Source organism: Pseudomonas sp. ICMP 10191, assembly GCF_001467335.1.
Classification (GTDB): Bacteria; Pseudomonadota; Gammaproteobacteria; order Pseudomonadales; family Pseudomonadaceae; genus Aquipseudomonas; species Aquipseudomonas cerasi.
In genome coordinates this window covers 115,344-283,457 of record NZ_LKGW01000124.1, presented here as the reverse complement: position 1 = coordinate 283,457, position 168,114 = coordinate 115,344, and the positions used below count along the sequence as shown (strand labels likewise).

Here is a 168,114-nt window from a genome sequence, read left to right as displayed (position 1 = left end):
GTCATCAATGATACTGAACCCCGCGGATCTAGGGGGGCAATGTGTCAAACTATATTTCGGGCAGCCACCGGCATGATGATCCTCGGCCATGTGGCCGGCAGTTACGACCTGGACCGTGTCCTGGCCTCCGGCGACGCGATTCGTGCGCATGCCCTGTACCCGGTGTTACTGACCCTGATTCTGATCGGCGCGCTAACCAAAAGCGCCCAGTTCCCGTTCCATTTCTGGCTGCCGCACGCGATGGCCGCGCCCACGCCGGTGTCGGCGTATCTGCACTCGGCGACCATGGTCAAGGCCGGGGTCTTCCTCCTGGCGCGTATGTGGCCGGCGCTGTCCGGCACCGAGCAATGGTTCTGGATCGTCAGTGGCGCGGGGGCCTGCACACTGATTCTCGGCGCCTACGCCGCCATCTTCCAGAATGATCTCAAGGGTCTGCTGGCCTACTCGACCATCAGCCATCTGGGCCTGATCACCCTGCTGCTCGGCCTCAACAGCCCGCTGGCTGCGGTGGCTGCGGTGTTCCATATTCTCAACCACGCGACCTTCAAGGCGTCGCTGTTCATGGCCGCCGGTATCATCGACCACGAGAGCGGAACCCGCGATATCCGGCGTCTCAGCGGCCTGGTAAGGCTGCTGCCCTACACCGCGACACTGGCGATGGTCGCCAGCGCGTCGATGGCCGGCGTACCGCTGCTCAACGGCTTCCTGTCCAAGGAAATGTTCTTTGCCGAAACCGTGTTCATTTCCGCCACTGCCTGGGTCGAGATCGCCTTGCCGGTGATCGCGACCATTGCCGGGATCTTCAGCGTTGCCTATTCGCTGCGCTTCACGGTCGATGTGTTTTTCGGTCCGGCGGCCAAGGATCTGCCGCACATGCCGCACGAACCGCCGCGCTGGATGCGTGCACCGGTCGAACTGCTGGTCCTGACGTGTCTGGTGGTGGGGATTTTCCCGGCGCAATCGGTCGCCCCCCTGCTCGCCGCCGCTGCGCGTCCGGTAGTCGGTGGAACATTGCCCGAATACAGCCTGGCGATCTGGCACGGCTGGAACCTGCCAATGGTCATGAGCCTGGTGGCGATGGCCGGCGGTATCATTCTGTATCTGTTGCTGCGCAAGCCGCTCAAGCACGAGCGCATCACCGCCCCGCCACTGGTGGGACGCCTCAACGGCAAGCGCTTTTTCGAGCGCAGTCAGGTTGTGATGATGCACTGGGCGCGCCGTTTCGAACGCAAGGTCAGCACTCGCCGCCTGCAGCCACAACTGTTTCTGCTGGTGCTCGCGGCGGTACTGGGCGGTTTCATTCCGATGTATTTCAGCGGCCTGACCTGGGGCGACCGACCGAAGATTCCGGGCTCCGGGGTGTTTGTCACGCTATGGCTCATCGCGATTGCCTGCGCCATAGGCGCGGCATGGCAGGGTAAATATCACCGTCTGGCAGCACTGGTGATGGTCAGCGTGTGCGGTCTGATGACCTGCATCACCTTCGTCTGGTTCTCGGCGCCTGATCTGGCACTGACGCAACTGGTCGTGGAGGTGGTGACCACGGTGCTGATCCTGCTCGGTCTGCGCTGGCTGCCGCGACGCAACGAAGATGTCGCTCCGCTCAGCGCACGCCTGCGTGCCCGCACCCGGCGCATACGCGACTTCGGCCTGGCGGTGCTCGTGGGGTTGGGCATGGCGATACTCTCCTACGCCATGCTGACCCGCCAGACGCCCAACGCCATCTCGTCCTTCTACCTGAGTCGCGCGTTGCCCCAGGGCGGCGGCACCAATGTGGTCAACGTGATGCTGGTGGATTTTCGCGGCTTCGATACGTTTGGCGAGATCACCGTGCTGGCGGCGGTCGCCATGACAGTGTTCGCCCTGTTGCGACGCTTCCGCCCACCGAAGGAAAGCATTCTGCTGCCCGCCCAGCAGCGCCTGCTGGCCCGTGACGTGGTGACGGATCTGGTCAACCCGCGCAGCGCCAGCGATACCGCGCTCGGTTTCATGATGGTGCCGGCAGCACTGGTTCGATTGCTGCTGCCGATTGCCTTCATTATTTCGATGTACCTGTTCGTCCGCGGTCACAATCAGCCTGGCGGCGGGTTTGTTGCCGGGCTGGTGATGTCGGTGGCGTTCATCCTGCAATACATGGTGGCAGGCACCCAGTGGGTCGAGGCGCAAATGAGCCTGCGACCGTTACGCTGGATGGGCACAGGCCTGCTGTGCGCGGTTCTGACCGGCGCAGGCTCGATGGCGCTGGGTTACCCGTTCATGACCACCCACACCGCCCATGTCGATCTGCCGATCCTGGGTGATATTCACATTGCCAGCGCGCTGTTCTTCGATGTCGGCGTGTACGCCGTGGTGGTCGGCTCGACGCTGTTGATTCTCACCGCACTGGCGCACCAGTCGGTGCGTAGCCATCGGCCGACGCAGTTGCCCAAGCCTGTCGCCAACCCGCAAGGAATCCTCTGATGGAAGAAGTCATTGCAATCGCCATCGGCGTGCTGGCCGCCTCCGGCGTCTGGCTGATCCTCAGGCCACGTACCTTTCAGGTGGTCATGGGGCTGTGCCTGCTGTCGTACGGGGTCAACCTGTTCATCTTCAGTATGGGCAGCCTGTTCATCGGCAGAGAGCCGATCATCAAGGACGGTATTCCTCAGGACCTGCTCAATTACACCGACCCGTTGCCACAGGCACTGGTGCTCACCGCGATTGTCATCAGCTTCGCCATGACCGCGCTGTTTCTGGTGGTCTTGCTCGCCTCCAGAGGCCTGACCGGCACCGACCATGTAGATGGCCGGGAGCCCAAGGCATGAGCGGGATGAACCAACTGATCATCGCGCCCATCCTGCTGCCGCTGCTGACCGCCGGGCTGATGCTCTGGCTGGGCGAAAAGCACCGGCCTCTCAAGGGCCGTATCAATCTGTTTTCCAGCATCTTCGGGCTGGGTATTTCCGTGGTGCTGTTCCTCTGGGTACAACACAGCGGCGGCAGCGGCTCGATCGGTGTCTATCTGCCGGGCAACTGGGGCGTGCCGTTCGGCATCGTACTGGTGGTGGACCACCTGTCAGCAATGATGCTGGTGCTGACCGGGATTGTCGGTGTCTGCGCCCTGCTGTTCGCGCTGGCTCGCTGGGACAGGGCCGGTGCCAGTTTCCATGCGCTGTTCCAGATCCAGCTCATGGGGCTGTACGGTGCGTTCCTGACTGCTGATCTGTTCAACCTGTTCGTATTTTTCGAAGTACTGCTCGCAGCGTCATACGGCCTGATGCTGCACGGCTCCGGCCGAGCACGAGTATCGACGGGCCTGCATTACATTTCGATCAACCTGCTGGCTTCGTCGCTGTTTCTGATCGGTGCTGCGTTGATTTACGGGGTGACCGGCACGCTGAACTTCGCCGATCTGGCCATCAAGATCCCGCAGGTGGCGGAGTCCGATCTGGGCCTGCTGCATGCGGGTGCTGCGATTCTGGCCACGGCGTTCCTGGCCAAGGCCGGCATGTGGCCGCTTAACTTCTGGCTGGTCCCTGCTTACTCGGCAGCCAGCGCGCCGGTGGCGGCGATGTTTGCGATCATGACCAAAGTGGGGATCTACACCCTGCTGCGCCTGTGGACGCTGCTGTTTTCCGGCCAGGCCGGTGCATCGGCATTCTTCGGCGGCGACTGGCTGATCTATGGCGGCATGGCGACGATTTTCACTGCAGCCATCGCCATCATCGCCGCCCAGCGTCTGGAACGCCTCGCCAGCCTGAGCATACTGGTGTCAGCGGGCATTCTGCTGTCTGCCGTGGGTTTCGCCCAGCCAAGCCTGACCTCGGGTGCGCTGTTCTATATGGTCAGTTCGACGCTGGCGTTAAGTGCCATGTTTCTCCTGGGCGAGCTGATCGAACGCTCCCGCTCGGCCAACGAGATCCCTCTGGAATACGATGTGGATCAATTGCCTCGTACCCTGGAGTCTCTGCATCCGCCGCCCGGCACCAACCTGGACGACGAACAGAAGGTCGTGGTCGGTCAGGTCATTCCCATGACCATGGCCTTTCTGGGCCTGAGTTTTATCGTCTGCGCCTTGCTGATCATCGGCATGCCGCCGCTCTCCGGGTTCATCGGCAAGCTGACATTGCTCAGCGCCCTGATGAACCCGCTAGGGCTGGACGTCGCGCAGGACGAATCGCTTTCGACCCAGGCCTGGATGCTGATCGGCCTGCTGATCTTTTCCGGGCTGGCGTCGCTTATCGCTTTCTCGAGGCTCGGCACGCAACGTTTCTGGACGCCACACGAGCGCCCTTCGCCGATGCTGCGCCGCAACGAATGCCTGCCGATCATCATCCTTCTGGGTCTGTGCATCGCGCTGACCTTCAAGGCCGAGCCCTTGCTGCGCTATACCCAGGACACCGCCGCAGCGCTGCATGAGCCCAAACAGTATGTGCAGTCAGTGCTCGCCACACGCCCGATACCCGGCCCCACCAGTCGGGAAGTCGATCCGGAGGGGCAACCATGAAGCGCCTGTTTCCCGCCCCGCTCCTCTCGTTGGCACTCTGGCTGCTGTGGCTGGTATTGAACCTGTCGATCAGCCCCGGTCACTTGCTGCTGGGCGCGGTGCTGGGGTTTCTCGCCCCCGTATTGATGGCCCCGCTGCGCCCGCTGCCGGTACGTATTCGCAAACCAGGTACGATCCTGAAGTTCTTATGGCGGGTGGGACGAGACGTGGTGATCTCCAATGTGCAGGTCGGCCTGAGCGTCTGGCGGCTCGAAAGCCGTCCGCCACGCTCGGCCTTCGTACGCATTCCACTGGACCTGCACGACGCCCACGGCCTGGCCGCGCTGGCGATGGTCACCACGGTAGTACCCGGAACGGTGTGGTCGGAGCTGGCACTGGATCGCAGCGTGCTGCTGATGCATGTCTTCGATCTGGAGGACGAAGCGCAATTCATCGAGCACTTCAAAACCACCTATGAGCGACCGTTGATGGAGATCTTTCAATGAGTGCACTGCTCGACAACGCCATCCTGATCAGCCTGCTGATCTTCGCTCTGGCGATGGTGATCACCCTGCTGCGCCTGCTCAAGGGGCCTTCGGCGCAGGACCGGGTGCTGGCGCTGGATTATCTGTACATCATTGCCATGCTGATGATGCTGGTGCTTGGCATTCGCTACGCCAGTGACACGTATTTCGAAGCGGCCATGCTGATTGCCCTGTTCGGCTTCGTGGGCTCGTTCGCTCTGGCCAAGTTCCTGCTGCGCGGAGAAGTGATCGAATGACCGGACTGCCGAATACAGTGCCCTTCTGGGTGGAAATACTGACCGCCGGGCTGCTGATCGCCAGCAGCCTGTTCGCCTTGACCGGTGCTCTGGGATTGCTGCGCCTCAAGGACTTTTTCCAGCGCATGCACCCGCCCGCCCTGGCATCGACGCTGGGCGCCTGGTGCGTTGCGCTGGCGTCGATCATCTACTTCTCGGCGCTGAAGTCGGAACCGGTGATCCACGCCTGGCTGATCCCGGTATTGCTGGCGATCACGGTACCGGTGACCACCCTGCTGCTGGCGCGCACGGCGCTGTTCCGCAAGCGCATGGCCGGTGACGACGTGCCCGCGGAAGTCAGCAGCGGTGCCGGCAACGGAGAATCGACAGGCGGCTGAACCGACGCCTGGCCAGTGTTACTCGCTGGCCTTGAAGGTCAGCTCGCCCTTGCGCCATTTGGCGGCCTTGCCGACCGCGCCTTTGAGAAGCTTGCTCATGCCGATCTGCAGTTGCTCTTGCGCAGCGAAGACCATGAATACGGTCTGACCTTCCTTGAACACGATACCGTGACCTTCGGGGACGTCGACGAAGGCATATTCGCCCAGCCCGTACACGGTGGTCTTGATTTCACGGAATTTCAATTCTAGCTTGCCGCCCTCGCGACTGGGCAGAACAGAAGCGCGGAAATGGTCGCCCACCTTGAGCTCAAGGCGAGGTTTATCGTCGACTACCAGTGCGGTTTCGGTGTCGATTTCAGCGATATAGATGCCTTCGGCTGATTGTTCGGTGATGTAGACAAAACGGGATTGGAACTGCTTGACCAACTGTGCACGGAGGTCGCCGAGCACGAACAAGGCATGGGTATCCAGATTACTTACAGCCAAAGTACAAACCCTCAAACATGAAATGAGGCTGCCTGATGTCAGGGCAGTCGAGAAAGTGATTCGTCCATAGACCGCTTCATGTGGCCGGAGATTTTCCGGCATGCTGCACGCAGAAGCGCAGACAGCGCCGCCGCAAACCTTGTGCAGGCGGGTGGCGGATTCTACCGGCTCATGGCAGCTACGGGATATATACCTTTTGTACACAGCAGTGTCGCAGCAGCGCTGATGCCCTGAAAATTGCAGTCAGCCCGGGCACGGCGCAAAGGCTGGACGGGTTCCAGCCTGCGTTGGGTGCATCCTGCGATAGCAGAAACATATCATTTATAGCCGTCGCAGAAAAAGCCATCTTTTCTCCACAGCCAAATGCATCGAACTCTTGCCTGTGCCCACCACTCCCATAAGAACTGATGAATACGGGGATATCCCCCGGCGAGGAGATGACATGGAACAGACTACAACTACCATCAACGACCTGTTCGCCCAATTGGCGCTGGATTCCGATGATGAAAGCATCGAAAAGTTTATCGCCAGCCATCCTCTGCCCGACGACGTCAAACTGATCGACGCAGAATTCTGGACGCCGCGTCAGTCTGACTTTCTCAAGGAACAGCTGCACGAAGATGCCGAATGGGCGATGGTGGTCGACGAGCTGAACGTGCGTCTTCACAAAAAGCCCGAGTGAACCACTCGGGCGTTGAGGCCTATTGCGGATAACCGGGCTGGCCGATATTGGGATGCAATATCCGGCCGCCTGGCTGGGGTGCGTGGACGAAAACAGCGTCGCCTAACGTACCTACTCTGCCGACCACTGCATTCCAGTGCGCGGACTGATGGATGTAGCGCCAGCGCAGTAATGCCTCTTCATGACTGTCCAGCAGGTAAGGCCCGCCTCGCGCATAGTCGATCAACCGGGTAGAGATGTTCTCGAGTTCGGGAGGCAGCTGGAATTCAGGTGTCAGTGGCACCGGATTGAAAGGCACGCCCTCATCACACGCCAGTGTGTGCATGACCAGCAACGATACCCTCGACAGGTGGCCAAACACCTGGCGGCTCATGCCTACCGCAGCAACGACCGTACTCATGCCATTCAAGCTTTTCCTGCACGGATAGCACTTGCTCTCGCATGCCTGGACCCTCAGCCAGGCCTGGCTGTCGAGCGGGTCGATCCAGTGATCGCGGTTCATCCGGTTTAACTCAGCCTGTGCCTCCTTCCAGCTCGGTGCCGCCTCGCAGGAACTGTCACGGCTGACCACGCTGCTACGGGGGCGCGTTAGCAGTACGCTTTCTTCCATCTGTGGAGGATAACCCCCACCGATATCGGAATGTGCACCGGGCAGAACGATTTCTCTGGGCCACACGGGCAGGACGCTGTTCAACGCAAAGTTGCGCCGTGACTCATCGCGAGCCACCAGATGCAACACCTGCTGCGCACACCCCGGAGGCAGGTACAGATTGACCCTCCTGTTGCTCGCATCGCGGGTATTGCCCATGTCCTTGAAGCTGCCTATGGCCGCCACGGTGTCGAACAGACCGATAACCTTGAGCCGTACGCTGCCGTTGCTCCAGCTGAAACTGTCGCTCAACCTGACCTTGCGGCTTTCGAGTATCGGCTCGAGCATGCCCGAACGCTGCTTGAGGATTTCATTGACCAGATGCCTGGCCGACGCTGCACCTCGGCTGAAGCCGAACACGTCCAGTTCCAGCGCATCCAGCACACAATCGGGGTTGTCGCGGGGGAACGCCTTCAATACCGATTCCAGCTTTTTGAATGCGTTTTCCACCTTGGATATCACGCCGGTGGCCCCGCGGCCAAAACTCTGCCCCGGCCATACCGAATCACGGCCACCGGAAGTAGTGCCGGCGCCACTTATATAGATCGGGTAATACACCTTCAGGCCTTCACCGTCATTTTCGGCAACAGGTTGCAGGCGGTAGATATCGACCAGTCTGGCTATATTGCTCGGATCATTACTGTAACTACTGCCAGGCTGAACATGACGACCCGCACACGCTTTAATGTGCTGCCCCGCATTGATCTCCATCAATGCCTGGCAGTCGGCACCGATCTGACTGTTGACCCGGTTATTTCCCGTCCCATCGAAAAAAATGCCTACCCGCGCCGTGACGCGGCGTGTCACCACATCTGAAAGGGCTGCTGACTGTTGGAAACTCCATTTATCGCTCATAACTTTTCCGTCCCTAGAGGCAAGCCAGGAAAAGGCCGCACTTAAATCAAAACGTAAATAACGTTGATTTAAACAGCTTGCTTAAAGACAGTGAGCAGTCAAGCCATGTTGCGCCTTTTCAGACCTTTCCTACGACTTCTATAGTCATGACTTTATTACTTATAAATAAAACCCTACACACACGCACTGATAACTTTCTGATGCACTCTTTCAATGAAAACCAACTAACAGGCCAGCCCCGTTGCCAACCCGAATGATCGGTTACGCGTATCAACGGCCTTGCGGCCTGTACCCCAGGCGCAGACCACCCCAGTGTCGTCCGTTGACCATGATCGGCACGGACAGGTCGTGCATCAGTTCGCCGGTGTCTCGCGTGTAGGTTTGCAGCAGGACCGGCTGTTGGTGGCTGCCACAGCGAATGCCGGTACGGTCATCGAACTTGCGCTTGCTTCGATTACGCGCGTTATCCACCGTCGCATCACCCGTCAAAGGCTGGCTGAAGGCGTTGTTGTGCGTCGGCACATAGCCCTGTTGCGTACAGGCGATGGCAAATACCAGACCTTCATGGCGCGACAGCAGCGGTTCCTGCAGTGCGGGCAATACCTGATCGGTGTAACGGTCGAAACGCGTTGTAAAGCGGGTGGGCGAAGTATTGGCAACGGGTTTGTAATTGCGATCGAACAGGTCATCAAGGCTGACCCGCCCCTGTTCGATATCGGCCTCGAACTTTTCGCTGATCATGCGTGCGCCTTCACGAGCCAGGTCGTAAATGCGCTGGTGGTATTCATCCAGACCGACCTGCGCCAGGCGCTGGCTGATGGTCTCGGCCTGCCCCTCCATCTGCACTGCGGCCTTGGCCAGTTGCCGGGTCTGCTCATCGCTGACGGCAAGATCACTGCGCATATGCTCGACAGCGTCGAACAGGCTTGCCAATTGATCCTGATTGCTCCTCGCGCCCTGCGCGATTTCGCCGACCTGGCTTTCCAGCTCGACCGCAAGCCGGGCGATATTGCCCAGGTGCTCGCCGGTCAGCTCGACCTGCTCGACACCCACGTCCAGATCGGCCGACAGCTCGCGAATTTGCTCCACGACTTGTGCGGTGCGCTGCTGGATATCCGCCACCATCTGCCCGACCTCGCCCGTGGCACTGGCAGTGCGGCCGGCCAGACCACGGACTTCGTCGGCAACCACCGCGAAACCGCGTCCGTGCTCGCCAGCCCGCGCCGCTTCGATGGCGGCGTTGAGCGCCAGCAGGTTGGTCTGGCTGGCAATCGACTGAATGACCAGCGTCACACGCTGGATCTCTTCGCTGCGCTGGCTGAGTGCCTCGATCAGCTCACGGCTGCCGACGGCACGCTTGCTCAGGTGGTGCATGCGCTCGATGGACTCATTCAGCACGCTGCTACCCGATTCGCTGCGCTGCCGCGCCTCGCTGGCAGCAACCAATGCCTGCTGGCTCAACTGGGCCGTCTGTTGCTCGGTGGCGATCATCTGCTCGGCACTGCTGACGATCTGTTCGGCAGCCCCCAGTTGCGATTGCACCTTGCCAGCCAGCCGACCAACGGAAAAGGCCACTTGGGCCGCGGACAGCGCGTTATGACTGGTGGTGCGCGACAGGTCGCGAGTCAGCAAGGCGATATCGCTGTCGCCCACCGCGCTGCCTGGCAATACTTGCCTGCTACGCACCAGGCGCGGCAACCAAACCACCAGCAGCGCCAGGGGAACGACGACATACAGCGACAGACCTGCAACGCTCATGGCGGCGAACAGCAGGCACAGGACCACGCTTTGCACCGCCGGCACCCACCACCTCGATGCAGCGTCGGGCGTATCGGCCAGCGGTAATCCGGCGGCCATGGATAGGTTCTCGGCCATGCTGCGTCACCCCGTCTGTCATTGTCGTTATGACGCTATTAAACGCCAGATAACGGCCTTGTGCCATGCGCTGTTGGTCGTAGCGACCGAGCGATGGCGATCAACGCGTTTTCAACAAATCCCGGGCACAACAAAACCGGGAGGCAATTGCTTGCCTCCCGGTCTGGTCACTCAGTCGCTGTTGCCTGCGTATCAGGCCTGGCGCTGGTGCTTGTCGATCTGCTCGTGGCGCTCTTGCGCTTCGATGCAATACTTGGTGGTCGGGCTGATCAGCAGGCGCTTGAGGCCGATTGGCTCGCCGCTGTCGTCGCACCAGCCGAAGGTGTCGTCGGCAATACGCGAAAGGGCCATTTCCAACTGTGGCAGCATGCGCTGGTCGCGATCGATCACGTTGACCAGCCAGTGACGCTCTTCTTCGACCGAAGCGGCGTCAGCCGGGTCGGCAGGCGTGTCCAGGCTCTCGATCGCAATGCGGCTCTGCTCGATACGCTCATGGATCTCGACCTTCATGCCCTGCAACAGCTCGACGAAGAAAGCGTGCTGCTCGGCGTTCATGTAGTCATCGGCCGGCATGGCCAGCAACTTTTCCTTTGTCATTTATTTCTCTATAAAAAAACGTGCATTGAGGAGCGGCCTGACGTTGCCGTTCAAACCAATAATCTCCAAGCGCCACCTGGCACTCAATTTACGAGGGGCGGCAGTCTAAGGCCGGCTAGCGGGCTCGGCAACACAATTGAAGGATTTTTGTACAGCGAATACCGTAAAACCCTTGAAATGCGGGCGAAAGACCTGACCAGCAGGTTGCTTGATGAGGCTCTGACCCACTGACAGCGAATCGGTTCCTGCAAACTCCAACGCACAAAAGGGCCTTGAAAGGCCCTTTGCTGCAGGTGATTGAATCAGCGCTTGGTCTTGCGCTTGTTGCGATATTGATCGATTACCACGGCCACGACAATGATCAAGCCTTTGATAATGTCCTGAACATAGGCGTCCACACCGACAAAGGTGAAACCGCTGGCCATCACGCCGAGGATCAGCGCACCGATCACCGTACCGGTGATCCGCCCGACCCCTCCGGAAAGGCTGGTGCCACCGATGACCGCAGCGGCAATCGCGTCCAGCTCGTAGGACATGCCCATCCCGGCCTGCCCGGTTGCCGCCCGCGCCGAGGCAACCACACCCGCCAGCCCGGCCAGCAGTCCGGCGATGCTGTAGACAATCACCAGATGGCGCTTGACGTTGATGCCCGAAGTACGTGCCGCCTGCATGTTGCCGCCAATGGCGTAGGTGTATTTGCCGTACTTGGTGTAACGCAGGGCAATATGAAAGATGACCGCCACCACCAGAAAGATGATCACCGGCATCGCGCCCTGGCCGATGGCCGTGTACGAGTCGGAGAGCATGCTCACCGGCTGACCTTCGGTATAGAAGCGTGCCAGACCGCGCGCAGAGACCATCATGCCCAGCGTGGCAATGAACGGCGGAATGCCGGTTATGGCAATGATGCTGCCATTGATGGCGCCCGCCAGCAGCCCGACCCCGAGACCGACAACGACCGGAATCCACACCGGCAGGTCGGTCAGCGACGGGAACACCGCCCGGGAGAAGTCGGAGGTTTGTGCCAGGCTCGCGGCAATCATCGCTGAAAGTGCAAGTACCGAGCCCGACGAGAGATCGATGCCTGTAGTGATGATCACCTGAGTCACGCCAATGGCCAGCAAGCCGATGATCGACACCTGCAGGATCATCAGTACCAGACGCTGGGAATTGAGCAGGAAGCTCTGATCACGGACGATCCAGCCGAACAGTTCAAAGATCAGGCCGATGCCGATCAGCACCAGAAAGATGCTCAGTTCGGTGGGCAGCCGCCGTTTGCTTCGGGTCGGCGTCATGGCCGGTTTATTTTGCAGAATCGCGTCGCTCATGTTCGTTTCCTCTTGTTCTTCTTCTACCGAGCCCTGTAGTGCGAACTCAATGAACCTTGTGGCCGGAGGCCAGATGCATGACTTTTTCCTGGGTCGCTTCGCCACGATCGAGGATGCCCATCATTTCGCCTTCGTGCATGACCATGACCCGGTCACTCATGCCAAGCACTTCCGGCAGCTCCGAGGAAATCATGATGACCGCCATGCCTTCACTGGCCAGCAGGGAGATCAGGCGGTAGATTTCCACCTTGGCCCCCACGTCGATACCGCGTGTGGGTTCATCCAGAATCAGCACCCTGGGGTTGGTCATCAGCCAGCGCGCGAGCAGTGCCTTCTGTTGGTTACCACCGGATAATGTGTCGATGCACTGCTCCAGCGACGGCGTCTTGACCCGAAGCTTTTTGCACATGTCTTCGCACAGTGCGCGCAAGGCTTTCTGTTGCACGAAACCGTTACCGGCATAGTTGGCCAGCACAGCCATCTCCATGTTTTCCATCACTGACAGGCATGGAAACAGGCCGGTCAATTTGCGATCCTCCGTGAGCAGCGCAAAACCCAGTTCAATCGCCTGATGCGGATCGCCGATGTGCACCGTCTTGCCATCGAAGCGCACCTCGCCGCTGTCGCTGGGGGTTATGCCGAACAGGGTCTCGGCGACATTGGTGCGCCCGGACCCCATCAGACCGGCAATGCCAAGCACCTCCCCGGCACGCAGGTCGAAGCTCACGTCCTTGAAAATGCCGTTCAGGCTCAGTTGATTGACGGACAGCAGTACGTCGCCTGCCGGTTTTTCCCGCTCGGGGAACAGCTGGGTCAGTTCACGGCCCACCATCATGGTGATCAGGCTGTCACCGTCCATGCTTTCGGCGCGCTGCAGGCCGATATAGGCGCCGTCGCGGAACACCGCCACTTCGTCGGCGATTTCGAAGACTTCGTTCATCTTGTGGGTGATGTAAATGATGCCTTTGCCCTGGGCACGCAGGTCGCTGATGATCGAGAACAGGTGAGCGACTTCGGTTTCGGTGATCGCCGAGGTCGGTTCGTCCATGATCAGCACGTCCGAGTCGTATGACACGGCCTTGGCGATCTCCACCATCTGCCGCTCGGCAATGCTCAGCGTGCCGACCAGCTCCTCGGGATCGAGCTTGATGCGCAGACGCTCCAGCAGTTCGGCAGTGCAGCGGTGCATCTCGCGGTGATCGACCATGTGCAGGCCGTTGAGCTGTTCGCGACCGATCCAGATGTTCTCGGCAATGCTCATGAACGGCATCAGGTTCAGTTCCTGATGGATCATGGCGATACCCGCCTGCAACGCTGACAGAGGCGTATCGAAGCGGACCGGCTTGCCACGCAGGCGGATTTCGCCCGAGTCCGGCTGATAGATGCCCGCAATGATTTTCATCAGGGTCGATTTTCCGGCTCCGTTCTCGCCCATCAGCGCCAGCACGCTGCCAGGGCGAACGCGCAATTGCACATCATTGAGCGCAATGACGCCGGGGAAGCCCTTGCTGACATGGCTGATTTCCAGCAGATACGGGGCCTGGGCATCAGGCGCCCCTCCGCCCCCGTCGCCGGACGGCAGATCGCGTTGCGCGGGCGGATTGGCAGTAGCAGAACCGAACATGATCACAACTCCTCAAGCGGCAGGCTGCGGGAGCGCATTGGCATGCCCTCCCAGGCCTGGCGATCGTTGTTATTTGAAGGTGGCGACGTTTTCAGGGGTGATCAGGCGATAAGGAATGATGATCGCCTGGGGCTCGACCTTCTCCTTCCTGGCCAGTTTCACCGCAGCATCGATCGCCCCGTCGGCCTGTCCTTTCGCGTCCTGATAGACCGATACGGCCAGATCGCCCTTGGTCACGGCGTTGAGCCCGTCCGGTGTACCGTCGACACCGGCAACGAAAACGCTGCCTTTATCCACGCCTGCCTGCTTCAGCGCCATCGCCGCGCCAATGGCCATTTCATCGTTGTTGGCCAGCACCGCGTTGAATTTTCGGCCCTGGGTAAGCCAGTCGTTGGTCAGGTCCATGCCCTTCTGGCGCAGCCAGGTGCCGGTCTGCTCCTGGTCTATCTTGATGTCCGGGTACTTGGCCAACACCTCTTTGACGCCCTTGGTGCGGTTTTGCGTGGAGTTGTTGGCCAGGTCACCCAGAAGAATCATGACGCGGCCCTTGCCCTTCATTTTGTCGGCGATGTATTGCGCCTGAAGTCGGCCGGCCTCCATGTCATCCGACGTCACTGTGGCGACGCCCGCAGGCAGTTTCGGATCGTCGGGGCGGCGGTTGACGTAGACCAGCGGGATACCGGCGGCGACCGCTTCCTTGGTGATCCGCGCAGTAGCGGCAGTGTCGACCGGATTGACGATCAGGGCGTCGACTTTCTTGTTGATCAGGTCCTTGACCTGATCGAGCTGCTTGTTGACGTCCGCGCGGGCATCGACGAACTGCAGGTCCACTTTCTCGGTCGTGGACATGACTTTGGCCTTGGCATTCATGTCGTCACGCAGGTAGGTCAGCCAGGTGTCATCGAACTGCGACATGGCCACACCAATCTTGATATCGGCCAAAGCTGCACCGCTGCCCACCATCAGCGCCATCGCCAATGAGGTCAAAGCAATCTTGGTCTTCATGAGGATCTGTCTCCAAATTATTGTTGTTGTTCGGATGCCGCGAATCAGCGTGACAGGCGGATCCCGGTGGCACCGGGAATGCAGAACAGTTGCGCATCCTTGTGGCGCACGCACAGGCTCAGGGCGACGACGGTGAGAAATCGCTCCAGGGTCCGGATCCAGAATGACGAGGTGGCAGAACGCTTGGCGGTGACGCCAGAGGTAGGGGTTTTCATCGACAGTACCTATCTTTTGTTTTGTTTTTGTCGGGCTTGCTTCTCGTGCTTTGAAAAACCTTCAAAACGCGAGGGATTCGATAGTCGGCAACCTGAAAACGACTCTATTGGAAAATATTTTCCAATTCAACTGATTTTAGAATTTTATTCCATTTCATTTTATTCGGTTACAGAGACAACAAAGCCCGACGCATGGCAAGCGTCAGGCTCTCTTCGATAATGGGCCGCTGGATGCGCTGCAGCGCGCAATGGCTACAGCACCACAACGCGCCCTTCTCTGGCACTCAGGCGCGCGGCATCCATGATTTGCGCCGAGGCTATCGCATCATGCGGATTGACCGGATTACTGCCCTGCTCGTCAACCGCGCTTTGCAACTGGCGGTAGAACTCCAGCCAGCAACCACGCTCCGACGGCACACGCTCGCGATGCTCGCCCTGCTCGAACCAGCCCCAGCGCCGATGCTCCTCGACACCCCAGCGCTCGCCCTCGGACCTTGGCGTAAGCCCGGCAAAGGCGGCCTCTTCCTGACCATCCAGCCCGTCGACGCTGTAACAACCCTTCGCTCCACTGACCCTGAAACGCGGCTTGGCAGTGTTTTGCAGGCAGCTGCCGGACAGGTGCGAGGTCACGCCGCCGGCATGGCGCAGGGAAACGAAGAACGTGTGATCCAGTTCGTCGTGCGGCGCAGCGAATTGCAGTTCCGCATACACCCGTTCGACCGGGCCGAACAGCACCAGCGCCTGATCCACCAGATGACTGCCCAGGTCACGCAGCACGCCACCGCCGCTGGCCTTGCCGACAGACCGTGGCGAATAACGCTCGATGCTGGACTCGAACCGGCTGACCGCGCCCAGTGCCTCGCTGTCGAGCAACTTGCGCACAGTGAGGAAGTCCGAATCCCAGCGGCGGTTCTGATAAACGCTGAGCAGCACGCCACGACGCTCGGCCGCGTCCACCAGCTCGCGCGCCTGGGCTGCATCACTGGCGAAGGGTTTGTCGCTGACGACCCCGACACCCAGCTCTATCGCTTCGAGGATCAACGCTCGTCGCGAGGCCAGCGGTGTGGAAATCACCACCACATCAACCCCGGCAGCGACCAGATCGGCCAGCGTATCGAAGGTCGCCACGCCGGGGAGGTCTTTGGCCACTTCCTGCTTGCGCTCTTCGGAGCGTGTGACGACGCCCACAAACGTGGCACCCGGCAAACTTGAAATCAGCGTCGCATGAAAGTAACGCCCTCCCTTTCCGTAGCCTACCAATCCTGCTCGCATGCATGTCTCCTGTATGTGTCGGGCGTCAGCCGTAGAAAGCCGGACGCATTTCCAGTGTGACAGGGACGATCGCCCCGCTGTTCTGCGCCAGAATACAGGCATCGGCGGCCACGGCGGCTGCATAACCATCCCAGGCGGAAGGCCCGAAGATCGTCCCCGCCTTCACCCCGTCGATGAAATTCTGCAGTTCAACGTCATAGGCAGCGATGAAGCGGTCCTTCCAGTCCATAAGGATTTCGTTCGACAGCTTGGCTTCACTGCGCAGTTGTACCTGTGACGGCTCGGGCAACCTGGCGATGCCGCTCTCGCCCACCACTTCGCACTGGATGTCGTAACCGTACTGACAGTTGACGAAGACCTCAACGTCGATGCGTGTACCGCGTGCCGTTTCCAACATCACGATCTGCGGGTCTTTCATGTGTGCCAGAGCCTTGCTGGTCTTGCGCGGGAAGACTACCTGCACCGACACGTAGTCATCGTTGAGCAGCCAGCGCAGTACATTGAGTTCGTGAATCAGCGTGTCGGTGATAGCCATGTCGGTCTTGTAGTTCTCGCCCACACGCGGGTTGCGGTGCGCACAATGCAGCATCAGCGGCTCACCTATCCGGCCGCTGTCGATCACCGATTTAAGGGCGCGATAGCCCTGATCATAAGGGCGCATGAACCCCACCTGCACCAGACGCCTGCCACTGGCGATCTCGGCTTCGACAATGTGCCGGCAGCCCTCGGCAGTGACTGCCAGCGGCTTTTCGCAGAACACCGGTTTGCCCGCAGCGATGGCAGCCAGCACGAACTCTTCGTGACTGGGCCCCCAGGAGCAGACCAGAACCGCCTCGACGTCCGCCGCGGCGATCAGTGCGTGCCCGTCGGCATACACTTCGGCACCGATGTCCAGCTCGCGCACGACCTTCGCTGCCTGCTCGAGATTGATGTCGGTGACGGCCACCACCTGACTGCCGACCAGCGTCTTGCTGCAACGCCGGATATGATCCTGACCGATTGCGCCTGTGCCGATCACGCCGAGTTTCAATGCCATGTTCATGTTCCTTTTTTTATTAGGTATTCCCGGGAAGGGAGTCATGGAGTCCGAACGAGAAAACGATCAGTACTGACGCGCCTTGGCCAGCTCGCGACTGAGTTTTTCGTACACCTGCGCTGTGGTGCCGGTGGTCGACACTTCGGCAACCCCGACACGCCACCAGGACAGGTAGTTGTGGATCATGGTCTTGGGCAGGACCTTGATGTCGATCAGGGTCGAGACTGTCTGCTGTTGCGCATCGGCCAGTGCATCGCGCAGCTGTTCGGCGGTGCTGACCTTGTAGGTCTTGCAGCCGTACGCGGCAGCGCTCATGGCGAAATCCACCGGCACAAAGTCGCCATCCAGCTTGCCGGTTTGCGGGTTACGGAAACGGAACTCGGTACCGAAGCTGTTCATGCCGTTGCCCATTTGCAGGTTGTTGATGCAGCCGAAGGTCATGTTGTCGAGCAACACCACGTTGATCTTGCGCCGCTCCTGGATAGAGGTCGCCAGCTCCGAATGGAGCATCATGTAAGAGCCATCGCCGACCAGTGCAAAGACTTCGCGGTGCGGCGCTGCGAGTTTCACGCCCAGTGCGGCGTTAACCTCATAGCCCATGCAGGAATAGCCGTATTCGACGTGATAGGTGTCGACCCCGGTGCTGCGCCAGGCGCGCTGCAGGTCACCCGGCAGGCTGCCTGCCGCCGCGACGATCACCGCGTCGTCAGGCACGTTCTGATTGAGGATGCCCAGCACGCCGCTCTGGGTCAGGCACGAGCCGGTCAGCTCGATGAATTCGCGCAACACGGCCGGGTCCAGATGATCGTTGATTTCCGGGACAAAATCCTCGCTCTGGTACTCGACCGCGTACAGGCGATCCACCTCGGCCTCCAGCTCGGCACGCGCGGTCTTTGGCGCATCGCCCCAGGCCGCACGATAGCCGCTGGCTTGAAGGCTTTCGGTCAGCGCCTGCAAAGCCACCTGTGCATCGGCTAGCAACTGCACGCCGTCCAGCTTCTGCACATCGAAAGCACCGACATTGAGGTTGAGAAACTGCACATCCGGGTTCTGGAACAGCCATTTCGACGCAGTGGTGAAGTCGCTATAGCGGGTACCGACACCAATAATCAGGTCCGCCTCTTTTGCCAGCCGATTGGCCGCCAGCGTACCGGTTTCGCCGATGCCGCCCATGTTCAACGGGTGTGCCGAAACGAGGGCACTCTTGCCGGCCTGGGTTTCGGCGAACGGGATATCGAAGCGCTCGGCAAAGGTTTGCAAGGCATCCGCCGCGCCGGAGTAACGCACCCCGCCGCCGCAGATCAGCAACGGCTTGCGCTTGCGTGCCAGCAGGTGCAACGCATCATCGAGCATGGCCTGGCTCGGTGGGCGACGATCGATACGGTGCACACGTTTTTGCAGGAAACTGTCCGGATAATCGTAGGCCTCGGCCTGCACATCCTGAGGCAGCGCCAGCGTGACTGCGCCCGTATCGGCCGGATCGGTCAATACGCGCATGGCATTGAGCGCAGCGCTCATCAACTGCTCGGGACGGTTGATGCGATCCCAGTATTTGCTCACCGCCTTGAACGCATCGTTGGTGCTGATGCTCAGGTCGTGAAACTGCTCGATCTGCTGCAGCACCGGATCGGGCTGGCGGCTGGCGTAGACATCACCCGGCAACAGCAGCAGCGGGATGCGGTTGGCCGAAGCCGTTGCCGCAGCAGTGACCATGTTCGCCGCGCCTGGCCCGACCGAAGAGCTGCACGCGTAGATCTTGCGCCGCAGGTGCTGCTTGGCAAATCCGATGGCGGCGTGGCACATGCCCTGCTCGTTACGGCCCTGATGGACCACCAGGTCGCCGCTGTCCTGCTCCAGCGCCTGACCGAGCCCCAATACGTTGCCATGCCCGAAAATGGTGAAGACACCCGCGACGAATTTGCTTTGCACGCCGTCGACTTCGACGTACTGGTTATCGAGAAACTTCACCAGGGCCTGGGCCATGGTCAGTCGGGTTGTACTCATGCTCACACCTTATTGTTGTTTGAGGTGGAAAGTGTTGCGATGCGTTGCCGCGAATTATTTGGCAGTCGGCATACTGAACTCGGGGCCTTTGGCGATGCTGTCCGGCCAGCGTTGCATGACGCTTTTGTAGCGGCTGTAAAAACGCAGGCCTTCTTCGCCGTAGGCGTGGTGATCGCCAAACAGCGACCGCTTCCAGCCACCAAACGAATGCCAGGCCATGGGCACCGGGATCGGCACGTTGATGCCGACCATGCCGACCTTGATGCTGCGAGCGAATGCGCGCGCCACGCCGCCATCGCTGGTGAAGCACGACACGCCATTGCCGAACTCGTGAGCGTTGATCAGCGCCACGGCACTGGCGAAATCCGCGACGTGCACGATACCCAGCACCGGGCCGAAGATTTCTTCCTTGTAGATCTGCATCTGCGGCGTGACGTGATCGAACAGCGTAGCGCCGACGAAAAAGCCCTGCTCGGCACCCGGCACCTTGAAGTTGCGGCCATCGACGATCAGCTTCGCGCCTTCTTTGACGCCCTGATCGATGAAGCCCTCGACCTTGGCCTTGTGCACAGCGGTGACCAGCGGCCCCATGTCCGAATCGGCCTGCATGCCGTTGCCGACCTTGAGCTGGTCGATGCGCGGCAGCAGCTTGTCGATGAGGCGCTGGCCGACATCGCCGACCACCACGGCAATCGAGATCGCCATGCAGCGCTCTCCGGCCGAGCCATAAGCCGCCCCGATCAGGGCGTCGGCGGCCTGATCCAGATCAGCATCGGGCATCACGATCATATGGTTCTTGGCCCCGCCCAGTGCTTGCACGCGCTTGCCATGGGCAGTGCCTTGCTGATGGATGTACTCGGCGATCGGGGTCGAGCCGACGAAGGAAATGGCCTCGATGTCAGGGTGTTGCAGCAACGCATCGACCGCCACCTTGTCACCCTGCACCACATTGAAGACGCCATCGGGCAGACCGGCTTCCTTGAGCAGGCGCGCCATCAGCAGGCTGGCCGATGGATCGCGCTCGGAAGGTTTGAGGATGAAGCAGTTACCGGTCACCAGCGCCATGGGAATCATCCACAAGGGCACCATGACCGGAAAGTTGAACGGCGTAACCCCGGCGCAGACGCCCAGTGGCTGACGCAGGTTCCAGTTATCGATACCACCGCCGATGTTGTCGCTGAAATCGCTCTTCAGAAGACTGGGGGCACCGCAGGCAAATTCGACGATCTCGATACCGCGCACCACCTCTCCGCGCGCGTCGGACAACACTTTGCCGTGCTCGCGGCAAATGATCTGCGCCAATTCGTCATGGTGCTGGTCCAGCAGTTCCTTGAACTTGAACATCACCCGCGCCCGGCGCAGCGAGGACTGCTCGGCCCAGGCCGGAAACGCCGCCTTGGCCGCCGCAACCGCTTCATCCACAGTCTTCACGCTGGCCAGCGCAACACGCGCCTGGACCGTGCCGATTGCCGGGTTGAAGACATCGCTGTAACGCTCACCCTCGCCATTGTTCAGGTGTCCGTTGATGTAGTGGCCGATCACCGGTGACTCGTTCATCTCATGCCTCCAGAACAAAAATGGGAAATCAGAGATCCAGCAGCCAGCTGTGCTGCGGATCGTTGTGGAACTGCCAGGCGCGCGTCGGGCCGGCCATTACGTTCAGGTACCAGGATTCGTAGCCGTAGGGGACGGAGACCGGGTGGTAGCCCTTGGGCACGGTCACCAGGTCATTGTTTTCCACGGCCATGGCCTGATCGATGCTGCGGTCGTCGGTATAAACCCGCTGAAAAACGAAGCCCTGCGGCGGGTTGACCTGGTGGTAATAGGTTTCTTCGAGAAAGCTCTCGTGCGGCAGGTTGTCCCGGTCGTGCTTGTGCGGCGGGTAACTGGAGGAATGCCCGGAAGGTGTACGCACCTCGACCACCAGCAGCGAATGCGCCGCTTCGCTGTCCGGCAATATGTCGCACACATAACGGGTATTGGCGCCCTTGCCGCGTACGCTGCGCTTCATGCTGCCCGGCATGATCAAGCGTGCCGGAAAATGTTTGCCGGCATCGCCCGGCGCCGTGCATACGGCAAGCTGCACCGCGCCGCGTGCGACAAACTGCGCCTGGCTATGCGGCGGCAGGTAGACCGCGAACGGTGATTTTTCTTCGAACACCGATTGCCGGTCGCCGATGTTTTCCCAGCTGAAAGCGCGCTGCCCCGGCGCTTCGCCACTGACGCTGGCGTGCCCGGTCAGCAGGACCACGCACAGCTCGTTTTCTCCTGCGCTCAGCGGCAGGCTTTCTCCGGACTCCAGGCGGTAGGCGGCGAAGTTCACGTATTCCAGCGAACCGGGGGCCAGCGCTACGACGTCGCGGCCAGTGGATTTGCTTTTGGTCAGCAGATTCATGTTGCAGTCCTCCTTATCGTGCATCGGCCAGCAGTTGGCGCAACGTGTCATAGCCCTTTTTGGCGTACACATAGCTGGGCGCTACGGCGGGGTCCTGTTCGGCCTCGACCACCAGCCAGCCGTTGTAACCGGCCTGCCGCAAGACCTTGAGCAGCGCCGAGAAGTCAATATCGCCGTCCCCCGGCACCGTGAAAGTGCCGTTGATGATGCAGTCCGGAAAGCTCCACAGGTTGTTGCGTGCCAGTTGCACCACCGGCTTGCGCACGTCCTTGAAATGCACATGGCAAATACGCTGGATGTGCTTGCTCAACACTTGAAGAGGTTCGCCACCGCCCATGTAGCAATGCCCGGAATCGAACAGCAGCCCGACCTCCTCGCCGGTCAGCGCCATCAGCCGGTCGATATCCTGCGGCGACTCGACGTAAGCGCCCATGTGGTGGTGATACGCCAGGCGCACGCCTCGGGACAGGGTGAAACGTGCCAGCTCGGTCAGTTTTTCGGCGTATTCATGCCAGGCGGCATCGGTGTGAAAACGTGGACGTTCGACCAGCGGGATACGTTGCCCCTGAATCGAGTCGGCCACCTCGCCGTACACCAGCACCGAAGCGCCATTTTCGGCGAGCAGGTGCACATGCGCAGCGATGGCTTCGATTTCCTCGGCCACCGAACGCCGCGCCAGGCGGCTGGAATACCAGCCGGACACCAGCGCCAGGCCATGGGGCCGCAACACATCGCCGACGCCCTTGGCATCTTTCGGAAACTTGCCGTTGAGCTCGAAGCCCTCGTAGCCAATGGCTTTGCCTTCGCTCAGCGCCGTGCTCAGCGGGGTTTCTCCGCCGAGGGCCGGTAAATCATCGTTGCTCCAGGAGATCGGATTGATGCCGATGCGGATTCTGGGTGTGGAAGTCGAAACGGGCATGGCTGCACCTTTTTTGTTGTTATCGCGACGTTGTCGTGGCGTCGAAATCCGGAACGAATCAGGCGCGGCTTTCGCGCCAGGACTCGATCAACCAGTTGAAGGTGCTCTGCACCCGACTGATCAGCGTCGCATCGTCTATTTCTCCGGCCATCCAGGCCCGGCTTGGCTCACGGAATATTGTCCGGCCGACAGCAAAGCCCTGGCAGACGCGGCTGTGGCAAGCTTCGGCAAAGCCGGCAGCGAGCTCTTCGACAGGCGCATTGAGCCCGAGCAGTACCACGCCGCGGCAATACGGATCGCGTTGCTGGATCAGTTCGTCCAGTTGCTGCCAGACCTGCGCACTCTGCGCCTCGATCTTCCACCACGCCGGGTAGATGCCCAGGTTGTACAAGCGCTTCAGCGAGCGAAGCATCACGTCCGGGTGAGGCGACGGGTGATCCTTGGGCGGAATGATTTCCAGCAGCAACTCATGGCCGCTGACTTTCGAAGCGTCGTAGAGCGCCTTGATCTGCGCTTCCTGCTCCAGACGCAACATCGGCTCGTCATCGGGGTGATATTGCACCAGGCACTTGATGATCTGCTCTTGCGGCCAGGCGAGCAAATTGCTGCCGATGGAGCGACCGTGCTCGAAGGCCAGCGGCCTTGAGCCCTGTACTTCCACCGGACGCGCCACCCACCAGCCGCGACCGGTTGCGGCGTTGAGTGAATCCTGACCGAAGCGCTGGTCGGCAAGCAGACCGACATCGGCTTCGATGCCGCGCTTGCGCAGGTCGGCTTCGACCCGCTCGACCGCCTGCACGAACAGCTGCTTGAGCTGGCTGATGCTGCCCAGATCACGCCCGGCCTGTTGCGCCAGCTCGACCAACTGGCCGCGATGATCGAAGGCAAAGATGAACAACTGCCGCCACTGCTTGCGCGGCACGCTGACCTGATGCAGCCGTTGCAGGGCGACATCCTGATCAGGACGGGTGATGGGTTCAGGGCTGTTGAACAGGTAATCGAGTTCGGCCGGGGTCGGCATCGCGGGCGCACAGGCATGCCGCGACACCACCAGCCCGCCACAGGCATTGGCCAGCTGGCAGCAGCGTTCGTCACTGGCTTCCTTGAGCCAGCCGCTGAGAAAACCGGACATGAACGCGTCGCCCGCACCGAGCACGTTGAGTACTTCGACCTGCACGCCGGGGTAGATGGCGCCCTCTTCCAGCCGCGCAGGAATGGCCCCGTGAATCACCGTGCAGCCTTGCGGGCCGAGCTTGACCACCAGCGTTGCGGCCGTCAGTTCACGCACCTTACGCAGGGCCGCGAGCAAATCGGTCGAACCGCCGGCAATCTGGAATTCTTCTTCGGTGCCGACGATCAGGTCGAAACGCGGCAGGATGCGCTGCACATGCTGGCTGACCTTCTGATCGGCAACGAACCGGGTCTCACCATCGGCCTTGCCTGCCAGCCCCCAGAGCACCGGGCGGTAGTCGATATCCAGCACGCGCTTGACGTTGTGCTTCTCGGCATAGTCGAGCGCCTGACTGCTGGCCCTGAACACCTGATCAGTGGAGAAATGCGTGCCGGTGATCAGCAGCGCCTTGCTCGAGGCAATCTGCTGCTCGTCGATGTCCTCGGCGCGCAGGGCCATGTCAGCGCAGTTTTCACGGTAGAACACCAAGGGGAAGGTTTCACGATCCTTCAACCCCAGCAGCACCATCGCCGTCAGACGCTCGGGGTCGCGCTTGATGGCGCTGACATCACAGCCTTCGCGGGCCAGGGAATCGACCAGAAAACGGCCCATGTGGTCGTCGCCGACCCTGCTGAGCATGGCCGACCTGAGACCGAGCCTGGCCGTGCCGAAGGCGATATTGGCCGACGAGCCGCCCAGGTACTTGGCGAAACTGGAAACGTCTTCGAGTCGCGCCCCCACTTGTTGCGCATAAAGGTCGACGCCCAGGCGTCCGAGGCAAATCAGATCCAACTGACGCCCAGTGGCAAAGCGTGTCTGGCCCATGGTGGCTCCTGTTATTTTTATCAGCCTGCAGCGCCTGCATCATGTGTACACGCTGCTTTGTGAATGCAGCGTAAAACGTCAAGACACATCAATCAATATTTTTTCTATAATTATTTTTAGTGGAATATTTTTTCCATACCGCCACTCAAGTGCTGGCACACTGCGCAGGCGGGTAGGATATAGTCGTCGCTCCTGCCCCAAGGCAGCCTCCACCGTCAGGCCCACAACGGTCGTGCTGTGCGCGCCGTTGCCCTGAAGAAGAACAAGCAGAAAGGATTTGAATATGACCAGCGCCGATCAGCCCACTCTGCCCGGGACGAGCGTCGACATGCCGCCGAACAGTGCCGAAGGCTTGTTGCGGCTGATCACTGATGAATACGAGGGCCTGCCGCGTCAGCTCAAGCGGATTGCCAGCTATATGAGCCAGCAGAGCGACCGGATCATGGTTGACCGGATCAGTGACATCGCCCGCGAGTGCGAAGTCCACCCTTCGGCCATCGTGCGATTTTCCCAGCGTTTCGGGTTCAGCGGTTTCAGCGAGATGCAGGCGTTGTTTCGCGAGGCTTATACGCACAAGACCACGCCGGTGCAGAATTACCAGCAGCGTATCCGCAGCCTGATCGCCAACAAGTCACAGAAGGCCAATGCAGGCGATCTGGCACGCGAATGCGTCAGCGCCACCCTCTCCGGCCTGGAACGCCTGAGTGTCGAACTGGATGACGATGAATTCGAGAAAGCCGTGGACCTGGTGGTCAACGCCGACAACATCTATGTGGTGGGCGTGCGCCGCTCATTCGCGGTGGCTGATTATTTGGTCTACAACCTGCAACACACCAACAAGCGCATTCATCTCATCTCCGGCCTGGGGGGCAGCTATCGCGAGCAAATGCGCAGTGTGCGCGCCAATGACCTGGTGATTGCCATCAGCTTCACGCCCTATGGCAAGGAGACCCAGCACTGCCTGCGCATCGCCCAGCACCACCAGGCCAAGACGCTGATCATCACCGACAGCAACCTGTCGCCGCTGGCCAAGCGCGCCAACTCGGTGTTGCTGGTCAACGAGGGCAGCTCGTTCGCCTTCCGCTCGCTGAGCGCCACGCTATGCCTGTGCCAGGCGCTGTTCATTGCCGTGGCCTATCGCCTGGAACTCAAGGTCGATGAAATACACGAGCAGGTCGGGTTTGATGACTGAGGGCTGAGCCCTCAGGATTTGGCTTCCTCGCCCATGCGTTGCTGGTTCTTCTCGCCCATTTTCTTCGCGCGTTTTTCCAGCACCAGATACACCACCAGTGCCAGCAGCAGCGGCAGCAGGAAGTAGATCGCGCGGTAGCCGATCAGCGCTGCGAGCAGGCTGCCCTTGGAGAACTGGTGCGCCAGTAAGGTGATAAACACGGTCTCAAGCACACCGAGGCCCGCTGGAATGTGAGTGATCACACCGGCGATGCTGCTGATCAGCAACACACCGAGAATCGCCGGATAAAACGCCTTGTCCGGCAGCAGGGTGTAAATCACCGCGGCCATCAACGACCAGTTCAGAGCGCCCAGACTGGCCTGCATCAGCGCCTGCTTCATCGACGGCAGATTGAACTCCTGATCACGGATGGTCCATGAGCGTTTTTTCGAAAACCGGCAGGCCAGCAGGTACGCAAAACACACCGCCAACAGTCCGAAGCCGATCAATTGCAGGGTTGTGGTGCCGATCGACCACTCCTTGGGCAACTCCAGAAAGCGCATCGAAAACACAAAACCGGCCAGCAGCATGTAGCCCAGCCAGTTGGTAATCAGGCTCAGGCTGAGAATCCGCGTGATGGTCGAAACATCCAGCCCCAGTCGCGAATACAAGCGGTAACGCAAGGCAATGCCGCCCACCCAGGAACTGAGGTTGAGGTTGAACGCGTAGCAGACAAACGTCACCGGCACGATCTGCTTGATCGACAATGTGTGCCGGGTGTAATAACGCGCCAACACGTCAAAGCCGCAGTAGGTCGCGTAGCTGGCAAAGGCCACAACAGCCGCGATAGCCAGGGTGCTGGCCTTGTAGGACGCCAACGCCTGTTTCACCTCTTGCCAGTCAAGCTTCTTGACCAGCATAAACAGCAGAACCGGGACGGCGATAAAGAAAAACAGATTGAACGCCCGCTTTGCCCATTTCCACTTGGTTCCCTGCGCGCTTTGCGGCGCTGCCTGCGTGGCTTGGGTCATAGGGTTTTCTCCTGGTCCATCGGATGGTTGTTCTGCTGCTGTTCGATCACTTTCGCTTCGGGCACTACATCACCGGCACGCAGGGGCTTGAGGCGCACACCGTGAACCGGGAACAAACCGGCAATGGCCGGAAAACGGCGCAGGAAAAAGAAACTCAAGACGATCATCGGCGCACGCCACCACTGGCCACGCGCCGCGCCCTTGAGGCTCATCTGCTTGCTGTGCGCAGCGGCAAGCTCCATCAGGTGGTTTTGCAGATGATCATTGAGCCCGCGATCACGAATGAACAGATTGGCTTCCAGGTTCAGCGCGAGGCTCAGCGGGTCAAGATTGCTGGAGCCCACGGTGGACCAGTCCTGATCGATCAGCGCGACCTTGCCGTGCAGTGCACGTTGCTTGTACTCATGAATGACCACGCCGTCGCGCAGCAGATAGGTGTACGTCAACCGCGAGCAAACCCGTACGAACGGCATGTCGGGCTGACCTTGCAAAATAAGGGTGACCTTGACGCCCCGCCGTGATGCATTGCGCAGCTCACGCAGAAAGCGATAGCTGGGGTAAAAATACGCATTGGCCAAGGTGATCCGTTGCTTCGCAGCGCGAATCGCCTTCAGGTACTGCTCTTCGATATCGGTACTGTGCTCGTCATTGTCACGCTCGGCGAGCAGCATGCTGGCGTCACCGGCGCGGTCCAGCTTCAGTGCAACGGGCGGCAATTTGTCACGAACGACCTTGCTGAGCATATTCAACGCGCTGTGGTGAATATCGCCAACAATCGGGCCGCGGACCAGAACGGCATAGTCCTGTTTGGCCGTCACCCCCGTGTCAGTCATGTGATCGACGCTGTAATTGATGCCGCCGATAAAGCCCAATTCGCCGTCGATCACCACCACCTTGCGGTGCAGCCGGCGAAACAGGTTGGTGCGCATGCCCATGAACCTTGGGCGCGGATCGAACAGCTGAATCTGGATACCGGCGTCGATCATGGTTTTGACAAACGTCGAACTCAGATCCGAGGTGCCATAGTCATCCACCGTGACGACCACCTTCGCGCCATTCGCAGCGGCTTCGAGCAACGCCTGTTGCAGACCCTCGCCGATTCGGTCTTCAAAAATGATGAAGGTCTCGATCAGCACCTCTTTGCGCGCGGCACGTATGCACTCGAATACCCGGGCGTAGAAATCCTCGCCATTGATCAGCAACTCTACCGAGTTGCCGTCGCGCCACTGCCCTGTCGTATTGCTCATAAGGTCAACTCCACCGCCAGCGGTGCATGATCGGAAAGGTGGGACCACGGTCGGCTGGACAACACTTTCGGCCGGTGGGACGTTGCATTGCGCACATAGATCCGGTCCAGCCGGAGTAATGGCCAACGGGCCGGAAAGCTTTTCGCCGGCGCCCCGAAGCGCTCTACGAAAACCTCGTGCAGCCCGCTGCCCTGCAGCGACGCATCGGCGCGCTGGCGCCAGTCATTGAAGTCACCGGCAACGATCACCGGCTCGCCTTCGGGAATACGCGCCATCAGCTCGTTAAGCAGTTTGAGCTGCTGACGTCGATGGCTTTCACGCAGTCCCAGGTGCACACAGACCGCATGCACCCGGCCCGCGTGTGGCACCTCTAGAATGCAGTGCAACAAGCCGCGCTGCTCGGTGCCATGAATGGAAATGTCGAGGTTTTCATGCTGGATGATCGGGTATTTGGACAGCAACGCGTTGCCATGATCGCCATCCGGATACACCGCGTTGCGGCCGTAGGCAAAATCACTCCACATGCTGTCGGCCAGAAACTCGTACTGCGAAATCGTCGGCCAGTCCTTGACCCTGCGCGCGTGGCTCTGGTGTTCGCCGTGCACTTCCTGAAGAAACACGATATCGGCCGATACAGTGCGCACAGCTTCACGCAGCTCGGGCAGAATGAAGCGGCGATTGAAAATGCCAAAGCCCATGTGCATGTTCATGGTCAGTACATTCAATGAAACACTGGCGGACACAGGTGTCGCTGGGCCGACAGGTGGATTGGCACTGGTCAAGACTTGCTCCCGGGTGAATATTCACGGCATATGAAGCCACCCGTGAGCACAGGTTCCGTCGCGTATCTCACGTGCTGTGTATTTGCCATATGCAGTGGCGCAGAGATACACGTGAAAAAAATCAGGCCAACATGAAACGCAGGCGCCTGATAGACAGCCTAAGCTGTCTATCAGTCCTGCAAAAAAAGAGACAAGGAATCAAACCGTGGATGCATCGACTTCTCAACGCTACACCGCCCGAGCCAGATGGCTGCACTGGGCCATGGCCATTCTGATCGTGCTGGCGTACACCCTGATTCTGAGCCGCACCCAGTTCAGCAAGGGCTCGGAATACCGCTTGCTGGTCGTGCAGAGCCACTACTGGGTCGGCATTCTGATTCTGATCATGGCGTTTTTCCGTGTCGCCGAGCGTCGACGTCATCGTCCGCCCGGGATCACACCGCCGCTTGAAGGAGCGTTGCGCATCGTCGCAACCCTGACCCATTACGCGCTGTATGCGTTCCTGTTTGCCCAGCCGTTACTGGGCCTGCTGACAGTGATGGTGGAAAAAGGCGCGCTGCCCATTCCCCTCACCGATCTGCAGATTCCCTGGCCGCTGGCCACCTCGGACCACCTGGCCGAGACGTTCGAAGACGTGCACAAACTGCTGGGCTCGATCTTCTACTATGTCATCGGTCTGCATGTGATTGCTGCGCTCTGGCACCACCTGGTGCGCAAGGACAATACCCTCAAGCGCATGCTGTAACTCAGGACGCCGACAGGACCCGGGCAAGCGTGGCCTTCACCTTGCCCATCCCCTCACGCAGGGCCTGTTCGATTTCCGCCATGGTAATGACGGTCGTCGACTTGCCCGCTGCCGGATTGACCACCAGCGCCAGGCAGGCGTATTCAAGCTCCAGCTCACGAGCCAGCGCGGCCTCGGGCATGCCAGTCATGCCAACGATGTCGCAGCCATCGCGCTCCAGGCGGATGATTTCGGCAACGGTCTCCAGACGCGGTCCCTGGGTGCAGGCATAGACGCCCCGGTCGGAGAACGCGCATCCCTCGGCAGTCAATGCTGCAATCAGCCGGGCGCGCAGGGGCTCGCTGTATGGATAGCTGAAGTCGATGTGCGTGACCTCTTCCAGATCATCGGCAAAGAACGTGTGCTGGCGACCGCTGGTGTAGTCGACCAGATCATGCGGCACACAGAAATGCCCGGTGCCCATGGCCGGATGAATGCCACCGACTGCGTTGACCGCAAGAATCGCTTCGGCACCCGCCTGCTTCAGTGCCCAGATATTGGCCCGGTAGTTGACCTGATGCGGCGGCAAGCGGTGCGGGTGGCCGTGGCGCGCCAGAAACATCACCTCGCGACCGGCATAGTCGCCGATCTGGATTTCGCTGGAAGGTGCGCCATAAGGGGTGTTCATCGGCAGGGATTGCCGAATGTTCAGGCCCTCGAGCTGGGTCAGGCCGGTGCCGCCAATAATCGCGTAAACAGTCATCGCAAATCCTTAATCGATCAGTTGAGCAGCGCGCAGAGCCTGGAGCGCGGTCTGCCAGCGCGGGTGTTGCCGATAGTCGGTACTGGCCGATGCCTGACCGCGCATGCGCGCGATACGTGGCGAAGGCTTGACCTTCAGACGCTGCGCAGCGCCCAGCGCAAGCTCGGCGGCCGCCCGGTCGTTGCACACCAGGCCCATGTCGCATCCGGCTGTCAGCGCCGCTTCGATACGGCTCGCCGCATCCCCGACCACATGAGCGCCGGCCATCGACAGGTCGTCACTGAAAATAACACCGTCAAATTGCAGTTCGTCGCGCAAAATGTCCTGCAACCAGCGCCTTGAAAAGCCTGCGGGCTGCGAATCGACTTTCGGGTAGATGACATGCGCCGGCATCACTGCAGCCAGTTGCTGACTCAGACGTGCAAACGGCACCAGATCACTGGCGCGGATCTCTTCGAGGCTGCGCTCGTCATTCGGAATAGCCACATGAGAATCGGCTTCAGCCCAGCCGTGGCCGGGAAAATGCTTGCCGGTGGCAGCCATGCCTGCAGCGTTCATCCCACGAATGAACGCCCCTGCCAGCAACGCCGCGCGCTGCGGATCGCCTTCGAACGAACGCGTGCCGACCACGGCGCTGCGCTGGTAGTCGAGGTCCAGCACCGGGGCGAAGCTCAGGTCCAGTCCGACCGCCAGCACTTCGGTCGCCATCAGCCAGCCGCAGTGTTCAGCCAGAAGCTCGGCATCAGGCTTGTCGGCAATGGCACGCATTGGCGGCAAGCGTACGAACCCCTCACGCAGGCGCTGCACCCTGCCGCCCTCCTGGTCGACGGCCAGCAGCAGGTCCGGGCGCACGGCCCGAATTGCGGCGCTCAGCTCACGAACCTGACGGGGATGCTCGATGTTTCGGGCAAAGATGATCAAACCGCCCACTTCGGGCTGACGCAAAAACTGACGGTCTTCGCTGGTCAGCCAGGTGCCGGCGACATCGACCATCAGGGAGCCTTGCAGGCCAGAACTCATAGAAAAACCCTTACACACCAGTGCTCGTTCACAATCCGGGCATGGTGCTTGATCCTGAAGCCCGACGCAATCCGACACGCCGGTGCCGCTTGATTCAGGGCAAGGGCTTCAGGCCTTGGCGACCGCTGGTGTGCCGGTGCTGCTCTTGGTACGCGGCCTGAGCTGCGCGGCGATCATTGCCGGGTCGCTGACGCCGGTGTCGGCGCGCATGCCGGCGGCCAGAAACGGTACCATCAGGCGCATGACCTGCTCGATGGAGGTATTGACGCCGAAATCGGTCTCGGCAATGGCGCGCAGGGCCTTGATGCCGGACATGCTGAACGCGGCAGCACCGAGCATGAAGTGCACGCGCCAGAACAGCTCGATGGGCGGAATGCGCGGGGCCGCTTCGTTGACCAGTGTCATGTAGCGACGGAACACCTTGCCATACATGTCTTCGAGGTAGCGGCGCAGGTGGCCCTGGCTCTGACTGAAGGCAAGCCCCAGCAGGCGCATGAAGATCGACAGGTCGTTACCGCTGCGTGGCTGCACCACAAGCGCCTGCTCGACGAGAATCTCCAGCAGTTCCTCAAGGCTTGGCTTGTGCTCGGGCTTTGCCTGGCGACGTTCCAGTTCGCGATCAAGACTGATGCAGAAGGGTCCCAGAAAACGCGAGAATACGGCCTGGATCAACGCCTTCTTCGAGCCGAAGTGATAGTTCACTGCTGCCAGATTGACCGACGCCTTGCTGGTGATAAGGCGCAAGGACGTTTCGGCAAAGCCTTTCTCTGCAAACAACTGCTCGGCAGCATCAAGAATGCGTTCAACGGTTTCCGACTGGGCCATGGCTCTCTGCCTAACAAACGAACGTTTGAAACATACGTATCAAACGCCTCGGTTGTCAAGCCGGGCCGTTCATTTTGTGGCCGAACAGTCACGGTAATGGATGTTAAATGACAAAACGCAGGTGTTACCGAGGTTTTGGACGAGAAGCGCTACGCGGGTTGACCACCGCCTGGCGGCGAAAATGAAATGGATGATTGCCAACGCGCCTTCACTGTATATAATCCCAGTCACTGTATAAAAAGCCAGAGCGCCCCTCATGATCAAACTGACGCCACGCCAGGCTGAAATCCTGGGTTTCATCAAACGCTGCCTGGAAGACAACGGGTTCCCGCCGACACGTGCGGAAATCGCTCAGGAGCTGGGCTTCAAATCGCCCAACGCGGCGGAAGAGCACCTCAAGGCCCTGGCCCGTAAGGGCGCCATCGAAATGACTCCGGGTGCTTCACGCGGCATTCGAATTCCCGGCTTCGAAGCGCGGCCCGATGACAGCAGCCTGCCGGTCATCGGCCGCGTCGCAGCAGGTGCACCGATCCTGGCTCAGCAACACATCGAAGAGTCCTGCAACATCAACCCGTCCTTCTTCCACCCGAGCGCCAACTACCTGTTGCGCGTTCACGGCATGAGCATGAAGGACGTCGGCATTCTGGATGGCGATCTGCTCGCCGTGCACACCACGCGCGAGGCCCGCAACGGCCAGATCGTGGTTGCCCGGATCGGCGATGAAGTGACCGTCAAGCGCTTCAAGCGCGAAGGCAGCAAGGTCTGGCTGCTGGCGGAAAACCCTGATTTCGCACCCATCGAGGTCGATCTCAAGGATCAGGAACTGGTGATCGAAGGTTTAAGCGTCGGCGTCATTCGCCGCTAAGGAGACGTTATGCAGTTCCATCAAGCACCGCATTCGCAATTGCCGCTGTTCGAGGCGTTTCTGGCCCAGCCCATCGCCCCTCTGCTCACAGATGCAGTCGAAACGCCGTGGAGCAACGACCCAGAGCCCTTCAGTGAACTGTCATTGCGTGGCGCTGCCGGGAACTGCCTCAACCTTCTTGCACCCATCCTTCGGGAATTGAGCGAGGAACTGGATGCGCGCTGGCTGACGCTGATCGCACCGCCATCCAGCCTGACCCAGACATGGCTGCGCGATGCGGGGCTCAACAGGGAGCGAATTCTTCTGCTGCAGCCACGCGGCACGCAAAGCGTACTGGAGCTGACGCGCGAAGCACTTCGACTGGGCCGTAGTCATACGGTGGTGAGCTGGATCAACCCGCTGGGCGCCATAGCGCGTCAGCAATTGATCAGTGCAGCAAAAATCGGGGAGGCACAGAGCCTGAACATTCGGCTGGGCTGAGGCCCAGTCGTCGATCAGTGCAGAACGTGAGGCACATCATCCTTTTCGATTTCGCCTTCAGCCAGGCGGCCAGCCATCTGCACACCCACACTCAACATGGCTTTGGCGACTTCGACATGCTGACCTTGCATGAACGCTTTGGCATCCGCAGAGAAATCAAGCGTTACCAGGGAACCCTCGTCATCGGCACGACGCAGCTCTATACGTCCGTCAGGTAGTTCGACAATTTCCAGGAAAGAGGTAGGCATTGGTACAGTTACTCCGCGATAAGCCGGCATTGTAACAGCCTGCCAGCCCTTACTTCATTGGTTTTCAGCATTCGCTCAGGCCTTCACGAAAACGGATGGCCAACCCTTTGAGTTGTTGACGCCAATTTTCAAGCTCTTCACGTGAGAGTTCAGACTCCGGCTCGGCGTCCAGGTTCACTGCCTGTATCATCGGCTGCGTGACATCACCCTTGAGCTTTTTCGGCGCACGAGGCGGCTCATATAACGCGTTATAGGCCGACAGCAGTTGCGCAAGCCATGTCTGGCGATTCTGGGCAAGCTCTACCAGCTCGGCCATTTCGGGGATGGCGATGGCGTCCAACACTTCCTGCGTCAACAATTCTTCCGCACGACGCGTACCGGCTTGTGGCAGATGGTAGTAGCCTGCGATCTCGTGGCACAGGCCCAGCAGCGCACCGTAGAGATGAAACAGCGCGGACTCGCGCTCTGCCTGCAACAACGCAGGAGAGTTCACCGCCTGCCCCTTCTCCGCCCTGCCCAACGCCTCGAGCGAGAGCCCTGCGAAATAGATTTTCTGGTTGGTACGGGTATAGAGCTCATGGGCCATGGCGACACTCTCCACAACGATGGGATAGAGAACAGCATAGCCTGCGGCGCCTGGACAGGCCGGCGAAACAGGCTGATGCCTATCGAAAACAGCGCCCGGCCCTCTTGAGCCGCGCGCTTGCGATCAACGCTTGTCTTCAACCTTCCAGGCGCTGCCGTCGTAGAACGCACGCCAGCCGGTAGGCTTGCCCTCTACTTCGGTCTGGACGTATTGCTCTTTGGTCTTGCGACTGTAGCGGATCACTGCTGGACGACCGTCCGGATCCTTCTTCGGCGCTTCGCAAAGGAAGTGATACTTGGGATCGATTTCGTCCTTGTGCGGGGCGATTTCGATGACCAGTGGTGCGCGGGTTTCGCGATTCTTCGGGAACTGGCTGGCGGCCAGGAACAGGCCCGAAGCGCCATCACGCAGTATGTAGGTATCGTCAACCTTGTCGCACTTGAGTTCCGGCATCTTTACCGGGTCCATCTTCGGCGGCGCTGCGTCACCGCTTTTCAGCAGTTTGCGGGTGTTCTTGCAGTCCGGGTTGGTGCAGCCGAAGAACTTGCCGAAACGGCCGGTCTTGAGCTGCATCTCGCTGCCACACTTGTCACACTCCAGGCTCGGACCTTCATAGCCTTTGATACGGTAAGTGCCTTCCTCGATCTCGTAACCAGTGCAATCAGGGTTGTTGCCGCAAATATGCAGCTTGTGCTTCTCGTCCAGCAGGTAGGCGTCCATCGCCGTGCTGCAGATCGGGCAGCGATGCTTGCCTCGCAGAACCCGCGATTCGGACTCACCCTCGTCATCGTCGGCAATTTCGTCGCCGGGAGTCAGATTGACGGTCGCCTTGCAGCGCTCCTTGGGTGGCAGGCTGTAGCCGGAGCAACCCAGGAAAACGCCCGTCGAGGCTGTACGGATCTGCATCGGACGGCCGCACACTTTGCACGGGATGTCGGTCATCACCGGCTGGTTGGCGCGCATGCCGCCATCAGCGGCCTCGGCCACGTCGAGCTTTTTACGGAAATCACCGTAGAACTCGTCCAGCACGTTTTTCCAGTCGCGCTCCCCCTGAGCCACGTCGTCGAGGTTTTCTTCCATCCCGGCGGTAAAGCCATAGTCCATCAGGTTGGAAAAGCTTTCGGACAGACGTCCGGTGACGATGTCGCCCATCTTTTCCGAGTAGAAGCGGCGGTTATGCAACGCCACGTAGCCACGGTCCTGGATGGTCGAGATGATCGCTGCGTAGGTCGACGGGCGACCAATGCCCCGCTTTTCCATCTCCTTGACCAGACTCGCTTCCGAGTAACGCGCAGGCGGCTTGGTGAAGTGCTGGCTTGGATCGAGCTTGTTCAGCTTCAGGGTTTCGCCCTGTGCCATGTCCGGCAAAACATCGTCATCGCCCGGCTTGGCCATCTGCGGCAGCGCACGGGTATAACCATCGAATTTCAGGATGCGGCCCTTGGCGCGCAGCTCGAAATCGCTGGCGGCGACCGTGACGGTGGTCGACAGGTATTGCGCAGGCAGCATCTGGCAGGCCACGAACTGGCGCCAGATCAACTCGTAAAGACGCTCGGCGTCACGCTCCATCCCGGTCAGTTTGCTCGGGTGAGTGTTGACGTCGGAAGGTCGAATCGCTTCGTGAGCCTCTTGCGCGCCTTCCTTGCTGCTGTAGACGTTGGGCGACTCCGGCAGGTACTTCTTGCCGAATTCGGTCTGGATGTAGTCACGCGCCATGCTGACTGCATCAGCCGATAGGTTGGTCGAGTCGGTACGCATGTAAGTGATGTAGCCCGCTTCGTACAAGCGCTGGGCCATCATCATGGTCTTCTTTACGCCGAAGCCCAGACGGTTGCTCGCCGCCTGCTGCAGGGTCGAGGTGATGAACGGCGCCGATGGCTTGCTGCTGGTCGGCTTGTCTTCACGCTTGACGATGCTGTAGCTGGACGCCTTGAGCTTTTCAAGAGCGGCCATGGCCTGGGTTTCATTGAGCGGTTTGAACGCTTCGCCGTTTTCACGCGCTACTTCGAAACGCACGTTGGCGCCCTTGGCGGTGCCCAGATCGGCGTGGATCTCCCAGTATTCTTCAGGGTTGAACGCGCGGATTTCACGCTCGCGCTCGACCACCAGCTTCACCGCAACCGACTGCACACGCCCGGCGGACAAGCCACGGGCAACTTTCTGCCAGAGCAGTGGGGAAACCATGTAGCCGACGACGCGGTCGAGGAAGCGACGCGCCTGCTGGGCATTGACCCGGGCAATGTCCAGTTCGCCTGGCTTGGAAAACGCCTCCTGGATGGCTTTCTTGGTGATCTCGTTGAACACCACGCGCTTGTAGCGGCTGTCATCACCACCAATGGCTTCGCGCAGGTGCCAGGCAATGGCTTCCCCTTCGCGGTCCAAGTCCGTCGCGAGATAGATGGTGTCGGCATCCTTGGCGAGCTTGCGCAGCTCTTCGATGACCTTTTCCTTGCCGGGGAGGATCTCGTACTTGGCTTTCCAGCCGTGTTCCGGATCGACTCCCATGCGCGAGACCAGCTGGCGTTGCGCCTTTTCTTTCGGCGTCAGTACCGGGCCTTCGCCCGCAGCGGCCTTGCCACGCTTGGCGGCAGGATCTTTGGCGGCACTCGCCGAACCGCTGGTGGGCAGGTCTCGGATATGGCCGATACTCGACTTCACCACGTACTGGTTGCCCAAATACTTGTTGATGGTCTTGGCCTTAGCCGGGGATTCCACGATGACCAGCGATTTGCCCATGGATCAGAAAATTCCTGAATACTAGATGAAAGACAGTGAGGAGCTTGTAAAGGCCACGCTATATATAGTGGCTACAAGGTGAGGTCAAGCACAGCCTGTTGTGCAATCGCCTCTCACGTTCGGGAAAACAGGCTGGGTTCAGCCTCAATCAGAGCAAAGCGCGGGACGTGCTCGCCGTCAACCTCGACCGACTCCAGAAACATGCTCAAGGGACGTACCCACATGCCGAAATCGCCGTACAAAGCCTGATAGAACACGACTTCCTCTTCGGTTTCGGAATGTTTTGCAACGCTGAAAACCCGGTAGTGCGGGCCCTTGTAATGGCGATAGAGCCCTGGCTGCAATTGCATGTCGCGGTCCTCTTGTAACACGTCCAGAAAATTTGCCTGAAACCATTTTTCCAAAAAACAAAAGCCGGGGCACCAAGCCCCGGCTCGCATCACACTCAGGAATCAGACGCGTTCGAAAACGGTCGCGATGCCCTGACCCAGACCAATACACATGGTCGACACACCGAAGGTGCCGCCATTTTGCTTCATGACATTGAGCAAAGTGCCGGAGATGCGTGCACCGGAACACCCGAAAGGATGCCCCAGAGCGATGGCGCCGCCGTGCAGGTTAACCTTCTCGTTCATCTTGTCGAGCACTTTCAAATCTTTCAACACCGGCAAGGCCTGTGCAGCGAAGGCTTCGTTGAGCTCGAAGAAGTCGATATCGGCAATACTCAGACCAGCGCGCTTGAGCGCTTTCTGAGTGGCCGGAACCGGACCATAACCCATGATTGCGGGGTCGACACCGGCCACCGCCATCGAACGAATCACCGCCATCGGCTGGATGCCGAGGTCCTGGGCACGCTGGGCCGACATGACGATCATGCACGACGCACCGTCGGTGATCTGCGAAGACGTACCGGCAGTCACGGTGCCACCTTTTGGATTGAAGGCAGGCTTGAGTGCCGCCAGACTTTCCAGGGTGGTGTCCGGACGAATAGTCTCATCGTAGTCGAAGACCTTGAGGAAACCGTTCTCGTCATAGCCCTGCATCGGGATGATCTCGTCCTTGAACTTGCCTTCCAGCGTTGCCTTGTGCGCCAGCTGGTGGGAACGCAGGCCGAAAGCGTCCTGCTGCTCGCGGGTGATGCCGTGCATTTTCCCGAGCATTTCAGCGGTCAGGCCCATCATGCCGGAGGCCTTGGCGGCGTGCAGGGACATGTGCGGGTTCGGGTCGACGCCATGCATCATGCTGACATGCCCCATGTGCTCGACACCGCCGATGACGAACACGTCACCGTTGTTGGTCATGATTGCCTGAGCAGCCGTGTGCAGCGCGCTCATGGACGAACCACAAAGACGGCTGACCGTCTGGGCGGCCGAGGTGTGCGGGATCTGGGTCAGCAATGACGCCATACGCGCGATGTTCCAGCCCTGCTCCAGGGTCTGGTTGACGCAGCCCCAGATCACATCCTCGACTTCGGCCGGATCGACCTTGTTATTGCGCTCGAGCAACTTGCTGATCAGGTGCGCGGACATATCTTCAGCGCGGGTGTTGCGGTGCATGCCGCCCTTGGAGCGGCCCATCGGGGTGCGACCGAAGTCGACAATCACGACGTCTCTTGGATTAAGGCTCATTGGTTCATTCCTCGGAAGACGCTTGACCGAAGAAGCTCTGGCCATTGGCGGCCATCTCACGCAGCTTCGCGGTCGGTTGATACAGGGCACCCAGTTCGGCGTATTGGTCAGCCAGGGCAACGAATTCGGCAACACCGATGGAATCGATGTAGCGCAGCGCGCCGCCACGGAACGGAGGGAAACCGATACCGTAGATCAGGCCCATGTCAGCCTCGGCAGCGGTTTCGACAATGCCGTCTTCCAGGCAGCGGACCGTTTCCAGGCACAGCGGGATCATCATCCAGTTGACGATGTCTTCATCGCTGACCTCGCGTTGTTCGTAGACAATCGGCTTGAGCACGTCCAGCACCGCCGGGTCATTGACCTTCTTGGGCTTGCCCTTCTTGTCGGTCTCGTACGCGTAGAAACCCTTGCCATTCTTCTGCCCGAGGCGCTTGGCATCGTACAGAGCGTCGATCGCAGAGCGGCGATCGTCCTTCATGCGATCAGGGAAGCCTTCGGCCATGACATCACGCCCGTGGTGTCCGGTGTCGATACCGACCACGTCCATCAGATAGGCGGGCCCCATCGGCCAGCCGAATTTCTCCATGATCTTGTCGATGCGCACAAAATCCACGCCTGCACTGACCAGTCTGGCGAAACCACCGAAATACGGGAACAGCACGCGGTTCACCAGGAAGCCCGGGCAATCGTTGACCACGATCGGGTTCTTGCCCATTTTCTTGGCGTAGGCAACGGTCGTGGCGACCGCTTCTTCACTGGATTTCTCGCCACGGATCACTTCCACCAGCGGCATCATGTGCACAGGGTTGAAGAAGTGCATGCCGACGAAGTTTTCCGGGCGCTTGAGGGCCTGGGCCAGCAGGCTGATCGAGATGGTCGAGGTGTTGGACGCCAGAATGGTGTTTTCACCCACATTGGCTTCGACTTCGGCCAGTACCGCCTGCTTGACCTTGGGATTCTCGACGACTGCTTCGACGACCAGATCGACGTTACCGAAATCGCCGTAGGACAGCGTAGGACGAATGGCGTTAAGCGCTTCGGCCATCTTCGCAGCGGTCAGACGACCTTTCTCCAGACGACCGCCAAGCAGTTTGGACGCTTCGTTCAGACCCAGTTGAATGGCTTCTTCGCGAATATCCTTCATCAGGATCGGCGTGCCTTTGACTGCCGACTGATAGGCAATACCGCCGCCCATGATCCCGGCGCCCAGTACGGCAGCCTGTTTCACGTCCTTGGCGATTTTGTCGTAACCCTTGGCTTTCTTTTTCAGCTCCTGATCGTTCAGGAACAGGCCGATCAGGCTCTGCGCAGCAGCAGTCTTGGCCATTTTCACGAAACCGGCAGCTTCGATCTCCAGTGCCTTGTCACGACCGAAGTTGGCGGCTTTCTGGATGGTCTTGATGGCTTCTACCGGGGCCGGATAGTTCGGGCCGGCCTGACCTGCGACAAAGCCTTTTGCGGTTTCGAATGCCATCATCTGCTCGATGGCATTGAGCTTGAGTTTGTCCAGCTTCGGCTGACGCTTGGCCTTGTAATCGAACTCGCCGGAAATGGCGCGCTGGATCAAATCAAGGGCGGCAGCCTGCAGCTTGTCGGGCGCAACCACCGCGTCCACGGCACCAACCTTGAGCGCATCTTCTGCGGCGTTTTCCTTGCCCGAGGCGATCCACTCGATCGCGTTGTCAGCGCCGATAATGCGTGGCAGACGCACGGTGCCGCCAAAACCCGGGTACAGGCCGAGCTTGACCTCGGGCAGACCGACGCGAGCGCTGCTGGCGATGACTCGATAATCTGCGGCCAGGCACATTTCCAGACCGCCGCCCAGCGCAATACCGTTGATTGCGACGACAGTCGGCACGTTCAGGTCTTCGAAATCACTGAAAATCCTGTTCGCTTCCAGATTGCCAGCGACCAGTTCAGCTTCCGGCAACTTGAAGTTGTCGACGAATTCGGTGATATCGGCGCCGACAATGAATGAATCTTTGCCACTGGTGACGATCACGCCCTTGACCGATGCGTCGGCCTTGAGCGCGTCGACTGCCTGGCGGAACTCATTGAGGGTGAGACGGTTGAACTTGTTGACGGACTCACCCTTGAGGTCGAAATTCAATTCGACGATGCCACTTTCAAGAGCCTTAACCGTGATGGCTTTACCTTCGTAAATCATCAACTGATCTCCACAATATGGAAGCTGAACAATACCCGCCGGACCTCAATGTCCGACGGGGCTACGACGTCGCCGTCGATGAACACGCCAAATCACACGCTTACCGCCGCGACGTGGTAGTCGGGATTCTGTGAGAGCCCTCTGACGACCAAACGCTCATTTCATACGCCCGTTTGATTTGGGTACGCACACCATCAGGCATAACCACAAGATTGTCAATTCGACAAAACGCCTGAAAATTCGCGTTTTAACAGGAACATGCCGAGGCCCCATAATGCCCGCTGCAACCTAAGATCTTCCATCATTCGCGGTAATGATAGTGCTCACTTGAATGCCCTGCAGTTGCTGGACGCGGAGCGCGGTAATAAGCCGCCACGCCAGGGACGACGGGCCTCTGCATGACAATAATCGCGATGCGTGACAATCGATAAGCGCGGGGAAAATCAGCCAGGAACGCACCGCACGAGGGCACATGCAAAAAATATTTGCAGGAATCGCGACAAAAAGGAGCAAAAGGTCTAGAGTCGCAGCACTGCGCCACAAGAGGCTCGCAATGCAGCTGATTTGCGGGTGCGCAACAGCGAAAGCCGACATGGCAGCGAAAGCCTGTCGGCACGCGACGAATTATCGGCCTGCCTGGCCAACCCCGGCCCGATGTTGTTATCGGGCTTTTTAATGCCTGCGATTCAGGGTCAGGCCAGCGCCCTGAGCACCGCATCAATACGCTGTAACACTTCTGCCTCGCCCCGCTCGGCCCAGTACACCGCAATCAGTTGCCCATCAGCCTCGACCTTGTAGGCATCCACGGGCAACGTTTGCAGGTGGGGCAGCAGCCTCGCGTCCTCGCAAGGCTCGCGCCAGCGGTTAAGCCATACGCCCGGTTCGCTTTGCCAGTACACCCAGGTATCTGCATGCGAGCCCAGACGCGGACGATGGTACTGCGCGCAAGGGCTGGGCGGCTCTTTGCTCAGCCAGTGCGGCCACTCCTGCGGGGTCAGTTGCATACCCATGCCCAGCCGCCGCGCCTGCATGCGCAACGCCATCCTGCCGCTTTGCTGGCGCGAGGGACGTAACCACACCAGCGGACTCAGCATTACACCAATGATTGACAGGACTATCCAGACCGTCATATTTCTTGCCCCCAGCCGATTTCAGGCTCTTTACAACATTCTTGAAAACAATGACTTGCACGGGGGCCTGCCCAGATGCGAACGAAAGAGCCATACTCCCATCATTGCAATTCTCCCGGAGGACACCCTCATGCCATACAAACACGTTCTGGTTGCCATCGACCTCACCGATGAGTGTGAATCGGTCATCCACCGCGCCAGCATGCTGGCAAAAGACAGCGGCGCGAAGCTGTCGATCGTGCACATCGTCGAACCCATGGCAATGGCCTTTGGCGGTGATGTACCCATGGACCTGTCGCAGTTGCAGCAGCAGCAATTCGACCAGGCCAAGGAAAAACTCAAGAAAGTACAGGACTCGCTCAAGCTAAGATTCCCGCTGCTCAACGAAGGCGAAAGCCATCTTGTGTATGGCCAGCCGCGTCAGGAAATCCATCAACTGGCCAAGAACAAGGGTTGCGACGTAATCGTTGTCGGCAGCCACGGCCGCCATGGCCTGGCCCTGCTGCTAGGCTCGACCACCAACGACGTCGTGCATGGCGCGCCCTGTGACGTACTGGCCGTACGCCTCAACAAACAGGAAGACAAGAAGCCTGAATAATCCCGGGCCCGCTATAGCAAAAAGCCCGGTGACCCGGGCTTTTCCTGCAACCTGAGACGCGCCGGACGATCACTCGTCCAGTTCGGCCCAACGCTCCAGCAGCTTGTCCAGTTCGGCCTGCAGGTTTTCCAGCTGCGCCAGCACGGCTGCAGTCTGCTCGGACGAGCGCTGGTAGAAGCCCGGCTCGGCCATTTCCGCGTTCAGCGCGGCCATCTTGCCTTCGACTTCATCGATCTGCGCAGGCAACGCCTCCAGCTCACGCTGAAGCTTGTAGCTGAGCTTCTTCTTCGCCACCGGCATGTCCTGAGCGGCAACCGGTGCGGCCTGCACCACAGCGCTGGCCAGCTCGGCCTTGCCCGACTTGGTGTCGGCGACGCCCAGCAGACGCGGTGACCCGCCCTGACGCAGCCAGTCCTGATAACCACCCACGTACTCGCGAACCTTGCCTTCGCCTTCGAACACCAGCGTACTGGTGACGACGTTGTCGAGGAATGCCCGGTCGTGACTGACCATCAGCACAGTGCCTTTGAAGGTCAGCAGAACCTCTTCGAGCAGCTCCAGGGTTTCGACGTCCAGGTCGTTGGTGGGTTCGTCGAGCACCAGCAGGTTGGCTGGCTTGCTGAACAGCTTGGCCAGCAACAGACGGGCACGCTCGCCACCGGAAAGCGCCTTGACCGGCGTGCGGGCACGCTGCGGGCTGAACAGGAAGTCGCCGAGGTAGCTCAGCACATGACGGCTCTGGCCATCGATATCGATGAAATCACGTCCCTCGGCAACGTTGTCGATTACGGTCTTTTCCAGATCGAGCTGGTGACGCAACTGGTCGAAATAGGCCACATCCAGACGCGTACCGACTTCAACCTTGCCTGCGGTTGGCTGCAGGTTGTCGAGCATCAGCTTGAGCAGCGTGGTCTTGCCGGTACCGTTGGCGCCGAGCAGACCGATACGGTCCTCGCGCTGCAGGACCATGGAGAAATCCTTGATCAGGGTCGGCCCGCCCGGATGGGCGAAGCTGACGTTATCGAGCACCATGACCTGCTTGCCGGACTTCTCGGCAGTGTCGAGCTGAATGTTGGCCTTGCCGGTACGCTCACGACGCTCGCTGCGCTCTACGCGCAGCTCCTTGAGCGCACGCACGCGACCTTCGTTACGGGTGCGACGAGCCTTGATGCCCTGGCGGATCCAGACTTCTTCCTGGGCCAGACGCTTGTCGAACAGCGCGTTGGCGGTTTCTTCGGCAGCCAGCGCAGCTTCCTTGTGGACCAGAAAACTGGCGTAGTCGCCATCCCAGTCGATCAGGCCGCCGCGGTCCAGCTCAAGGATGCGGGTCGCAAGGTTTTGCAGGAATGCCCGGTCGTGCGTGATGAACAGCACTGCACCCTGGAAATCCTTGAGGGCTTCTTCAAGCCAGGCGATGGCGCCGATATCCAGGTGGTTGGTCGGCTCGTCGAGCAACAGCAGGTCCGGCTCGGACACCAACGCCTGGGCCAGCAGAACACGGCGACGCCAGCCACCGGACAGTTCGGCCAGGGTCTTGTCGGCAGGCAACTGCAAGCGGCTGAGAGTGCTCTCGACCAACTGCTGCAGGCGCCAGCCATCACGGGCTTCGAGGTCCTGCTGAACATGCATCAGCTTGTTCAGGTCTTCCTCGGTGACGCAGTTCTGCGCCAGGTGGTGGTACTCGGCCAGCAAGGCACCGACGCCATCCAGACCTTCGGCCACCACGTCGAACACAGTCCGTCCGTCGGCTACCGGCAATTCCTGGGGCAATTCGCCGATCTTGAGGCCGGGCGCGCGCCAGACAGCCCCGTCATCAGGCTTCTGAACGCCTTTTACCAGCTTCAACATGCTGGATTTGCCTGTGCCGTTACGGCCGATGATGCACACCCGCTCGCCACGGGCGATCTGCCAGGACACCTTGTCCAATAACGGCATGGCGCCGAAAGCAAGGGACACATCGCTGAATTTGAGCAGGGTCATGAGCTTCTCCAAAAACCGGGCGCGCATTCTACCTGAGATAGCAGGCAGATGTCGGCATTCATGGCACCGCTGCGCGCCTCGACAAGACTTTATGACCGCCAATTATTTCCATATGAGACAAGCTCGTCGGCAATGCTTTCACCAAGAGCTGGCAAAAGGCTAAGCTAGCAATACTTTTCACCGACTCATCTGCTCGGAAGTCTCATGCGCAGTCGTTTGTTCAGCTTTTTATCGTGCCTGCTCCTCTCCGCCACCGCCGTCCAGACTGCTCATGCGGTAGACCTCAACCAACAACGCAAGTATTACGACGAAGCAAAGCGCGCACTGGCCAAGGGCGATTCCGGCCCCTACCAGATGTACGCCACAGCCCTGGCCGACTATCCGCTGGAGCCTTACCTCGAATACGACGAACTGACGGCGCGCCTGAAAACGGCAAGCAATCCCGAAATCGAGAAGTTCCTTGCCGAGCACGGCGACCTGCCGCAAGCCAACTGGATGAAGCTGCGCTGGTTGCGCTGGCTGGCCGAGCGTGGCGACTGGCAAACCTTCGTCAAGTATTACGACCCGAAGATGAAGTTCGTCGAGCTGGACTGCCTGTACGGGCAGTACCAATTGAACAACAACAAACGCGCCGAAGGCTTCGCCAGTGCTGAAAAGCTCTGGATGACCGGCAAGACATTACCCGCCGCCTGTGACGGTTTCTTTGCCCAGTGGGCGGCCGCCGGCCAGCTGACCGAACAGAAGCGCTGGCAGCGCGCCAAGCTGGCGGCGCAGACGCGTAATTACAGTCTGGCCAGCACGCTGGTGGACAGCCTCAACTCGCTGGCACCGCAAGGACGCCTGCTACTGGCTGTCGCGCAGAAACCGGAGATGGTCAACAACCCGTCGCAATTTGCCCCGGTAGACGAAGCGATGTCCGACGTGGTCGGTCTCGGCCTGCGTCGGCTCGCCAAGCAGGACCCGCAGAAAGCCCTGTCGATGCTCGATGGCTACGCCGTGACCATGCATTTCTCCCGCGAAGAGCAGGTCGAAATTGCCAAGGAAATCGGCCTGACCCTGGCGCGTCGTTATGACGACCGCGCACTGGAGGTCATGACCAAATATGACCCCGAGTTGCGTGACGACACCGTGACCGAATGGCGCCTGCGCCTGTTGCTGCGCCTGGGTCGCTGGGAAGACGCCTATGAGCTCGCGCGCCGGCTGCCCAAGGATCTGGCGGCGACCAATCGCTGGCGTTACTGGGAAGCCCGCTCTCTGGAACTGGCGCAACCCAACAGCCCGCTGATTGCTGCGCTGTACAAGGATGTCGCCAAGGAGCGTGACTTCTACGGCTTTCTGGCTGCCGATCGCACCCAGAGCCCATACCAGCTCAACAATAAGCCGCTGGTGCTGAGCCAGGCGCTGATCAACAAGGTACGCAACACGCCGGGCGTGCGTCGCGCACTGGAGTTTCATGATCGCGGCGAGATCGTCAACGGTCGGCGCGAGTGGTATCACGTGAGCCGCCTGTTCAATCGTGACGAGATGGTTGCCCAGGCCAAGCTGGCCTACGACATGCAGTGGTATTTCCCGGCAATCCGCACCATCAGCCAGGCGCAATACTGGGACGATCTGGATATTCGCTTCCCGATGGCGCACCGCGACACGCTGGTACGCGAAGCCAAGGTGCGCGGCCTGCATTCGAGCTGGGTGTTCGCCATCACGCGTCAGGAAAGCGCCTTCATGGATGATGCCCGCTCGGGCGTCGGTGCCAGCGGGCTGATGCAATTGATGCCTGCCACCGCCAAGGAGACCGCGCGCAAGTACAGCATCCCGCTGGCCTCGCCTCAGCAGGTGCTCGACCCGGACACCAACATCCAGTTGGGCGCCGCCTACCTGAGCTCGGTGCATGCGCAGTTCAACGGCAACCGGGTGCTCGCCTCAGCCGCCTACAACGCTGGCCCGGGGCGCGTGCGCCAATGGCTTAAAGGTGCCAATCATCTGGCCTTCGATGTCTGGGTAGAGAGCATTCCGTTCGATGAAACCCGTCAGTACGTGCAAAACGTATTGTCGTACTCGGTGATCTACGGCCAGAAGCTCAACTCGCCGCAGCCTCTGGTGGACTGGCACGAACGGTTTTTCGACGACCAGTGACCGGTGTCGGCAGGAGTGCCGCGCACAGCACTCCTGCCGGACAATAGCGCTGCCCGCCCCTACTCCAGCACTTCGACGGACATGCCCACTTCAAGCTCGCCCACCCCCTCGTTGACCACGTTCTGACCGAACAGCACGTTGCCTTCAACTTCCCGATAAGTCTTGAGCGTGGCAAACGGTTCGCGATCTGCACTGCGCTCGCCGGTTGCCGGGTCGACAGTGGTCAGGATGCAGCGTGCGCAAGGCGTGAGCAACTGGAACTCGATGTCGCCGATACGGATGCGTTTCCAGCCATCCTCGGCAAAGGCCTCGGCCCCTTCGATCACCAGATTGGGTCTGAAACGCAGCATTTCCATCGGCCTGCCCATGCGCGCTGACAGGTCATCGAGCGATCCCTGGCCGATCAGCAGCAATGGAAAACCATCGGCAAAGCTCACCCGGTCGTTGACCGTCTGGTAGCCGCCAGGGATCCAGCGCGCACGCTCCGCTGGCAGGTAGACCATGCGCGTGGGCTTGCCGATAAACCGGCTGACCCATTCGCCGGCCTCATCACCCGCATCCGGAACCTGCAGCGAGTCACGCCAGACGGTCACGCCACGCAAATTAGAGTCGATATCCAGCGGAATCGCGACGTCCAGAGGCTCGAAGCCAGGTGCCGAAAGGGTTACACCACCGCTGGTGTTCCACAATACCGACAGTCGGGACATGTGCGGCAGGGCGCGCTGAGTGAAGAATCGGCCATTACTGGCGTCGACCAGCATCCAGCGTCGATCGCCCGCCAACCCCAACGCATCGAACGAGGCGCGCTGCATCGGCTCGGCCTTGCAGGATTTGAGGGGGAAACGATAGAGCGAGCTGAGACGTAACATGTGCGCCGATTCCTTTGGGGGCTGGATAAGCTTTGATGCAGACCGCAAAGCTTATCCGAAGCCGGAGCCGGCAGCACTCGCGATGAAGAATCGAGCGCGGTGTCAGACAATCATCAAAAGACGTTCGCGCACGACCTCGACCAGCTTGTCGGGCTGGAACTTGGAGAGGAAGTTGTCACAGCCGACCTTCTTGACCATCGATTCGTTGAAGCTGCCGGACAACGAAGTATGCAGGACGATGTACAGACCGCGCAGGCGTGCATCGTTGCGAATCTCAGTGGTCAGACGGTAGCCGTCCATTTCCGGCATTTCCGCATCGGTGAACACCATCAGCAGCTTCTCGTGCACGTTCTCGCCTGCGTCCGCCCAGGCCTTGAGCATGTTCAGCGCCTTGAGGCCGTCGCTGGCTACATGCAGCTTGAGGCCCAACTGAGACAGCGTATCGCGCAACTGCGCCAGCGCGACCTTGGAATCGTCGACCAGCAACACTTCCCGACCACGGGCATTTTCCAGCACCGGATCTTCGAGCTTCTCGCGGGATACCTTGGCGTTGTAAGGCACGATCTCGGCGAGCACTTTTTCAACGTCGATGATCTCTACGAGTTGATCATCGACCTTGCTGATGGCGGTCAGGTAATGCTGACGACCTGCGCTGACCGGCGGTGGCATGATTGCATCCCAGTTCATGTTGACGATGCGGTCGACACCGCCAACAAGAAAGGCCTGAACCGACCGGTTGTATTCGGTGACGATGATTGTGCTGCCCGGACCCGGTACCAGTGGGCGCATGCCGATGGCCTGGGAGAGGTCGATCACCGGAAGGGTCTGGCCGCGCAGGTTGACCACACCACACACGAACGAATGGCGTTGCGGCATGAGGGTCAGCTTGGGTAGCTGCAATACTTCCTGGACCTTGAACACGTTGATCGCAAACAACTGCCGACCGGCAAGGCGAAACATGAGGATTTCCAGGCGATTCTCGCCCACCAGTTGTGTGCGCTGATCTACTGTGTCGAGAATGCCTGCCATTATTAGCTCCTGAAGCGATGGTCGCGTTGATTCTGTTGAGCCTGTATCGGCTGAAATCTGCCGGACCTTAATGGCGATGAACGGCCACTCTCAAGCATTGATGTCATTTTACCATCATGCTTTACTGATGTCGCTTTCAAGACACACAAATACAGCTTCAAACCCGCGCCGAAAATGCCTCGGCGCCTCTTTGCGCCCAGAGCAAAATCATATATCCGCAAAAAGTCAATCAGGGATAACCTGATATGATCGACATCTAATTGCCACTATTGTGACGGCATTCTCACTACATGAATGGCGTTCGATTTGTGTCCGCGTCCCAATCCCTGCAATCGAGTGGCGCTGGCGACATTCAGAAACGTCCTACATACTTTTGTTTGAAATCGACATTAACTGTCAGCCATTCGCCGCGGGCGGAAGTTCGCTATCCATGATCAGTGGAGACAAAGGATGCTGAGCCACAACGATTGGCAGCACAAGCACGACCAGTTCCTGAGCCTGTCTCAGGCACTTTTGCACAAGTCGGAAGAATGTCTTTCGCACCTGGAGCTGATCCCCAACGACGAGGACGCTACCGGCTGCCTGCTGACAACCCTGCGCAAGCTCGCGCAGGAGGCAGAGGCCGTTCCTGTGCCGTGCATTGCCGATTTTTCCCGCCAGCTGTGCCAGTTGTTGAAAACCGGCAGTCAGACCAACGAGCTTTCCCAGGAAGCCCTGCTGGCCGTCAAGAACTGCCTGACGCTGATGTACTGGCAAGTCGAGCTTCTCGATCCGCTGACCGGCGAATTGACGATGGACGACCACGAACAGCTCGAACTGCTGGAAAAACTGGCCAGCGCCTCCGCGCAATCGGCCTTGCCGAAAGATGCAACCCGCCAATAACGCTCGATCACGCCCGGCCGTTGAGAATCGTATCGCGATGTCATTGAGGCAGCGTTGTCACGCCAGCATTTTCCGTTCATTGTCTTTACTGGTGTTGACATCGTCTTCACGTATGACCAGAGACTGCACACGCGCTTGAGCGGTCCCATTTGCACAAGAAATCACAATGACCTGCAATCTGTTATTGGTCGACGACCACTCCCTTATCAGAGCCGGCGTGCGAGCGCTGGTTGCAGACATGCCCGGATACACCATCGTGGGCGAAACGGCTGACGGCGCGCAATTGGCAAACCTTGCGCAGCAGCTCAGGCCCGACATCATCCTGCTCGACATCTGCATGAAAAGTGTCGACGGCCTGGATGCACTCGAGCACCTGCTGCAGGTGCTACCGCACTGCAAGGTATTGATCCTGTCGATGCAGAATGATCCGGACATGATCATGCGTGCACTCGACATCGGCGCGCATGGTTATCTGCTCAAGGACACTACGGCTGCGGAACTCGAACAGGCACTCGGGGCGCTGCGCAGCAACGAGCGCTACCTGAGCCCGGCCATTGCTCAGATGGTCATCGAGTGCGCATTGCGCGGTACCCCCTCAGACCGGGCTCAGGCGGCGAAGGAGCGTTATCGCCTGACCGCTCGCCAACTTGAAATCCTGCGCCTGATCGTGCGCGGCAAGTCCACACGCGAGATTGCCGATGGCCTGGGACTCAGCGTCAAGACCATCGAGACTCACCGTGCCCAGGTCATGAAGCGCCTGCAGATATTCGACGTGGCCGGGTTGGTGCTGTTCTGCGTTCGCGAACGGATTATCAGTCTGGACGATTGAGTTCAGGTGCGCCGCTCAGTACCGGCGAATCGGTTGGCAGGTGTACCTGAAGTGCCCCCGGCCGGGCCTCGAAACGCAGGTACTCGCCCGACAGCGGCTCACCGTCCAGATTGATATCCAGGTCCTGGGCGGACTTGAGTTCTACCCACGGCAAACGCGCTCGAACGAACATATTGTCGATGCCCAGCCCGCCTTCCAGAAGACTCCTCAGCGTGCCGACCACTTCCTGAGGCGCCGGCAGGATACTGATGTCGAGCAGACCGTCATCGGCCAGCGCGGTCGGGCACAGCTCGTGTCCACCGCCCGCCTGCCGACCATTGCCGATACCCAGTGCAAGCAGGTCGCCGCGCCAGTGAAAATCCGGCCCGGTGAGTTCGCCGTGGGCCGCATGCAGCTCGCTGAATCGGGTCAGGCCGGTAAACAGGTAGGCAGCGCCACCCAGCACCTTCTTCAGGTCTTCGGACGTGCTGGCCGTGACCTGGCTGCCAAACCCACCGGTCGCCATATTGAGGAACAGCTTGCCGCCGACCTCACCCAGATCGACGGCACGCGGAGCCACGTCCATCAGTTGCAGGGCCCTGGAGACTTCCAGAGGCACGCCAGCCGCACGGGCAAAATCGTTGGCAGTCCCCAGCGGCAGAATAGTCAGGCTGGCCTTGGTTTCGGCCATTGCCAAGGCTTCGGCGATATCGCGCAAGGTGCCGTCGCCACCACCTGCGACGATATGCCGATGACCGGCGGCCAGGGCCTCACCGACCAGGCGCTGGGCATCGCCGGCTTCCCAGGTCAGTCGCACGTCCAGTTCCCAACCCTGCTTGCGCTTGTCTGCCACCGCGTCACGCACGTCTTCGTTGAGTGCCTGTTTACCGTGAAGAATGAGCATTGCCCTGCGTTGTGTCATGACACCTCCTCTGCCGAACCCTACGAATTGAAACCTGCGAGCGACGCTCTTGGTGTAATCGGCGCCCGCATACATTTCGCACGACGCATGACTCTGACCCCGGGCAGCCGGAAAAAGCCCATCCGTTGCGGAAATTTTTTTCACCTCTGCAACAGCTCGCTTGCCCCCGCAGGTACTGGGGAGAACCTCGCAACGGGCTGTCCGGATCAACGCCTGCGTCAGGGCTGAAGCACTTTTGTCCTGTCACTATTCGTTTCATGAGCTTTACTGACAGCAGTACCCTCACTTGAGGGAAATTTCCTTCACAAATGATTGAAAAGGCTTAAATAAAATCCGGTAAGGGACGACATATATAAAGTGATATTCACAAAAGACGGTCCGGATTCCTCATCAGCACGACCTGTAACTGGCTACGCTTGGACACAGTCCCCGTAGAAACACCTCTCGGGTCTTACAAAAAATAGAAATACGTCTTGGGTCAGCAGAATTCAGGCGCACACAGGGAGTAAGGGATTTCCATGAGGTTGCAGCCCGTCGACAGCCTTTCGCTGACCCGCACCAGCCTGGTCGAATACTTTCTTTTCGGCATCCGCCTGGCTCACGGCATCGCCTGCATACTGCCGGGCCTTGTGATCATTCTGCTGATCAAGGATGGCGGAGCGGAAACACAGCAGGGTTACCTGACCATGCTGCTGTTTTTCGGCTTTGTCGGGGTGCTGGTGTTCCAGGCCATGGGCGTCTATTCCGAAGCACTGTTCAGCAACGATCTGCGCATGGGCGCGATGGCGCTGGCCTGGACGGCCGCCTTCGGACTGTTGCTGTTCATGCAGCAGGCAATGGGCCTGTTCGGCTACCTCCCACCGGAAGAACTGCTGATCTGGTACCTGACCAGCCTTGCGCTGTTCGGCATCATTCGCCTGCTGCTGCTGATGCTGTTCAAACGTCAGATGCGCAAGGGCGTGTTCCTGCAGCACGCCGTGATTCTTGGCGCGACGGAGAATGGCCAGCGCCTCGCCGAATACCTGCTTGAACATCAGGACATTCGTTCGGGGGTGACCGGCTTTATCGACGACCGTATCGGGCGCATGCCCAAGACCGTAGCCAACCTGCCACTGCTGGGCAATACCAGCGATCTGGAGCGGCTGATCCGCGAAGAGAAAGTGACCCAAGTGCTGGTCGCCCTGCCCTGGACAGCGGAAAACCGCATGGACTACATCATCCGCGAACTGCGCAGGCTACCGGTCAACGTATTGCTGGTGCCGGACATGATCGCCTTTCGGCACACCCACAACCGCATCACCGAAGTCGCCCGGCTGCCGATGTTCAATGCCTCGGATCTGCCGCTCAGTGGCTGGTCGCCGTTCATTAAACGCGCTGAAGACATCGTGCTGTCATCGCTGGCGCTTCTGGCGCTATCACCCTTGATGCTGCTGGTCGCGCTGGCGATCAAGCTCGATTCGCCAGGACCGGTGTTTTTCCGTCAGAAGCGCTACGGGTACAACAATCGCCTGATCGAAGTGTTCAAGTTCCGCTCCATGCATCAGCACCAGGCCGATGCAACGGCCGAACGGCAAACCACCCGCGGTGACGCCAGAATAACGCGGGTCGGTCGCTTCATTCGCAAAACCAGCCTGGATGAACTGCCACAGCTGTTCAACGTGGTGGCGGGCAGCATGTCGATGGTCGGACCGCGTCCGCACGCCACGGCGACCAAGGCAGCCGGGATTCTGTTCGAGCAGGCGGTGAAGGAATACACCTCGCGGCACCGCGTCAAACCAGGCATTACCGGACTGGCGCAGATCAACGGCTATCGGGGCGAAACCGACACCGTTGAAAAAATCGAAAAACGCGTCGAGTTCGACCTTGAGTACATAGAAAACTGGTCCGTCTGGTTCGACCTCTACATCCTTATGCGCACTGTGCCTGCAGTGCTATTCACCCGTGAGGCTTACTGATGAGCACGCTCATTCCCTGCATCATTGCCGGCGGCTCCGGCACCCGTCTTTGGCCGGTTTCCCGTGAAGCGATGCCCAAGCCGTTCATGCGCCTGCCAGACGGCCAAAGCCTGCTGCAGAAGACCTTTCTGCGTGCGGTCGGTCTGCCCGGCGTCGAGCGTCTGCTGACCGTCACCAACCGGGAAGTGTATTTCCGCACGGTGGACGACTACCGCCAGTTGAACAAAGGCAATGCACATCTGGATTTCATCCTCGAACCCTTCGGTCGTAATACAGCAGCTGCCGTTGCCGCCGCGGCATTGCACGTCAGCCAACTGTATGGCGACGAAGCGCAACTGCTGGTGTTGCCTGCCGATCACCTGATCACCGACGTGGCGGAATTCTCCAGAGCAGTGAGCGCTGCACAGAAGCTGGCCGCAGAGGGCTGGCTGGTGACGTTCGGTATCCTGCCGACCGCGCCGGAAACCGGTTTCGGCTACATCGAGAAAGGCCCGGCACTCAATGCCGACACCTGTCAGGTCGCCCGTTTTGTCGAAAAGCCCGACGCGATCACCGCCCAAGGCTATCTGGACAGTGGTCAGCATTTCTGGAATGCCGGCATGTTCTGCATGCGCGCCGACGCCGTGCTGCGCGAGCTGCGCACGCATGCGCCGGACGTCCTGAGCGCCGTCAGCGCGTGCCTGGAATCCAGCCCGCGCAAGGAAGGCAACCGTGAGCTGCAAGTCGAGCTGGACAGTGAGTCGTTTGCCCTGACACCGGACATTTCCATCGATTACGCGCTGATGGAACGCTCCGACAAAGTCGCCGTGGTGCCCTGCCAGCTTGGCTGGAGTGATATCGGCTCGTGGCAGGCGGTGCGTGAACTGTCTCCCGGCGATGCTCAAGGCAACTACTGCAATGGCGAAACCGTGCTGCACGACGTCAGCAACTGCTACATCGACTCTCCCAAACGTCTGGTAGGCGCTATCGGCCTCGACAATCTGATCATCATCGACACCCCCGACGCCTTGCTGATCGCCGACGGTCGACGCAGTCAGGACGTCAAGATCATCGCTCAGGAGCTCAAGCGTCAGGGCCATGATGCCTACCGCCTGCACCGCACGGTCACACGCCCCTGGGGCACTTACACCGTCCTCGAAGAGGGCAAGCGCTTCAAGATCAAGCGCATCGTGGTTCGCCCGCAGGCGTCACTGTCGTTGCAGATGCACCATCACCGCAGCGAACACTGGATCGTGGTCAGCGGCATGGCCCGCGTCACCAACGGCGAGCGCGAGTTCATGCTGGATACCAACGAATCGACCTTCATCAAGCCGGGCCACACGCATCGTCTGGTCAACCCTGGCGTCATCGATCTGGTAATGATCGAGGTGCAGAGCGGCGAGTACCTGGGCGAGGACGACATCGTACGTTTTACCGACATTTATGGACGTGTACCCGACAAGGCCGTGAAGAGCTGATCGGCGCAGCAGCAAGCGCCGCTTGATTCACGCGGCACGCAATTGACAGCACCCGGAATACGCATGACCCGCCAACATGAATTTATTACCCGCAAGGGAGCCGTATTTGTGCATGACAGGAGCTCAGGACCAATGAAAAGCATGATGCTGATCGCCAGCTTATTGCTGTTAAGTGCGTGCAATACCCCTTCCAGGGTGGGCCTGCCCGATGACCGTGCGCAAATCGAGGCCGGTCAGGCGGCGGGGCGCGCGCTGGCAGGCAAGCCGCTGCCACCGGAGCGGATCCGCCCCGGCGACACGCTGCGCATCGTGCGCAACAGTGGCGAGGCGCCGTCGATTTCGGCGTTCACCGCCAACTCCATCTATGAACTGACCCTGTTTCAGGTGCTCAACGACGGCACCTTTTCCTACCCTTACATCGGCACCGTCAAGGCCGCAGGCCTGACCCTCCAGCAACTCAACGACCTGCTGGAAAGCAAGCTGCAGAACGTCTACCGCGAGACCGCGCTGACCATCAACATTTCCCAGTCACCAGGCAATACCGTGTTTGTCGGCGGCGCGGTGCGCAACTCGGTCACTTTGCCGGTCAACGTCGCTACCAACCTTGACCAGGCGATTGTCGGCGCGGGCGGCGTGGCGCTTGACGCCGATGCCGGTCAGGTCGCCCTGCTGCGTCAGGAAGAAAACGGCCTCTACAAGACTTACTTCTTCGATTACAGCAAGTTTCTCTGGGCCGGCGGCGCCGGTGGCCCCAGCGCACCGGTCCTGTTGAAACGCGGCGATATCGTGTTCGTTCCCAAATCGTCGGTCGGCAACAAGGTTGACGGCGTGTCCCTGTATTTCAACCAGTTGATCCCCTTCGCGAAGTCGATCGGCCTGGGCATGAATTACGAGCTGCGCAACAACAATTAATTGTCAGGGAAACAGACATGATCAACATCCGCTCATTCCGCGACCTGCTGCGCCTGCTCTTCATCTTCCAGCGCGAAGTCAGGATTACCGTGCTGGCGACCTTCGTCATCATTCTTCTGGGCGCATTTCTGCTCCCCAACCGCTATGAGTCCACCGCCCTGCTGCTGGTCAAGCCGGGCCGCGACAGCAGCACGGTGCCGATCGAGTTGTCTGATCGTCAGGCCATTGTGATTCCGAGCGGCCTGCGCGATCCGCTGCTCGACGAGGAGCGCATGCTCAGCGGGCGGCCGATCATGCGTGCAGTGTCCGAGAAATACCTCGCCGAACTGTCCATGGTGCCACCTGAAACCGGCGTTCTGGCCTCGGTGAAGAACGGCATCAAGACCGTAGTCGGAGCGCTCGTCAACGGCGTGCGCAACGTTCTGCAGTTCATCGGGCTGGTGGAAAACCGCTCTCAGGTCGAACGTCTGGCCGAGGATCTGGAGAAAAACTTCAAGGTCAGCCATGAACCGGGCTCGTCGGTGATGGAGTTGAGATTTACCTGGAACGACCCGGAAATCGCGCAGACCGTACTCAAGACCTGGATCACCGAGTACCAGACGCAGCGCACCAAAACGCTGGGCCGTGTCAGCCTGTACGCGTTTTACGAAGGGGAAGTGAAGACGACCGGTGCGAACATCATCGAGTACAAGAAGCAAATTCAGAACTACCTGAACCAGTTGAGCGCGGTCAGTATTTCCCAGCGTCTGGCCGACACTTCGCAGGGGCTCAACGATCTGCGCACCGAGCGCAACAACACCACCCGCTCGATTGCCTCGACCAAGGCAGGTCTGGACCTGCTGAAAAAACAACTGGCAGAACAACCCAAGACCGTCTCGGCAGGCCGTGAACTGGCCCTCAACCCCAATCGTCAGGACCTTCAGAACCGCATCAACGGCAAGGAAGTCGAGCGCCAGGAAATGCTTCGCTCGTTCAAGGAAGAGGCGCCACCGATTCGGGCCATCAACGAGGAAATCAATAACCTCAAAAAACTGCTCAAGGAACAGGACGCCACCGTGCAGCGTTCCGAAAGCATCACGCCCAACCCCATCTACAACCGCATGCAGAATGTGTATGCCGACCAGCAGACCAGCTACGCGCGCTTGCAAACCCAGCTTGCCCAACAGAATGCGCAGATTGCCCAGCTGGAAAGCGACCGCCAGCAGGCGCTGAATCTGGAACCGGAACTGTCGCGCCTGCAGAACGAACTCGATGCAGCGGAGAAAAGCTATGCGCTGTACAAGGACAGCCTGGAAAAATCGCGTATCGACCGTGAGCTCGACAACAGCCAGATCAGCAATATCGCGACCGTCGAGGACGCGACTTTCAACCCCAGCCGGGTATTCCCGAAAAGCCTGTTGATGCTGTTTCTGGCATTCCCGCTGAGTATTGTGGTCGGTGCCGTGGCGCTGTACTTCTTCTACCTGCTGGATCAGCGCATTCACGACGGCGACAAGATCGAGAGCAGCTTCGGTGTTCCGGTCTGGACCAGCCTCCCCGACCTGGAACGTGCTCAGGAACGCAGTGCAGCGTTCACCTCGAATCTGCATCGGGTGTACGGCATTCTGCCGCTTGATCAGGTAGAAGAGCGCGGATTGACCATCGGTTTTACCTCGGTCAAGTACGGAGCTGGCGTATCGTTCGTGATCGCGCGGTTAAGCGCGCTGCTGATCGAACAGGGCCATCGGGTGCGTACCGAGGGCCGCGGCCCGGCCAGTCCTGGCGAAATCGTGCTGATCAATGCGTCGGCGCTTTCGGCGAATCAGGACGCCTTCGTGCTCTTGCGCAAGGCTGACCTGATCGTGCTGGTGGTTCGCGCCCAGGACACCACCGTGCCAATGCTGGAAGACACGCTCAACAACCTCAACACCGCGTTCAAGAAAGTCGACGGTATCATCATCAACCGTCGGCGCTTCGAAGTGCCTGAAAAGGTCCTGAATTTCCTCAAGCGGATCGGGAGCCGAGGCTGATGCGAATAGCGTTGCTTGCGCCGCTGCCGCCCGAACAGAACGGCATCGCCGATTACGCCGGACATCTGCGGCATGCGCTTGAAGGCCTGGGTCTGCAGGTCAGTACACCGCTGCAGGGTGTTGGCAACGATCCCCGCGCTGCACAACAGCGGGTGGCCGAAACCGACTGGAGCGGCATCGATCTGGTCCACGCCGAACTGGGCGGCGGTCGACTGGCGGAGTTTCAAGCCCTGCGCGCATTGCGTCGGCGTTTCCCGAGGCTGCCGTTGACCGCGACCGTGCACGATCCCGAGCGCCTGGTCTGGCGACGCGAGAAACTGCCGTGGCCATTATCGATGGTCAGCGGCATGCGCTCGCCGCTGCCGGAAATCGCCACAGTACTGGCCGATCCGCTGTGCCTGCATGAAGAACGGCAGCTGGCGCGGCACATGACCCGGCTGGTGACCCTGACCCAGGCAGGCAGTCAGAGCCTGCGCCAGCGCATGGGGCTGACGGCAGCGCAGATGGCCGTCATCAATCACGGCAACCTCGACATCGCCCCCATGCCGTTACCGCCGTTGAATCCCTTGCGTCTGTTGTATTTCGGTTTCATTTATCGCGGCAAGGGTATCGAGGACCTGCTCGATGCGCTGTCCAGCGTATTCACCGCCCAGCCTGCGCTGCGCTCGACCGTACGCCTGACCCTGGCCGGCGGCAGCGAGCCGGAAATGGCCTTTGGCCCGTCCGGCAGTTATCTGGAACAACTACGACTGCGCATCCGCCAACTGGGTCTTGTCGATCTGATCGACTGGCAACTGGACCTGCCTGCCGAACAGATTGCGCAGGTGATCCAGGCCCACCACGTGATGGTTCTGCCCTATCGCGAGTCGAGCAAACTGAAGATTCTCGGCAAGCTGCGCGGCACCAGTGGCGCGCTGTCCTGGGCGGTAGCCTGCGGACGTGGCGTGATCACTTCGGATGCGCGCTCGTTTGCCGAAGAAGTCTCGCATGGCAACGGCATGATCTACCCGCAAGGCGATGTCGACGGGCTGGCGCAAGCCCTCGCCCGCGCCTGCGCAACACCGGAGCTGGTCAGGCAGTGGGCCGACAACGCCGCGCAGATGGGCAAGGCCCGGGTCTGGAGCCATACCGCAGAACATTTTCAGGATGTATTTCGCCAGGCTTGCCAGGAGAAGTGACATGCAGCGTCCATCCAGATTCGGGCAACTCGTCACCAGCATACTGCTCGGCGCAGCAATGAGCTGCGCCGCCCAGGCGGCAACAGTCCTCAAGGCGCCCCGCGAAGTGGTCTGGGCGGACTTTCTGGGCGTCAACGTACAGTTTCAGTACTTCGCCCCGGACATCTACCAACAGCAGATGAGCCGTCTGGACGAACTGGGCCTGAACTGGGTTAGGCTGACCATTCACTGGCCGGTGATCGAGCCGCAAAAGGACCGCTACGCCCTGACCGAGCTGGACGCCGCCATGACCGCGATCAAGGCGCACAATTACAACACCCTGGCGTACCTGGTCGGGTCAGCGCCTTTCGCCAGCAGCGCGCCGGCCGATGCAAAGAGCCGCGATCAATATCCCCCGACGGATTTCAACGTGTTCGCCGCACGCATGACCGCCCTGGCCCAGCGCTATCCGCAGGTCAACAACTGGCAGGTCTGGAACGAGCCGAACATCGTCTGGCTGCCCAAAGAGGATCCGGCTGCCTATGGCCGCTTGCTGACCACCACCGCCAATGCGATCCGCGCCGTCCTGCCGAACAAGACGATTGTCACGTCAGGCATGGCTTACTACAGTCAGATGCATAGCACCTCTGGCTACATGCTGCAGACGCTGCTCGATAATGGCCTGGGCCAGCAGAATATCGTCGCGGCCTATCACCCCTACTCCGAGTACCCGGAAGGCGATTCCATACCGGATCGCGATTTTCTGGTGCGTGCCAATGCCATGAACCAGTTGTTGCACAGCAATGGCGTCAAGCAGGTGTGGGCCACTGAATGGGGCTGGTCGAGCTATGCAGGCCCGGTGGAGATGCAGCACCTGATTGGCACCTCCGGCCAGGCTGACTACACCCTGCGGCGTCTGGCGCTGATGAGCGCCATGGATTTCCAGCGCATCTTCCTGTTCAACCTCAGCGATCTGGACGAGCGCGCCTCGGCCCGCGATCAGGGTTACGGGCTGCTTGACCTGCAAGCCAGTCCCAAACCGGCCTACACCGCGCTGCAGAACTTTCTGAAAATCACCGGGCCACGTCTGCTGCCCGCCGAACCACCCGCCGTAAGCAGCGTACCGGACGACCTGTATGCCATACCATGGACGCGCGCGGATGGCTCGCACTTGCTGATGTTCTGGAGTGCGGCGGGCACATCGCTGACTTTCCCGGCTATCACCGATGCGGTGGTCCACGACCCATTGACCGGTAGCCGCACCCCGTTGTCCGGCAGCCAGGGGATCACCCTGCTGCTGAAGCCGACTCTGCAAATTCTGGAATGGAAGCCCTAAGCCATGCGAATCCTGTGGACGCTCCCCTATCTGCCCTGGCCCACCACCAGTGGCGGCAAAACCCGGGAATACCATTTGCTGCGCAACCTGGCAGCACGTGGTCATCGCATCACGCTGCTGGTGCAGTCCAAGAACCCGCTGGACGACGATGCCCGCGCGGCACTGGAGCCCTGGCTGGAACGCCTGATCGTGATCGATCGACGCCCGTTGCTCAGCTTGCGTACCCTGCTGGCCGTGGCGTTTGCCCCGCCACCGATGCTGGCCAGCGTGAACGGTTACGCACCGCAACTGGAAAAGGCCTTCGAACAGTTGCTGGAGGAAGACTGGGACATTATTCAGCTGCAGCACACTTATGCCTTTCAGCCCTTCGAGCATGCGCTCAAGCGCTCCGGCAAACCTTTCGTGCTGACCGAGCACAATGTCGAATCGGACCTGGGTGCCGCCAGCTATGACCGTCTGCCACGCTGGGCCAATGCCTTCGCGGTCTATGACCGCTGGCGCTACCGGCGCTGGGAAACCCGCGTGTTTCGCCAGACCGGTGAGCTGATCGCGGTCACCGAGGACGATGCCAAGGCGCTTTCGCGTCTCAGCGGCAGGGCGACGTCCTATGTGGTCAACAGTGTCGACTGCGATTACTACGCCAGCGTCCACGCGGACCGTCACAGCCATCGCCTGCTGTTCATCGGCAACTATGAATACGGCCCCAATGTCGACGCCATCGAATGGGCGCTGGACGAGATCATGCCAAAGGTCTGGGCCCTGGCACCCCATGTGCGTTTTGCCATCGGCGGCTTCGGCATGCCGCCCGCCTGGCGCGAGCGCTGGTCTGACCCGCGCATTGAATGGCTGGGTTATGTAGCTGACCTGCGTGCCTTGCAGGCCACTGCCTCGATGTTCTTCGCACCCCTGCGCCAGGGCGGCGGCTCCAAGCTCAAGACCCTGGAAGCCATGGCCGCCGGCCTGCCAGTGGTGACCACCGCACAGGGTGTTTCCGGACTGGCGGTGCGGCATGGCGAACATTACCTGGGCAGCGAGGATGCGTCAGGGCTGGCGACACTGATCGCCGAATACACCGACAAACCACTGCAGCTTGAGCAGATTGGCGAAGCCGGCCGCATTTATGTTCGCGCCCGGCATGACTGGTCCGTTTCCGCCGCTCAGCTGGAAGTGATTTACACCCGCTTTTCGTTCTCCAAGCAAGGATTGCGCTCATGCGTATAGGACTCGACTACCGCGCCGCAGCCGGTTACCCCACCAGCGGCATCGGACGCCAGAACCTGGCACTGGAACGGGCATTCCGTGAACACCCGGACGTGCAATTGCAGCTGTTCGGCGTGGCCCCCTACGATCATCCGGTACGCCGCCTGATGCATGCCCCGCGCTGGGCTGCCCCATTGAATTCAGTTCATCGGCTGCCGGATCGCCTGCGCTTCGAAGGCCAGTTCCTGCCTGCAGCCCTGCGCGATGCCGGCATTCAGATCTACGTGGCCAATATCAACATGGGCCTGCCGCTGGGGCGCAAGCCGGCCGATATGCGTTACGTACTGCAACTGCACGATCTGTTTCAGCTCACGCAGCACAACAGTCACGGTTCGCGACTGAAAGCCAGGATCTACCGGATGACCGACTACCTGTCGATTGCCTGGTCGCTGAAGGTTGCCGACCAGATCTGGGTGCCTTCGCAATTCACTGCAAACGAGGCTGCACGGATGTTCCCCAGGATCAAAGCCAAGCTGCGCGTCATACCGCTGTTGGTGGAAGCCTTCAAGGGTGAGCCGGCCGACATCGCGCAACTGCGCCTGCCGCTGCGTTACTGGCTGTGCGTGGGCACGCGCGAACCACGCAAGAACATCAAATGGTTCGTGGATGCCTGGCAGACCGCGCGCATGCAATTCGTCGATACCCCGGAACTGGTGCTGGTCGGTGGCGATGATCCGCTGACCGAAGCGCAGCGCCAGTTACCGGGTCTGCATGTGCTCAGCGGCCTGAGCGACGCCGAACTGCACGCCGTCTACAAAAATGCCGAACGGCTCTGGCAACCCTCCAAAAGTGAAGGTTTCGGGCTGCCGGTGATTGAAGCACTGAACAGCGGCACACCGGTTGCAGTGGCCTCGGGCTCCTCGCTGGACGAAGTCGCACCGCCCGACAGTCCACGCTTTTCGCCGGTCGACAGCGGTAACCTGATCAGGTTGATGGGGACCCTGTCGCAGGCGCCTGAAGAGGATCCGGCGATTGCCACAGACTGGACGCAGCGCTACCAGTTGAAAGCCTTTTGCGAACGCGTGCACGTGGCGCTGGAGGAATTGCGCTGATGCCACTGGCCTTGCCCTTGGGGCTGCTGTTCAGCCTGCTGTTCGGCGTAATGATCTGGATGCTGCCGGCGCCCTTCGTGGTGGCGGCGGCAATCGGTATCGTGGCGGTTGCCACGATCATCCGCCGGCCGGTACGCGGGCTGCTGCTGTTCTGCCTGATCGGAACCTTCCTGCCCTACTCGACGATTCAGATCGGCATTCGCACTACGGTCTCCGAAGCGCTGATCATGCTGACCTGGGCCAGCTATCTGCTGCATGCAGTCTTTCAGGAACGCCACCGCGTGCCCCATATGCTGCGCCCCGAACGGCTGCTGGTGGCATTGATGCTGTTCAGTGCGTTTCCGTTTCTGGTCGGCCAGTTGACCGTCATCGCCGAGGGCAACGGCCCGATCAACTGGGTCCGCTGGCTGTTCAACCTGTCGATCCTGTTTCTGGTGCCCCGTCTGCTGACCGACCTCAAAACGCTGGAAAACGCAGTCATCGCGCTGCTCGGCGGGACGCTGTTGTTGCTGGTGCTGTCGATCGGTGTCTACGTCACCAAAGGCTCGGCCACTGCAATCATTCCGATCCTCGGCAGCCTGGGCTACAGCGGTGCCGACGTGTTGAGCGAGAGCCTGCTTTCGTTCGCCAGCCGCATGGGTTCGCCGTGGATGCACCCCAACGTGGCGGGGGGTGCGCTGGCGATGCTACTGCCACTCGCCTTCTGCTTCGGCATGACGCGCAGCGGCACGGCCCGCAGGCTGGGCCTTGCGGTGGCGGCCCTTGGCGTGGTCGGCCTGTTGCTGACCGGCTCACGCGGCGCGCTGTTGAGCCTGATCGCAGTGATGCTGCTGATGGCCCGGCGACGCATTCCGCATCTGGGACGGCTGTTGATGGGTGGCATGGTGGCCGGCATTCTTCTGCTGATGTTCTACCCGCCCCTGCAAGACCGGCTGATGGGGCTGTTCAGCAATGACGATGCCAGTACCGCGATTCGCTTCCTGGAATACAGCCATTTCCCCGACGCAGTGGCCACCTTCCCGTTCGGCATCGGTTTCAAGACCGACCCACCGGTGCTGGGCTACACAGAATTCGGCATTTCCAACCTGTGGCTGAACTTCATCTACAAGATCGGCATACCCGGCATGCTGCTGTTCATCGCTATCACCCTCAGTTGGTGGAAGGAAGTGCGTCCCGGAAGCGGCCGGGTCGTGCTGACTCGCGAAAACGCCATTGCGCTGGGCTGCACCACCGGTGTACTGGCTGCGTTGTTCAGCGGTCTGTTCGACCATTACTTCAGCTTCACCAGTGTGCTGGTTGCGTTGTTCTGGCTCTTGCTCGGCATCAGCCTGCACGAAACCAGACGCCTGCGCGCCAGGCCCGACATGACATCCAGACACCTTGACGCCTCACCCGAGCCGGGAGCCTCCTCATGAAACACCGCATGCTGCATTCTCATAATCTCAGAGAGGCACTGCCCGATTACGCGCGCAAGATGGCGGTGCCGCTCGAAGAGCTGGAAGCCGCCTATCAGTGGATGCTGGACAACGAAGTGTGCTTTGAAACGCGGATCAAGGAACGCACCCTGTCGTTCATCTGCTACCTGAATATCGAGACGAGAATCGAACACCCGCTGGCGCGACGCTTCTACAAGCTGCTGGCCAGCGAAACCAAAGGCGCGCTTATTCCGCTGTACGGGATCAACTGGCCGACCCTGCGCGACCGCATGTTGCGGACCTGGGAGCAGGCTTACAACATCCTCATCTGCAAGATCCCCAGCCACACCCTGCGCCTGCTGTGGTTGCGCATCGGCGGCGCGAAGATCGGCAAGGGCTCGACCGTCTGGCGCAATACCGAGGTGCTCGGCGTCGACAGCCTGCGCATAGGCAATGACAGCACGGTGGGCTGGCACTGCCAACTCGACGCACGCGGTGGGCTGGTGATCGGCGATCACGTCACCATCGCTTCACATGTGCTGATCATCGCCGGTGGACACGATCTCAACGAACCCGAATTCTGGGCGGTAGGCGGACCGGTGTTCATCGGCGACTACGCGTGGATCTGCAGCCGCGCGCTGCTCTCGTTCGGCGCCGACATCGGCGAAGGTGCCGTGGTGGGCGGTAACAGCGTGGTCTCCAAACCGGTTCCGCCCTACGCCATCGTCAGTGGCCCGAACGCAGAGATCAAGGGCGAGCGCGCTCGCGGCCTCAAGTACAAGGTGGGCGGCAAAGGCCTGTTCACCTTGTTTCACTGATCAGAAGCACAGACGATGCTGGGTTCGACACTGTGGCTGACACTGGCCACCCTTACTGGTCTGGCTGCCGGATTTGCCCGCGAATGGCTGCTGGTGGCGGCCTGGGGTGCCGGAGGTCAGAGCGACGCGTTTCTGGTTTCGATGTTCCTGCCCGAGGCGCTGCGCATGTCACTGGCCGCGGGCTTGCTCAGCGCCGCTGCCCTGCCCCTTTATCAGCAGCGCAGCGTTGAACGGCAACAGTGCTGGCTGGGAGGCATGGCACCGCGTCTGTTGCTGACCGGGCTGGCAGTGAGCGTCGTTCTGCTGTTGAGCGCAGAGGGACTGGTGCGGCTGATCGGTCCTGGGCTGGACGCCGATGGCTACACGCAGGCTGCCAGTGGCTTGCGCTGGCTGGCATGGTGCGCTCCGGGCTTCATGCTGCATGCGCTGTTTTGCGTACCGCTACAGGCTCGCTCGCGCTTCGTGCTGGCCGGGCTCGGCTCGCTGCTGTTCAACCTGCCGCCGGTCATTTACCTCGCCACGTTCAGCCATGCCTCGACATCGAGCGGGCTGGCCAGCGCGTGCGTATTGGGTAGCGTGCTGATGCCGGGTGTGCTGTTGCCCGCCTTGTATCGTTCGGGCTGGCGGCCCTGGCAGTGGCAATCGGAAGCGGGCGCAATGCGTGAGCTGTTACAGCGTATCGGCCCGCTGCTGAGCAGCAACCTGGCCAGCCAGGGGCTTGCCCTGCTGGAGCGCATGGTGGCTTCGCTGCTCGGCGAAGGCGCGGTGACCTGGGTCAACCTGGCGCGCAAACTGATCAACCTGCCGTTGATTGCCTTGATGAGCCTGAATCAGGTGCTGCTCGGCCTGATGAGCGGCAGTGCCGGCGATCAGCGCCTGTCGTTGCTCAAGCGCGGGCTGGGCAGCGCGACCTTGCTGACCTTGCCGGCAGTGGCCGGCCTGATCGGTGCAGCCGGGGCGCTGGTGGCCCTGCTGCTGCCCAACCAGACCCAGGGCGGGCCGCTGCCGGAACTGCTCGCCTGGTTTGCCGTGCCGCTGATGTTCGGTGCCTGGAATGCCTTGCTGGCGCGTTATGCCTACGCCGCTGGCGACACGCGCCTGCCGCTCAACTGCGAGCTAGTGGGCAGCCTGTGCAATGCACTGCTGCTCGGCGCACTGCCCTTTGCCTTCGGCCTGACCGGCATTGCCCTCGCCGCGCTGGGCGGCGCGCTGGTCACCGGCGTGCTGCTGATGCGTCGCCAGTCGTTGCTGCATGTCTTGCCGTGGCGCAGCCACTGGTTACTGGCCAGCCTGCTGATGGCTATCGCCGCCCTGTTGCTGCATCCATTGCACGACACCTGGCTGCAACTGGGCCTGAGCTGTGTTTACGGCGCGCTGCTGCTGGTCGGGCTGGCGTTGTGGCTCAAGCCATGGCGCAACGTGTCAGCCTGATCGGCAGCCTGGCGGCAGGCCTCCCTGAAGCGCTCCAGGCTCGGCGAGATGAACTTGTCGCGATGCCTGATCATGAAGAACCGGCGATTGAGCGGCGGCAACGGGCTGGCGAGCGTGCGCAACTGCCCGCTCGCCAGCAGGTCGGCGACCACACGACGGGACAGGCAACTGATGCCAATGCCTTGCGCGAGGGTGCGCATGATCGCTTCCGAACTGCCTACCTGACGCATGTCCTGCAAGTCGTGCAAATGCCTGAGCAGCAAGTGTTCGACCTCTTCGCGCGTCCCCGAACCCTGCTCACGCAGCAGCCACTCCGCGCCCTGCAGATCGCCCAGTGACACGTATTCCTGCCCGGCCAGCGGATGGGCGCAGCCGGCGACGATGACCATTTCATCGACCAGCCACGGCTCGGCGATCAACTCCGGCAGATGACAGGGTGCCTCGATGAGCCCCATGTCTATTTCAAACTGCGCAACCTTGCGCGCGATCAGCGCGCTGTTGCCGATGTCCACATCGATTCGCAGTTGAGGCGTCGAGCTGCGCAATGCTCCGACGATCTGTGGCACGACGTAATTGCCGATGGTGCTGCTACTGCCGATGCGCAGCCGAGCCTTCAACGCCGCGTCGGGCAATAGAAAGCTGTCCTCGATCTGCTGGGCGTTTTCCAGCATTTTCATGGCACGCGGCAGCAACGTCTGGCCGCTGTCATTCAGAACCAGGCGTTTGCCAACCCGGTCGAACAAACGCGTACCCAGCGCGCTTTCAAGCTCGTTTAATGCTGCGCTGGTGGCTGATTGGGACAGTGCTAGAGCGTTGCCTGCGCTGGTGGTGCTGCCACAGCGGGTGATCGCGCAAAAAATCTGTAATTGCCGCAGGTTGATTCTCAAGGCCGTCTCTCTCGCCGGGTAGACCTACCTGAAAAACAGGTAACAATGAGAGAGATTACCCGTTTAGAAGATTGACTGTCGATCCGTAGACTGATGGCACATCCCGAAATCACCCGCAGGAGACTGCCATGAGCAGACTCGCAATCCTCATCAAGGGCAACGCCCCCTTCACAGCGCTGAGCAGCCCGCTGGAGGCGATTCGGCAATTCACCCCCAACTGGTTCGCCGTGACCATGGGCACCGGCATTCTGTCGCTGGCGCTGGCGCAACTGCCGGGTAGCCCTGCCCCGCTGCGTGCGCTGGGCGAAGCGCTGTGGTTCCTGAACATCGCCCTGTTCACGCTGTTCAGCGTGATGTACGCCAGCCGCTGGTTGCTGTTTTTCGATGAGGCGCGTCAGGTCTTCGGGCACTCCACCGTGTCGATGTTCTTCGGCACCATTCCCATGGGCCTGGCCACCCTCATCAATGGCCTGCTGGTGTTCGGCCCGGCGCGCTGGGGCAGTGCCATTGTTCCGGTTGCCGAAGCCTTGTGGTGGCTGGACGTGGCGATGGCCTTGGCGTGTGGGGTGCTGATCCCTTTCATGATGTTCACCCGTCAGGAGCACAGCATCGAGAAGATGACTGCTGTCTGGCTGTTACCGGTGGTGGCGGCCGAAGTTGCAGCGGCCTGTGGGGGATCGCTGACAACGCATCTTGCGACCGCTGACTCGCAGTTCACCGTGCTGATCACCAGCTACGTACTGTGGGCCTACTCGGTGCCCGTGGCGTTGAGCATTCTGGTGATTCTGCTGTTGCGCCTGGCGTTGCACAAACTGCCCCACGAAAGCATGGCCGCCTCCAGCTGGCTGGCACTCGGGCCCATCGGTACAGGCGCACTGGGCATGCTGGTGATGGGCAGCGACGCCCCGGCCATCTTCGCCGCCCACGGCCTCGCATCCATCGGCACGGTAGCAGCAGGCATCGGTGTGGTGGTCGGTATGCTGTTCTGGGGGCTGGGTCTGTGGTGGATGGCGCTGGCCGTGCTGATTACGGCGCGCTACGTGAAACAGGGCATCGGCTTCAACATGGGCTGGTGGGCGTTCACCTTCCCGCTCGGCGTGTATGCAGTGGCGACGCTCAAACTCGGCGCTACCCTGCATCTGGGCTTCTTCGATGTGTTTGGCACGTGGCTCGTTGCGCTGCTGGCACTGATGTGGTCGGTCGTGGCGGTACGTACTCTGGCCGGCGCCTACCGGGGTTACCTGTTCGTCTCGCCGTGCATTGCGGCACAAGAAGGTGTCCGCCGGTAACTTTCCTTGAACTTACTTCTACGACGAGACGCCTGAGAGAAATATCTTCATGACAGAGAGCTCTCATGCCTGACTCAGCAGTGTCCGCCAGCCATTTTTCCGGCAACCATGCCGCTCGCGATGAAAACATCGTCATCAACTCCTACACCACCGTACTGCGCAAGACGGGTGTTCCCCATGAACTGTTCGCGACCTACTGGCGCGACGTTCATGGCCCGCTGTGCGCCAGGCTTGAGGGCCTGGGATGGTATGTTCAGCATCACTTGACGCGCGAAAAGGACGGCCACCTGTGGCCGGTCATCGAGGGCGTCACGGCCTTGCCAGGCTACGTGCTGGATGGTGGTGTGGAGATCGGCTTTCTGTCCGCCGAAGCGCAGAAACAATTCAAGGATGCCAGCGCCCTGCTGTTCTCCGACGAGCAGAATATGTTCGAAGAAACCATCGCCTACGACGTACCGGATGGCTCCAGCACCCTGGTGGATCGCCTGCCTGACCCGATCCCCAACGAAACCGCCACACTGGACAAGATGCATCTGCACTTTCATCTCGCCAGCGATGATCTGCCCGCAGCCCGCAAAGCCATTGAGCAGCTCGCCCGTGACATGGCCGGCTCCGAGGCTGTGCTGAAACTGCGCCTGCACCTTGCGCAACCCTACGATAACGCCAAGCCTGCGCCGCCTGCGCCGGACGTTAATCATGAGGTCGAAGAGTCGCGCCTGAATATCGTCATGATGGAGTTGGTATTCGAATCGGCCTGGACGCGCAGAACCTATTACGCCAGCGAGCATTTCAAGACGATCACCCAAGGCATCAGCCAGCATGTTCGCTACATCACGCCGTTCGGTGTCAGCGGCGTCTACACCTACGTGCGCGATGCGCTGATGACCACTGCAGGTGTGCGCGGCAGCAGGCAGGCCGAACTGATCCGTCAGTTGGGTGCGATCAACCAGACCCGGCCCGAGATCGAAAGCCTGTTTGGTGCGCCGTCGACGTTTTGAAGCGTCTGCTTTAACCGGCACGATTCGGAATCGTGCTTTACTCAGCAAAATGGATTTGAGTGACGCCTGTGAAAGCTCTGACGACTCGTGAGGTGTATCAGCAACTGCGGGATGCTGCGATGGGTACTCGGTCGCTGAAGCTTATCGGCACATCCTCCGGCTTCGGGCTGCAACAGGTCGAGATTGACGGCTGGTTGCTCACGCTGGAAGTCACCGAGGGCAGCCCGACCCGCTGTCGGGCATGTCGCTGTCCGCTGGGTCGGGAAGGCTCGTTCGAAAGCTGGCTGCGCACTGATCCGGTGAGTTTGCTCAGCGGTTGGGAGCATGCGCAGATCGAGAGGTTGCTGGGTGAGGCGGCAGCCGAGCGGCTTGGGCTCGATCAGGTTCGGGGGCAGTCATCTGAATCTCGATGACCGGTGATTAACGTGCCTGGCTATACTCGGCGAGGCACCTCTCGTTCCTCATCGTCCGCGCTCATCGTTATACACAAATCTGCTTTTGATGCTGGCCGGAGGCCGTGGGAGCAAACTTGTTCACGAAGGGGGCTGTGGTATCAGGTGGATTCAGGTTCGACTCGGATTCTCGTTACTCACGCTCCGCGTGGGAATGCAGTTCGTGACGCTCTGCGTCACACAGCAGTTTTTCTTTGTCAGGTGGATTGAGGTTTGACTCAGGTCACCTTTTCGCCCCTCGGCGACTCACTTTGAGGGACCAACATGAGCAACGTCCCCGCTCCTGCTTGCGGCCCGACTTCGTTGGGTTCCTTTGCCCTGTCACTGACGTCGCACCCTGCGTCGTCAGTGCCATCGTGGTTAAAAGCGCTGTGCCTGGACTCTGCCCATTGCTGAATCGTTTAACTCGGCGTTAAATAGCTGTTCAGACGGTATGCAACACCATAATTCCAATAATTACAGAAGGACCATCACCATGAAATCCCTTCCTCTGCTCGTAGGCCTCGGCGCTCTTACAGCCGCTTCCAGTGTGTTTGCCTGGGATTATGTGCTGCTCGACACCGACAAGGCTGCGCAGAATCAGCAGATCACCAGTCAGCAGCTGGGCGTCAAGACCGACAAGCCGTTCACTGTCACGATGCGTACGCTGCATGGCGGTCGTCAGGAAGGCGTGAGCATTATCGATATCGATAATGGCACGATGAAGCTGTCAGTCGTCCCGACCCGTGGCATGAACGTGCTGCAGGCATCAGTCGGCGATGTGCGCATGGGCTGGGATTCTCCGGTCAAGGACGTGGTCAATCCGGCCTTCATCGAGCTCAATGGCCGCGGCGGCCTGGGCTGGCTGGAAGGTTTCAACGAGTTAGTGACCCGCTGCGGCTATGAGTGGGTGGGCCACCCGGGCATGGACAACGGCGAGCTGCTGACCTTGCACGGCCGTGCGGCCAACATTCCGGCGAGCAAGGTGACACTGCAGATCGACGAAAAACCGCCCTACGCGATCCGCCTCAAGGGTGAATTGAAGGAGCAGGCGTTCAAGAAGGTCGACTTCTCGGTGCAGACCGAACTGGTCACCGAGCCAGGCAGCACGAGCTTTTCGCTCAACGATACGCTGACCAACAATGGCGACTATCCGAAAGAATACCAGGCGCTGTACCACAGCAACTTCAGCACGCCGTTCCTCGAGCAGGGGGCGCGTTTCGAAGCGCCGGTCAAGCAGGTCTCGCCGTTCAATGAAAAAGCCAAGGGTGACCTGGGCGACTGGCAGACCTACCGCGCACCGACGCCGGATTACGACGAGACGGTCTACAACATCGTGCCCTACGGCGATGCCAAGGGTGACACGCTGACCGTGCTGCACAACAAGGCTGGCAGCCTGGGCGTGTCGGTCGGTTTCAATACCAAGCAGTTGCCGGTGTTCTCGCTGTGGAAAAACACCGACACCAAAGGCCAGGGCTACGTCACCGGACTGGAACCGGGGACCAGCTTCTCCTACAACCGCCGCTTCCAGCGCCCGCTGAATCTGGTGCCAACCATTGCGCCGAAAGAGCAACGCCAGTTCCAGATCAGCTACAGTCTGCTGGCTGACAAAGGTGCTGTCGACAAAGCCCTTGGGCAGGTCAAGCACATTCAGGACGGTCGCGAGACCGAAGTGCGCAAAGAACCGCTGGTGGATCTGACCAAGGAGCAATGATCCTCATCCGACGTTTTTAAACGCAGCGGTGAAACAGGGCCGGATGTCGACGCACGTCATTGTGTCGACATCCGGCCCTGCTCGTTCCGGTGGTAAAAAATTCTCACAACACTTGAGGTTTTTGCCTGTCTACACCCTCTCACCCCTTCGAAGACGAGCATGCACATGAAAATCCTGATGGTTTTGACATCCCATGACCAACTGGGCGACACCGGCAAGAAAACCGGTTTCTGGCTCGAAGAGTTCGTCGCGCCGTATTACGCGTTCAAAGAGGCCGGTGCCGACGTTACGCTGGTCTCTCCGAAAGGCGGTCAACCACCGCTGGACCCGAAAAGCGATGAGCCTGACGCTCAGACCGACGACACCAAGCGCTTCTCCAGAGATGCCGATGCGCAAAAAGCGCTCGCCAATACGGGCCTTCTGTCTGGCGTCAATGCGGCCGATTTCGATGCCGTGTTCTACCCGGGCGGTCACGGCCCGCTGTGGGACCTGGCTGAAGACAAGGACTCCATCGCGCTGATCGAGGCCTTTGCCAAGGCAGACAAGCCACACGGGATGGTCTGCCACGCACCTGGCGTATTGCGTCACGTAAAGTCGCCGGACGGCCAGCCGCTGGTCAAGGACCGCCGTGTCACAGGCTTCACCAACAGTGAAGAAGAAGCGGTCGGCCTGACCAATGTCGTGCCTTTTCTGGTCGAAGACACGCTCAAGCAACTGGGCGGTGACTATTCCAAGGGCGACGACTGGGGCGTCTACGTGCTGACCGATGGCAAGCTGGTAACTGGCCAGAACCCGGCCAGTTCTGCGCAGGCGGCCAAAGACTTGATCACTCTGTTGAGCTGATTGATGTGCGCGGTTCAGCGTCCGACGCTAACAGCACCGGGCAATGAACCGCGCGTCATTTAAATCGAATCTTGCACCCGCCACACTGACCAATAACCACACCCCCCGACAAAAAGGAATACGGTCATGGCAGATGAATCCAAACGCGAAGACCTCGATCACAAACCGGAAAACGCCGGCAAGGTGGGCGAGAAGAACAAACAGCTCAATCAGCAGGGCGAACAGGCCCGACCTGCCACCTCACCCGACCCGCAGAAAGACAAGTCAGGCAACTGACAACCCGTCAGAGCAAGCCGCGTTCGGCACACACCTTCACGACTTGTTCACGCAGCCAGCCGCTGGCTTCGTCTCGATCCGCCTGGGCGCTCCACAGCATGTCCAGGCTGAAGCCAGGCAGGTCAGGTGGCAGTTCGAATACGGAAATCCACGGTTCATTGCCCAGCAGCGTCTGAATACGCCTTGGCAGAACCAGCATGAAATCGGTGCCTTCCAGCAATTGCAAGGCCGCCCGATAGCTGTTGGCCCGCGCGACAATGTTGCGCTCCAGACCCTGTCGCTGCAGCCAGCCATCCACCATGTTGGTGTCGGACGTCCACGGCGTCGGGTAGACATGACGATGCAGGACGAAGGTTTGAGTGTCGATCAGGGCGCTGAGCGGCGCGAACCTGGAGTCCATGACGCAAACCAGATCATCCTCCATCAACACCTGCGAAATCAGACTGTCCGGGACTCGGTGAAAGCCAGGCCCGAAGCACAGGGCGAGGTCAAAACGACCGTCGTTCAACTGCTCGGCAGGCAACTGCTTCTCAAGTTTTTGCACATTGACCGTCACCGAGAAACCAGCGGCAGCGAAGTCACGCATCAAATGCGGCAATACCAGCAGCTCGAAATACTCCGGCGCACAGACCGTGAAGGTCGTTTGTGTGCGAGTCGGGTCGAACAGATCGAGGCCGTCATGGCACAGATTGACCGAGCGGAGAATCTGCTGCACATGGTCGTGCATGGCCAATGCCTTGCGGGTCGGGCGCATGCCGTTGCGGGTGCAGATGAAAAGGTCGTCCTCGAAGTTCGCCCGCAGCTTTTTCAGGCAGTAACTGACCGTCGACTGGCTGACATGCAACGCTTCCGCGACCAGGGTCAGGTTGCGCTGCTCATACACCGAGACAAAGACCATCAGGTCCTGCATGTCCAGCTTTCTCAGGGCATTACTGTTAAGCATCAAGGTATCTCGCTGGCGCTGTGACCAGGCGGTCAGGTCAACGCGCACAAGATAGCATCAAAATGCGATCATGCCGCCTATCTGCCAGTGATGACAGGTTCGCCGAGTGCGTCGCGCAGATGATCAGCATAACGCCGGGGGTCAAGTCGCACCACCATCAACAGCATGATCGCGACCAACGCCATCAGTGAACACCATGCACCCGCAAAGCTGCCCGTCAGGTCACGAATCACTCCGGCAAGCAGCGGCGACAGGCTGGCGATCAGATAACCCACGCCCTGCACGAATGCCGTCAGGCTGCCCGCCTGCTGTGGGTCATCGAAATGATCCATGGACACGATCAGGCTCATCGGAAAAAGACCGCCAATCCCCAATCCCAGCAGGCATGCCCACAGCAGTCCCAACTGCTGCGGCATCAGAACCAGCCCGGCAAAGCCGGTCATCATCAACAGCAGCAGCACAACCAGCGCCACGCGCTTATCGCGACTGCGGTTGGCCAGAACCGGCACCAGCAGACCCGATACGACCTCCATCAGGGTCAGAAAACCCAGCAGCAGCCCTGCACTCTGCTCACTCCAGCCGTTCTCCAAATAATACGGGGCCAGCCAGGCCAACACGCAGGTATAGGACGCAGTGCCGAGGCCGAAGAAAACTCCCAGCATCCAGGCCCGAGGCGTGTGGAAGAAAGTCTGCCGGAGCCCTGCAGTGGTTGACGCATCGGAGCGCAATACGCGCCGCTGGGCAAACCAGAAGCACATTGCCAGAAGAGCCAGTAGTGACCAGACCGCCAGGCCGAAGCGCCAACTGCCACTGCTACCCATCACCACGGGGCTGAATGAAGCGGCCAGCGCGGCCCCGCCCATAATCGCAGTCACATACAAGCCCATGCACAAGGAGACGTTGGCTTTGAAGCGCGATTTGATCAACGCGGGCATCAGCGCCTGAATCAAGGCAATACCCAGCCCCGCCAACACAGCGCTGAAAATCAGTTCGGCAGCAGAATCCAGAAACAGACGCGCCAGGGTTGCCAGACCGATAAGCGCCAGTGAAAGCATGATGCTGCGATACGACCCCAGGTAGCGAGCGATGCCCATGCCGAAAAACATTGCCAGTCCCATGGCCATGACCGGCAGCATGGTCAGCAACGACGCCGTCCCGAAACCCAGTGGGACGTCCAGCCGAATCGCCACCAACAATGGACCGACAGCGGCCATCGACGGACGCAAGTTGAGCGCCACCAGTATGACACTGATCATTAACCCCATATTCTGAACCACCGAGCCACGCATCTGCATACCTTCACCCTCCCTGTCGAGGGTCACGATTAGGCCGGGCGTGTGCTCAGGTGACAAATCAAAATCTGGGCCCTGTTATTTAAAAATCAGTTCATCGTTACCAGAGTTGGTTTTCAGGCGTTCTGACGACGGCAGTTGCAGGGTTCTGCGCCCTCCGTCTGTGCGGTTTCAGACTCAACCACCTCCTCCACGCCCAACCACCAGGTCAGACCCCGACACGGGTACTGCACATAAAACGGCTGGCCCATCATCGGCGTGGTGATCGAGACATTCTGCTCCCAGGCCAGGGCCAGAATGCGATCGAACGGCTCGTGCCAGGCATGCATCGACAGGTCGAAGGTGCCGTTGTGGATCGGCAGCAACCAGCGACCGCGCAGGTCCAGATGCGCCTGCAGCGTCTGCTCGGGCTGCATGTGCACATCAGGCCACTCGACGTTGTAGGCGCCGGTTTCCATCAGGGTCAGGTCAAACGGCCCATATTGATCGCCGATGGTCTTGAAGCCATCGAAGTAACCGCTGTCGCCACTGAAGAAAATCCGCTGATCGCCATCGATCATCACCCAGGACGCCCACAGCGTGCGGTTGCTGTCGAGCAGCGTACGCCCCGAGAAATGCTGCGAAGGCGTGGCGACGAACTCGATGCCCGCCACTTCGGTGGACTGCCACCAGTCCAGCTGACGCACCTTGTGCGCAGGCACGCCCCATTCGATCAACGTATCACCCACGCCAAGCGGTGCCAGAAAGTGCTCGGTCTTGTCGGTCAGCGCCTTGATAGCCATACGATCCAGGTGGTCGTAATGGTTGTGCGAAAGAATCACCGCCTTGATCGGCGGCAACTCTTCGAGGCTGATCGGCGGCTGATGAAAGCGCTGCGGGCCCGCCCACTGCACGGGCGAGGCACGTTCGGCAAACACGGGGTCGGTAAGCCAGAACTGATCGCGCAGTTTGAGCAGAACGGTCGAATGCCCCAGGCGATACACCGTGTTGTTCGGTGCCGCCAGCAATTGCTGACGCGACAGCGGCTGTACCGGAATTTCGCCTGCCGGGCGTGTGTCCTTGGGTTTGTTGAACGCCTGATCCCAGAAAATACCGAGCGTGCGAAGCAGACTCGACGGCTTCATGGTGGCGTGATTGCGGTATCTCCCTTCGTGACGGGACAAGACAGGCAGTGTAGAAGAGTCCTTTTTCTGATGTGTCGAGGCCATGGTTCGCTGACTCCTGGGGGCAGGTTGAGGCTCCAGCCGTGCATACTTCGTACGTGATCCTATTGCAGGATGTCCGAGGGAAAATATGTAACAGTGTTTTACACTACACGGTGTAGTTTTAAGCTTGCATGATCCTCGGCGACAAGTAAACTGCTGAGTGTAATTTTCTCTAAACGCACGTTTGAAGCGAACCTATGACCGAACCCATGCGCCTCACCGATCAGAAACGCGAATCCATCGTCCAGGCGGCTATCGCCGAATTCGGCGATCGTGGCTTCGAGATCACCAGCATGGACCGGATCGCCGCGCGGGCCGAGGTTTCCAAACGTACGGTGTATAACCACTTCCCCAGCAAGGAAGAACTGTTCGCCGAGATGCTGCAGCGCCTCTGGAGCTGCGCCCCGCCGCAGGCCGAAGTGGTTTTTCATCCGCAGATCGGCTTGCGCGAGCAGTTACGGGAATTGCTCTGGGGCAAGATGCGCAACCTGACCAACAGCCATTTTCTCGACCTGGCCCGCGTGGTGGTCGGCGCGACCATTCACTCCCCCGAGCGGGCTCAGGTGTGGATGGCGCGTATCAATGAACGAGAAGAAACCTTCAGTGCCTGGATTCGCGCCGCGCAGAAGGACGGCCGTCTGAAACCGGTCGACCCGGCCTTTGCCGCGACGCAGATGCATGCATTGCTCAAGTCGTTCGCGTTCTGGCCGCAGGTAACGTTCGGTGCGGCCTTGCTTACCCCCGAGGAGCAGCACACGGTGGTCGAATCGACGCTGGACATGTTTCTTGGCTGGTACGAAATAACCCGCTGACGTTGCAGGAGCCGAGCACGGTATTCTCAGTCGAGCACAACGCCCCGACACTCACCAAAGCCAATCGAGGCATACCCTTCACGATGACAACGGGCACGCAGAAGAACCTCGTCGCCACTTTGCAGGAACATCCGTACTTCGCCGTTGGGTAGGGTCACCGGTTGTTTGCCGCCAGCGGTCATCTCCAGCAGGCTGCCGTACTGACCTTCTCCGGGACCGGACAACGTACCGGTGCCGAGCAGGTCACCCGGCTGCAACCTGCAGCCGTTGACGCTGTGATGCGCGACCATCTGCGCCACTGTCCAGTACATGTTCAGCGAGTTGCTCAGACCCAGCCGGTGAGGCGCCAGCCCGTCGGCTTTCATCCGTGCAGTCAGCAGCAGCACTTCCAGCTCGATATCCAGCGCCCCACCCTGCTGATCGTGGTCATCCAGCAGATAGGCCAACGGTTGCGGATCGCCGTCCGGACGCGGCGGTTGGGCGCGACGAAACGGTTCAAGGGCTTCGGCAGTCACCACCCAGGGCGAAATCGTGGTGGCGAAGCTCTTCGACAGAAATGGCCCCAGTGGCTGGTATTCCCATGCCTGTATGTCACGCGCCGACCAGTCGTTGAGCAGGCAGAACCCGGCAATGTGCTCGGCGGCCCGATCAATCCCGATGGCCTCGCCCTGGACATTTCCCGGCCCGATCCAGACCCCCAGTTCCAGTTCGTAATCGAGGCGTTGGCAGGGACCGAAAACGGGCGACTCCTGACCTGCCGCCAGGGTTTGTCCGCTGGGGCGCCGCACAGCCGTACCCGAGGGACACAAGGTCGACGCTCTGCCGTGATAGCCGATCGGCACGTATTTGTAGTTGGGCAGCAGCGGGTTGTCCGGGCGGAACAGCTTGCCAACATTCAGCGCATGATGAATACCGACGTAGAAGTCCGAGTAATCACCTACCCGAGCGGGCATGTGCAACGTGCACTCGCTCATCGGCAGCAACAAACCGGCCATACCCTGCAGCCTGTCGCGCTGCGGGCTGTCTTCATCGAGCAACTGCAACAAGGCGGTGCGCAATGCCTGACGCGCTGCGGCACCCAGCGCAAGAAAATCATTGAGCTGGTCGCGGCTGGCAACGTCGGCAACGTCGGCGGCCTGTCCCTGAAACACCCCGGATTCTGTTGCCGCGTGCAGATCGAAAATCCTGTCGCCTATCGCCACTCCGCCACGCGGGCCGGTCTGGCCGTGACTGAACACGCCCAATGGCAGGTTCTGCAAAGGGAAATCGGCATGCCCGTTGGCAGATTCGACCCAGCTACGACGCTTGAACGCGGTATTCATCAGCGTGGCTCCCTGGTAAACGTTCTGGCCATGTCCTTCCAGCAGGCATCGTAATCGGTTTGCAGTTGCGGGCAGTCGAGCGCGTGACGACTGGGGCGCAAGACCTTGCCGGTCTCAAACATGAAGGCCATGGTGTTGTCGATCCTGTGCGGTTTCAGCTCGGCGGCAATAGCCTTTTCGGCGGTGACATTATCGGGGCCGTGCGCGCTCATACAGTTGTGCAGCGAAGCGCCACCGGGCATGAAGCCTTCGGCCTTGGCATCGTACGCGCCGTCGATCAGGCCCATGAACTCGTTCATCAGGTTTCGGTGGAACCACGGCGGGCGGAAGGTGTTTTCCGCCACCATCCAGCGCGGCGGAAAGATCACGAAATCGATATTGGCCTGACCGTGAATAGCTCCCGGTGAGGTCAGCACGGTGAAAATCGACGGGTCCGGATGATCGTAGCTGACCGTACCGAGGGTGTTGAAACGCCGCAGATCATACTTGTACGGAACGTTATTGCCGTGCCAGCCGACCACGTCAAACGGTGAGTGCTCCAGTTGCGTCGACCACAGCTCACCGAGGAACTTCTGCACCAGTTGCATTGGCTGGCGACTGTCTTCGAACCAGGCGACCGGGGTCAGAAAATCACGTGCGTTGGCCAGCCCGTTGCTGCCGATCGGACCCAGTTCCGGGAGGCGCAGGGCGCAGCCGTGATTCTCGCAGAGGTATCCGCGGGCGCTGCTATCGAGCAGGTGCACGCTGAACTTCAAACCTCGCGGCAGGACGGCGATTTCCAGGGGTTCGATGTCCAGCAGGCCCAATTCGGTGACGACTCTGAGCCGGCCCTGCTGGGGCACCACCAGCCATTCGCCATCCGCGCTAAAGAAAGCTCGCTGCATGGAGATGTTGGCGGTGTACAGGTAAACGCTGACGCCCTCGGCCTGCTCCGCCGCCGAGGTGCTGGCGAGAGGGATGAGGCCGTCGATGAAATCGGTCGGCTCTGTCGGGATATCGAAGGCATTCCAGCGCAACCGGTTGGGGTTGATCGGCCCCTGCTCCCGACCGGCGATCTGCAGATCCATGCGCTGGTAACGCGGATGGGCTGCCGATGGGCTGATCCGATACAGCCAGGTACGTCGGGCTTCGCTGCGCGCAACCGTGAAAGCGGTGCCCGAGAACTGCTCGGCATACAGGCCCAGCGGATGCTTCTGCGGCGAGTTCTGACCAATCGGCAAGGCACCAGGCAGCGCCTCGCTGCTGAACTGGTTGCCAAAGCCCGACTGATAAAGCAGTGCGTCGGAACTGGAGTGGATAGCCATCTGGACCTCTTGTTGTTGTGGGGTCGGACACAGACACGAGGAAATATCATTTAACGTAAACAGATTACGCATAACGTAATTTGAGTTTGCCAGCCGGTCAAGCTATAAAGCTGCCTTTCCCGATCGGCGCACAGCATCCCATGACCCAGCAAACCGAAAGCCCCGCAGGCGGACGCCAGCAGAAGGTTCAGGCCGCCGAAGTCGGGCTGGGCGTGCTCAAGGCGCTCGCCGAACTCTCCCCTGCCACGTCCCTGTCGAGACTGGCCGAACACTTGGGCATGCCCGCCAGCAAGGTCCATCGTTATTTGCAGGCGCTGATTGCCAGTGGCTTTGCCGAACAGGATGCCGTCAACAATCACTATGGGCTGGGACGCGAGGCGTTGCAGGTCGGGCTTGCCTCGCTCGGCAAGCTGGATGTCCTGAAGGTATCGGCCCCCTGGCTGGCCAGCCTGCGCGACGAGCTGAATCAGACCTGTTTTCTGGCGGTATGGGGCAACAAGGGGCCGACCGTGGTGTATGTCGAGCCCTCGATGGGTGCGGTGACGCTGGTCACGCAGATCGGCTCGGTGCTGCCGCTGCTTGGCTCGTCCACCGGCCTGGTGTTCGACAGCTTTCTGAACGGGCGCGAAACCGCTGCGCTTCGCGAGCAGGAAGTGCCGTTGCTGAGCACCGGCCAGCTGCGTGAGGTCGAGCAGCATGTCGAGCAGATTCGTACCACCGGCGTGCACCAGATTCAGGGCCTGCTGATGCCGGGTATCAATGCAGCCTCGTCACCGCTGTTCGCCATGGGTGACAAGCTGGTGGGGGTGATCACCGTGGTCGGGCCGGGATCGGTGTTGAACGACGAGACGCAGAATCTGGCGGCCAGGCGGCTTTTGCAAACGGCGCAGGCCATCAGCGAGCGTATGGGCGGTAGCCGTCCGTCAGACTGACTCAGGAAGAGGCGGTTGATACCCTGGCGAAATGGCTCGCTCCATGCCAGCCGTGAATCAGCCGACCTTCGACGCGGTTACGCCCTTTGGTTTTGGCCAGGTAAAGCAGCCGATCCGCTTCCGCCAACGCGGCGGTATGTCCATCCTTCTCTGCTGCGTTGATCGACACCACGCCCGAACTGATGGTCAGTTTGCCCAGCGGGCTGGCCGAGTGCTCTATACGAGTGGTTTCAACGGATGATCTGATTTTTTCCGCGATCTTCAGCGCCCCTGCCAGGTCGGTTTCAGGCAGCAGAATGACAAACTCCTCGCCGCCGTAACGTGCCGCGATATCCCCAGCCCGGTCAAGACTGTTGCCTATGAGCCCAGCCACTTGCTTCAGGCAGTCGTCTCCCTGCAGATGACCGTAGGTGTCGTTGTATTGTTTGAACCAGTCAATATCCAGCAGAATGATCGCGATAGTTGCAGTATTCCGGCTCGCCCGCCCCCACTCCTGCTGCAAGGCCGCATCGAAGCAGCGTCGATTGGCCAGGTGCGTGAGGCTGTCCGTGTGAGCGATGATCTCCAGTTCGTTCCTGGCGATGTTCAGTTCACCTTCCGCATTGATCAACTGCTGGATTTGCCGGTACAGCAGGACCCCAAGCAAAACCAGCGCAAGGATAATGATGCCGGTGATGGTCATGGACCGGTGTGCATAGGCCCACCAGGGCGCGAACACATGCTGACAGGAGACGCCTGCAGCGGCGACGATCGGCAACCCGGACACCCGCCGATAGGCGTAGATCCTTTCCACCCCGTCCACCACGGAGTTGATCACCGCGGTGCCGCTGTCGCTGTAGGGCAGATAGCGAGTGAAGATATCGCCCTTGGCGACATTGGTGGTCATCAGTGCGGTTAATGTGGGGCGTCGCGCCAGCAGGTCGCCATTGCTCAGAGCGAGAAAGATTACCCCCTTGTCGTCTACATCCATGCGCTGGAAAAACGCCTGGAAATAAGCCACCGGTACGGTGGCCAGTGCAACGCCAGCAAAACTGCCATCCGCAGCATTGATACGCCGACTGACCGGGATGACCATATCCCCGGTATTACGGCTTTCTACGATAGACCCTACATGAATGGACGGGTCAGGGTTATCGCGATGGTAAATGAAGTAATCGCGGTCTTCGTTGTTCCTGGTGTGCACGCCATTGGCAAAGGAATTGGCGACCCAGTTGCCCTGAGCATCGTAGATGAACAGCCCCTGAAGCCCTTTGACGTTTATCAGGTCTTGAGCCATCAGCCTGGTCAAGCGGCTTTGCTGCTGGCCTGCGACCCCGTCCTGTTCCACACGCTCGACAAGGTCACGCAGCGTATTGTCAGCCTGTTGCAGGGTGTCCTGAGCCTGCTGCTCAGCGGCAAGCACGATATTGGACACCGCAATCCTGGCGGTGGCCGCGCGCTCGAGCTTCGACTGGTTCATCTGCCAGACGGTAGCCAGGGTCAGCGATAGACAGACCAGGGCAATGAAGCCGATCAACGCTTTGCTGAGCGCCGAAGGTGTAAGCCTCGTCGAAATAAAGGAAAGCCGTTTCATAGGGTTGTCATCAAATTGGCAGTGAACCCCGCCATGCAGTTTCCATACCTTAGCGCCACTAACCCGAACACGTTGTTACACCGAGGTCACGCGGGGCTTAGTTGAATGAATGCCCCGCAGGCTAGTTGCTCAAGAAGTCATTACAGGTATTCGGTTTTTTGACGATACAGCTTCTAAGCTGCTAGAGACAGCTACCGATACACTACTGTGAGAGGTGCTGCAATGTATCGAACTTTGCTTTTCCGGCATGGCGCAAGCGCGTGTTGGCAGGGTGTTTTCACCGATGCCGGCACAGCGGCATTGTACATCGATCGCTTCGCGTTTCAGGCGCGATCAGCTTATAGCGATGACCTCAAATGAGTACTTACCCAGTCGGCGATGACGACGAAGAGCGTATTCGGATTTTGAATGCTTTTTCGTTGATGGATACCCCACCTGAGCATGAATACGATCAGATCGTGCAAATGGCATCGCGGATTTTCGACGCGCCCATTGTTCTGATTTCTCTGGTTCATCGCGACCGGCAATTCTTCAAGGCGCGTGTTGGCCTCGATGTCTGCGAAACGGGCCGCGACGTCTCATTCTGTAATTTTGCGCTGATGGGCCGTAACGTTTTTCTGGTGCCTGATGCATTGCAGGATGAGAGGTTCAGCTCAAACGCGCTGGTGGTTGGCGCTCCCTATATTCGCTTTTATGCCGGGGCACCGCTGATAACCGCCAGCGGTCATGTGCTGGGCAGCCTGTGCCTGATCGACAATAAACCTCGGGAGACCTTCTCGGAGCGAGACCAACTGATTCTTCAGGACCTGGCGGTCATGGTCATCGAAAGAATGGAATTGCGTCGGCTCGAGCTCGAGAATGAAGACAGCCACGCCCGCTTCATGAATATCACCTCGACCTCACCCGACGCGATCATCTGCTCGGACAGCAAAAACCGGATCATTTCATGGAACAATTCGGCCGAGCTCATTTTCGGGCATCGATCCGAGGACGCCATGGGAAAGCCTCTCGATATCATTATTCCGCCCGAAATGCGCTCCAGACATCATGCAGGTCTGTCGAGGGTGTCTGCAGGCGGCCCGGCCTCCATTATCGGAAAATCCATCAACCTGACGGCCATCCATCGCGACGGTCATACAATCCCCATCGAGCTCTCGCTCTCACAATGGACGTATGCCGGCGAGCCACAATTCGGAGCGATCATTCGTGACATCACCCAGCGTGTCGAGGCGGACAAATTACTCAAGCATGCGGCTGAATACGATCATCTGACCGGCCTTGCCAACCGATCGACGCTCAAAAGGCGGATCAAGGAAGCGTGCGGCGCACAGCTTTCGGCGGCCATCCTGCTGATCGACCTGGACGGCTTCAAGGACGTCAACGACACGCTGGGCCACGCTGCGGGGGATTTTGTGCTCCAGGTGACCTCTCTTCGTCTTCGCGAAAACGTCCCGGCCAGCCATATGGTCGCGCGTCTGGGCGGCGATGAGTTTGTCGTGTTCCTGTCAGACACGGCAGACCCTGACAACGCGACCAGGCTGGGCCTGGAGCTCATCGCGGTCATCGAGGAACCGATTGAGTTTGAAGACAATTCAATCTACATCGGCGCCAGCATCGGCGTCTCCGTAAGGTCCGGCTGCGACTACGACGAGGAGCAAATGCTCGGCAATGCGGATCTGGCGCTCTACCAGGCCAAGTCTGACGGACGTTCCCTTGTTCGCACCTTCACCTCCGAGCATCGACAGACCGCGTCAAGAAGAGGCGCGCTCAGCTCATCGATGCGTCAGGCGTGGGCTAACAAAGAGTTCGAGCTGTACTATCAGCCTCAGGTACGCCTTGCGGACGGTCGTATTACCGGAGCCGAAGCCCTTATTCGCTGGAACCATCCGACACTGGGTGTGGTGTCCCCGGCGGTTTTTCTACCTGCACTGGAAGCAGGTCTTCTTGCGGTGCCGGTGGGCGAATGGATCCTGCGTTCAGCCTGTGAGCAGGCAGCGCAATGGAGAAATACCGGCTGTGACGAATTCCGCATCGGCGTCAACCTGTTCGCCGCGCAGTTTCGCATGCGTGACTTTGCGGAAATGGTTGAAAGTGCGCTTGAAGACTTTTCCTTGCCAGCACACGCTCTCGAGCTGGAGATCACGGAAAACATCATCCTGCGAAACGAACAGCGCATCATGGAACCGCTGCGCCACCTTCGCTCATTGGGAGTGGGCATTGCATTCGACGATTTCGGTACCGGCTATGCGTCCCTGAGCCTGCTGAAAGACTATCCGGTGACACGGCTGAAAATCGACCGCTCATTCGTAAGTGGCGTTGAGCGCAGCAAAAAAGACGAAGTTATCATCGAGGCCGTTATCAGGCTGGCGAACGGCTTCAATCTCCAGGTCACGGCAGAAGGCATAGAGACCCGCGAGCAGGAAAGTCTGATGCGTCATTATGTGTGCGACGAGGGTCAGGGCTATCTGTATGGTCGTCCCATGCCGGCGCATGAATTTACCGAGCGTTATATCTCGTCTCACAATCGGCAGGCTGACGTGCTCAAGCACAAATGACTCAGAACGAGCCTGAGCAGGCTCATCTGATCGCGCAAGGCGGGCACTTCCGGTTATCGCTCAATCCGGCGTCAGTACACCACGCTGGATCTGGTCGCGTTCGATGGATTCGAACAGCGCCTTGAAGTTGCCTTCGCCAAACCCGTCGTCGCCCTTGCGCTGAATGAATTCGAAAAACACCGGGCCCATCAGCGTGGCGGAGAATATCTGCAACAGCAAGCGACGCTCGCCCCCTTCGGAAGAGCCATCGAGCAGAATGCCGCGTGACTTGAGCTCGGCCTCCGGCTCACCGTGATCGGGCAGGCGGCCTTGCAGCATCTCGTAGTAGGTGTCCGGTGGCGCAGTCATGAAGCGCATGCCGGTTGCTTTCAGCGCGTCCCAGGTCTTGATCAGGTCATCGGTAAAGAACGCTACATGCTGGATGCCTTCGCCATTGAACTGCATCAGGAACTCTTCAATCTGCCCCGCTCCCTTGGACGACTCTTCGTTGAGCGGGATGCGGATCATGCCGTCCGGGGCGGTCATGGCTTTGGAGGTCAGGCCGGTGTATTCGCCCTTGATGTCGAAGTAACGCAGCTCGCGAAAATTGAACAGCTTTTCATAGAAACCGGCCCAATACGCCATGCGCCCGCGGTACACGTTGTGGGTCAGGTGATCGATGAATTTCAGACCGGCACCGACCGGGTGGCGATCGACGCCTTCGATGAAATTGAAATCAATATCGTAAATCGACGTGCCCTCGCCGAAGCGATCAATCAGGTATAACGGCGCGCCACCGATGCCCTTGATCGCGGGCAGGCGCAACTCCATGGGCCCGGTAGCGATTTCCAGCGGTTGTGCACCCAGTTCGAGTGCCCGGTTATAAGCCTTCTGCGCATCTTTCACGCGGAACGCCATGCCGCATACCGAAGGACCATGCTCGGCGGCAAAGTACGATGCCAGGCTGTGCGGCTCGTTGTTGAGGATCAGGTTGATCGCGCCCTGACGAAACAGGGACACGTCCTTGGAGCGGTGCGTTGCGACTTTGGTGAAGCCCATCATCTGAAACACGGGCTCAAGGCTGTTGGGCGTCGGTGACGCGAACTCGATGAATTCAAAGCCCATCAGGCCCATTGGATTTTCGTAAAGATCAGCCATGACTGGCTCCTTGCAGGAAAGTGAGAGTGGGTAACCCTGGCAATCACTGTCCTGCGGGCGGCGCACACGGAATCCCTCGCACGCTGCGTGCGAGAAAATCACCGAATATCAGTTGCAGACCAAGAATCTTCATGAAGGCAGCCTACTCCGGCTTGTCCGATTGTGCATCAGGATGTGCCTGCTGAAAGGCCGGGTGCTGCATGGCCAGATGCTCGACCCGCTGAATACGCGCAAATGCAGTCAGGTCAACGTGGTAACGATGGGCTGCGTACAACTGCGGTAACAGGTAAATATCCGCGAGGCCGGGGCTCGAGCCAAAACAGAAACCCTGGTCCCCGATCAACTGCTCGACGGCCTGCAAGCCTTGGCCGATCCAATGCCTGGTCCAGGCCACGACAGCGGCCTCGTCGTGACCAAGCGTGCGCAACCGGTCAAGCGCCGAAACGTTGTGCAAGGGCTGGATGTCACAGCCGATAAGCGCCGCCACGGCACGCTGTCGAGCCCGCATCACGGCCTCCTGCGCCAGTAACGCAGGTTGCGGATAACGCTCCTCCAGGTATTCGATGATCGCCAGTGACTGAGTGATGACCACTCCATCGTCCAGCCGCAGCGCAGGCACCCTGCCCTGCGGGTTCAAGTCCGTGTAATCAGGTTTGTTTTGCTCGCCGCCCTCAAGCGCCAGGTTGACCGGAACCGCCGTGTAATCCAGCCCCTTGAGGGCCAGCGCAATACGCACACGGTAACTGGAGGTCGAGCGGTAATAAGTGAATAGGTCCACGGGAGTCGCCTGCCTGACGCATGGGTGCGTGTTTTTATTTTCGTAACCGCATTACGTAATGCGTAAATTGCGTGATCAGACCTTCGCTGTCAACTCAAGCTTCGTAGCGAATGAGCTAGGATGCATTAACCCGATAAAAACAACCCAGGGTGGCTTGATGAATATCCTTTACGACGAACGCATCGATGGCGTGCTGCCCGCCGTCGACAAGCAACAACTGTTGCAGGCGCTGCAACAACAGTTGCCCGACCTGGACATCCTGCATCGGCCCGAAGAACTGCGGCCTTACGAGTGCGACGGATTGTCGGCCTATCGCAGCACACCGATGCTGGTGGCATTACCGCGGCATGTGGAAGAAGTACAGACGCTGCTCAGGCTGTGCCACGCACGTCGCGTACCGGTGGTCGCTCGTGGGGCGGGCACCGGGCTGTCGGGTGGCGCGCTGCCGCTGGAAAAAGGCGTGCTGCTGGTCATGGCACGCTTCAATCAGATCCTCGATATCGACCCTTCGGCGCGCCTGGCGCGGGTTCAGCCCGGCGTGCGCAATCTGGCCATTTCTCAGGCGGCAGCGCCCCACGGCCTGTATTACGCGCCGGACCCATCCTCGCAAATTGCATGCTCCATCGGCGGCAATGTGGCGGAAAATGCCGGCGGCGTGCATTGCCTCAAGTACGGGCTGACCGTGCATAACCTGCTCAAGGTCGAGATCCTGACCGTGGAAGGCGAGCCGATGACACTGGGCAGCGACACGCTGGACTCGCCGGGCTTCGACCTGCTGGCACTGTTCACCGGCTCCGAAGGCATGCTCGGCGTCATTACCGAAGTCACGGTCAAGCTGCTACCCAGACCGCAAGTGGCCAAGGTGCTGCTGGCGGCGTTCGATTCAGTGGAAAAGGCCGGACGCGCGGTGGCCGATATCATCGCCGCGGGCATTATCCCCGGCGGACTTGAGATGATGGACAATCTGGCGATTCGTGCCGCCGAGGATTTCATTCACGCAGGTTACCCGGTCGATGCCGAAGCCATTCTGCTCTGTGAACTGGACGGCGTCGAAGCCGACGTGCACGCCGATTGCGAACGGGTCAGCGAGGTATTGACACTGGCGGGCGCTACCGAAGTGCGCCAGGCGAAGGATGAAGCCGAGCGGGTCCGCTTCTGGGCCGGGCGCAAGAACGCTTTCCCGGCCGTGGGTCGCCTGTCGCCGGATTACTACTGCATGGACGGGACCATCCCGCGCCGTGAGTTGCCGGGAGTGTTGCGCAGCATCAGGGAGCTATCCGAGCAATACGGCTTGCGCGTCGCCAACGTGTTTCATGCGGGTGACGGCAACATGCATCCGCTGATCCTGTTCGATGCCAATCAACCGGGTGAGCTGGAGCGCGCCGAGGCACTGGGCGGCAAAATCCTCGAGCTGTGCGTCAAGGTCGGCGGCAGCATTACTGGCGAGCACGGTGTCGGTCGCGAGAAGATCAATCAGATGTGTGCCCAGTTCAATAGCGACGAGCTGACCTTCTTCCATGCCATCAAGGCGGCGTTCGACGCCAGCGGTCTGCTCAACCCTGGCAAAAACATCCCGACGCTGCATCGCTGCGCGGAATTTGGCGCCATGCACATACATGCCGGGCAATTGCCGTTCCCCGACCTGGAGCGCTTCTGATGAGCACGATGGACAACGACGTCAGCCAGGCACTGCTCCAGCGGGTCGATCAGGCGCTCCGCGACAACCGGCCGTTACGTATTCAGGGCGGCAACAGCAAGGCTTCTCTCGGTCGTGAAACGGCTGGCGAAATACTCGATACCCGCGAGCACCGAGGCATCGTCAGTTATGACCCGACAGAACTGGTGATCACGGCGCGCGCCGGTACGCCATTGAACGAGCTGATACAGACGCTGGATGCCGCAGGCCAGATGCTGCCTTGCGAACCGCCCGACTTCGGCGCGGCAACGCTCGGCGGCATGGTCGCTGCAGGGCTCTCGGGACCGCGCCGTCCGTGGAGTGGGTCGGTGCGTGATTTCGTGCTGGGCACACGGGTCATCACCGGTCTTGGCAAACACCTGCGTTTCGGCGGAGAAGTCATGAAGAACGTTGCAGGTTATGACGTTTCACGCCTGATGGCAGGCAGTTTCGGCTGCCTGGGGCTGCTGACCGAGGTGTCGCTCAAGGTGCTGCCCAAACCGCGTCTGTGCAGCAGTATCGCACTGGAAATGGACAGCACGCTGGCCTTGGCGCGCCTTGCCGAGTGGGGTCAGCAACCGATACCGATCAGCGCGGCCAGCCATGATGGCCAAGTACTGCGTCTGCGCCTGGAAGGCGGTGAAGGTTCAGTGGCCGCAGCCCGGGACCGGCTCGGCGGCGAGCTGCTCGATGCCGCGTACTGGCAACAGTTGAATGCGCACCGCCTGCCCTTCTTCGATGACCCTCGGCCGCTGTGGCGGCTCTGTGTACCTGCTGACAGCCGCCTGCCGGATCTGCCGGGCGAGCAGTTGATCGACTGGGGTGGCGCGCAACGCTGGCTCAAGTCGGACGCTGACGGACAAACCATTCGAGCGATCACTATGGCGGTTGGCGGCCATGCGACCTGCTACAGCCAGGGCGTCGTCGACAGCCCCTTCGAGCCGTTGGCCGCACCTGTGCTGCGCTACCATCAGACACTCAAGACCCGACTCGACCCGCAGGGGATTTTCAACCCCGGCCGACTGTACGCGGAGCTTTGAAACATGCAGACCACATTGAGTGAACACGCCAGAACCCTGCCGCGCGCCGAAGAAGCCGAACGTATCCTGCGCAGTTGTGTGCATTGCGGTTTCTGTAACGCCACGTGTCCGACCTATCAATTGCTGGGTGATGAGCTGGACGGTCCACGCGGCAGGATCTACCTGATCAAACAAGTGCTCGAAGGTCAGCCGGTCACCGAGAAAACCCGTCTGCATCTGGACCGCTGCCTGAGCTGTCGCAACTGCGAGACCACTTGCCCGTCCGGCGTGGATTACCACAACCTGCTGGACATCGGCCGCGCGGCGGTTGAGGCCCTGGTGCCGCGGCCACTCGCAGAACGCATGCTGCGTGAAGGCTTGCGTCGCGTCATCCCCCACCCCGGGCTGTTCAAATCCCTGACCGGCATGGGCCTGAAGTTCAGGCCGTTGCTGCCACAAACCCTGGCCACCAAGCTGCCGGAGGCGGTCCATCCTGCCGGACTTCGTCCGCACACCGGTCATGCGCGCCAAGTGCTGCTCCTGGAAGGTTGCGTTCAACCGGGCCTGTCGCCCAACACCAATAGCGCTACGGCGCGGGTGCTGGATCGTCTGGGCATCGGCATTACGGCGGTCAGACAGGCGGGTTGCTGCGGCGCCGTGGATTATCACCTCAATGCACAGGAGGCAGGGCTGGACCGGGCACGGCGCAACATCGACGCGTGGTGGCCCGCGTTGCAGGGCAGTGTTGAAAGCCTGATCCAGACGGCCAGCGGCTGCGGGGCCTTCGTCAAGGATTACGGCCACCTGCTGCGCCATGATCCAGCCTATGCCGACAAGGCCGGGCAGATCAGCGCGCGAACCAAGGATCTGGTCGAACTGCTGCGCGACGAACCGCTGGAAACCCTCGGCATCAAGACCGATCAGCGCCTGGCATTTCACTGCCCGTGTACGCTGCAACACGCGCAAAAACTCGGCGGCGAAGTCGAGCGTGTCCTGACTCGTCTAGGCTTCAATCTGACCACAGTGCCGGACGGTCATTTATGCTGCGGCTCTGCAGGCACCTACTCCATCACCCAGCCTGCCATCGCCCGTCAACTGCGCGACAACCGCATGAACGCACTGGAGAGCGGTAAACCGCAGGTGATTGCCACCGCCAATATCGGCTGTCAGACCCATCTGGCCAGCGCCGGCCGAATGCCAGTGCGGCACTGGATCGAACTGATCGACGCAGCGCTTGGCACGCCTGAATCACACTGAACCCTATTCAATAATCACTGCTCCGGAGAACCCCATGAAGATCAAAGCCGTCCTGACCCAGACCGAAATCAGCCTGATGCTCGGTGCCGCACGCGATGAAGCACGGGCCAATGCCTGGGCCGTGTCCATCGCCGTCGTTGATGACGGCGGCCATCTGCTGGCATTCGAGAGACTGGACGACGCCGCACCGATCAGCAGCTACATCGCGATCGAAAAAGCCCGCACCTCGGCACTCGGCAAACGTGAGTCCAAGGGTTACGAAGAGATGGTCAATGGCGGGCGCACTGCATTCCTGAGTGCTCCGCTGCTGACTTCCCTGGAAGGCGGTGTGCCGGTCATCGTCGACGGCCAGGTAATCGGTGCGCTGGGGGTTTCAGGCGTGAAAGCCGAACAGGATGCTCAGGTCGCCAAGGCCGGTGTCGCAGCACTTGACGCCGACTGACGGGCGGCCCGGCTGGTCACACGCAAGCCAGGCCACTGCAGGAGTCTTCATAGCCGGTAGATCGAGATCCAGCTCATGTCCGGATGGCTGGAATAGATATACGTGCCGGTCTTGTTGAGTACAGCGCCGCCTACCGACGGAAAGTAGGCAATGCAGGTGGCGATGCCCTTCACCGTATCGATCCGGTAAACGTCGTAATTACAGGTGTAGATTGCGTAGACATAGCGGTCATCCGGTGTCACGCCGATGACTTTCACCGGGTAACCCTGCGTGCCGATTTTTTCCCGATAGAAGGTTTTATTGGTCGCGGCATCGACGATGTAGACCTCGTCGATGCCGCCGACATACAGCCAGGCGCCATCGGAACTGAAGGCCATCGAACGTGGGTCGGAAAACCCGGTAATGTCATGCTGCAGGTAATCGACCTTGCTGATCGCAAGAACATCGGTAGGCGCGGTGCGATCAACCAGCATGGTCGCGTAAAACCTGTCGTTCAACGGACTGATCCCGAGGGCCAGCGATGCGTTGGTCAGGGCGCCCAGATCGAACTCGTTTTCGACCGTGTAATTCTCGGTCTCGATCAGACGAATCAAACCGCCGAGCGCATTCTGAAAGGACAGGCAGATAAAACGGCCATCGGCACTGCACAGGATCCTGTTGACGTTGGCTGCCGGGAGTATCCTGATCACTTCGCGCAGTCGCGTATCGACCACGTAGCACCTTTTCTGGCCAATGGTGTAAAGCCTTTTACCATCGGGGCTCAGGGTAATCGCGCCGGCCCCTGCCCGCTTGATGGCGCCCGTTACGCTGGCACTGGCGATGTCGACCACACTGACTTCCCGGCCACTTTCATGGGCGACATACAACGTGGTTTCATCAGGGCTGATAGCGATCTGCGCGGGTACAAAGCCCAGGGGGATAATGCCGGTCAGCCACGCGATGTCCAAGGGCACACCCGAACCGACGGGGTCAGCGATATGCGTCAAGGCTCTAACGTTCTGAGATGCTTTTTTTGCATTTCTCTGATCCTTCAATAGGTCTTGTAAGACCGCCAGAACGGGGAATAGATAAGAAGATATATCCCCGTCATCCAACGATGCGGCCAAGACACTTATGCCGCTCCGAGCCAAAAACATAGGGTCATTGAATACTCAACACGGGGGGATGGGTACTGTCAGAAATGACAGTCAAAATGTGCCGGAACCGTTCGAATGAGGGTATCGCTGGCAGTGCAGGACAGCGCGGTCGGGCACTCCAGCCCGAAGGCATCGAGCCCGCAGAGCGCCATTACCATTGGTCAGCGCAATGACCCGGAGGAGGCTCGCGAGAATTGGCCGGGGAAAATCCTCAAGAGCTTTCCCGCACCACCAGCTCAAAGCCGAGATCCACCAGAGGCTGCTGGGTGACCCCGTCAAGCAGGCCCAGCAATACCTGAGCAGCGCGCTGCCCGACTTCTTCTCTGGGCGTGCGTATCGAGGTCAGGCGCGGCACCATGTGCGCGGACCCCGGCAGGTCGTTGAAGCCCACCAGAGAGACTCGTTCGGGAATCGTGACGCCCAGGCGCAAGGCCTCCAGCGCAGCGCCTTGTGCCAGGTCGTCGTTACAGAAAAATACCCCGTCGACATCCGGATGCTGGTCAAGCAGGCGCGCAAACAACTCCCCGCCCAGACCGATCGACGAGGCCTGGCGTGTCGAGACCTGCAATGCTGGGTCGAACAGCCCGGCGTCTTCCAGCACCCGACGGAACCCGGCGCCACGTTGCAGTACACGAGGGTCGAGTTGGGCGGCCATGTACGCCAGCCGACGGCGGCCACGCCCGAGCAGGTGACGCGCGGCTTCAGCACCGGCCTGTTGTTGCGAGAACCCGACGCAATAGGCGCCCAGGCGGGTGTCGAGTTCCATCATGTGCACGCAGGGTATGCCACTGGTTTCAAGCATCTGGCGAGACGCTGCCGTGTGGTCGAAACCGGTCAGAAGAATACCGCGCGGGCGATTGACCAGATGGTTGCGCAGCAGCTTCTCTTCCTCGTCAGGTGAGTAATGGTAGTTGCCGATGACCACGTCCAGGCCCCGCACGCGCAACACGTCCTGAATGGCTTCCAGCGTCTCGATGAACAACTGGTTGGACAGTGACGGCACCAGTACCACGACGGTCTGACTGCAGGAAGAAGCCAGTGCCCTGGCGGCCGGGTTGGCTACATAACCCAGGCCCTGCGCCGCAGCACGGACCTTTTCCACAAGTTCAGGCGCCACGGTGCTGATACCGCGTAACGCACGCGAGGCAGTGATCGGAGAGACACCAGCCAGCTTCGCCACTTCATTGAGCGTGGGGCGACCGGTAGAGCGGGAACCAATGCGTATCATGCGTTGCCAACTAACATAAGGGTTGCCAAATGTGTCGAATGCCCCATAAGGTAGCGCTGTCTCATGGAACGTGACAACGCTTTATCGCTGGTTTCACAGGGGTTGCCCGGTTCGGGTCCCGCGGAGAACAGCCTCCCATGCTTATTGATGAGCCCAAAACAACGACAAATAACTGGAACAGCCCGGGCTGGGACTCATGTCCACCCGAAAGAAGACAGCGCTGTCTCCAGATGAGGTGCCTACTGTGACAACTGCGAATACTGCTATTTCCGCCCTTGTGGTGATGGGTGTGTCTGGCTGCGGCAAAAGCGCCGTGGGTGCCGAGATTGCCCTGAACAGCGGCGGCCGTCTGATCGAAGGCGACGCGTTCCATCCACCGGCCAACATCGAAAAGATGAGCGCCGGAACCCCCCTCAACGACGAAGACCGTGCCGGCTGGCTGACCCGCCTGGGCGAAGAGATGGCTGCCGCCCTCGCCAACGGTGAACACCCGGTGCTGACCTGCTCCTCGCTCAAGCTCATTTATCGCCAGCGCCTGCGTGATGCGGTGCCTGGCCTGGGTTTCGTTTTTCTGGAACTCAGCAAGGAACTCGCCAGCGAACGCTGCTCGCACCGGCCTGGGCACTTCATGCCCGCCAGCCTGGTGGACAGCCAGTTCGCGACCCTCGAACCGCCCTATGGCGAACCGCTGACATTGATCGTGGACGCGTCCCAGCCTATCGATGTCATCGGCAAACAAGCCGCAGCATGGTGGAAAGGCTCTCACGCCTGATAAAGGTGTGAGTGCAAAAGACAGCGCTGTCTTGCGCACACACGATTGAAGTCGGCGCTGTTAACAGTTCCTTAAAACAATAAACCGGAGAGACACCCATGTTCGGTATGACCCATGAGACGTTCCTGCTCGTCGATGCCTTGGTGACCATCGTCGGCCTGGTGCTGCTGATCACCACCTTCAAGGTGCACCCTTTCGTCGCGCTGACCCTGGCGGCAGGCTTTCTTGGCCTGACCTCGGGAATGCCGGTCGAAAAAGTCATGAAATCCTTCCAGGACGGCTTCGGTGGCGTACTGGGCTTCGTCGGTATCATCCTTGGCCTGGGCACGATGCTCGGCAAGCTGATGGCCGACTCGGGCGGCGCAGACCAGATTGCGCAAACGCTGATACGCACCTTCGGCAAGCAGAAAGTGCACTGGGCAATGATGTTCTCTGCCTTCCTGGTGGGCATCCCGTTGTTCTTCGAGATCGGTTTTGTCCTGCTGATACCGCTGGTGTTCATTGTCGCGCGACGCACCGGCGTGCCCATCGTGAAGATCGGCATTCCGCTGCTGGCAGGCCTGTCAGCCGTGCACGGTCTGGTTCCACCGCATCCGGGTCCGTTGCTGGCCATCGGCATCTTCGGTGCAGACATCGGCAAGACCATTTTCTACGGACTGATCGTTGCTCTGCCAACCGCCATCATCGCTGGCCCGATCTTCGGTAACTGGATTTCCAAAAGTATCCCCGGTACGCCGTCCAAGGAACTGATGGACCAGATTGCCAAGGAGTCGAGCACTGACAACCTGCCAGGCTTCGGCATCACGCTGGTGACCATCCTGCTGCCAGTCTTCCTGATGCTGCTCAAGACCTTGGCCGACGTGGTATTGCCGGAAAACAACATGTTCCGCATCTGGATGGATCTGATCGGTCACCCGATCACCGCCCTGCTTGCCGCGCTGTTGCTGGCGTTCTACACCTTTGGTGCCGCGCGTGGGTTTGACCGCAGCAAGATCATGAAGCTGCTGGACCAGAGTCTCGCTCCGGTGGCGGCAATCGTGCTGATCGTGGGCGCAGGCGGTGGCTTCAAGCAGATGCTGGTGGCCAGTGGCGTCGGTGACGTGATCGGGCACATGGCTGTGCAGGCGCAGATCAACCCGATCATGCTGGCCTGGCTGGTAGCGGCGGTCATCCGCATCGCAACCGGTTCGGCGACGGTGGCAACCATTACCGGTGCCGGCATCGTAGCGCCGGTGGTCGGCCTGATTCCAGGCGTCAATCGCGAACTGCTGGTGCTGGCAACCGGTGCCGGTTCGTTGATCCTGTCGCACGTCAATGACGCCGGGTTCTGGCTGGTGAAGCAGTACTTCAACATGACCGTTGCCGAGACCTTCAAGACCTGGACAGTGATGGAAACCATCCTCTCGGTCGTCGGCCTGATTTTCATCATGCTGTTGTCGATGGCGGTGTAAACCCCGGACCAGGCCTTCGCGGGAGCTGCAGCCCGCGAACGCCTGGCCCCGCCTCACGCCTGTGCATCACCCTTCCCAGCCCCCCGCAATACACCGCATCAGCGTGGACACTACGGTGATCTGCAGCCCCTTCCTACACACTCGTTCGCCACTTTCATTTGAATTTTCAGAAAGCCCGGGCAATCTGGTGAAGTCGTGCCTACGCTTGTACTCATATCGAAATGGCTTGAGCAGCACCGTCGACCGAGACGATGACGACCCTGAACGGTGCAGCGGCTGACGTTACTTTTTATATGACGCCAGTAAATACGGGCATTTTCACGTCGAAACGGGCAGAATTGGCGCACTCGTCGTATCCGGGATGCAAATCTCGATGACAAGAAAATGAACCGAGGGAATTTAATTCACCTGTGCGACGTCATAAGACGGATGCATTTGGATGCACTCGGCAACAATCACCACGCAAAGGCAAACGCCAGCCTCTTGAGAGAGGCGTTTTCAAGAGGCCATCAAGGAAAAGATTATGTTGATACTCACTCGCAAAGTAGGCGAAAGCATAAACATCGGTGACGAGATCACCGTCACGATTCTTGGCGTTCAAGGGCTTCAAGTCCGCCTGGGCATCAATGCACCTAAAAATGTTTCAGTGCATCGTGAAGAAATCTACAAACGTATCCAGGCAGAACTGGCTCCCAACCAGGACCCACAATAATCCCCGCACCACCCCCTTATTCAATGCTGATCTGCCGTTTATTGGCAGACCGGCCGTACGGCGTCCCTGGGACGCCGTTTTTTATGGCCGCCATTCTGCGCTTCTCTGCTGCACCGGCCTAACCGGCCTGAAGGCCTAAAGCCGCCTGCAGGAACCCCTCCGAAATGAACGTCTCGGCAGCTACAGGTTGATGAGCGAGTCTGCGCGTGACCGCCTCCAGTACCACTCGGCTGGCATCATGATGAAACTGCCAGACGCCGTATATCCGGCCGTCGAAGGCGGGTTCGCTGCCCAATTGCGGGTCTACGCCCAGTCCGGCGCCCAGACCGAAAAGATGCAGGCCCTTGATTCGACGACCGTGCTGGTCGAACGGGCAGCCGCCAGCGTCCGAGTCGAGTCCCCCCTTGGCCTCGCGCAAGCTGACAAGGTTGCCATCGGCATCCTTGAGTCTGGGCAACACGGGCTGATAACCAGAGCACTGCACGATCACAGTCGAGTCAGCCAGGACACGTCGTGCCTGCTCGTGTTCATCGGGGCGTCCGCCCAGTGTCTGCACCATCTGCACGTGCACGCCGGTTTTGCCTACGCGGCCACTTTGCAGCGCTTCGCGCCCGATCTCCAGGGCACGGTAACGCAAGCCTCCGGAACGGTTGATCCGACCTGAAACCGGACAGACATCAAGCTGCGCGTCGAATGCGTAGCCGGCTGCGTGCGCCAGTTCAGCACTTTCGTAAAACAGCCTGATACTGCTCCGGTGAACCAGTGACAGTTCTTGCAAGCCAGCAAACTCCAGTGCATCCGCCAGATTCTCAAGCGTCGAGAAAGCGCTGTGAGATCCCCCGACGATGGTGATACGCCCGTTATCGGCCAGCGCCGGGGCAAATACTTCGCGTAACTGCACCGCGTTCATGCGCAACAAGCGGTCAGCGCTCTGGATAGTGCAGGTGTCCGGCAGCGTCAGACCTTGCCGGGCAAGATCATCGATCAGGTGTTGTGGATCCTGGCGCCCGCCCAGGTTGAGTACCAGCGTCTGGCAGCGCACGCTTCTTTTGCCGTACACGCTGTCAACGTGCAGACAGAACTCGTCGCCCTCGCAAATCACCTCATCAAGGCGCGTGCCGGACCATACTTCTACGCCATAACGTTGCACGATGTGGTCCAGCACCAGCCTGGCTGCCTCGGCCATGAGCAGGCCCACATCCGACAGCTGTGGCGCGCTCTGTGCCTGCGCCTTGATGCGCCAATAGGCTGCCGAGTACTCAAGGGGTTCGAACACCTCGCGCAATGCCGGATCACGAAGGCAATCGATGAATACATCGCCTACCGAGTTGGCAGTAATCCGGTAATCTCCCAGCGCACCCGCCCCGGGCTGGTCGCTTGCATCAATGACAATCAGTCCTTTGGCAGCGAGCCCGGGCATCGCGCCGCTCTTCAGGGCGTAGAACAAAAAGCCCATGCCCGCGAGCCCGGCACCTCCCACCACGCAACCGCAGGCTGTTTCCATACAGTTATCAAACATAATGATGCTCCATCGTCATTTTCATACGTGGGTGCAGTCCAGATGTTCTGGATGTCGAATACCTGATTGATAAGGCGAACCAGCGTCCCTGCACGATTCGAGGCGAAACACATGCAGCACACTACACACGCGCTCATTCACGGCGCCCATGAGACGACATGGTTAGAGAAGGTGTTCTTCACAAAAAATTACACTAGGTACAACAGACACAGGCCCAATGTTCAGACCTGACAGGAGAAGGCGTCATGCTACCGCCCTTTTTAAGACAACGCTTTTATCAGCCTGAAAAGAGTGACAATGCGTTACAAAATAAGTCGGGCAACTGAATAGTTGCAAAGAAAATCGGGGGTGTCAAATGGGCTGCAAGCGGCGACAATGGCCTGGAACGCTTTATAACCTGATGATTTGAATGACCTTGTATCGTTTAATCGTTGAATGACCCTTCAAAAGAGCAGTTCTGGCTGACATTGACGCATTCAATGCGTTCAACTTATTTTTTATAGTCTGCGCTAAAAACAGCATTCTTTCGACGCTGTTAATTTGACGAGCATAAAGCGGTTCTGCGCCACCAAAGGTTCGCGTTCATGAAGACCCGCCTAGCCTCTCTGCCTGCGCCGAATGCGGTGGATAAAGCGGCTCTTAGAAACGACAAGGCCCCGATCAGCGATGATCAGGGCCAGGTAACGTGATGCCGGGGCATCAGCGGGGTGCAGCAGTATCAGGCAGCGCTGTAATACGCTTTCGCCACCCGGGGCATTACCGGTTCTTCGCGCAACTCGGCCACCAGTGCCGAGATGTCCCGAACCGTATTGATACGGCTGAGCGGCAGATTCATCTGGCGCTGGGTACGCCCCGATACCGGGTCGCTTATCTGCACGTTCATCTGATCATTGGCAATCGTGCAGGTGCAGCGTAACGGCAGGAACGCACGTTCAACGATGCTTCTGAGTTCTAACTCGGACAGTCCACTCGCGATCATCTCTTTATCTCCTTATGTGTGTAAGCATGTCCCGACAGTGACAAATTTTTGATAATTTTTATTGTTGATGACTTTTTAAAAACGGCCCGCGCCAGCCCGCCAATTATCCGTCGCCACTCACTTGATGCTTAAACCCGTTATACACTGCGCGCTGCACTTCAGGCAACTTCCATACCTGAATATCGATCATCCTTTTAACGCGGTTTCTTATTGAGTGCTCCCACAGAAAAAACGATTCACCCTCATGTTCTTCAACAGAATGGGACTCGGCGTGAACCGCAGCGTATAAAAGGCACGTGAACGGAAGGAATAAAGACCGACGAACGGTTGAACATGAAATGGTTACTGCGCTCGCAAGGCACGCCCGCTCCTTTAAAAGAGTCCTGCGTGCCCCGCTCGAAAACTTACTCTTGTGTGTCTTGCATGTTCTCTTTTGCGTCGGTGCCGGACAGCCGGAGGTGAATCAGCGCAACACGCTCGCCACGCTTGTCGCGCTTTTCTTCGATGTGGAAAGGACGAAATCCCATCCGCGGATAGAACAGCAGGCCCGGGACGTTGTGGTTGTAGCAGGACGCGATCATTTCACTCGCCTCGTGCTTGTCGAACGCAATCCCCATCATGGTGGTGATCATGAAGCGCCCTACTCCTCTGGAGCGGGCTTTCGGTGCGATGATGACGTTGCCCAGCGAACAGCGGCCGCGAAACGTGCAGAGAGAAAAGTTGGCAAACCCTACTACTTCGCCATCCATCTCGATGACAGTCGAATCATGACGCGTCTCAAGCGCTTCGATGAGTTGCGAGGCGGTCAACGGGTACGTGGCCCTGGGGAACATATAGAACAGCTCATCGGCATTCTGCGGCATCTCGCAGATGAGGGGGACGTCTTTTTCTTCCAGGGGACGGTAGGTGAACATAGGCGGTAACCTCTTGAAGAAATTGAAGAAAGCGCGGGAATACAGCAGGCAGATCGGCGAATCCGGCGGCGGTAGATGACAAAAACACAGCGCCCTCGCCGACACAGCATAATCCGCAGCTATCGATAAGGGCTACCTCAATAACAAAACGTGCTAATGAGCGTCGTTGTCCAGGCTGCCTTCGGGCCACATCGCGCAAGGTATTGAAGCCACCGGTTTTACTCGCCTCGGTCTATCAATCCTTCCGGCGCAGGTACGCAATATCCTGTAACCCGGCGTTCGTCGGCTGGTCTTGCATCCCGGATGCAGATTCTGCATTTATTTCACTTTGTTGACCGGACTCTCCTTCTTATGTCGATTTCGCCTCTGGCTCGCTTCAAAGCCCGTCCGCTCAGATGGATTAGCATGATAGCCGTCATCCTTGGCCTGCCCGTTGGCTGCGCAGTGCTTGAACACAAGGAGCGCGAACTGGTATTTCGCATCGAGCCCGGTACCGCCAGCTGGTACAGCGGTCTGCCGGCAGATGTACAGGAAATCGAACTCAGTACACCGGCATTCGGTAACTCACAGAATATCCACGCATGGTGGTGGCCCGCTGCGGACAAGAACGCCCCGGCGGTGCTGTACCTGCATGGATCACGATGGAACCTCACCGGCCAGCTGTTCCGTATCCAGCAACTCAAGGCGCAGGGTTACTCGATACTGGCGATCGACTACCGGGGTTTCGGGCAAAGCATGGGCCAGCTGCCGTCGGAGAAGTCCGTGTATGAAGACGCACGCATCGCCTGGGAACGCCTGAAGCAATTGCAACCCGATCCGCAGCGCAGGCTGATTTATGGACATTCTCTGGGCGGTGCGGTGGCAGTAGATCTGGCTGCCGAGCTGGGCGAAGACGCTGAAAAGGGCAATGTGCCGATTCAGGCCCGCGGGCTGATCATAGAATCCACGTTCACCAACCTGGCCGATGTGGCTACCGCGCTGGCCAATACCTCGCTGCCGGTGCGCTGGCTGCTGTCGCAGAAGTTCGACTCACTGGACAAGATTGCAGACATCCATATGCCGGTGCTGATCGTGCATGGCACCGAGGATCGCTATGTCCCGGCCCGCTTCAGCGAACAGTTGTTTGAGGCCGCGCAGGAACCGAAGAAACTGCTATTGGTGCCTGGCGGTACGCATAACAACAGCATGCAGCTCGGGCAGCCCGCTTACAGCCGGGCCATTCGCGCCCTGCTCGATACACCCGCATCGTTGCCTCAGGTGACAAAACAGCGCAAGGGCTCAAAGACCGCCGGTTAGACAATGCAGGGCGCGTGGCCTTAGTCTTCGGATTCATGGCTAAAGGACCCCGCAATGAACTGTATTGTCGAGTATTCAGACCCGCATCACCGTCTCGCGGTCATCCAACTGTGGAAGACCGTCTTCAATGACGAAAAGCCGCACAATCGCCCAGACCTGTCGATAGACAAAAAAAGGGCTGTCGACGACCATTTGTTTTTCGTCGCTCTAGCGGATGACGAGGTGGTCGGGACCCTCCTTGCCGGCTATGACGGTCATCGCGGCTGGCTGTATTCGGTTGCCGTTGATCCCCAACAGCGTGGCAAAGGCCTGGGCACCCGGCTGGTCAGGCACGCTGAAAAAGCGCTCACGGAGCTTGGCTGTGTGAAGATCAACCTGCAGATCCATACCTTTAATGAAAGCGTGCAGGCCTTCTATCAAACCCTGGGCTATACGCCTGAGCCCATTATCAGCATGGGTAAGCGGATTGATGCCAATGTACCTAATCTGCCCTGAGCCGTGCGCCCCCTGTTTGCAGGGGGAAAGAAACCGGCAGGCGCCTCAATCATTTATTTACATGAGAATTAATATCAAATTACAATTATTGCTATTAACGTCCTAGCAGAGCATCTCCCTTGAGCACTTCCTTCCAATGCCCTCGCCGTTCCGGCACTTTTCTGCTGTCCGCGCTTTCTCTGGCGATGTTCTCCGGCGGCGCAGTGCATGCAGCCGAAACCGCAACGCTGCCTGCCACGCAGGTGTCGGCAACCGCGACCGAAACACAGGAAGGCTACAGCGCCAAAAGCGCCAGCACCGCGAGCAAGAGCGATGTACCGCTGAAGGAAGAAGCGCAGTCGGTCAACGTGGTGACACCGCAGACCATCGCCGACTACAACGTGCGCTCGCTGGACGATGCCATGAAGTTTGTCAGTGGCGTCAGCCAGGGCAACACGCTTGGCAACACCAAGGACTCGCTGGTCAAGCGCGGCTTTGGCACCAACGATGATGGCTCGGTGCTGCGTGACGGCGTGCGCTCGGTGGTGTCGAAAAATTTCGGCGCTACCACCGAACGCGTTGAAGTGCTCAAAGGCCCGGCCTCGCTGCTGTACGGAGCCATGGAGCCGGGTGGCGTGATCAACGTGATCAGCAAACAGCCGCAATACGTGCAAAGCACCACGCTCAGTGGCTCGGCGTACAGCGAAGGCGGCGGCAGCTTCGGCATCGACACCACCGGCCCGCTGGGCGACTCGGGGCTGGCCTACCGCTTGGTGGCCGAGCGTCAGAGCGAGGACTACTGGCGTAACTACGGCGTTGACCAGCACACGCTGGTCGCGCCGTCGCTGTCCTGGACCGGGGAGCGCGCCAGCCTGACGCTGGCTTACGAATACAACGATTACGTGAGCCCGTTCGATCGTGGCACGGTATTCACGGGCGGTCATCCTGCCAATATCAGCTACGACAAGCGACTGGATGAAAAATGGTCCAATACAGTCGGCATCAGCGAAACCGCAACCGCGCGCTTCGAGTACCAGCTCAGCGATGACTGGAAAACCCGTCTGACCTACGGCTGGAACAACGACCGCTACAGCCTCTCGATTGCCCAGCCGAGTACGCTGTCCAGCAGCGGCGTGCTACGGCGTCAGGCCAATGGCGGCCACTACGATTATGAAACGCGTTATGCCAGCTGGGACTTCATCGGCAAGCAGGAGCTGTTTGGCCAGCAACATGATCTGCTGATCGGTGCCGAGCAGGAAGACTTCGACAAGTACCGCGGCAAGACCTATCGCAACACCGCCCAGAACGGCTTCAACATCTTTTCGCCCAGCTATGGCAGCCTGGCAGAGCCCAGCGTGATCAGCGCAGCGAACAGCAACCTGAGCAATCAACTGACTTCATCGTCCATTTACCTCAAGGACAACTGGCACCTCGATGACCGCTGGATTCTGGTCCTCGGCGGCCGCTATCAGCATTATGACCAGTACATCGCCCAAGGCCTCGGCGCCAGCCGCAACACTAACCTGGACAAAAATGACGATATATTCCTGCCGATGGCGGGCCTGGTATTCAAGGTCAATGAAGACCTGTCGCTGTACGGCAACTACAGCCGCTCCTTCGTCCCCAATGATGACGTTAACGATGACGGCACCACCTTCGACCCGGAAGAAGGTCGCAGCTACGAAGTCGGGGCCAAATATGCACTGGCACCAGAACTCGACTTCAACCTTGCGGTGTTCGATATCGAGAAGAAAAACGTCGTCACCCCTACTGGCGTGACGGGTGTCAGCGAAGCCGCTGGCAAGGTAGGTTCACAAGGCATCGAGCTGGACGTAACCGGTCGAATTGCCGAGCGCTGGGACATGATCGGTACTTACGCTTACACCCACACCGAAGTGCTGGATGATCCAAGCAACAAGGGCAATCGTCTTAGCCAGGCCCCCAAGCATACGGCCAGCCTGTACCTCACCCACCATCTGCAAGTCCCGTCCGGCCTGGGCGAATGGCACGCAGGTGGCGGCGCACGCTATGTGGGCGAACGTGCTGGCGACGATGCCAACACCTTCTATATGAGCAGCTACACAGTGGCGGATGCGTTTCTGCGCTGGGACGTGCCCATGGCCGGTTATAAAACACGCCTGCAGTTGAATGTGGATAACCTGTTCGACAAGCAGTACTACCCGTCCAGCACCGGCAGCCAGTTGCAGGTCAACGTGGGTGAACCGCGCACCGCGCGCCTGAGTGCCAGCGTCACGTTTTAAAAGGTTGTCGCGTAGCAGGCCTGCCCAGGCGTGCTACGCGGACATTCGCAGGGACTGATCAGAACTTCATTCGGTAAAAGCTGATCAGCGCTTCATTGCCATACAGGTATTCGAACCTGCCGATGAATGCGCTCTTCTCCAGCCACTCGTTAGGACCCAGAGAGACCTGAAAGCGCGGTGTACAGGTGCACTGATAATGACCTTCGCTGATTGGCCATACTCCGTTCTGCAGGTCGTGCTGGCCCGCTTCGTCAACGAGTAGAGCGCCCCTGCTTTCAACGTTGATCATTTCACCCAACTGGGTGACCAACGTGAAACGGGTTTCCAGAAAGGCAAGCTCGGATGACAACTCAACCAGCGTATTGCTACCGCCGGAGAGTACCGAGCCGCTGAAGTTTTCGCCGTAAAATTCCCCGCCCACTACATTGCTGTTGCTACGCAGCCCGTCACTGCAAATCCCCATGAGCACAGGAGCGTCGGTCTTCAGAATCACGGTCAGCATTTTTTCCAGCTGAGGAGCGGCTGCCGTATTACTACGAAAAGCACGTTTGACGGATTTGTTGAAGTCGATAATGGTCATAGAACTGTTCACTCCATCTTTGAATGGATTCGGGCAACGAATGGCCGGGGGCAGTCCATCGGCATTTATCTGCGCCTGCTTTTCCAGTAAGCTCCACGGAGTCTGCTGAAATCGTACCGAACGGTTCAGTTCCAGTCTAGAGAATTTTGCACACAATCTGCCCACTGGAGAATTGAGGATATGAATGAAGGTCCGTACTGAAGCTCGCCGCGAAGCCATCATTGATGCCGCAGCAAGTGTCTTCCTCGAAATGGGCTACGAGCGTGCCTCGATGAATGAAGTCACCAAACGAATGGGTGGCTCCAAGGCGACGATCTACAGTTACTTCCCCTCCAAGGAAGAACTGTTCATCGCCGTGGTTAACAGGCTCGCCACCGCTCATCTGGCCGACGCGGTTTCAGAGTTGGCGATCCAGGATGACAAACCGATCAATTTGAGAACACTGTTTACCCGTTTCGGGGAACGCATGCTCATGGTGCTCATCAATGACGACAAGGCACTGGCTGTCTATCGCATGGTAGTGGCCCAGTCAGGGCACTCGGACATCGGCATGATGTTTTACGAGTCCGGTCCCAGCCAGTGTTTGCAAACAGTCAGCTCACTGATGGCTCTGGCGATGCGAAAAGGCCAGTTGCGTGAAACCGATCCGCACATCGCCGCATTGCAGTTGACCTCGCTATTGACTGCCGAAACCGACATTCGTCTTTACCAGCAGGCGCCCATGCCGCTGAGTATCGAAGAAATTCACGCCATGGTCGAACGCGCGGTGGATACCTTCATGTTGGGTATGGAGAAACGTTGAGTCCGCATAACAGAACCAAGCGGTTTCGATAAAAGCCAATATTGCAACCCTTCTGAAACACTTTGTTACTCTTTTACGGCCAAGTTAATCCGAATGAGGGCGATACCTGATTACGCCTTCGGAGAAACACTTATGATCCTGCGAAAACTTAACCTGGCCGCTCGTTCGACGCTCTGTTTCGGCGTGTTCTGCCTGATGATCATTGCCTTGGGCTTGCTCGCCCTGCGTCAGGCCGCCGAGCTCAATACTGCGGAAAAATTCATCGAGACCAATGTGCTTCCGAGCGTGAAACAGATCGCGTCGATTGATCGGGAGTTTGTCAGTATTCGGGGCAACAACGCCCGAGTGCGCAATCCGATTGAACCGCAGGATCGAAAGACCAAGGCGCTCAGCGATATCCAGCAGTCTCGTTCGCTGATCGCCGGCTATTTTGACGCCCTCGGCAAATTGATCGTGACTCCGCAAGGACGCCAGGCATTCGATGAATTGTCCCAGGCACAGGCCGGGTATCAGGTGGCACAGGATCGCTACCTGGCCTCGGTGGCCGCCGGCAATCTGGAAGCTGCAGTGGCAACCTCCAATGGCGAAATGAAAAGCGCGGCCGATCAGGTTGAAGCCGGACTGAAGAAACTCAGGACCGTCAACGACGCCAAAGCCGAGAAAGCCGGTGATACCGCTCAGACTGCCTATCAGCAGACGCTGTGGGTGGTGGGTATTTTCATCGCCGTGGGCGTCATTACCACGCTGCTCCTTGCCTGGATGTACACCCGCAGCCTGACTGGCCCGATTGGCGATTCGTTGAGTATCGCGCAACGCATCGCCACCAATGATCTGAGCAAGGATATTCCGCAGCATGGCACTGATGAGGCGGCGAAACTGATTGCCGCACTTGCCACCATGCAGGCCAACCTGCGCAATGCCCTGACCCTGATCGGCGACTCCTCCACCCAGCTGGCTGCCACTTCCGAGGAAATGCATGCCGTCACGGAGGACGCATCGCGCACCATTCAGCGCCAGACCAACGAGATCGAAATGGCAGCCACGGCCGTTAACGAGATGAGCGCGGCGGTGGAAGAAGTAGCCAGTAATGCCGCATCGGCATCTGAGGTGACCTCGCAATCCAGCACTGCCGCCATGGCCGGACGCGCTCAGGTCGATGAGACCGTCACGGCGATCAACCTGATGGTTTCCAAGGTGCAGATTACGTCCACCGAGGTACAGGGCCTGGCCGTCATGGCGACGGATATCAGCAAGGTGCTGGATGTGATTCGGGCCATCGCCGAACAGACCAACCTGCTGGCACTCAACGCGGCCATCGAAGCAGCCCGCGCAGGTGAAGCCGGACGGGGCTTTGCCGTGGTTGCGGACGAAGTCCGGGCACTTGCGCATCGTACTCAGCAATCGACCCGTGAAATCGAACAGATGGTCGGCTCGATTCAGACCGGTACCGGCAATGCTGTCAGCGCAATGGAGCAGACCAGCGTTCAGGCCCAAAAGACACTGGAGATGGCCAATGGTGCCGGCAAGGCGCTGCTCGAAATCACCGAATCCATCAGCCAGATCAATGAACGTAACCTGATGATTGCCACCGCAGCTGAAGAACAGGCTCAGGTCGCTCGAGAAGTAGACAGAAGCCTGGTCAGCATTCGTGATCTGTCCAGCCAGACGTCCGAGGGTTCCAATCAGACGGCCATCGCCACTGCCGAACTGTCGACCCTGGCTTCAAGCCTGAACCGTCTCACCAGGCAATTCCGCGTTTAAGCCCCTCTGCCGGGAAGCTCGCTTCCCGGCATCTCTCCTTCGAATGGTCTGCCCAGGCTTGCCAGCCACTGGCGCAGCGCTAGACGCTACTGCTGCGTGCCGAACATTGCCGTCCAGTAAATCCCTGCGTCACTTTTGGGGTCCATCGCGTAGGCTGCACCCAGCTCGCGGAAATCCGGATTCATCAGATTGGCGCAGTGGCCCGGGCTCAGCAGCCAGCCATCCACCACCTTGCGCGCACTGTCCTGGCCGGCAGCAATGTTCTCGCCCACCTGCTGCCCCACATACCCGGCCAGTTCAGCGCGGTCGCCAGGCGTGCGGCCGTCACGATCCTTGTGGTCAAAAAAGTTTTGATTGGCCATCGCCTGGGAATGACGTTGCGCAGCGGTCCCCAGAACCAGGTTCCAGGCCAGCGGCGTGGTAGCGGCGAAGGATTGTGGGCCGCACTGACGTGCCTGAGTGCGGGCATTGTTAATCATTTCCAGAATCTTTTGCCCCTCTGTCTGCCAGTCACCAAGACGCGAAGCGACCAGCGAGCGCGCCAGCACGATACGCCAGTCTCGCCCTTCGCGGCTGACACCGATGTCGACGAACTGCGGGTCCAGCACCACGCGGCAGAAACTCTCCAGAACCGCCTTGAGTGCAGCGTCTGCATTGTTCGGACCGGACAGGCTTATCGCCTGCACAGTGACCATTGGGTAGGAAGCGCGCGTCAACGCCTGTTGCAGGTCCAGATTGCCACTGGCCGGCAGCACCAGACGCGCGTCGCTGGTCAGCGGCGGCAGTTCCGTGGACACCTGCTCGCCACAGCGCTGTGCCTGGCTGCGATAGGCATTGAGGGATTCGATAAGTTGCGTTTCGTCGCCAGCCAGCGCAGCACTGGCAAACACACCAGAGCACAACACGGCCAGAAAGGCTAACGACACTCGCGGGAGCGACAGGCGCAGAAAGTAATGAATGACAGGCATGAAAAGTCTCTCTCGGGCTGAGTCCGCCTATGATGCGCGAAATGACCCGGTCGGGCGCAACGCCTTTTTTATGCCTGACCGGAATTTCACAACCGATCGGGCCAGGACGTGCGCCAGACAATACCTCTTGGGAGCGACTTACAGCTTGAAGTTGGCCACCAGTGAATTGAACGAGGTGGCCAGTCGCGACAGTTCCTGACTGGACGCGCTGGTCTGGTTGGCACCTGCAGCGCTCTGGGTCGACAGGTCCTGAATGTTGAGCAGATTGCGGTCCACCTCGCGAGCCACCTGGGCCTGCTCTTCCGAAGCAGAGGCAATGACCAGATTGCGCTCGTTGATGGTTGCAACACCCTGGGTGATTTTCTCCAGCGCCGCGCCCGCACGCTGGGCCAATTCCTGCGTGTTGGTGGCCAGCGACAGGCTCTTGCCCATCGCCGCAACCGCGCCGTCAGCACCCGATTGCACGGTGCTGATCATGCCTTCGATTTCCACTGTCGATGCCTGGGTACGGTGCGCCAGAGCCCGAACCTCGTCAGCCACCACCGCAAAACCACGACCCTGTTCGCCAGCACGTGCAGCTTCAATGGCGGCGTTCAAGGCCAGCAGGTTGGTCTGCTCGGCGATACTGCGAATAACGTCAAGCACCTTGCTGATTTCCCGGACATGCCCGGCCAGCTCGGACACAGCGCCAGTGGATGCGGTGATCTCATGGACCATGGTGGTGATGCCCTTGACCGTGTGATCGACCTGGCCACGGCCATCGACGGCATCGTCTGTAGCAGACTTCGAAGCCTCAGACGTGGATACCGCGTTACGCGCCACTTCTTCCACTGCGGCAGTCATCTGATTGACGGCCGTTGCCGCCTGCTGGATTTCGTCGTTCTGGCGAGTCAGCCCGCGGGTGCTTTCATCGGTGACGGCACTCAGTTCTTCGGCAGCGGAAGCCAGCTGGTCCGAGGCACTGGCAATCTGTTGAATGGTGTTTTTCAGACCGCCCTGCATGTCGGACAGCGCGTTCAACAGTTGTCCGGCCTCATCGCCACTGTTGGAAACAATGGGCTGGGTCAGGTCACCGCCCGCAATGCGCTGAGCACTGGCGACTGCGACAGCCAAAGGACGGGTGATCATGCGGGTAATCAGCACGCCGAGCATGATGGCCACCAGAAAAGCAATCACCACGCCAATCTCCAGCATTAATACCGAACTGGCCTTCAGGTCGGCAGCAGCGGCTGCGCCTTCCTTGATCTGACGATTGTTGGAATCGATCATGATCCGCAGATAGCTGCGCACCTTGGTAAAGCTTTCCGAGGAAAGGCTATTCAACTGGGTCCGGGCAGCCTCGTAATTACCCGCCTTCATCAGGTCGACAACCTGTTGAGAGCCCGAAACGTACGCGGGCAGCATCAGTTCCAACTGGTCACCGGCGGCGCGCTCGTCATCTTCCAGAGGCGTGGCGCGGTAGATCGCAAACACTTTTTGCGCACGGGCCAGGTCATCACTCAACGCCTGACGAACTCGATCCTTGTCCGTTTCGGAAACACCGCCATCCTGCGCATCCAGCAAACGGTAAAGCCCGCGGTTGTGGGCGGTGAAGCTGGTCAGCGCTTCATTGGTGTTGCTGACCGAGACAAGGTTGTTGGAGAAGGTCAGCTCAAGGGCATTGGCCAGGCGTGTCACGCCCACCATACCCAAGGCGCCGACGGCCAGCGTAATCAATGCACAGATGATGAAAGCGGAGAGCAGCTTGGTGGAAAACTTGGACTGACGCAGGACGTTCATGGGGCTTACCTGTTGCTGAATGAGGAGTGATGTCAGTGCCGGAATGAGTTGATCAAACAGCGATGATGTCATAATGACTTCACCTCATTTGGATCGTTCCCGACCTCCTCGCTTTTTGATAGAAAAACTTTGACAAGTCGCAGATCTGCGATTATTGCCTTCTATCGGCACCGCCCCGTTCGCAAATCCTGTTCGTTATCAGTGCAGCCGCACGGTGTTTGATGCGCCGGCTGCCAGGCCATCATTGCCAAGACGTTGCTCGGCGAACGTTCTCGCTTCAAGAGTCATGCGGTCCAGATGGCGATCGCGTTGCTTCTCCGCATCGACCATCGCGCTTTTGCCGTGCTGTTTGAGCAGGTAAGCGTGGATCTGCCGCACTTCGACCGAGTTGTAGATGGGCGCGATATCCATGACCGCAAGCAGACCGTCAGTACCGTGATCACGCGTGTTCATGATGACCTGCGGACCACGCGCGCCCAGCACCTGAAAGCCCATTACCTCGAAATACGCGACTTTGCCGACCACGCAATACAGCTCTGCGTGCGGATAGCGGCTCGTCATTTTCTCCAGCATCGAGCGTGCGATGCCCTGACGGCGGTGGCTGTCGCGCACCGCCATGTAGGCTACGGCGCAGGCCTGCGGATCGTCCTGCACAGGCAGATAGAGCAAAAACCCCACTACAGTTTCGGGGTCTTCATCGTCCAGCGCGACGATCAGCTCCACGGTCAGCTGCTGCGAATCGTCCATGGCATTCAGGTACAAATGCACCTCATACCCCACGCCGTACTGGTAAAGGTTGTACAGCGGGTTGCTCGGCGCGATCGCCACCAGACTGATGTCCGTCACGTAGTCGACGACCATCTGCTGGATCTGGCTACGGATGAATTCCGGCGGCGGGGTTTTCAGCAGCATGATCGTCGACATGGGACAAGGGGCTCCATTAATAGGTGTGTTTGTAAGGGATGTGGCCACATGATAGCGCGTCGAGGCATTCAGGACCGATATTGTCATATTGCCAGCATGCTGCAGCGCGCCAACTTAGTTGCAACTTATACGATGATTTTAAAAAAAGAATATCAAATAGCCATCCACCCGAAAGACCACCGCAAGTATCGGTACGATCGTACCAGCACACACCACAGTCGCCAGTCTGTCACCAAATAACAAAGTTGATAATGATTCACATCTACCCGAGTAAGGGGATACAAGGAAGTTTAATGACTGTTGACATTCAATAAAAATCCAATTTTTTCAAAGGGATGCATAACTAGCAAAAATTGGAAATATAACTTGATTTACAGCGACCGAACGTGCAATCAACGCATCAGGCCAGCTCAGTACAAACATCCGTTACCGGGTCCACCTTTTGTTCGAGTATTTATCTCAATCACCCCAATATATTTTTATAATCACCGCATTTCCCTCACGCGCCTAAGATTATCCGGCCTACTAAAAATATGAGGGATTCAAAATGCCGTTATTAAACTGGTCCAGACACATGGTGTGCCTGACTGCAGCCGGTCTGATTACTGTTCCGACCGTTTATGCAGCCGACACCCTGACCCGCGACAATGGCGCCGTCGTCGGCGACAATCAGAACTCTCAGACCGCAGGCGCCCAGGGCCCTGTCCTGCTGCAAGACGTTCAGTTGCTGCAAAAGCTGCAGCGCTTTGATCGCGAACGCATCCCCGAGCGCGTCGTGCATGCCCGCGGCACCGGCGTCAAAGGCGAGTTTACGGCCTCTGCCGACATCAGTGATCTGAGTAAGGCGACCGTTTTCAAATCCGGTGAGAAGACGCCGGTATTTGTACGCTTCTCCTCCGTGGTTCACGGCAATCACTCGCCTGAAACCCTGCGCGACCCGCACGGCTTCGCCACCAAGTTCTACACGGCTGACGGTAACTGGGACCTGGTTGGCAACAACTTCCCGACGTTTTTCATTCGTGATGCCATCAAGTTCCCGGACATGGTCCACGCGTTCAAACCTGATCCGCGTACCAACCTGGACAACGACTCGCGTCGCTTCGACTTCTTCTCCCACGTACCGGAAGCCACCCGTACGCTGACCCTGTTGTATTCGAACGAGGGCACCCCAGCAGGCTATCGCTTCATGGATGGCAACGGTGTACACGCCTACAAACTGGTCAATGCCAAGGGCGAAGTGCACTACGTCAAGTTCCACTGGAAATCCCTGCAGGGCATCAAGAACCTTGATCCCAAGGAAGTCGCTCAAGTCCAGTCCAAGGACTACAGCCACCTGACCAACGACCTGGTTGGTGCGATCAAAAAGGGGGACTTCCCGAAATGGGATTTGTACGTTCAGGTCCTGAAGCCTGAAGAGCTGGCGAAATTCGACTTCGATCCATTGGACGCCACCAAGATCTGGCCGGACGTTCCCGAGAAGAAGATCGGGCAGATGGTCTTGAACAAGAACGTCGATAACTTTTTCCAGGAAACCGAGCAGGTCGCCATGGCCCCGGCCAACCTGGTTCCAGGTATCGAACCTTCCGAGGACCGCCTGTTGCAAGGCCGTGTGTTCTCCTACGCTGACACCCAGATGTATCGCCTTGGCGCGAATGGTCTGAGCCTGCCTGTCAACCAGCCCAAGGTTGCGGTCAACAACGGTAATCAGGACGGTGCGCTGAACACTGGCCACACCACCAGCGGCGTCAACTATGAGCCGAGCCGTCTGGAACCTCGTCCAGCGGATGACAAGGCGCGCTACAGCGAACTGCCGCTCAGTGGCACTACCCAGCAGGCGAAGATCACGCGTGAGCAGAACTTCAAGCAGGCGGGTGATCTGTATCGCTCCTACAGCGCGAAAGAGAAGACTGACCTGGTGCAGAGCTTCGGCGAGTCGCTGGCCGACACCGATACTGAAAGCAAGAACATCATGCTGTCGTACCTGTACAAGGCAGATCCGGACTACGGCACTCGGGTAGCCGAAGTCGCCAAAGGCGATCTGAGCAAGGTCAAGTCCCTGGCTGCAAGCCTCAAGGACTGATGATCTGATACCCCGTCCCGGTGCTCAGTCGCCGGGACGGTTCCCGTCAGGAGAACGCCCATGAAGCATCTGATCTATGGCTTGCTGCTGTTCGCCGCAGCCGCGAACGCCACACCACCGACATCAACAACGACCCCCACTCCACCGCCCCCGGAGCTGACTGCCGAACAGACGGCCAGCCAGCTGCGCACGCTGTTTTTCGACGCCTCCCGTGAAGGCAACAACCCGATGCTGGACACGTTTATCGAGGCTCATTACGACCTTAACATCCGCGATGAACAAGGCTATACCGGTTTGATTCTCGCGGCCTATCACGGCCATGAAGACTCGGTGATACGCCTGATAGATGCCGGAGCAGACCCTTGCGCCAAGGACAATCGCGGCAATACGGCGCTGATGGGTGCGATTTTCAAAGGTGAACTGAGCATCGCCAAGCGTCTGGTTCAGGCAGATTGCGGTGCGAACCTCACCAACAATGCCGGGCAGACCGCAGCCATGTACGCCGCCCTGTTCAAACGCACCGAAGTGCTCAAGGAGCTGACCGACAAGGGCGCAGACCTGAGCATTCGTGACAGCATGGGCAATGACGTGGAAGGCTTGTCCAAGGGTGAATTCCAGGCGCCGCCCACCCGCTGACGGCTGCTGGAATCAGTCTTCGCGCTCAATCATTTCGTAGATGCGGCTGGCAAACGCTTCCATGGTGAAGGGTTTGGTGAGCACCCACATCCCCGGATCCAGATGGCCGTTGCCAATGATGGCGTTCTCAGCGTACCCGGTGATGAACAGCACCTTGAGGTCGGGTCGAATGATGCGCGCGGCATCGGCCAATTGCCGGCCATTCATACCCCCCGGCAACCCGACATCAGTCACCAGCAGGTCGATACGCGCATCGGACTCCAGCACCTTGAGCGCAGATGCGCCTTCGCCCGCCTCGATCGGAATGTAGCCCTGATCCTCCAGCACTTCAGCCACCAGCATGCGGATGGTCGGCTCATCGTCGACAATCATCACGGTGCGCTCGGTCTGCACAGGCGCCGATCCAGCAGCATCTGCAGCCTCGATCTCTTCCGGTGCCCCAACGTAATGACGCGGCAGGTAGAGACACATGTTCGTGCCCTGATCAGGCTCGGAATAGATACGCACCTGCCCGCCGGACTGGCGCACGAAACCGTACACCATCGATAAGCCCAGCCCCGTACCCTGCCCCAGTGGCTTGGTGGTAAAGAAAGGGTCGAAGGCCCGATTGATGACCTCGGGCGACATGCCTGTACCGGTGTCGCTGACACACAGCGACAGGTATTGCCCGGGGATCAGATCGCGGCTTTGTGAGCCGCGCTCGTCAATCCAGCGGTTGGCTGTCTCGATGGTAATTCGCCCGCCGCGCGGCATGGCGTCCCTGGCGTTGATGCACAGGTTCAACAAGGCATTTTCCAGCTGCGGTGCATCGATGAACGTTGACCACAACCCGACCGAGGTCACCACCTCCACAGTGATATGCGGTCCGACCGTACGACGAATCAGCTCTTCCATGCCGATGACCAATCGGTTGACGTCGACCGGCTTGGGGTCAAGGGTCTGCCGGCGCGAAAACGCCAGTAATCGGTGAGTCAGTGACGCCGCACGTTTGGAGGCATCCTGCGCAGCCCCTATGTAGCGGTCCAGTTCATTGAAACGGCCCTGGCTGACCCGTGTCTTGAGCAGTTCCAGCGAACCCGTGATGCCGGTCAACAGGTTGTTGAAGTCATGGGCGATACCGCCCGTCAACTGGCCTACGGCTTCCATCTTCTGGGACTGGCGCAAGGCTTCTTCAGCCTGGCTCAGGCGCTCCTGCTCGCGAAGCCGTTCGCTGACATCGTAGGCAAACAGGTAGGCCCCAATGGCCTGCCCCTGAGCATTGCGCAGCGTGCTGTAACGTATTTCAAAATGACTGGCCGGATCGTTCGAGTCACTGAAGCTGACACTTTCGGCGAACTCTTCGCCCGCCAACGCACGCGTCCAGCGCCGTTCAAGATCAGCCTTGCTCTGCGGCCGGTCGTCGAGCAGGTCGAGCATATTGTCACCCACCTGCGGCCGAACACCGAACAGACGCTCGAATTCGCGCAGGGCAGCGCCATTGATGGCCATCCAGCGAAAATTGCAGTCGACGACATGAATGAACGCATTGGTGCCGTTGACGACGTCGGCCAGCACATTACGCTCGGCCACCGCTTCGATAATGCGTGCTTCCAGAGTTTCGTTCAGTTGCTTGAGCGCCAGTTCAGCGCGTTTGCGTTCAGTGATGTCTTGAAACAACACCGCGACCTGCTTGCGGCTGGCCGGCTCGATGCGAAACGCGGTCAAGGCCAGATAGCGCCCTGTGGCCACCAGTTCGCGCTCGAAACGGATCGGCTTGCCGGTCCGCAACACGTCGCCGTAAAACTCCAGCCAGCCATCAGCCTCCTCGGGAACCATCTCGCGCAGCTTCTTGCCCACCACGTTGGAAATGCCGGCGTGGTACTCGTAGGCCGGGTTGGCTTCGACGTGAATGTAATCGCTCAGCGGACCGTGTGGACCGTCAAAGAACTCAATGATGCAAAAGCCTTCATCCATGGCGTTGAACAGAAAACGATAGCGCTCCTGGGATTGGGCCAGGGCGTATTCGGCCTCCCGACCGGTGACGCTCAGGCTCTCTTTAAGCGAGGCATTTTCCTGCTCCAGAGCCGCCAATCGGCTCTGGAGATGTTGTAAATCTGTCGGGGTCAAAGCGGCGGCACCTGAGGTATTGGTTGCGCCGCTTTCCCGTCATGCGGGGCGGCACGAGCACGCTACGAGAAAAACCGCTCGCATGCAAAAATAATGGCGTTTTGAGCTCAGAAATTCTGGTTTTTTTGACCCAGTCAGCGCGATAGGTACTTTTGTGAACAACATTCACGAGTACAGGGGCCACGCCGTACCGATCCCGATTGACCCGTGATATCAGTTCGACGCCGAAGCTGCGGCATGCAGGCGCAACCATTGATCCGCGACTTGCCCCATGTTCTTGGGCTCGCCATTGTTGATCCATGCCATGAATGGCCGATCGAACCTGAACGACGCCCCGCACTGCCCGGTCATGAAACGCCTCACGTTCTGCGTGTTCCGATAAGTGTCACCCACTGGCGTATCACGCGTGATGAGGTCGGAGTGCCAATCGAAAGCCATGCCTGATTCCTTCTGCCGTCGGGTTGCAGGCACTCTTTATAGCGGGATTCTGTTGCAGTCGCGAGGTTGGAAGGGCTTGTGGCGTACAGGAATTCGTTAAACCCGTCTCACTCTCCCGCGAACGGCACCAGCGACTCCAGCAGCCACGCGCCCGCAGGCCCCAGGCTGCGCTGGAATGACCAGATGACGTCCACCGCCGAGCGCCGCGGCCAACCGGAGACGTGCAGTTCTTTGAGCAGTCCGCCCGAATAACGCGACACCAGCCAGCGCGGCAATGCCGACCAGCCAAAGCCGAACGCAGCCATGTCCATCAACAGCAGGTAATTGGGTGCCGACCAGTGCCGATGGCCGCTGGTGGGCAAGTCGTCGGTGGGGATGCTGTGCTCGATCAGCGTATTGAGGCGCAAGGCGCGATAGCGGGACAACTGTTGGTAATCGACCCGTTCCAGCGCGGCAAGCGGATGTTTGTGCGACACGAACAGACCGAAATCGGCACTTTCATCGATGGTCGCGTGACCGATTTCCGGTGGGTAGCTGGCTTGCGCCGACAGCAGCCCCAGCGAGGCCCTCCCCGACTGCACCAGGCTGATGGCGTCGCCATGCTCGGCGAACACGCATTCCATCTCCAGCTCTGGAAAGCGTTGATCGAGTTCGGTCATCAGCCGCTCGAAATCAGCAAACTGGTTGGCATCCGACAGCACCAGCGTGAGCCGCGGCTCGACGCCTGCTGCAAGCCGCGCGGCAGCACGACGCAGCCGGTCCGAGGCGCACAGCAGATCATCGACGCGGCCAAGCATCACCCTACCCGCTTCGGTCAGGACTGGTTGCCTGGAAGAACGGTCGAACAGCTCCAGCCCCAGATCGATTTCCAGGCGGGCGATCGCCTCACTGATGGTCGATTGACTCTTGCCCAGACGGCGTGCGGCGGCGCTGAAAGAACCCAGCGCGGCAATCTGGGCGAAGGCTTCCAGGGCTTCTGGTGAATAACTCATGGCGCTCTCATATCGGTTTAACCGATGGTACTGATTTTCAGCTTAACGCAAACACCGATGATAATACTGCCATCCATCAGCACCAAGGACAGCGTAGTCATGAGTAACAACCAACCGCACACCGACCGGCAACCCGGCGTCGCCAGCAAAACCCTGCGTGAGCGGGCGCTGCATGCCGCGCTGTTCGAGATCGGCGGTGTGATTCTGGTCGCACCACTGCTGGCCTGGCTGATGGACCAATCGCTGGCGATGATGGGGGCCATGACGGTGATGATCTCGACCATCGCCATGTTGTGGAACATGACCTACAACGCGCTGTTCGACCGTCTGCGCAACCGCTGCGGATTTACCATGAACCTGACGGTCCGCATCCTGCACGCAACGGGGTTCGAAGCCGGACTGATTCTGGCCGTGGTGCCGCTGGCCGCATGGTGGCTGACAATCAGCCTGATGGAAGCGTTCTGGCTGGACATCGGTCTGCTGCTGATGTTTCTGCCCTATACCCTGCTGTTCAACTGGGCCTACGACACATTGCGTGAACGCCTGATGCAGCGACGCCTGGCGAGGTGTGAGGTGTGACGCATCAGGCAGATGGATGCCGTACATCAAATGTTCTCACTGGATAATCAAATCCTCGCCATTGCACACTGTCCCCTACTGACCCAGGCAAGGACACCCTTCGATGACAACTGAAGTAATCAAACTGGCGGCGTTCAGCGATGGAGATCGCGGTGGCAACCCGGCAGGCGTATGGATCGGCGATGCGTTACCCGATGATGCCGTCATGCAACAGATTGCCGCCGACATCGGTTTTTCCGAAACGGCGTTCGCTGCGCCTGTCGAAGCCGGCTGGCGGGTGCGGTATTTCTCGCCGCTGGCAGAAGTACCGTTTTGCGGGCACGCCACCATCGCCCTGGGCGCAGCGCTGGCGGCACAGCAAGGCGATGGCGTGTATCAGCTGACACTCAATCAGGCGCAGATTACTGTCGAAGGCCATGCGCAGGGCTCGCTGACGTCGGCGGCGCTGCAATCGCCGCCCACGTTCAGCACGCCGATCAGCGCGCTGTTGCTGGAAGAAGCCCTGGCGCTATTCGGCTATAACCATGCCGATCTGGATGAGCGCATCAGCCCCGCGCATATCAATGGCGGTGCCGGGCACCTGCTGCTGGCGCTGAACAGCCGGGCCAGGCTCAAGGCCATGCGCTATGACCAACAAGCGGGGCACGACCTGATGGTCCGTGAAGGCTGGGCGACGATTTTGCTGGCGTGGGCCGAGACCGATCAGTTGTTCCACACCCGCAACCCGTTTGCGTTCGGTGGCGTTTATGAGGACCCGGCCACCGGAGCGGCCACGGCGGCACTGGGCGGCTATCTGCGCGATATCGACTGGCCGCATGGCGGTTTGATAGACATTATTCAGGGCGAGGACATGGGCAGCCCATCGCGCCTGCGCGCCGAAATTCCGCAGCAACGGGGAAGCTCGATCCGGGTGTCGGGGATGGCGCGCAGGTTGTAGCGGGGATCAGGTCCTGAGTTTGCTGCCGCCGATCGCCACGCCCAGAAGCATCACGGCAACGACCATGAACGCCAGTTCAAGGCTGCTGACATGGGCGATGAAACCGATTGCCGCAGGACCGATCAGAATCCCGGCATAACCGACTGTGGTAATCGCCGGGATGGCCACGCTTTCGGGCATGGTCTTCTGCCGACCGACCGCGCTGTAGCACACCGGCACGATGTTCGAGCAACCCGCGCCTACCAATGCATACCCCAGCAGCGCCGCCTGCCAGACCGGGATCAATGTCGCGACGGCCAGACCCGCTGCGGCACACAGTCCGCCAAGGATGATCACCCGATTGGAGCCCACCCGTTTTACCACCGCATCGCCAAACAACCGCCCCAGGGTCATGGTCGCGGCGAATACCGCATAGCCCAGCCCGGCATACGCCGCTTCGACACCACGCAACGAGGTCAGGAATACCGCGCTCCAGTCGAGCATCGCGCCTTCGGCCAGAAATACGGTGAAGCACAGCAGGCCGATGAACAGCACCACGCCACGCGGGATGGCAAAGGCTGGCCCATCGGCCGGACTGCCGTAAGGCAACAGATTCGGCGCCGCTTTGGCCAGCGCAACCAACGTCAGAAATACCACTATCAGCATCGCCGTGAACGGCGAGATGCCCAGACTGAGCAAGCCGGCGACACCCGCGGCACCGACAATCCCGCCGAGGCTGAACAGGCCGTGGAAACCCGACATCATGGTCTTGCCGCTGGCGCGCTCGACGATCACCGCCTGCACGTTGGCCGTGCAATCCACCCCGCCCATGCTCGCGCCAAACAGAAACAGCGTGGCGATCAATAGCGGCAGACTGGAAATCGTCGCCAGCAGCGGCAGACACAGGCAGATCAGCAGCGTCGAACAGACCAGCAGGCGCCGACAGCCTAACCGTGCCGCCAGTGCTCCCGCCAACGGCATCGAAATGATCGAGCCCACCCCCAGACACAGCAACAAGAGCCCGAGCGTGCCCTCATCGAGGCCCATCCGCTGTTTGACGTAAGGCACCAGCGGCGCCCACGAGGCGACACTGAAACCGGCAATGAAAAACGCGATACGCGTCGAAGACTGCTCCGCCCGAGCCTTGGCATCCTGGGCTGCGGTGCTGAAAGAGGTCATGCATGCTCCTTGTAATTTGCCGAGTACGGTCACACCGGCCAGCGCGACAGCCTAACAAAGCTGATCGATTAGCCAAAACCTCTGATGCACTTGCATGAGGCTCGTTCCATCGTCGTGCAAGGGCCGTCCGATTTGCAGCTTTTTGCACCTCAGGCCAGTAGACTGACGACCACGCGCACCAGACAGGTGCGCAATCTGTCGAATCAGCTGTCGCGGAGGCCGTTGTGTACAAAGGTGTGGTGCTGTCGGTCCTGGCGTCAACGCTGTTTGGGGTTATGTATTTTTATACGTCACTGATGACCCCGCTCGACGGTGAAGAGATCTTCGGCTGGCGCATGCTGCTCACCGTGCCATGCGCAACGCTGTTCATGCTGGTCAGCGGTGACTGGCGGCGAGTCCGCGAAGTGGCTGTCCGGCTCAGGCAGCAACCGCTGCTGATCTTCGCGCTGCTGCTGTCTTCGGTGCTGCTCGGTGCGCAGTTGCTGATCTTCATGTGGGCACCGTTGCACGGGCGCAGTCTGGAGGTATCGCTGGGCTATTTCCTGCTGCCGCTGAGCATGATTCTCACTGGCCGCGTGGTATACGGCGAGCACCTCTCCTACCTGCAGAAAGTCGCTGCGGTGTTTGCCATGATCGGCGTGGCGCATGAGCTGTGGAGGCTGGGCAGTTTCTCCTGGGAAACCCTGCTGGTCGCGGGCGGCTATCCCCTTTACTTCGTGCTGCGTCGCAAGCTCAAGACCGATCACCTCGGCGGGCTCTGGTTCGACATGCTGCTGATGCTGCCCATCGGACTGTGGTTCATCGCCAACGGTCATCCTCAGGCCATTCAGCAGGCACCGCTGTTGTACCTGCTGATTCCGCTGCTCGGGGTGATCAGTGCCTCGGCGCTGGTCAGCTACATCCTTGCCAGCCGCCTGCTGCCGTTCAGCCTGTTCGGGCTGCTCAGTTATGTCGAGCCGGTGCTGCTGGTCGGCGTCGCCCTGCTGCTCGGCGAGAGCATCGGTCGCGAGGAATGGCTGACGTACCTGCCGATCTGGATGGCCGTCGTGGTACTGATGATCGAAGGCGCCAAGCATATGCTGGCCCAGCGACGCCGGGATGCGAGCTGAGCGTCAAGACTCGGTGAAACGCTCCAACTGCATTTCCTGAAGTCGACTGAGGGTGCGCCGGAAGGCAAACGACAGATAGCCCTCGGTGTACAGCTCGTCCATCGGCACCGGCGCTTCGACATACAGCGGAATGCGCCGGTCATAGCACTCGTCGACCAGCGCGATGAAGCGTCGCACGCCATCATCGTTGGGCGACAACTGCGGCAGCTCGCGATCCCCTGCGCTCACCTGCTCGACGCCATCCTCGGTGCCGCGGGCGATTTTCGCTTCGCGCTGTGCTGCCCCCAGCAGCGGCACCTCGCTGAGCAGAATCACCGAAAAGCGATCGCACAGGGCGATGAAATCCATGGCCGCCAGCGGCTGTTCGCAAAGGTCGCGGTAACGGCACCACACGGCGGTGTCGGAATGCTGAACCACGTTGATGCTGCGATAACCGAGCATGACCTGCGAGTCGTGAACCCGCTGATCCGCGCTCAACGCTTCGAAGATGCCCTGCAGGGCGCTGGGTCGACCGGCTTCGGCAATCCAGTAGCGCTGATGCAGTTGCCCGGGGTGCAGTCGGTGATCCTCGCCGCCGTCGACCGCCACGACATCCATGTACTTGAGAATGGCCGCAACCGCTGGCAGGAAGCGCTCGCGATTATGGCCGTGACTGTATAACTGCTCCGGTGGCTGGTTGGACGTGCAGACCAGCACCACGCCCTCCTCGAACATGACCTGCAGCAGCCCGCCCAGGATCACTGCGTCGCCAATATCGGTGACGAACAGCTCATCGAAACACATCACCCGCACGTCACGCGCCAGCTCCCTGGCAACCACGGTCAGCGGCTGGGAGGTGCCCATCAACTCGAACATGCGTTTATGCACCCAACGCATGAAGTGATGAAAATGCTGACGCCGGGCCGGTACGCTCAGGCTTTCGAAAAAGCGGTCCATCAGCCAGGTTTTGCCACGCCCGACCGGCCCCCACAAATAAACGCCCCGGGCCCGACCTCGAGCGTCGGCCAGCCCCTCGTAACACACCTGCAATTGCCGGGCGGCCTGCAACTGCGCCTGATCGGGTTGAAAACCACGCTGGACGGCACGTTCGTAGGCTTGCAGAGGAGAGACAGCATCCATCAGGCACACACCCTTCGCTATCGGAGAAAAGACATCCAGCCTATACGAGGCTGCGCCGCGCAACTCAACTCAACTCAACTCAACTCAGGCATGCTGCACGCCGGCACGCTTGAGCAGTCGCTTGCAGCGCTCGGACAGGTGGACCACACGCAGATGCTTGCCCGCCTTGGCGTAGCGTTCGCGCAGGGTTTTGAGCGCAGCGATGGCCGAGTAATCGACAAAGCTCAGGTGGCGGCAATCCAGTGTCACCTGCGCCGGGTCTTCGGCCGGGTTGAACTGGTCGAGAAACGGTGTGGTCGAGGCGAAGAACAGCGTGCCATGCAGGTGGTAGACCTTGCTGCCGTCGGCTTCGACATGGCTGTCGGCGTACAGCTCACGAGCCTGCTGCCAGGCGAAGTTGATCGCCGCGATAATGATCCCGAACAGCACTGCAGTGGCCAGATCGGTCAGCACCGTGACCACCGTCACGGCAATGATCGCCAGCACATCGTTGACCGGCACCTTGCGCAGCACACGCAGCGAGGCCCAGGCGAAAGTCTGTTGAGCGACCACGAACATCACCCCGACCAACGCCGCCAATGGAATGCGCTCGATCAGCGGTGAGAGGAACAGCACGAACATCAGGATCATCAAACCTGCAACCACGCCCGACAGACGACCACGGCCGCCAGAACTCAGGTTGATGACGGTCTGGCCGATCATCGCGCAGCCGCCCATGCCGCCGAAGGCACCGGAGACCACGTTGGCAGCGCCCAGCGCTACGCACTCACGATCCGGATAGCCACGGGTTTCGGTGATCTCGTCGGTCAGGTTCAGGGTCAGCAGGGTTTCCAGCAGACCGACCAGCGCCATCAGAATGGCGTAAGGCGCAATGATGCGCAGCGTCTCCAGATTCCAGGGGATGTCCGGCATGGCGAATACCGGCAAGCCACCAGCAATGTGCGCCATGTCGCCCAGGGTGCGGGTCGGCAGGCCGAGCAGGTAGACCGCCAGCCCGACGCTGAGGATCGCCACCAGCGCTGGCGGCGCAATGCGGGTCAGGCGTGGCAACAGATAGACAATCGCCATGGTCAGCGCCACCAGCCCGAGCATCACGTACAGCGGCGTACCGCTGAGCCATGACTCACCCACCTTGAAGTGCTCCAGTTGCGCCATCGCGATGACGATTGCCAGGCCGTTGACGAAGCCCAGCATCACCGGATACGGCACCAGTCGCACCAGTTTGCCGAGCCGCAGCAAGCCGAACAGGATCATGATCAGGCCACCCAGCAATACGGTCGCCAGTAAATACTGCACACCCTGCTGAACCACCAGCGCGACGATCACCACCGCCATGGAACCGGCCGCGCCGGACACCATGCCCGGACGCCCGCCGAACAGCGCAGTCAGGGTGCAGATGATGAACGCGCCGTAGAGCCCCATCAGCGGATTGAGATGAGCCACCAGCGCAAAGGCGATGCACTCGGGCACCAATGCAAAAGATGTGGTGAGGCCTGCCAGGACTTCGGCACGTATACGGATCGTTTTCATGGGTTACCTGAGCGGCGCTCCGTGGAAGAAGCGCAAAAAAGTGGGCATATTACGCAAACCTTTGACGACCGACCACCACGGAGGGGCTCCCAGGAAGGCTCTCTGATGATCGGCCCATGCCCCAAAACAACAAGGAATAACCCAATGCAATGGAATGGAACGCTGCTCTGCACAGGACTTCTGCTGGCCAGTGCGGTGGCTGTTGCAGACGACGACACCGTGGCTGTCGACGCATTCGTGCAGGCAGAAGCCAGCAAAGTGATGCAGGAAAATCATATCGCGGGCCTGTCGATCGCCGTCACTCACCAGGGCAAACAGCAGTTCTACGCCTACGGCGTCGCGTCAAAAGCCACTGGCCAGCCAGTCACCCGCGATACGCTGTTTGAACTTGGCTCGATCAGCAAGACCTTCACCGCCACCCTCGCTACCTGGGCACAGGCCAATGGGCAGCTGTCACTGACGCAAAGCATCGACAGCTATATTCCGCAGTTGCAGGCTACGCGACTGGGCAAGGTGCCGGTTTTCCATCTGGGCACTCACACGGCTGGCGGCTTCCCGCTTCAGGTGCCGGATAAAGTGCACAACACCCGTCAGTTAATGGAATATTTCAAGGCGTGGCAGCCCGAATATCTATCCGGCACCCATCGCACCTACGCCAACCCCAGTGTGGGCCTGCTTGGCATGGTTGCGGCGCGCAGCATGAAGCTGCCGTATGAAACAGCCCTGCAGCAGCGGCTGTTTCCGGCGCTGGGTCTGAGTAATACCTATATCAACGTGCCCGATGAAAAACAGGCGCTGTATGCGCAGGGCTACAACAAGCTCGACGAGCCGGTCAGGGTCAATCCAGGTCCGCTGGCGGCGCAAGCCTATGGCGTGAAATCGAGTGCCCGGGACGTACTCCGTTTTATCGAAGCGAACATCAGCCTCGGTCAAAACGACGCCGCACTGCAAAAAGCCCTGCGCGATACAAGGACCGGCTATTTCAAGGTCGGCGGCATGACTCAGGACCTGATCTGGGAACAGTATCCGCTGCCGGTGCGTCTGGAGACGCTGCTTGAGGGCAATGCCAGCGCCATGCTGAACACGGTCAAAGCCGAAATGATCGAGCCGCCGCAGGCAGCGCAATCTTCGGTCTGGGTCAACAAAACCGGATCAACCAACGGTTTCGGTGGCTATGTGGCGTTCATTCCGGAGCAGCAGCTGGGGATTGCCATCCTCGCCAACAAAAACTACCCGAACGAGGAGCGGGTGAAACTGGCCTATCGGATTCTGCAGAAAATGGGCTGCTGCTCAACTCCCTGAAAACAGCCCTGCCTGCTCGGCCGCTTCGAGTTCAAGCAGCTTGCGCTTGCGCTCGACGCCCCAGCGATAGCCCGACAACGATCCATCACTGCGCACCACCCGGTGACAGGGAATGGCCACCGCAAGCTTGTTCGCACCGCAGGCGTTGGCAACCGCACGGACTGCACTGGGCAGTCCTATCTGCGCCGCGATCTGCGTGTAGGTGGCCGTCGATCCAGCGGGAATGTCCCTGAGCGCCTGCCAGACCCGCTCCTGAAACACCGTGCCGCGGATATCCAGTGGCAGCGCCAGGCCGGTCGCGGGTGATTCGACAAAACCCACGACCTCGGCAACCAGTTGTTCGAACGCTGCGTCTGCACCGATCAGGTTGGCGTTGGGAAACTGGTCCTGGAAAGCTTCGATCAGCGCATGCGGGTCATCACCGAGCGAAATCGCACAGATGCCCTTGCTGCTGGTGGCCACCAGAATCGAACCCAGCGAACTTTCACCCAGGGCGAACCTGATATCGACATTGGCGCCGCCCGCGCGGTATTCAGAAGGTTTCATGCCGAGCATGTTCTGCGAAGCCTCATAGAAACGACTGTTGGAGTTGTAGCCCGCCTCGTACAACGCACGGGTAATGCTTACGTCCTCTGAGAGCTGAGTTTTCACCCGCGAGCGTAACGAGGCGACGCTGTAGGCCCTGGGCGTAAGCCCGGTCAGCCTTTTGAAAATACGGTGGAAATGAAAACCGCTCATCCCGACCTGCTCGGCGAGCTCGGTCAGATTGGGCATCGATTCGGCGGCATCGATCAGTCTGCAGGCCTGGGCAACGACTTCTGCGTATCTGAGTTGCAGCGCATTCGGGTCGCCGGCATTGCGCAGGGACGGGCGAAACCCGGCAGCCTCGGCGTCGCGCGCACTGTCAAAAAACACCACGTTCTCCGGACGCGGAAGGCGTGTCGGGCTGCAAGGGTTGCAATAGATGCCGGTGGTCAGCACGCCATAAACGAAGTCAGCGCCAGCGTGTGAACGCCGATTGACCAGAATGTCCCAGCGCGGGTCGTCTTCAGTGCGCGGGGCGCGTGCCGGTTGGGTGCGTTCTGTGCTGTCCATGGTCGAGCCTGCCTTGAGTTTCGATAAGCCTGCGCCTGTCAGGGCCACCGGGCACTCCGACTCTTGCTTTCAAATTCGAGATGAGCCGTTTTCGCTGAAATCGGCCGGCACTCGCCACAGATACCAGGCAGCAATGGTTCGGTAAGGCGCGAAGCGCTCGGCAAGCCGGGCCATTTGCCGGTGCGACGGTTTGAGTTCCAGAGCATACAGTCGCCGGTAGCCTTCGCACACGCCGAAGTCGCTGACGGGCATCACATCCAGCTGACCGAGCCCGTAAATGAGCATCATCTCCACGGTCCAGCGCCCCACACCAGGCAGTTGGATCAGGCGTTCGACCAGCGCTTCGTTGCCCATGGCCAGCGCCGCACTGACCTCAGGCACCAGACCGTCCACTCGCGCAGCGGCAATCGCCTTGATCGCCCGGCATTTGGACGCCGAGAACCCACAGGAGCGCAGTGCCTGATCATCCAGCTCGACCAGTGCCTGCGCCCCTGGGAAGCTGTCATCCACAAAAAGCGCACGCAACCTCATGACCATCGCATCGCCTGCCCTGGCATGCAATTGCTGGTAGGCGACGGCCTTGACCAGCGCCTGAAACGGGTCCTGCGCTGCACTGACCGGGTGCAGACAGGGGCCGACCTGGTCAATCAGCGACTGCCATTGCGGGTCTATGGACCTGAGCGCAGCGACCGCCTCGGCATGCCTGCGGTCAGCGCTGTCTGATTCTGATGACATGATGATTTCCGGAATAAAGCGGTCAGAGGGGCAACCACGGTTTACAGAGGTGTTGAAAATGATCGCTGATTTCCGAAGACCACGGAACGTTCAGAAAATCGTGATCGATTAGCTGAACCTGACCTGAACGACTTTTCAAAAACGCAATCCCGATAAAAAACAACTACACGCATTCAAGAATGAGTATCATTATGTTACGCAGTGTTTCCGGCCTACGACATGCCGAGACACCTTCACCCTACAGCTTTGACTCGGTGAGATATGCTCGTTCCCTTTTTGATCATGCTGCGCGAAGGCATCGAAGCCGCGCTTATCGTTGGCATTATCGCCAGTTACCTGAAGCAGACCGGCCGCGGCGAGTGGATGCCTGCGGTGTGGATCGGCGTATTTCTGGCCGCCGCGCTCTCGCTGTTCGTCGGTGGCGGGCTTGAGTTGATGAGCGCCGAGTTCCCACAGAAGCAGCAGGAACTGTTCGAAGGGATCGTCGGCCTGATCGCGGTCGGCATTCTCAGCTCCATGGTGTTCTGGATGCGCAAGGTAGCGCGGTCGATCAAGCATGCGCTGCACGAATCACTCGACGCGGCCCTCACCGGCTCGAAAAACCAGACCTACGCGCTGATCGCCATGGTGTTTTTTGCCGTGGCCCGCGAAGGGCTGGAAACCGTATTCTTTCTGCTCGCTGTGTTCCAGCAGAGCGAAGGCTCCGGCGCGCCATTGGGTGCGCTGCTCGGCCTGTTGCTGGCGGTCGGTTTCGGCGTAGCCATCTACAGCGGCAGTATGCGTCTGAACCTGAGCCTGTTTTTCCGCTGGACCGGTTTGTTCATTCTGGTGGTAGCGGCGGGCATTCTCGCCAACTCCGTTCAGGCACTGCATGAAGCCGGCGTCTGGAATCACCTGCAGGAGGTGGTCTTCGACATCAGTGCGCTGCTGCCGATGGACGGCCCTGCCGGTTCGGTACTGGCGGGCATGTTCGGTTATCAGGACGCGCCGACGGTCAGCACCCTGAGTGCCTACCTGATTTACCTGATCGGGGCACTGCTGCTGTTCTTCAAGCCGCACACCCCGACGACTGGCAAGGTCATGCAGCCAAACACATCTTCTGTTACGAACGAATAAGGGCCTCCATGTCTAACCGTCCCTCAGGGCCTTCCGGGAAAGCCCGGTCGCCCCGTGTCCTGCGATTGGCAGTCGCCGGCTCAGTGATCCTGATGATCGCCGCTGGCGGGCTGTTCTACTACGCCTCGCAGGTCGCGGCCAAAAAGCGCGCGGCCAATGCCGGTACTGAAACCGTGGTCAATATCCACGCCCACAACTGCGAACCGAACGCCTTGACGGTCGCGGCGGGCAAGAACGCCTTCCGCATCGTCAACCGCTCGGAGCGCGCCGTCGAATGGGAAATCCTCGATGGCGTGCTGGTGATTGAAGAACGGGAAAACATCGCACCTGGGCTAAGCCAGGTGATCAATGCCAACCTGGCACCCGGCGATTACGCGATTACCTGCGGTCTGCTGAGCAATCCGCGCGGCACCTTGCATGTCACGCCGACCGCAGAGTCCGACGCCAAGGCCAAGGCGCGTCCGTCCATGACCGCCTTCATCGGGCCGCTCTCCGAATACCGCGTGTACCTGAGCCTGCAGAGTTCGGCGCTGATCAAGGCAGTCAACGCCCTGCAACAGGCCATCGATGCCGGCGACCTGAGCGCTGCCCAGGCGGCCTACCTGCCCGCCCGCGCCGCCTACCAGCGCATTGCACCGGCTGCGCAGCGCCTGGCCGAGCTGGACAACGCAATCAACGCCCGCGCCGACTATTACGAGAAACGTGAACAGGACCCCGGCTTCGGCGGCTTTCACCGCATCGAATACGGCCTGTACGAGCAACACAGCGTCGAGGGCCTGGCGCCGATCGCGCAGCGTCTGCAAACCGATGTCACCCAGCTCAAGCAACAGTTGATGGCGCAATCGCTGGCGCCCGAACAGCTGGCGGCCATTGCCACTCGCACACTGCGTAGCCTGGCTGAGGTACGCAGCAACGGCGAAGAGGAACGTTACAGCCACAGCGACCTGAACGGTTTTGCCGCCAACCTGGACGGCACCCGCAAGATCGTCGACCTGCTGCGTCCGTTGCTGAGCCGCAGTGCAGGCGATCTGTTGCAGAAGATCGACGCCGCCATGGCGGATCTGGACACCACGCTCGATGCATTGAGCAGCGCTGATGGTGGTGTGCGCCCCTACGACCAGGTGGATGAGGCGCAGCGCAAGCAGATCGCCGCCAAGGCTGGCGCTCTGACTGACGCACTCAATGGCATCGACCCGGCACTCGGCCTCTCTGGCCTCTGATTCACTGGAGCACAGCACATCACGATGAAAAATCCGGACAGCAATCCAGAAACAACCAACGCTCCGGCCTCCCTGCAACGCCGCCGCGTGCTGATGGGGCTCGGCGCTGCAGGGGCTGCGCTGGCTGGCAGCAGCCTGAGTGGCAATGTACTTGCCGCAGCACCTGCACAAGTCGCCGAAGCGCCGAACAGTGAAAAAACGCAGGATCACAACGAGTTTCACGGCCAGCATCAGAGCGGCATCGTCAACCCGCGCCCGGCCGCGGGCATGCTTGTGGCATTCGATGTTCTGGCCGCCGACCGTGAGGACCTGGAACGCCTGTTTCGCACGCTGAACGAGCGCATCGCGTTCCTGATGACCGGTGGCCCGGTGCCGGAGATCGATCCGAAACTGCCACCGCTGGACTCGGGCATTCTCGGTCCGGTGGTGACCCCGGACAACCTGACCATCACCGTGTCGGTGGGCGAATCGCTGTTCGATGAGCGTTTTGGTCTGGCCCCGGTCAAGCCGAAACGCTTGAGCCGCATGACCGGTTTCCCCAACGATGCGCTGGATCCGGCCAGTTGCCACGGCGACCTGAGCATCCAGTTCTGCGCCAACACTGCCGACAGCAACATCCATGCGCTGCGCGACATCGTCAAGAACCTGCCCGACCTGCTGCTGGTGCGCTGGAAACAGGAAGGCACCGTGCCGCCCCAGGCACCGAAGAAACCCGGTCAGCCGCCGGAAAGCGCGCGCAACTTCCTGGGTTTCCGGGACGGTTCGGCGAACCCGGATTCCAACAACCAGAAGACCATGAACGAGCTGGTCTGGGTGCAGCCGGGCAGCGATGAACCGGCCTGGGCCGCCAATGGCAGCTATCAGGCGGTGCGCATCATCCGCAACTTCGTCGAGCGCTGGGACCGCACGCCGCTGCAGGAGCAGGAATCGATTTTCGGCCGCAGCAAAAGCACCGGCGCGCCCATGGACGGCAAGGTCGAGAGCGATGTGCCCAACTATGCGGCCGACCCGGAAGGCAAGAAAACCCGGCTGGATTCGCACATCCGCCTGGCCAACCCGCGTACTGCCGAAAGCCAGCGCAACCTGATCCTGCGCCGCCCGTTCAATTACTCCAATGGGGTTAACAAGAACGGTCAGTTGGACATGGGCCTGCTGTTCATCTGCTACCAGGCCGATCTGGAAAAAGGCTTCATTACGGTACAGAGCCGGCTTAACGGCGAGCCGCTGGAGGAATACCTCAAACCAATCGGAGGCGGCTATTTCTTCACCCTGCCGGGGGTAACCGGCGACCAGGATTTCATCGGTCGCTCGCTGCTGGCGGCCGTAGCGCCCACTAAAAACGCATGACCTATCCACTCCCGACCCGGAAGACACTCATGAAAAAGACGCCCCTGGCTTTGCTCCTGACCCTTGGCCTGCTCCAGACCCCGCTGGCGGCCTTTGCCGCCACCGCGCCGCTGGATCTGGTAGGCCCGGTGTCGGACTACAAGATCTACGTGACCGAGAACATTGAAGAGCTGGTCAGCCACACCCAGAAATTCACCGATGCCGTGAAGAAAGGCGACATCGCAACGGCCAAGAAGCTCTACGCTCCGACCCGCGTGTACTACGAGTCGGTAGAACCGATTGCCGAACTGTTCAGTGACCTGGACGCATCCATCGACTCACGCGTCGACGACCATGAACAAGGCGTGACGGCGGAAGACTTCACCGGCTTCCATCGTCTGGAATATGCGCTGTTCTCGCAGAACACCACAAAAGATCAGGGCCCTATCGCCGACAAGCTGTTGAGCGACGTCAAGGACCTGGAAAAGCGCGTGGCCGACCTGACCTTCCCGCCGGAAAAAGTCGTCGGCGGCGCCGCAGCCCTGCTGGAAGAAGTGGCAGCGACCAAGATCTCCGGCGAAGAAGACCGTTACAGCCACACCGACCTGTATGACTTCCAGGGCAACATCGACGGCGCGAAAAAAATCGTCGACCTGTTCCGCCCGCAGATCGAACAACAGGACAAGGCCTTCTCCAGCAAAGTCGACAAGAACTTCGCCACCGTGGACAAAATCCTCGCCAAGTACAAAACCAAGGACGGTGGCTTTGAAACCTACGACAAAGTCAAAGAGAACGACCGCAAAGCCCTGGTCGGCCCGGTCAACACCCTGGCAGAAGACCTCTCGACCCTGCGCGGCAAACTGGGCCTGAACTGACCTGAAACGCCGCGCCTGAAAGCGCTTTTTAACGCGATGGCACTGACGACGCAGAGTGCGACGTCAGTGCCAGGGCGAAGGAACCCGACGAAGTCGGGCCGGAAACCGGAGCTGGGACTTTNAAAAAAAAACCCGCCATGTGACGCAGAGCGTCACGAACGGCATTCCCACGCGGAGCGTGAGGAACGATAGTCAAAAACGTATTAACTACCACCGAAATGCTTTTCAACCACGATGGCACAGACAACGCAAATTGCGACGTCNACCCCCGGATCAGTGACAGGGCGAAGGAACCCGACGAAGTCGGGCCGGAAACCGGAGCGAAAGGCTTTGGTTACTTTGGCCTCATCAAAGTAACTCGCCGAGGGGCGAAAAGGTGACTTGAGTCGAGCCTACATCCACCTGACACCACAGAACCGCTGTGTGACGCAGAGCGTCACGAACGGCATTCCCACGCTGGAGCGTGAGGAACGATAATCTCACTACCGCCATCGTGCGACGCTCTGCGTCCGCTCCTAGATCCCGCTGAACCAGTTGTACCCCTGATCCTCCCAATACCCCCCAGGATTCTCGTTGCTGACGAAAATCTCGACGATGTGCTTGGGATTCTTGAAACCCAGCTTGGTCGGCACCCGCACCCGCAACGGGTAACCGTAATCAGGTGGCAGCGCCACTTCACCGAAGTCCAGCGCCAGCAACGTCTGCGGATGCAGCGCAGTGGGCATATCCAGGCTCGAGTAATAGCGGTCAGCGCACTTGAAACCGACAAAGCGCGCCGTCGTATCAGCGCCGATGTACTCCAGGAAGGTCTTCAACGGCACACCGCCCCACTGCCCTATCGCGCTCCAGCCCTCGATACAGATCAACCGCGTGATGTCCGTGCGTTGCGGCAGTTTGCGCAGCGCCCCCAGCGTCCATGGCTGCTTGTCCCGCACCAGCCCCGACACCGCCAGCTGGTAATCGGAAAGATCCAGCTCCGGCACGTTGTACTCAGGGTAGAAGGCATTGAACGGGAACGGGTTGGTCAACTGCGCCTTGCTGTAGGTCGGCGCCAGCTTCTGGCCATTGAACAGCCAGGCCTGAACCCGGTCATTCCAGCGCGACATGGCCCACAGCACCTTGTCGACCTGATCGCCATCCTGCAGGTTGCAGCCCGTGAGCATCGACATCGCGCCCACGGTCAGCCCCGCGCGCAGAAACGAGCGGCGCTGAATATCGATCAGTTGACGCTCCTGCGCGGGCTCCAGGCGGATACGCTGAGTGATGCGTTTACGTGGTTCGTTCATGATTGCGCAGTTCCGTCTTCGTTCGGCTGGCGGCCGCCGGTAATCATCGGCAGCAAAGTACTGGGCACCAGCACGACCAGCAGCAGATGGACGATGACAAATGCGCCGATGGCGGTCATCGCCCCGAAATGTACCCAACGGGCGAAATCGAATCCGCCCAGCAGACTGACCAGCCCCTGAAACTGCACCGGTTTCCAGATGGCCAGGCCGGACAGCACCACCAACACACCCATGGCCAGCACCAGCCAGTACATCAGCCGTTGCACCGCGTTGTAACGGCCTTTGACGTGGACCAGTCGAAAACGCAACGCGTCACTCATGTCACGCGTCACTTCGGACGGCCGGACCGGCAGCAGGTCGCGTTTGAAATGGCGGCTGAACACGCCATACAGCACATAAATCAGACCGTTGATGACCAACAGCCACATCACCGCGAAGTGCCAGGCAATGGAACCGCCCAGCCAGCCGCCGAGTGTCAGGAATTTGGGAAAGGTGAACGGCATCAGTGGCGATGCGTTGTAGATCGCCCAACCGCTCATGAACATACAGACCATGCCCACGGCATTGACCCAGTGCGTCAGGCGCACCGGCCACGGATGAATGGGGCGGGTTTTCATGTCGAGATCCCTCTGATCAGGCATGGAAAAGGCTGTCAGGGGCAGCCTTGCGCCCCTGACAGCCCTGGCGGTGATTACATCGGCGGGGGAAACCCGTCCTTGCCGACTGCCACACCACGAGCAGACTTGCCGTCGTCAGCCGGGAACACCACGACCTTGGCGCCCTTGGTCAACTGATCAACCTTGCCTGGCTCGACGTAGGCGATAGGCACATCCTGCGGCACCACCAGCTTCTTCTCGCCACCCTCGTATTTGACGGTCAGCGTGCGGCCATCGGTGCCAGCCAACGTGCCAACGGTGCCATTGGTCATGGTGCCGGTGCTGCCATCAGCGTTTTCCCAGCCATAGTGACCTTCGCCGCTGCCTTTGAGGCTGGCTTCAAAAACGGTCACCTCCAGCGCTTTCAGTGTACCGTCCGCCTGCGGGATGGCAGCCGAACCGACAAAACTGTCGCCTTTGATTTGCTTGAAGTCAGCTTCGGACACAAGACGAATACCGGTCTTGTCAGTCAGCTTGATACTTTCGTGCTGACCCGAGCGGGTGGTGAAATCGAGGGTGTCGGCGCTTACGCTGTCGACGGTCCCGCGCATCGGTTTAACCACCTTCATGTCAGCAGCCTGAGTCATGACAGCAGCGCTGAGCAACAGCAGGCCGAACGTAGTAGAGAGTGCAGTCTTCATCGGTACTTCCTTGGCAGTTGATATCTGAAACCCATCCTTGCACCGTTACCGGCACCGCAGAATGACCGGGCAATGACATTTTTGTCATTCGCCGGACACCTCGTCGGCAACTGGTTAGACTCCGGCATCGGCGCACCATGGGTGCAGGCAAAAGCGTAGCGGACAAAACGATGCATATCCTGCTGATTGAAGACGACACCAAAACCGGCGAGTACCTGAAGAAGGGTCTGGGTGAGTCCGGCTACAAGGTGGACTGGACCCAGCACGGGGCCGACGGCCTGCACCTGGCGCTGGAAAACCGCTACGACCTGATCGTGCTGGACGTGATGCTGCCAGGCATCGACGGCTGGCAAATCATCGAAGTACTGCGCGCCCGGCAGGACGTGCCGGTGCTGTTTCTCACCGCGCGCGACCAGTTGCAGGACCGGATTCGCGGCCTGGAACTGGGCGCCGACGATTATCTGGTCAAGCCATTTTCCTTCACTGAACTGCTGCTGCGCATCCGCACCATCCTGCGCCGGGGCGTGGTGCGCGAGGCGGACCATTTTCATCTGGCCGATCTGGAACTGGACCTGTTGCGCCGCCGGGTGACGCGTCAGCAACAGGTTATCGTGCTGACCAACAAGGAGTTCGCCCTGCTGCACCTGTTATTGCGCCGCGAAGGCGACGTACTGTCCAGGGCACAGATTGCCTCGGAAGTCTGGGACATGAATTTCGACAGCGACACCAATGTCGTCGACGTCGCCATCAAGCGTCTGCGCAGCAAGGTCGACCTGCCCTACCCGGTCAAGCTCATCCACACCGTGCGCGGCATTGGTTATGTGTGCGAGGTACGGCCATGCGACGCCAGCCTTCCCTGACCCTGCGCTCGACCCTGGCATTTGCTCTGGTGGCGATGCTCACCGTCAGCGGTGCCGGCCTGTATCTGTATCAGTCAATCGAAGCAACAGTGATGCAACGCAGTGACCATGCCGTGCTTGCGCGACTGGACCACTTTCGCAAGCTGCTGCGCTATGACCTGACCATGGACAACCTCAAGGGCAGCCCGCAGCTGTTCGAGAACATGCTCGACAGCGAAGAAGACATCTTCATCATCGGCGAGCCGGGCAAGTCACCGGTTATCTCCGTCAACCCGCAGCACGCGCCCTTGCCGGAACTGCCGACCGTGGCGCAGGACCAACCGCTGCGTGTCGATGACCTGCGCAGCGGCATGAGCCTGCAAGGCGTGCCGTTGCGCGCTGCTGCCGTACAGGTGATGTCCAACGGTGTCGAAGTACGTTTGCAGGCAGCGCATTTGATGGTCAAGGAAATGGCCATGCTCGCCAGCTTCCGTCAGCGCATCTATATAGCCGTGGCCCTGGCGTTTCTGATCACCGCAGCCCTGGGTTATGTACTGCTGCGTCGCGGCTTGCGTCCACTGCGAAGAATGGCTGCCCATGCCGCCGCAATCACCCCCGCCAGCCTGCACAAACGCCTCGACAGCCGTGATACGCCCGTCGAGCTGCAACAATTGAGCGACGCCTTCAACGCCATGCTTGACCGTCTGGACGATGGCTACCGACGCCTGATGCAGTTCTCTGCCGATCTGGCCCACGAAATCCGCACACCGGTCGGCTCGCTGATGGGCCATTGTCAGGTTGCCTTGCGCCAGAACCGCAGCGCCGATGAATATCAGGCGCTGCTGGCCTCCAATCTGGAAGAGCTGGAGCGCATCTCTCGGCTGGTGGAAAGCATCCTGTTTCTGGCACGGGCGGACGAAGCCCAGGCCGCTCTGGAGCGTCAATCGCTGGATCTGCATGATGAACTGCAACGGGTTGCCGGCTATTTCGAAGGGCTGGCCGAAGAACGCAACCTGACCCTGAGCCCCCATGGACAAGGTACGTTGCAGGCCGATCCGATTTTGCTACGGCGTGCATTGAGCAATCTGGTCGCCAATGCGATCCGCTACGCCGATGAAGACAGCGAGATTCTGATGCAGGTGACGGCTGTGGACAGGCACTGGAAGATCGATGTGGAGAACCGTGGACCGTTGCTGCCGGAAGCCACCCTCGCACGCTTGTTTGATCGTTTCTATCGCGGTGATGCCTCACGCCATGAGCGTTCGGATTCCAACGGACTGGGGCTGGCGATCGTCACGGCAATCATGCAACTGCACGGCGGTCGGGTCGAAGTCGCTCAACCCGCCGTCGGCAGAATCTGCTTCAGTCTGATATTCCCGGCGGCCTGAAGCCTGCGGCGCGAAAGGATCAATTCTTTTTCTCGTGGGCAATGGCCAGCTTGTAGAACGTGGCCGAGCCGCCTTCCGTGGTGTAGCCGGTGTTGTCCTGGGTGTAGACCCCTGCCTTGAAATAGAACAGTTTGCTGGCCCAGGCTGAATCCAGCTTGGCGTACCAGACTGCGTCGAAGGCATTCACCGTCAGATCGCCAGACGGCGACAGGTTGATGGTGTAGTTGAACTGCTTATTGAGCGGCACACCCTGGGCGATGTTGATGACCTCGATTTCCGAGTCCGGCGTACGACGAAACTTGGCGACGATATTGCCGGTCTGCAGCTTCTCCTTGTACTGATACTCCACCTTCAGCAGCGGTTCGGTGCTCTGGTAGCAGTGAATCTGACCGATCACGATCTTGCCGCTGGAAGGCACCTGATCGACTTCCAGTGTCGCGCGCAGAAAGTTGTCGGCACTGGAGTAGGCCCAGTTGAAGACTCTTCCGTCCGACGTCGTCTCGCGCAATTCGGAACGCGGGTACTTGGCGTTTTCGGTGGTTGAACCCGTCACCGGTGCCCAGAAGAACAGCGTATCCCCGGACTGGAAATAGCCATCCCGATAGCCCTTTACCAATTTGGGGGTTTCGATGATGGTCGCAGGGCTTCCGACAGGGACGGAGAGATTCCAGGTAGCAAGGTCGATCATGGCGTAGCTCGCAAGGTGCGCATCGCGCACCAACTGAATGGCTCTGGAACGGGTGTGCTGGCCCGTTTGGTCATCCAGACTATCGGCTGAATCGTTTATTTTTTAAACAGCATCGACAATGCTTTGGCGTCAACAAAACGTCTAAATATAGCCGATGCCATCATTGCGATATCAATTGTTGCGATGAAGCTATGTGCCACCACCAAGCTGCAAGCGTTGATTAACGTGAAGAAGTGTTTTGCGAAGCGCGTCATTTTTTTGAATGTATCGAGGCCGATACAGCGCAAAAAACCGCAAATTACCGACAGACGGTAGCAATTATCTTCATGGAAAATGAACTTATGGCACTTGAAACTGACAAAGGCGCCCCTTCATCAACGCTGCGCTGCCTCGAAATATGCTTTCGCCGGGTTAAAAAAGCGCCTCCGCCGGGCGGCTTCGGGTTGACTGTAAGCAGTTGTTACGGGATATTAGTTAGCAAGCTATTTATCTCCCTGCTAACAATATCGCTCCTAACTAAATTCCTGGTGTTTCCATGTCTGTCGAATCCCTGCATCGGACAATCAGCAGTGGCCTGGTGGCCGCGTCTCGCCAATGGCGACGCATCTGCCAGAACACGCTGGTGACCTATGGCATTTCCGAAGCCTGCGCAGGTCCGTTGCTGGCCATTGCGCGTCTGGGCGATGGCGCACATCAGGTGAAAGTCGCCCAGGCGGCTGGCATGGAGAGCCCGACGCTGGTGCGTCTGCTCGACCAGTTGTGCAAGGCCGATATCGTTTGCCGCACTGAAGACCCGAATGACCGCCGCGCCAAGGCCTTGAGCCTGACTCGCAAAGGTCGCGCACTGGCCTGCTCCATCGAAGCCGAGCTGACCCGCTTGCGCGCCGAAGTGCTGCAAGGTCTGCAGCCTGCCGATCTGGAGGCCACCTTGCGTGTGTTACAGGCCTTTGCTGATGCGGCGCAGCGCGAACACGGGGGCCAGGCTTGAACGGATTTTTCTCCAGCGTTCCGCCGGCACGTGACTGGTTCTACGGTGTGCGCACCTTCGGCGCGTCGATGCTGGCGCTGTACATCGCATTGTTGATGGAAATGCCCCGCCCCTACTGGGCGATGGCCACGGTGTACATCGTCTCCAGCCCCTTCGTCGGCCCGACCAGCTCCAAGGCGCTGTACAGAGCGGCCGGGACGTTGGCCGGTGCAGCGGCGTCGGTGCTGCTGGTGCCGATGTTCGTACAAACGCCCTTGTTGCTGGCCATCGTGGTCGGGCTGTGGACCGGGACCCTGTTGTTTCTGTCCCTGCACTTGCGCACCGCCAACAGCTACGCCCTGATGTTGGCCGGCTACACCATGCCGCTGATTTCGCTGCCGGTGGTCGACAACCCGCAGGCTGTGTTCGACATCGCGGTGTCGCGTACCGAAGAGATTTTTCTCGGCATCATCTGCGCCGCCGTCGTAGGTGCGATGTTCTGGCCCAGGCGCCTGGCACCTGTGTTTCAGGCCACCACGGAGAAATGGTTCAGTGATGCCGCGACCTACAGTCAGCGCTTTATCAGCCGTACCTGTCAGCCCGAAGAAATCGGCACGCTGCGCAATTCGATGGTCGGCAGCTTCAACTCGCTGGAAATGATGATCGGCCAGTTGAGCCACGAAGGCGCCCGTAAGCAAACCGTGCGCAACGCCAATGAACTGCGCGGCCGGATGATCCACCTCTTGCCGGTCATCGATGCGCTGGATGACGCGCTGTGGGCGCTGGAGCGGCGCACGCCCGAGCTGCTGGCCAGCATCAAGCCCTTGTTGCAAAAGGCTTGTGACTGGCTCGAAAGCACTGCCGACGCGCCGCAGTTGGAAGGATGGCAACAGTTGCACCACGACTTGCAGAGTCTGCAACCAGATTCCGCGCAACTGGACGATCGCGATCAACTGCTGCTATCCAATACGCTGTTCAGGCTGGGTGAGTGGATCGACCTGTGGCTGGATTGCCGAACCCTGCAATACGCGATCAAGACCGACGATCAGTCACAGTGGCGCGCGGTCTATCGCCACTGGCGCCTGGGCCGGTTGACCCCGTTTCTCGACCGCGGCCTGATGCTCTATTCGGTGACTTCGACAGTACTGGCGATCATTGCTGCGTCGGTGTTATGGATTCTGCTCGGCTGGAAAGACGGCGCAAGTGCCGTGGCACTGGCAGCGGTGTCGTGCAGCTTCTTCGCTGCCATGGACGACCCTGCTCCGCAAATCTACCGGTTCTTCTTCTGGACCCTGCTCTCGGTAGTGTTCGCCAGCCTGTACCTGTTCGTGGTGCTGCCCAACCTGCATGACTTCCCGATGCTGGTGCTGGCCTTTTCCGTGCCGTTCATTTGCGTCGGTACCCTGACCGTGCAACCGCGCTTCTTTCTCGGCACGCTGCTGACCATCGTCAACACCTCGTCGTTCATCAGCATCCAGAGCGCTTATGACGCGGACTTCATGAACTTCCTCAACTCCAACCTGGCGGGTCCTGCCGGGCTGTTGTTCGCCTTCATCTGGACCCTGGTGTTCCGCCCGTTCGGCGTCGAACTGGCCGTCAAGCGTCTGACCCGTTTCAGCTGGCGTGACATTGCCAGCCTCAGTGAAAACGCTTCTCTGGCCGAACACCGGCGCATGGGCGTGCAAATGCTCGACCGCCTGATGCAGCAATTGCCGCGCCTGACGCTCACCGCTCAGGACACCGGGATTGCCCTGCGTGAGCTGCGCGTCGCGCTGAACATGCTCGACCTGCTGGCCTACACCCGCCGCGCCACGCCTGCGGCTCAGGTATTGCTGCGTCAGGTGATCGACGAAGTCAGCGGCTATTTCAAACAGTGCCGCAAGGCCGGTGAACGACTGCCCGCGCCCAGAGGCCTGCTGATGGCCATGGACCGCGCACGCCGTTCACTGACCGATCAGGAGATGGGCGACAACCCGGCCCGACTGCACCTGCTGCATGCTCTCAGCGGCCTGCGCCTGGCGCTGCTGCCGGGGGTCGAGATCGTCACCGTGGGCGGGGAACTGACCGAACAACTGCCGCATAACATCGATGGAGCGCCCCTGTGATCGGTGATCTGGATATCAGCGGGATCTTCATCCCCACGTTTCTGGCGATGATGGGCATCGCCTATCTGCTGTTTCTTGTCGTGCATGCGGTGCTGTCGCGTGCCCACTTCTACCGTCTGGTCTGGCACCGGGCTTTGTTCAACGTAGGTCTATACGCTTTGTTGCTCGGCGCCGTGGATACTCTAAGTCGATACCTGATGACATGAAAAAACCGATACTGACACTGGGCCGCGTGGTCCTGACCCTGCTGGTTGTCACCCTGGCCGCCGTGGTCGTATGGCGCATGGTGATGTATTACATGTATGCACCGTGGACGCGCGACGGGCATATCCGCGCCGACATCGTGCAAATCGCACCGGACGTCTCCGGGCTGATCCAGAAGGTCGAAGTCACTGACAACCAGCCCGTGCACAAGGGCCAGGTCCTGTTCACCATCGATCAGGACCGCTTCCGTCTGGCACTGCGCCAGGCGCAGGCGACGGTCGCCGAACGTCAGGAAACCTGGGAGCAGGCACGCCGTGAGAACAAACGTAACCGTGGCCTGGGCAATCTGGTCGCCCGCGAACAACTGGAAGAAAGCCAGTCACGCGAAGCCCGAGCCCTTTCCGCACTGGGCGAATCAAAGGTTGCAGTGGACGCCGCGCAGTTGAACCTGGATCGCTCGGTAATACGCAGCCCGGTGGACGGCTACCTCAACGACCGCGCGCCCCGCGAACATGAGTTCGTCACTGCCGGGCGTCCAGTGCTTTCGGTGGTTGATTCGACGTCGTTCCACATCGACGGCTATTTCGAGGAAACCAAGCTCGATGGCATCCATGTCGGCCAGGGCGTCGACATCCGCGTCATCGGCGACAACGCGCGGCTGACCGGCCATGTGGTGAGCATCGTTGCCGGTATCGAAGACCGCGACCGCAGCAGTGGCTCGAACCTGCTGCCCAACGTCAACCCGGCTTTCAGCTGGGTGCGTCTGGCGCAGCGGATTCCAGTGCGGATCGCCTTCGATGACGTGCCCGCCGACTTCCGCATGATTGCCGGACGTACCGCGACGGTGTCGATCATCGACGACACGCAGGAGCGCAGCCGATGAAACGTGCTTTACGCGTGGCCGCGCTCGGCTTTACCGCCGTGCTGTCGGCCTGCCAGATGGTCGGCCCGGATTACCGGTTGCCCAAGGAGGGCGCGATCAACCGTCCGGACCTGCAGGGTGAACTGGCGGGCCGCTCGGTCAACACGGTTTCCGCCCCGGTGCCGGCGCACTGGTGGCGTCTGTATCAGGATGCGCGGCTGGATGAGCTGGTGCGCCAGGCCATCGCTTCCAATACCGACCTGCGCATCGCCGCCGCCAACCTGCAGCGTGCTCGCTATCAGACCTCGGAAGCCGAGGCGGCTGGCGGCTTTACCAACGGCGCGAAGATCGGCGCTCAGCGCGTGCAGGAGTCCGGCGAGGCGTTTCTGCTGACCGACAAGGTGCCGGTGGCCAATGTCGGCGACGTGGGTCTGACCACTTCGTACCAGTTCGATCTGTTCGGCACCTTGCAACGTGGCATCGAGGCGGCGCACGCCAATGTCGATGCCAATCAGGCGGCGGTGGATACGGCACGTATCACAGTGGTCGCCGATGTGGTGCGCGCCTACACGCAGATTTGTGCGGCCAACGAAGAGCTCGATATCGCCCGCGAATCGCTGGACCTGCAACAACAGAGCGTGACCCTCAACCAGCGCCTGCGCGATGCCGGGCGTGGCGATGAAACCCAGGTCACTCGCTCGCAGACGCAGTTCAAGTCACTGCGAGCCGAAATGCCCCGTTACGAAGCGCGCCGTCAGGCCGCGATGTTTCGCCTGTCGATGTTGCTGGCCAAACCTGTCGAGCAACTGCCCGCCGGGGTAAGCGCCTGCAACCAGTTGCCGCAGATTGCGCAGGTCATTCCTGTGGGCGACGGCGCAGCACTGCTCAAACGCCGCCCGGATGTGCGTCAGGCTGAACGCCATCTGGCGATGTCGACTGCCGAGATCGGCGTTGCCACCGGCGAGTTGTATCCGGACATCAGCATCGGCGCGAGCATTGGCACCACCGGCCTGATCGAGAACCTCGGCAAACCGGCGGCCAATCGCTGGGGCTTCGGCCCGCTGCTGAACTGGACCATCCCTTCAAATGGCTCGCGCGCCCGCATCCATCAAGCCGAAGCCTCGGCGCAGGCGGCCCTTGCGCGCTTTGATGGTGTGGTGCTCAACGCCATCCGTGAAACCCAGACTGGCCTGGCGCAATACACCGCCCTGCTCGACCGCCGCGACGCCCTCAGAGAAGCCGAGCAATCTGCCAAAGAAGCGGCTGACCAGACGCACCGCTTCTATCAGGCCGGGCGCGCCTCGTTCCTCGCCGACCTGCAAGCCACGCGCACTTACACCGACGTACGCGCGCAGATGGCAGAGGCCAACACGCAGGTGGCGATGGGGCAGATCAATCTGTTTCTGGCTCTCGGCGGCGGCTGGGAGAAGGATGACGTGGCGCAGCAGTAGGATGCGCGTTCGCCACGCCATCAGGCGTGGTTCGGATTGATCAGTGCTCTGAGGACATGATTTTCCCAGACACCGGCAATTTTCAGGTAGGCGCGCGCGTGCCCTTCCTTTTCGAAGCCGAGTGATTGCAGAAGTCGCTCGCTGCGTACATTGGCTGGCATGTGGCTGGCCATAATTCGATGCAGCCCCATCTGTTCGAAACAGTAGCGATTGGTGACTTCCAGCGATCTTTTCATCAAGCCCTGCCCCTGAGCGGTTTCTGCCAGTGAGAAGCCGAGGTTGCAGGCCTGGAAAGCGCCTCTCACGATGTTGGTGTAGCTGCAGCGTCCCAGCAATTCGCCGCCCGGAGCTGTTATGAGGAAAAACACCGCGCTGCCGGTCTGCATGCTTTCCCATTGCTGCTGGACCCTTGATCGGGTGTTTTCGAGGATGAAATAGTCATCGTCCCTTAGCGGTTCCCAGGGCTGCAGATGCTGGCGATGGGTGTTTTCATAACGGCTGATCAGCTCGGCATCATCAAATGCCAATATCCTGAGAGAAAAGCCTTCGCCTGCATACTGCATGTTTACTCCCCGTGTCAGTCACTACCCGGATTATCGTTCACACGCTCCAGCGTGGGAATGTAGTTCGTGATGCACTGCGTCACACGGCGGTTCTGCGATATCAGGTGGATTGGGGGTCGGCTCAGGTCACCTTTACGCGGCTGTAACGACCTCTTCGCGAGCAAGCTCGCTTGTGTGCTTGCACTTGCCGATCCATGCTCCTAGGCTCACCCGATCTTTGATTCGGGAAGCACCATGGACAGCTCTCTCAGCCGCCGCGAGCGGTTGCATATTGTTATTTTCGAGGCCAATACGCCTGCCGGGCGGATGTTTGACAAGGCGGTGCTGGTCGCGATTCTGCTCAGTCTGCTGGTCACTATCATCGACAGCATCGAGAGTATTCATCGTGATTACGCGATGCTTTTCGCATGGATCGAATGGGGCTTTACGCTGATGTTCGCCATCGAATACATCCTGCGCCTCTATTGCTCGCCACGGCCGCTGAAGTACGCATTCAGTTTCTACGGGCTGGTGGACCTGCTGGCCATCGTGCCCGGCGTGCTGTCGATCTATTACAGCGATGCGCAATACCTGCTGATCGTGCGGATCATCCGTATGCTGCGGATCTTCAGGGTACTCAAGCTCGGCACCTACCTGCGCCAGGCCAACTATTTGCTGGCGGCGCTGCGTGGCAGCAAGCAGAAGATCATCGTATTTCTGGTCACCGTGTCTACACTGGTCACGGTGTTCGGCACGCTGATGTACGTGATCGAAGGCCCAGAGCATGGCTTCACCAGTATTCCCAAGGGCATTTACTGGGCTATCGTGACCCTGACGACGGTGGGCTTTGGCGATATCGTGCCCAAGACCCCGCTCGGCCAGATGCTCTCTTCGCTGGTGATGATTACCGGCTACTCAATCATCGCCGTGCCTACCGGGATATTCACCGCCGAGCTGGCCAATGCCATGCGCGGCGAGCAACTGAAACACGACTGCCCCGTGTGCTCGAAAAACCTTCACGAGCATGGCGCGGCGTTCTGCTCAAGATGTGGCAATCAATTGTTCAAAAAAACCGAGCACAAGGCATAAGCAAAGATCTTTTCGGTCTTTAAACCGCAGGCGCGATGCTGATAGTGTCGCGGCATTACGCCATCAGGCTTGTCACACCACTCTTCATCTCAAGGACCCTGCAGTGAATAAACTCTTCGCCGCCTCGCTACTGGCCGCCGGCCTGGCTTTTGCCAGCGCTGCCCAGGCAGCTCCAACGCTGCTCAACGTCTCTTATGACGTGATGCGTGATTTCTACAAGGACTACAACAGCGCCTTCCAGAAACACTGGAAAGCCGAGAAGAATGAAGATGTGACCGTGCAGATGTCCTTCGGCGGGTCGAGCAAGCAGGCGCGCTCGGTCATCGACGGGCTGCCGGCTGACGTGATCACCATGAACATGGCCACCGACATCAACGCCTTGGCCGACAACGGCGAGCTGGTGCCGAAAGACTGGGTCAGCCGCCTGCCGAACCACAGCGCGCCCTTCACGTCGGCCACGGTGTTCATTGTGCGCAAGGGCAATCCGAAGGCCCTCAAAGACTGGCCGGACCTGATCAAGGATGGCGTGGAAGTCATCGTGCCCAACCCGAAAACCTCGGGCAACGGTCGCTACACCTACCTCTCGGCATGGGGTTACACCCTGAAAAAAGGCGGCGATGAAGCGGCGGCGAAGAAATTCGTCGGTGATCTGTTCAGCCATGTGCCGGTGCTTGATACCGGCGGCCGTGGCGCGACCACGACATTCATGACCAACCAGATCGGCGACGTGCTGGTCACCTTCGAGAATGAAGCGGAAATGATCGCCCGCGAATTCGGTCGCGATCAGTTCGAAGTGGTTTATCCCTCCGTGTCGGCAGAAGCCGAGCCACCGGTAAGTGTGGTCGACAAGGTCGTGGACAAGAAAGGCTCCCGCCTCCTGGCTGAGGAATACCTCAACTACCTGTGGTCCCCGGAAGGCCAGGAAATCGCTGCCAAAAACTACCTGCGCCCACGTGATCCGGCGGTGCTGGCCAAGTACACCGATCGCTTCCCGAAAGTGGACTTCCTCTCGGTGGAGAAAACCTTCGGTGACTGGCGCACGGTGCAGAAGACCCATTTCATCGATGGTGGGGTGTTCGACCAGATCTATCCGGGTAAATAANCGACCTTCGAGGTCGCCGTTTTTGTTGAAGCCTGAATCATTTACTGAACTGTTTGCCCAGCCCTGCCGGTACACCACTGACATCGGTCGCCTGCCACGGACCGTTGGGGCTGGTTGCCCAGCTCCAGCCGTCATTCCACTGGTAATAGGTGCGCTGGCGATAGAAAGTGTTGGGCTGATCGTCCATCACGTACACGCCCAGGCGCGGGTCCCAATGGCTGCCGCCACCCGGTGGCGGCGCGAAGCTGGCCGAGGTCTTCGGCGCTGCGGCAGGTGCCTTGGCAGGCTCCGAAGGTGCGGTACTCGGACGCGGCGCGCCGGGCTGTTGGCCACCCGGCAGGTTAAGAATCGGATCCTGGCTGTGAGGCGGTGCCGGATGCTGGACAGCACAGGCACTCAGGCCAACGACCAGACCCAACAAGGTGATGCGTGCGGTACGGTACATAAGCGATTTCTCTAATTATCCGGACTGTCGATGGTCAATGCCTGCTGCGCCGCAGTATCACTGGCCAGAGGCTGACTGCGGCCGACCCACTCACCGGTGGTTGGCTGCCCCGCGCGAGACACTCGCGCAACCAGTTGGACTTGCGCGAACTTCGACAGGTTCAGTTGCGGCATCATCGCATCGGCATCGCTCAGTTCCACGTCGGCAGGCAAGTCCGCCACGGTAATGCGTTTGACCGCCAGAGGTGCCGCCGGGCCATTGATGGCGCGGGCGAAGATGAACACGCTGTCGCTCGGCCTTACTTTGCCTTGAAGCCCGGGAGCCAGCTCGACATGAATTTTTATCGACTTCGCCTTCACTGCCGGCGCCGCGTCTGCAGCGCGTTTGGCAAGGTTATCTCTGGCGCGGGCAATGCCGCCTTCCAGTGCCGAACGCGATGCGTCATCTGCGGGCAGTGCGGCAAGTAACCGGGTCCAATAATCCACGGCCGCCTGATAGCGCTGTGTTTCGAACGCGGCAATCCCGAGCAGGCCAAGGCTGGTGACTTCCCTGGGGTCAGCCTGCAGCGCTTCGTCGGTCAGCGCCTGCACCTGTGGCGTGAAGTGCTTGTCGCGGGCGAAATACAGCGCCTGAGCCCATTGCCCGAGCAACTCGGGCTGCCTTCCGGCCAGCGCCACCGAACGCTCGAACATCTGCGCGGCATCACCGGGGCGGTTCTGCGCCATATAGCTGCGCGCCAGAAAATAGAGGTTTTCGGCGGAATCCGGCTGAGCCTGCACGCTGCGCTCAAGGCGCTGGGTCATGTCTGCCAGCGAGGTCGGTGGTCGAGCGAATTCGCGACTCAATTCAACCCGGTCACTGGCACCCAGTTGAAGATAGCCCGCCAGTCCCAACACCGGGACCAGCACCGCAGCCAGCACCAGCAAGGGCTTGCCCAGACGCGATGTCAGGGCAGGCTCTGCGCCTTCGGTGTCGGCGAGCAGCTCGCGCGCTGCTTCGGCACGTGCAGCCTGCAATTGCGTCGCCGACAACACGCCCTGCTCGTGCTGAACCTGTAACTCGCTCAGTCGCTCCTGATACAACGCCACGTTCAGAGCCGTACGGTCTTCTTCCCGTTGCGCGCGATGGCCGCGCAGCAGCGGAATCAGCAAAAAACTCAGCGCGACCAGCAGCAACAGCCCGGTTGCCATCCAGAAATCGATCATGGGCGGTGCTCATCCAGCAAGGTGGCAAGACGCTGCCGCTCATCTTCGGAGAGTCCGTCGGCCTGTGCGGATTGTGCCTTGCGGCGGCGGCCAACGATAAGCCCGATCACCACAAGCCCGCCGACCAGCAGGCAGGCCGGCCCGAACCACAGCAGCCAGGTACGTGCAGTCAGGCTCGGTTTGTAGCGAACGAAATCGCCATAGCGATCGACCATGAAATCGATGATCTGCTGATTGCTCTGCCCTTCGCCCAGCATGCGGTAGATTTCCTTGCGCAAATCGGCGGCAATCGGCGCATTGGAGTCGGCGATGTCCTGGTTCTGGCATTTCGGGCAGCGCAGTTCTCTGGTCAGTTCGCTGTAGCGCGCGCGCTCGGCGTCGTCGCGAAAGGCATAAGCGTCGATGGCCGCGTGAGCAATACCGGAACACAGCACGCCGAGCAGGACGATCAACAGACAGCGCTTCATGGCCGTGCCTCATCAACCAGTTGCTGATAACGCGCGGCAAGCTTTTCGCGCCACACCGCATCGTCGATGACCCCGACGTGTTTGTAACGGATGACGCCTTGAGCATCGATCAGGAAGGTTTCCGGCGCGCCGTACACCCCCAGGTCGAGCCCCAGAGAGCCCTCCTGGTCACGAATATTCAACCGATACGGATCATGGAATTCCTTGAGCCATTTCAGCGCGTCCGCGTTGACGTCCTTGTAATTCACGCCGTAGATCAGCACGCCCTGCTGCGCCAGCCGGGTCAGGACAGGATGCTCCACCCGGCAGGCCACGCACCAGGTGCCCCAGACGTTGACCAGCGCAGGTTTGCCGAGCAGATCGGCACGGCTCAACATCCGCTCGTCCTGCACCGCCGGCAGCGAGAACGCCGGAAAAGGCTTGCCGATCAGTGCCGAGGGCAGCTCGGCGGGGTCCAGATACAAACCGCGATACAACAACGCCGCCACGCCCAGAAACAGCACCAGTGGCAGTACCATGACCCAGCGTTTCATTGTGCAGCTCCCGACAGACCCAACGCCTCGCGCACCTTGTTCTTGACCCGGGTGCGATAACGCCGATCGAGCGCCGCCAGCACCCCGCCCAGACCGGTCAGCAGGCCGCCAAGCCAGATCCAGCGCACAAACGGTTTGACATGAACCCGAACAGCCCACGCACCATCGCCCAGCGGTTCACCCAGGGCGACATACAGGTCGCGACTGAAACCGGCATCAATGCCCGCCTCGGTCATCATCGATTGCTGCACGGTGTAGAGGCGTTTCTCCGGGTGCAGTTCGGTCAGTTGAACGCCGTTGCGTAACACGCGAACGGTGCCCCGATCCGAGGTGAAGTTCGGCCCTTCATAATGCCGGGCGCCCTCGAAGACAAAGGTATACCCACCCAGTTCGGTGGATTCGCCGGGGGCCATGCGCAAATCGCGCTCGGCGCTGTTCTGGCTCGACAGCACCACGCCCAGCGCGCACACGACAATGCCAAGGTGCGCCAGCTGCATGCCCCAGTAGCTGCGGGTCAGACTGCGTGCGCCACTGAGCAGCCCCTTGTGGCGGGTCTTGTCGAACAGGTCGCGAACCCCGGCCAGCAGCACCCAGGCGGCAAGCATCAGAGCGGCCAGCACCGCCCACTGGAAATCGTCCAGCAGCAGACCGGCCAGCACTGCCAGAACGACGCTGCCGAGCAGTACCGGGGCCAGCATGCCGAGCAGCCATTTCAGTGGTGTGTCCTTCCAGCGCACCAGTACACCGACCGCCATGACCACCAGCAACAGGCCCATCAACGGCACGAACAGCGTGTTGAAGTAAGGCGGGCCGACCGACATCTTGGCGCCGCTCATGGCATCGATCACCAGCGGATAAAGGGTGCCCAGCAGAATCATGGACGCGGCAACCACCAGCAACAGATTATTGCCCAGCAGCAGGGTTTCCCGCGACCACAGACCGAACCCGACGTGGCTTTTGACCACCGGTGCGCGAATCGCAAACAGGGTCAGCGAACCGCCGACCACGAACAGCAAAAACATCAGGATGAACACGCCGCGCGCCGGGTCCGAGGCAAAGGCGTGAACTGAGGTCAGCACTCCGGAACGGACCAGGAAAGTGCCCAGCAGGCTCAGAGAAAACGCAGCAATGGCCAGCAATACCGTCCAGCTCTTGAACACGCCACGTTTTTCCGTGACCGCCAGCGAGTGAATCAGCGCAGTGCCCACCAGCCAGGGCATGAACGAGGCGTTTTCCACAGGGTCCCAGAACCACCAGCCGCCCCAGCCCAGTTCGTAATACGCCCACCACGAGCCAAGGCTGATGCCGATGCCGAGAAAGGCCCAGGCCACCAGCGTCCACGGCCTGGACCAACGCGCCCAGGCGGCGTCGAGTCGGCCGCCGAGCAAGGCCGCGATGGCGAACGCAAAGGCCACGGAGAAGCCGACATAGCCCATGTACAGCATCGGCGGATGCACGATAAGGCCAATGTCCTGCAACAGCGGGTTCAGATCACGTCCGTTGGCAGGCATCTGCGGCAACAGACGCGCGAACGGGTTGGAGGTGAGGATCAGAAACGACAGAAAACCCAGGCTGATCATGCCCATCACGGCGAGGACCCGCGCCAGCATCACCTGCGGCAGTTGCCGGGAAAACACCGACACGGCGAAGGTCCAGCCACCAAGAATCAACGCCCAGAGCAGCAGCGAACCTTCATGCGCACCCCACACGGCGCTGAATTTGTAGTACCAGGGCAGCGCGGTGTTGGAGTTCTGTGCAACGTAGGCGACTGAGAAGTCGTCGACCATGAACGCGTAGGTCAGACAACCGAAGGCGAAGATCAGAAAGCTGAACTGGCCCCAGGCTGCCGGACGGGCAAGGCTCATCCACAAGCGATCACCGCGCCATGCGCCGATCAGCGGAATGATGGCCTGCACCAGCGCAAAGCAGAATGCCAGAATCATGGCCAGCTGGCCGAGTTCGGGAATCATCGGTCAACCCTGTTTGACGGGTGTGGAAGACGCAGCCGGTGCCGCCTGACCGCTGTCACGCAGCGCCTTGGTGACCTCGGGGGGCATGTATTTCTCGTCATGCTTGGCCAGTACTTCATCAGCCACCACTACGCCCTGTGCATTGAGTTTGCCCAGCGCCACGATGCCCTGCCCTTCACGAAACAGATCAGGAAGAATGCCTCGGTAGGTGATGGTCACCGACTTGTTGAAATCGGTGACCACAAAACGCACGTCCAGCGAATCGGCCGAGCGCTGCAATGAGCCCTTTTCGACCATGCCGCCAGCCCGAATGCGCGTATCCAGCGGTGCCTCGCCATTGGCGATCTGGCTGGGGGTGTAGAACAGGTTGATGTTTTCCTGCAAGGCGCTGAGGGCCAGGGTCACGGCCAGACCGACACCGGCCAGCAGCGCGACAATGATCAACAAGCGTTTTTTGCGCAACGGGTTCACGGGCGATTCTCCCGCTTCAGGCGACGCGCCTGCTGTTTCATAAACCGCTGCCGTGCCCATAGCGGCAGCGCCACGTTGACCAGCAGTACCACAAGGCACAGACCGTAGGCCGACCAGACAAACACGCCGTGGCGGCCCATGGCAAGAAAGTCGCTGAACGATGCAAAACTCAAAGCGTGTTCTCCGACTGCGCGGTTGAGTGACCCAGGCTGCGCAGTATCTCGGCCTTGACCCATTGCGTGCGCGCTTCGCGACGCAATACTTCAAGACGCATGCGCATCATCAACAGCACGCCGAACAAGCAGTAGAAACCCAGCGTGGTGAACAGCAGCGGTAGCCACATTTCAGCCGGCATGGCGGGCTTCTCGGTGAGGCTGAACGTCGAACCCTGGTGCAGGGTGTTCCACCACTCGACCGAATACTTGATGATCGGAATGTTCACCACACCGACGATGGCCAGCACCGCGCAGGCCTTGGCGGCGCTGTCGCGGTTACTGATGGCATTGCCCAGCGCGATCAGGCCGAAATACAGGAACAGCAGAATCAGCATCGAGGTCAGTCGCGCGTCCCAGACCCACCATGCTCCCCAGGTGGGCTTGCCCCAGATCGCGCCGGTCGCCAGCGCCAGCACGGTCATCCACGCGCCAACAGGTGCAGCGCAGTGCAGTGCGACATCGGCCAGCTTGATTCTCCAGACCAGCCCGACCAGCCCGCACACGGCCAGCATGACGTAACAGGACTGGGCGAGCATCGCGGCAGGTACGTGGATATAAATGATCCGGAAGCTGTTGCCCTGCTGGTAATCCGGCGGCGCGAACGCCAGGCCCCAGACCATGCCGATGACCAGCAACAGCACGGCGGCAACACTCAACCAGGGCAGCAGGCGTGCGCTGACGCGATAAAACCCTTTCGGTGAGCCGAGCGTGTGCAGCCAGGCCCAACCGATGCTGCTTTTCATGGCGTTGCTTTTCATCAGGGTACATCCAGGGTATTGAACGGCATCGAAGTCTCGATCCCGGAACCACAATTATTCGCCGATGCTGATCTTCAGGCCAGCGGCTATCGCAAAGGGTGTCAGGGTGATCGCCAGCGCCGCCAGGCTGCCCAGCCACAACAGATAGCCGGTCGTCGGCATGCCCTGCAACGCGGCCTGCAACGCACCGCTGCCCAGAATCAGCACCGGGATATACAGCGGCAGTATCAACAATGCCAGCAGCAGGCCGCCACGCTTCAACCCCACGGTCAATGCCGCCCCCAATGCCCCCAGCAGGCTGAGCACCGGTGTGCCCAGCAGCAGCGAAACCATCAACACCGGCAGGCACTGCACCGGCAGGCCGAGCATCAAGGCCAGCAAGGGTGACAACAGTACCAGTGCCAGCCCGGAAAAAACCCAGTGTGCCAGCACTTTGATCAGCACCAGAAGGGCCAGCGGGTGCGGCGAAAGGACCCACTGCTCCAGCGAGCCGTCCTCGAAATCACTGCGCAACAGCCCGTCCAGCGACAGCAGCACGGCCAGCAGCGCCGCCACCCAGACCAGCCCCGGCGACAAGGTTTGCAACAATTGCGTCTGCGGTCCCAGCGCCAGCGGAAACAGGGCGACCACGATCGCGAAGAACACCAGTGGGTTAGCCAGCTCTGCGGGACGCCTCGCCAGCAGCCGCACCTCACGGAGCATCAGCAGGACAAACACATTGCTCATGCTGACCACTGCCCCAGGTCGAGGTCCCGATAGCCCGCAGGCACCCGGCTCAGGCTGTGGTGGGTGGTCATGACAATCATGCCGCCCTGTTCACAGTGCCCGGCAAGGTGGTTTTCCAGTTGCTCGATGCCTTGGCGGTCGAGCGCGGTAAACGGCTCGTCGAGCAGCCAGAGTGGCGGACCCGGCAGATACAGACGCGCCAGCGCGACGCGACGCTGCTGCCCGGCCGACAAGGTGTGACAGGGCACGTCCTCGAAACCTGCCAGACCGACCGCATCGAGGGCGGTGGCTATGGCGTCGGCATCGGCTGGCTGGTGCAGTGCACTGAGCCAGGACAGGTTTTCCAGCGGCGTCAGCACATCCTTGAGCGCTGGCGCATGACCGATCCACAACAGCTTGCTGCCCGGTGCCGCGGGCTCACGACCCACTGGCTGCGCGTCGAGCACTACCTGCCCGACCGTTGGCTGCATCAACCCGCACAGCAGGCGCAGCAGGCTGGTCTTGCCGCAGCCGTTGGGACCGCTGATCTGCAACATGTCGCCTGTGTGCAACTGAAGATCGAGGTTTTCGAACAGCATCCGCCCGTCCCGCTCACACGCCAGAGCCGTCGCTTGCAAAAATGGGGTGGCTGGGATCATCGAGCGTTTCCAGTGCTTTGCGTCGCGAAATGTACCAAAACAGACACATACGGAGTAAAACGCGGTTCAAGTCGGGGTTGATACGGCCGTTACATGAAGAGAAGTTAATGGCGGCTGGTCCGGTTTCGGCCGGTATTATACATGCGAGTCCTGTTATCAAAGGGGCAATTTCCTCGGGTCGATAGTTCAATGACAGGCGACATCACCAGCGTTCCGGCAACAAACGCCACCATGACACTGCTGCGCAACGGCATCTCCCCGGCGCAAGTGCTGACCATGCTGCAATCGGCGGAAAATCTGATCCCCGAAGGCGAGACCGTCAACGCCGAAGTGCTGACCCTCAAGCAGGTCAACCAGAACTTCCAGCTGTTGTTGCGACTGGTGCTCGCCAACGGCAGCCTGACCAATTTACCGGTCACCAGCAGCGTCCCGTTCACGCCCGGCAGCCTGCTGCAAGTGGCGCAGGCGTCGGCCAACGAGCTGACCTTGACGCTGCAGCAGCTCAACGGCGCGCTGAAAAACTCGATGACCAGCATCGATACCCGACAATTACCGGTCGGCACGCTGCTGCAGGGCAAAGTCATGACCAGCCAGGTGATCGCTCAGGGAGTCAATCAACTGGCCGGCCAGAACCCGGCCGCTGCGACGCCCACCTACCGGTCCATCGTGATGCTGCTCAACACAGCGCTGGCGGGTTCCAGCCTGACCATCGAGAGCCCGCAGCCGCTGACGGTGGGCAGCCTCTTGAGCGCTCAGGTGCAAGGCAATCAGGCACTCAACTTCGTTGCCCTGCCCGGTCGTTTCGACCAACTGGCCGTGGCGCAGCAACTGTCCGCACAGCAAAATCGCCAAGGCTCGCTGGACACTCTGATCAACGCCCTGCAAAACCTGCAGTCCGGCAGCCCGACCAGTACCAGCCCGGCCATCAGCGCGCCGCTGCAGGCCAGTATCAACCAGTTACTTGCCGACCTGCCCGACGTTGAGCAGATGACCACGCCCAAAGGCGTCGCACAGGCGCTCAACGCCAGCGGTGTATTTCTGGAAGCCAAGCTGCTGGCCGGATTGAACCCGGCGCACATGCCGGACATGAAAGCCAATCTGATGCGCCTGATCGCCCAGATCCTTCCCGGCCTGCCGGATAACACGTCCTATGGCGCAGCTGCGGCGTCCAATACCCTGGCGCGCACAATGCCCAATGCAATCCGCAATGCGCTGGGCACCCTGGGCCTGGTCGCGGCACGCACACAGCCAAGCATTTTTCCGCTGCCATCGCGCACGGTCAGCGGAGGCGAGAAGGAGGACGATCTGGAAATCCTCCTCAAGCTCGCTGCGGCTGCCGTATCACGCCTGCAAAGCCATCAACTGGGCGGTCTGGAGCAGACACGTACCAACGCCGACGGCACCCAGGTGACCACCTGGCAACTGGAAGTGCCAATGCGCAACGCCCACGACATCGTGCCCTTGCAGGTCAAGGTGCAGCGCGAAGACACGCCGGATCAGGAGGCCGCCGAAGACCGTGATGATGGCGAGATCAAGGACACCCGGGAAAAGCTCTGGAAAGTCGATCTGGCGTTCGACCTCGAGCCGTTGGGCCCCTTGCAGGTGCATGCACAGTTACTGCGCGGCACGCTGTCCAGCCAGCTGTGGGCCGAGCGCCCCGACAGCGCGGCATTGATCGAACATGAGCTGGGGTATCTGCGCGAACGGCTGATAGCCTGCGGCCTGGCAGTGGGCGAACTGGCCTGCAGTCACGGCACACCGCCAAGCGGTCCGCGTACCGCGCTCGAACAACGCTGGATCGACGAGAACGCCTGATGAGCCTACCCGACCACACTCCGCGCCAGGCTATCGCCCTCAGCTATGACGGCCAGCATGCTCCGACGCTCAGCGCCAAGGGCGACGACCAGTTGGCCGAGGCGATTCTGGCCATTGCTCGCGAATACGAAGTGCCCATCTACGAGAATGCCGAACTGGTCAAGCTGCTGGCACGCATGGAACTGGGCGACAGCATTCCCGAGCCGCTGTACCGCACGATTGCCGAAATCATCGCGTTCGCCTGGCACCTGAAAGGCAAGTTTCCGGCAGGTCAGGACCCGGACGCGCCACCTGTCGAGCGCGATATTACACCGCGCTACTGACAGCAGAAGCGCTGGCCGGTATCACATCGAAATCGGCTTGCGCCCTGCAAACGAGTGCGCCAGGGTACCGCCGTCGACCAGGTCCAGCTCGCCACCCAGCGGAACGCCGTGGGCGATGCGCGACGCCACCAGGCCCTTGTCATGGAGCAACTGGGCGATGTAATGCGCCGTCGCTTCGCCTTCCACGGTCGGATTGGTCGCGAGGATCACTTCGGTGAAGGTGCCCTGCTGGCTGATGCGTTCCATCAACTGCGGAATGCCGATGGCCTCCGGCCCCAGGCCGTCGAGTGGCGACAGATGGCCCTTGAGCACGAAGTAACGACCGCGGTAGCCGGTCTGCTCCACCGCATAGACATCCGTCGGGCCTTCAACCACGCACAACAACGTGTCATCACGACGCGTATCTGCACATTGCGGGCAGAGTTCCTCTTCGGTCAGCGTGCGGCACGAGCGGCAGTGACCCACGCCGTCCATCGCCTGCCCCAGTGCCTGCGCCAGCCGCGAACCGCCGCTGCGGTCACGCTCCAGCAACTGCAACGCCATGCGCTGAGCGGTTTTCTGACCGACGCCCGGCAGCACGCGGAAGGCATCGATCAACTGGCGAATCAGGGGGCTGAAGCTCATGGAGAAAAATCCGACAAAAACACAAGACGCGGTTTATACCCGCGCGTTGCCGTGAGCGTCAATTAAGGTATTCAACCCTGCGACCAACAGCGTGCCGTTGCTTTGCCGGATCAGGTTTTCAGAGCTGTCTCGAGAAACTCGGTCAACGCCTGCACCCGTGCGCTGCGATGCTTGCGTACAGGCACCAGCAGGTTGATCGGCGCACTGGCCAGTTGCCAATCGGCGAGCACCCTTACCAGCCTGCCGCTGGCAATGGCGTCGCTGACGTCCCACTGCGAGCGCAACACGATGCCCAGCCCCTGCTCGGCCCAGCGCCGGGCGACCGAACCGTCGTTGCTGAGCAGCGCGGGCTCGATGCGCAGGGTCTTTTTGGTCTGGCCCTTGCTCAGGTGCCAGAGGGTGACGTCTTCATCGTTTTCGCGAATACAGATGCAGCGATGGGCAGCCAGCTGTTCGGGCGTCGAGGGCACACCATGTTGCTCGATATACGCCGGGCTGGCGCATAGCCAGCGATGGTTCTGCGCCAGCGGCCTGGCGATCCACTGGCTGTCATTGAGGCTACCGATGTGTATCACCGCATCGCTGTCATGACGGTCCGGCCAGGGTGTTTCGCGCAGGTCCAGCTGCAGACACAACTGCGGGTGCAGCCTGGCGAAGCGCGCCAGCAGCGGCGCAATGCGCTGGCGCCCATAACCGAATGGCGCTGCCAGGCGCAGCGTACCCGCCAGCCGTTCGTCACGCTGCTTGAAGGACTCCGGAAGCGCCTCCAACTGCTCCAGCAACTGTGCGCTTTCGCGTGCGAAACGCTCGCCATCAGCGGTCAGACTCAGGCGTCTGGCGTCGCGATTGGCCAGGGTGATGCCCAGTTGCGCCTCCAGTTTGCGCAAGCGCATCGACAACGCTGGCGGCGAGACGTTGAGGATTCTGGCGGCAGCACTGAGCGATTCGCAGCGCGACAGGGTCACGGCCAAACGCAGGTCTTCGATGGCTATCATTCACTTCAGCTTAATGATTGATGATCACGCATTGAACCACAGCTTCATCATCGCTGCGTAGAGTGGCTGCCGTACCCAGCCACATGAGCGCTTTCCATGTCAGCCTCCCTGTCCTCTCTCGATACGCCTGTCGCGCTGCTCGATGTGTCGCGCATGCAGCACAACATCCAGCGCATGCAACAACGCATGAATGAACTGGGCGTGCGCTTGCGCCCACACGTCAAGACCAGCAAATGCCTGCCGGTCATTCAGGCGCAGATTGCAGCGGGCGCCAGCGGCGTCACGGTATCGACATTAAAGGAGGCCGAACACTGCTTTGCCGAGGGCATCGACGATGTGTTCTATGCCGTGGCCATTGCGCCCGGCAAGCTGGAGCAGGCACTCAGACTGCGGCGCAAGGGCTGCCGCCTGAGCCTCCTGACCGACAGCGTGGCGGCTGCCCGGGCGATTGTGGTCTTCGGCCAGGCGCATGACGAACGTTTCGACGTCTGGATTGAAATCGATTGCGACGGTCATCGTTCCGGCCTGACCGTCGACGATGCATCGCTCGTCGAGGTCGCGCGCACGCTGGTCGACGGTGGCATGCAACTGCGTGGGGTAATGACCCATGCCGGGTCCAGTTATGACCTCGACACCCCCGCAGCCCTGCAAGCCCTCGCCGAACAGGAGCGCAGGCTCTGCGTCAGCGCCGCCGAGCGGATTCGTCAGGCAGGACTGCCCTGTGCGGACGTCAGCATTGGTTCGACACCGACGGCCCTGTCGGCGCAGAGCCTGCACGGCGTGACCGAAGTTCGCGCCGGCGTGTATGTGTTCTTCGACCTGGTGATGCACAACATTGGCGTATGCCAGGCAGATGAGCTGGCCCTGAGCGTGTTGACCACGGTCATCGGCCACCAGCAGGACAAGGGCTGGATCATCGTTGACGCGGGCTGGATGGCCATGAGCCGCGACCGTGGCACTCAGCGCCAGCGCGAGGATTTCGGCTACGGCCAGGTGTGCAGCGAAAGCGGCGAGTGGATCGACGGTGCACGGGTCACCGGTGCCAATCAGGAGCACGGCATCATCACGCTCGCTACGGGCAGCGAGACCGACATCAGCAAGCGTTTTCCCATCGGCAGCCGACTGCGCATTCTGCCCAATCACGCCTGTGCCACCGGCGCGCAATTCCCGGACTACCACGCCTGCGACAGCGAAGGCGCAATCCATACCTGGAGTCGCCTGCATGGCTGGTGAGATGAAACCGATCAGTACGTCCCTGGCCGCCGCACCCGGTGGGCATTATTCGCAGGCGATGCTGCATCAGGGCACGCTGCATGTTTCCGGACAATTGCCGGTGCGCGCCGATGGCAGTCACAGCGTCGGGGAGCCGTTCGAGGTCCAGGCTGCGGTCGCGCTGGACAATCTGCTGGCCATCCTCGGCGCGGCGGGATGCAGCACGAATGACCTGCTGAAAGTGACCATTTATATCGCCGGCGTCCAACACTGGCCTGCCTTCGACCGCCTCTACGCGGGCTATCTGGGCGAGCATCGCCCTGCGCGTGCCGTAGTGCCGGTCCCGGAATTGCACCACGGCTACCTGATCGAGATCGAAGCCTTGGCGCGCTGTGATCAATGAACATGACCGGGAGCCCCTCATGACCCCACAAAAAAGCGATGTCCTGATTATCGGCGGCGGCTTCATGGGCGCGTCCTCCGCGTTTTTTCTGCGCCAGCACGGCCGTTCGGTCACCCTGCTGGAGCGTGACCAGATCGGCCAATATGCCAGCGGCGTGAATTTCGGCAACGTGCGCCGTCAGGGACGATTTCTTGGCCAACTGGAACTGTCCAATCGCTCTTGGGCACTGTGGAAGCGCCTGCCTGAGCTGATCGGTGAAGACCTGGAATTCATTCCCAGCGGGCATATGCGCGTTTGCTATCGCGAAGACGAAATTGCCGAACTGGAAGCCTATGCCGCCGCCCCGGAAGCCCGCGAGCTGGACTTGCAGATCCTTTCCGGCAAGGCTCTGCATGACCGTTTTCCGTTTCTTGGTGCACAAGTCAAAGGCGGTTCCTATGCGCCCCATGACGGGCACGCCAACCCACGGTTGGCTGCACCCGCATTCGCCCGTGCGGCGATTCGCGCAGGTGCAAGAATTGAAGAACGCACTGAAGTGATCGAGGTGCAGAAGGTCGGCGGCGAGTTTCAGGTCACCACCGCCGATGGACAGCTATTCGTCGCCGAACAGTTGCTCATCACTGCGGGTGCCTGGGGCGCCAGGCTCGCCGAGCAATTCGGCGAGTCAGTGCCTCTTGAGCCGAACGGACCGCAGATGTCGGTGACAGAACCGATACCTTACGCGCTGCCGACGGTGATCGGGGTGTTCACCAGGATCAAGGAAGAAGTGATCTATTTCCGGCAGATCCCGCGCGGCAACATCATCATCGGAGGCGGCAATCGCAATAAACCGGACATGCTCAACCGCCGCGCCTACTTCAAGCCGGAGAGCCTGATCAACCAGATGAAACAGATGAAACGCCTGCTACCGGGTGCAGAGAAGCTGAACATCATCCGTGTCTGGAGCGGCATCGAGAGTTACACGCCGGACTCGCTGCCGATCATGGGCCGCAGCGGCAAGGTCGACGGCCTGTTCTACGCGTTTGGCTTCTGCGGCCATGGTTTTCAGCTTGGCCCCGGCGTCGGTGACGTCATGGCCGAGCTGATCAGCACCGGCAGCACGCGCACATTGATCAGCCCGTTCGATATTCGCCGCTTCACCGATCCGACCGCCATCGAGATGCCGCTCATGTCCAGCCTGATGAGCACTGGAAAGCTGGTATGAGCCCAACCACTCACCCACCCCATCGCAACGGAGGCGCCATGCCTGCAACCACAGACGCTCACTACCAGTATCGCCCGGTGACTGCGGAGGATATCCCGGCAGCCCATGCCCTTTCAGTGAGCCTCAAATGGCCACATCGCGAACAGGACTGGGCAATGGTGCAACGTACTTCCGAGGGCTTTGTCGCCGAGCATGATGGCCAGCTGGTTGGCGTAGCGTTTACCTGCCATCAGGGCGACTGGTCCTCGATCGGGCTGGTGATCGTCCGCGATGATCATCAAGGCAAAGGCATCGGTCGCCGCTTGATGAAGCTGTGTCTCGACGCGACGGCACCGCGCACGCCAGTCCTCAACGCTACGGAACTGGGCGCGCCGCTTTACCAGAGTCTGGGTTTCGTGGATTTTGCCCGCATCCAACAGCATCAGGGCACTGCTGACCTGTCAGGTCTGTTGGCACCGAAAGACGACCTGCCGATTCGTACGCTGGGTCCGACCGACCACGCAGAACTGATCCGACTGGCCAACGCGGGCAGCGGCCTGGATCGCACTGCCGTGTTGAATGACCTGTTGTCGCGCGATGCAGAACGCGCGGTCGGGATTGAATACGCAGGTCAGTTGCAAGGCATCGCCCTGCTGCGCCGCTTCGGGCGCGGTCATATCATCGGTCCGGTGGTCGCCCGTGATGTCGATCAGGCACAACGATTGATTGAACACCTGTTGCAACAGATACCCGGCCTGTTCGTGCGCTTCGACATTCTGGCTGACTGCGGACTGGCAGCGTGGCTCGAAGGGCTGGGGCTGCCATGTGTCGACAGGGCACCGCGCATGGTGCTCGGGACGCCGCCCGCCTCCGCCCCGGATGTGCAGCAATTCGCGCTGGTGACTCAGGCGATCGGCTGAAAACAGCGCGGATAAACGGCCGAAACAGGTCCGCCATGTTAGCGGGTTGCATACAGCAGATTATTCTTTGCAACCCGGCAGATCGGCGCTTTTTATCCAGACTGCTTTGTTAGCTTATGGGTATCGAACGGCCTGACAGCAAAGTGCCTGGCCTTGACCATTATTGCTCCAGGGAGCCCGCTGGATGACCTCACAGTCCTTGAACAGCCATCACGTTGATCCGGACACCGCGCTGAAACTGTATATCGATGGGGGGTGGTCCGCACCGCTCGACCCGGTCAGTATTGCGGTGATCAACCCTGCGACCGAAGAGGTGGTGGCGCATGTCGCCAGTGGTTCGGCCGCCGATGTCGACCGTGCGGTTGCAGCAGCGCGGGCAGCCTTTGCCGGCTGGTCCGGCACCTCGCCACACGCCCGGGCACAGATAATCGGTCGGATCCACGAGCTTATTCTCGAGCGCAAGGAACAACTGGCGCAGGCGATCTCGCTGGAGATGGGCGCAGCCATCAGTTCGGCGCGGGCCATGCAGGTGCCACTGGCCGCCGAGCATGTGCGTGTCGCACGTGACCTGCTGGCGACCTATCGCTTCCAGACCGTTGAAGGCGGCACGGCAATCGAACGCGAGCCCATCGGGGTGTGTGGCCTGATCACGCCGTGGAACTGGCCGTTGTATCAAATCACCGCCAAAGTCGCCCCGGCCATCGCGGCCGGCTGCACGGTGGTGCTCAAGCCCAGCGAATTGTCGCCTTTGAGCGCCCTGCTGTTCGCGCAACTGGTGCATGACGCCGGTCTGCCGCCCGGGGTGTTCAATTTGGTCAATGGGAGCGGCCCCGAAGTCGGCGGCGCGATGGCGGCTCACCCTGATATCGACATGATCTCGATCACTGGTTCCAATCGGGCAGGCGCATTGGTGGCGCAGGCCGCCGCACCGACGGTTAAACGAGTGACTCAGGAACTGGGCGGCAAATCACCGAATATCCTGCTGCCCGACGCCGACTTCGCCAAAGCCGTGCCGCCCGGCGTGATGGCCGCGTTCCGCAATGTGGGTCAGTCGTGCAGCGCACCAACGCGAATGATCGTGCCCAGGAACCGACTGGCAGAAGTCGAAGCGCTGGCTGCCGAAACGGCTGCGGCAATCGTTGTGGGTGATCCGCAGTCGGAGCACACGGTATTGGGCCCTATCGCCAACGAGGCGCAGTTTCACCGTGTCCAGGCGATGATCGATGCAGGGCTGAGCGAAGGCGCGACGCTGGTGTGCGGCGGGCCGGGACGGTTGCTGGGCCATGAGCGAGGCTTCTATACCCGGCCAACGGTGTTTTCCGAGGTGGATTCGTCCATGCGTATCGCCCGGGAAGAGATTTTCGGCCCGGTGCTGTGCCTGATGGCCTACGACACGATTGAGGAGGCTATCGCAATTGCCAACGATACGGTCTATGGCCTGGGTGCGCATGTACAGGGGCAGGACCTTGACCTGGCGCGCTCGGTGGCTTCGCGCATTCGTGCCGGGCAAGTGCACCTGAACTACCCCGCCTGGAACCCGATGGCCCCGTTCGGCGGCTACAAGCGCTCTGGCAACGGTCGCGAGTATGGCGTGCATGGCTTTGAAGAGTATCTGGAGACCAAGGCTATTGTGGGGTTTGGTTGAGTGGCGCTGGTGCTGAAAGTCCGGAAAATGGGGCTCAGACTACGATGAGGATCGTTCCAACGCTACGCGTGGGAATGCCTTTCGTGACGCTCTGCGTCACACAGCGATTCTGTGGCGTCAGCTGGATTGGCGTTCGGCCCAGATTCTCGTTCCCACGCTCCGCGTGGTAATGCCTTTCGTGACGCTCTGCGTCACACAGTTCTGCGATTCAGTGAGATTCAGGCTCGACTTGAGTCACCTTTTCGCCCCTCGGCGACCTACTTTGATGGGGCCAAAGTAGGCAAACCCCCTCGCTCCTGTTTCCGGCCCGACTGCGTCGGGTTCCTTCGCCCTGACACTGATCCGGGGGTCGCCGCAACGGGCCATCCATGGCCCGGTGCGGCTAACTCGGCGTCCTGCCGAGTTACCCCCGGATCAGCGCCAGGACTCAGCCGTCACTAACGTCGCACTCTGCGTCGTCAGTGCCATCGCGGTTGAAAAGCACTGAGTTGGCAGCGACTGCGTGTAAGGCATGACATTGTTTCGTATCGATGATTTGTGACGCAGAGCGTCACGAACTGCGTACCAACGCGGAGCATTGGCACGATAATCCGATAGTCACTGAAATCCTATAGTCACTGAAATCCTATAGTCACTGAAGCATGCGGCGCGAGTGTGAGAAATCACTTTCTCGCGGCGTTGGCCACGTCCAGCCTGCGCAGGTGGCAGGTGACTTCTTCGCGGTCGTGGTAGAGCTGTTTGCAGCCGATGGACACCCGTACCCCTCGCGCCTGAAAGCCCTCTTCGATGCGGTCGAGCAGTCGGCGTACTTCAGCGTAGCGCTGTTTCATCGGCAACTTGAGGTTGACCACCGCTTCGCGGCACAGGCCTTCACCCAGCCAGGTCTCCAGCAGCGCCGCATTGCGCGCAGGCTTTTCGACGATGTCGCAGACCATCCAGTCGACTGGCTGTCGAGGCTTGTAGGTAAAACCGTCGGCCATCAAGTGCTGAACCAGCCCGGTGTCCATCAGGCTTTCCGCCATCGGCCCGTTATCGATTGCCGTCACCAGCATGCCGCGGCGCACCAGTTGATACGTCCAGCCACCCGGTGCGGCACCAAGGTCCACGCCGGTCATGTCGCCGGAAAGGCGTTCGTCCCACTGGTCTCTGGGGATGAAATGGTGCCATGCCTCTTCCAGCTTCAAGGTAGAACGGCTGGGTGCCTCGCGGGGAAATTTGAGGCGTGGGATGCCCATCGGCCACATGGCAGAGTTGTCCGCATCGGCCAGACCGAGAAACACCTCGCGACCACTCTTGAAGGTCAGCAGCAGACGCGGCTTGCGCGGGTCATCCACCAGTTTGCCTGCCTGAGTCAGAGCCTTGCGCAGCGGCGCTTCGAACTTCTTGCAAAAATTCGACAGTTCCTTGCCGTCGTTGGTATCCACCACCTCAAGCCACAGACTGCCGCAGATCGGAAACGCCGCCAGCTGCGCCAGAATCACGCTGATGCGATCGGTTTCCGGCAACTCGAGAAACAGCCCCCGCGCCCACTGCCGGGGAAAGATCAGCTTGTCGAAGCGCTGACCGTTCATCAACCGCTCGGCACCATCCGCCTCGGTGCAGATGAATTCGGCGCAGGCGGTGTCGGGACGGGCCTTGGCATACCCGGCCACGTCCAGGCGCGCGGCGTGATCGGCTATTTCCGAGCAGACTTCGCCCTCAAAACCGGGTCGGCAGTGCATAAACAGTGTATTCATGGGTTACTCCTGGGCAGTGGGCACTCGGGCGTAACCCCGCAGACTTGAAAGCCGCGCATGATAGCCCAATCCAGGAACCACTGGTGCTGCAGAACAGTCCACAACAGTTGAAGCCTGATGCGGCGCTCCCGACCTGATGCACATGGAGCCCGTGAACCGATGTTCGGAGAACATTCCTCAAAGGAGACATTCATGCCCTCCCTCGATAGCCTGAAGAGCCTTAAAACCCTCGAAATCGATAACAAGACCTACCACTACTTCAGCCTGCCGGAAGCCGCCCGCTCACTGGGCGATCTGGACAAGCTGCCCATGTCACTCAAGGTGCTGCTGGAAAACCTGCTGCGCTGGGAAGACAACAAGACAGTAACCGGCAACGACCTCAAGGCGCTTGCCGACTGGTTGACCGAGCGTCGCTCTGACCGGGAAATTCAATACCGCCCTGCCCGCGTACTGATGCAGGACTTTACCGGTGTGCCGGCAGTGGTCGATCTGGCCGCCATGCGCGCGGCCGTGGCCAAGGCTGGTGGTGACCCGCAACGCATCAACCCGCTTTCGCCGGTGGACCTGGTGATCGACCACTCGGTGATGGTCGACAAGTTTGGCAACGCCGAGGCGTTCGGCGAGAACGTCGACATCGAGATGCAGCGCAACGGTGAGCGCTACGCGTTCCTGCGCTGGGGCCAGAGCGCTTTCGATAATTTCAGCGTGGTGCCGCCCGGCACCGGCATTTGCCATCAGGTGAACCTCGAATACCTGGGCCGCACGGTATGGACCAAGGAAGAGGACGGCCGCACTTACGCATTCCCCGACACGCTGGTCGGTACCGACTCGCACACCACGATGATCAATGGCCTGGGCGTACTGGGCTGGGGCGTGGGCGGTATCGAAGCCGAAGCGGCGATGCTTGGCCAACCGGTGTCGATGCTGATCCCGGAAGTCATCGGTTTCCGGCTGACCGGCAAACTGAAGGAAGGCATCACCGCTACCGACCTGGTGCTCACCGTCACCCAGATGCTGCGCAAGAAAGGTGTGGTCGGCAAGTTTGTCGAGTTCTACGGCGACGGCCTGGCCGATCTGCCACTGGCCGACCGCGCGACCATTGCCAACATGGCGCCCGAGTACGGCGCAACCTGTGGTTTCTTCCCGGTCGATGACGTCACGCTGGATTACCTGCGTCTGTCGGGTCGTCCCGACGAAACCGTCAAGCTGGTCGAAGCGTATTGCAAGGCTCAGGGTCTATGGCGTCTGGCAGGCCAGGAACCGGTGTTCACCGACAGCCTGGAACTGGACATGAGCACGGTCGAAGCCAGCCTTGCTGGCCCCAAGCGCCCTCAGGATCGTGTAGCGCTGCCGAATGTGTCCAAGGCCTTCAGCGATTTCCTCGGTCTGCAGGTCAAGCCTGCCAAGGTCGATGAAGGTCGCCTGGAGAGCGAAGGCGGTGGCGGTGTCGCGGTTGGCAACGAGGCCCAGGTCAGCGGCGAAACCCAATATGAATACAACGGCCAGACCTATCATCTGAAAGACGGCGCTGTGGTGATCGCGGCGATCACGTCCTGCACCAACACCTCCAACCCCAGCGTCATGATGGCAGCCGGGCTGGTCGCGAAGAAAGCCGTCGAGAAAGGCCTGAAGCGCAAGCCGTGGGTGAAAAGCTCATTGGCACCCGGCTCCAAAGTGGTGACCGATTATTACAACGCAGCAGGTCTGACCCAATACCTCGATGCCCTGGGCTTCGATCTGGTCGGTTACGGCTGCACCACCTGCATCGGCAACTCCGGACCGCTGCTGGAGCCTATCGAGAAAGCCATTCAACAGTCCGACCTGACAGTCGCATCGGTGCTTTCGGGCAACCGCAACTTCGAGGGCCGCGTCCATCCGCTGGTCAAGACCAACTGGCTGGCATCGCCACCCCTGGTAGTCGCCTATGCACTGGCAGGCTCGGTGCGCATCGACATCAGCAGCGAACCCCTGGGCGAAGGCGCAGACGGCAAACCGGTCTATCTGCGCGATATCTGGCCGAGTCAGCAGGAAATCGCCGACGCCGTGGCCAGCGTCAACACCGGCATGTTCCATAAGGAATACGCCGAAGTCTTTGCCGGCGACGAACAATGGCAAGCCATCGAAGTGCCGCAGGCTGCCACCTACGTCTGGCAGGACGATTCCACCTACATTCAGCACCCGCCGTTCTTCGACGGCATCGACGGTCCGCTGCCGGCTATCGAAGACGTGGAAAACGCACGCATCCTGGCCCTGCTGGGCGACTCGGTGACCACCGACCATATCTCCCCTGCCGGTAATATCAAGGCCGACAGCCCTGCCGGGCGCTACCTTCAGGAGAAAGGCGTCACGTATCAGGACTTCAACTCTTACGGCTCGCGCCGTGGCAACCATGAAGTGATGATGCGCGGGACCTTTGCCAATATCCGTATCCGCAACGAAATGCTCGGCGGCGAGGAAGGTGGCAACACGGTGCATGTGCCCTCCGGCGAGAAGCTGGCGATCTACGACGCGGCCATGCGTTATCAAGAAGAAGGGACGCCGCTGGTAATCATTGCCGGTCTGGAATACGGCACGGGTTCAAGTCGCGACTGGGCAGCCAAAGGTACCAACCTGCTGGGCGTCAAGGCGGTCATCGCCGAAAGCTTCGAACGGATTCACCGCTCGAACCTGGTGGGCATGGGCGTGCTGCCTTTGCAGTTCAAGAACGGCCAGACGCGCAAGACCCTCGGCCTGACCGGCAAGGAGACGCTGAAGCTCACCGGACTGACCAACGCAGACGTGCAGCCGGGCATGAGCCTGACCCTGCATATCGACCGCGAAGACGGCAGCAAGGAAACCGTCGACGTGCTGTGCCGCATCGATACGCTTAATGAAGTGGAATACTTCAAGTCGGGCGGCATTCTGCATTACGTGCTGCGCCAGCTGATCGCCTCCTGATATCTCATAAATGGGGCCTGCATCCTGCTTAAGGGTCAGGCCCCGACATGAAAATCTCTATAACCTCGCTCCTGCTCCGCCCACCTTCAGCCTGATGTATTACGGGCTGTTCACCTGTCCCATGCTGGCCGTACACGGCTGACTCTCCGGTCACTTGTCGCACGTCGCTCAATTTATCGACGTGCCCGCCGATAACCACGCCACAGTCTTCCGGATCGAAGGATCGAAATCCCATGCGCAACAACCAGCCCGTCACTCAACATGAGCGGACATTCCCTGCCGAACAACGACTGATTTCCACCACCGACACCCGAGGCACCATCACCTACTGCAACGATGCCTTTGTCGACATCAGTGGTTACAGCGAGGCTGAATTGCTCGGTGCTGCGCATAACACCGTACGTCATCCGGACGTACCGCCTACAGTCTTCGAGCACATGTGGACCACGCTCAAGTCCGGGCAGCCGTGGATGGGCATCGTCAAGAACCGCTGCAAGAACGGCGATCATTATTGGGTCAATGCCTACGTGACGCCGGTACTGGAAAACCGCCAGGTGGTGGGTTTCGAGTCGGTACGTATCAAGCCGACCGCCGAACAGATCCGCCGTGCCGAGGCGCTTTACACCCGACTCAACAAGGGCAAGAGCGCCGTACCAAACCGCGACAAGTGGCTGCCGGTACTTCAGGACTGGCTGCCGTTCATTCTGGTCAGCCAACTGAGCTTCCTGATCGGCGTGTGGCTCAATTCACACTGGGGTTTTGCATTGGCTGCGGCGTTGTCGGTACCGCTCGGCCTGCTGGGGCTTTCCTGGCAGCAGCGTGGCACCAAACGCTTGTTACGCCTGGCCGAACAGACCACTTCCGACCCGTTGATCGCGCAGATGTACACCGACAGCCGTGGCCCGCAAGCGCGTCTGGAAATGTCGATCCTCAGCCAGGAAGCGCGCATGAAAACCTGCCTGACGCGTTTGCAGGACACCGCCGAACACCTGAACAGTCAGGCCCGCCAGTCCAACTCGCTGGCCAATGCCAGTTCGATCGGGCTGGAACGTCAGCGTGTGGAAACCGAGCAGGTTGCCGCCGCCATCAACCAGATGGCCGCCACCACTCAGGAAGTCGCCAATCACGTAAACCGTGCCGCTGATGCCACCCAGCAGGCCAACGAACTGACGCGTCGCGGTCGCGATATCGCCGGTGAAACCCGCGAAGCCATTCAGCGCCTGTCCACCTCGGTGGGCGAAACCGGCCTGACCGTGACCCGCTTGGCCAAGGACAGCGATGAAATCGGCGGCGTGGTCGATGTGATCAAAGGCATTGCCGACCAAACCAACCTGCTGGCGCTCAACGCCGCGATCGAAGCGGCGCGCGCCGGTGAGATGGGTCGCGGCTTTGCGGTTGTGGCAGATGAAGTGCGTCAGCTCGCGCAACGCACCGCCGAGTCCACCGGACAGATTCATGGCCTGATCGCCAAACTGCAGCAGACCGCAACCGACGCGGTTCACACCATGGACACCGGTCGCCGTCAGGCCGAAGAAGGCGTAGCCCGGGTACTGGAGGCAGATCAGGCGCTGGTGGGCATCAGCGAGGCCGTCGCCAATATCACCGACATGACCACGCAAATCGCCACCGCCACGGAAGAGCAAAGCGCCGTGGCCGAGGAAATCAATCGCAACATCGCCACCATCGCCAGCCTGGCAGACCAGACCTCTGACGAAGCGCGTCGCTCTGCCGTATTAAGTGGTGAACTGACCGACACGGCCAACTCACAGTATTCACTGGTAGAGCGGTTTAATCGCTAAGGCGTGAGACTGTATGCCAAGCCTCGACAAACTTCGGTTGGTCGGGGCTTTTTTATGAGCGTCAATAGTGTGCAGTGTTAGCACTCCCTTCAAATCTGACAGAACTTGAGAAGCCATCTGAAGAACGTGCAGGATATTTTTTAACACCTTCAATGACAGCAATGCAGTACTTTTATCTATTGACAGTGGACGCATACTCCGATTAGTTGAAATCCAGTTGATGCGGTAGTTATTTATTACCCCTTACGCCAACATGCAGATCGTTTCAGCAAAGCATTGCTGTTCGGTCTGAACACCCCGGCACCGTCAATACAAGTTTAAACACAGCAGCCTACATTTCCGCCCACAACCNCACGCTAACGCGTGCGAGACCCTAATGATAAAGTTGAGTGAATATTCCTACGCAGGAGTGGGAATTCAGCCAAAACCTACTTTTTCACCTTCTGTAAGACTTATCTGTAGTTAATGTCCTACAGGTATTTCACACACAAAAAGCCCTGAAAGAACACCCACACCAAGCCACACCCTTTATTTACAGCATCTCCAACACTAACGAGTGATAACTCACTGTGCACATGATACCAAATGTAACTGCATAACCTCACACAAGCTTGGCGTGTCTTTGATATCGGCAGACACTTGACCTGAACACTTATGTGCCTTGTAATAATTCCGTTGCCGACAACTGCCG

150 protein-coding genes and 2 pseudogenes are annotated in these 168,114 nt (G+C 60.0%); 75 read left to right on the top strand and 77 right to left on the bottom strand.

Features of this window, described 5'->3' with window-relative positions; all coding sequences use genetic code 11:
* Positions 1–69: 69 nt before the first annotated feature.
* The 6 genes and pseudogenes from AO388_RS19680 to AO388_RS19655 form a co-directional block, all read left to right on the top strand.
* A pseudogene (locus AO388_RS19680) lies at positions 70–2,460 on the top strand (monovalent cation/H+ antiporter subunit A); the annotation flags it as partial.
* On the top strand, positions 2,460–2,804 hold the full coding sequence (locus AO388_RS19675) for a Na+/H+ antiporter subunit C (RefSeq protein WP_002554068.1): 345 nt from the start codon (positions 2,460–2,462) through the stop codon (positions 2,802–2,804). The pseudogene AO388_RS19680 and the gene AO388_RS19675, both read left to right, overlap by 1 nt.
* Positions 2,801–4,486 (top strand): monovalent cation/H+ antiporter subunit D, encoded by a 1,686-nt coding sequence (locus tag AO388_RS19670; RefSeq protein WP_058416961.1) that lies wholly within the window; start codon positions 2,801–2,803, stop codon positions 4,484–4,486. Before AO388_RS19675 ends, AO388_RS19670 begins: the two co-directional genes overlap by 4 nt.
* The gene (locus tag AO388_RS19665; protein ID WP_003370544.1) at positions 4,483–4,971 is read left to right on the top strand and encodes a Na+/H+ antiporter subunit E; all 489 of its coding nucleotides are present in this window, start codon (positions 4,483–4,485) and stop codon (positions 4,969–4,971) included. Before AO388_RS19670 ends, AO388_RS19665 begins: the two co-directional genes overlap by 4 nt.
* Entirely contained in the window at positions 4,968–5,246 is a 279-nt protein-coding gene (locus AO388_RS19660) for a K+/H+ antiporter subunit F (RefSeq protein ID WP_002554071.1), read from the top strand. Before AO388_RS19665 ends, AO388_RS19660 begins: the two co-directional genes overlap by 4 nt.
* Positions 5,243–5,623 carry a Na+/H+ antiporter subunit G gene (locus tag AO388_RS19655; protein ID WP_003370543.1) on the top strand — a complete coding sequence of 127 codons (381 nt, stop codon included), beginning with the start codon at positions 5,243–5,245 and terminating at the stop codon, positions 5,621–5,623. The genes AO388_RS19660 and AO388_RS19655 overlap by 4 nt, the downstream gene beginning before the upstream one ends.
* An 18-nt stretch (positions 5,624–5,641) precedes the next feature.
* Here AO388_RS19655 and AO388_RS19650 read toward each other — a convergent pair whose 3' ends face one another.
* Positions 5,642–6,109, bottom strand: coding sequence for a hypothetical protein (locus AO388_RS19650; protein WP_003370542.1), 468 nt, complete (start codon positions 6,107–6,109; stop codon positions 5,642–5,644).
* A gap of 442 nt (positions 6,110–6,551) precedes the next feature.
* On the opposite strand from AO388_RS19650, the gene AO388_RS19645 reads away from it, so the two are divergent.
* On the top strand, positions 6,552–6,791 hold the full coding sequence (locus AO388_RS19645; protein ID WP_003315766.1) for a DUF2789 domain-containing protein: 240 nt from the start codon (positions 6,552–6,554) through the stop codon (positions 6,789–6,791).
* Between the two features lie 19 nt (positions 6,792–6,810).
* Here AO388_RS19645 and AO388_RS19640 read toward each other — a convergent pair whose 3' ends face one another.
* The 14 genes from AO388_RS19640 to AO388_RS19580 all read right to left on the bottom strand — a co-directional run bounded on the left by AO388_RS19640 (position 6,811) and on the right by AO388_RS19580 (position 24,561).
* Entirely contained in the window at positions 6,811–8,295 is a 1,485-nt protein-coding gene (locus AO388_RS19640; protein WP_054081628.1) for a phospholipase effector Tle1 domain-containing protein, read from the bottom strand.
* 270 nt (positions 8,296–8,565) lie between these two features.
* Entirely contained in the window at positions 8,566–10,170 is a 1,605-nt protein-coding gene (locus AO388_RS19635) for a methyl-accepting chemotaxis protein (RefSeq protein WP_032609937.1), read from the bottom strand.
* A gap of 192 nt (positions 10,171–10,362) precedes the next feature.
* Entirely contained in the window at positions 10,363–10,767 is a 405-nt protein-coding gene (locus AO388_RS19630; RefSeq protein WP_002554078.1) for a TraR/DksA family transcriptional regulator, read from the bottom strand.
* Between the two features lie 302 nt (positions 10,768–11,069).
* The gene (locus AO388_RS19625) at positions 11,070–12,095 is read right to left on the bottom strand and encodes an ABC transporter permease (protein WP_003370536.1); all 1,026 of its coding nucleotides are present in this window, start codon (positions 12,093–12,095) and stop codon (positions 11,070–11,072) included.
* Positions 12,096–12,141: 46 nt separating this feature from the next.
* Positions 12,142–13,719 carry a sugar ABC transporter ATP-binding protein gene (locus AO388_RS19620; RefSeq protein WP_003370535.1) on the bottom strand — a complete coding sequence of 526 codons (1,578 nt, stop codon included), beginning with the start codon at positions 13,717–13,719 and terminating at the stop codon, positions 12,142–12,144.
* A 69-nt stretch (positions 13,720–13,788) separates the two neighbouring features.
* Positions 13,789–14,724, bottom strand: a complete 936-nt coding sequence (locus AO388_RS19615) for a sugar ABC transporter substrate-binding protein (RefSeq protein ID WP_058416960.1) — start codon at positions 14,722–14,724, stop codon at positions 13,789–13,791.
* 44 nt (positions 14,725–14,768) lie between these two features.
* The gene (locus tag AO388_RS29395; protein WP_003370533.1) at positions 14,769–14,939 is read right to left on the bottom strand and encodes a hypothetical protein; all 171 of its coding nucleotides are present in this window, start codon (positions 14,937–14,939) and stop codon (positions 14,769–14,771) included.
* A gap of 252 nt (positions 14,940–15,191) precedes the next feature.
* Positions 15,192–16,211, bottom strand: a complete 1,020-nt coding sequence (locus AO388_RS19610; RefSeq protein ID WP_003370532.1) for a Gfo/Idh/MocA family protein — start codon at positions 16,209–16,211, stop codon at positions 15,192–15,194.
* A 25-nt stretch (positions 16,212–16,236) separates the two neighbouring features.
* Entirely contained in the window at positions 16,237–17,247 is a 1,011-nt protein-coding gene (locus tag AO388_RS19605) for a Gfo/Idh/MocA family protein (protein WP_058416959.1), read from the bottom strand.
* Between the two features lie 66 nt (positions 17,248–17,313).
* The gene (gene iolD, locus AO388_RS19600) at positions 17,314–19,251 is read right to left on the bottom strand and encodes a 3D-(3,5/4)-trihydroxycyclohexane-1,2-dione acylhydrolase (decyclizing) (RefSeq protein WP_058416958.1); all 1,938 of its coding nucleotides are present in this window, start codon (positions 19,249–19,251) and stop codon (positions 17,314–17,316) included.
* A gap of 54 nt (positions 19,252–19,305) precedes the next feature.
* Positions 19,306–20,808, bottom strand: a complete 1,503-nt coding sequence (locus AO388_RS19595) for a CoA-acylating methylmalonate-semialdehyde dehydrogenase (protein WP_003436387.1) — start codon at positions 20,806–20,808, stop codon at positions 19,306–19,308.
* Positions 20,809–20,836: 28 nt separating this feature from the next.
* Entirely contained in the window at positions 20,837–21,646 is an 810-nt protein-coding gene (iolB, locus tag AO388_RS19590; RefSeq protein ID WP_058416957.1) for a 5-deoxy-glucuronate isomerase, read from the bottom strand.
* Between the two features lie 13 nt (positions 21,647–21,659).
* Positions 21,660–22,565 (bottom strand): myo-inosose-2 dehydratase, encoded by a 906-nt coding sequence (gene iolE / locus AO388_RS19585; RefSeq protein WP_003436374.1) that lies wholly within the window; start codon positions 22,563–22,565, stop codon positions 21,660–21,662.
* Positions 22,566–22,623: 58 nt separating this feature from the next.
* Complete coding sequence (locus AO388_RS19580) at positions 22,624–24,561, bottom strand: bifunctional 5-dehydro-2-deoxygluconokinase/5-dehydro-2-deoxyphosphogluconate aldolase (protein WP_058416956.1); 1,938 nt, start codon at positions 24,559–24,561, stop codon at positions 22,624–22,626.
* Between the two features lie 283 nt (positions 24,562–24,844).
* Between AO388_RS19580 and AO388_RS19575 the strand changes: the two genes are divergently transcribed.
* On the top strand, positions 24,845–25,753 hold the full coding sequence (locus AO388_RS19575) for a MurR/RpiR family transcriptional regulator (protein WP_003315787.1): 909 nt from the start codon (positions 24,845–24,847) through the stop codon (positions 25,751–25,753).
* A gap of 11 nt (positions 25,754–25,764) precedes the next feature.
* Here AO388_RS19575 and AO388_RS19570 read toward each other — a convergent pair whose 3' ends face one another.
* Genes AO388_RS19570 through AO388_RS19560 form a run of 3 tightly spaced genes read right to left on the bottom strand, consistent with a single transcriptional unit; the run spans position 25,765 to position 28,792 of the window.
* Positions 25,765–26,763: a lysylphosphatidylglycerol synthase domain-containing protein gene (locus tag AO388_RS19570; protein WP_054081622.1), complete on the bottom strand. Its 999-nt coding sequence runs from the start codon at positions 26,761–26,763 to the stop codon at positions 25,765–25,767.
* Positions 26,760–28,010 (bottom strand): cardiolipin synthase ClsB, encoded by a 1,251-nt coding sequence (gene clsB, locus AO388_RS19565; RefSeq protein ID WP_058416955.1) that lies wholly within the window; start codon positions 28,008–28,010, stop codon positions 26,760–26,762. Before clsB ends, AO388_RS19570 begins: the two co-directional genes overlap by 4 nt.
* On the bottom strand, positions 28,007–28,792 hold the full coding sequence (locus AO388_RS19560) for an endonuclease/exonuclease/phosphatase family protein (RefSeq protein WP_003370515.1): 786 nt from the start codon (positions 28,790–28,792) through the stop codon (positions 28,007–28,009). The genes clsB and AO388_RS19560 overlap by 4 nt, the downstream gene beginning before the upstream one ends.
* Positions 28,793–28,997: 205 nt before the next feature.
* Between AO388_RS19560 and AO388_RS19555 the strand changes: the two genes are divergently transcribed.
* The gene (locus tag AO388_RS19555) at positions 28,998–29,537 is read left to right on the top strand and encodes a cytochrome b (protein WP_003370513.1); all 540 of its coding nucleotides are present in this window, start codon (positions 28,998–29,000) and stop codon (positions 29,535–29,537) included.
* A gap of 1 nt (position 29,538) precedes the next feature.
* On the opposite strand, the gene AO388_RS19550 is transcribed toward AO388_RS19555, so the two are convergent.
* The 3 genes from AO388_RS19550 to psrA all read right to left on the bottom strand — a co-directional run bounded on the left by AO388_RS19550 (position 29,539) and on the right by psrA (position 32,124).
* Complete coding sequence (locus tag AO388_RS19550; protein WP_054081621.1) at positions 29,539–30,279, bottom strand: S-methyl-5'-thioinosine phosphorylase; 741 nt, start codon at positions 30,277–30,279, stop codon at positions 29,539–29,541.
* Positions 30,280–30,288: 9 nt separating this feature from the next.
* Positions 30,289–31,287 (bottom strand): beta-N-acetylhexosaminidase, encoded by a 999-nt coding sequence (gene nagZ / locus AO388_RS19545; RefSeq protein ID WP_170846041.1) that lies wholly within the window; start codon positions 31,285–31,287, stop codon positions 30,289–30,291.
* A 120-nt stretch (positions 31,288–31,407) separates the two neighbouring features.
* On the bottom strand, positions 31,408–32,124 hold the full coding sequence (psrA, locus tag AO388_RS19540) for a transcriptional regulator PsrA (protein ID WP_003370508.1): 717 nt from the start codon (positions 32,122–32,124) through the stop codon (positions 31,408–31,410).
* Positions 32,125–32,380: 256 nt separating this feature from the next.
* Here psrA and lexA point away from each other — a divergent pair, with 256 nt between their 5' ends.
* Positions 32,381–32,989, top strand: a complete 609-nt coding sequence (lexA, locus tag AO388_RS19530; protein WP_003315796.1) for a transcriptional repressor LexA — start codon at positions 32,381–32,383, stop codon at positions 32,987–32,989.
* 9 nt (positions 32,990–32,998) lie between these two features.
* A complete protein-coding gene (sulA, locus tag AO388_RS19525; RefSeq protein ID WP_054081620.1) occupies positions 32,999–33,469 on the top strand; it encodes an SOS-induced cell division inhibitor SulA in 471 nt (156 codons plus the stop codon).
* A 14-nt stretch (positions 33,470–33,483) separates the two neighbouring features.
* Here sulA and AO388_RS19520 read toward each other — a convergent pair whose 3' ends face one another.
* The 7 genes from AO388_RS19520 to AO388_RS19490 all read right to left on the bottom strand — a co-directional run bounded on the left by AO388_RS19520 (position 33,484) and on the right by AO388_RS19490 (position 41,967).
* Positions 33,484–33,717 carry a hypothetical protein gene (locus AO388_RS19520; RefSeq protein WP_003315798.1) on the bottom strand — a complete coding sequence of 78 codons (234 nt, stop codon included), beginning with the start codon at positions 33,715–33,717 and terminating at the stop codon, positions 33,484–33,486.
* A 64-nt stretch (positions 33,718–33,781) separates the two neighbouring features.
* Positions 33,782–34,303: a DUF6586 family protein gene (locus AO388_RS19515; protein WP_058416954.1), complete on the bottom strand. Its 522-nt coding sequence runs from the start codon at positions 34,301–34,303 to the stop codon at positions 33,782–33,784.
* 123 nt (positions 34,304–34,426) lie between these two features.
* Positions 34,427–37,039 (bottom strand): type I DNA topoisomerase, encoded by a 2,613-nt coding sequence (gene topA, locus AO388_RS19510; RefSeq protein WP_003436352.1) that lies wholly within the window; start codon positions 37,037–37,039, stop codon positions 34,427–34,429.
* 113 nt (positions 37,040–37,152) lie between these two features.
* Complete coding sequence (locus AO388_RS19505) at positions 37,153–37,389, bottom strand: DUF1653 domain-containing protein (RefSeq protein ID WP_003370499.1); 237 nt, start codon at positions 37,387–37,389, stop codon at positions 37,153–37,155.
* A 102-nt stretch (positions 37,390–37,491) separates the two neighbouring features.
* Positions 37,492–38,667, bottom strand: coding sequence for an acetyl-CoA C-acyltransferase FadA (fadA, locus tag AO388_RS19500; RefSeq protein ID WP_003370497.1), 1,176 nt, complete (start codon positions 38,665–38,667; stop codon positions 37,492–37,494).
* A gap of 4 nt (positions 38,668–38,671) precedes the next feature.
* Complete coding sequence (gene fadB, locus AO388_RS19495; protein WP_058416953.1) at positions 38,672–40,837, bottom strand: fatty acid oxidation complex subunit alpha FadB; 2,166 nt, start codon at positions 40,835–40,837, stop codon at positions 38,672–38,674.
* Between the two features lie 692 nt (positions 40,838–41,529).
* On the bottom strand, positions 41,530–41,967 hold the full coding sequence (locus AO388_RS19490) for a hypothetical protein (RefSeq protein WP_032609932.1): 438 nt from the start codon (positions 41,965–41,967) through the stop codon (positions 41,530–41,532).
* A gap of 130 nt (positions 41,968–42,097) precedes the next feature.
* On the opposite strand from AO388_RS19490, the gene AO388_RS19485 reads away from it, so the two are divergent.
* Positions 42,098–42,565: a universal stress protein gene (locus AO388_RS19485; protein WP_003370492.1), complete on the top strand. Its 468-nt coding sequence runs from the start codon at positions 42,098–42,100 to the stop codon at positions 42,563–42,565.
* 69 nt (positions 42,566–42,634) lie between these two features.
* On the opposite strand, the gene AO388_RS19480 is transcribed toward AO388_RS19485, so the two are convergent.
* Positions 42,635–44,545, bottom strand: a complete 1,911-nt coding sequence (locus AO388_RS19480) for an ATP-binding cassette domain-containing protein (RefSeq protein WP_003436344.1) — start codon at positions 44,543–44,545, stop codon at positions 42,635–42,637.
* 204 nt (positions 44,546–44,749) lie between these two features.
* Here AO388_RS19480 and AO388_RS19475 point away from each other — a divergent pair, with 204 nt between their 5' ends.
* Positions 44,750–46,678, top strand: a complete 1,929-nt coding sequence (locus AO388_RS19475; RefSeq protein ID WP_003370486.1) for a transglycosylase SLT domain-containing protein — start codon at positions 44,750–44,752, stop codon at positions 46,676–46,678.
* A gap of 59 nt (positions 46,679–46,737) precedes the next feature.
* Here AO388_RS19475 and AO388_RS19470 read toward each other — a convergent pair whose 3' ends face one another.
* Positions 46,738–47,547, bottom strand: coding sequence for an MOSC domain-containing protein (locus AO388_RS19470; RefSeq protein WP_058416952.1), 810 nt, complete (start codon positions 47,545–47,547; stop codon positions 46,738–46,740).
* Between the two features lie 102 nt (positions 47,548–47,649).
* A complete protein-coding gene (locus AO388_RS19465; RefSeq protein ID WP_003315817.1) occupies positions 47,650–48,576 on the bottom strand; it encodes a chemotaxis protein CheV in 927 nt (308 codons plus the stop codon).
* A gap of 450 nt (positions 48,577–49,026) precedes the next feature.
* Between AO388_RS19465 and AO388_RS19460 the strand changes: the two genes are divergently transcribed.
* Both AO388_RS19460 and AO388_RS19455 read left to right on the top strand, forming a co-directional pair.
* Complete coding sequence (locus AO388_RS19460; RefSeq protein ID WP_003370480.1) at positions 49,027–49,458, top strand: hypothetical protein; 432 nt, start codon at positions 49,027–49,029, stop codon at positions 49,456–49,458.
* Positions 49,459–49,624: 166 nt separating this feature from the next.
* Complete coding sequence (locus AO388_RS19455; RefSeq protein ID WP_003436338.1) at positions 49,625–50,287, top strand: response regulator; 663 nt, start codon at positions 49,625–49,627, stop codon at positions 50,285–50,287.
* Here the strand turns inward: AO388_RS19455 and yegS are convergent.
* Positions 50,271–51,188, bottom strand: a complete 918-nt coding sequence (yegS, locus tag AO388_RS19450; protein WP_058416951.1) for a lipid kinase YegS — start codon at positions 51,186–51,188, stop codon at positions 50,271–50,273. The two genes, AO388_RS19455 and yegS, sit on opposite strands and share 17 nt — an antisense overlap.
* A gap of 518 nt (positions 51,189–51,706) precedes the next feature.
* Between yegS and AO388_RS19445 the strand changes: the two genes are divergently transcribed.
* The 11 genes from AO388_RS19445 (at position 51,707) to AO388_RS19395 (ending at position 65,990) form a co-directional block, all read left to right on the top strand.
* Positions 51,707–53,143, top strand: coding sequence for an undecaprenyl-phosphate glucose phosphotransferase (locus AO388_RS19445; protein ID WP_003370475.1), 1,437 nt, complete (start codon positions 51,707–51,709; stop codon positions 53,141–53,143).
* Entirely contained in the window at positions 53,143–54,600 is a 1,458-nt protein-coding gene (locus tag AO388_RS19440) for a mannose-1-phosphate guanylyltransferase/mannose-6-phosphate isomerase (RefSeq protein ID WP_058416950.1), read from the top strand. Before AO388_RS19445 ends, AO388_RS19440 begins: the two co-directional genes overlap by 1 nt.
* Positions 54,601–54,732: 132 nt before the next feature.
* On the top strand, positions 54,733–55,512 hold the full coding sequence (locus tag AO388_RS19435; protein ID WP_003370469.1) for a polysaccharide biosynthesis/export family protein: 780 nt from the start codon (positions 54,733–54,735) through the stop codon (positions 55,510–55,512).
* Between the two features lie 17 nt (positions 55,513–55,529).
* A complete protein-coding gene (locus AO388_RS19430) occupies positions 55,530–57,521 on the top strand; it encodes a GumC family protein (RefSeq protein WP_003436332.1) in 1,992 nt (663 codons plus the stop codon).
* The gene (locus AO388_RS19425; protein ID WP_003370466.1) at positions 57,521–58,699 is read left to right on the top strand and encodes a glycosyltransferase; all 1,179 of its coding nucleotides are present in this window, start codon (positions 57,521–57,523) and stop codon (positions 58,697–58,699) included. Before AO388_RS19430 ends, AO388_RS19425 begins: the two co-directional genes overlap by 1 nt.
* A 1-nt stretch (position 58,700) precedes the next feature.
* A complete protein-coding gene (locus AO388_RS19420) occupies positions 58,701–60,014 on the top strand; it encodes a cellulase family glycosylhydrolase (protein WP_003370465.1) in 1,314 nt (437 codons plus the stop codon).
* A 3-nt stretch (positions 60,015–60,017) separates the two neighbouring features.
* On the top strand, positions 60,018–61,235 hold the full coding sequence (locus tag AO388_RS19415; RefSeq protein ID WP_003436329.1) for a glycosyltransferase family 4 protein: 1,218 nt from the start codon (positions 60,018–60,020) through the stop codon (positions 61,233–61,235).
* Positions 61,226–62,326, top strand: a complete 1,101-nt coding sequence (locus tag AO388_RS19410) for a glycosyltransferase family 4 protein (protein WP_058416949.1) — start codon at positions 61,226–61,228, stop codon at positions 62,324–62,326. Before AO388_RS19415 ends, AO388_RS19410 begins: the two co-directional genes overlap by 10 nt.
* Positions 62,326–63,741: an O-antigen ligase family protein gene (locus tag AO388_RS19405; RefSeq protein ID WP_058416948.1), complete on the top strand. Its 1,416-nt coding sequence runs from the start codon at positions 62,326–62,328 to the stop codon at positions 63,739–63,741. The genes AO388_RS19410 and AO388_RS19405 overlap by 1 nt, the downstream gene beginning before the upstream one ends.
* Positions 63,738–64,559, top strand: a complete 822-nt coding sequence (locus tag AO388_RS19400; RefSeq protein WP_058416947.1) for an acyltransferase — start codon at positions 63,738–63,740, stop codon at positions 64,557–64,559. The genes AO388_RS19405 and AO388_RS19400 overlap by 4 nt, the downstream gene beginning before the upstream one ends.
* Before the next feature lie 15 nt (positions 64,560–64,574).
* A complete protein-coding gene (locus tag AO388_RS19395) occupies positions 64,575–65,990 on the top strand; it encodes a lipid II flippase MurJ (RefSeq protein WP_058416946.1) in 1,416 nt (471 codons plus the stop codon).
* On the opposite strand, the gene AO388_RS19390 is transcribed toward AO388_RS19395, so the two are convergent.
* On the bottom strand, positions 65,924–66,877 hold the full coding sequence (locus tag AO388_RS19390; RefSeq protein WP_058416945.1) for a LysR family transcriptional regulator: 954 nt from the start codon (positions 66,875–66,877) through the stop codon (positions 65,924–65,926). The genes AO388_RS19395 and AO388_RS19390 overlap by 67 nt on opposite strands.
* Positions 66,878–67,005: 128 nt before the next feature.
* Here AO388_RS19390 and AO388_RS19385 point away from each other — a divergent pair, with 128 nt between their 5' ends.
* The 6 genes from AO388_RS19385 to AO388_RS29390 all read left to right on the top strand — a co-directional run bounded on the left by AO388_RS19385 (position 67,006) and on the right by AO388_RS29390 (position 72,428).
* On the top strand, positions 67,006–68,166 hold the full coding sequence (locus tag AO388_RS19385) for a TDT family transporter (RefSeq protein ID WP_058416944.1): 1,161 nt from the start codon (positions 67,006–67,008) through the stop codon (positions 68,164–68,166).
* A 65-nt stretch (positions 68,167–68,231) separates the two neighbouring features.
* Positions 68,232–69,164, top strand: coding sequence for a hypothetical protein (locus AO388_RS19380; protein ID WP_058416943.1), 933 nt, complete (start codon positions 68,232–68,234; stop codon positions 69,162–69,164).
* A gap of 68 nt (positions 69,165–69,232) precedes the next feature.
* Entirely contained in the window at positions 69,233–69,577 is a 345-nt protein-coding gene (locus AO388_RS19375) for a DUF7693 family protein (RefSeq protein ID WP_058416964.1), read from the top strand.
* A 514-nt stretch (positions 69,578–70,091) separates the two neighbouring features.
* Positions 70,092–71,309 (top strand): aldose 1-epimerase family protein, encoded by a 1,218-nt coding sequence (locus AO388_RS19370; protein ID WP_003436312.1) that lies wholly within the window; start codon positions 70,092–70,094, stop codon positions 71,307–71,309.
* Positions 71,310–71,474: 165 nt separating this feature from the next.
* Entirely contained in the window at positions 71,475–72,152 is a 678-nt protein-coding gene (locus tag AO388_RS19365; RefSeq protein ID WP_058416942.1) for a type 1 glutamine amidotransferase domain-containing protein, read from the top strand.
* 126 nt (positions 72,153–72,278) lie between these two features.
* Positions 72,279–72,428 (top strand): hypothetical protein, encoded by a 150-nt coding sequence (locus tag AO388_RS29390; RefSeq protein WP_002554136.1) that lies wholly within the window; start codon positions 72,279–72,281, stop codon positions 72,426–72,428.
* A gap of 7 nt (positions 72,429–72,435) precedes the next feature.
* Here AO388_RS29390 and AO388_RS19360 read toward each other — a convergent pair whose 3' ends face one another.
* From AO388_RS19360 to AO388_RS19350, 3 genes are all read right to left on the bottom strand, one after another.
* A complete protein-coding gene (locus AO388_RS19360) occupies positions 72,436–73,371 on the bottom strand; it encodes a LysR family transcriptional regulator (RefSeq protein ID WP_058416963.1) in 936 nt (311 codons plus the stop codon).
* A gap of 77 nt (positions 73,372–73,448) precedes the next feature.
* Positions 73,449–74,666, bottom strand: coding sequence for a cyanate transporter (locus AO388_RS19355; RefSeq protein WP_058416941.1), 1,218 nt, complete (start codon positions 74,664–74,666; stop codon positions 73,449–73,451).
* Positions 74,667–74,779: 113 nt separating this feature from the next.
* A complete protein-coding gene (locus tag AO388_RS19350; RefSeq protein WP_058416940.1) occupies positions 74,780–75,871 on the bottom strand; it encodes an MBL fold metallo-hydrolase in 1,092 nt (363 codons plus the stop codon).
* A gap of 194 nt (positions 75,872–76,065) precedes the next feature.
* On the opposite strand from AO388_RS19350, the gene AO388_RS19345 reads away from it, so the two are divergent.
* Positions 76,066–76,680, top strand: a complete 615-nt coding sequence (locus tag AO388_RS19345; protein WP_058416939.1) for a TetR/AcrR family transcriptional regulator — start codon at positions 76,066–76,068, stop codon at positions 76,678–76,680.
* Positions 76,681–76,706: 26 nt separating this feature from the next.
* Here AO388_RS19345 and fahA read toward each other — a convergent pair whose 3' ends face one another.
* Together fahA and hmgA are read right to left on the bottom strand one after the other, a co-directional pair.
* Entirely contained in the window at positions 76,707–78,002 is a 1,296-nt protein-coding gene (gene fahA, locus AO388_RS19340; RefSeq protein ID WP_058416938.1) for a fumarylacetoacetase, read from the bottom strand.
* Positions 78,002–79,306: a homogentisate 1,2-dioxygenase gene (gene hmgA / locus AO388_RS19335; RefSeq protein WP_058416937.1), complete on the bottom strand. Its 1,305-nt coding sequence runs from the start codon at positions 79,304–79,306 to the stop codon at positions 78,002–78,004. The genes fahA and hmgA overlap by 1 nt, the downstream gene beginning before the upstream one ends.
* Before the next feature lie 140 nt (positions 79,307–79,446).
* Between hmgA and AO388_RS19330 the strand changes: the two genes are divergently transcribed.
* Positions 79,447–80,238, top strand: a complete 792-nt coding sequence (locus AO388_RS19330; RefSeq protein ID WP_003370434.1) for an IclR family transcriptional regulator — start codon at positions 79,447–79,449, stop codon at positions 80,236–80,238.
* A 1-nt stretch (position 80,239) separates the two neighbouring features.
* Here the strand turns inward: AO388_RS19330 and AO388_RS19325 are convergent, their stop codons facing one another.
* On the bottom strand, positions 80,240–81,811 hold the full coding sequence (locus AO388_RS19325) for a sensor domain-containing diguanylate cyclase (RefSeq protein ID WP_024662292.1): 1,572 nt from the start codon (positions 81,809–81,811) through the stop codon (positions 80,240–80,242).
* A 356-nt stretch (positions 81,812–82,167) separates the two neighbouring features.
* On the opposite strand from AO388_RS19325, the gene AO388_RS19320 reads away from it, so the two are divergent.
* Complete coding sequence (locus tag AO388_RS19320) at positions 82,168–84,366, top strand: putative bifunctional diguanylate cyclase/phosphodiesterase (protein ID WP_058416936.1); 2,199 nt, start codon at positions 82,168–82,170, stop codon at positions 84,364–84,366.
* Positions 84,367–84,426: 60 nt separating this feature from the next.
* Here AO388_RS19320 and hppD read toward each other — a convergent pair whose 3' ends face one another.
* Positions 84,427–85,503: a 4-hydroxyphenylpyruvate dioxygenase gene (hppD, locus tag AO388_RS19315; protein ID WP_003370421.1), complete on the bottom strand. Its 1,077-nt coding sequence runs from the start codon at positions 85,501–85,503 to the stop codon at positions 84,427–84,429.
* Between the two features lie 142 nt (positions 85,504–85,645).
* The gene (gene maiA, locus AO388_RS19310) at positions 85,646–86,281 is read right to left on the bottom strand and encodes a maleylacetoacetate isomerase (protein WP_024662294.1); all 636 of its coding nucleotides are present in this window, start codon (positions 86,279–86,281) and stop codon (positions 85,646–85,648) included.
* 157 nt (positions 86,282–86,438) lie between these two features.
* On the opposite strand from maiA, the gene glcD reads away from it, so the two are divergent.
* The 4 genes from glcD to AO388_RS19290 are packed head-to-tail and all read left to right on the top strand — an operon-like array spanning position 86,439 to position 90,674.
* Entirely contained in the window at positions 86,439–87,938 is a 1,500-nt protein-coding gene (gene glcD / locus AO388_RS19305) for a glycolate oxidase subunit GlcD (protein ID WP_058416935.1), read from the top strand.
* Complete coding sequence (gene glcE / locus AO388_RS19300; protein WP_058416934.1) at positions 87,938–88,996, top strand: glycolate oxidase subunit GlcE; 1,059 nt, start codon at positions 87,938–87,940, stop codon at positions 88,994–88,996. The genes glcD and glcE overlap by 1 nt, the downstream gene beginning before the upstream one ends.
* 3 nt (positions 88,997–88,999) lie before the next feature.
* The gene (gene glcF, locus AO388_RS19295) at positions 89,000–90,232 is read left to right on the top strand and encodes a glycolate oxidase subunit GlcF (RefSeq protein WP_054081607.1); all 1,233 of its coding nucleotides are present in this window, start codon (positions 89,000–89,002) and stop codon (positions 90,230–90,232) included.
* Between the two features lie 34 nt (positions 90,233–90,266).
* On the top strand, positions 90,267–90,674 hold the full coding sequence (locus AO388_RS19290) for a heme-binding protein (protein ID WP_003436282.1): 408 nt from the start codon (positions 90,267–90,269) through the stop codon (positions 90,672–90,674).
* A gap of 47 nt (positions 90,675–90,721) precedes the next feature.
* On the opposite strand, the gene AO388_RS19285 is transcribed toward AO388_RS19290, so the two are convergent.
* Both AO388_RS19285 and AO388_RS19280 read right to left on the bottom strand, forming a co-directional pair.
* Positions 90,722–91,651 carry a YncE family protein gene (locus tag AO388_RS19285; RefSeq protein WP_058416962.1) on the bottom strand — a complete coding sequence of 310 codons (930 nt, stop codon included), beginning with the start codon at positions 91,649–91,651 and terminating at the stop codon, positions 90,722–90,724.
* A 370-nt stretch (positions 91,652–92,021) separates the two neighbouring features.
* A complete protein-coding gene (locus AO388_RS19280) occupies positions 92,022–93,038 on the bottom strand; it encodes a LacI family DNA-binding transcriptional regulator (RefSeq protein ID WP_054081606.1) in 1,017 nt (338 codons plus the stop codon).
* 283 nt (positions 93,039–93,321) lie between these two features.
* Here AO388_RS19280 and AO388_RS19275 point away from each other — a divergent pair, with 283 nt between their 5' ends.
* The 3 genes from AO388_RS19275 to csrA all read left to right on the top strand — a co-directional run bounded on the left by AO388_RS19275 (position 93,322) and on the right by csrA (position 95,973).
* Complete coding sequence (locus tag AO388_RS19275) at positions 93,322–93,810, top strand: gluconokinase (RefSeq protein WP_003344097.1); 489 nt, start codon at positions 93,322–93,324, stop codon at positions 93,808–93,810.
* Between the two features lie 98 nt (positions 93,811–93,908).
* Positions 93,909–95,261 (top strand): GntP family permease, encoded by a 1,353-nt coding sequence (locus tag AO388_RS19270; RefSeq protein ID WP_003436276.1) that lies wholly within the window; start codon positions 93,909–93,911, stop codon positions 95,259–95,261.
* A gap of 523 nt (positions 95,262–95,784) precedes the next feature.
* Positions 95,785–95,973, top strand: coding sequence for a carbon storage regulator CsrA (gene csrA, locus AO388_RS19265; RefSeq protein WP_002554157.1), 189 nt, complete (start codon positions 95,785–95,787; stop codon positions 95,971–95,973).
* 118 nt (positions 95,974–96,091) lie between these two features.
* Here csrA and AO388_RS19260 read toward each other — a convergent pair whose 3' ends face one another.
* The 3 genes from AO388_RS19260 to AO388_RS19250 all read right to left on the bottom strand — a co-directional run bounded on the left by AO388_RS19260 (position 96,092) and on the right by AO388_RS19250 (position 99,385).
* On the bottom strand, positions 96,092–97,492 hold the full coding sequence (locus tag AO388_RS19260) for a pyridine nucleotide-disulfide oxidoreductase (protein WP_058416933.1): 1,401 nt from the start codon (positions 97,490–97,492) through the stop codon (positions 96,092–96,094).
* A 718-nt stretch (positions 97,493–98,210) separates the two neighbouring features.
* Positions 98,211–98,471 carry a DUF1652 domain-containing protein gene (locus AO388_RS19255; RefSeq protein WP_003370403.1) on the bottom strand — a complete coding sequence of 87 codons (261 nt, stop codon included), beginning with the start codon at positions 98,469–98,471 and terminating at the stop codon, positions 98,211–98,213.
* Positions 98,472–98,875: 404 nt separating this feature from the next.
* On the bottom strand, positions 98,876–99,385 hold the full coding sequence (locus tag AO388_RS19250) for a GNAT family N-acetyltransferase (RefSeq protein WP_003370401.1): 510 nt from the start codon (positions 99,383–99,385) through the stop codon (positions 98,876–98,878).
* 351 nt (positions 99,386–99,736) lie between these two features.
* Between AO388_RS19250 and AO388_RS19245 the strand changes: the two genes are divergently transcribed.
* The 3 genes from AO388_RS19245 (at position 99,737) to AO388_RS19235 (ending at position 103,416) form a co-directional block, all read left to right on the top strand.
* Positions 99,737–100,681 (top strand): alpha/beta hydrolase, encoded by a 945-nt coding sequence (locus AO388_RS19245; RefSeq protein ID WP_058416932.1) that lies wholly within the window; start codon positions 99,737–99,739, stop codon positions 100,679–100,681.
* A gap of 54 nt (positions 100,682–100,735) precedes the next feature.
* Positions 100,736–101,176: a GNAT family acetyltransferase gene (locus tag AO388_RS19240; RefSeq protein WP_058416931.1), complete on the top strand. Its 441-nt coding sequence runs from the start codon at positions 100,736–100,738 to the stop codon at positions 101,174–101,176.
* 119 nt (positions 101,177–101,295) lie between these two features.
* Positions 101,296–103,416, top strand: coding sequence for a TonB-dependent siderophore receptor (locus tag AO388_RS19235; RefSeq protein WP_083515843.1), 2,121 nt, complete (start codon positions 101,296–101,298; stop codon positions 103,414–103,416).
* A 58-nt stretch (positions 103,417–103,474) separates the two neighbouring features.
* Here AO388_RS19235 and AO388_RS19230 read toward each other — a convergent pair whose 3' ends face one another.
* A complete protein-coding gene (locus AO388_RS19230; RefSeq protein WP_003370392.1) occupies positions 103,475–103,996 on the bottom strand; it encodes a DUF3237 domain-containing protein in 522 nt (173 codons plus the stop codon).
* Between the two features lie 184 nt (positions 103,997–104,180).
* Between AO388_RS19230 and AO388_RS19225 the strand changes: the two genes are divergently transcribed.
* Both AO388_RS19225 and AO388_RS19220 read left to right on the top strand, forming a co-directional pair.
* The gene (locus AO388_RS19225; protein ID WP_003370390.1) at positions 104,181–104,798 is read left to right on the top strand and encodes a TetR/AcrR family transcriptional regulator; all 618 of its coding nucleotides are present in this window, start codon (positions 104,181–104,183) and stop codon (positions 104,796–104,798) included.
* Between the two features lie 93 nt (positions 104,799–104,891).
* Positions 104,892–106,559 (top strand): methyl-accepting chemotaxis protein, encoded by a 1,668-nt coding sequence (locus AO388_RS19220; RefSeq protein ID WP_425226372.1) that lies wholly within the window; start codon positions 104,892–104,894, stop codon positions 106,557–106,559.
* Positions 106,560–106,645: 86 nt separating this feature from the next.
* Here AO388_RS19220 and AO388_RS19215 read toward each other — a convergent pair whose 3' ends face one another.
* From AO388_RS19215 to AO388_RS19205, 4 genes and pseudogenes are all read right to left on the bottom strand, one after another.
* On the bottom strand, positions 106,646–107,527 hold the full coding sequence (locus tag AO388_RS19215; RefSeq protein WP_003370372.1) for a CAP domain-containing protein: 882 nt from the start codon (positions 107,525–107,527) through the stop codon (positions 106,646–106,648).
* Positions 107,528–107,665: 138 nt separating this feature from the next.
* The gene (locus AO388_RS30390; protein WP_411269262.1) at positions 107,666–108,529 is read right to left on the bottom strand and encodes a methyl-accepting chemotaxis protein; all 864 of its coding nucleotides are present in this window, start codon (positions 108,527–108,529) and stop codon (positions 107,666–107,668) included.
* A pseudogene (locus AO388_RS30385) lies at positions 108,524–109,306 on the bottom strand (MCP four helix bundle domain-containing protein); the annotation flags it as partial. The gene AO388_RS30390 and the pseudogene AO388_RS30385, both read right to left, overlap by 6 nt.
* Positions 109,307–109,504: 198 nt before the next feature.
* On the bottom strand, positions 109,505–110,230 hold the full coding sequence (locus AO388_RS19205) for a GNAT family N-acetyltransferase (protein ID WP_058416928.1): 726 nt from the start codon (positions 110,228–110,230) through the stop codon (positions 109,505–109,507).
* A gap of 574 nt (positions 110,231–110,804) precedes the next feature.
* Here AO388_RS19205 and katB point away from each other — a divergent pair.
* The gene (katB, locus tag AO388_RS19200; RefSeq protein WP_003370364.1) at positions 110,805–112,310 is read left to right on the top strand and encodes a catalase KatB; all 1,506 of its coding nucleotides are present in this window, start codon (positions 110,805–110,807) and stop codon (positions 112,308–112,310) included.
* A gap of 60 nt (positions 112,311–112,370) precedes the next feature.
* The gene (locus AO388_RS19195; RefSeq protein WP_003370362.1) at positions 112,371–112,946 is read left to right on the top strand and encodes an ankyrin repeat domain-containing protein; all 576 of its coding nucleotides are present in this window, start codon (positions 112,371–112,373) and stop codon (positions 112,944–112,946) included.
* Between the two features lie 12 nt (positions 112,947–112,958).
* Here the strand turns inward: AO388_RS19195 and AO388_RS19190 are convergent, their stop codons facing one another.
* From AO388_RS19190 to AO388_RS19180, 3 genes are all read right to left on the bottom strand, one after another.
* Positions 112,959–115,052, bottom strand: a complete 2,094-nt coding sequence (locus AO388_RS19190; protein ID WP_032609924.1) for a hybrid sensor histidine kinase/response regulator — start codon at positions 115,050–115,052, stop codon at positions 112,959–112,961.
* 213 nt (positions 115,053–115,265) lie between these two features.
* On the bottom strand, positions 115,266–115,490 hold the full coding sequence (locus tag AO388_RS19185) for a DUF6434 domain-containing protein (RefSeq protein ID WP_058416927.1): 225 nt from the start codon (positions 115,488–115,490) through the stop codon (positions 115,266–115,268).
* A 107-nt stretch (positions 115,491–115,597) separates the two neighbouring features.
* The gene (locus tag AO388_RS19180) at positions 115,598–116,482 is read right to left on the bottom strand and encodes a LysR family transcriptional regulator (RefSeq protein ID WP_003436246.1); all 885 of its coding nucleotides are present in this window, start codon (positions 116,480–116,482) and stop codon (positions 115,598–115,600) included.
* Between the two features lie 99 nt (positions 116,483–116,581).
* Here AO388_RS19180 and AO388_RS19175 point away from each other — a divergent pair, with 99 nt between their 5' ends.
* Positions 116,582–117,061: a multidrug/biocide efflux PACE transporter gene (locus AO388_RS19175; RefSeq protein WP_003370354.1), complete on the top strand. Its 480-nt coding sequence runs from the start codon at positions 116,582–116,584 to the stop codon at positions 117,059–117,061.
* 103 nt (positions 117,062–117,164) lie between these two features.
* Positions 117,165–117,998, top strand: coding sequence for a PhzF family phenazine biosynthesis protein (locus AO388_RS19170; RefSeq protein ID WP_058416926.1), 834 nt, complete (start codon positions 117,165–117,167; stop codon positions 117,996–117,998).
* 6 nt (positions 117,999–118,004) lie between these two features.
* Here the strand turns inward: AO388_RS19170 and AO388_RS19165 are convergent, their stop codons facing one another.
* Positions 118,005–119,156: an MFS transporter gene (locus AO388_RS19165; protein ID WP_003370349.1), complete on the bottom strand. Its 1,152-nt coding sequence runs from the start codon at positions 119,154–119,156 to the stop codon at positions 118,005–118,007.
* 224 nt (positions 119,157–119,380) lie between these two features.
* Here AO388_RS19165 and rarD point away from each other — a divergent pair, with 224 nt between their 5' ends.
* The gene (gene rarD, locus AO388_RS19160) at positions 119,381–120,265 is read left to right on the top strand and encodes an EamA family transporter RarD (protein WP_044308517.1); all 885 of its coding nucleotides are present in this window, start codon (positions 119,381–119,383) and stop codon (positions 120,263–120,265) included.
* Positions 120,266–120,268: 3 nt separating this feature from the next.
* Here rarD and zapE read toward each other — a convergent pair whose 3' ends face one another.
* Both zapE and AO388_RS19150 read right to left on the bottom strand, forming a co-directional pair.
* Positions 120,269–121,384 (bottom strand): cell division protein ZapE, encoded by a 1,116-nt coding sequence (gene zapE / locus AO388_RS19155; protein WP_058416925.1) that lies wholly within the window; start codon positions 121,382–121,384, stop codon positions 120,269–120,271.
* Positions 121,385–121,468: 84 nt separating this feature from the next.
* Positions 121,469–122,914, bottom strand: coding sequence for a SulP family inorganic anion transporter (locus tag AO388_RS19150; protein WP_003370343.1), 1,446 nt, complete (start codon positions 122,912–122,914; stop codon positions 121,469–121,471).
* A 144-nt stretch (positions 122,915–123,058) separates the two neighbouring features.
* On the opposite strand from AO388_RS19150, the gene ampC reads away from it, so the two are divergent.
* Positions 123,059–124,216: a class C beta-lactamase gene (gene ampC, locus AO388_RS19145; RefSeq protein WP_003370341.1), complete on the top strand. Its 1,158-nt coding sequence runs from the start codon at positions 123,059–123,061 to the stop codon at positions 124,214–124,216.
* On the opposite strand, the gene ada is transcribed toward ampC, so the two are convergent.
* Positions 124,205–125,311: a bifunctional DNA-binding transcriptional regulator/O6-methylguanine-DNA methyltransferase Ada gene (ada, locus tag AO388_RS19140; RefSeq protein WP_003370339.1), complete on the bottom strand. Its 1,107-nt coding sequence runs from the start codon at positions 125,309–125,311 to the stop codon at positions 124,205–124,207. The genes ampC and ada overlap by 12 nt on opposite strands.
* Positions 125,312–125,380: 69 nt before the next feature.
* Complete coding sequence (locus AO388_RS19135; RefSeq protein ID WP_058416924.1) at positions 125,381–126,046, bottom strand: DNA-3-methyladenine glycosylase family protein; 666 nt, start codon at positions 126,044–126,046, stop codon at positions 125,381–125,383.
* Between the two features lie 261 nt (positions 126,047–126,307).
* Between AO388_RS19135 and efeU the strand changes: the two genes are divergently transcribed.
* The 4 genes from efeU to efeO (AO388_RS19115) are packed head-to-tail and all read left to right on the top strand — an operon-like array spanning position 126,308 to position 130,583.
* Complete coding sequence (efeU, locus tag AO388_RS19130; protein WP_003370335.1) at positions 126,308–127,162, top strand: iron uptake transporter permease EfeU; 855 nt, start codon at positions 126,308–126,310, stop codon at positions 127,160–127,162.
* An 8-nt stretch (positions 127,163–127,170) separates the two neighbouring features.
* On the top strand, positions 127,171–128,382 hold the full coding sequence (efeO, locus tag AO388_RS19125) for an iron uptake system protein EfeO (protein ID WP_058416923.1): 1,212 nt from the start codon (positions 127,171–127,173) through the stop codon (positions 128,380–128,382).
* Between the two features lie 24 nt (positions 128,383–128,406).
* Complete coding sequence (gene efeB / locus AO388_RS19120) at positions 128,407–129,729, top strand: iron uptake transporter deferrochelatase/peroxidase subunit (RefSeq protein ID WP_003370331.1); 1,323 nt, start codon at positions 128,407–128,409, stop codon at positions 129,727–129,729.
* A 29-nt stretch (positions 129,730–129,758) separates the two neighbouring features.
* The gene (efeO, locus tag AO388_RS19115; protein WP_003370329.1) at positions 129,759–130,583 is read left to right on the top strand and encodes an iron uptake system protein EfeO; all 825 of its coding nucleotides are present in this window, start codon (positions 129,759–129,761) and stop codon (positions 130,581–130,583) included.
* Positions 130,584–131,098: 515 nt separating this feature from the next.
* Here efeO (AO388_RS19115) and AO388_RS19110 read toward each other — a convergent pair.
* The 3 genes from AO388_RS19110 to AO388_RS19100 all read right to left on the bottom strand — a co-directional run bounded on the left by AO388_RS19110 (position 131,099) and on the right by AO388_RS19100 (position 133,166).
* Positions 131,099–131,869 (bottom strand): molybdopterin-dependent oxidoreductase, encoded by a 771-nt coding sequence (locus AO388_RS19110; protein ID WP_003370326.1) that lies wholly within the window; start codon positions 131,867–131,869, stop codon positions 131,099–131,101.
* The gene (locus AO388_RS19105; RefSeq protein ID WP_003370324.1) at positions 131,866–132,486 is read right to left on the bottom strand and encodes a cytochrome b/b6 domain-containing protein; all 621 of its coding nucleotides are present in this window, start codon (positions 132,484–132,486) and stop codon (positions 131,866–131,868) included. Before AO388_RS19105 ends, AO388_RS19110 begins: the two co-directional genes overlap by 4 nt.
* 74 nt (positions 132,487–132,560) lie before the next feature.
* A complete protein-coding gene (locus tag AO388_RS19100; RefSeq protein ID WP_031597595.1) occupies positions 132,561–133,166 on the bottom strand; it encodes a hypothetical protein in 606 nt (201 codons plus the stop codon).
* A gap of 170 nt (positions 133,167–133,336) precedes the next feature.
* Here AO388_RS19100 and AO388_RS19095 point away from each other — a divergent pair, with 170 nt between their 5' ends.
* Positions 133,337–134,026 (top strand): heavy metal response regulator transcription factor, encoded by a 690-nt coding sequence (locus AO388_RS19095; protein ID WP_002554192.1) that lies wholly within the window; start codon positions 133,337–133,339, stop codon positions 134,024–134,026.
* Positions 134,005–135,393 (top strand): heavy metal sensor histidine kinase, encoded by a 1,389-nt coding sequence (locus AO388_RS19090; protein ID WP_058416922.1) that lies wholly within the window; start codon positions 134,005–134,007, stop codon positions 135,391–135,393. The genes AO388_RS19095 and AO388_RS19090 overlap by 22 nt, the downstream gene beginning before the upstream one ends.
* 19 nt (positions 135,394–135,412) lie before the next feature.
* Here the strand turns inward: AO388_RS19090 and AO388_RS19085 are convergent, their stop codons facing one another.
* Positions 135,413–136,081 (bottom strand): polysaccharide lyase family 7 protein, encoded by a 669-nt coding sequence (locus AO388_RS19085; protein ID WP_011268396.1) that lies wholly within the window; start codon positions 136,079–136,081, stop codon positions 135,413–135,415.
* A 535-nt stretch (positions 136,082–136,616) separates the two neighbouring features.
* Between AO388_RS19085 and AO388_RS19080 the strand changes: the two genes are divergently transcribed.
* From AO388_RS19080 to AO388_RS19060, 5 genes are read left to right on the top strand one after another with little or no spacing between them, the layout of a single operon-like run.
* The gene (locus AO388_RS19080; protein WP_003305524.1) at positions 136,617–137,069 is read left to right on the top strand and encodes a MarR family winged helix-turn-helix transcriptional regulator; all 453 of its coding nucleotides are present in this window, start codon (positions 136,617–136,619) and stop codon (positions 137,067–137,069) included.
* Entirely contained in the window at positions 137,066–139,153 is a 2,088-nt protein-coding gene (locus tag AO388_RS19075) for an FUSC family protein (RefSeq protein WP_003370307.1), read from the top strand. Before AO388_RS19080 ends, AO388_RS19075 begins: the two co-directional genes overlap by 4 nt.
* A complete protein-coding gene (locus AO388_RS19070) occupies positions 139,150–139,359 on the top strand; it encodes a DUF1656 domain-containing protein (RefSeq protein WP_003315925.1) in 210 nt (69 codons plus the stop codon). Before AO388_RS19075 ends, AO388_RS19070 begins: the two co-directional genes overlap by 4 nt.
* On the top strand, positions 139,356–140,240 hold the full coding sequence (locus AO388_RS19065) for an efflux RND transporter periplasmic adaptor subunit (protein WP_003344172.1): 885 nt from the start codon (positions 139,356–139,358) through the stop codon (positions 140,238–140,240). The genes AO388_RS19070 and AO388_RS19065 overlap by 4 nt, the downstream gene beginning before the upstream one ends.
* The gene (locus AO388_RS19060) at positions 140,237–141,670 is read left to right on the top strand and encodes an efflux transporter outer membrane subunit (RefSeq protein WP_058416921.1); all 1,434 of its coding nucleotides are present in this window, start codon (positions 140,237–140,239) and stop codon (positions 141,668–141,670) included. The genes AO388_RS19065 and AO388_RS19060 overlap by 4 nt, the downstream gene beginning before the upstream one ends.
* Positions 141,671–141,690: 20 nt before the next feature.
* Here the strand turns inward: AO388_RS19060 and AO388_RS19055 are convergent, their stop codons facing one another.
* Complete coding sequence (locus AO388_RS19055) at positions 141,691–142,233, bottom strand: GNAT family N-acetyltransferase (RefSeq protein ID WP_003436206.1); 543 nt, start codon at positions 142,231–142,233, stop codon at positions 141,691–141,693.
* 234 nt (positions 142,234–142,467) lie between these two features.
* Here AO388_RS19055 and AO388_RS19050 point away from each other — a divergent pair, with 234 nt between their 5' ends.
* Together AO388_RS19050 and AO388_RS19045 are read left to right on the top strand one after the other, a co-directional pair.
* Entirely contained in the window at positions 142,468–143,301 is an 834-nt protein-coding gene (locus AO388_RS19050) for an ion transporter (protein ID WP_003370300.1), read from the top strand.
* Positions 143,302–143,404: 103 nt separating this feature from the next.
* On the top strand, positions 143,405–144,403 hold the full coding sequence (locus AO388_RS19045; RefSeq protein ID WP_003436204.1) for a sulfate ABC transporter substrate-binding protein: 999 nt from the start codon (positions 143,405–143,407) through the stop codon (positions 144,401–144,403).
* A gap of 37 nt (positions 144,404–144,440) precedes the next feature.
* Here the strand turns inward: AO388_RS19045 and AO388_RS19040 are convergent, their stop codons facing one another.
* From AO388_RS19040 to ccmA, 10 genes are read right to left on the bottom strand one after another with little or no spacing between them, the layout of a single operon-like run.
* Positions 144,441–144,848, bottom strand: a complete 408-nt coding sequence (locus AO388_RS19040; protein ID WP_003370296.1) for a hypothetical protein — start codon at positions 144,846–144,848, stop codon at positions 144,441–144,443.
* Between the two features lie 11 nt (positions 144,849–144,859).
* Positions 144,860–146,053: a c-type cytochrome biogenesis protein CcmI gene (gene ccmI, locus AO388_RS19035; protein ID WP_058416920.1), complete on the bottom strand. Its 1,194-nt coding sequence runs from the start codon at positions 146,051–146,053 to the stop codon at positions 144,860–144,862.
* Entirely contained in the window at positions 146,050–146,520 is a 471-nt protein-coding gene (locus tag AO388_RS19030; RefSeq protein WP_003370291.1) for a cytochrome c-type biogenesis protein, read from the bottom strand. The genes ccmI and AO388_RS19030 overlap by 4 nt, the downstream gene beginning before the upstream one ends.
* Positions 146,517–147,053: a DsbE family thiol:disulfide interchange protein gene (locus AO388_RS19025; RefSeq protein ID WP_003436201.1), complete on the bottom strand. Its 537-nt coding sequence runs from the start codon at positions 147,051–147,053 to the stop codon at positions 146,517–146,519. Before AO388_RS19025 ends, AO388_RS19030 begins: the two co-directional genes overlap by 4 nt.
* Positions 147,050–149,023 carry a heme lyase CcmF/NrfE family subunit gene (locus AO388_RS19020; protein WP_058416919.1) on the bottom strand — a complete coding sequence of 658 codons (1,974 nt, stop codon included), beginning with the start codon at positions 149,021–149,023 and terminating at the stop codon, positions 147,050–147,052. The genes AO388_RS19025 and AO388_RS19020 overlap by 4 nt, the downstream gene beginning before the upstream one ends.
* Before the next feature lie 3 nt (positions 149,024–149,026).
* A complete protein-coding gene (ccmE, locus tag AO388_RS19015; RefSeq protein WP_003370285.1) occupies positions 149,027–149,494 on the bottom strand; it encodes a cytochrome c maturation protein CcmE in 468 nt (155 codons plus the stop codon).
* Complete coding sequence (ccmD, locus tag AO388_RS19010; protein WP_003370283.1) at positions 149,491–149,667, bottom strand: heme exporter protein CcmD; 177 nt, start codon at positions 149,665–149,667, stop codon at positions 149,491–149,493. Before ccmD ends, ccmE begins: the two co-directional genes overlap by 4 nt.
* Positions 149,664–150,467 carry a heme ABC transporter permease gene (locus AO388_RS19005; protein ID WP_003436197.1) on the bottom strand — a complete coding sequence of 268 codons (804 nt, stop codon included), beginning with the start codon at positions 150,465–150,467 and terminating at the stop codon, positions 149,664–149,666. The genes ccmD and AO388_RS19005 overlap by 4 nt, the downstream gene beginning before the upstream one ends.
* A 54-nt stretch (positions 150,468–150,521) precedes the next feature.
* Positions 150,522–151,193, bottom strand: coding sequence for a heme exporter protein CcmB (ccmB, locus tag AO388_RS19000; protein WP_003370279.1), 672 nt, complete (start codon positions 151,191–151,193; stop codon positions 150,522–150,524).
* Positions 151,190–151,831, bottom strand: a complete 642-nt coding sequence (ccmA, locus tag AO388_RS18995; protein WP_032609920.1) for a cytochrome c biogenesis heme-transporting ATPase CcmA — start codon at positions 151,829–151,831, stop codon at positions 151,190–151,192. Before ccmA ends, ccmB begins: the two co-directional genes overlap by 4 nt.
* Positions 151,832–152,020: 189 nt before the next feature.
* Here ccmA and fliK point away from each other — a divergent pair, with 189 nt between their 5' ends.
* Together fliK and AO388_RS18985 are read left to right on the top strand one after the other, a co-directional pair.
* Positions 152,021–153,646 (top strand): flagellar hook-length control protein FliK, encoded by a 1,626-nt coding sequence (gene fliK, locus AO388_RS18990; protein WP_003436193.1) that lies wholly within the window; start codon positions 152,021–152,023, stop codon positions 153,644–153,646.
* Positions 153,646–153,969, top strand: a complete 324-nt coding sequence (locus AO388_RS18985; RefSeq protein WP_003370273.1) for an EscU/YscU/HrcU family type III secretion system export apparatus switch protein — start codon at positions 153,646–153,648, stop codon at positions 153,967–153,969. Before fliK ends, AO388_RS18985 begins: the two co-directional genes overlap by 1 nt.
* Before the next feature lie 21 nt (positions 153,970–153,990).
* Here the strand turns inward: AO388_RS18985 and recR are convergent, their stop codons facing one another.
* Both recR and AO388_RS18975 read right to left on the bottom strand, forming a co-directional pair.
* A complete protein-coding gene (gene recR / locus AO388_RS18980; RefSeq protein WP_003370271.1) occupies positions 153,991–154,593 on the bottom strand; it encodes a recombination mediator RecR in 603 nt (200 codons plus the stop codon).
* Positions 154,594–154,703: 110 nt separating this feature from the next.
* On the bottom strand, positions 154,704–155,588 hold the full coding sequence (locus AO388_RS18975) for a LysR family transcriptional regulator (RefSeq protein WP_058416918.1): 885 nt from the start codon (positions 155,586–155,588) through the stop codon (positions 154,704–154,706).
* 96 nt (positions 155,589–155,684) lie between these two features.
* On the opposite strand from AO388_RS18975, the gene AO388_RS18970 reads away from it, so the two are divergent.
* From AO388_RS18970 to AO388_RS18950, 5 genes are all read left to right on the top strand, one after another.
* Complete coding sequence (locus AO388_RS18970; protein WP_054081580.1) at positions 155,685–156,821, top strand: DSD1 family PLP-dependent enzyme; 1,137 nt, start codon at positions 155,685–155,687, stop codon at positions 156,819–156,821.
* A complete protein-coding gene (locus AO388_RS18965; RefSeq protein WP_003370265.1) occupies positions 156,811–157,203 on the top strand; it encodes a RidA family protein in 393 nt (130 codons plus the stop codon). Before AO388_RS18970 ends, AO388_RS18965 begins: the two co-directional genes overlap by 11 nt.
* A gap of 19 nt (positions 157,204–157,222) precedes the next feature.
* Positions 157,223–158,407, top strand: coding sequence for an NAD(P)/FAD-dependent oxidoreductase (locus tag AO388_RS18960; RefSeq protein WP_003417790.1), 1,185 nt, complete (start codon positions 157,223–157,225; stop codon positions 158,405–158,407).
* 38 nt (positions 158,408–158,445) lie between these two features.
* Entirely contained in the window at positions 158,446–159,306 is an 861-nt protein-coding gene (locus tag AO388_RS18955; protein ID WP_083515842.1) for a GNAT family N-acetyltransferase, read from the top strand.
* 184 nt (positions 159,307–159,490) lie between these two features.
* On the top strand, positions 159,491–160,951 hold the full coding sequence (locus AO388_RS18950) for an aldehyde dehydrogenase family protein (RefSeq protein ID WP_058416916.1): 1,461 nt from the start codon (positions 159,491–159,493) through the stop codon (positions 160,949–160,951).
* Between the two features lie 662 nt (positions 160,952–161,613).
* On the opposite strand, the gene rlmM is transcribed toward AO388_RS18950, so the two are convergent.
* Positions 161,614–162,687 carry a 23S rRNA (cytidine(2498)-2'-O)-methyltransferase RlmM gene (rlmM, locus tag AO388_RS18945; protein WP_058416915.1) on the bottom strand — a complete coding sequence of 358 codons (1,074 nt, stop codon included), beginning with the start codon at positions 162,685–162,687 and terminating at the stop codon, positions 161,614–161,616.
* Positions 162,688–162,879: 192 nt separating this feature from the next.
* Here rlmM and acnA point away from each other — a divergent pair, with 192 nt between their 5' ends.
* Together acnA and AO388_RS18930 are read left to right on the top strand one after the other, a co-directional pair.
* Positions 162,880–165,624, top strand: coding sequence for an aconitate hydratase AcnA (gene acnA, locus AO388_RS18940; protein WP_058416914.1), 2,745 nt, complete (start codon positions 162,880–162,882; stop codon positions 165,622–165,624).
* A gap of 233 nt (positions 165,625–165,857) precedes the next feature.
* The gene (locus tag AO388_RS18930) at positions 165,858–167,423 is read left to right on the top strand and encodes a methyl-accepting chemotaxis protein (protein ID WP_058416912.1); all 1,566 of its coding nucleotides are present in this window, start codon (positions 165,858–165,860) and stop codon (positions 167,421–167,423) included.
* Positions 167,424–168,114 lie beyond the last annotated feature (691 nt).

Excerpts from the sequence above, each read along its gene's own strand:
- katB (WP_003370364.1), top strand. The coding sequence starts at position 110,805 with ATGGTGTGCCTGACTGCAGCCGGTCTGATTACTGTTCCGACCGTTTAT.
- rlmM (WP_058416915.1), bottom strand. The coding sequence starts at position 162,687 with ATGAATACACTGTTTATGCACTGCCGACCCGGTTTTGAGGGCGAAGTC.
- AO388_RS19425 (WP_003370466.1), top strand. The coding sequence starts at position 57,521 with ATGCGAATAGCGTTGCTTGCGCCGCTGCCGCCCGAACAGAACGGCATC.
- AO388_RS19385 (WP_058416944.1), top strand. The coding sequence starts at position 67,006 with ATGAGCAGACTCGCAATCCTCATCAAGGGCAACGCCCCCTTCACAGCG.
- AO388_RS19085 (WP_011268396.1), bottom strand. The coding sequence starts at position 136,081 with ATGATCGACCTTGCTACCTGGAATCTCTCCGTCCCTGTCGGAAGCCCT.
- AO388_RS19655 (WP_003370543.1), top strand. The coding sequence starts at position 5,243 with ATGACCGGACTGCCGAATACAGTGCCCTTCTGGGTGGAAATACTGACC.
- fahA (WP_058416938.1), bottom strand. The coding sequence starts at position 78,002 with ATGAATACCGCGTTCAAGCGTCGTAGCTGGGTCGAATCTGCCAACGGG.
- psrA (WP_003370508.1), bottom strand. The coding sequence starts at position 32,124 with ATGGCCCAGTCGGAAACCGTTGAACGCATTCTTGATGCTGCCGAGCAG.
- AO388_RS19055 (WP_003436206.1), bottom strand. The coding sequence starts at position 142,233 with ATGCAGTATGCAGGCGAAGGCTTTTCTCTCAGGATATTGGCATTTGAT.
- AO388_RS19435 (WP_003370469.1), top strand. The coding sequence starts at position 54,733 with ATGAAAAGCATGATGCTGATCGCCAGCTTATTGCTGTTAAGTGCGTGC.
- AO388_RS19180 (WP_003436246.1), bottom strand. The coding sequence starts at position 116,482 with ATGAGTTATTCACCAGAAGCCCTGGAAGCCTTCGCCCAGATTGCCGCG.
- clsB (WP_058416955.1), bottom strand. The coding sequence starts at position 28,010 with ATGAGCAATACGACAGGGCAGTGGCGCGACGGCAACTCGGTAGAGTTG.
- recR (WP_003370271.1), bottom strand. The coding sequence starts at position 154,593 with ATGAGCTTCAGCCCCCTGATTCGCCAGTTGATCGATGCCTTCCGCGTG.
- AO388_RS19275 (WP_003344097.1), top strand. The coding sequence starts at position 93,322 with ATGGGTGTGTCTGGCTGCGGCAAAAGCGCCGTGGGTGCCGAGATTGCC.
- AO388_RS19345 (WP_058416939.1), top strand. The coding sequence starts at position 76,066 with ATGACCGAACCCATGCGCCTCACCGATCAGAAACGCGAATCCATCGTC.
- AO388_RS18955 (WP_083515842.1), top strand. The coding sequence starts at position 158,446 with ATGCCTGCAACCACAGACGCTCACTACCAGTATCGCCCGGTGACTGCG.
- AO388_RS19660 (WP_002554071.1), top strand. The coding sequence starts at position 4,968 with ATGAGTGCACTGCTCGACAACGCCATCCTGATCAGCCTGCTGATCTTC.
- AO388_RS19465 (WP_003315817.1), bottom strand. The coding sequence starts at position 48,576 with ATGGCAGGCATTCTCGACACAGTAGATCAGCGCACACAACTGGTGGGC.
- AO388_RS19640 (WP_054081628.1), bottom strand. The coding sequence starts at position 8,295 with ATGAGCGATAAATGGAGTTTCCAACAGTCAGCAGCCCTTTCAGATGTG.
- AO388_RS19320 (WP_058416936.1), top strand. The coding sequence starts at position 82,168 with ATGAGTACTTACCCAGTCGGCGATGACGACGAAGAGCGTATTCGGATT.
- AO388_RS19665 (WP_003370544.1), top strand. The coding sequence starts at position 4,483 with ATGAAGCGCCTGTTTCCCGCCCCGCTCCTCTCGTTGGCACTCTGGCTG.
- AO388_RS18965 (WP_003370265.1), top strand. The coding sequence starts at position 156,811 with ATGGCTGGTGAGATGAAACCGATCAGTACGTCCCTGGCCGCCGCACCC.
- AO388_RS19610 (WP_003370532.1), bottom strand. The coding sequence starts at position 16,211 with ATGCGAGCAGGATTGGTAGGCTACGGAAAGGGAGGGCGTTACTTTCAT.
- ada (WP_003370339.1), bottom strand. The coding sequence starts at position 125,311 with ATGGACAGCACAGAACGCACCCAACCGGCACGCGCCCCGCGCACTGAA.
- AO388_RS18950 (WP_058416916.1), top strand. The coding sequence starts at position 159,491 with ATGACCTCACAGTCCTTGAACAGCCATCACGTTGATCCGGACACCGCG.
- AO388_RS19580 (WP_058416956.1), bottom strand. The coding sequence starts at position 24,561 with ATGGGCCAGACACGCTTTGCCACTGGGCGTCAGTTGGATCTGATTTGC.
- AO388_RS19205 (WP_058416928.1), bottom strand. The coding sequence starts at position 110,230 with ATGTCGACGATCATGCTGCTGAAAACCCCGCCGCCGGAATTCATCCGT.
- fadB (WP_058416953.1), bottom strand. The coding sequence starts at position 40,837 with ATGATTTACGAAGGTAAAGCCATCACGGTTAAGGCTCTTGAAAGTGGC.
- AO388_RS19040 (WP_003370296.1), bottom strand. The coding sequence starts at position 144,848 with ATGTACCGTACCGCACGCATCACCTTGTTGGGTCTGGTCGTTGGCCTG.
- glcD (WP_058416935.1), top strand. The coding sequence starts at position 86,439 with ATGAATATCCTTTACGACGAACGCATCGATGGCGTGCTGCCCGCCGTC.
- AO388_RS19030 (WP_003370291.1), bottom strand. The coding sequence starts at position 146,520 with ATGAAGCGCTGTCTGTTGATCGTCCTGCTCGGCGTGCTGTGTTCCGGT.
- AO388_RS29390 (WP_002554136.1), top strand. The coding sequence starts at position 72,279 with ATGGCAGATGAATCCAAACGCGAAGACCTCGATCACAAACCGGAAAAC.
- hmgA (WP_058416937.1), bottom strand. The coding sequence starts at position 79,306 with ATGGCTATCCACTCCAGTTCCGACGCACTGCTTTATCAGTCGGGCTTT.
- topA (WP_003436352.1), bottom strand. The coding sequence starts at position 37,039 with ATGGGCAAATCGCTGGTCATCGTGGAATCCCCGGCTAAGGCCAAGACC.
- AO388_RS19050 (WP_003370300.1), top strand. The coding sequence starts at position 142,468 with ATGGACAGCTCTCTCAGCCGCCGCGAGCGGTTGCATATTGTTATTTTC.
- AO388_RS19255 (WP_003370403.1), bottom strand. The coding sequence starts at position 98,471 with ATGATCGCGAGTGGACTGTCCGAGTTAGAACTCAGAAGCATCGTTGAA.
- AO388_RS19355 (WP_058416941.1), bottom strand. The coding sequence starts at position 74,666 with ATGCAGATGCGTGGCTCGGTGGTTCAGAATATGGGGTTAATGATCAGT.
- AO388_RS19065 (WP_003344172.1), top strand. The coding sequence starts at position 139,356 with ATGAAAAAACCGATACTGACACTGGGCCGCGTGGTCCTGACCCTGCTG.
- AO388_RS19475 (WP_003370486.1), top strand. The coding sequence starts at position 44,750 with ATGCGCAGTCGTTTGTTCAGCTTTTTATCGTGCCTGCTCCTCTCCGCC.
- AO388_RS19090 (WP_058416922.1), top strand. The coding sequence starts at position 134,005 with ATGCGACGCCAGCCTTCCCTGACCCTGCGCTCGACCCTGGCATTTGCT.
- AO388_RS19095 (WP_002554192.1), top strand. The coding sequence starts at position 133,337 with ATGCATATCCTGCTGATTGAAGACGACACCAAAACCGGCGAGTACCTG.
- AO388_RS19185 (WP_058416927.1), bottom strand. The coding sequence starts at position 115,490 with ATGGCTTTCGATTGGCACTCCGACCTCATCACGCGTGATACGCCAGTG.
- AO388_RS19080 (WP_003305524.1), top strand. The coding sequence starts at position 136,617 with ATGTCTGTCGAATCCCTGCATCGGACAATCAGCAGTGGCCTGGTGGCC.
- hppD (WP_003370421.1), bottom strand. The coding sequence starts at position 85,503 with ATGGCTGATCTTTACGAAAATCCAATGGGCCTGATGGGCTTTGAATTC.
- AO388_RS18930 (WP_058416912.1), top strand. The coding sequence starts at position 165,858 with ATGCGCAACAACCAGCCCGTCACTCAACATGAGCGGACATTCCCTGCC.
- AO388_RS19405 (WP_058416948.1), top strand. The coding sequence starts at position 62,326 with ATGCCACTGGCCTTGCCCTTGGGGCTGCTGTTCAGCCTGCTGTTCGGC.
- AO388_RS18985 (WP_003370273.1), top strand. The coding sequence starts at position 153,646 with ATGAGCCTACCCGACCACACTCCGCGCCAGGCTATCGCCCTCAGCTAT.
- AO388_RS19225 (WP_003370390.1), top strand. The coding sequence starts at position 104,181 with ATGAAGGTCCGTACTGAAGCTCGCCGCGAAGCCATCATTGATGCCGCA.
- glcE (WP_058416934.1), top strand. The coding sequence starts at position 87,938 with ATGAGCACGATGGACAACGACGTCAGCCAGGCACTGCTCCAGCGGGTC.
- AO388_RS19455 (WP_003436338.1), top strand. The coding sequence starts at position 49,625 with ATGACCTGCAATCTGTTATTGGTCGACGACCACTCCCTTATCAGAGCC.
- AO388_RS19575 (WP_003315787.1), top strand. The coding sequence starts at position 24,845 with ATGACCAGCGCCGATCAGCCCACTCTGCCCGGGACGAGCGTCGACATG.
- lexA (WP_003315796.1), top strand. The coding sequence starts at position 32,381 with ATGATCAAACTGACGCCACGCCAGGCTGAAATCCTGGGTTTCATCAAA.
- AO388_RS19260 (WP_058416933.1), bottom strand. The coding sequence starts at position 97,492 with ATGTTTGATAACTGTATGGAAACAGCCTGCGGTTGCGTGGTGGGAGGT.
- AO388_RS19005 (WP_003436197.1), bottom strand. The coding sequence starts at position 150,467 with ATGAAAAGCAACGCCATGAAAAGCAGCATCGGTTGGGCCTGGCTGCAC.
- ampC (WP_003370341.1), top strand. The coding sequence starts at position 123,059 with ATGCAATGGAATGGAACGCTGCTCTGCACAGGACTTCTGCTGGCCAGT.
- AO388_RS19360 (WP_058416963.1), bottom strand. The coding sequence starts at position 73,371 with ATGCTTAACAGTAATGCCCTGAGAAAGCTGGACATGCAGGACCTGATG.
- AO388_RS19395 (WP_058416946.1), top strand. The coding sequence starts at position 64,575 with ATGCTGGGTTCGACACTGTGGCTGACACTGGCCACCCTTACTGGTCTG.
- AO388_RS19165 (WP_003370349.1), bottom strand. The coding sequence starts at position 119,156 with ATGACCTCTTTCAGCACCGCAGCCCAGGATGCCAAGGCTCGGGCGGAG.
- AO388_RS19620 (WP_003370535.1), bottom strand. The coding sequence starts at position 13,719 with ATGTTCGGTTCTGCTACTGCCAATCCGCCCGCGCAACGCGATCTGCCG.
- csrA (WP_002554157.1), top strand. The coding sequence starts at position 95,785 with ATGTTGATACTCACTCGCAAAGTAGGCGAAAGCATAAACATCGGTGAC.
- AO388_RS18975 (WP_058416918.1), bottom strand. The coding sequence starts at position 155,588 with ATGATAGCCATCGAAGACCTGCGTTTGGCCGTGACCCTGTCGCGCTGC.
- AO388_RS19570 (WP_054081622.1), bottom strand. The coding sequence starts at position 26,763 with ATGACCCAAGCCACGCAGGCAGCGCCGCAAAGCGCGCAGGGAACCAAG.
- AO388_RS19220 (WP_425226372.1), top strand. The coding sequence starts at position 104,892 with ATGAGGGCGATACCTGATTACGCCTTCGGAGAAACACTTATGATCCTG.
- AO388_RS19490 (WP_032609932.1), bottom strand. The coding sequence starts at position 41,967 with ATGACGGTCTGGATAGTCCTGTCAATCATTGGTGTAATGCTGAGTCCG.
- AO388_RS19625 (WP_003370536.1), bottom strand. The coding sequence starts at position 12,095 with ATGAGCGACGCGATTCTGCAAAATAAACCGGCCATGACGCCGACCCGA.
- AO388_RS19595 (WP_003436387.1), bottom strand. The coding sequence starts at position 20,808 with ATGAACGAGTCACCGGTGATCGGCCACTACATCAACGGACACCTGAAC.
- AO388_RS19420 (WP_003370465.1), top strand. The coding sequence starts at position 58,701 with ATGCAGCGTCCATCCAGATTCGGGCAACTCGTCACCAGCATACTGCTC.
- AO388_RS19440 (WP_058416950.1), top strand. The coding sequence starts at position 53,143 with ATGAGCACGCTCATTCCCTGCATCATTGCCGGCGGCTCCGGCACCCGT.
- AO388_RS19615 (WP_058416960.1), bottom strand. The coding sequence starts at position 14,724 with ATGAAGACCAAGATTGCTTTGACCTCATTGGCGATGGCGCTGATGGTG.
- acnA (WP_058416914.1), top strand. The coding sequence starts at position 162,880 with ATGCCCTCCCTCGATAGCCTGAAGAGCCTTAAAACCCTCGAAATCGAT.
- AO388_RS19605 (WP_058416959.1), bottom strand. The coding sequence starts at position 17,247 with ATGGCATTGAAACTCGGCGTGATCGGCACAGGCGCAATCGGTCAGGAT.
- AO388_RS19245 (WP_058416932.1), top strand. The coding sequence starts at position 99,737 with ATGTCGATTTCGCCTCTGGCTCGCTTCAAAGCCCGTCCGCTCAGATGG.
- AO388_RS19100 (WP_031597595.1), bottom strand. The coding sequence starts at position 133,166 with ATGAAGACTGCACTCTCTACTACGTTCGGCCTGCTGTTGCTCAGCGCT.
- AO388_RS19670 (WP_058416961.1), top strand. The coding sequence starts at position 2,801 with ATGAGCGGGATGAACCAACTGATCATCGCGCCCATCCTGCTGCCGCTG.
- AO388_RS19470 (WP_058416952.1), bottom strand. The coding sequence starts at position 47,547 with ATGTTACGTCTCAGCTCGCTCTATCGTTTCCCCCTCAAATCCTGCAAG.
- AO388_RS19230 (WP_003370392.1), bottom strand. The coding sequence starts at position 103,996 with ATGACCATTATCGACTTCAACAAATCCGTCAAACGTGCTTTTCGTAGT.
- AO388_RS19505 (WP_003370499.1), bottom strand. The coding sequence starts at position 37,389 with ATGCAATTGCAGCCAGGGCTCTATCGCCATTACAAGGGCCCGCACTAC.
- AO388_RS19635 (WP_032609937.1), bottom strand. The coding sequence starts at position 10,170 with ATGGCCGAGAACCTATCCATGGCCGCCGGATTACCGCTGGCCGATACG.
- AO388_RS19150 (WP_003370343.1), bottom strand. The coding sequence starts at position 122,914 with ATGAAAACGATCCGTATACGTGCCGAAGTCCTGGCAGGCCTCACCACA.
- AO388_RS19105 (WP_003370324.1), bottom strand. The coding sequence starts at position 132,486 with ATGAAAACCCGCCCCATTCATCCGTGGCCGGTGCGCCTGACGCACTGG.
- iolD (WP_058416958.1), bottom strand. The coding sequence starts at position 19,251 with ATGAGTACAACCCGACTGACCATGGCCCAGGCCCTGGTGAAGTTTCTC.
- efeO (WP_058416923.1), top strand. The coding sequence starts at position 127,171 with ATGTCTAACCGTCCCTCAGGGCCTTCCGGGAAAGCCCGGTCGCCCCGT.
- ccmA (WP_032609920.1), bottom strand. The coding sequence starts at position 151,831 with ATGATCCCAGCCACCCCATTTTTGCAAGCGACGGCTCTGGCGTGTGAG.
- AO388_RS19330 (WP_003370434.1), top strand. The coding sequence starts at position 79,447 with ATGACCCAGCAAACCGAAAGCCCCGCAGGCGGACGCCAGCAGAAGGTT.
- iolB (WP_058416957.1), bottom strand. The coding sequence starts at position 21,646 with ATGAATCTGCTGACCAAAAGCAAATCCACTGGCCGCGACGTCGTAGCG.
- AO388_RS18960 (WP_003417790.1), top strand. The coding sequence starts at position 157,223 with ATGACCCCACAAAAAAGCGATGTCCTGATTATCGGCGGCGGCTTCATG.
- sulA (WP_054081620.1), top strand. The coding sequence starts at position 32,999 with ATGCAGTTCCATCAAGCACCGCATTCGCAATTGCCGCTGTTCGAGGCG.
- AO388_RS19365 (WP_058416942.1), top strand. The coding sequence starts at position 71,475 with ATGAAAATCCTGATGGTTTTGACATCCCATGACCAACTGGGCGACACC.
- AO388_RS19400 (WP_058416947.1), top strand. The coding sequence starts at position 63,738 with ATGAAACACCGCATGCTGCATTCTCATAATCTCAGAGAGGCACTGCCC.
- AO388_RS19430 (WP_003436332.1), top strand. The coding sequence starts at position 55,530 with ATGATCAACATCCGCTCATTCCGCGACCTGCTGCGCCTGCTCTTCATC.
- efeU (WP_003370335.1), top strand. The coding sequence starts at position 126,308 with ATGCTCGTTCCCTTTTTGATCATGCTGCGCGAAGGCATCGAAGCCGCG.
- AO388_RS19170 (WP_058416926.1), top strand. The coding sequence starts at position 117,165 with ATGACAACTGAAGTAATCAAACTGGCGGCGTTCAGCGATGGAGATCGC.
- AO388_RS19020 (WP_058416919.1), bottom strand. The coding sequence starts at position 149,023 with ATGATTCCCGAACTCGGCCAGCTGGCCATGATTCTGGCATTCTGCTTT.
- AO388_RS19515 (WP_058416954.1), bottom strand. The coding sequence starts at position 34,303 with ATGGCCCATGAGCTCTATACCCGTACCAACCAGAAAATCTATTTCGCA.
- zapE (WP_058416925.1), bottom strand. The coding sequence starts at position 121,384 with ATGGATGCTGTCTCTCCTCTGCAAGCCTACGAACGTGCCGTCCAGCGT.
- AO388_RS19025 (WP_003436201.1), bottom strand. The coding sequence starts at position 147,053 with ATGAAACGCTGGGTCATGGTACTGCCACTGGTGCTGTTTCTGGGCGTG.
- AO388_RS19270 (WP_003436276.1), top strand. The coding sequence starts at position 93,909 with ATGTTCGGTATGACCCATGAGACGTTCCTGCTCGTCGATGCCTTGGTG.
- AO388_RS19135 (WP_058416924.1), bottom strand. The coding sequence starts at position 126,046 with ATGTCATCAGAATCAGACAGCGCTGACCGCAGGCATGCCGAGGCGGTC.
- yegS (WP_058416951.1), bottom strand. The coding sequence starts at position 51,188 with ATGACACAACGCAGGGCAATGCTCATTCTTCACGGTAAACAGGCACTC.
- AO388_RS19240 (WP_058416931.1), top strand. The coding sequence starts at position 100,736 with ATGAACTGTATTGTCGAGTATTCAGACCCGCATCACCGTCTCGCGGTC.
- AO388_RS19410 (WP_058416949.1), top strand. The coding sequence starts at position 61,226 with ATGCGTATAGGACTCGACTACCGCGCCGCAGCCGGTTACCCCACCAGC.
- AO388_RS19195 (WP_003370362.1), top strand. The coding sequence starts at position 112,371 with ATGAAGCATCTGATCTATGGCTTGCTGCTGTTCGCCGCAGCCGCGAAC.
- AO388_RS19480 (WP_003436344.1), bottom strand. The coding sequence starts at position 44,545 with ATGACCCTGCTCAAATTCAGCGATGTGTCCCTTGCTTTCGGCGCCATG.
- AO388_RS19325 (WP_024662292.1), bottom strand. The coding sequence starts at position 81,811 with ATGAAACGGCTTTCCTTTATTTCGACGAGGCTTACACCTTCGGCGCTC.
- AO388_RS19370 (WP_003436312.1), top strand. The coding sequence starts at position 70,092 with ATGAAATCCCTTCCTCTGCTCGTAGGCCTCGGCGCTCTTACAGCCGCT.
- AO388_RS19550 (WP_054081621.1), bottom strand. The coding sequence starts at position 30,279 with ATGACTGTTTACGCGATTATTGGCGGCACCGGCCTGACCCAGCTCGAG.
- fliK (WP_003436193.1), top strand. The coding sequence starts at position 152,021 with ATGACAGGCGACATCACCAGCGTTCCGGCAACAAACGCCACCATGACA.
- ccmI (WP_058416920.1), bottom strand. The coding sequence starts at position 146,053 with ATGATCGATTTCTGGATGGCAACCGGGCTGTTGCTGCTGGTCGCGCTG.
- AO388_RS19485 (WP_003370492.1), top strand. The coding sequence starts at position 42,098 with ATGCCATACAAACACGTTCTGGTTGCCATCGACCTCACCGATGAGTGT.
- AO388_RS19630 (WP_002554078.1), bottom strand. The coding sequence starts at position 10,767 with ATGACAAAGGAAAAGTTGCTGGCCATGCCGGCCGATGACTACATGAAC.
- AO388_RS19445 (WP_003370475.1), top strand. The coding sequence starts at position 51,707 with ATGAGGTTGCAGCCCGTCGACAGCCTTTCGCTGACCCGCACCAGCCTG.
- AO388_RS19415 (WP_003436329.1), top strand. The coding sequence starts at position 60,018 with ATGCGAATCCTGTGGACGCTCCCCTATCTGCCCTGGCCCACCACCAGT.
- AO388_RS19520 (WP_003315798.1), bottom strand. The coding sequence starts at position 33,717 with ATGCCTACCTCTTTCCTGGAAATTGTCGAACTACCTGACGGACGTATA.
- AO388_RS19280 (WP_054081606.1), bottom strand. The coding sequence starts at position 93,038 with ATGATACGCATTGGTTCCCGCTCTACCGGTCGCCCCACGCTCAATGAA.
- efeB (WP_003370331.1), top strand. The coding sequence starts at position 128,407 with ATGAAAAATCCGGACAGCAATCCAGAAACAACCAACGCTCCGGCCTCC.
- fadA (WP_003370497.1), bottom strand. The coding sequence starts at position 38,667 with ATGAGCCTTAATCCAAGAGACGTCGTGATTGTCGACTTCGGTCGCACC.
- AO388_RS19175 (WP_003370354.1), top strand. The coding sequence starts at position 116,582 with ATGAGTAACAACCAACCGCACACCGACCGGCAACCCGGCGTCGCCAGC.
- AO388_RS29395 (WP_003370533.1), bottom strand. The coding sequence starts at position 14,939 with ATGAAAACCCCTACCTCTGGCGTCACCGCCAAGCGTTCTGCCACCTCG.
- AO388_RS19380 (WP_058416943.1), top strand. The coding sequence starts at position 68,232 with ATGCCTGACTCAGCAGTGTCCGCCAGCCATTTTTCCGGCAACCATGCC.
- AO388_RS19460 (WP_003370480.1), top strand. The coding sequence starts at position 49,027 with ATGCTGAGCCACAACGATTGGCAGCACAAGCACGACCAGTTCCTGAGC.
- AO388_RS30390 (WP_411269262.1), bottom strand. The coding sequence starts at position 108,529 with ATGCAGGGCGGTCTGAAAAACACCATTCAACAGATTGCCAGTGCCTCG.
- AO388_RS19290 (WP_003436282.1), top strand. The coding sequence starts at position 90,267 with ATGAAGATCAAAGCCGTCCTGACCCAGACCGAAATCAGCCTGATGCTC.
- iolE (WP_003436374.1), bottom strand. The coding sequence starts at position 22,565 with ATGCCCGTTTCGACTTCCACACCCAGAATCCGCATCGGCATCAATCCG.
- AO388_RS19060 (WP_058416921.1), top strand. The coding sequence starts at position 140,237 with ATGAAACGTGCTTTACGCGTGGCCGCGCTCGGCTTTACCGCCGTGCTG.
- efeO (WP_003370329.1), top strand. The coding sequence starts at position 129,759 with ATGAAAAAGACGCCCCTGGCTTTGCTCCTGACCCTTGGCCTGCTCCAG.
- AO388_RS19350 (WP_058416940.1), bottom strand. The coding sequence starts at position 75,871 with ATGGCCTCGACACATCAGAAAAAGGACTCTTCTACACTGCCTGTCTTG.
- AO388_RS19675 (WP_002554068.1), top strand. The coding sequence starts at position 2,460 with ATGGAAGAAGTCATTGCAATCGCCATCGGCGTGCTGGCCGCCTCCGGC.
- AO388_RS19250 (WP_003370401.1), bottom strand. The coding sequence starts at position 99,385 with ATGTTCACCTACCGTCCCCTGGAAGAAAAAGACGTCCCCCTCATCTGC.
- AO388_RS18970 (WP_054081580.1), top strand. The coding sequence starts at position 155,685 with ATGTCAGCCTCCCTGTCCTCTCTCGATACGCCTGTCGCGCTGCTCGAT.
- glcF (WP_054081607.1), top strand. The coding sequence starts at position 89,000 with ATGCAGACCACATTGAGTGAACACGCCAGAACCCTGCCGCGCGCCGAA.
- AO388_RS19215 (WP_003370372.1), bottom strand. The coding sequence starts at position 107,527 with ATGCCTGTCATTCATTACTTTCTGCGCCTGTCGCTCCCGCGAGTGTCG.
- AO388_RS19645 (WP_003315766.1), top strand. The coding sequence starts at position 6,552 with ATGGAACAGACTACAACTACCATCAACGACCTGTTCGCCCAATTGGCG.
- AO388_RS19110 (WP_003370326.1), bottom strand. The coding sequence starts at position 131,869 with ATGAACGAACCACGTAAACGCATCACTCAGCGTATCCGCCTGGAGCCC.
- ccmB (WP_003370279.1), bottom strand. The coding sequence starts at position 151,193 with ATGAGCAATGTGTTTGTCCTGCTGATGCTCCGTGAGGTGCGGCTGCTG.